We start from the raw sequence: 230686 nt of genomic DNA, 5'->3' as shown, positions 1-230686 counted from the left end.
TCGAAAGTGTGGATGGCCATGTCCAGTAGCAGCACATGCTCCATTTGCTCCCGGAACCCGCCGAAATGAGGCGCGAGAAAGAAGTCGCAGTGCATGCTTGTCAATTTGCCGATAGCACCACTTTCAAGGAACGCCCTGATCCGGCGCACGCCTTCGATGTATCGCCGGTTCTGTACAATGGCGTGCAGGCGTCCGGCATTGCGGGCAGCGTCAAGCATTTCGCGGGCGTCGGACAGGCTGGCTGCCATCGGCTTCTCGCTCAGGACGTGACACCCATTGGCCAATGCCGTCAACACAACAGTTTTGCGGGCCGATGGCGGCACGACGTCGAAAACGAAATCGGGCTTGTGGGTCGCCAGAGCCTCTGCGAGATCGCAATGGAATGTGGCGGACAATCCAAACTCGGCACCGCGCGCTTTGGCGAGTTCCGGATCGATGTCCATCAAGCCCACGATCTTGATCTTTTCCGCCAGTTGCGGGACGCGCGAAAGCGCATCGAGCCAGCCCTTGGACATAGCTCCGCACCCGGCCAAAACGGCCGAATATGTCACGAAATCTCCTCCACTGTTCCTCCCCGGGCTTTGTTGCGCGTCAAAATGACCGAAGCCCGTAAACGTTTACGAGACTAGTCATCGAGTTGCTATTGTGTCAATAGACTTTCGTAAACGATTACGAAGACTTCATCTCAGCGCGACACCACGGAAGAGTTTTATGGTCAGCATCAAGGGTTTGGCGAAACATCTCGATATCTCGATCGGGACGGTCTCACGCGCTTTGAACGGGCGACCGGACGTCAATGAAGAGACGCGCCAGCGCGTTCTCAAGGCCGCAGACGAACTTGGATATGCACCGAATCAGGCCGGTCGTGCGCTGCGCAAAGGATCAACGGGCGTCATCGGCTTCATGATGCAGACCGGCGCCGAGATCACCGGCGATGGCGACACGTTCTTCATGAGCGTCTTTGATGGCGTGCAGACGGTGCTGTCCCAGCACGGGCTCGACCTGGTGGTCCTGTTATGCGCGGCAGATCAGGATCGCGAGGAATACCTGCGGCGCACGGTCGCGCGCGGCTTTGCCGATGCCCTGATCATATCCGGCACCAGAATACATGACGGCCGCATCGACTTTCTGGTCAAGCGCAAGATCCCGTTCATAGCCCTTGGTCGCAGTGAGACCGACCTCGGGCAACCCTGGTTCGATCTCGACTTTGAGGGATTTGCCAAGAGCGCAGTCGCACGTCTGGTTGATCGCGGCTATCGGAAAATAGCGATCTCGTCGGCTTCCGACGATACCAATCTGGGAAAGATCTTCATTGAATCGTCGCGCATGGCCCTGCACGCAAACGGCCTTGAACTCGATGACCGGCATATTTTCCGTACACCGCCCAACGAAAGAGGGGGTTACCAACTGGCCCAGCATCTCCTGAGCGGACCGGACAGACCCGACGCCATGGTTCTTGTCAACGAATTGACCTCGGTCGGCTTTTATCGCGGTTTGCGCGATGGCGGGATCGAGCCCGGGCGCGACATGGGCATCATCGGCTTTCGGGAAAGCCCCCAGTCACGCTATATCTCGCCCGCCCTGACCTGCTTTCGCATCGACCTTCATGGCTTGGGGAGGGCGCTGGCCCAGACGCTGCTCTCGACCATGCCTGCCTACAAGGAAAGGATCGCACCTCCGCCGGGGTCGCGTGTCTGGCCCATTGAACTGATCGAAGGCGAGAGCGATCCTCGCCGTGAGTCCAGATGAAGCCAGGGGTTTGATCCCGGTCTGTGATGGAGTGGGGCGAGATGGAACTCATTCACGCTTCATTGCCGCCAGCAGCGCCTCACCCAGAGCGCCTTTGGAGGGGGATTTTCCGGACGGAGTGCCGTTCGCGGGTTTAGTCTGGGACCTCTTCGCCGCTCCATGCGATATGGATTTCCGGTCTGCAGCCGGACTGCCGCCCCCATCCTTGCGCATACTAAGCCCGATGCGCTTGCGGGCGATATCAACCTCTGTGACGCGCACGCGCACCACATCTCCGGCCTTCACCACCTCATGGGGATCCTTCACAAAACGATCCGCAAGCTGGCTCACATGCACCAGCCCGTCCTGATGTACGCCGATATCCACAAAAGCCCCGAAGGCCGCGACATTGGTCACAGTGCCTTCGAGCAGCATGCCGGGCTTGAGATCCCTGATATCCTCGACCCCATCGGCAAAGGCCGCCGTCTGGAATCCGGGCCTCGGGTCGCGTCCGGGCTTGCCGAGTTCGCCGAGAATGTCGCGCACAGTTGGCAGTCCGAACCGGTCATCGACGAAATCCTGAGCATTCAGCGCGCGCAGCGCCTCGGGACGGCCCATGATGTCGCGGATATCGCGCCCGCAGGCATCGACGATGCGTCGCGCCACATCATAGGCTTCCGGGTGAACCGAGGACGCGTCGAGCGGCTCTTCACCGTCCCGAATGCGCAGGAACCCCGCGCATTGCTCGAAAGCCCGCGGTCCCAGTCCAGAGACCTTGAGCAGCGCTTTGCGCGAGGGGAAAGCCCCATGCGCATCGCGATGGGTGACGATGGACGCGGCGACCGAAGGGCTGAGACCGGCGATATGCGACAGAAGCGGCGCAGAGGCCATGTTAAGATCGACCCCCACGGCATTCACCGCATCCTCGACCACAGCCTCAAGCGCCTGCGTCAGGCGGCGCTGGTCGACATCGTGCTGGTACTGACCGACGCCGATACTCTCGGGCGGCACTTTGACCAACTCTGCCAGCGGATCCTGCAGGCGGCGGGCGATGCTGACCGCACCCCGCAGGCTTACATCGAGATCGGGAAATTCGCGCGCCGCCAGTTCCGAGGCGGAATAGACGCTGGCCCCGGCCTCTGAGACCACGACTTTGGTGGGTTTGCGGCCCTCGATCAGCTTGAGCGCTTCGGCCACCATGCGCTCGGTCTCGCGGCTGGCGGTGCCATTGCCGATGGCGATGAGTTCGATGCCGTGACGCTTCACTGCCGCCGCGATCCAGGCTTGTGCCCCGCGCAGGTCCATCTTCGGCTGGAAAGGATAGAGCGTCGCCGTCTCCACAAGCTTACCGGTCGCATCGACCACCGCCGCTTTTACACCGGTGCGGATGCCCGGATCGAGCCCCAGCGTCGGCTTGTTGCCTGCCGGAGCCGCCAGCAAAAGGTCGCGAAGGTTGCGGGCGAAGACTGCGATGGCCTCTTCATGCGCGCGGCGTCGTAGCTCGCTCAGAAGATCGACATACATTGTGAGCGACAGTTTCACCCGCCAGGTCCAGGACGCCGCCTCGCGCAGCCAGCGGTCGCCCGGACCGTCTGCTGAAATACCGATCGCGCTGCAGATGATCCCGACGGCGCGCGCCGCGCCGGTTTCGGGCGGAGGGGCGATATCAATCGTGACGATCTCTTCTTTCCCCGCCCGCAGAATCGCAAGCGCCCGATGCGACGGGATCGTGGCCCATGCCTCGCTATGGTCGAAATAATCCGAGAATTTCGCACCCGCCTCTTCCTTGCCGGGCACCACGCGCGCCGTGATCCGGGCCTCGGACTGCATGAATTCGCGCAGCCGCCCCAGTAGTGCGGCGTTCTCCGACAATTCCTCGGTGAGGATATCGCGCGCCCCGTCGAGCGCGGCGGCGGCGGTTTCGACCGGCCCGGACACATAGCCCGCAGCCAGCGTCGCGGGGTCGGCCTGCCGGTCCGCCTCGATCGCACGCAAGAGCGGCTCCAGCCCGTTTTCACGGGCGATCATCGCCTTGGTGCGGCGCTTCGGCTTGAAAGGCAGATAGATGTCTTCGAGCGCGGCCTTGGTTTCGGCCTGAGCGATGCTGCGGGCGAGATCGTCGGTAAGTTTGCCCTGTCCGCGGATCGACTCGATGATCGCAGCCCGGCGCTTCTCCATGTCGCGCAGATAGCCCAGCCGGTCGCTGAGCGTCCTGAGTTGCGTGTCGTCAAGACCGCCCGTGGCTTCCTTCCGGTAGCGCGCGATGAAGGGCACCGTGGCCCCGTCGTCGAGAAGCGCGACTGCGGCGGCGACCTGCCGTTCGCTTGCGGAAATCTCGGTGGCAATAGTGCGGGCGATGCGCTCGGCGGTCTGGTTCAAAGGGGGCTCTCCTGCTCGTCGGATGGCCTTTCTATCGAAGCCTCGTCAAGCCGCCAAGAGCCGAGATGAACACATTGCAGTTGAGAGAGGGCGGCTTTGCCACCTGCACCAAAGCGGTGCCTGCAACCCTGGCGAGCGGGCTGCGAAGCCGTGGCATTGCATTCACAGCCTGTTGCGCGCGTGATCGGCCGCCATGGACAATGACGGGCACCTCTGCAGCTTGATTATTTACAAATGACAGTACTAATTGACTTTTGTTTATGTTCGTAGTTATCTCCAATGAAAAGCAGTAAGGAATCGACGATGCGCAACGCCCCCAGAAGCGAGGATATCGCCTTGGCTATTCGCCGCCGCGTGTTTGAACATACCATGCGCAACAATGGCGGTTATCTGTCGCAAGCCTGTTCCGCCGCCGAGCAGCTTGCATTTCTCTATAACGAGGCGCTGACGCTTGGGCCCTCAACCATGCCGATGATCCCACCGCCCTTCGGGGGCGTGCCGTCGGCACAAAACCCTGACTATGTGACAGGTGCAGGATATAACGGCCCCGCCGCACCTGAATATGATCGTCTGTTCATTGCGCCCGCGCATTACGCGCTGGTGGCCTATGCTTGCCTGATCGAGGTTGGCCGCATGGCCCCCGAAGGGCTGGAGATGTTCAATCAGGATGGGTCTTCGGTCGAAATGATCGGGGCAGAGCACAGCCCCGGCATGGAAGTGCATAACGGCACCCTTGGCATCGGGCTGTCCACGGCAGCGGGTCTTGCATGGGGGCGCAAGCGGCGCGGCGAGCCCGGCGAGGTCTGTGTTTTCATGTCGGATGGCGAAGTGCAGGAAGGTCAGACATGGGAAGCCGTGCAGGCCGCCGCACATCATGAGATCGGCAATCTCTGGGCGCTGATGGATGTCAATCGCCAGCAATGCGACGGCGCGATGGATGATGTCATGAAGGTGGGCGATATTGCCACCAAGCTGCGCAATTTCGGCGCTGTCGTGGCCGAGGTCGATGCGCATGACCTGAACGCATTGCGGCAGGCCCGCGCCACGCCGCATGACGGCCAGCCGCTGATCATTCTTGCTCATTCCTCGCCCACCAAGGGGATGGACTTCCTGATGCGCCGATTCCCGCGCCTGCATTATGTGCGCTTCAAAACCGCTCAGGAACGCGACGAAATGAATATCGCGATTGCGCAAGAGCTGGGGATTGATCCCATCGTGCTGGAGGATCACTGAGATGGAAATGGTTAACCGCCCCTACGCATCGGCCTTCGAGGCCTATGCTGTCCAGCACCCGGAAGTGCTGTGCCTGTCCGCCGATCTGACTTCGAGTTGCGAGATTGATGGGTTCCGCGACCGCCACCCCGATCAGTTCCTGTCACTGGGTATGGCCGAGCAGAACATGCTGTCTTTTGCGGGCGGGCTGGGGCTGGCAGGGTTCCGGCCCTTTATCCACAGTTTTGGGGTGTTTCTCTATCGCAGGCCCTACGATCAGTTGATGGCCTCCATTGCCTATCCGCGCCGCAAGGTGCGTCTGATGGGGTTTCTGCCGGGCGTCACCACACCGGGCGGGATGACCCATCAGGCGATCGAGGATATCTCGGTCATGCGGACAATCCCGAACATGACCGTGCTGGAAGCGGGGGATGCGACCGAGGTGGAAAGCATCGTCGCCGAGGCTGATACGGTCGATGGTCCGGTTTATTGCCGGATCCTGCGCGGCTCTGTGCCAAGGCTGTTCGACACCCCTCTGCGCATCGGCCAGATGCGGGTGCTGGCCGAGGGGGATGATGTTCTGGTCGTGACGGCGGGCATAGCAACCGAGGAAGCAATGCGCGCACGCGCAGCACTTGACGCAGCAGGAGTGGCGGTGCGGCACCTGCATCTGAACACGCTCAAACCCTTTGACGCGGCGCAGATCGTGGAACATGCGGCCTCTGTCCGGCATGGCGTGGTGACGCTGGAAAACCATCTCGTGGCGGGGGGGATCGGCTCGATGGTGGCCGAGGCTCTGGCCGAGGCGGGTCTCGCCCGCAAGCTGGTGCGGCTGGGGCTTCAGGATACCTATGCACATGGTGGCTCAAGGCCCTATCTGATGCGCTATTACGGGCTGGACGCCCTGAGCCTTGTGCACGCGGTCGAGCGGGTGACCGGGCAGGAAACGGGCATCACGGAAGAAGCCCTTGGCGCAGTGCGCGTGGATGCGGTGCATTCTGCTGTCAAGGCAGAGGCGCTATGAGTCGGTTTTGCGTCACCTACCGTATCTTTGCGGCATCGCGCGCCGAGGCGCGGGCGCGGGCGGACGCGATCGCGCTGGAACAGACAGTGGAAATCCCCCGTGATGTCGTCCCGGCGGGATATATCGAGGACACGATCCTTGGTCGGATCGAAGAGATCGGGCGCGAGGGTGACAACCAGTTTCGCGCGACGCTCAGCTACAGCCCTGACAGTGCCGGGCCGGAATTCGCCCAGTTTCTGAATGTCGTGTTCGGCAATTCCTCAATCCAGCGGGGGTTGCGGGTCATCGGCGTCGATCCCGGCGAAGCGATCGTTGCACGCCACAAGGGCGCGCGGTTCGGGATAGATGGACTGCGGCGCTTGTGCGGTCGCGCACAGGGCGGGCTGATCGCACCCGTCATCAAGCCGCAGGGGCTGGACGCAGATGCGCTGGCAGAGATTTCCTATCGCTGCGCGCGTGCCGGGGCGGATATCGTCAAGGAAGATCACGGCATCACCGATCAGCACATGGCCCCGTTTCGGGAACGGGTCGAGAAGATCGCAGCCAGCGTGGCGCGCGCAGCCGAAGAAACAGGGCACCGCGCGCTCTATTTCCCGTCGGTGGCAGGGCATCCGTGGGAAATCCGCGATAACCTGCGCTTTGCCCGCGATGCCGGGGCGGACGGGTTCCTGATCATGCCGGGGCTTCTGGGCTTCGGGCTGATGCAGGCGATTGCCAGTGACCCTGATCTGAACCTGCCGGTGATGGCCCATCCAAGCTTCCTTGGCCCCTATGTGCTGTCCCCGGATACCGGGATTGATCACGGCGTCATCTTCGGCACGTTGCAACGCCTGGCCGGGGCCGATATTTCGGTCTTCCCCAATGTCGGCGGGCGGTTTGGCTTTACCGTCGCGCAGTGTCAGGCGATTGCCGAAGCCTGCCGCGACCCGATGGGGCCGGGCCTGCCGATCATGCCCTCGCCCGGCGGCGGCATGAGCGTCGAGCGGGCAGGCGAGATGGCGCGCATGTATGGGCCGGATGTTGTCTATCTGCTGGGCGGAACGCTCTTGCGGCTTGGCGCGCAGATCGGCGATGGCATCACCGCGATGCGGCGCGCTGTGGACGCCGCTGGCGCGCAGGGATAGCCCCCTGCGCCTTTAGCGCAGCGAGGCTTCGATATTACCGCCGTCCACGGTCAGAACATGCGCCGTTGTGCGCTCTGACAGCGCCAGCGCTACAAAGGCATCGGCCACATGGCGCGCTTCCACCTCGCGTTTGAGCAGATTTCCCGACAGGTAGCCCTCTTCGGTCAATCCGCGTGCCTTGGCGCGCGCTTCGATCATGTCATCGGTCAGCAGGCCAGAGCGGATACGGTCGGCATTGATGCCATTGACACGAACGCCCTCGCCGCCCAGCTCCAGCGCAAGTTGCTTGACCAGAAACAGCGTCGCGGCCTTGGGCAGGCCGTAAGCCCCAAAGCCCTTGCCCGGATTGACAGCCTGTTTCGAGACATTGAACAAAAGCTGCCCGCCCCGCGCCTGCGCATGCAGCACGCGCGCAGCAGCTTGCGCAAAGGCGACTGGCGCAAAGAAGTTCAACTCGAAACTGGCGCGCAGGGTGGTCTCGGGCAGGGTGGCCATGTCGCCGGTCATCGCGGCACCAGCATTCGAGATCAGAATATCCAGCCCCCCGAAACTGTCGATACATGCCCCGATCGCGCGATCCGCTGCCCCTGCCGCCGTGATGTCGCAGGCCAGCGCGCAATGATCGCGCCCGAGGCTGGAGCGCAGCGCCTCCACGGCCTCTGCCTCGCGGTCGATCAGCATGAGCGATGCGCCCTGCGCAGCAAAAGCCCGCGCGATGGCGGCGCCGATTGCGCCCGCAGCACCTGTCACCAGCACAATGCGCCCTTGCAGCGCAGCGGGTTTGCCCTTGCCCAGCTTCGCCTGTTCAAGCGACCAGTATTCCATATCGAACAGGTCCGCTTCGGGGATGGGATGAAACCCGCCCGAAGCCTCGCCGTCGCGCATCACGCGCAGGGTTTGCTCGCCAATGTCTGCGGCAATACGCGCGGCCGCTTTTGTGGCCCCCAGCCCGATCAACCCGATCCCTTCGGCCCAGACCAGCCCCGGCACCGGGGCCAGCATGGTTTTTGCGCCCCCAAAGCGGGGGTTATGGCGCTCGAAATAGGCGCGGTAGCGCGCGGCGTAAGCGTCCAGCGCCTGCCGCAATCCGTCAGGGTTCTGCGCAGCTTTGCGCAGCACAAGCGGGTGGCCCTTGGTTCGGATCACATGATCTGGCGTCGCAACCCCGCGCCTCGCCAGCTCCTCCAGATCAGGGCGGGCGAGAAAGCGCATCACATCACTACCTGCCCGCAGATCCATCACAGGCATGGCGGCCCCGTCACCAAGCGTCCGGGCAATCACCCCGCGCAGTCGCGGCAGGGTCTGCGCGCGTTCGTCAGCGGGCAGCGCTGCGGCGGGGTGCAAAGGCGCAGGGCGGCGCTGTGCGAGCCAGTCCTCTACGGCGTTGGTATGCGCGATCAGACGGTCATAGGACGCCTTCGCGGTCTCGCCCCATGTGAAATGCCCATGATTGACCAAAAGCAGCCCTTCGGCTTGCGGATTGGCCTCAAACACTTCTGCCGCGGCCTTGGCCAGCGCGAAACCGGGCATGATATAGGGCACCAGCGTCATGCGGTCGCCGAAAATCTCGCGCGTGGCCTCAGCCACTTCGGGCAGATTTGCCAGCGCGAGAAACGCCGTTGCATGCGTGTGATCGATATAGCGCGGGGGCAACCAGGCATGCAGAAGGGTTTCCACCGATGGGTTGGGCGCAATGCTGTCAAGCAGGTTTGCACGCTGCACATTCACCATCGCCTCGTCCGAGAGCGCATCAAGCGCGCGCAACTCCATCAGCGGGTCCAGCCGCACCGCAGGCAGGCCGGCGGCCTCGATGGTTTCCAGATCCCAGCCAGAGCCCTTGACATGCAGCACGTCAATCTCACGCCCCATCACATCGCGCCCGCGCAGCTTGACCGATGTATTTCCCCCCCCATGCATGACCAGATCAGGATCTTGCCCGATCAGGCGCGACGTGTAGACCCGCAAGGCAAGTTCGCGCGCCGTCGGGTCTGTGCCCGCTGCATCCTGAAATTGCTTTGCCTGCTTGTCCTGCCAGAGATTTGCGACCATGCTGTATGTATCCGTCTTCGCCCTGTGTGTGATTGACAATGGGATAGGCTTGCACAAATGTCAAACCATCTTGGCATTAGTTGAATTGGGGTGAGAATGGGGATCACACGACGCAGGACCGCCGGCCAGATCACAGGCGAGAATGTCATCATCGAAGTCGCCTGGATGTATTATCACGAAGGCCTGAACCAAAAGGAAATTGCTGATCGGCTTGGCATATCGCGCGCCTCTGTCGTCAACTATCTGGCCGAAGCCCGCGAAAGCGGGTTGATCCGCATCTCGATGGCTGCCGAGAGCTTTACCACGCATCGCGTGGCGCTGGAGCTTTGCGCCCGCTTCGGTCTGCAAGCGGCCTATGTCGTGCCAGATGAAGCCGCTACCAATGACGAGGACAGGTTTTACCGGGTCGTCCGGGGTGCTGCGGAATGGCTGCCGGACCTGCTGGCCCCTGATGACCGGCTGGGCGTGGCCTGGGGTCGTACAGTCTATGACCTCGCCACTGTGCTCGAACAGCAGAACCTGCCTGATCTGACGGTGATTCAACTCGTCGGCTCCATGTCTACCCCATATGGTTTCACAGCCGAGGCCTGTTCAACGCGCCTTGCCCAGAAGCTCGGGGCCCGCTGCCACAACCTTCATGCGCCCGCGATCCTCAGCCGCGCAGACCTCGCCCGCGAACTCCGCGCCGAACCGATCCTGAAAGCGCAGCTTGACCAGTTCGGCCATATCACCAAAAGCCTGTTTTCCGTCGGCACCTGTCAGCCAGACAGTCACGTCGTGGGGGCCGGGGTGGTCAATCGAGACGAGTTGGACTGGTATGTGGCCCGAGGAGCCGTGGGCGTGGTCTCGGGGCGCTTCATAAATGCACAGGGAAAAGCGATCCCCGGCCCGATGGACGAACGAATGATCGGGGTTGAATTGCGCGATCTGATCGGTTTGCAGGCCGGCATCCTCATCACGCCCGGCCATGACAAGGTCGCAGCCACCCGCGCCTGCATCGCGGGCGGCTATGCGACCCATCTTGTCACCAGCCTGAGCGTGGCGCAGGCGCTGCTGGCGTGACCTACAATGCTGAGGTCGCGTAGTCGGGAAAGAGAGCTGCCATGCCCTCAGACGTGGCCGCGCAAATCCCGCGTTCGGTGATCAGCCCGGTGACAAGCTCTGCCGGTGTCACATCAAAGGCGGGGTTCCGCGCGCCCGTCCCGTCCGGAGAAATCTGGACATCGACCACCCCCCCGGCAGAGTCGCGGCCCTGCACATGAGTCACTTCGCGGCCTGATCGTTCCTCGATGGGGATTTCACGCAGCCCGTCGCGCACGGTCCAGTCGATCGTGGGCGAGGGCAGGGCGACATAGAACGGCACGTCATTTGCCTTTGCCGCGAGCGCTTTCAGATAGGTGCCGATCTTGTTGCACACATCGCCGCGCGCCGTGGTGCGGTCGGAGCCGACGATGACGATATCGATCTCGCCATGCTGCATCAGATGACCGCCCGCATTATCCACAATCAGATCATGGCTGACACGGTGGCTGTTCATTTCCCAGGCCGTCAGCAGCGCGCCCTGATTGCGCGGGCGGGTTTCATCGACAAACACATGCACATCAATCCCGGCCTCGACCGCATGGTAGATGGGCGAGGTGGCAGTGCCCCAATCGACCGTCGCAAGCCAGCCTGCGTTGCAATGGGTCAGCACATTGACCCGTCCGCCGCCCTTGCGCGCCGCAATGTCGCGCAGCAGTGCAAGGCCGTTTTCCCCGATCCGGCGATTGATTTCCACATCCTCGTCGCAAATCGCTTCGGCCTTGGCGCGGGCGGCATCTGCGCGCTTTTCAGGGGGCAGGGGGGCGAGCGCCCTGCGCATTGCATCCAGCGCCCAGCGCAGGTTGATCGCGGTGGGCCGGGTGTCATGCAACACATCCCATGCCGCGTTCAGATTGGTATCGGACGGGTCGCGTGCCATTTCCTCGGCCATGCCCCATGCCGCAGTCGCCCCGATCAGGGGTGCGCCGCGCACCCACATATCGCGGATGGCGGTGGCAAAATCACTCAGGCTGCGCAGCGGCACGATGCGCAGTTCATGCGGCAGCCAGCGCTGGTCAATGATCTGCACCGCATCAGAGGCAGCATCGCGCCAGATCGATCGATACGGGGTTCCGTCGATTTTCATAGATAGTCCTTCCCCAGAATGCTGCGGGCCAGATCGGTGACATCTGCCATGCTGCGGATGGTGTCGCGCCCGATAACAAGCGCGCGCCCCAGCATCAGGCCGCGCGCCTCGCAGCGGGCGCGCAGGGTATCGTCTGCAATCTGGTCATATTCGGCGATATGCGCGAGGCCCAGGATGCGGCGATGCATCTCAACCCCGCAAAATCCAAGCGCATCGCGCCAGATGGCGGCGAGCCTGTCAAGCCTCGCCTGCTCCGCACCAAGCGCGTCGTTCTGGTCCTCAAAGAGCGTTGACTGATAGAGAATGCCCTTGCGCTCATTGCGCCACAGATGCGTAAATTCCTGCGCGAAACTGTCCCAGACTTCGGCCGCAGTTGCGAGAATCCACTCCTGATAGCTGGCCTGTTCCGCGGTGTCGGCCAGATGGCCGGGCACGGCACAGGCGGCCATCAGGAAATTCGCGATCAGCATCCCGACATCAAAGCCAATCGGACCGTAAGTCGCAAATTCCGGGTCGATCACGCGCGCCTTGTCGCCGCTGACCATGACAGAGCCAGTATGCAAATCCCCATGCAGCAGCGTTTCCGCATTATTGGCGAAAGCCGCTTTCAGATGCTGCGCGGCCACCTTCAGATCGCGATCCCCGCGCAGCATGGCCACGATGGGATCAAGGGCGGGCGTGTGGCGGTTCATCGGAGCTGCGAAATATGGATCGGAAAAGACCAGATTTTCGGTGATGTCACACAATTCGATATTGTCCGCGAAAAGCGCCAGATCGCGCTTGCGCTCGGCTGTTTCCATGCTGAGGTCCGAGCCGCGAAAGAGCGTCTGCGCGCAGAACCGACCCAGAAATAGCCCAAGCCCGGCATGGCGAATGCCCTGCATCAGGCTTTGTCGCAGGATCACATGATCGGTGAGAAACTCCATCACCACCAGCGCCTGCGCATCGTCATAGTGATAAACCTCGGGCACCATGCCCGGCGCGCGGGCGGCCTGCCGGATCAGGGCGTTATATTCGAAGAAGGCACGCTTGAGCGGCAAGGGCCAGCTTTCGCCCACCAGTCGCACATAGGGCAAAGCCTGCTTGACGATCACCTGACCGGTTGCACCCGTCACGATGAAGACCAGATTCAGATTGCCATCCCCCACTTCTGACACCTGCCATGTCTCTGGAGCGCCGGCATGCGCGCTGACCGCGACGATATCGCCAAGTCGCGCGGCGACCGTTTCCGGTGTCAAAGCTTCATAAGGGGTTGCGCTCATCGTGACCTCCTCTCGCATCGCGGGGCCTTCGCATACCACCGCTGGTCTTCAGTTTTCCGTTTTTTCTGCAAAAGTCAAATACTATTGACATTTGCAGAAATCCATCAATTATCGGGACAGGGAGAGGATCGAGATGACGCAGAACGCGCTTGAAATCCGCAATATGAACAAGGCTTTTGGGGCCAACAGCGTTCTGCGCGGCATTGATCTGGACCTGCCCGCCGGGCAAATCACAGTTTTGATGGGGGCGAATGGCGCGGGCAAATCGACCCTCGTCAAGATCATGTGCGGCGTACAGACGGCGGATCGTGGCACGATGTTGCTGGATGGACAGGACTATGCCCCTGACTCTCCGCATGCGGCGCTGCGCGCGGGCATCGTGACTGTTCATCAGTCCATCAATGACGGGGTTGTGACGGATCTTGATGTCGCGTCAAACCTGATGCTTGACCGTATAGCAGCCGGGTCCGGCCTGTTCCTGCGCGCCGCAAAGCTGCGCGCCGAGGCGCGGGAGATTGCCAAAGCCGTGGGGCTGGTGGCGCCGATGACACAGCCTGTTGCGCTGCTATCGCTGGCTGATCGCCAGCTTGTGGCAATTGCCCGGGCCTTGTCACATAATCCGAAAATCCTCATTCTTGACGAGCCGACATCCTCGCTGTCAGATGCGGAAGCACAGAGATTGTTCACGCTGCTCGAAGGCCTCAGGGCCAAGGGCGTGGCGATCCTCTATATCTCGCATCGCATGTCCGATATCCGCCGATTGGCCGACAGTATTCTGTGCATGCGCGACGGGGTAATCTCCGGCAGCTTCACCAAAGCCCCGCTGGATTACTCTGGTGCCGTACGCGCCATGTTGGGCCATGAGATGACCGAGGTGGATATCACGATACCCGCTCGCGGGGCGCCGGTGCTGGAGCTTTCTGAACTGCGCTTGCGCGCCCAGTCACGGCCCTTCGATCTGACACTTCACGCCAATGAAGTGGTGGCCGTGGTCGGACTGGTCGGAAGTGGCAAGGCGCAGCTTGCAAATACGCTTTACGGGGTAGCGCGCCCTGTTTCGGGCACAATGCGGCTGGATGGACAGAGCTACGCGCCGAAATCCCCGGCACAGGCGATTGCGCGCAAAGTGTTCATGGCCGCGCGCGACCGGCGCAGCAATGCCATCATTCCCGATTTCGATATCGGGCGCAATTTCACCCTGCCCTTCACCCGTCGCCATAGCGGGTTCGCTGATCTTATCCGTCGAAAAAGCGAGAAAGCGCTGGCGGCGCGGATGATCGCCGAAATGGGCGTGAAATGCCAGTCGCATGCCGACCCCATTCTCAGCCTGTCCGGTGGCAATCAGCAAAAGGTCATGATCGGGCGCTGGATGGCGGAAGAAGCGCGCCTTCTGATCCTTGATGAGCCATTTCAGGGCGTTGACATTCAAGCCCGGCGTGACATCGGCGCCCGTATCCGTGTGCAATCGGCTGGCCGCGCGACACTGGTTATGGTGACAGAGCTGGACGAAGCGCTGGAAGTGGCGGACCGGATCATCGTGATCTGCGAGGGGAGCCTGAAAAGTGACCGCCCCAATCGCGATATCGACCTGGCCACTCTCATGGCCGAAGTTGCTGACAGCCCGTCAGAGGTTGTGACAGAAAGGCAAAGGGCATGAGCGTGCAGACAAGACTGATCGATCTGGCGATAAAATTCGGCTTCCTTTTGCTGATGGCAGGGCTCCTGGTGTTCTTCTCGATCACGGCACCAGGCTTTATGTCGCCACATAGCGCGGTCTTCGTGTTCCAGTCGGTTGCGATCACCGGCATCCTCGCGCTTGGCGTCACCGCGACACTGGTCGTAGGCGGATTTGATTTGTCAATCGGGGCGGTGGCCACATCGGCGCTTATGCTCTCCGCCTATGTGATGGTGGTCTGGGAACTGAGCGCAGGCACAGCGATTGTACTATGTCTGCTGATGGGCGCGGGCGTGGGTCTGGTGAATGGCCTGCTGATCGTCAAGGCGCGGGTGCCGGATCTGCTGGCCACGCTGGGGATGATGTTCCTGCTGATCGGCTTGCAGCGCATCCCGACCGAAGGGCGCTCGATCTCGACCGGCATGACCCTGCCCGATGGCACAGTCGCGCGCGGCACATTCTCCGAATTCTTCCTGATGCTGGGCCGCCACCGGATTGATTTCTTCATCGAGCGGCTGATCCCGCTTTCGGTGATCTTTCTGCTGGTTGTGGCCCTGCTGGTCTGGGTGTTTCTGGAATTCACGCGTCACGGGCGCCTCATGTATGCAATAGGTTCGAATGCGCAGGCTGCGCAACTCGCCGGGGTCAAAGTCGAACGCTACAAAATCGCGGCCTATATGATCTCTGGCACGCTGGCCTCCTTCGGCGGGGTGCTCCTGGCCGCCCGTCTGGGACGGGGGGATGTAGCGTCGGGCACAAATCTTCTGCTTGACGCGGTAGCCGCGGCCCTGATCGGGTTTGCAGTGCTCGGGGCTGGCAAACCCAATGCCTTCGGCACCGCCATCGGCGCGCTTTTCGTGGGCGTATTGTTGCAGGGCATGACCATGATGAACGCACCCTATTACACACAGGATTTCATCAAGGGCGCGGTTCTTGTCGTTGCCCTTGTGTTCACTTTCGCCCTCTCGGCGCGCGGCAGCCGCAGGGTGTGACGACACGCTCAACCAAGTCTGAAGAAAGGGAGGAAACCATGATCTCCAGACGCGTACTGATGATGACGGCCAGTGCTCTTGCGTTCACGCCTTCACTGGCGCTGGCGCAGGATGCCCCTGCACCTTTCGATAACCCGGGCGACGTGACCATCGCCCTGGTGCGCTATCTTTCAACAGGCGACTTCTTTCAGTCCTATCTGGCCGGGGTCGAGGCACAGGCCGCAGCCCTCGGTGTCAATCTGCGCGTGTTTGACAGCCGACAAGACGCCGCCCTGCAGGCCGATATGGTCGATCAGGCGATTGCGCTGGGTGTAGACGGGATCATCATCCAGCATGGTCTGACCGAATCCATGCAGGATGCAGCACAGCGGGCAGTTGATGCCGGGATCAAAGTCGTGGCTTTTGACGTGAATGTCGAGAACCCGGCCGTTCCCCAGATCGAACAATCCGACCGCGACCTCGCGCGTCTCGCGCTGGAACAGGCCATCACCGACAATGGCGAAGCGTTCATGGCCGCCTATGTCTATGTGCCCGGCATCGCGCCTCTGGATCGCCGCGACGAGACCTGGCGTGAGTTCAAGGCGCGCTACGGTGGCATCAACGAAGTCGCGCAATTCGGAACGCTGGACAATCCGATTGCCAATTCGGTCGCCAATCAGGCGCGCGCTGTCTTTTCGGCCAATCCCGGTATCGAAGTGGTCTTTGCCCCCTATAACGAATTTGCCAAGGGTGTAATGATCGCCGCGCAGGAAGCGGGCGTCGCAGAGAACATCAATATCTATTCAGCCGATATCTCGACAGCTGACATCGCGATGATGCGTGAACCCAATTCGCCCTGGGCCGCGACTGCTGCGACGAATCCGGCTGTCGTCGGCGAGGTTTCGGTTCGGGCGCTGGCGCTCCTGCTTGCAGGTGAAGACCCCGGCGCGCAGGTGATCGTGCCACCGACACTGATCACGCGCGCAATGCTCAATGACGGCAACATTACCAACATGGAGGAACTGGGCGCAGAAATCCCTACTTTCCTGCATGCAGACGTGGCTTTGACCGACTGGATGGCTTTGCCTTCGCGCTAGGCCGGAGAGTCGAAGAGATCAGCCTGTTCAGGCGCAGGGAGTAGCCCGGTTCTCCGGGCTACTATTCTCACCGGGCACTCACGGCCCATGCAGTCCCTGCCTGATCCCGCGCCGCCATGCCCTCCCATGACGACAAGCTGACATCGACATACGCTGTATACCACATGTCGCTGCGCTGCATCCGAGGTCGGCTTAGAGCATGCCCGCGCAAAACTGGTCTCCGGTTTTGCGCATCAAAACATGCGACCACAATAAGTTATAGCGGGGCGCATGAATGCCAATGAATGCAACCCGCTATAGGGTCCATTTTGCCGAATGCCGCGGCGTCGGTGAGTGTCCGGTTCGCGGAAGAACTGGTGTTCAGCCGTAGATACCAAGCGGCGGACGAAGCACTGCAGCAGAGAGATCGGCGCGCCTGTCAGCTCAGGATGAGACAGGATGGCGTGTCGGCCATCACCTTCACCCTGCGCATCATTTTCCCGCCGCCCGCGCGTCATGCAGTTTCATCGCGAGCCCGGCAGATTGCCGATTGTCCTGAGTGTCGAGGAGCTAGCCGCCCGACCGGTTCGCGCAGCAGCTTGTCGTTGTCGCGGGATTCGATTTCGGCGCGTTCCCGCAAGGCCGACACTCTCGGAGACGCCCCCGCGCGGCGCTCCGGGTCATCGCAGGGGAGGAGGGATACGAGATCGCGCGGGGGACAGCCTTTATCCGACGATCGATGCAAGGTTCTTCAGCGGAATCCAGCCGACAGGACCGTCCGGCAACCGGCAGAATACCCAGCCATGCGTTTCCTTTTCTCTCGTGACAACTTGGCCAGCCCGGCAAGTAAGTTCAGCGGCAGTGTAATCTTCAGTTGCGACATAGCCAGTGTTTGTTTTTCTGACGATGCTATCCGGTATCCAGCCCTCCAAGCCGCCTGCAGATTTGGCCCAGAGCCAGATGTGACCATCCCAGTTGTCCTGACGGCCCGTGAGATAAAGCAGGTCTCCGGCCTGTAAACATATCGGATCCAGATAACTTGCCTTCCAGTCCTCTGTGACCTTGAACTTCATACCGCCGTTCCCGCATCGAAAGGCCCGAGACTGTCATAAGCTGGGAATGATCACAACGTTCTTCACCCCAGCCCCCAGACCACCGCCAGCAGAAGCGCCATCCCCGTCATCGCGCGGGCATAGACCCTTAGGCCCCGGCCCAGATCATCCGGCCCCGGATCGGGCGCGCCGTCATTGACCCAGGGCTCGGGCGCGACCTGATCGCCATAGGCGCGCGGCCCTGACAGGCGGACCCCCAGAGCCCCGGCCATCGCCGCCTCTGGCCAGCCCGCATTGGGCGAGCGGTGCTTGCCCGCGTCGCGCCTCATGCAGCGCCATGCGCCCGCGCGGCCAGAGACCAGCGCAAACAGCGCCCCGGTCAGCCGCGCCGGGATCAGGTTCACCAGATCATCGAGCCGCGCCGAGGCCCAGCCGAAGGCCCGGTAGCGGTCGCTCTTATGCCCGACCATCGAATCCAGCGTGTTGATCGCCTTATAGGCCGCAATCCCCGGCAGCCCCAGCACCGCCCCCCAGAAGACCGGGGCCACGATCCCGTCAGAGGTGTTTTCGGCCAGGCTCTCCAGCCCGGCGCGCGCCACGCCCGCCGTATCAAGCTGGCTCACATCGCGCCCGACGATCATCGCCACCGCCCCGCGCGCGCCCTCCAGATCGCCCGCCTGCAGGGGGCGCGCGACAGCAGTGACATGATCATGCATCGCCCGCAGCGCGACCAGCGGCCAGGCCAGCACCCCGCCGATCAGCACGCCCGCCCAGCCGCCGGGCAGCAGCGCCTGCAGCGCCAGACCCACGCCCGCCGCCAGCCCCACCAGCCCCAGCACCAACGCCCCCCCCTTGGCGCGGCGCTGTCTGCCGTGGTTCCAGCGCCGCTCCAGCGCGGCAATCAGCGCGCCAGCCCATGTCACCGGATGGCCGATCCGCGCGAAGAGCCAGGCAGGCCAGCCAAGCAGCAGATCAAGCGCCAGCGCCACCAGCATCATACCCGCAAAACTTGGGTCCGCAAAGCTCATGCCCCGCCCGCCCTCATCTGCATCACCCCGCGCAAGCCCGCTGCGCGCAACGCGTCGCGCGCATGGGCAGGCACGGTGCCGGGGCCGAAGATCAGCCCGCGCGCCGCGCCGGTATGGGCGATGACATGGCCCAGAGCGCCCAATTCCCGCGCCAGCGCGGCGATCGGGTCGCCCCTTGGCCCGCGCAGGGCCAAGGTCCGCTGCGCGCTTTCACTGGCCAGCGCGGCGAAACCCGCCAGATCGCGCGCTTCCTGCCACCCGGCGATCAGATCCGAGATGTCGGGAAACCGCTCATCCTGCGGCTCCGTCCGCACCGGCCCGCCGAAAAAACCCCCGATCAGATCATGGCGCGGCAGCGCAGGCAGCGCGTCCAGCGCGAGGCCCAGCCGCGAGGCCCAGAGCAGCCGCTCAGGCCGCGCGAACATCAGCGGGTCACTCGCGCCCTCAAACTCTACACAGACCTGCGCCAGCGCCTCGGGCGGCCCGTCCCATCCGGCCAGCCCTGCCAGCGCCACCAGTCGCGCCGTGGACATGCCGCAGCCCAGACCGGGCGCGACCCCCGCCCGCAATCGCACCCGCCCCGGCAGGCGCAGGCCCAAGGGCCGCAGGAATTCCCGCGCAGCCCGCGCGGTCATGCCCTGCACCCGCATCGGCCCCGGCAGCGCGCTCCCTTCCAGCGCAAGGGCAGGGCAGGGCAGCGTCACCAGCACCACCGGGCCATCAGCCCCCAGTCGCCCCTGCAGCCATTCCCCGAAATGCCCCGCGACCCGGATCCTCATCGCGCCTGCCAGTTCACGCAAGCAACCGACCAGAGCGCCCCGATCTGCTGCAATTCGGTCAGCGAGAGCGGTGCCACCTCGAACGCCAGCCCCTGCGCCGGGCTGTCCAGCACCAGCGCAAGCCCCGCCCGGATCACGCCCGCATGCGCCACGATCACCGCATCCCCGCTCGCCGCAATCTCGTGCAACGCAGGCCAGACGCGGGCGCAGAGGCGGTCGAAACTCTCGCCCCCCGGCGGGCAATGCGCCGCCAGTTCCGCCCGCGACATCGGCCCCAGATCGGGCAGGGCGTCAAAACCCATCCCCTCCCACGCACCGAAATCCTGCTCCCAGAGCCGCGCATCCTGCCTGCGTGCCACGCCCGGAAACAGCGCCTCTGCGGTCTGCAGGCAGCGCAGCGCGGGGCTTGTCACCACCCGCGCCCCATCGCCCAGCACCGCCCGCAGCGCTGCCAGTCGCACGCCATCGCCCAGATCGGCCGCCACATCGCGCCGCCCGGCCAATGCCCCGCCGTGCAGGGCCGGCGCATGGCGGATGATCCTCAGTCGCGCCATGCGCATTTCTCCTTGAAGCCAGCCTCCCTTATCTGCTTTACGAACGCGAAAGGGGCAAGGGCAAGCATGGCACGGATTCTGCTGTATCTTGGGGGCGCGCGGTCGGGCAAAAGCCGTCTGGCGGAAGCCGCGACACTGGCGCTTGGCCAGCCCGCGACCTATATCGCGACCGCCGAAGCCTGGGATACCGAGATGGCCGCGCGCATCGCCCAGCATCAGGCGCGGCGCGGCCCGGAATGGTGCACGCTTTCCGCCCCGCGCGATCTGATCGCCGCACTGCGCGCATCAGAAGGTCAGCCCCGGCTGGTCGATTGCCTGACCCTGTGGCTGACCAATCTGATGCTCGCCGATCAGGACTGGCGCGCGGCGGCAGAGGACATGCTGACCCTCGCGCGCGCGCAATCCAGCCCCGTGGTCTTCGTCAGCAATGAGCTGGGCATGGGGATCGTGCCCGAAAACGCATTGGCCCGGCGGTTTCGCGACGCGCAGGGCTGGCTCAATCAAACTGTCGCCGCCGCCGCCGATGAGGTGCATTTCACCGCCGCCGGCCTGTCACTGAGGATGAAATGAATGGAAATCACCACGCTGTCGCAGATCGCCGCTCTGGCCGGGTCGCTGCCGCAAGCCGATGAGGGCGCGCGCAAGGCAGCCCTTGCGCGCCAGAACAGCCTGACCAAACCCCCCGGCGCGCTGGGGCGGCTGGAGGAACTGGCGATCTTCATGGCCGGATGGCAGGGCAGCGAGCGCCCGCAGATCGCCCGCGCGCAGGCGCTGATCTTCGCGGGCAATCACGGCATCTGCGCGCAGGGCGTGAACCCGTTTCCGCAGGCCGTGACCGCGCAGATGGTGGCGAATTTCGAAGCGGGCGGGGCGGCGATCAACCAGCTTTGCGCAGTGAATGGCGCGGACCTGCAGGTCGTGGCACTGGATCTGGACCAGCCCACGGGCGATTTCACCACCGGCCCTGCCATGAGCGAGGCCGAGACACTGGCCGCCATCACCCGTGGCGCGCAGGCGGTGGATGCGGGCGCGGATATCCTGATCCTTGGCGAAATGGGCATCGGCAATTCGACCGTCGCGGCAGCCCTCGCGGCGGCGCTTTTTGGTGGCAGTGCGGCGGAATGGGTCGGCCCCGGCACCGGCTCGGATGCGACAGGCGTCGCGCGCAAGATCGCGGCCATCGAGACGGGCCTGCGCCGCCATGCCGGGCTTGCGCCGATGCAGGTTCTGGCAGCCCTTGGCGGGCGCGAACAGGCGGCGATCTGCGGCGCGGTGCTGGCGGCACGCGCGCATCGCATCCCGGTGATCCTGGATGGTTTCATCTGCACCGCAGCGGCGGCCTGCCTGCATGCCGCAGACGCGCGCCATCTCGCGCATTGTCTCGTGGGCCATGCCTCGGCCGAACCCGGCCACCGCCGCTTGCTGGCGGCACTCGGACAAAAGCCGGTGCTGGATTTCGACATGCGGCTGGGCGAAGGCTCGGGCGCGGCGCTGGCACTGGGCATTCTGCGCGCGGCACTGGCCTGCCATAACGGCATGGCCACCTTCGCCGAGGCCGGGGTCTCCGGCGCATGATCCGCGCCCGGCTGGCAGAGGCGCGGCTGGCCCTGATGCTGCTGACGCGCCTGCCAGCCGGACGGCTGCACGACCCGGTGCCGGGGATCGGTGCAAGCGCCTGGGCCTTTCCGCTGGCCGGGCTCGCCGTGGGCGGCGGCGCGGCGCTCGCCCTCGCGCTGGCGGCCACTGTCCTGCCCTTGCCGCTGGCCGTCCTGATCGCGCTCATGGTGCAGATCGCGCTGACCGGCGCGCTTCATGAGGACGGGCTCGCGGATTGCGCCGATGGCATCTGGGGCGGGCAGAGCCCCGCGCGCAGGCTGGAGATCCTGCGCGATTCGCGTATCGGCAGCTATGGCGCGCTGGCGCTGATCCTCTCGGTCGGCCTCCGCTGGCAGGCGCTGCTGCTGCTGGCGGAAACGGATCTGCCCCTCGCGCTGGCGGCGCTTGTGGCGCTGGCCATGCTCAGCCGTCTGGCCCCGGTGCTGTTGCTGACACTCCTGCCCCCCGCCCGCGCCGATGGGCTGGGCCATGCCGCAAAGGCGGTGACCGGGCGGATGCTGGGCGCGGCGGCGCTGCTGGCGCTGGCCCCGGCGGCGGCGCTCCTGCCCCTGCTGCCCCTGCTGGCGGTCATTGTCGCCCAGCTTGCCCTCACGCTCGGGCTGGCCACATTCGCGCGCCGCCGTCTTGGCGGGCAGACCGGCGATGTCCTGGGCGCGGGGCAGCAACTGGCCGAGATCGCGGGGCTTCTGGTGCTGGTGGCGGGACGGTAGGGTGCGTGCTGAGCACGCACCCTACGCAAACCCCGCTCAGAACAGCACCGAGGGCAGCCAGAGCACCAGTCCGGGGAAGATGAACAGCAGCGCGATCCCGAAGACCTGCAGCGCCACAAACGGCACCGCGCCTTTGTAGATCATCCCCGTGCTGACCGAATTCGGCGCCACCCCGCGCAGATAGAACAGCGAGAAGCCGAAAGGCGGCGTCAGGAAGCTCGTCTGCAGATTCACCCCGATCATCACCCCCAGCCAGACCGGATCGACGCCCAGCAGAAGCAGCGTCGGCGCGGTGATCGGCAGCACGATGAAGATGATCTCGAACGTGTCCAGAATGAAGCCGAGGATGAACATGATCAGCATCACCAGGATCATCGCCCCCATCGCACCGCCCGGCATCGAGGTCAGGAACTCGCGCACCAGATTGTCGCCGCCCATCTGGCGGAACACGATGGCAAAGACCGAGGCGCCGAAGAGGATGATGAAGATCATCGAGGTGATCACCGCCGTGCGCCGCGCCACCTCGACAAACACGCCCAGGGACAGCCGCCAGCGCAGCGCCGCCAGAAGCGTCGCGCCCACAGCCCCGACCGAGGCCGCCTCGGTCGGCGTCGCAATCCCGCCAAGGATCGAGCCCAGCACCGCCGCGATCAGCAGCAAGGGCGGGATCAGCGCAAAGAGGATTTCCTTCCACAGCCCTTTCTTCTCTTCCGGCGGCACCGGGGTTGCAGGGCAGCTTTCCGGGTCGAAAATCGCCTTGTAGAGGATATAGAGGATATAAAGCGCGACCAGCAGAAGCCCCGGAATGATCGCGCCCGCAAAGAGATCGCCCACCGAAACCGTCTTGGGGGCGAAATTGCCAAGGCTCATCTGCACTTGGCTGTTCATCCCCGCGATCATGTCGCCCATGAAGATCAGCACGGTCGAGGGCGGGATGATCTGCCCCAGCGTGCCCGAGGCACAGATCGCCCCCGAGGCCAGTTTCGGATCATACCCCGCCCGCAGCATCGCGGGCAGCGAGATCAGCCCCATCGTGACCACGGTCGCCCCCACAACCCCGGTAGAGGCCGCCAGCAGCGCGCCGACAAGGATTACCGAAATCCCCAGCCCCCCGCGCATATTGCCAAAGAGCCTGCCCATCGTGGTCAGCAACTGCTCGGCGATATTGCTGCGCTCAAGCATCACCCCCATGAAGATGAACAAGGGCACCGCGACCAGCACTTCATTGATCATATAGCCGGTGTAGCGCCCGGCCAGCGCGCGCAGGTTCGACAGGTCGAACACACCGAAATAGAGGCCCAGATAGGCAAACAGCACCGAAGTGCCCGCCAGTGTGAAAGCCACCGGAAAGCCGAGCAACAGAAAGCCGATCACGGCAAAGAACATCAGCCCGGCGAGGATCTCGCCAATCAGAACGGGATCCATCTCAGCCGTGCTCCGTGTCGTATTTGTATTTGTAATCCTCCGGCACCAGATCGTCGCGCCCGGCGATGATCAGGATCGAGCGGATCGCCATCGCCAGCCCCTGCAGCGCGATCACCACGGCCAGAACCAGAATGAATGTTTTCAGCACCCACAGCCCCGGCATGCCGCCGGGATTGGCCGAAGCCTCGCCCAGCCGCCAGGAGCGCTGCACGAAGACCAGACAATAGCTCCAGACCACCCAGGCAAAGGGCATCAGGAACACGCAGACCCCCAGCAGATCGAGCCAGGCCTTGCGCAGCGTCGAGGCCGGGCGGTAGAAGATATCCACCCGCACATGGTCATTGCGGTAAAGCGCATATCCGGCGACCGCAGTGAACATCACCCCGTTCATCCAGGGATAGAGATCCTGCATCCAGAGCCGCGTGTTCAGGAAGATATAGCGCTCGACCACGACCCAGAAACAGACCAGCACGATCCCCACCGACAACCACATGAACGTATTGCCGATGATCCGGTTGATCAGGTTGATCAGACGCATCAGATAGGAAAGCGCAGTCATGCCAGCCTCGTTTTGCAGGGGGCGCGGGCGCGAAATTGCGGCCCCGGATCTTCTCCGGGGCCGCCAAGATCGGTCCGTTCCGTCAGTTTCAGCCCAGATCCGAGATGTCGAAATACTTCTCGCGCGCGAGCGCGAAAGTCAGATCGGTATTCTCGGTACGCTGGCGCAACAGGTTGAGATTCTGCACGAAGCTTTCCGCCACGGCCTTGGTCTTGGCGTCGGAACTGCCGAGGATCTCCTCAAGGATCTCGCGCGAGGCTTTCGCGCCAGCCTCAAGGATGCTCTCGGGCCAGTCCTTATGCACGATGACCCCGTGATTTTCGACCATATCGGCCAGCGCAATCGGGTCATTGGCATAGAATTCCGACGGCACCTGATCATATTCCGCCTGGCAGGCATCGCGGATGATGCCCTGCAGATTGGCGGGCAGGTCCAGATATTTCGCCTTGTCCACCACCAGTTCGGTTGCCAGACCCGGCTCGATGAAGGAGCTGGTATAGTAATGCTTGCGCACCTGATGGAAGCCCAGCGCGCGGTCATTATAGGGGCCGACGAATTCGGCGGCATCCAGCGCGCCCGATTGCAGCGCCGCGAAAATCTCGCCACCGGCAAGGTTGGTCACGGATGCGCCCATCTTCTGCCAGCACTGCCCGCCCAGACCCGGCGTGCGGAAGCGCAGACCCTGAATGTCCTCGATCCCCGACAGTTCATTCTGGAACCAGCCGCCCGCCTGCGTGCCCGTATCGCCCGACAGGAAGCCCACAAGCCCGAAATCATCATAGATATCGTCCCACAGCTCCTGCCCGCCCAGATAGCGCACCCAGGCCGCCAGCTCGCGGCTTGTCATGCCGAAGGGAACCCCGGTGAAGAAGGACAGGCCCACGGATTTATTCTGCCAGTAATAGGCCGCACCATGGCTCATCTCGGCCGAGCCGTCGATCACGGCATCCAGCGATTGCAGCGCGGGCACCATCTCGCCTGCGGCAAAAACCTCGATGGTCAGCGCGCCATCGGCGGCGGCGTTGATCCGGTCGGCCACGCGCTGCGCGCCGGTGCCCAGACCGGGGAAATTGCGCGGCCATGTCGTGACCATGCGCCAGGTGATACGGCCCTGCGCAACGGCAGGCGCCGCCAGTGTCGAGGCCGCAGCAGCCGTGCCCCCGAGAGCCGAGGTTTTCAGAAATGAACGACGATCCATGTAGTCCTCCCATGGTTTTTTGTCTTGACGCGTCAAACAGACGAGCACCCGTTAGAAACCACAGAACCGGCCCCCTGTGAACAGGATTTTTCCGATCACTCCTGAATTTCCCGCGACCGGCAGGCCGCTTTCGCTCAGTCCGGCCTGCGGCTCAGGATCTGGCGCGGCAGCACCGCATCGGCCCGGCGCAGGTTGATCCAGTTGGCCAGCAGGATCACACCGGCCCCCAGAAACACCAGCGGATCCAGCGCTTCGGCATAGAGCCACAGCCCCACCAGCGCGATCAGCGGCAGGCGCAGGAATTCCATCGGCGCGACCGTCGTGGCCGGGGCCAGCGCCAGCGCCGAGGTCAGCGCGTAATGCGCGCTCAGGCCGGTGACGCCTACCAGCGCGATCCAGCCCCAGAGCGCGGAAGAGGGCCATGTGAACCCGCCCCAGAGGCTGAGCGCCAGCGCCATCAGCCCCTGAGACAGCGACATCCAGAACAGTACGCAGAGCACCCCGTCCTCGCGCATGATCCGTTTCGTCAGCATGATATTCAGCGCAAACCCCACCGCTGCGCCAAGCGCGGCCAGATGGCCGATATTCAAAGCCTGCGTGCCCGGTTGCGCGACGATCAGCACGCCCGCAAAGCCCAGCAGCGCCACCAGTATCCGCCTGCGGGTGAAGATCTCGCCCAGCACCAGCGGCGCCAGCAGCGCGACCCAGATCGGCATGGTAAATTCCAGCGCCACAAGCTGCGCCAAGGGGATCAGCATCAGCGCATAGAACCACAGATTCTGCCCCGCGAAATGCACCACATGGCGCAGCGCATGCAGGCCGGGGCGGGTCGGGCGCAGCGGCACCGGCCTGCGCCGCGCAAGCGCCAGCACAACCCCGCAGATCAGCACGAGCCCGATCAGCGAGCGCCAGAACATCAGCTCGAAGGTCGAGAGTTCGGCCTGCACCGCGCGCCCGGCCACGCTCATGGTGATGAAAGAAAGGATGGCGCCGCCCATCCAGAAGGCGGCCTTTATCTGATGTCCCATTGCCTGACCTGTCCGCACCCTGTCTTGAATGCGACCTGCCCATGGATCGGGGGGCAGGGTCAAGCCTTGAAAGCACAAGCGGGCTTTGCATCCCTGCAAGAGCCTGCGCAGAATAGGCCGAGGGCATGACACAGGAGGGACAGATGAGACTCGGATTTCTGGGAACCGGCACAATTGCCTCGGCGGTGGTGCGCGGGCTGGCGGGGCAGGGGCATCAGATCCGCGTCTCGCCGCGCAGCCGCGCGCGGGCAGAGGCGCTGGCCCATGACATCCCCGAAGTCACTATTGCCCCGAATGCGGAAGTTGTGGCCGAAAGCGAGCTGGTGTTTCTGGGCCTTCTGGCTGCGCAGGCGCCGACGGTGCTCGAAGGTCTGCCCTTTCGCGCGGGGCAGAAAGTTGTGTCCTTCATGGCCGATATGCCGCTCGGTCAGGTGGCGACATTGGTCGCCCCCGCAGAGGCCCGCGCGATCATGCTGCCCTATCCGGGCATCGCAGAGGGGGGATCGCCGATCCTCGCGCTGGGGGATATGGCAGTGCTGCGCGCTCTCTTCACCCCCGCCAACCGGATTTTCGAGATGGAGTCTGAGGCGCGGCTCGCGGCCTATCTCTGCGCGCAGGCGGTGCTGTCGCCGGTTGCGCAACTGGTGGGTACGGCGGCGGACTGGCTGGGCGATGGTCCGGCGGGCGAGTCCTTCCTGCGCCTCTTGGTCACGAGCAGCCTGAGCGGACAGGACAGCGCCGCGCTGATCGCCGCGCTGAACACTGAAGGCGGCTATAACCAGCGCCTGCGCCAGCATATGGAGCGCGCGGGTCTCCCAGAGACCTTGCGCGCGGGGCTGGACGGATTGTAACGCGCGGCACCGGGTAGGGTGCGTGCTGAGCACGCACCTTACGCAGTCACATCCACCACAACCCGCCCCTTCAGGATCTCCGCGACAAGTGTCAATCTTGCTGACAACGCGAACTGAAAAATGAAACGGCCCGCAAGTTTCCTCGGGGCCGCCCACTGGTACGACGAATTGCTCTTAGGAAAAGGCCATAGCTTTGCCAGAGGAGGCATCGCCTCGGTCTTTTCAAGTCACAACCTTGAGCGCCCTAGCAAGACGCCTGATCATTCGGTCGCGGGGCCTGAGAAGCCAAGCTGTGCCAACATCCCGTTGCTCCAGCTTTTGCCTTGCTACCCGAGCATTCTCGGACAAGACACTCAGTTTGCGAACCAAGAGTTGCCGCCCTTGGCCAACTGCCAGTGATTTCACCTTCACCCCTTTCAAGGCGCTCCGTTAACGCGGCAACATCAACGTTCTAAGTCAGGGGAAACAAAAACAGCCTTCAAGGCAGCTCTCCTATCTCCCCCGTCGAATCGAGGATAGAACAAATGTAGCACATTCGGATCGGCGCGGCAATATCTTGTGGTTGGTGCGAAACCATCACCACCATCAAGCCCGCACATCCACCACAACCCGCCCCTTGACCTGCCCGTTCAGGATCTCCGCCCCCAGCCGCGGCAGATCCTCCAGCGTCGCGGGCTGGATCATCGCTTCCAGCTTCTCCATCGGCAGGTCGCGCGCAATCCGTTCCCAGGCCGCAATCCGGTTCGCATAGGGTTGCAAAACGGAATCAATCCCCAGCAGATTCACCCCGCGCAGCAGAAACGGCACCACTGTCGCAGGCAGCGCCGCGCCCCCGGCCAGCCCCACGGCGGCGACCGAGGCGCGGTATTTCATCTGCCCCAGCACCCGCGCCAGCATCGCGCCGCCCACCGCATCAATGCAGCCCGCCCAGGTCTCGGATTCCAGCGGGCGCTTGACCGTCTCGGCCAGTTCCGCGCGCGGCACGATCCGGCTCGCGCCCAGCCCCCGCAGATAGGCTTCCGTCTCTGGCCGCCCCGTCACCGCCGCCACCTCATGGCCGAGCTTCGCCAGCAGTGCCACCGCGACCGAGCCGACACCGCCCGCAGCCCCCGTCACCAGCACCGGCCCGTCGCCGGGGCGCAGCCCATGCGCCTCCAGCGCCATCACTGCCAGCATGGCGGTGAACCCGGCGGTCCCCACGGCCATCGCCTGACGTGTGCTCAAGCCCTCGGGCAGCGGCACCAGCCAGTCGGCCCTGACGCGCGCCTTTCCGGCATAGCCGCCCCAATGCGCCTCGCCCACGCGCCAGCCTGTCAGCACCACCTTGTCGCCTTGCTTGTAGCGCGGGTCGCTGGACGCCTCGACCGTCCCCGCAAAATCAATCCCCGGCACATGCGGATAGCGCCGCACCAGCCCGCCACCGGGCCCGATACACAGCCCGTCCTTGTAATTCACGGTTGAGTATTCGACCGCAACGGTCACTTCGGCTTCGGGCAGCTGGTCCTCGCTGATCTCCTGCACCGCCGCATGGGTCTTGCCGCTCTCGTCCTTCTCGACCACCAATGCCTTGAATGTCATTGCCTTGCTCCTTCTCTCAATTCCAGAACCCATCGCGCACCCGCGCCGCGCGCAGCCCATCGGGGGCCGCGACCTGCAGTTCCGTGCCCGCCTCCCAATGCGTCATCCGCACCATGCCGATGGCGACATTGGTGCCGAAATCCGGCGACCAGGCGGCGGAACTCACCCGCCCCACCACGCGCCCCGCGCTATCCGTCACGGGCCAGTGCCGGTCGCAAATTCCTACGCGCGGCCCGTCAATCTCGATGGCGCGGATCTGGCGCACCGGTCCTTCCTGCGCCACGCGCAACAGCGCATCGCGCCCGATACAGCCGATTGCGCTTTGCGTGTTGCAAAACCGCCCCAGCCCGCATTCATGCGGCGTGTTGTCATCGGTCATGTCATTGCCATAGCTCAAGAGACCCGATTCCACCCGCTCGATCAGATTGGGACAGCCCGCCCGCACATCCAGATCGCGCCCGGCCTCCATCAGCGCCTGCCAGAGCGGCATGCCGATATCGCCCCCCTCGACATAGATCTCGAACCCGCCCTGCTTGGAATAGCCCGAGCGCGCGATCACCATATCCCGGCCCTGAAAGTCGAAATGCCCGAAGCGGAAGAAGCGCAGCCGACTCACCCCATCGCCAAAGACCCGCGCCATCAGCGCCTCGGCCCGCGGGCCCTGCACCGCCAGCGGCGAGACATCCGGCTCATCGACCAGCACATCCAGCCGGTAGCCATAGGCCAGCCCCTTGATCCAATACAGAAGATCACTGTCAGCAATGGAAATCCACCAGCGATCCTCGGCCAGTTTCACCGCCACGGGATCATTCAGCATGCCGCCGGTTTCATCGACAATCGGCACATAATAGCATTGCCCCGGCAACATGCCGCGCAGATCGCGCGGGGTCAGCATCTGCACCAGACGGGCCGCATCAGGGCCACGGATTTCCACCTGCCGCTCGCAGGCCACATCCCAGACCTGCACGGCGGCTTTCAGATGGTGATAATCCTCCTCGACCGAGGCGAACACGGTCGGCAGCAGCATGTGGTTATAGACGGTGTAGGCTTTCACGCCCGCAGCCTCGACGCCATCCGAGAACGGCGTGCGCCGCAAGCGGCGCGAAGGGGAGAGAAGCGGCAGGTTCACCTTCCGGGCCCTTTCCAGTCGATCTGACAGATCTCGGCGCTGCGCCCGTCGAAATCCCAGACCCGGCCAAAGGCGCGCACCCGGCCCTTGGTGGCGGTGGCCACCGTGATATCCGGCCCCATCCAATATTCGGTATTGGTGACGACAATCTCGCGCGCGGGGTCGGCCCCGCGCACCGGCACGACCTCGCCCTGTATCTTCTTGCCGACCATCAGGCGGCGCTTGTCGCCCTCAGTCTCATAGCTCACCGGCGCGCGCTCTGCTCCCAGAAACTCGCTGACCAGCATCCCGAACAGCCCCGTTGTGCCGCGCGCCGCGCCAGAGAAGATATTCACCAGCGCCTCATAGGCTGCATCCGAGGCGCGCTCGTCGATAAATGCCGCCGCCTTCCAGTTGCCGCGCGCCATGAGCCCCGGAATTTCCAGCATCAGCCCGACATTCAGCCCTGACAGATCCGTCTCGCCATAATGGCCGGTGTCAATCCGCACCCCGGCCCATGCCTGACAATAGCCCTCGGTCGGGGCATGTTTGCCCAAGGATACCACGCAGGGGCAGAACACCGTGCAGTTGCAGTTCAGGATCAACTCCCCCCTGATCGCCCAGGGCACCGTGCCCACAACGGGCTTGTCCAGCAGATCGCTCATATCCATCCTCCCAGTTCGGAAATCATCACCGCCGCGCCCAGCGCGAGCAGCCCAAAGCCCAGCGGCCGCGTCAGCCGCGCGCCGATCTCGGGCAGTTTTTCCAGCATCATCAGCACCATCGCCCCGCCCATCCAGATCAGGTTCATGGTGCCGCCGACAAAAGCCAGCGCCATCAGCGCCCAGCAGCAGCCCAGACAGACCGCGCCCAGCCGCAGCCCCATGCGAAACGGGCCCTCGCCCCAATATTGCATGAAAAACACCAGCGGACGGCGGCATTTCGCCAGACAGGCCCCCTTCAATGTCGAGAATTGATAAGCCCCCGCGCCCAAGAGCAGCGCCGCTGTCAGCCAGATATTCGCGCTTTCCCCCAGAGGCGTCAGCAATCCCGCCCCCGCCAGCGCAAGCTGCGCGCCCGTGGCCAGCACCGCGAAACCCAGCCAGATCAGCAGATAGCCGCCCGCCAGCCGCACAAAGCCCTGCGCGCGCCCGGTCTGCACCAGATCCTCCCATGTCGCGAAAGCGGGCAGGGCCGTGGGGGCCATCATCGCCGCCGACATCAGCGCCCACATCGCAAGGATATTCGGCGCCCCCGCCAGCCCCGGCTCGACCCGGCACAGCGCTTCCCAGAACCCGGCGCCGTAGACACTCGCCGCCGCCAGCAGATCGGGCGGCAATTGCATGGCATAGAGCAATCCCCATGCCAGCGCGATCATGCCATACAGGCCCAGCCAATGCGGCGCACGCATCCGGTGCAATCGGTTCGCCTGCGACATGCCCCCTCCCTGCGTGCAATGCCAGCCTTGGCCAATCGGCCAGGATCGTATATGTCAGACATATCAGGCCGCACCGCGCCTGACAAATAGAAATGTCAGACAATTAGCAGGGACAACCCGGTGAAACTCGACCCCGACAGCGCGCGCGACTATTCCCACCAGATCGCCGAGGCGATCCGCCAAGCCATCATCGCAGGCGAGTTGCAGGCCGAGGGGCGCCTGCCTTCTGAATCCGATCTGGCCCAGCAATTCAACGTCTCGCGCCCCACAGTGCGCGAGGCGCTGAAACGTCTGGCCGCGCAAAACCTGATCCGCACCCAGAGGGGCGCGACCGGCGGGGCCTTTGTCAACCGCCTGAGTTTTGCCGAGGCGCAGGACCATCTCGCCACCACCGCGACCCTGCTTCTGTCGATGAACGCGATCGATTTCGAAACCGCCTGCGAAGCGCGATTCGCGCTGGAACGCGCCTGCCTGCCCATGGCCGCCGCGCGCCGCAAACCCGAGCATCTGGACAGGATGCGCGCGGAAATCACCCGCCAAAGCGATCCTGACCTCACGGATGAAAGCTTCTGCGCCTCGGATGTAGCCTTTCACCGCGCGCTGGTCGATGCTGCCGGGAATCCGGTGCTGGCCTGGCATCTCGCGGGCGCGGTCGAAGCCATGCAACCGCTGATGAACATGATCACCTTCACCGCCCGGTCACGCGCGCGCATCATCGCCGCCCATCAGGCGCTTGTCACGGCGATCACAGCGCAGGACAGCTACGCCGCGCAGGCCGCGCTCGATGATCTGGCCGCCTATACGCTGGCGCTGGGTGGGCAAATCCGCGCCCATCGCGCCCGCGCCGCGCGCTGACGCCGGAATGTGATTTGCGCCCGCAGGCCCCCTGCGCCCATAGTGCGGGCCAGTGCAATCCGGATCGCCGATGATCTCCAAACCCACACTGGCCGCCATCCGTTTCGGCGCGGGCCTTGGCCCGGACCATGCCCCGCCCCACGGGGCGGCAGCGCTGTGGGACAGCCTTGACCGCGAGACCGCCCGCACCGTGCCCCCCGTCACCTCTTGGGACACCCGCCTTGCCCGCGCCATCGAGCGGCGCGACCTGCGCCGCCTGCGCCGCGATGGCGACGCGGATGCGCAAGAGGCCCTGCGCCTGCTGAACCGCAGCGACCGCGATGACGCGCTGGCCGATCTGCGCGCCACTCTGATCCGTCTGGCCACAGCGGAAACCGGGTTTTTCGAGCGCCTGAGCCGCTTCTGGTCCAACCATTTCGCGCTGCAGGCGAAAACCGGCACGCTCCGCTTCCTGCGCGCGCCCTATGCCGAAGACGCGCTGCGCCCGCATCTGCAGGGCCCATTCGCCGAGATGCTCAAAGCCGCGATCCTGCACCCGGCAATGCTCGATTATCTCGATCAGAACCGCTCGGTCGGCCCGGCCAGCCGTGCGGGGCGGCGGCGTGGGCGCGGGCTGAATGAAAACCTCGCGCGGGAACTGCTGGAACTGCACACGCTGGGCGTCGCGGGCGGCTACAGCCAGGAGGACGTGACCCAGATGGCGCGGCTGCTGACCGGGCTGACCTACACGCTGGACGACGGCTTCAGCTTCCGCCCCAATATCGCCGAGCCGGGCATTATCGAGATTTTCGGCACGCGCTATGGCGGGCGGCCGGTCACGCTCGATCATATCCTGACCGCGCTCGATGATCTGGCGCTGCGGCCAGAGACCGCGCAGCATCTGGCCACAAAACTCGCGCGGCATTTCATCTCGGATGCGCCCGATCCGCAGCTCGTGGCGCATATGGCGGCCAGCTATCTGAATGCGAAGGGCGATCTCCCCGCGCTCTACCGCGCGATGCTCGAACACCCCGCCGCATGGGATGGCCCGCTGTCGAAGACCCGCGCCCCTTTCGAGATGATGGCCGCCAGCCTGCGCGCGCTGGCGGTGGACCCCGCAACGATCCTTGGTCTGTCCCGCAACGAAACCCGCCGTTTCCTTGACGGCCCCCTGCGCCTGATGGGCGAGCCGCATGAGGAAGTGCCCAGCCCCGCAGGTTATAGCGATGCGGCCCCGGCATGGATCACCCCGCAGGCACTGGCCGCGCGGATCGATTGGGCGATGGGGCTGGCGCAACTGGTCCCCACCGACAATGATCCGCGCGATTTCATCGAGATCGCGCTGGCAGATGCGGCCAGCGACGCGCTGCGCCGCGCCAGTGCCGGGGCCGAAACCCGCGCGCAGGGGATCGGACTGATCCTCGCCGCGCCCGATTTCAACCGCAGATAGGGGGCGCATATGCAGCAGTCTCTCAGCCGCCGCCGCTTCCTGACCCGCAGCCTTGGCTTCGGCTGTTCCGCAGCGGCCAGCCCGCTTCTGACCCCGGTGACCCTCGCCGCCGCCCCCGGTGACAACCGGCTGGTCGTGATCATCCTGCGCGGCGCGATGGACGGGCTCGATCTGCTGCGCCCCATGGGCGACCCGCAATTCCGCGCCCTGCGCCCCACGCTGGCGGGCGACGGTCTGGCGCTCGACAATTTCTTCGCGCTGCACCCCGCGCTGGACGGGTTGCACCCGCTCTGGCAGGCGGGCGAACTGGCCTTCGCGCCCGCGACCTCGACGCCCTATCGCGACCGGCGCAGCCATTTCGACGGGCAGGACCATCTGGAGGCAGGCACCGCAGGCCCCCTGCCGCCCGCACTGCAGCGCACTGGCTGGCTGAACCGGATGCTGACGCTGCTGCCGCAGGCCGATGCGCGCACGGCCTTTGCCGTGGGGCGTGAACGCATGCTGATCCTCGAAGGTCAGGCCGCCATGACCCAATGGGCACCGGGGACCGAGCTGGACCTCAGCCCGCAAAGCCGCCTGCTGCTGGGCTATCTCTTCGCCGCCGATCCGCTGTTTGCCGAGGCCGGACTGACCGCGCTCGACATGACCGGCATGGATCTGCCCGAGGACGGCGAGGACGCGGATAGCGCCATGATGGCGCAGCCCGCTGCGGGCGATACGGGCGCGCTCGCGGCCTATGTTGCCGAGCAATTGCGCGGCCCGACCCGGATCGCCAGTTTCTCGCTCTCGGGCTGGGACACGCATTACAATCAGGCCCGCGCGATCCTGCCCGCGCTGGGCCGGTTGCAGGATGCGATCCTGACGCTGCGCGCCGGGCTGGGGCCGGACTGGGGCCGCACCACGGTTCTGGCCATGACCGAATTCGGCCGCACCCTGCGCGAGAATGGCAGCACCGGCACAGATCACGGCACGGGCGGCGCGCTTTTGCTGGCAGGCGGTGCGCTGCGCGGCGGGCGCATGTTCGGCGGCTGGCCGGGGCTGGCCGAGCCTGACATGTATGCAGGCCGCGACCTGATGCCCCTGCGCGACATCCGCGCCTATGCCGGCTGGGCGATGCGCGATCTCTTCGGCCTGAGCGCCTCCGATATCGCCCGCACCGTCTTTCCGGGGCTGGATATGGGCGACAATCCGCGCCTGATCCTCTAGCCGCCCTTCCCGATCAGCCTGCTCTCCCCCCCCCCGAGACTTCATCTTGCCCGAAATGCTCTCGCCAAAGGCCACGGGCCGCAAGGCCCGTCCCCCCGTGGGCAGCGGCTGTGGCACAGCCTGCCCAGGCGGGTCGAGGTGCACTCTGGCCGCCACTCTTCACATTGCCGCGCGCGCCGCCTAGACTCCGCGCTCCATCTCCCCAAGACAGGCCCCGCCCGTGACCCTTCCCAGACTGATCGAAACCCTCGATCCGATCCTCCTCGCGAGTTTTCTGCTCGCCCTTGTCGCCCTGGCCGCCATCCTCCTGGCCCTGCGCCTGCGCGGCGGCGATTCCGCCGGGCTGCGCGCCTCCGAGGCCGAATTGCGCGCGGCGCTGGGCCGCGCCACCGGGGCCGAGGCGCTGGCGCAGGAGCGCAAATCCGAGATTGACCGGCTGAACGGCGATCTGTCGAAACTGCGCACCAAACTCGACGCCGATGCCGAACGCGCCGAAACCGCCGCCAGCCGCATCTCGCGCCTCTCTGCCCAGCTTGAATCCGCCCTGAAGGATGCCGAGGACACCACCCGCCGCCATGCCGAAACCATGGCCGAGCTGCGCGCCGAGATCACCAGCCTGCGCGACCGGCTGGATACGGCGGCAGTGGAAAAACAGGATCTGACCGGCACGATCAACCGCCTGCAGGCCGAATTGCGCGCGCAAAAGGCCGCGTCAGAGGAAAAGATCGAGATCCTTGGCAAGGTCCGCGCCGATATGGAGGCGAAATTTCAGGAACTCGCCCGTGAGGCGCTGAAAGTGCAGGGCGAGGAATTCTCGAAAGCCAATCTCGAACGCCTCAGCGCCACGCTCACGCCGCTGAAAGAACATGTCGGCCATTTCGAGCGCGAATTGAAAGCGGTCCATAAAGCGACCGTGGATGACCGCGCCGCGCTCAAGGCCGAGATCCAGCAACTCAGCAAACGCTCCGAGGAAGTCTCGAAAGAAGCGCTTGCCCTCACCCGTGCGCTGAAATCCGACCAGCAGCGGCAGGGCGCATGGGGCGAGATGGTGCTCGAAGGTATTCTCGAACGCTCCGGTCTGCGCGAGGGCGAGGAATACGAGACCCAGGCCCATCGCACCAGCGACGAGGGCGGGCGGCTGCGCCCCGATGTCGTGGTCCGCATCCCTGGCGGCAAATCGCTGGTCATCGACAGCAAGGTCTCGCTTGTGGCCTATACCGATGCGGTGAATGCCGAAACGGATGTGGACGCCGAAATCGCCCGCAAGCGCCATATCGCCTCGCTGCGCAGCCATATCAACGAGCTGTCGGCCAAGCGCTACCAGTTCGCCGAAGCCGCCAGCGTCGATTATGTCATCATGTTCGTGCCGATCGAAGGTGCGCTGTCAGAGGCGCTGCGTCAGGACGGCGCGCTGACCGAATACGCGCTGGAGCGTCATATCACCATCGCCACCCCCACCACGCTGATGATGGCGTTGCGCACGGTCGCGCATGTCTGGGCGGTCGAACGGCGCAACCAGAATGCCGAGGAAATCGCCCGCCGCGCGGGGCTGCTTTACGACAAGGTGGCGGGGTTTGTCAGCAGCATGGATCAGGTCGGCAAACGCCTGCAACAGGCCGGAACCTCCTATGATGCCGCCATGGGCCAGCTTTCGCGCGGCAGCGGCAATCTGCTGCGTCAGGTCGAGACGCTCAAGACCTTGGGGGCCAAGACCAGCAAGAGCCTGTCGGTCGAGTTTGACGACACCGAGGAAAGCCCCGCATTGGAGCCACCGGAACCCGAGGGCGGCGCATGATGCAGGGCGCGCAGACACGGCCCGTTGTCGCGACCATCGCGGTTCTGTTCCGGCAGGATCAGGTTCTGCTGGTGCGCCGCGCCAATCCGCCGGATGCAGGCAGATGGGGCTTTCCCGGCGGCAAGGTCGATCTGGGCGAAGCGCTGGAAGCGGCCGCAATCCGTGAACTGGCCGAAGAAACCGGGGTCGTGGCGCGGGCAGAGCGCGTCTTCACCGCAGTTGACGCCTTCGACCACGATGCGCAGGGACATCTGCGGCATCACTACGTTCTTGTGGCCGTGCTCTGCACATGGCTGTCCGGCGAACCACTGGCGGCGGATGACGCGCTGGAAGCAGGCTGGTTCCCGCTCGACAGGCTGGGGGCGAAGGATCTGGCCCTCAGCCTCGATGTCGAAAAGGTCGCCCGCCTGGGGGCCGCGCTTCGCAGATAGGCGGTCGCCCGATCACCCCAACACCTCCGCCACCCAGTCCGGCACCAGCACGCTCGCAGGTCCGAAGCGCGCCGCGTCAAACAGCGATGCGGTGGCCGAGGGCTCCAGCGTCAATTCCAGCGTCCGCGCCCCGGCAAAAGCCGCTTCCTGCACGAACCCCGCCGCCGGATAGACATTGCCTGATGTACCGATCGCCACGAACAGATCCGCCGCCTGCAATGCCGCCCCGATCCGCTCCATGTGATAGGGCATTTCCCCGAACCAGACGATATCGGGCCGCGTCGCAGGGCGCGCGCAGGCCGGGCAGGGGGCCGCGACCTCCATCACAAGCGGCGCGTCCCAGCGATGCAAGCAAGCCGCGCATAGCGCGCGGGTCAGTTCCCCATGCATGTGGATCACATCCCGCGCCCCCGCGCGTTCCAGCAGATCATCCACATTCTGCGTGACCAATGTCACCCGGTCGGGCCGCGCCCGCTGCAACCGCGCCAAAGCGTCATGCGCCGCATTGGGCCGCGCCCCCAGACAATTCGCCCGCCGCGCATTGTAAAACTCATGCACCCGCGCGGGATTGCGCGCGAACCCCTCGGGCGTGGCGACCTCATTCAGGTCATAGCGCGTCCAGAGCCCGTCCTTGTCCCGAAACGTCCCCAGCCCCGATTCCGCCGACAGCCCCGCGCCGGTCAGCACCACGATGCGTTCACCGCGCGTTGAGATGGTCATGGATCACCTGCGCCAGCGCTTCTGAAATCCCCTCCACCGCCTGCAGATCGGCCAGCCCCGCCCGCGACACCGCCTTGGCAGAGCCGAAATGCGCCAGAAGCGCGCGTTTCCGCCCCGGCCCGACACCGGGAATATCATCGAGCGGCGAGGCGCTCACCGATTTCGCCCGCTTGGCGCGATGCGTGCCGATGGCAAACCGATGCGCCTCATCGCGCAGCCGTTGCACGAAATACAGCACCGGATCATTATGGCGCAGCGCGAAAGGGCGCTTCCCCGGACGGTGGAACTCTTCCTTGCCCGCATCGCGGTCGATCCCCTTGGCCACCCCCACGACCGGAATGTCATCCACCCCCAGATCCGCCATGATCCCGGCCACGGCGCTGATCTGCCCCGCGCCCCCGTCGATCAGCAAGAGATCCGGCCAGGTCTCGCCCATCCGGTCCGGGTCTTCCTTCAACAGCCGCTCGAAACGCCGCGTCAGCACTTCCTTCATCATGCCGAAATCATCGCCCGCCGTGATCCCGTCACCGCGGATATTGAACTTGCGATACTGGCTCTTCAAAAACCCGTCGCGCCCCGCGACGATCATCGCGCCCACCGCATCCGTGCCCTGAATATGGCTGTTGTCATAGACCTCGATGCGGGCGGGCGGCGCCTCCAGCCCGAAAGCCTCGGCCAGCCCCTCCAGCATCCGCCCCTGCGCCGCGGAGGAGGCCATCCGCATCGCCAAAGCCTCGCGCGCATTGCGCGCGGCATTCTCGACCAGTTCCGCCTTCTCGCCCCGCTGCGGCACCAGAAGCTCGACCTTGCGCCCCGCGCGCTCGGACAGAAGCTGCCCCATCAGATCGGCATTCTCGATCCCATGCGACAGGATCACCTGCCGGGGCGGTTCCTTGCCATCATAGAACTGGCCCAGAAACGCCTCCAGAATCTCGGGCTCTTCCGCCCCCGCCCCGGTCGCAGGGTAGAAATCGCGATTCCCCCAGCTCTGATTGGCGCGGATGAAAAAGACCTGCACACAGGCCTGCCCCTTTTCAAGATGCAGCGCGATCACATCCGCCTCGCTCACACCGCGCGGGTTCACGCCCTGGCTTTGCTGCACCTGCGTCAGCGCCCGGATCCGGTCGCGCAGCGCCGCCGCGCGCTCGAATTCCATCGCGTCAGCGGCTTTTGCCATCTCTTCCGCCAGTTGCGCCTGTATCTTCGTGCTCTTGCCCGATAGGAAACGCTCGGCATCCGCAATCAGCCCGGCATAATCCGCTTCGGAAATATAGCCCACACAAGGCGCAGAACAGCGCTTGATCTGATAAAGCAGGCAGGGTCGCGTCCGGCTGTTGAACACCGAATCCGCGCAATTGCGCAGCAAAAACACCCGCTGCAACTGGTTCAGCGTCCGGTTCACCGCGCCCGCGCTGGCAAAGGGGCCGAAATAGCTGCCCTTCACCGAACGCCGCCCGCGATGCTTGCGCAGTTGCGGATAGGCATGATCCTTGGGCAGCAGGATATAGGGAAAGCTCTTGTCGTCCCTGAGCAGCACATTGTAGCGCGGCTTCAGCTGCTTGATCAGGTTCTGCTCCAGAAGCAGCGCCTCGGTTTCCGTCCGCGTGGTCAGGAACATCATCGCACTGGTCTCGGAAATCATCCGCGCAATCCGCGCCGAATGCCCGGTGGGGCGCGCATAGCTCGACACCCGCGCGCGCAGATTGCGCGCCTTGCCGACATAGAGCACCTCGGATTTCTCGTTCAGCATCCGGTAGACACCGGGCGAGCCGTCAAGCTGTTTCACATGCGCGGCGATACAGGCATGACCGCGCAAATCTGACGTAGCGGAAGCTTGGGGGGGGCTGGGTTCGGACATGATGCGCTTGTGCGTGATTCTCTGCGACGCTGCAATGTTTTCACTCGGACAGCAACGAAAAACCTGTCCACGAAATCTGTGGATAACCCTGTGGGCGAAGTTGCGTTTCGGCGGGATTCCTGTTGAATCAAGGGGTGTTTCGTGATTTGCCTAAAAAATAGGCACAAACTTAACGAACTGATAACAAACAATAATTATTGTTGCTGTCGCAAACATTTGAAATACATGATGTTTTTGTCTCAAATCCGTGACAGATTCGTGAACGGTGCACAACTTGCACAGAATATGTCTGTTTTCCGCCCCGGATCAGCCCAGATCGGGGGTTTTCCAGACCAGATGCTGGCCCCCGTCTATGCATAAGATCTGGCCTGTAACCGCCTTGGCCTCAAGGAAAAAACCCAATGCCGCCGTGATGTCATCGGGGTTCGCACCACGCTCCAGCACTGTGGCCGCGCGGCTGTTCAGATAGGCCGCTTCGGGCTGGCCCTCTGCCTGCAGGGTCGGCCCCGGACCAATCGCATTGACCCGCACAAGCGGCCCCAATTCCTGCGCCGCCATGCGGGTAAAGGCCCAGAGCCCCATCTTGGCAATCGAATAGCTCATATGCTGCGGCGTCAGCTTGCGCACCTTCTGGTCGATCAGATTGACCACCAGCCCCTGCGCCACCGGCTCTCCGGCGGCATCCGCCACCGGGGCGGGGCATTGCGCCGCGAAAGCCTGCGTCAGCACGAAAGGCGCGCGTAGGTTCGACATCATATGCCGGTCCCAGCTTGCGCGGGTGGCGGTGGCAAGACTGTCCTCTTCAAAGACCGAGGCATTATTGACCAGCAGGTTCAGCGGCCCGCCAAGACCCTGCGCGGCCGCTGGCACCAGCGGCGCAAGCGCGTCTTCGTCCAGCAGATCGGCGCGCAGACAGATGGCGCGGCACCCCATCGCCTCGATCTCCTGCGCCAGCGCTGCGGCTTCCACGCCGGAACGGGCATGATGGATCGCCACGTCATAGCCCCGCCCGGCCAGATAGAGCGCCATCGCCCGGCCCAGCCGCCGCGCCCCCCCCGTCACCAATGCCCGGCCCATGTCTCAGCCCCCGTATTGCACCAGAAGCCAGATGTAGCCGCCATATCCCGAAAGCAAGAGCGCCCCCGCCACCCGCCCGATGGCGCGTCCGCTCCAGAGGAAGGGCGCCAGCACCAGCGCCGCCCCCAGCATCACCCACAGATCCAGCCGCAACATGGCTTCGGGCACGGCCATCGGCCCCACCATCCCGGCCACGCCCAGAATGAACAGCAGGTTGAAGATGTTGGAGCCAAGGATATTGCCCAGCGCCACGCCGCCCTCGCGCCGGATCGCGGCCATCAGCGTCGTGGCCAGTTCCGGCAGCGATGTGCCCACAGCAACGATGGTCAGCCCGATCATGAGATCCGACACGCCCAGCGCTTCGGCAATATCCACCGCGCCCGCCACCAGCAGACTGGCACCCAGCGGCAGGCCGATCAGCCCCAGCACAAGATAGAGCGCCAGTCGCCGCCCCGACAGCGCCGGATCCGCGCCTTCCAGCTCATCCGGCGCTATCTGCGCGCGTTTGCCGCGCCAGATGCTCTCGGCCATGAACAGCGCAAACGCTGCCAGCAGCACCAGCGCCTGCCAGAGCGCGATCACCCCGGTAAAGGCCAGCCCGATGAACAGGAACGTCACCGCGATCATGATCGCATAATCGCGCAGGGACTCGCGCCCGACCAGCACCGGCGCAATCAGCGCGGGCAGCCCCATGACCAGCAGGATATTGGCGATATTCGAGCCCACCACATTCCCGAGCGCCAGCCCGCCTGCCCCCGTCAGGACCGCCTGGACCGAGACCAGAAGCTCCGGGGCCGAGGTGCCGAAAGCCACCACCGTCATCCCCACCATCAGCGCCGGAACACCCAGCCGCAGCGCCAGATTGACCGCACCGCGCACCAGCAGATCACCCGCCAGCAGCAGGATTACCAAGCCGCCCGCAATCTGGGCGATATCAATCATCATGGGTTATTTGTCCTTGCAACGGCAGTCCTCGCCGCCGATGAGAAACTTGCCACAGCTCTTGCATTTGCGCGGGCGGGGCAATTTCGCGCTGCGCAGCCGGTCCAGCGGTGTCTTGCGGTTCGGGTTCAGCCATTTCTGCACTGCCCCCATCACCACCATGAACACCAGAAACGCCGTGACAATCTTGAAGATCATGGCGCTACAGCCCGAAACGCGCATAAAGCGCGCGTTCTTCCGCCAGCGCCAGCGCATCCTCCATCAGCGACAGGCCGAACCGCGCCAGAAAGGGGCGGCGGATGCCATAGCTGCGGAACCTCACCTTCTCGCCGAAACGTTCCTTCATCACCGGCACCAGATGGCCGGTCGCATCCACCAGCCCCAGTTCGATCGTCCGCGCCCCCAGCCAGAACTCGCCGGTAAACAGCCGGTCATCCTCGGCCAGCCTCGCCCCGCGCCGGTCTTTGACTTGTGTGATGAAATTGGCGTGGATCTGCTCCATCAGCGCCTTGATCCGCGCCACATCCTCGGGGTTTTCGGGGCGGAACGGGTCAAGCTGCGATTTGGACCTGCCCGAGGTATAGACCCGCCGCTCGACGCCCAGTTTCGCGATCATCTCCTGCAGGCCAAAGCCCGCCGAAATCACCCCGATGGAGCCGACAATCGAATTCGGATCCACGAAAATCTCATCCGCCGCCGTGGCCAGCCAATAGCCGCCCGAGGCCGCCACATCCTCGACAAAGCCATAGACCGGGGTTTCGGTTTCCGCCGCCAGCCGCCGGATCCGCGCGGCAATCAGCGCCGATTGCACCGGGCTGCCACCGGGCGAGTTGATCACCAGCGCCACGGCCTTGGGCTTGCCGCGTCTGAACGCAGCCTCGATCACCGGCGCCAGCGCCGCATCATTCAATTGCCCCGGACGACCGCCTGCGGCGATCATCCCCTGCAGGCGCAGCACAGCCACCATGGGCGCGCGGTTCACAAACGGTATCTTCATGCGCCCGCACATAAGGCGCAGCCCCCCCCGCAACAAGAGGGCGCGCGCATTTCAGCCCACTTGCGCACCCCCCGCGCCACAGTGCAGAACTGTCCCCATGCTGGATCGGTTGGAAATGTTCATCGCCCTCGCCCAGACGCGCCATTTCGGCCGCGCCGCCGAACGCATGGGCGTGACCCAACCCTCGCTTTCGGCCGCGATCAAGGCGCTGGAGGGCGAGTTGGGCGTGCAACTCGTCTGGCGCGGCTCGCGCTTCGAGGGGCTGACGCCCGAAGGCGCGCGTGTGCTGGACTGGGCGACCCGCATCGTCGGCGACAGCCGCACCCTGCGCGAGGAAATGCGCGCCGCGCGGCACGGGCTGTCGGGCAATCTGCGGCTTGGCGTCGTGCCGACCGCGCTGCCGATGATCGCGCGGCTGACCGCGCCCTATCTGCGCGCCAATCCGAATGTGCATCTCGAAATCCTGTCGCGCTCCTCGATCGAGATCCTGCAGCAGATCGACACGCTGCAGCTGGATGCCGGCGTCAGCTATCTGGACAATGAACCGCTGGGCCGCGTCGTCACCGTCCCGCTCTATACCGAGCGCTACCTGCTCCTGACCCGCCCCGATCACCCGATGGCGGCGCGCGCGCAGCTTACATGGACCGATCTGGCCGGTCTGCCGCTCTGCCTGCTCACCCCCGACATGCAGAACCGCCGGATCATCAATAGCGAACTGACCCGCGCGGGCGTCGAGACCAGCCTGCAGCTCGAATCCAACTCGATCCTGACCCTGATCGCCCATGTGCAGGCCGGGCCCTGGGTCAGCGTGGTCAATGCCCATACCGCCGATCTCTTCGCCAGCACCCCGGATCTGAGCGCCGTGCCGCTTTCGGGCGAGGGCGAGGCCAAACAGGTCGGCCTGATCGCCCCCTGGCGCGAGCCGCATACGCCGGTTCTGGCGGCGCTGCTGGCGGAAGCAAGGCGGTTCGGGCGGGGTTAATATAAGAAATCTTTGGCGAAGCTCTCCGATCTCAGGGTGTCTCTGATCCGCTCGCGTGGTAGATTGGCTGGTGAGTTTCCTAGTTTCTTATTCAATAGCTTATCAATATCATTGGAAACAGTTGTGCAATACTTCGCAAAGTTCGCGTCATCTCTGGCGAGCTCAAAAATTTTATCGCAAGCAAGATTAACTTTCTTGCCGCTTAGTGATAAAATTTTACCTCCTTTCGAATTTTCAAAGCCAAGCCTTGCCAGGATGTAATACTTGTGAATATTTATGCTTCTTGGAAGCTTTTTATTTCTGACCAGGTAGTCAAATTTATACGCCGAGAAAGCAGCGGCATGGTATGCTGTCACATTGTGCCCCGATGTGAATAATTTCCCACTAAACTCTTTTCGTATTCCTCGAAAGTCTCTTGCTGCTCTGTGCGGCTGAAAAAGGTACATAGCGGCAACAGTTTTCATCAAATCTGCAGGTTTTACTATTCGGGTTCTTTCGACGGCTTCATTTCGATACTGATTTTCTCTGCGCTCCAAAAATAACTGCAGATCTGCGGGCTTTTGGGCAAAGTACTCTTCAAGATCCTTCATGAAGGGCTTGAGGGCCCAGAACTGTTCGTCTTTAACTTGATTTTGGCTATTTGTGCCAACAATAATGCTTGTTATGAAGTCTTCATTATTTGTTCCAATAAGTCGAAGGGGCACAAAGACCTCGTTAATGCTGTTGCGGCTTTCGAATATAATATTGCAGGTTTGGCAGCCGTTCACGATTTGAAAGTCTTCAATTAAAAACTTATCTCCAGTTCTGTTTATTTTCTTCGCTACAATCGTTACGCCGTTGTTTCTGAATACAAAACCGCTCTTATCTCCAGTTTGAAGTTCTTTGATGATTTTTTCATTTATCTCTGAGGTCGGGCTATAGTCTCTTATGTTATCGAAAAAAACGGATTGATTGATTCTGATATCATCCATGCTGACGCTTGAGGTTGTTGCCAGCTTCAGTAGTTGCTCCGCCTCGATGAAACCAATAAACGCCTGATCCACTTTCTTGTGCACAGGCATTGTCTTATTCTGAGGAAATTCAATTTCTTGCGCATTGGCGCTCGTGGCTGCTCTGTATCCTTCTTGAAGCTCCTTTGCTCCAACGATCTCTATTTTAATATTCTCAAACATACTTAGCTGCTCTAGCTTATCCTTGCTTGCAGCGATTAGCTTTTCGATCTTTGCAGATTCAATAACGCTCCCGGTTGAGGCGAAAAAGCAAGTTATGTCCGGGTTTTTTCTTAGAGTTGAGCCGAATATTATATTCTTTGCTTCAATTAAATCATCTAACTGATTGCTCTCTGATTCCATGCCGTCAGTAAAGAAAAAATACACGGCGTCAAGAAACTTACTGATCTCTCCGTAGTCGAATCCATCTGATCTCTTGGCTTGAATAAAGGTGAAATGGATTCGCCCATTTCTATAATCCGACATTGCCTCAGATGCCTGATCGGAATCAAGAACTAAACGCCCTTCAATTGAAATGGAGCAACCATCTATACCAAACTCTGACCCTTGAAGGTGTATTGAGAATGGGTCGGAGTTCTCTTTCTCTCGCCCATTTACCAGTGAGAATATTGAATATAATTCAAAGTAATCTTGCTCTTTTAGGTGCTGTGTCGGGTTTGTATTTGAAAATTTCTGCAGTTGTGCTTTGACGACAGGGTTCATCGTTCGTACCAAATTATTATTTCATGACAGGGGAATCTTCACAAGAGTGCACTTATTTGTCAATCCAGTATTCAAGGAATCCAATTTGTTCCTGCGGAATCTTATGCTTCTTGCTCACCCCAACCACCGCGCATAATCACTCACCAGCAGATGCGCGGGCGCCTCATCCTCTTCCACCTCGGCAAACCGCCCGATCGGTTCGCGGAAGATATTATCCGTCTCGTCATCATTCACCGTCGAGACCTCGCCGACCAGCACATCGCCGCCCTCGCCCCAGAAGGCATGCCAGTCCCCCGGCATCAGCGTGACCGACTCGCCGGGTCGCAAAGCCAGCCGCTCGCCGGGGCCGAACTCCCGCGCGATCCCGTCGCAGAACACCCGCCCGCCGCGATCCGGCGCAAAACCGCCCGCATCATCCGAGCCGAACAGCTCCACCACCAGCGTCGCCCCGCCCCGGTTGATGATATCCTCGGCCTTGATCACATGGGTATGCATCGGCGAGAGCTGCCCCTCGCGCGAGATCAGCAGCTTTTCGGCATAGCACATGCCGCCGCCGCGCTGCAGATCGGCCAGCCGCCCATTGCGCAGCGTGAACAGGAACAGCCCCATACGGTCGAAATCCCCGGCGCCGTAATCGGTGATATCCCAGCCGCAGCGCGCCTCGATCACCGCCCGCGCGAGATCCTTGCGCGCCAGAAATTCCTCGGGCGTCCAGTTGGCGAAGGGCGGCAGCACAAAGCCATGCGCGCGGATCAGTTCCGCCGCCTCACCCATGATCGCGTTGATCCGGCTGCGTTTCATCTGCTGCGCTCCTTCATCCTTGGCCTGCGCCCTGCCTGACGCCTCGGGCGGCGCCCGTCAAGCCTGCTATCCGGCCCGTCCCCCGGTCGCCTCGGTCACGCCCTGCGCGGCGCGGTGCACCATCGCGCCCACCGCTTCCGCGCGTTCCAGCGACAGGCGGAACACCGGGCCAGAGATCGACAGCCCCGCCACCGCGCGGCCCTGCGCGTCGAAAATCGGCGCGGCGATGCAGCGCATGCCCTCGGTGCGTTCCTCATTGTCGATGGCATAGCCCCGCGCCCGCGTCGCGATCAGATCGCGCTCCAGCGCCTGCGGGTCGGTCAGCGAGGCGCTGGTGAAGCCGCGCAAGCCCCGCGCCATCACCTCGGCCAGCCGCAGCGTCGGCATATGCGCCAGCAGCGCCTTGCCGATCCCAGAGACATGCATCGGGCTGCGCGTGCCGGGCGGAAAAAAGGCGCGGATCGCCTCATGGGTTTCCACCTGCGTCAGGAACAGCACCTCGCCGCGATCCTCGATCCCCAGATTGGCGGTCTCGCCGGTCTCGCGCATCAGGCTCTCCATCGCGCCCCGTGCCCGGTCCGCCAGTTTCGTGCGCCGCAAAAAGGCCGAGCCGGTGCGAAACGCCCCCGCGCCGATATGCCAGCGCTGGCTCTCGGGTTCCAGTTCGACAAAGCCATGGGTCTGGAATGTGGTCAGCACCCGGTAAGCGGTCGCCGCCGACTGGTCGGCAGTCTGCGCGAGCTCGGTCAGGGTCAGCCCGTTTGATTCGGCCACCACTTCAAGAATCGACAGGGCCCGGTCCAGCGACTGGACCGTGTTCTGCTCGGTCTTGTCATGAAAGGCGCGGGGGCGGCCACGGGGGCGGGCATCGGACATGGATACTCCATTTTTCTGATTTGACGAAAAACGATTTCGCCTGATGAAAAACAAAAAGCCGTTTCGGATCAAACTCTAGCGATCTTTTTTCACCATGTAAAAAATAATTTCAAAAAAATTGCCTGCATGAGGAACGCCCGGTAAATTGCTGGAAATCAAGCGAGGAGTTGTCCGATGTCCCTGCAGAATCCCGTCTTCATCCCCGGTCCGACCAATATCCCCGAGGAGATCCGCAAAGCCTGCGACATGCCGACGCTGGACCACCGTTCGCCCAGCTTCGCGCGCATGTTCAAACCCGCTGTGGCCGGGGTCAGGCGCGTGCTAAACCTTTCAGAAGGCGAGATAATTATCCTGCCCTCGACCGGGACCGGCGGCTGGGAAGCGGCGATCACCAACACGCTTTCGGCGGGCGACACGGTTCTGGCCGCGCGGTTCGGCATGTTCAGCCATCGCTGGATCGACATGTGCCAGCGCCACGGGCTGAACGTGCAAGTCATTGAAACTCCTTGGGGAAATGGCGCACCTCTGGCCGAGATCGAAGCCGCGCTGCGCGCCGATACCGATCGCAAGATCAAGGCGGTTCTGGCCACGCATAATGAAACAGCAACCGGCGTCAAATCCGACATCGGCGGCATCCGCAACGCCCTGAATGCCGCCGATCACCCGGCCCTTTTCTTCGTCGATGGTGTGTCCTCCATCGGCTCCATGCCCTTCGATATGGAGGGCTGGGGCGTCGATATTGCGGTCGCCGGATCGCAAAAAGGCTTCATGCTGACTGCGGGTCTGGCGATCCTTGGCGTGTCGCCCAAAGCATTGAATGCAATGGAAAAAGCGACCCTGCCACGGACGTTTTTCGACTTCCGCGACATGCTGAAATCCTATGCGGCAGGGGGCTATCCCTATACGCCCGCTGTGGGCCTGATCGCGGGTCTGGCGAAGTCCATCGAGATGCTGGAGGAGGAGGGGCTGGAGAATGTCTATGCCCGCCACCACCGTTTCGCAGAAGCGACTCGCCGCGCCATTGCAGGCTGGGGCATGCGCCCCTGCGCCGCCACGCCGGATCTCTATTCCGACACCGTGACCGCCGTTGTCGTCCCCGAAGGCTGCAACGGCACCGATCTGGTGCAACTGGCGGCGTCGAAATATGGCATGGCCTTCGGTGTGGGTCTGGGAGAGGTCGCCGGAAAAGTGTTCAGAATCGGACATTTGGGCATGCTGACCGATGCCATGCTCCTGTCCGGTCTGGCCGTGGCCGAGATGTGCATGGCCGATCTGGGCTGGAAGGTTCCGCTCGGCTCGGGCGTCGCTGCGGCGCAGGAATACCTGCGCAATTCCGGCACCGACACGCTCGCAGCGGCGGCGTAACGGGGGCTTCCCCAAGGAGATTTCGGCAAGAATGAAAGGCTGCAAGCCATGAAGGACGCACCCGAGATGTTAATCCCGACCTATGATGACGTTCTGGCCGCCGAGGCGCGGATCACCCCCTATATTCACCGCACGCCGGTTCTGACTTCGAGTTATTTCAATGACTTGACCGGGGCCGAGCTGTTCTTCAAATGCGAGAATTTCCAGAAGGCAGGCGCCTTCAAGGTGCGCGGGGCCTCGAATGCGGTCTTTGGCCTGTCCGACGCCATGGCCGCAAAAGGGGTCGCGACGCATTCGAGCGGTAATCACGCGCTTTCCCTCAGCTATGCTGCCGGGCGTCGGGGCATTCCCTGTCATGTGGTCATGCCGCGCACCGCGCCGCAGGCCAAGAAAGATGCCGTGCGCGGCTATGGCGGGATCATCACGGAATGCGAGCCCTCGACCTCCTCGCGCGAAGCGGTCTTTGCCGAAGTGCAGGCCAAAACCGGTGCGGAATTTGTCCATCCTTACAATGACCCGCGGGTGATCGCGGGGCAGGGGACATGTTCAAAAGAACTGACCGCGCAGGTCGAGGGGCTGGATGCGGTGATCGCGCCGATTGGCGGGGGCGGAATGATTTCAGGCACTTGCCTGACGCTCTCGACCTTCGCGCCGCAGGTGAAGATCTACGCCGCCGAGCCCGAACAGGCCGACGATGCCTGCCGCAGTTTCAAGGCGGGCCATATCATCGCTGATGATGCCCCGAATACGGTCGCGGACGGGCTGAAAGTGCCGCTGAAGGAACTGACATGGCATTTCGTCAGCAATCATGTGACGGATATTCTGACGGCTTCCGAGGAAGAGATCATCGATGCGATGAAGCTCATCTGGAAGCGCATGAAGATCGTGATGGAGCCAAGCAGCGCAGTGCCCCTGGCCACGATCCTGAAAAATCGCGACGTTTTTGCCGGCAAACGGGTCGGCGTCATCATCACCGGCGGCAATGTCGATCTGGACGCGCTGCCCTGGATCAAGGCATAAGGAGACAGGACCATGACGGCACCAACCAGATTTGAAGGCATGGAAGTGGGTTACGATGTGCCCGCCCTGCCGGGGATGAATGAGGCGGATATCCAGACGCCCTGTCTGATCCTCGATCTTGACGCTTTGGAACGCAATATCAAGAAGATGGGCGATTATGCCAAAGCCCATGGCATGCGCCACCGCGTGCATGGCAAGATGCATAAATCGGTCGATGTGGCGAAATTGCAGGAAACGCTTGGCGGCTCTTGCGGGGTCTGCTGCCAGAAGGTCAGCGAGGCCGAGGTCTTCGCGCGCGGCGGCATCAAGGATGTGCTGGTCAGCAATCAGGTGCGCGACCCGGCCAAGATCGACCGGCTGGCCCGCATGCCGAAGCTGGGCGCGCGCACGATCTGCTGTGTGGATGATCTGGCCAATGTGGCCGATCTGTCGGAAGCGGCCCAGCGGCACGGGACGCAGATCGAATGTCTGGTGGAAATCGACTGCGGTGCAGGGCGTTGCGGTGTGACGACCACGCCTGCGGTGGTCGAGATCGCCAAGGCGATCGACGCCGCACCGGGGCTGAAATTTGCTGGCATCCAGGCCTATCAGGGTGCGATGCAGCATATGGACAGCTATGAGGACCGCAAAGCCAAGATCGATATTGCGGTGGCGCAGGTGAAGGACGCGGTGGAGGCGCTGAAGGCCGACGGGCTGGACTGTGATATCGTCGGCGGCGGCGGCACCGGCAGCTATTATTTCGAGAGCGCGAGCGGCGTCTATAACGAGCTGCAATGCGGATCTTACGCCTTCATGGATGCCGATTACGGGCGGATCCTCGACAAGGATGGGCAGCGCATTGATCAGGGCGAATGGGAGAACGCCCTATTCATTCTGACCTCGGTGATGAGCCATGCGAAACCCGGCAAGGCGATTGTTGATGCAGGGCTGAAGGCACAGTCGGTGGATAGCGGCCTGCCGGTGGTCTTTGGCCGCGATGATGTGAAATACATCAAATGTTCGGATGAACACGGGGTCGTCGAGGATAGCGGTAACGTGTTGAAGGTGAACGAGAAACTGCGCCTTGTGCCGGGGCATTGCGACCCGACCTGCAATGTCCATGACTGGTATGTCGGTATCCGCAATGGCAAGGTCGAAACCCTCTGGCCGGTCTCGGCGCGCGGCAAGGCTTACTGAGATCAAGGCCCCTTCGGGGGCCTTAACACCCTGAAATTGAAGGAATACACCCATGTGGATCGTCCCCGAATCTGCCATCCCCGGTCTGGTCGATGAGCAATCGGCCTTTGACGCGATTGAAGCCACGTTCGCCGCCATGTCGCGCGGCGACGCCTATAATTTCCCTGTGGTGCGTGAAGCGTTGGGCGAGGGGCGGCAGTACGGGTTCAAATCGGGTCTCGACCGGGTGGGGGCGCTTTTGGGGGTGAAAGCGGGCGGCTATTTCCCCGGCAATGCCGAGCGTGGTATTCCGAACCACCAGAGCACGGTCTATCTGTTCGATCCCGATAGCGGCAAACCCACGGCGATGGTGGGCGGTAATCTCTTGACCGCGCTGCGCACGGCGGCGGCGAGTGCGATTTCCATCAAGCATCTGGCGCGGCAGGATGCGAAGGTTCTGGGCATGGTCGGCGCGGGCCATCAGAGCGCGTTTCAGATGCGCGCGGCCGTACGCCAGCGCAGGTTCGAGAAGGTGGTCGGCTGGAATTTCCACCCCGAGATGCTGTCGCGTCTGGCGGATACGGCTGCGGAACTGGGCCTGCCTTTTGAGGCGGTGAGTCTGGACGATCTGGGCGCGCAGGCGGATGTGATCATCACCATCACATCGAGTTTCGATCCGATCGTGATGGATGCGCAGGTGCGGCCCGGCACCCATCTGGCCTGTATGGGCACCGACACCAAGGGCAAGCAAGAGGTCGAAGCAGCACTGCTGGGCCGCGCGACGGTCTTTACCGATGAGGTGGCGCAATCCATCAGCATTGGCGAGGCGCAGCATGCAGTGGCCTCTGGCCTGCTTTCCGAAAGCGCGATTGCCGAAATCGGCGCGGTGATCAATGGCGCGCATCCGGGGCGGCAAAGCGCGGAAGAGATCACGCTGTTTGACGGGACCGGCGTGGGGTTGCAGGATCTGGCCGTGGCCTCTGCTGCGGTGGATCTGGCGATTGCCAAAGGACTGGCGCAAGAGGTGGATTTCTGAGCACGCTTAACATGTTCACGGCTTGACCATCGGGCCGGGCGCGGGTTTAGTCGGGGGAGTGTAACCTTCTGATCCTGAGAGCGCCTTGCCCGATGTTTCCTCTTCCTGACTGCCGCGCATGAGTGCCTATGCCATTGCCTTCATCCTGCTCGGCGCCTTTGCGGGCGGGTTTGTGAATGGGCTGGCCGGGACCGGCACGGCGCTGTTTGCACTGGGGTTTCTGCTGGTCGCGCTGGACCCGATCAGCGCTGTCGCGGTGGTTACGCTGATGTCGGTGGCCACTGGCATGATGGGGCTCTGGGAAGTGCGCGCGGCGCTGAAAGTCAATGTCGCGCGACTGATGCGCTTCATCCTGCCGGGGCTGCTGGGGGTGCCGCTGGGTATTCTGGCGCTGGCGCATATCAATGCCGATCTGCTGAAACTGGTGATCGCGGCGCTGCTGGTCCTTTATGGCGGGTTTTTCAGCTTCCGCGCCAATCTGCCGAGGTTTGAGCGGCGCACGCCAGTGCTGGATTCGGGCGTCGGGCTGACCGGCGGGATCTTGGGCGGCATGGCGGGGCTGTCCGGGGCGCTGCCGACGATCTGGTGCTCGACGCGGCCCTGGCCCAAGGCGGAAACGCGCGCGGTGCTGCAGCCCTATAATGTGGCGGTGCTCAGTCTGACGGCGGCGATGCTGTGGCACCGGGGCGCCTATGACAGCGCGACGCTGACGGCCTTCGTGATCGCGCTGCCGGTGTCCTTTCTCTCGGCGCGGATCGGATTGCTGGTGTTCCGGCGGGTGTCGGACAATCTGTTCCGGCGAATTCTGGTCGGGCTGTCGCTGCTGCTGGGGCTGGGGCTGCTTCTGGACGCGATCTGGTGAGGGGGGGCGATGCTGACATACTATACTGCCAAAGGAATTTCGGCATTGGCCGGCGGCGCGGCAGGAAAGGTAGGGTGCGTGCTACAGCACGCACCCTACGTCAGGCGACGTGGACTCTGACCCGCTGCACCACGTTATTCGCGAACCCGCCGGTGTTGTACCCCGCCACCAGCGGCTGCGTATTCCCCTCGGCATCGGTCGCCCGACAAGCCAGGTCATGCGCGCCCGGTGTTGCCTCCCAGTCGGCACGCCAGCCGGTCCAGGCATAGGTATCCGCACGCCCGGTCAGCTCGGCCTCATGCCATTCCCCGTCCAGCAGAACCTCGACCCGCGCAATCGGCACGCCTGCGCCGGACCATGCGCGCCCTTCAAGCGTGACGCGCCCGGCCTCCAGCATCCGCGCGCGGGTGAACCAGTCGGGCAGGCCGGGGGGCTTCATCAGCGATTTGACATGGATACGGTTCACCGGCGTACCGGGGTCATCGTCATGGGCGCGGAAACGATAGGTCTCGACTTGTTGAAAGCCGGTGTATCGGCTCTCCAGCGCTGCGATCTTCGTCAGCCATTTGACCGAGGCCATGCCATACCAGCCCGGCACGATGAGGCGCAGCGGCGCGCCATGCTGGGGCAGAAGCGGCGCGCCATTCATCCCCCAGACCAGCATCACATCCAGTTCCGCCAGTTCCGCAGGCGTCAGGCTGCGCCCGTAGTGATGCGGTACGCCCTTGTCATAGCCGAAATCCGCGCCGATAAAGGCGAAATCCTGTACGCTGTCTTTCGGCCCCGCGCGTGTCATCAGCGGCGCAAGCGGTGTGCCGGTCCATTCCGAGGTGCCGATGGCCTCATAGATCCATGGCATCGACAGCGGGCGCGGATCCATGCCCGCGCGGCCGTTCCCGGCGCATTCCATCGTCACGGGCCGGGTGATTTGCGGCTGGGCCATGATCTCGGCCAGCGTCAGGCTGTAGGGTGCGTGAAACGCACCTTCCAGTGTCAGGCTATGCTGGTCCGGCGCGATCACAGGCACGTCGAAATGATTGAGCAGGTAATGCGTGCCGGTGGGGGTGATGTCGCAGGACAGAAGCTCCAGCAGCGCGCCGGAATTGCGATTGGCCAGCCCCAGCTCGTCGCGGGTGAATTCGGGCCGCTCATCGCGGGCGGCATCGGGCTGGAACGGGTTGTCCTGCATCAGATCACCTCCTCAGAGCGATCATCGCTTTCGCCATAGCGTTTCAGCACCGCCGGTTTCGTGCCTTCATAGACGCGGGCGATATTCTCTGCGATTTTCGCATTCTCGCGCTCGAACAGGCAATCCCCGTTCAGGTCGGACGCCACGATGAAGGGTCCCATCCGGTTGCAGCGGATCACCCACATGGCTTGCGCAAGGCCCAGCTCCTCGTTCCAGTGGACGGCCTCGACCTTCTCGACCCCGCGTCCCAGCAATGCGCCGGTGCCATAGCCCACAGTTGACAGATAGACCGCGCCATTGGGGACGAAATACTCCTTGTAGTCCTTGGATGTCATGCCCCCCTTGCCGATGATCAGCTTCGCGCCGGTCTTCTCCATCCATTCGGGCAGCCATTTGGCAAAGCGGAAGGAGGCCGTGGCCGTGACCGCGCCCATATCGAATGATCCATCCCCATTGATGCGCGCGGCAGGCGAGCAATGGAAATTCGCCGCACTTTCCGCGGGCAGTTCCATCGGGATATTGGCCTGTTCTTCCAGCGCGCGCATATAGACGCCCTCGCGCGCGGTGTAGATCAGCCCGTCCAGATAGACGATATCGCCAAGGCGCAGCGCGGCGATTTCTTCGGGGGTCGGCGTGGTCGAGAGGCGGATTTCGCGGATGCTCATTCTGCGGCCTCCTTTGCCGCGTCCCAATCGACCGTCTCACGGCGCTGATAATCGGTGAACCAGTCGGGATCGGTGCGATGCTCGACGCGGCCATCAGGATAGAGCCGCGCAACCGCCCGGCGCGAGGACAGGCAGAAGGCATGGACCGACATCGGCATCCCGCCGGTGTGGCAATAGCCCACTTCGATATTGCACTGGATCACCATGTTCTTGCCGACAAATCCCATTGCGCCCATGCCGATGGAATTGCCCAATTCCTTGAACTCCTCCTCCATCGCGGCAATACGCGGGTCGGAATTGCGGCTGCCCACAGTGCGCAGGACCGAGGCGCGTTTGCCAAGGCTCATGCAGATATCCTTGGACCCGCCGAGGCCGATGCCGATGATCGCAGGCTGGCAGGCAAGACCCCGTTTGCCGAAGGCCATCAGACTGTCGAGATAGAAGCGCTTGATCCCCTGCACCCCGTCCGAGGGAAAGAGCATCCGGTAATCGGTGCCGAAAAGGCCGCCTTTGTGGACCGTGATCAGGTCGATCCAGTCGCCCTGCGGTTCAAACCCGTATTCGATCTCGGGCGCGCCGATGCCCACATTGTTGTTGTGATCGGTGCGCCAGAGCGGGTGCACGCGGTTGGGGCGCAGCGGCACGTCGAAAGTGGCCTTGGCAGTGGCGCGGCGGAGCGCGGCTTCCAGCGCGACCATGCCGCCCTCGACTCTCGCCTCGTTGCCGAGTTTCACGAACCAGCGCGGCACGCCGGTGTCGCCGCACATGGCGCTGCGGTCCTGTTTCGCGGCCTCGTAGTTTTCCAGCATGGCTTTCAGGACGAAAGAGGACAGATCGCCCTCTTCGGTATCGGCGGCGCGTTTGAGGCCGTCGAGGTAGTCCTCGGGGATATCGATGGCGGCTTTCGCCATCAGATCTTCCGCCGTGCGCTGGATCAGGGAGAGGGGAATTTGTGTCATTGCGCGGCCACCAGTGTTTCGGGTTCATGGGCGGGCAGAATCGTTTCGCCGGGGCGGACGATGGTGAATTGGACGGGCGCGCGCGTGACCTCAACGGTCCCTGTCTGGCGCGCGACCGTGAAATAGCTGTCTTCCAGCGCACCGGGCTCGGGGTGATCCTCGCGGAAATGCGCGCCGCGGGAATTGTCGCGCGCGAGCGCGGCTTTGGCAATCACTTCGGAAATATCGCAGAGCGAGCGCAGGTTCAGCCAGTCATGCCAGGTCAGGTTGAAGGCGAGATTATCGGGCGCAACGCCCAGATCCATCAGTGCGTCCGAGACCTGCGCGATGCCGCTCAGACCCCGCTGCAAGCCTGCCTCGTTGCGCATGACGCCCACATCTTCCCACATCACAGTCTGCAACTGCGCGCGCAGCGGTTGCACAAAATCCGGCTTGCGGGTCAGCGGGTGGCAGGCGCGGGCCAGTTCCGCCTCCAGCACCGTCTCATCGGGTTCGCGCAGCGCGCCCATGCGGCGAATGTCGCGGCCCATCACATCGCCCGCGATGCCACCGTAAACGGTGGAATTCGCGACCCCATTGCCGCCCAGACGGTTCGAGCCATGTGCGCCGCCAGCATCCTCGCCCGCGACATAGAGGCCCTCAAGGTCGGTGCGCGTGTCCACATCGACCACGACCCCGCCCATGAAGTAATGCGCGGTCGGCACCACCTCGACCTTGCCTGCGGCGAGGTCAAACCCGCTATCGGCGCAGCGCTTGACCATGCCCGAGAATTTCTTGCGCACATTCTCGGGGCCAAGATGTGCCATCGAGATGAACACGCCTTCCTGCTCGGGATTGTTGTTCTTGCGCATCTCGGCATAGATACCGCGGCTGACCACATCGCGCGTGGCGCGCTCGCCCTTGGCGTCATAGTCGAACATGAAACGCTGGCCGGCATGGTTAATGAGTTGCCCGCCCGCGCCGCGCAACCCTTCCTCCAGCACTGTGCCCGTCATGCGGGTGTGATCGCCCGCGAGCAGCCCTGTGGGGTGAAACTGCACCATCTCCATATCGCGCAGCGGCAGACCTGCGCGCAGCGCCATCGCCAGCCCGTCCATGGTCTTGTCACCGCTCGGCGTGTGGTATTTGTACATGGTTGGCCCGCCGCCTGTGGCCATCAGCACGGTTTTCGCGCGCACGAAACGGAAGCGGCCAGTGCGCATGTCGATCATCAGCACGCCGGACAGGGCAGAGCCGTCCTTGGTGGGGATCAGCCCGATGGCGCGGTGTTCCTGCAATTTCTCGACAGGGCGCGACAGCACGGTTTCCATCAGCCGGTTGATGATCTCGATGCCCGTCAGATCGCCCTTGTGCACGGTCCGGTCGGCGGTCTGGCCTGCAAAAGCCTTCTGATGCAGTGTGCCGTCCGGGTTGCGGTCGAAGAAGCAGCCGAGTTCGTTCTCCAACTCGCGGATGCGCACCACCGCCTGTTCGCAGAGCCGCCAGGCCATGTCCTGATTGGGCAGCCATTTGCCGCCCTGAATCGTGTCCATGAAATGCCGCTCGACCGTGTCGCCGCCGCCAAGGGCCACATTATAGCCGCCCTGCACCATGCGGGTGCAGCCGCATTTGCCGATCAGCCCCTTGACCGCGATGGACACGCGCGTGCCGGGCGGCGCGGATTGCAGCGCGTGCAGCGCGCCAAAGAGGCCCGCGCCCCCGGTGCCGAGGATCAGGATATCGGTGTCGTGGCGGTCGATGTTTCTCAAGGTGAACATGGATCAGATCGCCCGTAACAGGAAAGTGGTGGAAATCAGGAAGGCCCCGGCAAGGCTGGCGGCGGCCCATGTTTTCTGCGCTGCGGACCAAGGCAGCCATTCCAGCGCCATCAGTCGCAACCCGCCGAAGAAATGCACCGCCAGCAGGAAGACCAGACCGAATTCGGCCAGTTTCACCAGCGGATAATCGGTCAGGCGCAGGAAAGCGTCGAGCCGGGCCGTGTCCGTCAAGGCCAGTGACAGCACATAGAAATGCGCGGGCAGGAAAAGCGCGAGGCCAAGCCCGGACAGACGGTGCAGGATATAGGCCAGCCAGAGCGGGTGGGCGCGGGGGATAGCCTTCATGCGGCACCTGTTGCGGTTACGGCATAGACCGCCTGTGCACCCATCGCGAAGAGGATCGCGCCGATGGCCAGCGCCGTGATGTTCAGCGCGCTCCCACGCAGGCCCGCCCATTCCGACAGGATCGTGCGTAATCCGATCGCGGCATGGATGGATACCGCGACCACGAACATGCCGTAGAACAGGAACCAGAATACCGAGCCTTGCGTGCGGCCAAGGATTTCAGCGGCGCTCAGCCCGCCCTGAATGGCGTAGATCATCACGCCGATATGCACGAGCACGAAAGGCGCCATCACCAGCGCGCTGAGGCGTTGCGCCATATAGAGGTGAAATTCGCTCATCCTTTGCCCTTTCCGAAAAACCGCCGGGTCGCGGCACGCTTCAGCCCCGCAATGGCCGAGAGCGGATCGAGGCCGTTCGGGCAATAGGCGGTGCAGGAGCCCATCGAATGGCAGGACTGGCAGCCGCCCGTGCCGGTCACCGCGTCCAGAATCGCGCCGTGCGCGCCGTCCCTGCTGTCATTGTAGAGCGTCCAGGCGCGTTGCAGGGCGGCGGGGCCAAGGTAATCGGGGTTGTTGGCCACTGTATCACAGGCCGCGTAGCACACGGCACAATTGATGCATTCGATCCCGGCGCTGGCGGTGACACGTTCCGGCGCGTCGGGGTCGATAGGGGCAATCGGGTCGTCGCGGCTGGCCGTGGGGTGGTGGAGCGCCTCTGCCGACACCCATTTGTCGAAGAACGGGTCCATATCGGCGGCCAGATCCTTGATCACGGGCAGGCTGCGCAGCGGGGCGAGTTCCATCGCGCCGTCCTGCAAGACCTTGCTGACATGGGTGCGGCAGGTCCAGCGCGGCACGCCATTGACCATCATCGCGCAAGAGCCGCACATACCGACACGGCAGGCAAAACGGTAGGTCAGGGTCGGATCGGCATTCTGCTGAATCCATGAGACCACATCCAGAACGGTCTGACTGCCATAGGCGGGCACCTGAAATTGCTGCTTGCGCCCCGGCCCCTCCGGCCCGCCGCGCTGCACGGTCACTGTGACCTGCGGTCCTTTGGTGCTCACCTTTGGCCCTCTCGGCTCAATTGTCATTGCACGTCCTGTCGCGGCGATGCGGCGACTCTGATTGGCCTTAAGCAAACCACTAACGAAAAAAAACTTCAATAAGAAAAATATTACTTGAAAAAAATTCATTCTATTTGCAGAGTGGCGTCAGGAGGAGCTTTCGTGAGGGATACAGTTTCCATGACAGGGGCAGAGGCGCTGGTCGATGCGTTGCAGCGCGCCGGGGTGCGGTGCATTTTCTCGCTTTCGGGCAATCAGATCATGCGGGTCTATGATGCGCTTCTGGGGCGCGATATCCGGCTGGTCCATGTCCGGCACGAGGCCGCTGCGGTCTATGCGGCCGAAGCTTATGCGCAATTGACGGGCGAAATCGGCGTGGCGCTGGTGACGGCGGGGGCGGGTTTCGGCAATGCGCTGGGCGCGCTGATTTCGGCGCAATCCTCGGAAACGCCGGTGTTGCTGCTGAGCGGGGATTCGCCGCGCGGGCAGGAAGGGATGGGCGCGTTTCAGGAACTCGATCAATGCACGATGTCCGCGCCTGTGACCAAGGCCAGCCTGCGGGCAGGATCAGCGGATGCGCTGCCGGGCGAGGCGGCGGGGCTGATCCGCACCGCGCTTGCCGGGCGTCCGGGGCCGGTGCATCTGGCGCTGCCTGCGGATGTGCTGACGGATACATTGACGGCGCGGACGGATCTGGATTTCGCGCCGCTTGTGCAGGCGTTGGATGCCGGTGATCTGGTGGCATTGCGGGGCTTTCTGGACGAGGCCGCGCGGCCCCTGATCCTGACCGGACCGGCGCTGTCAAACACGCGCACGAACGGCGCATTGGCGCGGGCGCAGGCGGCGCTGAATGCGCCGGTGTTGTGCATGGAAAGCCCGCGCGGGCTGCGCGATCCGGCGCTGGGGGCGCTGGTCGATGTGACGCGGCAGGCGGACCGGATCGTGCTCTTGGGCAAGCAGGGCGATTTCACCACCGGGTTTCTGGGGCAGGGCATGGGCGGGGCCGGAACGCGCTTCGCCGTGATCGACCCGGAAGAGGCGGCGATTTCCCGCGCCCGCGCGCGGCAAGGGCTGCGGGTGCAGATTGCAGCCCTTGCCGACAGCCTGCCGGTGCTTCTGGCGCTGACTGACGGGACCACGGCCCCGGAGCGCGCCGAGTGGATGCGCGAGGCCGCGCGCGCCACTCTAGCGCGCGCCGAAGTTGCGCAGGGCGCGCTGGCCGATCCTGAGGGGCTGCACCCTGCCGCAGTGGGGGCCGCAGTCGGGGCGATCCTGCGCGACCATCCCGAGGCGGTGTTCATCTCGGACGGGGGCGAGTTCGGCCAGTGGATGCAGGCGATCCCGCATGTTGGGTCGCGCGTGATCAACGGGGTGTCGGGCGCGATTGGCGCGGCCCCGGCCTATGCGATTGCAGCCAGTATCGCGCGGCCCGATGTGCCGGTGATTGCGGCCATGGGCGACGGGACCGCCGGGTTTCTGCTGGCGGAATACGAGACTGCAGCGCGGGAAGGGGCGCGGTTCATCGCGGTGATCGGCAATGATTCGTGCTGGAATGCCGAGCATCAGATCCAGATCCGCGAATTCGGGCCGGGGCGCACGCATAGCTGCACCCTGTCGCATCTCGCGCGCTATGACGAGGCCGCGCGCGGTCTGGGGGCGGCGGGTTTTCTGGCGGCGGATGGCACGCCCGAGACGCTGGCGCAGGTGCTGGAGGAAGCACAGCGCGCCCGTGGTCCGGTCTGCGTGAATGTCCGTATCCGGCCTGCGCCCGCGCCGGTCGTGGCCAGCCGATCATCACAGGCCGCCGCAGTGCACTGAGCGGCGATTGTGCCAGAATGACCCTCAGTAGGGCGTAAACTGGACTTTGACCAAGGGCCCGCTGCGGGCTTCAATCACCACCAGCCGGGGCAACCGGCAGCAGTTGAAAACGGGAGGAAAGACAATGAAAAAGACCCTGATCGCGCTGACCCTCGGGACAGCCACGGCGGCGCTGGCCGCGCCTGCACTGGCCGAGTATCCGACACGACCGATCCAGATGCTGATCCCCTATGGCCCCGGCGGCGCAACCGATCTGTCGGCCCGCGCGCTGGCCACCGCATTGACCCCTATCGTGCCGCAGCCTGTGGTCGTGTCAAACCGGGCTGGTGCTGGCGGCACAACAGGTTCGGTCGCTGTGCGTGACGCAGATGCGGATGGCTATACGCTCCTGTTCGCGCGGGTGGGCTCACATACCGTCAACCCGGCCATGAACCCCAATCTGCCCTTCAACATCGACGAGTTCAGCTATCTCGGGATCTACGAGATCAACCCGGTGGCCTGCGTCGTCAACTCGAATTCCGGCATCACCTCTATTGACGATCTGATCGCCAAGGTGAACGACAATCCCGGCACCGTCCTGTTCAGTTCCGCCGGGGTCGGTACCTTGCCGCATTTCGGTGCGCTGATGGTGCTCGATGCCTATGGCATCACCGATCTGGCCGAGAATGTCATCCATATCCCGACCGAGGGCGATGGGCAGGCGCTGACGGCGGTGCTGCAGGGCACGTCGGATTTCTATTGCGGCAGCACTTCGCCCGCCGCGCCCTTTGTCCAGAGCGGGCAGATGGTGCCGTTGCTGGTGACATCTGCGGAGCGCATTGACGGGTTCGATGCGCCCACAGTCGATGAGTTGGGCAAGCCCGAACTGCAAGCCTTGGTCGGCTGGACCGGCATTGCCGGACCCGCAGGGCTGAGTGATGAGGTCACAGAGCGTTGGGGCGAATGGCTGTCTGCTGCCGCTCAGGATGAGTCCTTCATGAATTTCATGACTTCGGGTGGCTCTGTGGTCCAGGTAATGTCGCCGGAAGAGTCAGTTACGTTCATCAATGACGCTTATGAGGTGTTCCGCAGACTGGTGATCGAACTCGATCTGGAAATCGACTGACACGTGACCTGCCTGTGGCCCGCATCCAGTGGGCCACAGCTCTGGGTTCGTCCCGACCGGGCCGGCACAGATACAGCGGCTGAAACGGAGTCTCCATGCTGTCGCGACGCGATGAAATCCTTGTTGGTCTGGGTGTGACCCTGCTGGCCGCCCTGACTTTGTGGTGGTTGATCCCGGCCTATGTCGTAATCCCGCGACGGGTGCCGATCAAGGCGCTCTCGCCCGCATTCTGGCCCATGGTCATCGGCTGGGTCATGCTGATCTGCGGTCTGGCGGTGGTGATCCGTGCGGCCATGGCCCCGCCGCCGCCCGATGCGATTGCCGATGATCTGCGCGTCTCGCGTCCCGAAGCCATGCGCATGGGCGCGCTGGCCGTGCTTCTGATTGCGGGGTTTTATTCGCTGCGGACCGTCGGCATGGTCTGGACCTCGATGGTGCTTTTTGTGGCGCTGGTGTTTCTGACCGGCAGCAAACACCGCGTCCTGGGCGTGGTCGCGGCCATCCTGTTGCCGCTGGCGCTCTATTTCTTCTTCACCAAAGTTGCCGGGGTCGCGATCCCGCAAGGCAGGATAGTGAGATTGCCATGACATTCATGGAGGCTTTGGCCGCCGGATTCACGCTGGTTGCGCAATGGGAAAGCATCGCCTTTCTGGCGTTGGGTGTCACCATCGGGGTGATCGCGGGCGCAATCCCCGGCATGTCGGCCACGATGGCCGTGGCGCTGACCCTGCCCTTCACCTTCGCATTGCAGCCGATTTTCGGGATCCTGCTGCTGCTGGGGGTCTATAAGGGCGGCATTTTCGGCGGCTCGATCCCGGCCATCCTGATCAAGACACCGGGCACGCCTGCTTCCTCGGCCACAGCGCTGGACGGCTATCCGATGGCTGAACAGGGCCGCGCGGGCGAGGCGTTGAGCATGTCGCTCTATGCCTCCTGCATCGCGGATTTCATCTCGAATATCGCGCTGATCCTGTTCGCCGCCTGGCTTGCGTCCTTCGCACTGAATTTCGGCCCGCCCGAGATGTTCACGCTGATCGTGTTCTCGTTGACCATTATTGCGGGCGTGTCGGGTGACAGTCTGGTGAAGGGCATCATTGCGGCAACGCTGGGGCTCTTGCTGGCCACGATCGGGCTGGATTTCATCGGCGGGACCGAGCGCTTCACCTTCGGTTCGGTCGATATGCGCGGGGGGCTGAATTTCGTGGCCGTGCTGATCGGGCTCTTCGCGCTGCCCGAGATCATCGCCTATATCCGCAACCCCGAAGCCAAGAAACACCGGGTGCGCGGCATGGGCTATTCGCGACTGAAATGGCCCGATTTCCGCCGCTCGCTGAAATCCATTTTCCGGGGCAGCGCGATTGGCGTGTTTCTGGGGGCGATCCCCGGTATCGGCGCGGCCCCGTCGGCGTTTCTGTCCTATTCGGAAGCGCGCCGGGCCTCGCCCCAGCGCGAGAATTTCGGCAAGGGCGAGGTCGAGGGCGTCGCAGCAGCCGAAGCCGGCAATAACGGGGTGGCGGGGGCCACGCTGATCCCGCTTCTGTCGCTGGGTATTCCGGGCGATGTGATCACGGCGATCATCATCGGCGCCTTCATGGTGCATAACCTGACGCCGGGGCCGCTGCTCTTCGTGAACAATGCCGATATTGTCTATGCGCTGTTCATCGGGCTGATCGCCAGTTCCTTCCTGCTGTTGATCGTGGGGGCGGTGGCGATCCGGGCGTTTCGCTATATTGCCGATATCCCGTCGGATCTGCTGTTTCCCGGCGTGCTGGTGCTGTGCATCTTCGGGGTCTATGCTATCAACAACTCGATTTTCGATGTTGCTGTGATGCTGGTCATGGGGGTTGTGGGCTATATCATGCTTTTGCTGCGCTTCCCTGCGGCCCCGTTCCTGATTGCCTTCATCCTTGGTCCAATGCTGGAAAACAGTTTCCGGCAGGCGCTCTTGATGTCGCGCGGCAATCTGGAGATTTTCGTGCGCGGGCCGATCACGATCCTGTTCTGGTGCCTGACGATCCTGTCGGTGGTAATGATCATCCGCGCCACCATGCGCGCCGCGCGGCTGAAACGGGAAGCGGCCAGATCGGCATCGCGGGTTGCTGCAGAACCCAAGGCATGAGGGGCGCGCGATGGATGTGAAATCGCTCTATACATTCATCGCAGTGGTGGATCACGGCAGTTTCGCCCTGGCCGCAGAGGCGCTGGATCTGTCCGCTTCGGCGATCAGCGTGCAGATGCGCGGGCTGGAAGAGGATGTGGATATGCGCCTTTTCGACCGCTCGCGCCGCCCGCCGGTGCTGACGCAGGAGGGGCGGGATTTCGCGCTGCGTGCGCGCGAGGTGATCGCGATCTGGGAGGATCTCTCGGACAGTCTGCGGCGTGATAACAATGCGGGCAAGCTGCGTATCGGCGCGGTGCATACGGCGGTGTCGACCATTCTGCCGCCCGCGCTACTGTATCTGCGCGAAACTCAGCCCAGTCTGGAAATCCGCCTGACAACGGGGCTCGCGCATGATCTGGAAGCGGCGTTGCGGGCTGGTCTGATCGATGTGGCGCTGACCACTGGTGCGGCCGAGCCGGTGCCGGGGCTGATCTTTCGCACCATTGCCGAGCAGCCGCTGGTGGTGCTGGCCCATCCCACCGCCGCCGGGACGGATTTCCGCGACATTCTGCGCCGTAATCCCTATGTGCGCTTCTCGCGCAATGCCCGCGTCGGCAGCATGGTCGAACGCGCCTTCGAGACTGAGGGGATCACCGTCCAATCCGCGATGGAGGTTGACACGCAGGACGGGGTGCTGGCGCTGGTCGCGGCGGGTCTGGGCGTGTCGGTGGTGCCCGACAATCCCGGTTTTCGTGCACAGGGCTTCCGGGTCGAGCCCCTGGGCGATCCGGCGCCGCGCCGTCTGCTGGGGCTGATGTTCGATCCCGGCTCGCCCCGGCGGCGCTTCTGCGACCTGCTGGAAGTGCAGTTGCGCCGCATCGCGCGCGAGGCGGGGATGGATGTGCCCGAGGATCAGACCCCGGCCTGATCCGGGCCGGAATGGGTGAGAAGCAGCCAATCGACCGCGATCACGCCCTCTGACCCGGCCAGAACCGGGTTCAGATCTAGCGTGGCGATCCGGCCCGCATTGGCGGCGGCAAAGCGCGAAACCTCTGAAATCAGGGCGCAGAGCGCGTCGCGATCCACAGGCGCGGCCCCGCGCACCCCGTCCAGAAGCGCGCGGCCCTTCAGCCGCTCCAGCATCGCGCGCGCCTGCGCCTGCGTCACCGGGGCTTTGGCAAAGACCACATCGGACAGCACCTCGACCAGCACGCCGCCGAAACCCACCATGACCACCGGGCCGAAGACCGGATCATCCTGCACGCCGAGCACCAACTCGACGCTGCCGCGCCCCGTGGCCTGCACGATCACGCCGCTGATCCGGGCGTCGGGCGCATGCGAGGCCGCATTGGCCATGATCTGCGCATGGGCGGCGCGCAACGCTGTTTCATTGGCCAGACCCACGGCGACCCCGCCGGTTTCGGTCTTGTGCAATATGTCGGGGGATTCGATTTTCAGGACCACCGGCCAGCCAAGGTCTTGCGCGGCGGTCACGGCCTCGTCCGCGGTTCGGGCCAGACGTGTCGGCACCAAGGGCAGGGCGGCCAGATGCGCGGCGGCCTGCATCGTGGGCAAGACGCCCCCCGTGCAGGGCAGGCTTGGCGCGGGCAGATCGGCCATCAGCGCCGCGCGGGCGCTTGCATCCATCGCCCATGCGCGCTGCGCCGCGCGCCAGTCGGTCATTGCGGCCACGGCCTCAATCGCGGGGTCTGCGCCCCGGAAACAGGCGATGCCCAGATCGCGCAGCGCCGCAAGGCCCGCATCGGGGGCCGCCACCCAGGCCACGACAAAGGGCTTTTCGACCGTATCGCGGATTTCGCGGAAGGTCTGGGTCAGCTTGTCCACAAACCCCTCCATCAGTTGCAGCCAGATCACCGCCACATCGACACCGGGATCAGCCAGGACAGAGCAGACGGACTCGCGCAGCATGCCGGGATCGGCGATGAATTGCGCGGTCACATCGACCGGATTGCCGGTCGCCGCAAAAGCGGGCAGCACGTCGCGCAGCCGCGCGACAGTGGCAGGCGAAAGCTCGGCCACAGTCAGGCCCAGTTCCTCGGCCCGGTCGCTCATCAGCACCCCTGCACCGCCCGATTGGGTGACGATGGCGATATTCGGCCCCTCGGGCGGGCGGGTCGTCGCAAAAGCATCGACGATATCGAGCATCGATTCCTCGTTGCGCGCGCGGATCACGCCGAATTGCCGCGCCACCCCGTCAAACACTGCATCCGCGCCTGCCAGCGCGCCGGTATGGCTGGCCGCCGCTTTCGCACCTGCGCCAAGCCGGCCCACCTTGGTCATGACCAGCGGTTTGCCTGCATCCATGGCCTGTGCCGCGACCTGCGCGAAGCCCGCGCCGTCGCTGACCCCTTCCAGATAGCCCGCGCCGACCATGACGCGCGGATCGGCCAGCACATGCGCCATGCAATCCGAGAAGGTCACATCGCGTTCATTGCCGGTGTTGATGAAATAGCCCAGACCCATGCCGCGTTTGCGGGCAAGGGCAGCAATCGCGGTGCCAAACGCGCCGGACTGGCTGACAAAGCCCACCGGGCCGGACAGGGTTTGCCCCATGCCGTATTGGGTGAAGGTCGCATAGACCTTCTCGAACGCGTTGATCAGCCCCAGCGTGTTCGGGCCACACAGGCGCAGCCCCGCTGCGCGGGCGGTTGCGATCAACTCATCCTCCAGCGCGCGGCCCTCGGCCCCCATCTCGCCAAAGCCGGAACTGAAGACGATGGCGGAGCGCACGCCCGCGCGCCCGCAGGCGACGATTTGCGCGGTCACATCGCGGGCGGGGACCGCGATCACGGCAAGGTCAATTTCCTCCGCGACCGCCGCGATGGACGGGAAGCAGGGCCAGCCGCCGACATCCGAATATTTCGGGTTGATCGGGTAGATCTGGCCCGGATAGCCCTTCTCAACCAGGAATTTCATCACCCGCCCATTGAGCTTGTTGAAATCCTGCGAAACGCCGATGATCGCGATGGAGCGCGGGGCCAGAAGCGCTGTGATGGCGGGATCTGTCATGCGGAAAATGCCCTTATGCCGGTCTGCGCGGCGCCCAGCACCAGCGCGTGAATGTCAGCCGTGCCTTCCAGCGTGTTCTCGACTTCGAGATTCAGCATGTGGCGCACGACATGGTAGGTGTCGGAAATGCCGTTGCCACCATGCATCTCGCGCGCCATGCGCGTCACATCCAGCGCCCGGCGGGCAGAGGCGCGTTTGACAAGGCTGATCATCTCGGGCGTGGCAAGTCCTGCATCCTGCAGACGTGACAGGCGCAGGGTTGCCAGCAGCGAGAGCGTGATTTCGGTCTGCATCTCTGCCAGTTTTGCCTGAACCAGCTGATTCGCGGCCAGTGGCCTGCCGAATTGTTCGCGCGCCAGCACATAATCGCGCGTCGCCTGCCAGCAGAATTCCGCCGCCCCCAGCGCGCCCCAGGCAATCGCCAGCCGCGCGCGGTTCAGGCAATAGAGCGGCGCTTTCAAGCCCTTTGCAGCGGGCAGGCGGTTTTCCGATGGGACGAAAACATCCGTCATCGAAACCTCGCCGGTGGGCGAGGCGCGGACCGAGAATTTGCCCTCGATCTTCGCGGTCGAAAGCCCCGCCATGCCGCGTTCCAGCAGGAAGCCGCCCACATGCCCGTCATCATCGCGTGCCCAGATGACAAACAGATCGGAAATCGGCGCATTGGTGATCCAGATCTTGTTGCCCGAGAGGCTATAGCCTCCCGGCACCGATTTCGCCCGCGCCCGCATCCGCGAGGGGTCAGAGCCCGCATCGGGTTCGGTCAGGCCAAAACAGCCAATCACCTGCCCGCGCGCAAGCGCAGGCAGGTAGCGGTCCTTTTGCGCCTCGGATCCGAATACATGGATCGGCGTCATCACCAGACCGCCCTGCACGCCGATGGCGGAACGAAACGCGGCATCCACCCGTTCCAGCTCGCGCGCGACCAGCCCGTAAGCGGTGTAGCTTGCGCCTGCGCAGCCATAGCCCTCTAGCTGCATCCCGAGAAAGCCCATCTCGCCCAGTTTCGGGAAAATCGCCGGGTCGAAATGTTCATGCCGATGCCAGTCGAGGATCAGCGGCATGAGTTCTCTCTGGGCGAAATCATGGGCGCTGTCACGGATCAGGCGTTCCTCGTCGCTCAAAAGATCCTCAAGGCGCAGCGGGTCGCGCCAGTCGAACTGTGCGTCACTGGCCATCGAGGAAGACCTCCAGCACAGCGGCGATGCCCTGACCCATGCCGATGCACATGGCGACCAGCGCGTAACGCCCGCCGCGGCGGCGGGTTTCATGGATTGCGTTCAAGAGGATGCGCGGGCCGGACGCGCCCAGCGGATGGCCAAGCGCAATCGCGCCGCCATTGGGGTTCACGCGCGGGTCGTCATCGGTCAGCGACAGCGCGCGCAGGCAGGCGAGGACTTGTGCCGCGAAAGCCTCGTTGATCTCGATGACCGTCATGTCACTCAGGCCAAGCCCCGACCGCGCAAGCGCCTTTTGCGAGGCGGGCACAGGGCCGATGCCCATGATGCGCGGCGCGACGCCGGCCACAGCGGTCGCAAGAATGCGCGCCATCGGGGCCATTCCGGCGGCCTCGCCCGCAGCGCGCGTGCCCATCATCAGCGCCACTGCCCCGTCATTCAGTCCCGAGGCATTGCCCGCCGTCGTCACCCCATCGGCATGGATCGCGCGCAGTTTGGCCAGCCCCTCGGCAGTCGTGTCGGGGCGGGGGTGTTCATCCGTGTCGATCACGCGATCCGGCTTGCCACGCGCGCCGGGCAGGGTGATGGGGATGAGTTCCGTCGCGAAATGTCCGGCCTGATGCGCGCGCGCCCAGCCCCGTTGCGAGCGCAGCGCGAAAGCGTCGGCCTCTTCGCGGGTGATGCCATGTTCCTGCGCCAGATTATCGGCGGTCTGGGGCATCGTATCGCGGCCAAATTCAGCGTCCAGCGCCGGGTTGGGGAAGCGCGCGCCCACGGCGCTGTCATACCAGACCAGATTGCGCGAAAACCCTGTCGCGTCCTTGCCGATGACAAAGGGCGAGCGGCTCATGCTTTCGACGCCACCCGATAGGATGACCGAGGCCTCGCCCGCGCTCAGGGCATGGGCGGCGCTTGCAATCGCGCCAAGGCCCGAGCCGCAATTGCGCTGGATCACAGTGCCCGGCACCTCGACCGGCAGACCGGCGCGCAGGGCGGCGTGGCGGGCGATGCAACGGCTGTCCTCGCCTGCCTGATTGGCGCAACCCAGAATCACATCGTCGATCTGGCCGGGGGGGAAGGCACTGCGCGCGAGTAGCGGCCTCAGAACTTCGGCCATCAGATCGTCGGGGCGGATGGTGGAGAGCGCGCCGCCAGAGCGGCCAAAAGGGCTGCGCAACCCGTCATAGATATAGGCGTCAAGCATGGGGCAGCGTCCTTTGCGTCAGGCGGGGAAAGTGTCTTCGGTCAGCATCGAGACCCCGAGTTGGGCGCGGCGGCGCAGCCAGGGGTCGGGGCGATAGCGGGGATCGCCGGTGCAGCGGTGCAGTCCTTCCAGAATGGCAAGGATGCGCCCCGCGCCGAGGGCGTCAGCCCAAGCCAGCGGACCATTGGGGTAGTTCAGGCCCAGCGTTACGGCGCGGTCGATATCCGCGGGCGCGGCGACCCCGCGAGATGCGACTTGTGCAGCAATGTTGATGATGCAGGCGAGGATGCGCTGGGCGACAAAGCCGGGGCTGTCGCGCAGAACCGTCGCAGGGGTGCCGTCATGGCCTAGCATCGCCTGCGCGGTGGTCAGAATATCTGGCCGGGTGATCGGGGTGCCCATCAGGCTGCGGCGGCCCTTGAACCCGAACAGCGGGTCGACGGCCACGCTGCGGGTGGCGTCCAGCCCATGGGCGACGGCGAAGCTGGTCGCATCTTCGCCCAAAGGCGTGATCAGGATAACCGACTCCGCGCCGGGATCTGTGGCGCTGTCGATCTCACCGCCCGCTTCGGTGACGATCTGCGCAAGCTGTCCGGCGCAGTCGGGCAGGCTCTGGTCGATCCAGAATCTGCCGCCCTTGAAGCCCGGCATCGGGGCTTCGGGCGGAGTGATCTGCTGGCCCTTGTCATAGCGGTAATGCCCCTCGCCGGACTTGCGCCCCAGCAGCCCCGCCTGCATCCGCTGGCCCATCAGCGTGGCGGGGCGGAAGCGGGGCTCGTGAAAGCATTGTTCGTAAATCTCGACGGTCGCGGGATGGGTGACATCCAGCGCGGTCAGATCCAGCAGTTCGAAGGGGCCCATGCGAAAGCCTGCGGCCTCGCGCATGATCCGGTCCACGCAGGCAAATTCGGCAACGCCTTCGGCCACCAGATGCGTGGCTTCGATCGTGTAGCCGCGCCCGACCTGATTGACGAGGAAACCGGGCGCATCCGCGACGCGAACGGGCGTGCGGCCCATGCGGCTGCCAAGCGTCGTCAGATGGTCCAGCACGGCAGGCGCGGTGCGGATGCCCGCGATCACCTCGACCAGCGGCATCAGCGGCACCGGGTTGAAAAAGTGAAAGCCCGCAACCCGTTCCGGGTGCGTGCAGGCACTCGCAAGTCGGGTAATTGACAGGCTGGAGGTGTTCGAGGCGAGGATGGCTTCCGGTGCAATCACCTTTTCAAGCGCCGCGAACAGGGCGGATTTGGTCGCCATATCCTCGATGATCGCTTCACAGACCACATCTGCCGGGGCAAGTTCCGACAGATCGGAAACGGGCGTCAGGCGGGCGCTGGCGGCTTCGGCCTCTGCGGTGGTCATGCGGCCCTTTTCAGCGGCCCGCGTCAGCATCCCGGCGATGAAATCGCGCGCCTCTCGGGCGGCACCGGCGCGGGTGTCATGCAGCAGAATCCGCGCGCCGCCCGTGGCCGCCACCTGCGCGATGCCGCGCCCCATGGCGCCCGCGCCGATAACAGCGACGATCAGGTCCGGGGCTTCAGCGGGTTTGCGGGGCATGGGTCACTCTCCCTTGAACTCGGGCGCGCGCTTTTCAAGAAACGCGCTCATGCCCTCGGATTTGTCGGCTGTGTCAAACAACGTTTCAAACGCGCGACGCTCCAGCATGATGCCGGTGGCAAGCGGCGCATCCTCGCCTGCCAGCACCACCTCTTTGATCCGGCGCGCGGCAAGCGGGGGCAGGGCGGCGATGCGCGTGGCAATTGCCAGCGCACGGGGCAGCACCTGATCATCCGCCACCACTTCCGAGGCGAGACCTATCTCGAAAGCCGCGCGCCCGGTGACAGGCGCGCCCGTCAGCAGCATGTTCATCGCCTTGAACTTGCCCAGCGCGCGCACCAGCCGTTGCGTGCCGCCGCCGCCGGGCATGATGCCCACAGTGATTTCCGGCTGGCCCAGCTTCGCGCCTTCGCCCGCGACGATGATATCGGCATGCATCGCCAGTTCCAGCCCGCCGCCAAGCGCCGCGCCGTTTACAGCAGCGATCACCGGCAGCGGGCATTCCGCGATCACATTCCACATGCGGCGCACGCCAAGGCGGGCAACCTCTGCTGTGCCCATCGTGGCAAATTCGCGCAGATCGGCCCCGGCCATGAAGGCCCGGTCATCGCCGGTGATGACGATGGCGCGCAGGCTGGCGTCGCGTGGCAGGGTCGCGAAAGCGTCGGTCAGGGCCTGGCGCAAGGCAGAGTTCAGGGCATTGCGCGCCTCGGGGCGGTTCAGGCGCAAAAGCGCTACGCCCGGGGCGGGGCGCGTGATGATGACAAGATCCGACATGCGCTCCTCCCAAAGCGATCCGTAGAATCATACTAATATTAGAACAACCAAATGACAAGATGTTTCGACATGGACAAGCCCGCCTGATTTTCTAGACTGGGGGCCTGTTCCGGTCGCGACGGGAGAAAAGGCGATGACACAGGCCGCGCTGCATCAGAGCCCCGGCAAGCTCTATCTCAATCTGGCCGCGATCCTGCGCGGGCGGTTGCAGGCGGGCGACTGGGCGCCGGGCGAGCGGCTGCCGACCATCGCCGAACTTGGCCAGAGCTACGGCGTGGCCGCCGTGACCGTGCGGCAGGCCATCGCGATTCTGGAGGAAGAGGGCTATCTGCGCCGCCAGCAGGGTTCGGGCACTTTCGTCACCGAGGCGGCGGGGCAGGCCACGCGCTTTGCCGTGGGGCTGGATTGGCCTGCACTGATCGACATGGTGACCAAGACCACGCCGCGCCTGCTGGAAAAGCGGGCCGTGACCGATCTGCCGCGCCATGCGCCGGATGATGGAACAGCCGCCCCGGCCTATCAGTATCTGCGCCGCGTCAATGCGCTGGAGGGGCGCGATTGCCTGATCACCGATGCCTATATCGATGCGCGGCTCTATGCCCGTGCGCCGGATCGTTTTGACAGTGAAACCATCATTCCGCTGATCGAAGGTATGGGCGATGTGACCATTGCCCGCTGTCGTCAGGTTCTGACCATCGGGCAGGCAAATCTGGAGGATGCGGCGCTTCTGGGCGTGCCGGTCAACACGCCCTTGGGCTGTATCCGCCGAATCCTGACCGCCCCGGACGGGACGATCCTCTATTTCAACGATGTGGCCTATCGTGGTGATCTGGTGCGTTTTCAGATCGATCTGGTGCCGAAGCGCTGATCAGGGCTCATCGGGCTCATCGGGGTCACTGGGCTCGAAGGGCATTGCGTGCAGATGCGGGACCATGACATTGGGCAATTCCGGGCGCACCGGCTGGCATTTCGACAAAAGCCAGGCCTTGGCGGCGATCCCATCGGCATCCGCCGGGATCTGGCCCAAGCCCCGCCCCAGCGCCATGAACCCGGCCACGATGGCGCAAGCGGCCGAAGTGCCACCGAAATCGCAGAAATACGAGCCATATTCCCAGAGGCCCTCCTCGCGTTCGGGCATGTCGAAGGGCGTCGCCACATAGCCACCCGGTCCCGGCACATCGGTCGAGATGATCCCGAAAGCCGAATATTTGTGATTGTCGTTCACGGGTGGCACGCCATAGCGGATTTCGGCCAGCCGTTCCGGGTTCAGCCGCACCTCGCCGCTGTCGAATTGCTCCGAATCGTTGCTGGGCGCCCAGACGGTCAGCCCTTCTTCGGGGGAATAGCTGCTCGGCCAGCCCTTGGCATTCAGCGCGCCGACCGAGATCACGCCATTATCCTCAGAGGCCAGATTGGCGGGATAGATGCCGAATTCCTCATGGGCATTGCCTGCCGCGCAGATGACGGGGCGGCGATGCGAAATCTTGAGGATCAGTTCGGCCAGTTCCGACCAGAGCTCGCGCTGGGCCTCCGGGATCGGGCAGGGGGCGGTCAACTCTCCCAGCGGCTGGCCAAGAAAGTCGATGGCGTGAAGCTGCGGCGCGGTGCGGAACGGATCTTCGATCCCGCGCGGCAACACGATCACATCAGCCCTGACCAGTTCGGCATAGAGGAAGGCGAGGATCATCTGTTCCGGGTCGGCATCGAAATTGGTCGAGATCGGCACGATCTCGCAGGTGGGATCGGCCCCGCAATAGGGCAGGGGCAGTTGCCCGTCCGCAGGCCCGTCGATATGCGCCTGCGAATAGGGCACACGGGCGGGGCGCGCCCCGATCAGCCCGGCAATCGCCGTGCCATGGCCAGAAAAGACCGGTGAGGCGGCGGGCTGAAGTGTGCCCATTTGCGGCGGCTGGTCTGGTGCGAGCCGGGCCATGAGTTCGCACAACAGCGCCTTGCATCCCGGCAGCCCCGCGACCAGCGCCTGCGCATCCCCAAGACCCAGATCGCCGATTTCCTTCTGCTCCGGCAGGCCGGGAAAGGCCCCGAGCCGCGTCGAGAACAGGTCAAAAGCCAGATCCCGGCGGATCGCGGCGCTGAGATTGGGGTGATCCATCGCCACCGATGTGTCGATCATCGCCACGCGCGCGGGCTTGCAGATGTCATCGGGCGACCAGCCATCGGGGCGGTGCGCCTTGGTCAGCGTCCCGAGCGCGATCAGGTGCCAGAGGGCATCCTGTTTGCGCTTGATGGAATAGGGTCTCATCGCCATCTCCTTCAGAACCATTCGGCCTGAGCGGCCAGCATGTTTTTCTCCAGCACTTTTTCCAGAACCGGCAGGATCATCCGCGCCAGCATATGCCCCGCCTCGGTGTCGCAGGCGTAATGGACCCCGGCCCATTCGCGGTTCTCGGCAATCCGCCGCGCCGAGAGGAACAGCTGCGTCGAGCCGGGATGTTCGGGGACGATCCGCGACATGACAAAGGCAATCGCGAAGGACTGAAACGCATGGTTGCTGTGATAGCTGGCATGGGCGGGCGCGGCGAGGAAGGGGCGCAGGCGCGGCTCGATCTGATTGGGGCGCGGCACGTTCCAGCGTGCCTTGTAGTAAAGCCCGATCTCGTCGGTCAGCGCCAGCACGACCAGCATCAGGTGGATGGTCGCTTCATAGCCGCCATGGGTCTCGATGCCGTAGGGGCGCAGGTAGCGCGAGAGTTCCAGATCGGCCTCATTGAGGATTTCCTCGCGCCGCATGGCAAATTGTGGCCGCGCCAGCAGCACCTGTTTCTTCAGCAGATCAACGGCCTGTTCGCGCAATTCGGGGAGTGATGGCGGCAGCGGCATGGGCAGATCCATCCATTCCGCGCGCAGTTCGTAGAGCTTCGCGCGTTCTTCCCAGGGTTCCTGAATGCCCAGATCATCCTGCGTGCCGAACTCGGCGCGGTTTCTGTTGCGGTTACGATTGCGGTTCCTGTTCCGGTTGCGGTTGCGATTCCGGCTGCGGTTCCGGTTGCGATTGAGCGTTGTCAGCGCGCCCTTGGCCGAGCGCGCAACCATGGCACCGCCGAGTGCCGCCAGCGCGCCCGTGCCACCGCCGGAACTCTGCGGATCTTCAGCGCGCTCAACCAGTTCCAGCCCCTGTGTGGTCACATGAAATTCATATTGTTCCATGATCGAGAAATCGGTCATCGAAATTCACTCCATCAGGGGTTTGAGATTGCGCAGCAGCGGGTGGGAGACGGGCGCATCGCGCAGGCCGAAACGCAGGAGCTGCACCTGCGGGTCGGCGAAATCAGGGTCGAGATGCAACAGGCGGGTGCGTGTTTCCTCGGCGGCCAGCCGCTGGCCCGTCGCCGATTGCGCGACCATCAGATAGCGCAGCGCGGCCTTGTAGCGGGGCTGCTTCTGCAGCGCGCTGCGTCCGGCCAGGGTGGCGCGCGTATAATCGCCCGCAAGCGTCGCGGCCATCGCCAGCGTGGTGTCGTAGCTGTAGGAAATCGGGCTGAAAGCGCCAAGCTGGGTGGCGCGCTGGGCATGGCGCAGGGCGGTGTCATAATCGCCGGTATAGAGCTTGTGCAGCGCAAGGTGATCCCATGCAAACGCCTGCGAGGGATTCAACGCAACCGCGCGTTCCAGCACCTTGCCCGCCAGATCATGCTCTTGAAACACATAGCCGATGACATGACCCAGGCAGGCCAGTGTGATCGCGTTGAACGGATTGTCTTCCAGTTGCGTGTTGATCAGGTCATGCAGCCGCAGGCGCTCGTCCATGCCAAGGCTGCCGAGATTCTCGCCCACCGCGAAAGAGGCCGCATAAGCACGCAGACCGGCAATCAGCGAATGGGCGGTGCCGCCGGAGAGATTTGCCGCCTCGGCCTTGTCCAGCAGTGCAATGGCCTGATCCAGCGCGTCATCATCAAGCCGGAACAGCAGGTTCATCGCCGTATGTCCTGCACGCAGGGCAATGGTTTCGTCACTATCAGCCGGGATATGGCTGAGCAGGGTCTTTGCCAGCCGGTCGGTATTCTGCGCGACAAAGCCTTGCAGGAGCAGGTTATCGGCATGGTGCAATTCCTCCAGCGTGCATTGGATCGACTGGGTCCATTCAATCGCCAGTTGCGACGAGCGATAGACAAAGAATGTCAGCGTCACATTGCGCCCGATGCACAAGACGCGCATCCGGCAGAAGAACTCGGCCTCGGCGCTTTCGGCCAGATCCTCGATCGCGGCGGTGCGGCTGCGCAGGTCGATCACCTGCACCGGCATCAATTCGCGGATATTGTCCACGATCCGTTCGGTCAGGAAATCCGACAGGTGATGGCTCATCTCGTCGCCGCCCTGCACCACGCCGCGCATCAGGGCAAGGCAGAACCGGTCAGAGATTGCGCGACCGGTCTCGGACAGAAGCAGGCGCGCCGGGCGCACCGCTGCCAGAGCCTCGGCGGTGTCGGTCCAGTCGAAGCGGGCGGCCTGCAGCCAGTCCTCGAATTCGGGATCGCCGATGTCGAACCCTTCCAGAAGCTCGGTATCCTCGTTCAGACCCAGCCGCGAGAACAGGGCCGCATCGCGCTGCACCTCGGTCACATCGACCCAGACTCGATCCGGGTTCAGGCCCACCGTATCGGCATTGATGTCCAGCGCGCTTCCGGCCTGTGCGCCAAGGTCGCGGCGCAATTCGAACAGGGACTGGCGCAGGCTGGTCGAGGAGCGCGTTTCATCCGACTGGCTCCAGAGTTTGTCGCGCAGCCAGACACGTGTGCGATGCATCTGCGGGGCAAGGGCCGTCAGCGCCAGAAGCGCCTGCGCCTTGCGTCCGCGAATGACCAGCTTCTGCCCCTGGCCATCGGTGACGCGCATCGGACCGGCGAGATAAAGGCGCAGGACATGCGATGTCTCGGTGCGTGCTCCGGTCATAGTGGCGGATTCCAGCGGATCAATCTGCAAACAGTCGGAATGGTCATCAAAATGGTACTGCGTGGCGGTCTCAAGCCACTTGGGAACCGGGAACTTTGCAACAAACATCAGGTCTCGACCTTCGGTCAGTGTGACATATCTGAACTGTGAATCAACCGCCGTTAGCCGCTCGTTAGGCCACAGGGACTGGCATGCCCAGCGTGATGGGAATGCATGTGTTGCGCCGCATATTTAAGTGATTGAGAAAAATGTAAAAAATATAATCTGATCGCGATATTCCCGGCGGGCCAGACAGGATAACAGGCCGCTAACGTGGCGGCAGGCACAGTTTTGCACATCGCAAATCTGACCAGAGCCCGTCATGCCCCAAGCCCTTCTTCCCGTTGCCGCGCCGGTCGTGATGGCTGCGCCCCGCGTGCCGGGGCCGGGCTGTCGCTTCCGTCCCGTCGCTGGCCTCCGGTCTCGCCTTTCCGGGCGGATGAGCGCGACCTGCGCGCGGCCCGCCCGAAACCTCCCTGCGCGCTCCTTACTCCTGGCCGATGACGGCGCGCAGCGGTCCGGCAAGGTCGCAGGCACTTCTCCCGTTGCGCCTGGGCCGGGCCGTCCGGGCCGCCGCACCCCCCATGCGGCGGCCCGGACAGGAGAGGGGATGCAATGATGCCTGAACCGCCATCGGCCCGCAAACCGACAGACAGGAATTCCAATCCCCAAACCATGGTGAAAGTGCTTCATATGCCGGCTGATACGACGCTACCCGAAATCGCTTCGAACCCGCATATCCTGCGCTGGATCGTCATTCTGATCCTTGCTGCGGCCGGTTATACGGTCGCGACGGTCGGGCTGAAACTTGCGGCGGAACGCAGCTATGCGCTGGCTTCCGTGCTGATCTTCGCCGGGTTTCTGCTGGTGATCGTGACTCAAATATTCCTGCTGCGGCGCACGGATCTGACGATTGTCTATGTGACCATCATCGGGGTCGAGACGCTGATGATTCTGGCGGTGGGCGCGATGATGGGCGAGGTGGTGGATATGCGCCGCATCCTTGGCGCGGGCTGTGTCGTGGCGGGGATCGCACTGGTATCAAGCTGACGGAAACACCACCCCGGCCCCCGGAACCTGCCCCCCCGCGACGGGCAGGTTTTTTCTGCTGATCCGCAGGCAGGTGCCGTGACGCATTGCGGTGAAAAATGCCCCCGTCCCGAAGGACAGGGGCACCGTAGTGGAAAAGGTTTTGGTGATGAAATCCGACCCCCGCAGCCCGAGGGAGCTTTCGGCGCGGGATGGTTATTGTCTATCCATGACGCCCGTGGCCAACGCCGCAGGCAGGAAAAGGTTTCGTCTCTGTCTCAGGCATTTTCTTTCCTGCCGGTGCGAATGTGGTCGCGGGGGGCAGGATCGAAAGCACCATCTTGCGACTCAATCTGTCGCGATGGAACAACCATGCAACAGCACCTGTTAACGCTGCGTTAGAGCGATGTTATACTCTGAGAGGATCGTATTCAGGGGTATTGCGACCGTGTTCCGCCCCGCTCAGTGAAGGTCCGACCGGGCGTTTCGCGGGGTCGCGCCGGGGCTCACAGATCGAAGCTGAGTTGCGCGGCAGGGGGCATGGGATGCGGGCCACGGCGCAGCGGCGTGTTTTTGCGCGCGCGCGAGCCGTGTTTCTGCGCGATGCTATGAGCGGCCGCCTGAAACCCCGCGTGCCTGCGCAGCCGCCAGAGCCGGTCGCGCGCCTCCTGCCCCGCCTGTTCCGGATCGACAATCGGTTCGGGGTAGCGCCCTGCGAGATGCCGCCCGGCCTCGGGCCAGTCCCAGGGCCGGTGCAGAAAGGGCAGCGGCACGGATTTCAGTTCCGGCACCCATGTGCGGATGAAGCGGCCTTGCGGATCCTGATCATGCCCCTGTTTCACCGGGTTATAGATGCGCAATGCGTTGATGCCGGTGGTGCCCGATTGCATCTGGCACTGGCTCCAGTGAATGCCCGGTTCATAATCGGTGAAGCACCGCGCCAGATGCGCCCCGGTCTGCCGCCAGTCCAGCCACAGATGATAGGACGCGAAGGACATCAGCATCGCACGCATGCGAAAATTCAGCCAGCCGGTCGCGCTCAGATAGCGCATGCAGGCATCCACGAAGGGCAGCCCGGTTTCGCCCGCGCACCATGCCTGAAGCCGGGCCGCATCGGTGCCGCGCAGCCCCTCATATGCGGGATGCAGGCAGCGGGTCTCGATTTCCGGCTCATCCTCCAGCTTCTGGATGAAATGATCGCGCCATGCGAGGCGTTTGCCGAAGCTCTGTAGCGCCTCGGACCAGTCCTTTGCCCCCGCATGCGCAGCGCGTGCCTGCTGGCGGGCCTGTTCCACCTGCCGCACCGACAGAACCCCCAGCGCCAGATAGGGCGAGAGCCGCGAGCAGGCGCGTTCAGCGCTGAGCGGCGAAGAGATGGCGCGGCGATAGCTGGCCCCGCGTGTGGCCAGGAAACTGTCCAGCGCCTGCCGTGCGCTGGCATGGCTGCCATTCTGGCGGTGGGGGCAGGGATCGGGGGGCAGACCCAGCGCGCGGGCATCGGGCAGGCGTTCGGGCAGGTCTGTGGTCACAAGCGGCTCCAGCGCCGCAGGCGCGGGCGCAAGGGGCTGGCGCATGAAGCGGTTGCGCGCACCCTGCCAGCCATCGCGGGATGTCAGCCGCCGGATCACGCCACATTGCGGCAGTTCCACCCAGTCGATCCCGTTTGCGCGCGCCCAGTCCGCGACGCGCCGGTCACGGGCATAAGTCCAGTCATTGCCGGTTTCCTCATGGCTGAAGATGCGCCTCACCCCGTGCTGCGTGCAGATCCGCGACAGTTGCGCGACCGCCTCGCCCCAGCGGGTGATCAGCGGCTGGCCAAGGGCGGCAAGCTCCGTCCGCAGGCTGGCCAGCGCTTCGCAGGTGAAGGCCCATTGGCGCGCAGAGCTGTCGGGCAGGGCCCAGTAGTCCGGCTCGATGATATAGACCGGCAGCACCCGCGCCCCGGCAAGGGCCAGCGCCGGGTGATCGCCAAGGCGCAGATCGCGTTTGAACCAGACAAGGACAGGGGCGCTCATGATGGTGCAGTCATAGCGCGCCGCAGGAAGGCGTCAATGCTTAAAGTTCACTCTATGTTCCAGTCAGGCTGCCGGGGACCGCCAAGCGATTCCGGGACAATCCTGCAAGGGTGCGTGTCGGTATATTCCGCAATGGCGCATTGCCCGTGCGGTCACGATCTGCCGCCGCAGATGGCGCAAGCATTGAGTGATCGGGGAAGATACCCGCAACCTGCCCGGCTGATTCCGCCATATGTTTCAGCGGGTTAGCTGAAAGATATGGTGCCCAGGAGAGGACTCGAACCTCCACGCCCGTACGGGCACTAGCACCTGAAGCTAGCGCGTCTACCAGTTCCGCCACCTGGGCAGGTTGCGTAGGGCGCTCTTTATGGCGCGGGGCTGGCGGTGTCAACGGGCGAAAATGCAATCTTGCGGAAAATCCTGTTCTGCCTTGTCGAGAAGCGCCGCGAGCGGTATTCAGGCGACGACCCGAAAACGCGGAGAACGCAGATGTCGCAGCTTGTCACCATCATTGGCGGTTCTGGATTCCTCGGCCGGTATATCGCTCGGCGCATGGCTCAGGCGGGCTGGCGCGTGCGTGTGGCTGTCCGACGCCCGAACGAGGCGCTGCATGTCAGACCCTATGGCGTGGTCGGGCAGGTCGAGCCGGTCTTCTGCAATATCCGCGACGATGCCTCGGTGCGGGCGGTGATCGCCGGGGCGGATGCGGTGGTCAATTGTGTCGGCATCCTGTTCGAGAAAGGCCCGAACAAGTTTGACGATGTGCAGGCCACAGGGGCCGGGCGCGTGGCGCGGATCGCGGCAGAGCAGGGGGCAAAGACGCTGGTGCATATCTCGGCCATCGGCGCGGATGCGGGTTCCGACAGCCACTATCAGCGCAGCAAGGCCGGGGGCGAGGCGCTTGTGACCGAGCATTTCCCGAGTGCGGTGATTCTGCGGCCCTCGCTGATGTTCGGGACCGAAGATCAGCTTTTCAACCGCTTCGCGGGCATGGCGCGGTTTTCGCCCTTCCTGCCCCTGGTGGGCGCCGAGACGCGGTTTCAGCCGGTCTATGTCGATGATGTCGCCGCCGCCGCAAGCAAGGTGGTGCTCGAAGGTGCCGAACCGGGGGTTTACGAGCTGGGCGGGCCGGAAGTCGCCACATTCCGCGGGATGATGCAGCGGATGCTGGCCGAGATCCGGCGCAACCGCATCCTGCTGAACATGCCCTTTCCCGTGGCGCGGCTCATGGCGGGCGCTCTGGGCGTTGCGCAATCGGTCACGCTGGGGCTGTTCACCAATTCGCTGCTGACCCGCGATCAGGTGCGCAATCTGGCCCGCGACAATGTGGTCAGCGAGGGCGCCAAGGGGCTGGCGGATCTGGGGATCACCCCAACCCCGATGGAGACGGTTCTGCCAAGTTACCTGTGGGTGCATCGTCCCGGCGGGCAGTACAAGGCGATCCACGAATCAGCCGCCCATCTGCGCAAAGGCTAAGCGGGCGCGCAGGGGCTGCGCGTCAAAGCCCGTCTTCCTCGACCAGCCGCTGGCGCAGCGAGCGCAGGACCGGGATGGTCTGGCGCACGCGCTCCTCTCCCAGCATCTGCACCGCATCGTCGATCAGCGGCGTGATCGCCGCAAGGGCGGCATCGCGCGCCGCGCGCCCTGCCGGGCTGATCGCCACCATCTTGCGCCGCGCATCGTCCCAGTCGGGGCGGATATGCACATATCCCGCCCATTCCAGCTTCGCCAGCGTGTTGGTCATCGCCCCGCGCGTGACATGAAAGGCGCGCGCCAGATCGGCGGGGCTGAGTTCGACCTGCTGGCGCACCAGCAGGTTCAGCACCCCGAAATGCGACAGCTCCATCCCCTTGGGCAGCACTTTGGACAGCCGGTTGCGCGCAAGCTGATCGGCCATCAGCAATTCGCTGAACAGCGCATTGGCCAGATCACCGCGCGCAGAAGTCATGCCTTCGCCCCGGCGCTGGTGGTGAAATCGCGGTCATGGAACAGGGCCGGCACGCGGTCGCGGGCCTCGACCACGCGGGCAAGGTCGATCGAGACCAGCCCCACACCGGGTTCCGTGCCCATATCCAGCAGCACCTCGCCCCAGGGCGCGACTGCAAGTGCATGGCCATGCGTCGCGCGTGGGCGCCCCTCGCTGGCCGCGTGCCGCCCGGTCTGCGCAGGCGCGAGGACGAAGCAGCCGGTCTCGATGGCGCGCGCGCGCACCAGTGTTTCCCAATGCGCCACGCCTGTCACCGGGCTGAAAGCCGCAGGCAGGGTCAGTACCTCGGCCCCGGCCTTGGCCAGCGCGCGAAAGAGATGCGGAAAGCGCAGGTCATAGCAGACGGTCAGGCCGAAATTCGCCAGCGGGGTCTGGGCCACCACGGCCTCGGATCCGGCGCGGAACCCTGCGGATTCGCGGTAAGTCTCGCTTTCCGAGACCTGCACATCGAACATATGGATCTTGTCATACTGGCTGTGGATCGCCCCTTCGGGGTCGATCAGGAAAGAGCGATTCGCGAACCGGCCCCTGGGGTCATCTGTCTTGAGCGCCAGCGAGCCGATCAGCACCCAGATCCCGGTTTCACGCGCGGTCTCGCGCAGCCCGGCAAGTGTCGGGTCGTCCTGCTGATGGCAGAGTACACGATCCTGATGCGCCTTGCTCGACGAGATGCAATTCGTCACTTCCGGGGTCAGCGCGATCTGCGCGCCCCTGGACGCCGCCTCGCGCAGATATGCCCGCGCCTGTTCCAGATTCGTCGCCGGATCGTCGCTGGATGTCATCTGGATCAGGGCAGCCGTGAATCCCATGCGCCTAGCCTTTCAGCAGCGGGTCAAGCTGGCCGCGACGGTCCAGCGCGTGCAGATCATCGCAGCCGCCGACATGGATATCACCGATGAAAATCTGCGGCACAGTGCGCGCCCCGCCCGAGCGGCTGACCATCGTATCGCGCTGCGCCGGATCGCGCGAGACGTCGATCTCGGTGAAGCTGACGCCCTTGGCACCGAGCAGGCGCTTGGCGGCATGGCAATAGCCGCAAAGGGGCGATGTATAGATTTCAACTGGTTGCATGCCAGTGCCTCGCAAATCGGGGTTTCGCGCTGCACTATAGAGAATCATTCCCGCCTTGCAACGCGTGCCAGTGCAATAACCCGGACGGAACGCGCCCCATGGGCAAGGCAGATCTCGGTCGCTGCCGCAAAGGTTGCGCCCGCGGTCATCACATCATCCACCAGCAGAATATGGCGCCCGCTGATGCGCGCGCCCTGTCCGGGATGGGCGGCAAAGGCATCGGCGACATTGGCAAAGCGCCCCATCCGCCCGCGCCCGTCCTGCGTGCCGGTGTTGCGGGTGCGGATCAGCAGATCGGGGCAATGCTCCAGACCCAGATGGCGCGCGAGGCCCGTGCTGAGCAGTGCCGCCTGATTGTAGCGGCGCTTGACGAAGCGCAGCCAGTGCAGCGGGATCGGGGCCACCAGCATATCGGGCCGGATCAGAGGTTTCGCATGGCGCGCAAGCCACAGGCTGGCGGGGCCCGCATGGTCCAGCCGGTCATGGTATTTCAGCCCCAGCAGGATCTGGCGGGCCTTCTCGCCATAGAGCATGACCGCGCGTCCCTGTTCCCATGGCCGCGCAAGGGTCAGGCATTCGTCGCATTGCACCGGGGCGCCGTCATCCTGACCGGGCAGGGGCAGGCCGCAACTGTCGCAGCACAGGCCGAAAATGAACGGCACTTGCGGCCAGCAGGACGCGCAGAGCGCGCCATGTTCCTCGACCAGCGCATCGCAGCACATGCATTGCGGCGGGTAGATCGCTCGCAGCGCCGTCTGTGCCCCGCCGATCAGGCGGTGTTTCAGCTTTTGCATTTCCAAACCGACCATCTTAAACAGGCCCTCACCATGACCCAGTCGCCCCCGGATATCGCTGATCGCACCGCCCTTGCCCGCAACCGCGCGCGGGCGGGCGGTGATCTGTTCCTGCATGATCTCGCACGCGAGGAACTCCAGTTAAGGCTCAGCGAGGTTAACAGAAGGTTTACGCAACCCGCCGTGATCTGCGGTCTGCCGCAGGTCTGGGGCGATTTCCTGCCCGGCGCGCGGGTCGTGGCGGATGATCCGGTGCTGGCGCTGGAGCGCGGCGCGCATGATCTGGTGATCCATGCCATGAGCCTGCACTGGGCCTCGGACCCGGTGGGTCAACTGGTGCAGGCGCGTCACGCGCTGCGCCCCGACGGGCTGTTTCTGGCGGTATTGCCGGGCGGGCAGACACTGGCGGAATTGCGCGCGGCCCTCGCACAGGCCGAGGTCGAACTGACAGGCGGCCTCAGCCCGCGCGTGCTGCCGATGGCGGAATTGCGCGATCTGGGCGCGTTGTTGCAGCGGGCGGGATTCGCGCTGCCCGTGGCCGATGTCACCTCGCAGCAGGTGCAATATCGGGCGCTGCGCACGCTTTTTGGCGATCTGCGCGCCATGGGCGAGCAGAATGCGCTTGCGGCACGACGTCGCAACAGCGCACCGCGCCGCCTGTTCGACCGCGCGGCCGAGATCTATGCCGCGCATTTCGCCGACCCGGCGGGATTGCTGCGCGCGACTTTCGATCTGGTCTTTCTGACCGGCTGGGCGCCAGCGGAGAACCAACCCAAACCGCTGCGCCCCGGTTCCGCCCAAACCCGGCTTGCGGATGCGCTGGGTGCGACAGAAAGACCGCTGCGCGACCCGCCCAAACCCGCGCCCAAAGATTGATTCCGCCGCGAAAGCCGTTACATCACGCTGAGTTTCGTTTTAGCGCCAAGGTCAGAGCCATGAAGGATAGAGCCATGCTTGAGGCACAGCCAGAGACGCAGACCGGGCGTTGCCCTGTCCGACTGGACCGGCCCGGCGCGGGGCGTCTGGAACATGCCAGTCCCGATCACCCGCCGGTGCCGCAGGCGAAGATCGGCGTGCTTCTGGCCAATCTGGGCACGCCCGACAATTACGATTACTGGTCGATGCGGCGTTATCTGAACGAGTTTCTGTCCGACAAGCGCGTGATCGACTATCCGGCATGGAAATGGCAGCCGCTCTTGCAACTGATCATCCTGACCAAGCGGCCCTTCACCTCGGGGGCGAATTACAAATCCATCTGGAATCACGACAAGGGCGAAAGCCCTTTGATGACGATCACCAAGGATCAGACCGCGAAACTGGCCGAGGCGATGGCCACGCGATTCGGCGAGGGTGTGATGGTCGATTTCTGCATGCGCTATGGCAATCCCTCGACCCAGTCCAAGGTCGATGAAATGGTCGCGGCGGGCTGCGAGAAAATCCTCTTCTTCCCGCTTTATCCGCAATATGCCGGCGCCACCTCTGCTACGGCCTGCGACCAGTTCTTCCGCGCGCTGATGACCCAGAAATGGCAACCCGCCGCGCGCACGGTCGCACCCTATTTCGACCACCCGGCCTATATCCGCGCGCTGGCTGATTCGGTGCGCCGGACCTATGACGCGATGGAAGAAAAGCCAGAGGTGCTCGTGACCTCGTATCACGGCATGCCGAAGCGCTATCTGATGGAGGGCGACCCCTATCATTGCCAGTGCCAGAAAACCACGCGGCTGTTGCGCGAGGAACTGGGCTGGGGCAAGGACGTGGTGCAGACCAGCTTCCAGTCGGTCTTCGGGCGCGAAGAATGGCTGCGGCCCTATACGGTGGAGCATGTCGCCGATCTGGCCCGGCAGGGTGTGAAGCGGCTGGCGGTCGTGGCGCCGGCCTTTTCCGCCGATTGCATCGAGACGCTGGAAGAGATCAACGAAGAGATTCGCGAGAGCTTCGAGGAAGCGGGCGGCGAGAAATTCACCTATATCCCCTGCCTCAATGACGAGGCTGACCATATAGAGGCACTGGCTGCGGTGATCGAGGCCAATCTCGCGGGCTGGACAGCGCGCTGATCTCTGGGGCCGTCGTGCTGCATGCCTGCGCCGCGCAAATAAAAAAGGTGACAGGAAGCCCTGTCACCTTTTCCTGAATACTTCAGTGTTGTGCGAATTACTTCGCAGCAACAGCCGCAGCAACGATCAGGAGCAGCATCAGCGGGACGATGATACCGCCCGAGGAAGCTTTGGTTTCAGCGACAACCACTGCGGGCTCGATGACCGGCTCCGAGTATTTGCCATGCTTGCCGGCGAATGCCGAGGTGGCAGCCAACGACAGGGCAGCAGCAAGTGCGAGTTTCTTCATAGTAACCTCCAGAACGCGCCGGTACACGATAAGTTGGCCCGGCTCCCAAGACGAAATGTCGTGATCTGGTGAAAATCATGTTCTCAGGACAGTTGCAATCCATAGTTCTTCAGAACTGCGGCTCTTTCCGGCAACGTCGTCAATTTCGCAACACTTTTGGGCCACAGTCCCCTCTTCCGTAGGTGTAAATCCCGGAATCTGCTTCCGGTCCCGTCACTTCCGGACTAAGTGCAGGAAAGCCACGTCTGTCGTGACCAGCGGCAAAAACTCGCCGAGTTGTGTTTGAAAACCCGATCCCGACTCGCTAAGTCAACACCTGACTAAATGAGAAAGTGTTATCTATGTTTCGTCCCTTCGCATTGATTGCGATCTCTGTGCTGGCGCTGTCAGCCTGCGAGGCCCCCGGCCCCGCCACTCAGGTTCCTCTGGGAAGCGATGGTCGCCCCTTGCCGGTGGTGGTCCGAATCAATCCCTCTGACGCCCCGCGGGTGCGCCAGCGTGTGCAGGACGGAATCAACACCATGCGCGCACAGAACGGGCTTGGACCCTTGCAGGCCAATGCGGCGCTGACCAGTGCGGCCGCGACCCATGCGCAGGACATGTCCTTCCAGAGCCGCCCCTGGCACTGGGGGTCTGACGGTTCCAGCCCGATGCAGCGCGCCCAGCGCGCAGGCTATCGCGGCACCTTTGTGGGTGAGCTGATCTCCGAGACATTCGAGACCGAGGTCGAGACCGTCAATGCCTGGATGATCGAGCCCGAGACGCGCCCGGTGATTCTGGATCGCCGCGCCAATGAAATCGGCGTGGGCTGGCATCAGGACGATAATGGCAAGCTGTGGTGGACCGTGGTGCTGGGCGCCGGGGCCGACCCGATGATGCAGATCGCCGGGCGCTAAGCCCGCGCTTGCCGTCGTTCAAGTGGATTATCCCCCAGCCGCGTCCCTGAAAAGGCGCGGCTGTTTGCGTTGCAAATGACCGCTGCAGACCGCACGGGCCGCAACCCGAATGCCCGCCCGTGCGCCTTCGCACGGGCAAGCGCCCGCGAATGGCATGGGCAGGGGGGGCCATGAGCGGGCGCTTCTGCACTTGCGACAAAGCCCGCCCCCCAAGCCTTCAGTTTTCAGCCGCGATGCGCCCCGTCCGAAAGCGTGCGGACATAGGCCAGCACCTCGGCCACGGGCCTGCCAGCCGCGATTTCCTTGACGATGGCCGATCCCACGACGCAGCCATCCGCGACGCTGGCAATCGCTTCTGCGGTCTCTGGCGTGGAAATGCCGAAACCCACGATCACCGGTAGATCGGTCGCGGCCTTGATCCGCGCGACTTCCGGCGCGACATCGCCCGCCTGCGCCGCCGCCGCCCCGGTAATCCCGGTGATCGAGACATAATAGACAAAGCCCGACGTGTTCTGCAGCACCTTGGGCAGGCGTTTCGCATCGGTCGTCGGCGTGGCCAGCCGGATGAAGTTCAGCCCCGCCGCCTGCGCCGGGATGCACAACTCACTATCTTCCTCGGGCGGCAGATCCACCACGATCAGCCCGTCCACACCGGCTGATTTCGCATCATTCAGGAACTGATCCACGCCGCGCGCATAGATCGGGTTGTAATAGCCCATCAGCACGATGGGCGTGCTGTCATCACCCTCGCGAAAGCGGCGCACCATGTCCAGCGTCAGGGCCAGTGTCTGCCCGCCGTCAAGCGCGCGCTGACCGGCAAGCTGGATCGTCGGGCCATCCGCCATCGGGTCGGTGAAGGGCACGCCCAGTTCGATAATATCCACACCCGCGCCCGGCAGGCCCTTCATCACCGCAAGCGAGGTTTCCAGATCCGGATCGCCCCCCATGATATAGGAGACGAAAGCCTTGCGGCCTTCGGATTTCAGCTTGGCGAATTTCTGGTCGATTCTGGTCATCATGCCCCGGTCCCTGTCTTGCGTTCCGGGTTTGGGCCAAATCGCGCGGGGAATCAACTGCTGTTGCCTTGTCTTGGCCCCCGCCTGCGCCTAAAAGCGCGGCGCAGCAGTTGTCGCGCGAAAGGGAACAGTCATGGGCTTCAAGATGGGTATCGTGGGTCTGCCGAATGTCGGCAAATCGACCCTGTTCAACGCGCTGACCAGAACCGCCGCCGCACAGGCCGCGAATTTCCCCTTCTGCACGATCGAGCCGAATGTGGGCGATGTGGCTGTGCCCGATGCCCGTCTGATGACATTGGCGCAGATCGCCGGATCGCGCGAGGTGATCCCCACGCGCATGACCTTCGTCGATATCGCCGGGCTGGTGCGCGGCGCGTCCAAGGGCGAGGGGCTGGGCAATCAGTTTCTGGCCAATATCCGCGAGGTGGACGCGATCGCCCATGTGCTGCGCTGCTTTGAAGATGATGATGTGACCCATGTCGAAGGCCGGATCGACCCGGTGGCCGATGCCGAAACCATTGAGACCGAGCTGATGATCGCCGATATGGAATCCATCGAGCGGCGTCTGGCGAATCTGTCGCGCAAGCTGCGCGGCGGTGACAAGGAAGCAGTGGAACAGGATGTGCTTTTGCGCCGCGCATTGGCCGCGCTGGAGGCCGGAAAGCCCGCCCGCACGGTCGAGGTTTCGGAGGAAGAGCGCAAATCCTGGCGGATGTTGCAGCTTCTGACCGCGAAGCCCGTGCTTTTTGTGTGCAATGTCGAAGAGGGCTCTGCCGGCAAGGGCAATGCGCTCTCGGAGAAAGTCGCTGCGATGGCCGCGGCCCAAGGGGCCGCGCATGTGGTGATTTCCGCGCAGATCGAGGAAGAGATCAGCCAGCTCGACGCCGAGGAAGCCGAAATGTTCCTCTCCGAGATGGGGCTGGAAGAGCCGGGGCTGGATCGGTTGATCCGCGCGGGCTATCAGCTTCTGGGCCTGCAGACCTATTTCACCGTCGGCCCGAAAGAGGCCCGCGCCTGGACGATCCCCAAGGGCACCCTTGCCCCGCAGGCCGCAGGCGTCATCCATGGCGATTTCGAACGCGGCTTCATCCGCGCCGAGACCGTCGCCTATGGCGATTACGTCACCCATAAGGGCGAGACCGGGGCCAAGGAAGCGGGCAAGTTCCGCGTCGAAGGCAAGGGCTATGAGGTCAAGGACGGCGACGTGCTGCATTTCCTGTTCAATGCCTGACACGCGCATTTGACACTCCGCGCCCGGACGGTGCTAAATACCAAGGCACGGTATGGCAGGAGATGGGGCGCGATGCGACAGCCCGGCAAGGCTCTGATCTGGGCAGGCGTGGCCTTCGGGCTGGCGCTGCTGGCTTTGCTGACATGGCTCGCGCATCAGCAGGCGCTGTCCCGCAGCTTTCAGGATCTGAATGATCGCGGCGAGAACACGCTGAATCTGGCCGAATCAACCATTCGCGGCCAGTTGGAACGTTTCGAGCGCCTGCCCGAATTGCTTGCCGATCAGCGCGTGATCCGCTCGCTCCTGCTGGCCCCGCGCGATCCTGACCTGATCATGGCCGCCAATACCTATCTGCGCGACGCGGCGGAACTTCTGGGCGCGTCCGATCTCTATGTGATGTATCGCGACGGGGTGACGCTGGCGGCCTCGAATTTCAATGAGCCGCTCAGTTTCGTCGGCGGGAATTTTGCCTTCCGCCCGTATTTCTTCGATGCCATGGCCGAAGGGCGGGGGCGGTTCTATGCGCTGGGCACCACCTCGAACAAGCGCGGCTATTATTTCGGCGCGGCGATAGATGTGGCCGGGCAGCGGCTGGGCGTGATGGTGCTGAAGGTCGATGTCGATGATCTCGAACGCGCCTGGGCCTCCGAGGATCTGCGCATCATCGTGACCGATCCCGAGGATATCATCTTTCTGTCCAACCGCCCGGACTGGCTGTTTCATGCTTTCGGCGCGCTGACGCCCGACCGGCTGGCGCGCACGCAGCAGACGCAGCGCTATGCCAATGCCGCACTGGGCGAGATCGATTTCCAGATGCATAGCGACCGTGCCGGGTTCCGGCTCTTGTCGGGGCATGGCAGCGATGCGGTGGCCAGCGAATATCTGGTGGTGAAAAGCCATATGCCGCAGGCCGACTGGACAGTGCAGGTGCTTTTGCCCACGCGCAGGGCGCGGGCACAGGCGGCGGCCAGCGTGGCGATCGGCCTTCTGGCGACAGGGCTTCTGTCGCTGATGGCGCTGATCATCTGGCAGCGGCGGCGGCAGATGGCGCTGCGGCTGGAAATGGAACAGGCGGCCAAGGATGATCTGGAACGGCAGGTCACGCTGCGCACCGGCCAGTTGCGCGCGGCCAATGTGGCACTGGAAGAAGAAGTCACCGAGCGCCGCGCGACCGAGGCGCAGTTGCGCAAGACCCAATCCGAACTGGTGCAGGCCGGGAAGCTGGCCGCTCTGGGGCAGATGTCGGCAGCGCTCAGCCATGAATTCAACCAGCCGCTGGGGGCGGCGCGCAATTATGCCGAGAATGCGCAACTGCTGCTGGAACAGGACCGCCGCGAGGAAGCGCAGGGCAATATCGCCCGCATTCTGGGCATGATCGACCGCCTGACCCGGATCAGCCGCCATCTGCGCAATTTCGCCCGCAAGCCCAATCAGCAGTTGCGCGCCGTGGCGCTGGCAGAATCGATCAGCGAGGCGCAGGAACTGCTCGGCTGGCGTCTGCGCAAAAGCGGCGTCACGCTGGAGGTGGATCTGGGCGCCGTGCCCTTGCAGGTGGTGGCGGGGCCGGTGCGGCTGCAACAGGTGCTGGTCAATCTGATCAGCAATGCGATTGATGCGGTCGAGGGCGCGCAGGACAAGCGCCTGCATCTGCGCGCGCAGGCGGCGGGCGAGCGGGTTCAGGTCACACTGCGCGATCACGGGCCGGGCGTGGCCGAAGGTCTGCAGGCGCGGATTTTTGATCCTTTCTTCTCGACCAAGGAGGTCGGCAAGGGGCTGGGGCTGGGGCTGTCGATCTCGTATAATATCATGCGCGATTTCGGCGGCGCGCTTGCGGTGGAAAACCACCCCGAGGGCGGCGCAGTCTTCACGCTGGATCTGCAAGCGGCGGCAAGTGGACACGCAGAGGCCGCCGAATGAGCCCTGGCAAGGTGCTTCTGGTCGATGATGACGCGGATCTGCGCGCCTCGACCGAACAGGCGCTGGATCTGGCCGGGCTGGGGGTCGAAGGGTTCGAAGCGGCGCAACCGGTGCTGGAGCGGATCACCGCCGGATTCGGCGGCATCGTGATCAGCGATATCCGCATGTCGGGCATGGACGGCATGACGCTGATGACCCGCATCCACGAGATCGACGCCGATATTCCGGTGATCCTGATCACCGGGCATGGCGATGTGCCGCTTGCGGTGCGGGCCATGCGCGAAGGCGCGCATGATTTCATCGAGAAACCCTTTTCCGGCGCGCAGCTTGCCGCGATTGCCCGGCGCGCGATGGAGTTTCGCCAACTGGTGCTGGACAATCGCCGCCTGCGCGCCGTTGCTGGCCAGTCGGATGATCTGGAGGCGCGTCTGGTCGGGCGCTCGAATGCGATGATCCATCTGCGCCAGCAGATGCGCACCATCGGCCCCTCGGATGCCGATGTGCTGATCATCGGCGATACGGGCACCGGCAAGGAAGTGGTGGCGCGCGCGCTCCATGACCTCTCGGCCCGCGCGGCGCAGCCCTTTGTCGCCATCACCTGTTCGGCGCTGCCCGAAACGCTGATCGAATCGGAACTCTTCGGCCATGAGGTCGGCGCCTTTCCCGGCGCGATCCGTGCGCGGGTGGGCAAGTTCGATCATGCCCGCGGTGGCACGGTGCTGCTGGATGATATCGGGGCCATGCCGCTGGATGTGCAGGGCAAGCTCCTGCGCGTGTTGCAGGACCGGGTGATCTCGCCGCTGGGCTCGAATGTGCAGCATGAGCTGGACCTGCGCTTCATCGCCACCAGCCGCGTGCCGCTGGAAGCCGAGGTCACGGCAGGCCGCTTCCGCGCCGATCTGCTCTATCGCCTGAACGCGCTCAGCCTGCGCGTGCCGCCCCTGTCCGAGCGGGTCGAGGATATCCCCGCGCTCTTCATGCGGCTTTTGTCCGAAGCCGCTGCGCGCCACCGTCTGCCCGTGCCGCAGGTCAACCCGGCCTTTCTGGCAGAGCTGGCCCGCGCCTCCTGGCCGGGAAATGTGCGGGAATTGCGCAATGCCGCCGAACGCGCGGTGCTGCGGCTGGAACGCGCGAGCGACGTCGCGACCGGGATGGACGGGGCGCAGACGCTTGCCGAACAGATGGCCGCGCATGAGCGCAAACTTCTGGTCGATGCGCTGATCCGTCATCACGGCGCGCTGAAACCGGTCTATGAGAGCCTCGGTCTGTCGCGCAAGGCGCTCTATGACAAGCTGATGAAATACGGAATCGACAAGGCCCAGTTCCTGAGCGCCGGAAGCGCTACCGAGGCGGATGAGCGCTGAACATGTGTGGATTTCGATACATGGCCCGGCGCTGATGTGTAGCTTTCTATACATCCCGACCGGTTTTGGCGCTAACATCGGTTTTTTTCCCTGCAGCTTTGCTTGCAATGCAGGCGGGCTTGGGCCTTGACTATGCGTTGTGCCGCCTTTGATCCTTGGAGGGGACGGGCGGACATGGACATATACGCAAAATAAAAGGGGAGGTCCCAATGCGTTATACCAATTTCACGGCTCTGGCCGCAGCGGCAGTCATGTCGGTTTCCATGGCCACTGCACAGGATCGTACCGGCTGGCCGTCTGATCTGACCGTCGGCACGGCAAGTCAGGGCGGTGTCTATTTCGTCTATGGCAATGGTCTGGCCGGTTTCCTTGGCGAAGAGCTTGGCCTGAATGCCTCGGGTGAAGTCACCGGCGGCCCGGTCCAGAACGTGACGCTGACCCAGATGGGCGACCATGATATCGGTCTTGTGACCATGGGTCCGGCATTTGAAGCCTGGAATGGCGAAAGCGAACTGGCCCCCGGCCTGCCGCATACCGATATCCGCGCGCTTTTCCCGATGTATGAAACGCCCTTCCAGGGTGTCGCCCTGCGCGGAAGCGGCATCACCTCGGTCAGCGATTTTGATGGCAAGCGCGTCGGCGTCGGCCCTGCCGGCGGTACGCCCGGCACCTATTGGCCGCGCTTCCTGGAAACGCTGGGCGTCAATGCAACCATCTCGAATGCAGGCGCTGCCGACACCGCGGGCCAGTTGAAGGACGGTCTGGTTGACGCCTTCGTCTTCGCAGCCGGTCTGCCGATCGGGGCCTTCTCGCAACTCGCCGCCGAAGCCGATGTCGTGATGTTCGGCTTCACCGAGGAAGAACTGGCCACGATCCTTGAGGCGCATCCGGAAGTGTCGCAATTCAACATTCCTGCGGGCACCTACACTACGCAGGATGAGGACCAGCTTTCGGTCGCGATGTGGAACTATGCGATTGCCCATGCCGATATGCCGGAATCGCTGGCCTATGAAATCACCAAGCTGGTGATGGAAAACAACGACCGCATGATGCAGATCCACGCAGCGGCGGCAGCGACTCTGCCGGAAAATGCAGTGCCGAATAACGGCTTCCTGCCCTTCCATCCGGGGGCTGTGCGCTATTTCGAGGAAATCGGCATCGAGATCCCTGACGAACTGCGGGGCTGATCTTGCGATCCGCCTGAAGCTGATGGGTCAGGGCGCGTGGGTGCCCTGACCTTTTTCAAAAGCGCCTCCGGCATCGCGGCGATCCTGTGGATCACTTGCGCCGAGGTTACCCATTTTCACCGGATCGGGGGAGCCATGTCACAATCATCTGCCCAAGAAGTACCAGCCGAAATCGACAATATCGCCGAAGGCGTCGATAATGAGATCGTCACCAGCAATCAGCGGGTCTTTGCAGGTATCGTCGGTCTGGTCGTCACCGCGCTCTGCATCCTCTATACCGTATTCCATGTGGGTGCGATGAATGGCCTGCATGACAGGCTGACCGATCTTCTGGGCCTGCGCTCGATCGATCTGACCGAGCCATGGCGTTACCGGCTGGTCCATGTGGCGGGTGGTCTTGCACTCGGTTTCATCCTGTTTTCGGCGCGCGCGCTGCATGATGACAGCACCGACGCGCCCTATTCGATGCTGGAGAAAGTGCTGCTCGCGCTTGGCGGCGGGCTGATCCTGCTGGCTTTCGGACAGGCGGTGCTGATGCTGGCCACGGGCGACCGGATCGTGACCGGTGCGCCTGCTGACAAATATCTGATGACATTTGGCTATCCGCTGATCGGCGGCACAGTGCTGGCGCTTGCCGCAAGCTGGATCCAGCCCATCCGCAACCGTGCGCGTCTGTCCTGGGCCGACACGTTGCTGGCTCTGGCGGCGATTGTCGTCGGTGTCTATATCATCGGCCATGCCGATCTTTTGCGTACCCGTGCGCAGGTTTTCCCGCATACCAATGACATGTGGGCCTCGATTGCCGGGATCATCCTGATCCTCGAACTGACGCGGCGCCTGGCGGGGCTTGCGCTGGTGATTATCGTGGGGGTGTTCCTGGCCTATGGCTTCGTTGGTCCCTGGCTGCCCGGCATCCTGAACCATCGCGGCTATGCGCCCGCGCGCTTCTTCGGCTTCATCTATACCGATAACGGTATCCTCGGGCCCACGACCGCGATTTCCTCGACCTATATCATCCTCTTCATCACCTTCGCCGCCTTCCTTCAGGCCAGTCGGGTGGGCGAGTATTTCATCAATTTCGCCTTCGCGGCAGCGGGCGGCACGCGCGGGGGGCCTGCGAAGGTGGCCGTGTTCGGGTCGGCGCTGATGGGCATGATCAACGGCACTTCGGCGGGCAATGTGGTGTCCACAGGCTCGCTCACGATCCCGCTGATGAAAAAGGTAGGCTACCGGCCCCAGACCGCAGCTTCGGTCGAGGCCGCGGCATCGTCGGGCGGGCAGATCCTGCCCCCCATCATGGGCGCGGGCGCCTTCATCATGGCCGAGATCACCGGCATCGCTTATCGCGACATCGTGATTGCGGCGATCATCCCGGCGATCCTCTATTTCACCTCGGTCTATTTCATGGTGGACAAAGAGGCGCTGAAAAAGGGCATGAAGGGCCTGCCGCGTGATATGCTGCCGCGCTTTGACGTGCTGGTGCGGCGGGTGTTCCTGTTCATCCCGATCCTTATCCTGATCGGCGCGCTCTTCATGGGCTATTCGGTGATCCGGGCGGGCACATTGGCCATGGCCTCGGCGGCGGTCGTAAGCTGGTTCACGCCGCATAAGATGCTGGTGCGCGAAATCCTCTATGCGTTCGAGATCGCCGCGCGCATGTCGCTGCAACTGGTCGCGGTCTGTGCCGCCGCCGGGATCATCGTCGGTGTGATCGCCCTGACCGGGGTGGGCACGCGGTTTTCCTCGATGCTGCTCGGGCTGGCCGGGCAGAGCCAGATCCTCGCGCTGGTCTTTGCGATGCTGGTGGCGATCATCCTTGGCATGGGCATGCCCACGACCGCGGCCTACGCGGTGGCGGCTGCGGTGATCGCGCCGGGGCTGATCCGGATGGGGATTGAGCCGCTGACCGCGCATTTCTTCATCTTCTACTATGCGGTCATGTCGGCGATCACGCCCCCTGTGGCGCTTGCAGCCTATGCGGGCGCGGCGATTGCGCAGTCAGACCCGATGCGCACCTCGGTCGAGAGCTTCAAGATCGGGCTTGCCGCCTTCATCGTGCCCTTCATCTTCTTCTTCAATGACGGGCTTCTGATGCAGGGGGCATGGGGGAACATCATCCATGTGTTCTTCACTGCACTCCTGGGCATCTACCTGCTGGCCTCGGCAGTGCAGGGATGGCTCTTTGGCGTGATCAACTGGCCCATGCGCATCTTCGTGGGTCTTGCGGCCATCGCGATGATCTCGGGCGGGCTGATTTCCGACCTGATCGGGCTCAGCGTCGCGGCGCTGGTGTTCTTCCTGCAAAAGGGCGTGCTGACGCCGAAGAACATCGTCAAGGGTGCGGACTGACCACCGCCGCCGCCCGGCGCAACATTGGTAGGGTGCGTGCTATAGCACGCACCCTACTTTTTCAGCCGAACGCGTCGGGCTCCGAGGCCTTGCGCTGATCGATGAAGGCCTGGATCGATTCGGCAATCGCCGGATCCAGCTGGGGCTGCTGGTAATCGCTCAGCATTTTCGCCACGCGCACCGAGGCCAGTGCCTGCGTATCGCGCGCGCCTTCCTCATCCCAGGTCTCGAACGGCTTGTAATCCAGCAGATCGGTGCGCCAGAACGCATCCTTGAAATTCGCCTGCGTATGCGCGCAGCCCAGATAATGCCCGCCGGGGCCGACTTCGCGGATCGCATCCATCGCCTGCCCGTTCTCGGACAGGTCGATCCCGCGCGCCAGCCCGTGCAGCGCGCCCAGCTGGTCGGCATCCATGACGAATTTCTCATAGGACGAGACCAGCCCGCCTTCCAGCCAGCCGCAGCTATGCAGCATGAAATTCACCCCCGCCAGCAGGGCCATGTTCAGGCTGTTCGCCGTCTCATAGGCCGCCTGCGCATCGGGCAGTTTCGAGCCGCAGAACGAGCCCCCGGAACGGTAGGGCAGCCCCAGCCGCCGCGCCAGTTGCCCCGCGCCATAGGTGATCAGCGCAGCCTCGGGCGTTCCGAAAGTGGGTGCGCCAGAGTTCATGTCGATCGAGGTCACAAAAGCCCCGAAGATCACCGGCGCACCTGGGCGCACCAGCTGGCTATAGGCCACGCCCGCCAGCACCTCGGCCAGCACCTGCGTCAATGTGCCCGCCACGGTCGTGGGCGCCATTGCGCCGCCTACGATGAAGGGCGAGATGATGCAGGCCTGATTTGCTTTCGCATAGACCTCCAGCGCGCCCATCATCACCGAATCGAAAGTCAGCGGCGAGTTGATATTGATCAGCGAAGTCATCACCGTGTTCTGATCGACGAAATCCGATCCGAAGAGAAGCTTCGCCATCTCGACCGAATCGGCCGCGCGCACAGGTTCGGTGACCGATCCCATGAAGGGCTTGTCGGAATAGACCATATGCGCCTGCAACATATCCAGATGGCGCTTGTTCACGGCAATATCAGTGGGTTCGCAGACCGTGCCGCCGGAATGGTGCAGCCATTTCGACATATAGCCCAGCTTCACGAAATTGCGGAAATCCTCCATCGTGGCATAGCGCCGCCCGCCGGCCGCATCGCGCACGAAGGGCGGGCCATAGACCGGGGCCAGCACCAGATTGCGCCCGCCGATCTCGACATTGCGCGCGGGGTTGCGCGCATGCTGGGTGAAGTGCCCCGGTGCGGTGGCGCAAAGCTGGCGTGCCAGCCCGCGCGGGATGCGCACGCGCTCGCCTTCAACCTCGGCCCCGGCATCGCGCCAGCGCTGCAGGGCTTCGGGATTGTCGACGAAATTGACCCCGATTTCGGCCAGCACGGTTTCGGCATTGGTCTCGATGATGGCAAGCGCTTCTTCGTTCAGCACTTCCAGATTGGGAATATTGCGCTCGATATAGCGTGCAGTCTCGATGCTGACCGCTGTGCGCGCCGCGCGCCGCGCCGCGCCGCCGCCACCACCACCGCGTGCCCTGCGTCCTGCGCTTGCCGCCTGCGCGTTCTCCATTGCCTCATCCGACATGATCCGACACCTCTCTTTAGCCCCCCCAACGGGGCCGCATTCATAAGGTTCCGTTTTATGCGGCGTGTTCGGGGGGCGCGTGACGATTTGCGGCGCTCTTGGGGGCAAAGCGACATAATTCCGACCAGTGATGCGGCAAATGCGGCGAAATTGCAGGTTTCCCTTGATCTTCCTGACCTACCCCCCATATGCAGGGGCCGCCTGCGGTCTGGCGCAGACAGAGTGATCGGAGCCTAGCCATGCTGGACATGCCCGCCATCCGTGATGACCTGAAAACGGTCTATGATCTCGCGCCCAACCCCGAGCTTGCGGCGTCGATGCAGGCCGAATATGCCCGCATGTCGCGCGTGGTCTCGCCGGTCGACTGGGCGATTCATGCGCCCTATGTCGCCGCGATCAATGCGCTGAAGCGCGAACGCAACGCCGCGATTCTGGCGCATAACTACATGACGCCAGAGATCTTTCACGGGATTGCCGATGTGGTGGGCGACAGTCTGCAACTGGCGGTCGAGGCCACCCGGACCGAGGCCGATGTGATCGTGCAATGCGGTGTGCATTTCATGGCCGAGACCTCGAAAATCCTGAACCCGTCGAAAACCGTGCTCATGCCCGATATGGCGGCAGGCTGCTCGCTGGCGGAAAGCATCACGCCCGAGGGCATTGCCCAGATGCGCGCGCGCTATCCCGGTGCGCCGGTGGTGAGCTATGTCAATACCACGGCGGCGGTGAAAGCGGCCTCGGATATCTGCTGCACCTCGTCCAATGCCGTCCAGATCATCCGCGCGCTGGACGCAGAGACGATCATCATGACCCCCGACCAGTATCTGGCGCAGAATGTCGCCGCGCAGGTGCCGGAAAAGCGCATTGTCTGGTGGGAAGGCTCCTGCATCGTGCATGAGCAATATACCGCACAGGATATCCGCGATTTCCGCGACTGGAACCCCGGCACGCGGATCATCGCCCATCCCGAATGCCCCCCCGATGTGGTGGCCGAAGCTGATTTCTCGGGCTCGACCAAGGGCATTCTCGATTATGTCAGTGCCGAGCGGCCTCAGCGCGCGATGCTGGTCACGGAATGCTCGATGGCCTCGAATATCTCGGATGCCCATCCAGAGGTCGAATTCATCGGGCCCTGCAACATGTGCCCCTATATGAAGAAGATCACCCTCGAAAAAGTGCTCTGGTCGCTGCATACGATGACCACGCAGATCGAGGTCGAGGCGGAGATCGCCGAGAAAGCCCGTCTGGCGGTGCAGCGCATGATCGACCTTTCGGCTGCGAAAGCCTGATCGGGTGATCACGACCGGGCGCGTTGTCATTGTCGGTGCGGGGCTTGGCGGGCTCTACGCGGCGCTGATGCTGGCGCCGCGCCCGGTGCTGGTGATCTCGCCCGAAACGCTGGGCGAAGGGGCGTCTTCGGCCTGGGCGCAGGGCGGAGTCGCCGCCGCAATGTCCGAAGGTGACAGCCCCGAAGCCCATGCCCGCGACACTGTGGCCGCCGGGGCAGGGACTGTGGACCCAGAGATTGCGGCCCTCGTCACCGGCGCGGCCCCCGCGCAGATCCTTGATCTGACCGATCACGGAACACCTTTTGACCGCGATGCGGCCGGCAATTACGTCCTGAACCACGAAGCCGCGCATTCCATCGCCCGCGTGGTCCGCGTGAAGGGCGATCAGGCGGGCCGCAAGATCATGGAAACCCTGATCGCCGAGGTGCGCGCGGCGCCCTCGGTGCAGGTGATGGAACGCGTGCTCGCGCAGGGGCTGATCTCTGAGAACGGGCGCGTGACCGGCGTAGAACTGGCGCAGATTGACGGCGATGCCATTTCGCAACCCGTCGCACTTCTTGCCCCGGCCGTGCTGCTGGCCGGGGGCGGCTCGGGCGGGCTTTACGCGCTGACCACCAACCCGCCGCGCATCCGGGGGCAGGTGATGGGGCTGGCCGCGCGGGCGGGCGCGGTGATGGCGGATATGGAATTCGTGCAATTCCACCCGACCGCAATCGACGTGGGCCGCGACCCGGCACCGCTGGCCACCGAAGCGCTGCGCGGCGAAGGTGCGCGGCTGGTCAATGCGGACGGGCTGTTCTTCATGGAAGCCGAGCATCCGATGGCCGAGCTTGCTCCGCGCGATGTGGTGGCCCGCGCTGTATTCGCGCAGACCCAGGCCGGAAAACGCCCGATGCTCGACACCCGCGCCGCGTTGGGCGAGGCGATCCTGACCCAGTTCCCGGCAGTGGCAGCGGCCTGCCGCAAGGCCGGGATCGACCCGGTGCGCGCGCCGATCCCGGTGGCGGCGGCGGCGCATTACCATATGGGCGGGGTGGCCACCGATGCGGCGGGGCGCTCTTCGCTGCCGGGGCTCTGGGTCTGCGGCGAGGCCGCCTCCACCGGCCTGCATGGCGCGAATCGTCTGGCCTCGAACGGAGTGCTGGAGGCGCTGGTCTTTGCCCGCCGCGCCGCCGAGGATATCGCCGCCGATCTGCCGGGCGCCGCCCCGGATGCCCCCGCACTGGCGCTGGATTTCACCCCCGGCGGCCCCGCGCTGGACCCCGACGCGGTGCAGCACTTGCGCGAGGTGATGACCCGCCATGTCGGCGTGCGGCGCACCGGCGCGGGGCTGGCGCAGGCCATCACCCGGATCAGGGCGCTGCAAGCCGCCCATGCCAGCAGCCCCGATTTCGCCAATATGTGCGCCACAGCACTTCTGATCGCCACCGCCGCGCTGCAGCGGCGCGAGAGCCGGGGCGCGCATTGGCGCGACGATTTTCCCGCGCCCGACCCCGATTTCGTGCAGCGCTCGCGGCTGACGCTGGCAGAGGCGCAACAGATGACGCAGGAGAATGCATGACCATCCCCCCGCTGCCCGAACTGCTGCTAGAGCCACTTGTGCGCGCCGCCCTGATCGAGGATCTGGGCCCCTCGGGCGATGTGACCACGCAGGCCGTCATCGCGCCCGATCTGAGCTATCATGCACGGATCAATGCGCGCGACCCCGGTGTGGTGTCCGGGGTGCAACTGGCCGAACTGGCCTTCCGTCTGGTCGATCCGGCGCTGCGCGTGACCGTGTTGCGCCCTGACGGGGCGCGGGTCGCGGCGGGCGAGACTGTCATGACCATCGACGGGGCGGCGGCCTCGATCCTCTCGGGCGAGCGGGTGGCGCTGAATTTCATGGGGCGGCTTTCCGGCATTGCCACGCTGACCGCCGCGTTTGTCGCCCAGACCAAAGGCACCAAGGCGCGCATCACTTGCACGCGCAAGACCACACCGGGGCTGCGGCTGGTCGAGAAACAGGCGGTGCGCCATGGCGGCGGCGCGGCGCATCGCTTTGGCCTGTCGGATGCGATCCTGATCAAGGACAATCATATCGCTGCCGCCGGGGGGATTGCGGAAGTCCTGACCCTTGCGCGGCGCGCGGCCAGCCATATGCGCCGGATCGAGATCGAGGTGGACACGCTGGCGCAGCTTGACGAAGTGCTGGCCACCGGCGGCGCCGATGTGGTGCTGCTGGACAATATGAGCACCGAGGATCTGCGCGCGGCGGTGGATCTGGTCGCCGGGCGGCTGGTGACGGAAGCCTCGGGCAATATGCGGCTGCGGCGGATTGCAGAGGTCGCGGCAACAGGGGTGGATTTCATCTCGGTGGGCGCGCTGACCCATTCCGCGCAGGTGCTTGATCTGGGGCTGGATTTCTGAGCGGGCGCGATCCCCGGTGCTGCGCGACCGGATCGCTCCCGCCCGCCCACCCTGCTCCCGGCCGCGCCGCGCCGGGGATCGCCACGCTGTGACTTGAGGGCGCGCGCGCACTCGGTTAGGTCTTGGCCCATGCGAGCCTTGCTGATCCCTGTCGTGATATCCTGCGCGTCCCTGTCGGCGCAGCCTGCGCGCGCGCATCCGCATATCTTTGTCGATGTCGGGCTGGAACTGGTCTTCGACGAGGGCGGCCAGCCCGAAGGGCTCTGGATCAGCTGGACCTATGACCCGCTGTTTTCGATGCTGCTGGTCTCTGACATGGGGCTCGATGCCGATTTCACCGGCACGATCAGCGAGGAAGAGCGCGACGCGCTTGACGGGTTCGACATGCAATGGACTGTCGAGGAATATCACGGCGACACCCATGTCACCCAGGACGGAAAACCGCTGGCGCTGAGCAGCCCGGTCAAATGGGAATCGGACTATCGCGACGGGCAATTGCATTCGCGCCATCTGCGCCAGCTGATCGACCGCCCGGATCCGGCGCGCGAATGGGTGGTCGCGGTCTATGACCCGACCTATTACACCAGCTACGGGCTGACCGGCGCGCCGCGCGCCATCGGGCGCGAGGATTGCAGCCTGCGCATTTTCGAGCCGGATTGGGAGGCCGCGGGCGCACAGCTAGAGGCCGCGCTGGAGGAAGTGCTGGGCGGCGGAGGTGATATCGAGGCGGATTTCCCGCTGGTCGGGGCGCTGTTTTCCGAGGAGGTGCGGATCACATGCGCCGCGCCGTAATGTTTCTGGCGCTTGGACTGGTCGCGCTGGCAGGGCTGTACTGGGCCATGGGCGGTCTGGATCAGCTTGCGCAATCCGCGCAGGAGGCGCAGCGCGGCTTTCAGGCGCAACTGGCGCAGGGCTTGCGCAGCCTGCGCGCGGGCGAGCCGGGCGCGCTGATCGCGCTCTGGGGGCTGAGCTTCGCCTATGGGTTTGTGCATGCCGCGGGGCCGGGGCATGGGAAATTCCTGCTCGGCGCCTATGGGGCCGGGACGCAGGTGCCCTTGCGGCGGATGATGGGGCTGGGTCTGGCCGCCTCGCTGGCGCAGGGCGTGACGGCGGTGGCGCTGGTCTATGGCGGTGTGCTGATCTTCAATGCCACGCGCGAAGGCTTGCAGCTTGCGGGCGATCTCTGGCTGGAACGCGCAAGCCTGATCGCCATTGCGCTGATCGGGTTGTGGCTGGTCATGCGCGCCACGCGCAAGGTGCTGCGCCAGAGCGCGGCACCCCCGGTCGCGCTTGCGGGCCATGATCCTTCCCATGATCACGGGGCTTGCGAAAGCTGCGGCCACCGGCATGGCCCAAGCGCCGAAGAGATGGCGCAGATCACCGGCTGGCGCGACGCGGCCCTGCTGATCGGGGCGATTGCCATCCGGCCCTGTACCGGCGCGCTGTTCGTGCTGATCCTGACATGGCGCATGGGGCTGGTCTGGGAAGGGATCGCCGCCACCCTGATCATGGCGCTGGGCACGGCCTCGGTGACAATCGCGGTGGCGGCCACCGCCGTTCTGGCGCGCGAAGGCGCGATGGACTGGGCCGGCCGTCTGGGCCGCGCGCGCCATCTTGGCCCGGTGATCGAGGCGCTGGCGGGGCTTTTCATCCTTGCTGTGGCCGTGAACATGTTAAAAATTCTCTGACCCATCTTGCCGCGCCTCACGCTGCGGGATAACCGATGCAGCATGAGACAAGCTGCCGCACCGTTCCGCGCCAATCTGCGCATGGTCCTGAGCCTGGGCCTGCCGCTGGCGGGCAGCCATCTGGCGCAGTTCATGCTGGCCGTGACCGACACGATCATGCTGGGCTGGTATGGTGTCGCGGATCTGGCCGCAGGCGTGCTGGGGGCTGCACTCTTTTTCGCCGTGTTCATTTTCGGCACCGGATTCGCCAATGCGGTCATGCCGATGGTCGCGACCGCCGCATCCTCGGGGCGGGAAACCGAGGTGCGCCGGGCGACCCGCATGGGGCTGTGGCTGTCGATCGCTTTCGGATTTGCTGCGCTGCCGATCTTCTGGTTTTCGGGTGCGATCCTCGGGCAGTTGGGCCAGCCTGCAGAGGTGGTGCCGCTGTCTGAGGCCTATATGCGCATCCTCGGCTTCTCGCTGGTGCCCGCGCTTTGCGTGATGGTGCTGAAGAACTACCTTGCGGCACTGGGCCGAACCCAGTTTGCACTCTGGACGACCGTGGGCGCGGTCGGGCTGAATATTCTGGCCAACTGGATCTTCATCTTCGGCAATCTGGGTGCGCCGGAACTGGGAGTGCGCGGGGCGGCGATTGCCACCATCATCGTCAATCTGGCGAGTGTCGGCGTGCTGGCCGCCTATTGCGCGCTTCTGCCCGCCCTGCGCCGCTACACGCTGTTTCAACGCTTCTGGCGTGCCGACTGGCAGGCAATGGGACAGGTCTGGCGGCTGGGCTGGCCGATCGGGGTGGCACTGGTGGCCGAGTCAGCGCTGTTTTCCGCTGCCGCCATCATGATGGGCTGGATCGGCACGAAGGAACTGGCCGCGCATGGCATCGCGCTGGAAATCACGGCGGCGCTCTTCATGGTGCATCTGGGCTTTTCCAATGCCGCCACCGTGCTTGTGGGCCGCGCCCGCGGCCAGCGCGACCAGGTGGCGCTGCGGGAAGGGGCCAGAACCGCCATGCTGGTTTCCATCCTCTTCGCCAGCGCGACGATGGTGCTCTATGTCACCGCCGGGCCGTTCCTCGTGGGGCTGTTTCTGTCGCCCGCCGAGCCCGCACGCGCCGCGATCATCGCGATTGGCGCGTCCTTCCTGATCGTGGCGGCGGTGTTCCAGCTTGCCGACGGGGCGCAGGTCATGGCGATGGGGCTCTTGCGCGGGGTGCAGGATACGCGCGGGCCAATGCTGATCGCGGCTTTCAGCTATTGGGGCGTGGGCCTGCCGACCAGCTATCTGCTGGGCATCCGTTACGGGTTTGGCGGCGAGGGGATCTGGGCCGGGCTGGTCGTCGGACTGAGTGCAGCGGCGGTGCTGCTGATGGCGCGCTTCTGGCGCGGGCCGGGGCGGGCGGATGCGCGCCCCTGGGCAGCGTGAAAGGCGCGCGAATGGATATCCGCGCGATTCTGATGGGGCTGGCCTTCGCCTTCATGTGGTCCTCGGCCTTCACCTCGGCGCGGATGATCGTGGCGGATGCGCCCCCGCTCTATGCGCTCAGCCTGCGCTTTCTGATCTCCGGCCTGATCGGGATCGCGATTGCGCTGGCGCTGGGGCAGAGCTGGAAGCTGACGCGCGGGCAATGGCGCGCGGTGGTGATCTTCGGGATCACGCAGAACGCGCTCTATCTGGGGCTGAATTTCGTGGCCGTGCAGACGCTGGAGGCCTCGCTTGCCGCGATCATCGCCTCGACCATGCCGCTTCTGGTGGCGCTGTTCGGCTGGCTGATCCTGCGCGAGCGCCTGCGGCCCATGGCACTTGCGGGGCTGGTCGCGGGTTTTGCCGGTGTCGGGCTGATCATGGGCGCGCGGATGACCGGCGGGGTCGATCTCTGGGGGGTGCTTCTCTGCGCGATCGGGGTGATCTCGCTGACCGTGGCCACGCTGAGCGTGCGTCTGGCCTCGGGCGCGGGCGGCAATCTGATGATGATCGTGGGGCTGCAGATGTTGGTCGGATCGGCGGCGCTGATCGGGCCCGCGATGCTCCTGGAAGTGCCGGACGTGAACTGGACCTGGCAGCTTGCGGGGGCTTTTACCTATACGGTTCTGGTGCCGGGGCTGGCCGCGACCTGGGTCTGGTTCCTGCTTGTGGGGCGGATCGGGGCAGTGAAGGCCGCGACCTTCCATTTCCTCAACCCGTTTTTCGGGGTCGCGGTGGCGGCGCTGCTCTTGGGCGAGCAGCTGGGGGTGTTCGATCTGCTGGGGGTTCTGGTGATCATGGCGGGGATTCTGGCGGTGCAGCGGGCGCGTTTGGGGTGAGGGGGGCTTGGAGGGTTGCCACCCTCCAAACCACCCGCCTCAGGGGGCATACATGCCCCCTGAGAACCCCCGTGAGTATTTGTCGCAAGAAAATGATCAGACGCCCAGATAGCGGGTTTGCAGATCCGGGGTCAGGCTGTCAGGGGTGCCGGACCATGCCACCGTGCCGCGTTCAAGCAGCACGCAGCGATCCGCGAAGGGCAGGATTTCCGAGAGCGTCTTGTCCACCAGAAGGATCGACAGCCCGTCAGCCTTCAGCTTGGTGATCGCGGCCCAGATTTCCTGCCGGATCACCGGGGCCAGCCCCTCGGTCGCCTCATCCAGAAGCAGGAGGCGCGGATTGGTCATCAGCGCGCGGCCAATCGCCAGCATCTGCTGCTCGCCGCCCGAGAGCGTGGCCGCCAGTTGATCGGCGCGTTCCGAGAGGCGCGGGAAAAGCGCATGCACGCGCGCGAGTGTCCAGGGTCCGGGGCGGGCGGCGGCGATCAGATTTTCCTGCACGCTGAGATTGGGGAAACAGCGGCGCCCCTCGGGCACCAGCCCCAGCCCCAGCCGGGCGGCGCGGAAAGAGGGCCACGCGCTGATATCCTGCCCCGCAAAGCGCACCGCACCGCGCCGGAGCGGCAGCATCCGGCAGGCAGTGGCGATGGTGGTCGATTTGCCCATGCCGTTGCGGCCCATCAGGGCCACGGCCTCGCCCTCGGCCACACTCAGCGAGACCCCGAACAGCGCCTGCGACGCACCGTAGAAGACCTGCAGGTCTTCGAGTTCCAGAAGCGCGCTCATCCGTCCTCGCCCAGATAGACGGCGCGGACCTGCGCATTCGCGCGGATCTCTGCCGCGCCGCCTGTGGCGATGATCCGGCCTGTGACCAGCACCGAAATCCGGTCGGCAAGCTGAAACACCGCATCCATGTCATGTTCCACCAGCAGGATCGGCGCATCCGCTTTCAGCGCGCGCAGGAAAGGGATCAACTCTGCCGTGCCGCTTGCGCCGAGACCCGCCATCGGTTCATCGAACAGAAAACATTTCGGGCGCAGCGCCAAGGCCATGGCGATTTCCAGGAGCCGCCGCTCGCCATGGCTGAGCACCGCCGCCTCGACCGAGGCGCGCGGGCCAAGGCCAACCCGGTCGAGATGCGCGCGGGCTTCCGCGCGCAAAGCCGCGTCGCGCATCACTGGGCGCAGGAAACGGTAGCTATGGCCCTGGCGGGCCTGCAGCGCCAGCATCACATTGCGCAGGGCGGAATAGCCGGGGATCAAGGACGAGACCTGAAAACTGCGCCCCAGCCCCGCTCGCGCGCGCTGTGGCACCGAGAGCGCCGTGATCTCCTGCCCCTCCAGCCAGACCGTGCCCGCATCGGGCCGGGTCTTGCCGGAAATCAGTGCCATCAGCGTCGATTTGCCCGCACCATTGGGGCCGATCAGCGCGTGGATCTCTCCCGCGCGCAGGGTCAGCGAGACATCCTCGGTGGCCCTGAGCGCCCCGAAGCTTTTGCACAGCCCGCGCAGGTCCAGCACCGGATCAGCCATGCCGCGCCCGCCCTGCGATCAGCCCGATCAGCCCGCCGCGCGCGAACAGTACCACCGCCAGCAGCACCAGACCCAGCCACAGCTTCCAATGCTCGCTGACGCCCCCGAAAAACACCTCGAAGCCGACCAGAATTGCCGCCCCCGCAACCGGGCCGAACAGCCGCCCCACACCGCCCAAGATAATGATGACGATCAACTCGCCCGACATGGTCCAGGCCATCATCGCGGGGCTGACGAAGCGCGTCAGATCGGCCATCATCGCGCCCGCAAGCCCCGTGATCATGCCCGACAGCACGAACCCCACGAGCTTGATGCCGAAGGGCGAAATACCGATAGCGGCGGCGCGGTCGGGATTCTGGCGGATCGCCATCAGGGCCGCGCCGAAACGCGCCGCGCGGATCAGGGCGAAAGCGGCCAGCACCAGCAGCAGCACGCTATAAGCCAGCAGAAAGAACTCCCATGGCCGCGCCGTGTTCAGCCCCGGAAACTGGTTGCGCAGGAATATCGGCAACCCGTCTTCGCCCCCATAGGCGGGCCATGACAGCGCGAAGAAAAACCCCATCTGCGCGAAAGCCAGCGTGATCATGATGAAGAAAATGCCCGAGGTACGTAAAGACAGCGCCCCCACGATCCCTGCCACTATGCCCGACAGCAGCATCGCCATGGCCCAGATCGGCAGCATCTGGTTGGTGCCCGCCAGCCCGAGAACCGGCATGCCGCTGAAGGCATGATGCGCGGCAATCCCCGCCACATAGCCGCCGATGCCCAGATAAAGCGCATGGCCGAAACTGACCATGCCGCCCAGTCCCAGCGCGATATTCAGCCCCACCCCCGCAATCGCCAGAATCGCGATGCGCGTGGCCAGCGTGACGATGAAGGGCTCATTTGCCAGCCAGGCCCAGAGCGGCACCCCCAAGAGTGCCCCCGCCAATACCGCGTTCAGCAGCCATTCCTTGCGCGTGTTATCCATGGGCGGGGAACAATCCTTGCGGGCGGAAGATCAGCACCAGTGCCATCAACAGGTAAATCAGCATCGAGGCCAGCGCCGCCCCCACCCCCATCGCCTGCGATGTGTCGAGGAATGTCGCGAAAATGCGTGGCAGCAGGAACCGCCCCATCGTGTCGATCACACCGACCAGGAGCGCGCCGACCATCGCGCCCTTCACTGACCCGATCCCGCCAATTACGATCACGACGAAGGCGAGGATCAAGACAGGCTCACCCATGCCCACCTGCACCGACTGGATCGCCCCCACCAGCGCGCCTGCAAGCCCGGCCAAAGCTGCCCCCAGCGCGAATACGATGGTGTAAAGCGCGCGGATATTCACCCCCAGCGCCGCGATCATCTCGCGGTCGGACTCGCCCGCGCGGATCTGGATGCCCAGCCGCGTTTTCGCGATCAGCGCCCATAGCCCCACCGCCACCGCCAACCCGAAGCCGATCAGCGCCAACCGGTAGAGCGAATAATCCACGATGCCCAGATTGACCGTCCCGCGCAAAGCGTCCGGCACGTTCAGATAGAGCGGGAAGGGGCCAAAGATCATCCGCACCCCCTCGGACAGGATCAGGATCAGCGCGAATGTGGCCAGAACCTGATCCAGATGATCGCGCGCATAAAGCCTGCGGATCACCGCGACCTCGATCAGCGCCCCGGCAGCGGCGGCGGCGGCAATCCCCGCCATCAGCCCCAGCCAGAAATTGCCCGTGGCGCCTGCGACAGCGGCACAAAGAAACGCGCCGATCATATAGAGCGAGCCATGCGCCAGATTGATCAGCCCCATCACGCCGAAAACGAGTGTCAGGCCCGCCGACATCAGAAACAGCATCAGCCCGAATTGCACCCCGTTCAGGAGTTGCTCAAGGATCAGCGCAAGGGTCATGGCATGCTTTCAACCGCGCGCTGGCCCCGGCAGGCGCCGGGGCCGGCATCTCGCTCACATCTGGCAGTTTTCGCCATGCACGTCGCGATGTTCCTCAAACGCCGTGCCGATGATGCGGTTGGTCAGCACGCCATCGACCTCGACCACTTCACGGACATAGACAGTCTGGATCGGGTGATGGTTCGGCGCGAAAGCGAAACTGCCCCGGACCGAGGTGAAATCCGCCGCGCGCAGCGCCTCGCGGAAGCCGTCCTTGTCCGACACCTCCGCGCCCGCCAGTGCCGAGAGGATCAGATTGGCCGTGTCAAAGCCTTGGCTCGCATAGAGCGAGGGCAGGCGGCCATAGGCTTCCTCGAAAGCCGCGACAAAGGCTGCATTCGCGTCATTCTCCAGATCTGGGGACCATTGGCTGGTATTGATCACCCCCAGCGCCGCCGAGCCTATCGCGGGCAGCACATCCTGATCGAAGCTGAACCCGGCAGAGATGATCGGCAGATCCACCCCCGATTGTTCATATTGGCGCATGAAGGAAATCCCCATGCCGCCGGGCAGGAAGATGAACACCGAATCCGCGCCCGAGGCGCGGATTTGCGCGATCTCTGCCGCGTAATCGGTCTGGCCGACCTGCGTGAACAATTCCCCCGCAAGATCGCCCTCGAAATAGCGCTTGAAGCCGGTCAGCGCATCGGTGCCTGCCGGATAGTTGGGCGCCATGATGAAGGTGTTTTCATAGCCCAACTCATTGGCATGCTGGCCTGCGGCCTCATGCAGCATGTCATTCTGCCAGGCCGCGTTGAAGTAATTCGGATGGCAATTCGCACCCGCCAGCGGCGAGGGTCCGGCATTGGGCGAGATGTAGAAAATATCCTGCGCGACCGTCGCGGGCACCACCGCCATTGCCAGATTGGACCAGATGATCCCGGTCAGGATATCGGCGCGTTCCGACTGGATCATGCGCTCGGCGATCTGCACCGCCAGTTCCGGGCGCTGCGCGTCATCCTCGACCACCAGCCGGATGTCATGCTCTCCGGCCATGTCCAGCGCCAGCAGGAACCCGTCGCGCACATCGACCCCAAGCCCCGCACCGCCGCCCGACAGCGTGGTGATCATGCCCACCGTTACCTGATCGGCCTCAGCGACACTTGCCGCACCCAGCACCAGCGCGGCCATGGCCGCGGTTTTCAATGGTTTCATCTGTTACTCTCCCTGTGTCTTGCGGCGGAGTTTTGCCCAAAGCTTCGCAAAAGGCAAACCCTGCTCAGCCAGAAAGCAGCGCTTCGGTCAATCCACTGTCAGGCGCGCATAAATCCTCGATCACATCGAAATGATGCCGCCCCTTGGCCACCTCCAGATCCGCGGCCCAGGCCTCGCGCAACAGCGCCGACTGGCGCAGGAATTCGGGCCGCTCATCCCCGCCGACCCATGCTGTCACCGGTATGCCGGGCAGGGGGGTATGCAATACGGGGCTTTCCGCTGCTGCCGTCTCTGGCGTCAGCCGTAGCTGCGCGTTCATCCCGGTCGCCAGCAGCGGGCGCAGGTCATGCAGGCCAGAGATCGAGACCACCCGCGCGATCCGCGCCCGCGTCTCGGGCGCAAGCGGGCTGTCGTCGCAGATCATCCGTGTGACCAGATGCCCGCCCGCCGAATGCCCCGCCAGCCGGACCGGTCCTGCGACTAGCCCCGCCGCATGCGCCACCGCCGCGCCGATCTGCGTTGTGATCTCCGAGATGCTGACCTCTGGCGCCAGCGTGTAGCCCGGCAATGCCACGGCCCAGCCCCGCGCCAGCGCCCCCGCCGCCAGATGCGACCAGAAACTCTTGTCGAATTTCAGCCAATAGCCGCCATGGACAAAGACGACCAGCCCGCGGGCCGCGCCCTCTGGCCGGAACAGGTCCAGCCGCGCGCGCGCATGCGTCCCATAGGCCAGATCCAGATCCCCGCGCGCCCCGGCCCGGAACGCGGCCGCGCGCGCCGCCCATGCCCCCGGATAGCCCTCGGCCCCGGCGATATAGGCTGCGTTCTGAAAGGCATCCTCCCAGTCGATCATGCCGCCACGTCCCGCCCGAAAACCGATCTCAGGATCGCCGCCAGCGCATCTGCGTCCTCTCGCGTGAAGGCATCGGGCAAATCACTGTCGATATCAAACACCCCGATCAATGCGCCCGCGCCATCGAACACCGGCAGCACCAGTTCCGAGCGCGTCGAACTCCAACAGGCGATATGCCCCGGAAAGGCTTCGACATCCGCCACAAGCTGCACTTCGCCTGTGCGCGCACAGGCCCCGCAGACCCCGCGCGAGAACGGGATCACCAGACAACCATGTCCGCCCTGATAGGGACCGATCTTCAGCACCTCCGGTTCCGTCACCCGGTAAAACCCGGTCCAGTGAAAGCGTGCATCCGAATGATGCACCTCGCAGGCCACCGTGGCCATCAGCGCCACCTGATCGCGCTCGCCCTCGGTCAGCGCCGCAATGCGCGCGGCCAAACCCTCGTAATCCATGCCATCCCTCTCGTTCCTGCCGGAGCAGGCAGCGCCAGCGCCCCTGCGACCCGGCCGCGCCCCCCTCGATGGGGGGCAAGGCCGGCCCCCGTTATGCGCTCACACCCGCTCTATCGCAATCGCCGTCCCCTCGCCGCCGCCGATACAGATCGCCGCGATCCCCCGCTTCAGCCCGCGCGCCTCCAGCGCATTGAGAAGCGTCACCATGATCCGCGCGCCCGAGGCCCCGATCGGATGGCCCAAAGCGCAGGCCCCGCCATTCACGTTCACCACATCACGCGGCAGGCCCATCTCCTGCATGAAGGCCATTGGCACCACCGCGAAAGCCTCATTCACCTCCCACAGATCGACATCGCCCAGCGACCAGCCCAGCCGCTCCATCAGCTTGCGCGCCGCAGGCACAGGCGCGGTGGTGAACCAGCCCGGCGCCTGCGCATGGCTTGCATGCCCGCGAATAACCGCACGCGGCGTCACCCCCGCCCGCTCTGCCGCCGCCACGGATCCCAGCACCAAAGCCGCCGCCCCGTCCGAGATCGAGGAGGAGTTCGCCGCCGTCACAGTACCATCCTTGCGAAACGCCGGCTTCAGCTGCGGGATCTTCTCGGGCCGCGCCGTGCCCGGCTGTTCATCCTCCAGCACGGTCACAGCCCCCTTGCGCGTGACCAGCTCGACCGGCGCAATCTCGCGCGCGAAGGCGCCTGCCTCCTGCGCGGCCAGCGCATTGGAGAGCGAGCGCAGCGCATACGCGTCCTGCGCCTCCCGCGTGAACTGGAAATGCGCCGCGCAATCCTCGGCGAATGTGCCCATCAAACGGCCCTTGTCATAGGCATCTTCCAGCCCGTCCAGAAACATGTGGTCAATCACCTGCCCATGCCCCAGCCGCGCGCCCGCCCGCATCTTGGGCAGCAGATAGGGCGCTTCCGACATGCTCTCCATGCCGCCCGCGACCATGATCCCCGTGTGGCCCAGCGCGATCTGGTCATGCGCGATCATCGCGGCCTTCATCCCCGAGCCGCACATCTTGTTCAGCGTCGTCGCGGGCACACCCTCGCCCAGACCCGCCCTGAACCCCGCCTGCCGCGCCGGGGCCTGCCCCTGCCCGGCGGGCAGGACGCAGCCCATCAGCAGTTCTTCCACCGCATCGGGCGCGATGCCTGCATCCGCCAGCGCGCCGCGGATCGCCGCCCCGCCCAGTTCCGCCGCAGGCTGGCCCGCGAACACGCCTTGCAACCCGCCCATCGCCGTGCGCGCCGCCCCCAGAATAGCCACTTCCGTCATCGCGTTTCCTCTCCCTGTAGGTGCAAGGCAACCTCTTGGTAACTTTTCGGGTCTAATCTGGCGAAATGCAAGCGCAGGAAAGGGGTGTGAGATGCAGGTAACACTGGGCCGCGCGGGGGAGGCGCTGGTCATATCCGTCATGGAATCGCGATTGGATGCCGCCGTGGCGATCACCTTCAAGGATCTGGTGCGCGATCTGACCACGACAGCGGGCAGTCCGGTCATCCTTGATCTGTCGCGGGTGGAATTTCTCGACAGCAGCGGCCTTGGCGCTGTTGTCGGCGTGATGAAACAACTGGGCCCCGAGCGCCCGCTCGAAATCGCGGGCCTGACCCCCAGCGTGCGCAAACTGTTCCGGCTGACACGCATGGATACCGTGTTCAGGATTCATGACTGCGTGCCAGCCACGAATGACATCGCCGCTGCAGAATAGGGATTTCCGGGCGCGGCACCATAGGCTTAGGGCAAGAACCTGACCACCGCGCGACGCCTGCCCAAGGAATACAGCATGACCGGTCAATCAGAGTTGCAATCGGAATTTCATCTGGCCTGCAAGGGTGAGCTCTGGGCAATCCGCAATGCTCTTGATGACGTCGAGAGGTTCCTGCTCGAACATGGGGTGACACGCTGCCGGATTGCCGATCTCTCGCTGATTCTGGCAGAGGCGATGACCAATATCGTGCGACATGGCTATCGCGACAGCGCCGGTGAGATCGTCCTGTCGCTCCGGCTGGAAGGGCGTCGGCTGCGCTGCGAGTTGACAGATCGCGGTCAGCCCTTTGACCCGAGCGCGCTTGGCCGCAGCGCCCCGGAACCGGCGCAATTCAACGAAGGGGGCTATGGCTGGTTCATCATCCGCCATCTCAGCGATGGCGTCAGCTATTCGCGCCGGGATGGCCATAATCTGCTGCGGTTTTCGGTGCCGTTTGATCCGGTGAACTGAGCGATCAGGGCGCGTGCTCCCCGGGGCACCCGTCGCCCGATCCTGATCCATGGTTCCGCAGATATTGGCCAATGCGGCGACAGGCGAAGCTGGCCCTGCGTCAAATCAGCGCTTGGGCCGTCGCCCGCGCGCCTGAAAATCCGCCCATCAGAGGAAGTTCCGCGCGGTGTCTCAGTTCAGCGCGATCTGCAGCGGATAATGCCCGTCGTCAAAATCCCCGAACAATTCGGGCAGGTCAGGATGGTCTACCGGCTCGCCCGACTCGTCGGGAACAAGGTTCTGCTCGGACACATAGGCGACATAGAAACTGTCATGATTCTCGGCCAGAAGATGATAGAAAGGCTGGTCCCGGTTCGGGCGCGCCTCTTCGGGAATCGCGCTATACCATTCTTCTGTATTGGAAAAGGCCGGGTCGACATCAAAGATCACCCCGCGAAACGGGTGCTTGCGATGCCGCACGACTTGTCCGAGGTGATATTTCGCAGCGCGCTTTTCCATGATCCAGCCCCTTAGCTCGAGATTAAGAGATTGTTAAGGGCCAAGTCCATCAGCAAGTCGGAAAATCATGGAAACAATCTGTAGGATTATGCCCAACAAACCCGGTCGTGTGCCTGCTCCGGCACGGTCAGCGGGCGCGCGTCCGCGCGCGCGATGTTTCCGCAGACATAAATCTCTGGACGATTGCGCTGTGGCGCTTGCATGATAGAACCAAACCCATACCCGGTCGCAGCCAGGCGCCAAGGCCGGATATTGACGAGCTGAACGGAGAGAGAGGAGTTCTCATGACCAATGTTGTTATCGTTGCGGCGGCCCGGACTGCGGTCGGGAGTTTTGGCGGGGCATTTGCCAATACGCCTGCGCATGATCTTGGGGCGGCGGTGCTGGAGGCGGTGGTTGCGCGCGCCGGGGTGGATAAGGCAGAGGTCTCGGAGACCATTCTGGGTCAGGTTCTGACCGCCGGGCAGGGGCAGAACCCGGCGCGTCAGGCGCATGTCAATGCCGGTCTGCCGGTTGAATCCTCGGCCTGGTCGCTCAATCAGGTCTGCGGCTCAGGCCTGCGCGCAGTGGCGCTGGGGGCGCAGCATATCCAGCTGGGCGATGCCACCATCGTGCTGGCGGGCGGGCAGGAGAACATGACGCTTTCGCCCCATGTCGCGCATCTGCGCGCAGGCCAGAAGATGGGCGATATGAAGATGATCGATTCGATGATCAAGGACGGGCTCTGGGACGCGTTCAACGGCTATCACATGGGCACCACCGCCGAGAATGTCGCTGCGAAATGGCAGATCACCCGCGATGAGCAGGACGCCTTTGCCGTGGCCAGCCAGAACAAGGCCGAAGCCGCGCAGAAGGCGGGGAAATTCGCCGATGAGATCGCGGCCTTCACCGTCAAGACCCGCAAGGGCGATATCGTGGTCGATCAGGATGAATATATCCGCCATGGCGCGACGCTCGATCAGATGGCCAAGCTCCGCCCGGCCTTCTCGAAAGAGGGCTCGGTCACGGCAGGCAATGCCTCGGGCCTGAATGACGGTGCGGCGGCGGTGATGCTGATGAGTGCCGAAGAGGCCGAGAAGCGCGGGTTGACCCCGCTTGCGCGCATCGCGAGCTATGCGACGGCGGGGCTTGATCCCTCGGTCATGGGGGTGGGTCCGATCCATGCCAGCCGCAAGGCGCTGGCCAAAGCGGGCTGGAGCGCGGCTGATCTGGACCTGATCGAGGCCAATGAAGCCTTCGCGGCGCAAGCCTGCGCGGTGAACAAGGATATGGGCTGGGATGTTGAAAAAGTGAACGTCAATGGCGGTGCCATCGCGATCGGCCACCCGATCGGCGCGTCGGGATGTCGGATTTTGAACACTTTGCTGTTCGAGATGCAGCGCCGTGACGCGAAGAAGGGGCTGGCGACACTGTGCATCGGGGGCGGCATGGGTGTCGCGATGTGTCTGGAGCGCTGAGGTGAAGGGCCTGCGCAATAATCTTGCGCAGGCCCGCGCAATTCATTACCAGATATTTCGTCAATCATAATTCCTGATAGGAGGGGACAAATGGCAAGAGTGGCACTCGTCACAGGCGGATCGCGCGGGATTGGCGCTGCGATCTCGAAGGAACTGGCGGCCCGGGGCTACACCGTGGCCGCGACTTATGCGGGCAATGACGCGGCAGCAGCGGCTTTCACCGAAGCGACCGGCATCAAGACCTATAAATGGAACGCGGCGGATTATGAGGCCTCCAAGGCCGGTCTGGCGCAGGTCGAGGCCGATCTGGGCCCGATCGAGATCGTGGTGGCCAATGCCGGGATCACCCGCGACGCGCCGTTTCACAAGATGACGCCGGAGCAGTGGAAAGAGGTGATCGACACGAATTTGACCGGTGTTTTCAACACGGTACACCCGATCTGGCCGGGGATGCGCGAGCGCAAATTCGGGCGCGTGGTGGTGATTTCCTCGATCAACGGGCAGAAGGGCCAGTTCGGTCAGGTGAATTACGCGGCCACCAAGGCGGGCGATCTCGGCATCGTCAAATCGCTGGCGCAGGAAGGCGCGCGCGCGGGCATCACCGCCAATGCGGTCTGTCCGGGCTATATCGCGACGGAGATGGTGATGGCGGTGCCCGAGAAAGTGCGCGAGAGCATCATCGCGGGCATCCCGGCCGGACGTCTGGGCGAGCCCGAGGAAATCGCGCGCTGCGTGGCCTTTCTGGTCGCCGATGACGCGGGTTTCATCAACGGCTCCACCATCAGCGCCAACGGCGCGCAGTTTTTCGTCTGACGAAATCCGCTTTCACGATGTAAAAAAACGGCCCGCGTTGCGCGGGCCGTTTTCATCTTCAAAGGAAAGAACGCATCAGGCGTGTGACAGGCGCTCGATCTCCTCTTTCAGGCGCAGTTTCTGTTTCTTCATATCGGCGATAACAAGGTCGTCCATACCCGGGCTTCGCTGCGCGGTTTCGACCTTTTCAGAGAGGTGTTCATGTTTCCGGCGGAGTTCTGCAATATGGGAACTCAGTGACATTCAGTGTCCTCCTTCTCTGATTGCGACAGTTATATTGCAGCACAGGTCACCCCGGTCTGTCACCTAAAATCGGTGCGACACTTTGTGACCTGGGCTGATTTTCGCGGAAAGAATGAAGAAGGCTTAAACAATCACAGGTTGCGCGCTCTGTTTGCCCACGGAAAACACATGTTTGTAGCGCGCGATCTGATCTTCCGGCCCCATCGCCTTATGCGGATTATCCGAGAGTTTCACCGTCGGGCGGCCATTGGCGCTTTGGGCCTTGCAGACGAGCGAGAAGGGCGCAAGCCCGTCATCCGGCGCGAAGCCTCTGAAATCATTGGTCAAAAGCGTACCCCAGCCGAAGCTGACCTTGACCCGGCCCGAAAACCGCGCATGCAGTTCCGCGATCTTCTCGACGTCCAGCCCGTCGGAGAAGATCACCAGCTTGTTGCGCGGATCCTGCCCGCGCGACTGCCACCAGCGAATCGCGGTTTCGGCACCTGTGGCCGGATCGCCCGAATCGATGCGGATGCCGGTCCAGTCCGACAGCCAGTCGGGCGCGCGGGCCAGAAAGCCCTCGGTGCCGTATGTATCGGGCAGGATGATGCGCAGATTGCCGGAATGCTCAGACTGCCAGTCGGCCAGCACCTGATAGGGGGCTTGCGCCAGAGCCTCATCCGTATCGGCGAGCGCGGCATAGACCATCGGCAGTTCATGGGCATTGGTGCCAATGGCCTCGACCTCGCGGCGCATGGCGATCAGGCAGTTCGAGGTGCCCGCGAATTTATCCCCCAGCCCCTCAATCATGGCCTGTACACACCAATCCTGCCAGAGGAAGCTGTGCCGTCTGCGGGTGCCGAAATCGGCGATGCGCAAGCCGTCAATCCCTTGAAGCTGCTTGATTTTCTCCCAAAGCCGGGTCATTGCGCGCGCGTATAGCACCTGCAGTTCAAACCGCTTCATCCGGCCCAGAACTGCGCGCGAGCGCAATTCCATCAGCACCGCCAGCGCCGGGATTTCCCAGAGCATCGCCTCGGCCCAGTTGCCTTCAAAGGTCAGTTCATACTGATCGCCCACGCGTTCCAGATGATAGGGCGGCAGGCGGAAAGTCTCGAACCATTCCATGAAATCGGGGCGGAACATCTGGCGTTTGCCATAGAATGTGTTGCCGCGCAGAAAGGTCGATTCCCCGCGCGAGAGCGACAGCCCACGAATATGGTCAAGCTGTTCGCGCAACTCGCCCTCGTCGATCAGCGCCGCGAGCGGGATGTGGCTGGCGCGGTTGATCAGGCTGAACGTGACCTGCGTGTCCGGGTGATTGGTGAAAACCGACTGGCACATCAACAGCTTGTAGAAATCCGTATCGATCAGCGAGCGCACGATCGGGTCGAGTTTCCAGCGGTGGTTGTAGACGCGGGTGGCGATATCCATCAGGCCAGATCCACCCCGGCGGCGCGCAGATCCGCGAGCGCTCTGGCCATCGAGCCATCGAGGTCGATGCCGCGGCAGAGACCGGTCAGGAGGCGCGCGTCAAAGCCGAGCTTCGCTGCATCGAGCGCCGACCATGCAACGCAGAAATCCGTCGCCAGCCCGACGAAATCCAGCCGGGTGATGCCCCGGTTGCGCAGATAGCCTTCGAGCCCGGTGGGGGTGGTCTGGTCATTCTCGAAAAAGGCCGAATAGCTGTCGATCCCGCGCCGGAAGCCTTTGCGCAGGATCAGATCGGCGCGGTCCAGATCCAGATCAGGGTGGAAGGCGGCGCCATCCGTCCCTTGCACGCAATGATCGGGCCAGAGCACTTGCGGGCCATAGTCCATCTCGGTCAGGGCAAAAGGTGCCAGGCCGGGATGCTGGCTGGCAAAGGATGCGTGATCGGCCGGGTGCCAGTCCTGTGTCAGCACCACGGCGCCTGCGGTTTCCATCAGCGCATTGATCCCGGCCACGATCTGATCACCCTCTGCGACCGCGAGCGCGCCGCCGGGGCAGAAGTCGTTTTGCAGGTCGATGACGATCAGGGCATGGCTCATGGCGGCACTCCTTGCTTGCTCAAGGGCTAAGGGGCAGAGGCTTTCGCGTCAACATCTCTTGTCCGGCGCGGCATGGCGCAGTAAACCGCCTGTCATGCTGACAGTTGCCGCGCTATACCATTTCACCCGCTTCGATGATCCTGCCGCCCTGCGCGGCCCGCTGCTGACATTGGCCGAGGGGCAGGGGGTCCGGGGCTCGCTTCTGCTCGCGCGGGAGGGGATCAATGGCACGATTGCGGGCAGCCGGGCGGGGATTGATACGGTGCTGGCGCATATCCGTGCGCTGCCAGGCTGCGCCGATCTGGACTGGAAGGAAAGCCCTGCTGCCGAGATGCCGTTCGGGCGCATGAAAGTGCGGTTGAAGCGCGAGATCGTCACCATGGGCCAGCCCGATGTCGATCCGCGCGCCCGCGTCGGGCATTATGTGGCGCCGGAGGAGTGGAACGAACTGATTTCCGCGCCGGATGTGGCGGTGATCGACACGCGCAATGATTATGAAGTGGCGATTGGGACGTTCGAGGGCGCGGTGGATCCGGGCACGCGCAGTTTTCGCGAATTCCCGCAATGGTGGGAAGAAAACCGCCATCGGTTCCATAACAAGCGGATTGCCATGTTCTGCACCGGCGGGATTCGCTGCGAGAAATCGACGAATTACCTGCTGGGGCAGGGGGTGGAGGATGTGTTTCACCTGAAAGGCGGGATTCTGAAATATCTCGAAGAGGTGCCGCAGAAGGACAGCCTGTGGCAAGGGGCCTGTTTCGTCTTCGATCAGCGGGTCTCGGTCGAACATGGGCTGAAAACCGGCCCGCATGTGATGTGCCATGCCTGCCGCCGTCCGCTTTTGCCCGAGGATACAGAGCGGGCGGAATATGAGCATGGGGTGCAATGCCATCATTGCGTCGATGAGTTTACGCCCGAGCGGCGCGCGGCTTTTCGCGAGCGCCAGCATCAGATCGCGCTGGCCGAGGCGCGGGGCGAGCGGCATCTGGGGGCGCAGGCGGACAGGGCCGCGCCGGATGCTTCCGGCAATGAGGGATAGGGCAGGGTTGCGGCGAATTCCTTGACAGGGCTTTCGTGAAGGGTCTAGCGATAGGGCGATCCGGCGCAAGACCGGGGGGTCAGGTTTGGGTGCGGGTGTGAGTGGAGTGAGCGTGAAGGCAACGGATCAAATCTCGGTCGGTGTGGTGATCCGCACCAGGGACCGCCCCATTTTCGTCAAACGTGCGCTGGCCTCGGTTCAGGCGCAGACCCATGGCAACTGGCAGATCGTGCTGGTCAATGATGGCGGCGACGCGCAGATGCTGGCGCGGGCGATTGCGCCATATGCGCGGGCGCTGAGTGCTGCGAACCGATTGAGCGTGCTTGATTTTTCTCCAGGTATCGGGCGGTCCGCCGCGTTCAATCGCGGGGTCGAGGCGCTGGAGACCGAATTTGTCGCCTGTCTGGATGATGATGACAGCTGGGCGCCGGATTTCTTGTCGGCCCTTGCAGGGTTCTATCAGCAAATCCGGGATCTGGTGCCTGATCTGGGCGGTGTGGCGGCGCAGGTCACGGCGCTGCGCGAGGATTTCTTCGACAGCGCCGCCGGGCCGGAAATCCGCATTGTCGGAGAGGACGGCCTGCCGCCAAGCTTCAAGCGCAACGAATTTCTGGTCAATGCGCTGGCCTATGCCTGCTACCGGCAGGATCTCTATCCGGTGCAATGGATCCTGCGGCGCGAGGCGGTGCGCGCGGTGGGCGGTTTCCCCGAGCAGTTCGATGTCATGGAGGACCGCGCCTTCATGAATGCGTTTCTGGCGCGCTACCGGCTGGCGGTTCTGGATCGCAAACTGGCCTTTCATCACCGGCGGGTGGCCCGGAAGGATGACCGGGCGCGCAATGTGCTGATGAACACGCTCGACAATCCGTCCTATGACTGGCGATGCTTTTCCGATCTGGCGCGGCCCAGCTTCGATCTGGAGGCGCGCGCGGACGCGACCGATGCCATGCGCAGCCTTGCGGCGGATCTGCTGGGCGAGTTGAATTACGAGACCAGCGCCATCTGGCAGAAGGTCGATGGCGAGATGCGCAGCCTGAATGAGCGCCTTGAGCGCGACAAGGCCGAGATGCATGCCGCGCTCCGCGCGCTGATGGCGGAACTGGGTGGCCTGAATATGCCTGCCCCGGTTGCGCAGGATATCGCGGCGCCCGCCCGCCCGATGGTTGCAAATCCCGTCTTTGATATCTGGGCGGCCCTGCCCGCAACCGAGTTCTGCCAGCACCTGCAGCCCGGCACGCGCTTTGCCGAGCGGCTGGAACTGTCCCGCGCCGCGCCCGAGGACGGGCTTTTGATGCATGCCGCGCGCGCGCAGGGAAAATTCCAGATCCAGTTCCCGGATACGCGCGACTGGTCCGCGATCGAGCTGCGGCTCGACGGGCTGGCGGCGGCAGGGCAGGGGTTGCGCGTGCATCTGCAACTGGCCTCGCCGGACGGCTATCTGTTCGAGACGGCGCTGGTTCGTCGGGATCCGCAGGCCGGTCGGGCGACAGATTTCGAGTTGAGTGATTTCGAGGTCCATGCCTGCGCGCGGATGGGGGGCTGTCTTGTCGCGCGCGAGATCAGCGCCGACTGGCTGGCGCGGGCCTCGATGCCGAAATTGTCGATTGTCCTGCCCCGGAAGGCACAGAATTTCCGCTTCATTTGCAACACTCTTCTGGTGGAGCGGCTCTGAGAGGTTTGACAGCGGGCCAGCCCGGCCATAGCGTGTCGGCAATCGGATCAGGAGAGGGCCAGTGATCAGCGCGGTTGCGGAATTTGCGGTTGCGGGGGATATCGGTCTGGACGTGTTCCGCCGCGTCGATGACCGCAACCAGCGCCGCTACCGCTATGAATGCATCGCAACCGTATCAGGCCCGTCGGACAGGATGATCGCCCATCTCGACCATGCCAGCAAGCACCCCGAGCGGGTGCAGGCTGCCATAGAGCGCTATCGCGGGACGGGTTTTCTGCAACAGGGCTTTGCTCTGGGCCAGCCTGCGAGCTATCCGCGCGCAGGTGGGGCCGGATCGCCGCTCACGGTGTTTCTGTATCTGGATTTCTTCCGCATGTGGCAGATTGCCGAGCAGGAGATCGCCCGGATGACCGCGCTGGTGCCGCCGGATGGCGGCTATTCCGGGCCCGAGATATCGAATGTGCTGAAACTGCTGCTGGATTTCAACCGCCTGCGCAGTGCAGAGCCGCTGATCGCGGCCTTTCTGCCCCAATTGCTGGACATGGCGGCGCGCGGCAAGGATGACAAATGGGAAAACGCCGCCTATGCGCTGCGCATGATCGGCGATCTGCAGATGCGTAATGGCCAGCCTGCCGCAGCGCTGGCCGCCTATGAGGGCTCGCTGACGCTGGGGGATAACCCGCATCGCCGCGGCCTTGCCATTCGCGCGGCCCATGCTGCGGGCGACACCGGGGCAACATCGCGCCATCTGGAAGCCTATGTCAGCAAATGGCGCCTGCCCGAGGCGTTGCAGGCGATCCGGGAAGAACAGGACGTAGGGCAGTCTGGAGAAGTGACGTGACCATGACCCAACGCGAGAATTGCGCTGATATCCTGTGTATCGGGGCGCAGAAGGCGTCGACAAGCTGGCTGCATCATGTGCTCAATGCGCATCCGCAGACCTATTCCTTTCCCAATATGGACCCGGTGACCTCGACCAACAAGGAAGCGCATTACTGGGACTGGAACCGCAAGCGCGGGCCGGAATGGTATCGCGGGCTGATGACCCCGCCGGATCCGACGCATCTGTCGATGGATTTCACGCCGGAATATTCGATGATGTCAGAGGCCGAGATCGCCGATTGCAAGGCGCTCAATCCGGGCGCGCGGGTGATTTATGTGCTGCGTGATCCGCTGGCGCGCGCGGTTTCGGCGCTGCGCATGCATATGCTGTGGCGCAACAATGGCGCGAGCAAGGACGATGTGCAGATCACCTTTGGCGAGGGTTTCCTTGCGCTGCTCGACGAGGCCTATGTCTTCGAGATGAGTTCCTATGTGGCGAATTATCAGCGCTGGGCGAAGCATTATGACGATATCCTTGTGCTGAATTACGAGGATATCGTGCGTGACCCGGAAGGGGTGATCGCGCGGGTCTACAGCCATGCCGGGCTGCGGATCGGTGACATGCCCGAGGAGGCCCGCGCCGAGTTCGACAGGCGGATGCAGAAACGTGTCTGGGCCAGCGTGCCCTATCCGGTGCAATCGGATGTGCTGTATTTTCTGCATGGTCTGCTCTGGCCCAAGCGTCAGGCGGCCGAGCGGCTGTTCAATTTCCGTTTCGAGGAATATGCCGATGTGCTGCGTGCCGCGATCTGATCGCGGTCGGGTCTGATGCGCGGGGCGCTGCTACCGGAGCTGGAGGCGCAGATCTGGGCCGGACCGCTGGCTGATCCGCGCGCGCCGGGGCGGCGGCTGCGCGCGGCATTCGAGGAAGGCGCGTCCTACCGCGCGGTGGAACTGGCGCTGCGCCTCTTGTGGCGTCTGGAACTGCCTGCGGCGGAAGTTGCAGCGCGGGCGCGGGCGAAATGGCCCAATTCGATTGATTTCGCGATGCTCGCGCTGGATCTGATGCCCGAGGGTGCGCGCGATGCGGGGCTTGCGCATCTGGAGGCATGCGTGCAGCGCGGCAATCGCCGCCGCGCGGTGCTGGCCAATGCCTTGCTGCGCGCGGGCCGGTTCGGGCGCGCGCGCGCGGCGCTGGCGCAGAGTGACCCCACGTCAGAGACATGGGCCGCGGATCTGGCGCGTCGTGCCGAGCTTGCGCTGGCCTGCGGGGATTTTGCGCGGGCCTCAGCGGATATTGAGCAACTCTCCGGCACGGAACGACAGGCGGGTGCGCAGGCCCTTGGCTTGCGCCTGCTGCACCGCCGGGACGGGGCGCGCGCGCTGGCGGCAGCGTTCGATGTGGCAGGGGAACTGGGGGAACCCGCCTGCGCGGAATGTTTCGAGATTTTTCTGGCCGAGGGGGATTTCACCCGCGCCCCCCGCGCGCTGGATCTGTGGCGCGCGGTGCCGGAACGCGGCGAGGTCGCCCTTGCCCGCGCCGAAAGTCGCCTTGCGCTGGAGCGGGGGGAGAGTGCGGCAGCCCTGGCCTTGCTCGCAGCGCGGCTGGATCCGCAGGCGCCATGGGGCTGGCATCCGGTGGATCATATCCAGAGCCTGCGCGCGCGCATGGCCGCGCAGGATGACCCGGAGGCGATCCGGGCCCATGCACTGGCGGCGCAGCGGCTGCATCCGCGCCATGACTGGCTGGCGCATGTGGCGCGGATGGCGCGCGAAGCGGTCGAGGACTGGCGCGCGCTGGAGGATCACGCAATGCCTGCCGCGCTGGAGCCGGAGCGCGCCATGAGCGCGGCGCGCGCCGCGCTGCGCATGGGGCTTTCGGGGCGCGCGTTGGTGCTGATGGCGCAGGCAAGGCGTCGTGCGGGGCCGGGGGAGGCACCCCGCCTGCAGGCCCTGCGCGCCGAGGCGTTCTGGAGCGCAGGCCGGGTTGACGCGGCGCGCCGCGCGCAGGCCCTTGCGCGGGCACAGGCCCCGGGCCGCCCGCGCGCGCTGGAAGCGGCCCTTCTCGGGGCAGAGATTGACCTGATGCAGGGCCTGCCGTCACCGGCGGCAGCGGCCCTCGCCCCCTTGGCGGATGATTTCCCGCAGCGCATGGCGCTTTGGCTGACACAGGCGCGGATCGCCTTTCAGCAGGGGGATTTCGCGGGGGCAGAGCAGGCGCATGCAGTATTCAACCAGTTGAAAGCCACGCAGATCGGTGCGTTCGAGCCGGGCGATGTCCGCGACCGGATCACGCAGGATGCGCGCGCGGCCGCTGCCGGGGTCGAACAGGCTTTCGCGCCGGGCCTGTCGGTGCAGGAGAGCATCGCCCGCGCCGGGATCGGGCGCATCGCGGCCTCGCCCGGATTGGCGGCCTGTCTGATGCAGCGCGCGCTGGCCGAGGGTGCGCTGGGCTTCGAGCCCGAACCAGAGGCGTCGATCCCGCGGCGGATCGCGCATTATTGGCAAGGCGCAGCCAGTCCTGCCATCGCGCGGGCAGAGGCGCGCTGGCGCAAGCTGCATCGCGGTTTCGAGATCACGCTTTTTGATCAGGACCGTGCCGCAGACTGGATGCGGCGGCACGCAGAGCCCGATCTCTGCGCGTTGTTCGACACCCTGTCGCAACCCGCCCTGCGCGCGGATATCTTCCGGCTGTGCTGGATCTGCCATGAGGGGGGCATCTTCGCCGATCTGGACGAATACCCGCGCCTGCCGGTCACCGACTGGCTGTCCGGCGCGCGGGCAGTGTTTTGTGTCGAGCGTGGCTTTGGCACCATCGCCAATAATTTCCTTGCCGCCGAGCCGGGCCATCCGGTCTGCCTGTTGGCGCGCGACATGGTGCGGCAGGCGCTTGGCGCGGCGCGCGCGCCCTATGCCTGGTGGCATAGCGGGCCCGCGCAATGGACCCGCGCGGCGTTTGCAGTGCATTTTGGCGCGGGCGCGCGGGGGGTGCGCTATCTGTCGCAACTGGAATACAATCGCCGCATGGCGACGAACCTGCCCTATCCGCACAAGCGCAGCCCGGATCACTGGCGATGAGCGCGCCGGGCGCCAAACTATCCGCAAGTTCTGTCTTGACGCTCCTGCGTGGCTCAACTAAACGGCCCTTGCCTGTGGCGGAGTAGCTCAGTTGGTTAGAGCAGCGGAATCATAATCCGCGTGTCGGGGGTTCAAGTCCCTCCTCCGCTACCAGCAAAATCAATCACTTGTCGGTTTTTCTGGGCACGGCAGGAACGGTTTGCAAGTTCTCCAGTTTTCCGGTGGTCGATTCGGTTTCGCCTGACGCCTTTCGGCTTGTCGGCGACCCGCCGAAAGGCTTTGGCTTCCTGTCTTGTCGCCATCTCGACCTGGAGGCCCGCGCAGGCGCAAAACTCTGCCAGTTTTTTCTGAGATCGCTGCAGCGCCTTCGCGTGCATTGGTATCGTGCCCTTCACCGCCATCGGCGGCGCCTGAAAGGGCAGCAAACCGGGGCCGATGGGATGCGCGGCGGCGGCACTGCATTCTCTGCCGCGGGGGGCTGGCCAGATCGGGACAGCGGCAAGGCAGGCACTCCCGGAGCAGAGCGGGCAGGGAACGCTGACGGCGCTTGGGCGTTCGAACAGTGATACCTCCGCGCGTGCGGCGGCGCTGAGGCCAGCCGACCATCCCAGACGAGGCCTGATTTGGACCAGAACGGAAAGACAGCAACCCTCTACCGGATGGTCATGCCTGACCATCTCTGCCCTTACGGCCTGAAGGCGAAAGATCTGCTCCGGCGTCAGGGGTTCGAGGTGCAGGATCACCATCTGACCACCCGTGCGGAAACCGAAGCCTTCAAGCAGGAACAGGGCGTCGGAACGACGCCACAGGCCTTTATCGGCGGCACCCGGATTGGCGGCTATGAGGCGTTGCGCGTCTATTTCGGGAAGGCTTCTGAGCGGGAGGAGGAGACAAGCTACCGGCCGGTGATCGCGATATTCTCGCTCGCGTTTCTGATGGCCATAGCGGTCAGCTGGCAGGTCTCGGGCACGGTCTTCAGCCTGCGGATAGTCGAGTGGTTCGTCGCGATCAGCATGTGCATCCTCGCTGTTCAGAAATTGCAGGATATCGAAGGCTTCTCGACCATGTTCCTGAACTATGACCTGCTCGCGCAGCGATGGGTGCGCTACAGCTATGTCTACCCCTATGGCGAGGCGCTTGCCGGTCTGCTGATGATCGCGGGGGTGTTGATCTGGATCGCGTCGCCACTCGCGCTTTTCATCGGGACTATCGGGGCGGTCTCGGTCATCAAGGCGGTCTATATCGACAAACGTGCGTTGAAATGCGCCTGCGTCGGGGGATCGAGCAAGGTGCCGCTCGGCTTCGTCTCCCTGAGCGAGAACCTGATGATGATCGCCATGGCGATCTGGATGCCCTTGCGGATGTTCTGGTATGGCTGATCGGGCTGGCACGGCACTGAGGACCGCCAAACGCTCCGGGGGCGGAAGATGACGCGAAGCGCGGCGGACTCCGGGGGCACAGAGGCGGCGGGCCTCAGCGCGCGTATAGAGGCGGCGACCGCACCGGAACGCGACCGCTATCTGGATCTGCTGCGGGTGGCGGCGATCATGATGGTGATACTGGGCCATTGGGTCGTGCGTGTCGTGGTGGTGCCCGAGGGCGAAGCGCAGGCCGGATACCTGCTGGCCCTGCAACCGGAATGGCAATGGGCATCCCTGATCTGGCAGGTGATGCCAGTGATCTTTCTGGTCGGCGGAGCGCTGAACGCCAGAAGCTGGCGACGCGCGCAATCCGACGGGGTGGCGCCGGTGGCCTGGGTGCGCCGTCGCGCGGATCGACTGCTGGGCCCGACTGTTCCCTTCCTGCTGGTTCTGGTGCCCGGCTGGGTGGTGGCGGAACTGCTGGTGCCGGATGCGCTGCTGATCGATCCGGGGGTGGCGCTGATCCCGCTATGGTTCGTGGCCGCCTATCTGGCGGTGATGGCGCTTACCCCCGTCACTCTGGCGCTGCACGCGCGTGGCTGGAGCCTCCCCGCCATCCTTGCGGCAGTGGCGGTGGCAGCCCTGCTGGACCTCATGCGACTGGCCGAGTGGGGCCCTGTTCTGGGCACGCAGCCGCTGATCGGCTTGCCGAACTTCCTGCTGATCTGGGGGGCGATCCACCAGATGGGGCATATGTGGGCCGATGACCGGCTGCCAACCCGGCCAGGAGGGCAGGCGGGGCTGGCGCTTGCCGGGGCAGGGGCGATGGCGCTGCTGATCGGCGCGGGAAACTGGCCTCTGACCATGGTGCCGGTGGAGGGCACAACGCTGCCGAACAATGCCGCGCCGCCCACAGTCGCGCTTTTCGCTCTGGCGCTGGTGCAGACCGGGCTTGCGCTCTTGGCCCGCGCGCGGCTGAAGCGCGTGCTCGAACGTCCATGGGTCTGGACACCTGTTGCGCTGCTCGGGGCGCGGATGCTGACGCTTTTTCTGTGGCATCAGGTGGCCATGGTTGTGGTGACCAACCTTGCCGTGCAGCAGGGATGGCTGCCTTTGACCGAAACCGTTGATGCGCGCTGGTGGGCGCAGCAGCCGCTCTGGGTCGCGGCCTTTTCGATCATGCTCCTGGGGCTGGTCCTGCTCTTCGGGCGTTTCGAGGGGGGAAGTGCGGGGGGCAGTGAGGACGGTGTGTCGGATCGCGTTGGCTGGGGGTGGACGCTTGCGGGGATTGCCTTGACCGGCGGGGCCATCGCGGGGCTTCTGTGGCTGGGGGTCAGCGACCAGCCGGTCTGGCCCGCATTGGGGTTCCTCGCGCTCTTCATCGCCGGGACGCGGGCGCTTCGCCCGCGCGGCTAGCGCATGGTTTTGCTGACGCCTTCGTGAATATCGGAACGGATCGTGCCGGTACGCGTTGGGCTGCTGGAGGTCATGATGCCATCATTTCGCAGGAACCGTATCACCAAGCCCATTTTCCGCTGGGCACGCGGGGCGATGCCCAGCCTTTCGGAAACCGAACGCGAGGCGCTGCATGCGGGCGAGGTCTGGTGGGAGGCCGATCTGTTTTCCGGCAACCCCGATTTCGAGAAGCTGCTCGCGGTGCGCGCACCGGAACTGAGCGAAGAGGAGCAGGCATTCCTTGACGGTCCCTGCCGCGAGGTCTGCGAGATGCTCGACGACTGGCGCATCAATCAGAAGGACGGCGATCTGCCGCAGGAGGTCTGGGACTACCTGCGCAGGCAGCTTTTCTTCGGCATGATCATCCCCAAACGCTATGGCGGGCTCGGGTTTTCGGCCTTTGCCCATTCCGAGGTGGTTCGGCGGCTCTCGATGGTCTCGCTGCCCGCAGCGGTGACGGTGATGGTGCCGAACTCGCTGGGGCCGGGCGAGTTGCTGCATTTGTTCGGCACAGAAGAGCAGAAGGAACACTGGCTGCCCCGTCTGGCAGACGGGCGCGAATTGCCCGCCTTCGGGCTGACGAGCCACGAGGCGGGGTCGGATGCCGCTTCGATGGTTGACCGCGGCGTGGTCTGCATGGGCGAGTGGCAGGGCAAGGACGTGCCTGGTATCCGGCTGAACTGGTCGAAGCGCTATATCACGCTGGCACCTGTCGCCACGATCCTGGGCCTTGCCTTCAAGCTGGAAGACCCCGAGGGCATTCTGGGAGATGATCCCGAACCGGGTATCACCTGCGCCCTTGTGCCGACGGATTTGCCCGGCGTCGAGACCGGGCGCCGCCACATCCCTGCAGGCACCATGTTCGAGAACGGGCCGACACGCGGTACTGATGTCTTTATTCCGCTGGAAAATATCATCGGCGGCGCGGAGTATGCCGGGCGCGGGTGGATGATGCTGATGAGCGCGCTCGCGGCCGGGCGGGGCGTGTCGCTGCCATCGCTCGCCTGCGCCGCGACGACGCTGGCGGCGCATTCGAGCGGCGGCTATGCCCGCATCCGCGAGCAGTTCGGCCTGCCAATCGCGAAGTTCGAGGGCATTCAGGAGCCACTTGCACGCCTTGCCGCCAATGCCTATGCGGTCGAATCCGCGCGTCACCTGACCTGCGCCGGGCTGGACGAGGGGCGCGCGCTCGCCGTCATCTCGGCGTTGATGAAATATTCGGCGACCGAATTCATGCGCGCCTCGATTGATGACGCGATGGACATTCATGCCGGCAAGGCAGTGATCGACGGGCCGATGAACTACCTCTCGCCGCTCTACCGGGCGGTGCCCATCGGCATCACGGTCGAGGGCGCCAATATCGTCACCCGCTCGTTGATGGTCTTCGGGCAGGGGGCCATCCGGGCGCATCCGCATCTGCTGGACGAGATTCTGGCGCTAGGCGAAGGACAGGAGGAAGACGCACTCACGGCCTTCGACAAGCATTTCTGGCGTCATGTCGGCCATTCGCTGCGCACTTTCGGGCGCAGCCTTGCTCGTTCGCTGAGCGGGGGGCGGCTTGGTCCTGCCGTGCCGAATGTCGGACGCGCAGGCCCGATCTACCGCGAGATGGCGCGCTGGTCGGCTGCCTATGCGCTGACCGCCGATTTCGCGTTCCTGACTATTGGCGGCGGGCTGAAGCGGATGGAGATGCTTTCGGGCCGGATGGCGGATATTCTGAGCGAACTCTACATCACCTCGGCCGTGCTCAAGCGCTGGCAGGATCGGGGCAAGCCGGACGCGGAATTTCCCCTTGTCGAATATATCGCGCGGCGCTCCTTTTCCCGGATCGGGCGGTGTCTGGACGCGGTTCTGGCGAATTTCCCCTCGCGCCCAGCCGCCTTTGTGCTGCGGATAGCGACCGCGCCGCGTCGGGTCAGACGTGGCCCCTCGGATGTGTTGCGCGCGCGCTGCGCCGAACTGATCAGCACGCCGGGACCGGTGCGTGACCGGCTGGGCGCGGATCTGACCGTGCCGGGGCAGCATCCGGGCATCGCCGCGCTGAATGACGCCTTCGACGCCGCTGTCGCGAGTGATGCGCTGCGCGCCCGGCTGCGCGAGTTGAAGATGACGCCCGAGGCAGCACTGGCAGGCGGGCTGATCACCCAAGAGGACAAGACGCAACTCGACGCCTTTGCCGCCGCCCTGCACCGGGTGGTCGCGGTGGATGATTTCAGCGCCGACGAGATCAAATCCATGTTTCCCGGCGCGTCAGGGGGTGCGGATCGCGAAAATCCCGAGGAGGTCGCAGCATGAACGGACGCGAGGTCTTTCTGGTCGATGGGGCCAGGACGCCGTTTCTGAGGGCGCGCGGCAAGCGCGGACCCTTCACCCCGGTCGATCTGGCAGTGCAATGCGGCCGCCCGCTGCTGGCGCGCCAGCCCGTCGCGCCGGATGCCTATGACATGGTTATCCTCGGTTGCGTCAATGTCATTGCCGACGAGATGAACCCTGCCCGCGTTGCGGCCTTGCGGCTGGGCATGGGCGAGGCGATGGTGGCCTTCTCGGTGCAGATCAATTGCGGATCGGGCATGCAGTCGATTGACACCGCCTTTCGCTATATCCGCGAAGGGCGCGGCGATCTGATCCTCGCAGGCGGGACAGAGGCCCTGAGCCACGCGCCGATGATCCTGCGCGACGAGGCGGTGGACTGGCTGGCCGGAATGCAGCGCTCTTCGGGGCCGCTGGCCACTGCGCAGAGCGCATTGCAGATCCGCCCCAGCCATCTGCGCCCGGTGATCGGGCTTGAGCGCGGCCTGACCGACCCGATCACCGATCTGAGCATGGGCCAGACCGCCGAGGTTCTGGCGCATCATTTCGGGATCACGCGACAGGCCGCCGATGCCTATGCCATCGAGAGCCACAGGCGCCTTGCCGCGGCGCAGGAAGACGGCACGCTGGCAGACGAAGTCCTGCCCGCCTTTGACCGCGAGGGCAATGTCTATCGCCGCGACGATGGCGTGCGCCCGGAGAGCAATATGAAGAAACTCGCCGGTCTGAAGCCGGTCTTCGAGAAACCCTATGGTCAGGTCACCGCCGGAAATGCCTCGCAAGTGACGGATGGCGCGTGCTGGTGCATCCTCGCTTCGGCCGAGGCGGTGGAGACCCACAATCTGCGCCCGCTGGCGCGGATCGTTGACAGCGACTGGGCCGCGCTTGACCCGCAGGTGATGGGGCTGGGGCCGGTCCTGTCGGTCACACCGCTTCTGCAACGCCAGAAGCTGGGCGCGGAAGATATTGACCTGTGGGAAATCAACGAGGCTTTTGCCGCGCAGGTTCTGGCCTGTCTCAAAGCCTGGCAGGACGAGGCGTTCTGCCGTGATGTTCTCGGCCTTGACGCGCCCCTCGGTGTCATTCCGCGCGACCGGCTGAACGTGCATGGGGGTGCCATTGCGCTTGGCCATCCGGTCGGCACCAGCGGCAACCGGATCGTGCTGCATCTGGCGCGGGCGATGGCGAAGCGCGGTGGCAAGCGCGGCATCGCCACCGAGTGCATCGGCGGCGGTCAGGGTGGTGCGATGCTTCTGGAGGTAGCGTGATGGAGGGACAACTGGCAGAGTTTCTCGGCGGATCGGCGCTCGAACTCGGCGCCAGCCACGGCGCGCTCGGCCACGGGCACTGGCGTTATGGCAAGGACGAGGACGGGATCGGCTGGCTGGTGCTCGACCGCGAGGATGCGAGCGTCAACACCATCTCGGATACAGTCCTGCGCGAACTCGACGCGCATCTGGACCGGATCGAGTTCAATCTGCCCCGCGTGCTCGTGCTGCGTTCTTCCAAGGCGCGCGGCTTCGCGATGGGCGCAGATATCGACGCACTTGCCGAGATGGAAGCCGAGGCCACCGAGACGCTGCTGACCGAGGCGCATCGCGTGCTCGACCGGCTGGAGGGGCTCTCCTGCCCCACCGTCGCCGTGGTTCACGGGGCTGCGCTGGGGGCAGGGTTCGAGCTGACGCTCGCCTGTGACTACCGTATCGCCATCGAGGGCGCGTCTTTCGGGCTGCCCGAGGTGCGGCTTGGCCTGCATCCGGGGCTGGGCGGGACCAGGCGGCTGCCGGAACTGATCGAACCCACGGCGGCGATGCAGATGATGCTCACCGGCAGCACTGCGCATACCAAAAAGGCGCGCGATCTGGGTATTGCCGATCTGGTGGTCCAGGAACGCCATGTCCGCGCTGCTGTCGCCGCCATTCGCGACGGCGAGGTCGAGCAGCGCGGTCGCGGTCTGATGGCGCGCGCCTTCGCGCTGTCTTCGGCCCGCACGCTCGCCGCGACGCGGATGCGCCGCGAGACCGAGAAGGCCGCGCCCAGCAAGCATTACCCGGCGCCCCATGCCCTGATTGATATCTGGGAGAAACACGGGAACGACCCGGATGCGATGCAGAAGGCCGAAATTGCGTCCTTCGCGCAGCTTCTGCAGACCGAGACCAGCGGCAATCTGATCCGCGCCTTCTTCCTGCGCCGCACCCTCAAGAACGCGGGCGGAGCGCGCGATGACATCGCCCGCGTCCATGTCGTCGGAGCCGGTGCGATGGGGGCTGAGATCGCCGCCTGGGCCGCGATGCAGGGCAAACATGTCACTGTTTCAGACCCTGACGAAGAGGCTTTGGGCGGGATGATCCGCCGCGCCGCCGAGATCTGCAAGGATGAGCACAAGGATGCGCTGGAAACCCGTGACACGCTTGACCGGCTGATGCCAGACCCGGGGGAATATGGCGTGGCGCAGGCGGATCTGGTGATCGAGGCCGGGCCGGAGAAGCCTGAACTCAAAGCCGAGATTTTCGAAGGATTGGCCCGGCGCATGAAACCCGGTGCGATCCTTGCCACCAACACCTCGAGTCTGCAACTGGCGGATTTTCTTGAACATGTGCCAGATAAGGCCCGCTTTGCGGGGTTGCATTTCTTCAACCCCGTGCCGAAAGTGCCGCTGATCGAGGTGGTGAGCCATGACGCGACCGGCGCAGAGACCCGCGAGCGTCTTCTGAGCTTCTGCACGGCCATCGACCGTTTGCCCGTGGCTGTGACCGACTATCCCGGTTTTCTCGTCAATCGCGCATTGATGCCTTACCTTCTGGAGGCGCTGCTGATGATGGACGAGGGTATTGCGAAGGAACGGATTGACAAGGCGGCGAAAGAGTTTGGCATGCCGATGGGGCCGGTGACGCTCGCCGATCAGGTCGGGCTCGACATCTGCCTTGACGTGGCCGAGAGCCTGTCGAAATCGCTGCAGACCGGGATCGCCGAAATCCCCGCCCTGTTGCGTGAAAAGGTCGAGGCCGGGGATCTGGGCCGCAAGACCGGCCGCGGCTTTTATGACTGGTCGGACGGGACACCAAAGCCCGACACATCGGAAAGCACCGGCGAGGACCTGACCGACCGGCTGATTCTGCCGCTTCTGAACGCCTGCGCCACCTGCCTGCGCGAGGGCGTTGTCGGCACTGCCGACGAGGCTGACGCGGCGATGATTTTCGCCACCGGTTTCGCGCCCTTCCGCGGCGGCCCGTTGCATTATGCCGGCACAAGGGGCCATGACGCGATCCGCGCGCGGCTGGACGAATTCGCGGCCGCCCATGGCCCGCGTTTCAAGCCTGACGCCTATTGGCGCGACGTGAAGCCGACATGACGGAACGCTTCGACACTGACGCCGCTGCGGTCGACTGGATGCTCGACCATATCGGACGCGAGTTCCGCGTCGCCCTGCCGCTCGGCCTCGGCAAACCGGTGACGCTGATCAACGAGCTTGTGCGCCGGGCCTGTGATGACCGCTCGATCAAGCTGCAGATCTTCACTGCGCTGACGCTGGAACGCCCCAGCCCCTCCTCGGATATGGAGAAGCGCTTTCTGGAGCCTGCATTGGACCGGCTGTTCGGGGATTATCCGCAGGTCGAATATGCCCGCTTGTTGCGGGAGGGAGACCTTCCCGACAATATCCGCGTGACCGAGTTCTTCCTGCAGACCGCCAACTGGCTGAAGGTCGCGCCGATGCAGCAGAGTTATGTATCGGCCAATTACACTCATGCGCTGGACGTGCTTCTGGACCAGCGCCCGAATCTGGTGCTTCAGCTTCTGGCGGGTGAGGGGGACGGGCTGAGCCTGTCGTGCAACACCGATATCACCAGCGAGTTGCTGGACCTGCGCCAGAAGGGCGAGGCTGATTTCGCCTTTGTCGGCCAGGTTCATCCCGACCTGCCCTATATGCCCGGCCCGGCCGAGATCGCGGTCGCCGAATGCGCCGCGCTGGTCCGGCCTGCGGAAAAGACCCATGATCTCTTCTCGCTCGTCAAGCGCCCGGTGGGCTTGCCGGACCACGCGATCGGCCTGCATGTGTCGCGTCTGATCGCGGATGGCGGCACGTTGCAGATCGGCATTGGCGAGATCGGGGATGCGGTCGCCCATGCCCTGATCCTGCGCCATCGCGGCAAGGTCGCGCCGATCTGGGAGAGCTGCCCCTTCCGGCAAGACGCGGCATTCGCTGAAACCGCGCCCTTCGAGACCGGTCTTTACGGCGTGACCGAGATGCTGGTCGACGGGCTGCTGGCGCTCTTCGAGGAAGGGATCATCCGGCGCGAGGTCGAAGGTGCGGCGATCCATGCGGGCTTCTTCCTCGACAGCCGCGATTTCTACGAACGGCTGAAGGCGCTGCCCGCAGAGCGGCGCGCGCGCATCGCCATGATGCCTATCACCTTCACCAACGCGCTCTACGGCAATGAGGAGGCCAAGCGCGCCGCGCGCCGCGACGCGCGTTTCGTCAATGCCGCGATGATCGTCACGCTGCTGGGGGCGGCTGTGTCGGATGCAACCGAGGATGGGCAGGTGGTCAGCGGTGTCGGCGGGCAGTTCAACTTCGTCGATCAGGCCTTTGCGCTGAAGGGCGCGCGCGCGGTTCTGACGCTGCCCGCCACCCGGCACAGCAAGGGCGGGTTGAGATCGAACATCCGCTGGAGCTACGGTCATGTCACGATCCCCAGGCATTTGCGCGACATCGTTGTGACTGAATACGGTATCGCCGATCTGCGCGGCAAGAGCGACGCCGAGACCATCGCCGCCTTGCTGCAGATCGCCGACAGCCGGTTTCAGGAGGAGCTTGCCGAGAAGGCCAGATCGGCGGGTAAATTGCCGAAATCCTGGCAACTGCCGGAAGCCGCGCGACAGAACACGCCCGAAGCGCTGCGCGGCTGGCTTGCCCCGCATGAGGGCGACACGCTGCCCCGCTTTCCCTTCGGGACCGATTTCACCGAAATCGAGCAAGTGCTGTTGCCCGCCCTCGCCGATCTGCGCAGGGCCAGCAAGCGGCTGCCCGCGCTTCTGTCGCTTGCCCTGCAAGGACAGCGCGGCGATCCGGCCCCCCAGGAGAGTGACGCACTGGCGCGCATGGGGCTGACCGATCCTGTCGGCTGGAAAACCCGCCTTACCGCAAGCGCCTTGCGCGGGGCTCTGCGCCAGAATGCCTGAGCGCGAGGCGAGGTGGCCCTGAGACAGGAGCGCCCGCAGCGCGCCGACAGGTGACGGCGGCGCAGATCCCGCTCACCGCCCGCGCGGCCCTGCACCGGGTCGGCAAATGGGAGGATGCGCTCACTCCAGATCCGACCAGCGCAACTGCGTGTTGCGGGTCAGTGCCCTTGTCAGGCGCTTGCCGAGCACGGTATCGAACTCATAGGCCGCGATTTCGCCCGAGCCCGGACGGCGCGCCCAGATATCCTGTTCGCGGATCACATGCCCCGCGGGCAGATTGGCATCCGCGACAATCGAGCCGCGCGCGAAACGGTAGACATCTTCCTCGGGCGCGCTGCGCTGCTTGGGATTATTCGCGGCAATCCAGATTTCGCGGGAGCGGTCGATCAGGAAGCGCAGTTCTGCCGGGTCCATCGAGCAGGAAATATCGGGGCCCTTGCGGTAGCGCGTATCGGTATAATGCCGCTCCAGGATGCTCGCGCCGAGTGCGACCGAGGCCAGGGCCATCTCGGGGCCGATGGAATGATCTGAAAACCCGACCACGGCACGCGGGAAAGCCTCGCGCAATTCCGTCACCCCGCGCAGGGAGACGATTTCGGCCGGGCTGGGGTAGAGATTGGTGCATTCCAGCAGCGCATAGGGCACGCCCGCCTGATCGAGAATTCCGACCGAGGCGCGCAGCGTTTCAATCGTCTGCATCCCCGTGGACAGGATCACGGGCTTGCCCTTGCGCGCGATATGGCGGATCAGCGGCAGATTGTCGGCCTCGCCCGAGCCGATCTTGTAGGCCGGCACATCGAGGGTTTCGAGGAAATCGGCGGCCGCGCGCGAAAACGGGGTCGAGATCCAGATCATGCCGAGGGATTCCGTGTAGCGCTTGAGCTCCGCCTCTTCGTCGAGCGACAGGGCACAGCGCGCCATCACATCCCAGATCGAGACATCGGCATTCGGCGGGAAGATCGACTTTGCCTCGTCGGTCATCTCGTCCTCAAGAATATGCGTCTGATGCTTGATCATCTCGCATCCTGCGCCTGCGGCGAGGCGCACCATCTCTTTGGCCACCTCCAGATCGCCGCCGTGATTGATGCCGATTTCGGCAATCACCAGAGGCGGATGGTCGGGGCCGATCTGACGGCCAGCGATGGAGAAGGTCTGTGTCACAATGCCCTCGGCTGCTGAGGCTTCCATTCCGGTCGAGCCTTACACGATGGGGCTGCGGGGGGGCAATGTGGAAACACCCTGATGTGACGGGCAGATGTATCGCCGCGCGGCGGCACTGTCAGGCTGGACCTTTCCGGTTCGCGCAGGGTAGAACGGGTGAAGATAACCACGAGGAACGTTTAAGTTGGCTCTGACGCGCGCGCAGCTTGCAGCGTATTGCATCAACCTGGATCGGGCAGAGGAACGCTGGGCGCAAATGCAGCTGCGCCTGGAGCGGCTTGGTCTGCCGGTGGAGCGCTTTCCGGCAATCGACGGACGCGCGCTTTCGAGGGTGCAGCTCGGAATCCTTGATGCATCAGCTTTTCGGAGAAATATGGGCCGCGACGCTTTGCCAGCGGAGCTGGGATGCTATCTTTCGCACTTGGGGGTCTGGCAGGAGTTTCTGGACACGGGAAAACCGGTCGCTCTTGTCTTGGAAGATGATGTGGTTTTCCACGAGGACTTTCTACAGGCATTAGATGCAGCATTGGCCGCAATCGAAGATTGGGACATGCTCAAGCTCAATCGCATTCGCGCGAAGCTCCCGGTGAGGCGGGCCTGCGCTGGAAAGTGGGTGCTAAATGCTTATTTGGGCCCGGCAACGGGCACCGGAGCTTATCTGATCACGCGTGATCTGGCATGGCGGCTCTTGCCGAAAATGTTGCCAATGCGCATGCCGGTGGATTACGAAGGCACGCGCTGGTGGGCGCATGATTTCAGGTTGCTGGGGCTGGAGCCATGGCCCAGCCATGTCGATGACGGTGGGGTGAGCACGATCAACGGGCCGGGGCATGCCGAGGCTGTGAAGGCCCCGCCGCACAAGCGGTTGGGGAATTACGCCATGCGGGCGGGGAATTATTGGTGGCGGGCTTGGGGGTTGCTGAAGCAGAAACTATATTCCACGTAATTTATTTACTGCACTCCAAAAATAATCATCTATTTTGTGCAGCCGTCGTCTCCCGAGCCATGTATTCTTTTTCAAACCACTTTGATGGCCGATAGTGATCTCCGTTTCATCTTCATAAAACATAGGAGATTGAAGTACAGCCGCTGTACCCAGGCGGCTGAAGCAGTTTCTTATGGCTCAAGTTGTACCTCCGTGTCTGATCCAATAATCCACCATCCAGTCTACATGGCCCGAGCCATAATGTGGAAATCGATCCCAGTTCCCTGCGGGCGGAGCGATCAGGTCGATTGGACGCGGTTCGCCGTGAAAGCAAATGACGCGTGTTCCTTCGGCAGGGGGTAACGGTTTTTGAAAGCGATCCAGTATGAGGGGCCGTCTGATATGCCTCTTGAAACTTCTGATCCAGTCCTGCGGCCAAAAGGCCAAACTCCCTGCCTCACCCGCGATGAAATCCTGTTCTAGATAATAATGATTGATCAGTTCGTCGCGATCGGCTGAAAGTCGTTCCAGCATATCCGCATGCGCCCCCGAATCGAAGGCGAAAATGGAAGACATGGGCTGAGGTTTATCATTGCCATGGCGCCAAGGGCCAGAATCGAGCATGACCATGCCCGTTCCAAAGGTAAAAAACTCATCCAGACCACCCCAGATAACCATATCGAGGTCGATAAACAGGATCCGTCCTTTTATACCGTAAAGATCGGGAATAAAAACGGAAAGCTTAGGCCATCCTCCGCCTTTCCAATGCACTGGGTCAAGTCCGATATCAGGTATCGGGAAATGCTCGATCTGCGGATGCAGTCCTTCAGGATTATCTGTCAGGCAGACAAAGCGAAACTCTCCAAGCGTATTGGCGCGCGCAGCATTGTAGAGAACATTGACATAATCCGCACAATAAAGCGTGCCCCATTTCATGCAGAGTATCGTTCGTTCCATCGTTCCGCTCATGCTCGCCTGTTGCACTGATAGCGGTGCGCAGGGATGCTGTCCATGTCTTGTCTTGCGATGGTTCGGATCGAGCGCTACCACGGAGAGATCTGCAGTAAGGCTTTGGAATGACCCGCCACATCCTCTTCCTCACCGGCACCCGCGCCGATTTCGGCAAGCTGGAACCGCTCGCCGCGGCCGCACGCGATGCGGGCCATCGCGTCACCTTCTTCGTGACCGGCATGCATCTGATGGACCGCTACGGGCTGACTGTGCTGGAAGTGCGGCGGATGCCCGGTGTCGCGGTGCATGAATTCCTCAACCAGCGCCCCGGCGACGCCCAGGATGTGATCCTTGCCAAGACGGTGATGGGGTTTTCCGATTACGTCACCGAACACCGCCCCGACCTGATCGTGCTCCATGGCGACCGGATCGAGGCGCTGGCAGGCGCGCTGGTGGCGGCTACGAATTACATCCCGTCCGCGCATATCGAGGGCGGCGAGGTCTCGGGCACCATCGACGAGGTGTTCCGCCACTGCAACACCAAGCTGTGCACGCATCATTTCGTCTCGTCCGAGGCGGCCAGACGCCGCGTCATGGCTCTGGGCGAGCCGGAAGCCGCGATCCATGTCATCGGCTCGCCGGAGCTGGATTTCCACGCGGGCGCTTCGGGGGTGACGCTGGAGGATGTGCGCGCGCGCTACGGGATCGGATTTCCCGAATACGGGATCGTGACCTTCCACCCTGTCACCAGCGAACAGGCCAGCATGGGCGCGCAGGCGCAGGCTTTGTTTGACGCACTCAGCGCGTCGGGGCGGCAGTTCGTGGTCATCGCGCCGAATAATGATCCGGGGAGCGAGGCGATTTTCCGCGTGATCGACGGGCTGCCGCAGGCGCAGTTTCGCGTGCTGCCCTCGATGCGCTTCGCGCATTTCTCGGAGCTGATGAAACATGCCGCCTGTCTGGTCGGCAATTCCAGCGCAGGCGTGCGCGAGGCGCCGTTTCTGGGTATTCCGTCGCTGGATGTGGGCACGCGCCAGCGCAACCGGGCGCAGACCGACACAGTGTCCAGCTGTGCGGCGGATGACAGCGCGGCGATTGCGGATTTCCTGCGGGACCACTGGGGCAGGCGGCATGCGCGCCATGACGGCTTTGGCGAGGGGCACGCGGCGGATCGCTTCGTGCAGGTTCTGGCCGATCCGGGCTTCTGGACGCAGCCGCTGCAGAAAGCCTTTCAGGATCTGCCCCCGCGCGGCTGAGGTGTCAGTCTGATGCGCTGGCGGCGAGGCGGTCCTGCATCAGCCATTCGACCAGACGGAAATCGAGCGGTGTGTCGATATCGATGGCGCGTTCTGCAGGCCGCTCCAGCGGGATCACCCGCCCCTCATAGAGCGTGCGCGCGCGCCGCAGATAATCGGGCTGCAGGATATAGGTGCCTGCGTGTTCCCAGACCTTCGGGGCGGCCTGCCGTGCCCAGACGCCGCCCGGCAAGGGTTTGCAGACGCGCAGAGCGCCGGAGTCATCGGTTTCGAGCAGGTTGAAATAGGGGTTGGTTTCGGCCTCGCAGACCGTCATCAGCATATCCGGGCGCGCGTCCTGGAACCTGTCAAGGGCGGCATCCAGATCCTCTGCCAGACGCAGGGGAAAGGTGCAGTCAAGATCGACGAAAGCTGTGGCCTGCCGACCGGTCACGGCCTCTGCCGCTTCCAGCGCGTGTTGCCAGACACCCCATTTTGGCGCGGCATCGGTGGCCAGTTCCGCCGGGCGCAACCCGATCTCCAGCGCGCCGCGCGCCACCGCATGGGCGTAGATCTGCGGGTCATCGGTCGAGACGACGACCGCATCTATCCGAGGGTTTTCCAGCAACTGATCCAATGACCAGTCGATCAGGGGTTTGCCGCAGAGATCGCGGAAATTCTTGCCCGGCACGCCTTTGGAGCCGCCCCGCGCACCGATATGACCCAGGATCATATGCCTTCCTTCCGGTTTTGCATGTCATGGTAATAGCCTTCCAGCATGGCTTTCAACGGCCCGATGGCCCGCTTTGACCAGATCAGTCGGCGGCCTTTGCGATCCACGATTTCGGCCCCGTCACGCAGGGCAAGAAGCGCCTCGCCCTTCACCTCTGCGCCGGGCAGGGTGATGGCCAGCAACCGGGACCAGCGGCGATGCACCCAAGGCATCGCACCGCGCAGATAGATCAGCCAGCGCCATGGGAGCATGATCTCTGTGGGCAGTTTTACCGCCATGCGACGCGGAATGGCGCGCATATGCGGCTGATTGACCCAACTCAGGAAGCGTTCATCGGCGATCATGGGGCGACGCCCGTTCGGCCCATGCGCCGCAACCATCTCGCGGAACCGGGCTGCAATATGGCCGCAGGCGGCAGGATGATAGACAACAATCGAGGAATTGCCGCGGGCATATTTCCGCCCATTGGTTGCACGATGGACCATCCGGGCAATCGCCCCGAAAGGCAGGATGGCGCTTTGGAAAATGGCGACCGTCTTTTGGCTGTGCATCAGGTCCAGAAGCTGCGCAACATTGCCGAAAACCACCGTGTCGATATCCAGAAACAGCGTCGGCATATCGTCAGGGACCAGCCCTGCCTCGAATATGCAGAGTTTTGCCTGGCAACCGCCGGTCAGAAATTCCGGGCGCAGGTAGAATTCCGGTATCGCGCGCTGTTCGGCGTCAGCGGCCAGACCTTCGCGTGGTCTGTCGGTCAGAAGCAGGATACGCGCCGGGCATGGAGAGGTTCTGGCGCGGACCGTTGCGATCAGGTGATTGACCTCTGCAATCGGATATTTCGTACCCCAGAGCACCAGAACCAGCTGCCATAGCCCTGCGTTTCGTGCAGTCGATTCCGTCATGACACACCGTTGGGATTGCAAGCGCGATAGTTGCGCGTCCTTACCCCTTTGGGAAAGCGCGCGCCAGATATGTTGCGTCGGAATGGAAAGAATGGTGGGCGATAACGGATTTGAACCGCTGACATCTTCGATGTGAACGAAGCGCTCTACCGCTGAGCTAATCGCCCCACGCGCTGCTCTCTACTCTGCGCATCCGGGCCGCGCAAGCCCTTCTTGCGCAAAATCGCACGCAAGCCGCGCCGAAAGCAGGGGGCTTCCGGCGCGGGTATCCTGTCAATGCGCCGGGCGCGATGTTTCCGGGGCCGTTTTGCCGGCCAGACGCGCCAGACGCGCGGCTTCTTCCGCCACATCGTCCCATTCAACCGGCTCTGGCGCGCGCACCAGTGCGTGTTTCAGAACCTCGCGTACATGGCTGACGGGGATGATCGTCAGACCCTGTTTCACATTATCCGGGATCTCGGGCAGATCTTTGGCGTTTTCTTCGGGGATAAGAACTGTCGTAATGCCGCCGCGGAGCGCTGCGAGCAGTTTCTCCTTCAGGCCCCCGATGGCCAGAACATTGCCGCGCAGGGTGACTTCGCCGGTCATGGCGATATCCTTGCGCACCGGAATTTGCGTCAGCACCGACACGATGGAGGTGACCATCGCGATGCCGGCACTCGGCCCGTCTTTCGGCGTCGCCCCTTCCGGCACATGGACGTGAATGTCCCATGCGTCGAATTTGGGCGGCGTCACCCCGATCTGCGGGGCGATAGACCGCACGAAGGAACTTGCCGCGTCGATGGATTCCTTCATCACATCGCCCAGCTTGCCGGTGGTCTTCATCCGGCCCTTGCCCGCCAGTTTCAGCGCCTCGATCTGCAGCAGATCGCCGCCCACGCTGGTCCAAGCCAGACCCGTCACCACGCCGACCTGATCTTCCTTCTCGGCCAGACCGAATTTGAAGCGCGGCACACCCAGGAAATCGGACAGGTTTTCTGCCGTCACCGAGACGCTTTCGGTATCCTTCTTGACGATCTTCGTTACCGCCTTGCGCGCGATCTTATTCAATTCGCGCTCAAGGTTGCGCACGCCTGCTTCGCGCGTGTAGCGGCGCAGGATTTCGGTGATCCCACTGTCTGCGATACTCAATTCGCCCTTGCGCAGCCCGTGATTCTTGATCGATTTCGGCAGCAGATGGCGCCGCGCGATTTCCAGCTTCTCGTCTTCGGTATAGCCCGAAAGCGGGATGATCTCCATCCGGTCCAGAAGCGGCCCCGGCATGTTATAGCTGTTGGCCGTGGTCAGGAACATGACATTCGAGAGGTCATATTCCACTTCCAGATAGTGATCGACAAAGGTCGCGTTCTGTTCGGGATCCAGCACCTCCAACATGGCCGAGGCCGGGTCGCCGCGGAAATCCTGCCCCATCTTGTCAATCTCATCGAGCAGGATCAGCGGGTTGGTGGTCTTGGCCTTTTTCAGCGCCTGAATGATCTTGCCGGGCATCGAACCGATATAGGTGCGCCGGTGGCCCCGGATTTCGGATTCGTCGCGCACGCCGCCAAGCGAGATGCGGATGAATTCGCGCCCGGTGGCCTTGGCGACCGAGCGGCCAAGGCTGGTCTTGCCCACGCCCGGAGGGCCGACAAGGCACATGATCGGGCCTTTCAGCTTGGCGCTGCGGGCCTGTACCGCCAGATATTCGACGATGCGTTCCTTCACCTTGTCGAGGCTGTAATGGTCGGCATCGAGGATTTCCTGCGCGCGGCCCAGATCCTTCTTCACCCGCGATTTCACGCCCCAGGGGATCGCCAGCATCCAGTCCAGATAGTTGCGCACGACGGTCGCTTCCGCCGACATGGGCGACATGGATTTCAGCTTCTTCAGCTCGGCTTCGGCCTTTTCACGGGCTTCCTTGCTGAATTTCGTGGCCTTGATCCGGTTCTCCAGTTCCGCGACTTCGTTCTGGCCTTCCTCGCCGTCACCAAGTTCCTTCTGAATGGCCTTCATCTGCTCATTCAGATAATACTCGCGCTGGGTGCGCTCCATCTGGGATTTCACGCGCGTCTTGATCTTGCGCTCGACCTGCAGGACCGACAATTCGCCCTGCATCAGCGTATAGATCTCTTCCAGACGCTGGGCCGTGTCATCGGTTTCCAGCAGCTTCTGTTTCTGGGCGACCGTTGCCCCCAGATGACCCGCCGCCAGATGCGCAAGCTCGGAGGCATTCGTGGCCTCCGCGATGGCGCCGATGGCCTCATCCGGGATGTTCTTGCGCACCTTGGCATAGCGCTCGAACTCGCCCTGAACCGTACGCATCAGGGCGGTGACGGCAGCCTCGTCGCCGGAAAGATCCGGCAGTTCGGTGGCTTCGGCTTCGAAATACTCCTCATTGCCGACAAACTCTGTCAGCCGGACCCGCGTGCGCCCTTCGACCAGCACTTTCACTGTGCCGTCGGGCAGTTTCAGAAGCTGCAGGACATTCGCCAACACACCGACGCGGAAAATATCATCCGTTTCGGGGTTTTCCTGAGTGTGGTCCTTTTGCGAGACGAGCAGGATCTGGCGATCCTCTGCCATCACCGCTTCCAGCGCGCGGACCGATTTTTCGCGCCCGACAAAGAGCGGCACGATCATATGCGGAAACACGACCATATCGCGCAGCGGCAGGACCGGGTAAGAGAGTGTCTGCGACATGCACTTCATCCTTTCATCTGCGCCATGCGTTTGGCGCCTTGCGTCCAATTTGTGCGCTGCAGCGCCGGGTTTCAAGCGCCAGCTTGCGCCAAGTCATTCAGAGGGCAGATCCCCGTCAGCCCTCCGGGCCATCTCATCTGCGATCCGGTGCGCCCCGGATGCCCGCAAGCCTTTGATGGCCCCGTCATAATCGCGCGCCTCGCGATTCTGACTGAGCTTCGACTTGGCCTCGATCCGGGTGGGCGTGATGCGGAAGGCGACGATGTTTTCCAGCATGGTGGCCATGTAATCGGCGGGCGCATCGCCCATCTTCCAGCCCGCATCGCCATTGACCCGGCGTTCATGCAGTCGCGTCAGAAGCCCCACCACCGCATGTTTGGCCTGCCGGTCATGCTGAAACCGGATCGTGCCATGCACATGCACCGTGACGTAATTCCATGTCGGCACATGGCGGTGATGTTCTTGCTTGCTGGGGTAGAAATTGGGCGAGACATAGGCATCCATGCTGGTGAAGATCGCCAGCACCTCTTGCCCGTCCGCAATGGTCTGGTGCATGTCATTGGCCTTGGCGACATGCCCGATCAGGCTGCCATCGGGCTTGGACAGAAGCGGGATATGATTGGCGAGAAGCCCGCTGGCGGTCTGCGCGACGATACAGGCCAGCGGTGCCGCGGCAATCACCTCGGAAATGCGTGTTGCATCGGTTTCTGCGAAATGTTCGGGCAGATACATGACAGGGGCCTGAGATCGGGGCGGGAATCTGTCCTGCCTAAGCGGCTGAGGGTGCAAGTGCAAGCGGGAGCATGCTTTGCTGCGGGCCTTCGTCGGGATGTGCTCGAAAAAAACGGGGACCGGCATGACCGGCCCCCCACTCACCCACGTGCCCTTCACGTCACGGGAAGAATCAAAGCGCCGGTCGTCCTGACCAGATGCCTCATGATCTCAGACCGCTGTCGCGCTGGCAACGGAAAGAAAGGTTGCATTTTAGCGTTCCGGCGGGTTCAGCCGTAGACACTTTCCTTGCCGAAACGCTTGGTCAGCAGGTAATAGACCACCGCGCGGTATTTGTTGCGCTCGGAGCGGCCATATTGCTCGATTACCGCGTCAATGGCGTCGTGCAGATCCTGGCCATCCGGCAGGCCAAGCTTCTTCATCAGAAAGCTGCGGCGCACAGTGTCCAACTCATGCTGCTGGGTCGCCGCGACCGTGGCCGCATCAGCGTCATAGATCGACGGGCCACAGCCGATTGTTACTTTCGTCAGAAGCGCCATATCCGGCTCGACCCCGCATTTCTCGCGCAGGTCACTTGCATAGCGTTCAATCAGTTCGTCACGACGTCCCATCGTTCTCTCCCAGTCCCTTGTTACGCACATAATTGTCATGCGCTGGTCGCGCATGACCGCAGAGTGGAAGAAAAACCGTCTGAAACCAAGAAAAAACAGCCTTGCAGGCGGTTTTCCTCAGAGCATCCGCAAAAGCTGCGGGGTGGGCCAGCCATCGGCGGGCAGGCCAAGCTGGGCCTGAACGTCCTGCACGGCGGCGCGGGTATTGGCGCCGAGGATGCCGTCAACCGCCCCCACATCGAAGCCGCGCTGGGTCAGGCGTTGCTGCAACTGGCGCATCTGGTCCTGATTGAGCCCGGTGTCAGGACTGCCCGCCTGATAGACCGGTGCGCCCTGCAGCCGGGTCGCAAAATAGGCGGCGGTGGTCACATAGATGAAGCTCTGGTTCCATTCAAACAGCACGCGATAATTGTGGAACACCATGAAGGCCGGACCGCGATGCCCCTGCGGCAGGATGATCGAGGCCTGCAGATTGCCCGAGGGCAGATTGCCATGGGTGGGGCGGATGCCCATTTGCGCCCAGTCACTGACAGAGCGCTGGGTGCGCAGCCCGGACTGGCGCAGATCAAACCCTTGCGGCAGCGCGACCTCGTGCATCCATGGCTCATTCGCCCGCCAGCCCTTGGCGCGCAGCATCGAGGCCCCGGACATGATCGAATCCGGGATGGACCGGCGCAGGTCAATGCGCCCGTCGCCATCGCCATCGACGGCGTGGTTGATGATGTCGGAGGGCAGTTTCTGCACCATCCCGATCTCGCCCGCCCATGCGCCCTGCATGGTGCGCGGGTCCAGATCACCGCGCCGGTGCATTTCCAGCGCCGCAAAGACCTGCGGGCGGAAGAGCGACGGACGGCGGCAGTCATGCGCCAGAGTGACCAGCGCATTCACCGTGTTGAAATCGCCCTGATTGGCCCCGAAATCGGTTTCGAACGCCCAGAAGGCCAGCAGGATGCCGGGCGGCACGCCGAACTGTGACTGCGCCCGGTCAAAGATCGCGCGATGGCGGTCGTAATTTGCGCGCCCCGCATTCATCCGGTTCTGCGAGATCAGCGCGCGCGAGAAATCGAGGAAGGGGCGCTGAAAGATGCCCTGACGCCGGTCGGCATTGATCACCGATTGATCGAACTGCACGCCGCGGAAGAAACCATCCACCAGCGCCCGGTCATAGCCACGCTGGACGGCCTCGGATTTCAGCCCTTCGACGAATGAGCCGAAATTGCCGCCGCAGCTCTGGGCGCTGGCCGCAGTGCCGAGCCCGAGGAAAAGACCTGTCGCCAGAACGGAAAGGATACGCATACTGCCCTCATCACAATGATTTTCCGGCACGTTACCGCAAGCGCGGCACATGGGGAATCGCTTTTGCGTGAGGAGGGCAGGGCGCGCGGCTCAGAGCGCCTCGCGCCCATGCGGTGCGGTGAAATCCAGCACCGGGTTGATCGGGATGATCCGGTTGGGGTTAATCGTGTCATGGCTGTAATGATAATGCCGCACGATATGGTCCAGATTGACCGTGCCCGCCACACCCGGATGTTGATAGAGATCGCGCGTATAAGCCCAGAGTGCGGGGTAATCCACGATCCGGCGGCGGTTGCACTTGAAATGCAGATGATAAACGCTGTCGAAGCGCACCAGCGTTGTGAACAACCGCCAGTCCGCCTCGGTCAGCCGGTCCGCGACCAGATAGCGCTGACCTTCCAGCCGCCCCTCCAGCCAGTCGAGCGCGTCAAACAAGGGCGCCACAGCCTTATCATAGGCATCCTGCGTGGTAGCGAAACCGGCCTTGTAGACGCCGTTATTCACCTCGGTATAGATGCGGTCATTCACCGCATCGATCTCGCCCCGCAGCTTTTCGGGGTAATAGTCATCCGAGTTCCCGGTCAGATCGTTGAAGGCGGAATTGAACATGCGGATGATCTCTGCGGATTCGTTCGAGACGATGGTCTCGCGCTCTTTGTCCCACAGAACCGGCACGGTCACCCGGCCCGAAACCTTCGGCGCGGCGCGGATATAGACCTCACGCAGGAACCTCGCGCCATGCAGCTTGTCGCCTGTCGCCCCGTCGTAATTCGTGGCAAAGGTCCAGCCTTCATCCAGCATCTCGGGATGCACGACCGAGACATCGATCAGCCCTTCCAGCCCTTTCAGCGCGCGAAAGATCAGCGTGCGATGCGCCCAGGGACAGGCGAGCGAGACATAGAGATGGTAGCGCCCGGCCGCGGCCTTGAAGCCGCCTTCGCCGCTTGGCCCGGCGCTGCCATCCGCCGTTACCCAGTTGCGGAATTTCGACGTGTCACGCTTGAAGGCGCCGCCGGTCTTTTTTGTGTCATACCATTCCTTCGACCATTCGCCGTCAATTAACTGGCCCATTGCAAAACTCCTTTTCCGTTCCCCTTCATCTGGCGCGGAGAGGCCGTCAGGGCAACATGCGCAGATGCGCAGGGGCTGTGCGGGCTATTGCAGATCGCCGAAAGCGCGCTGCAGGCGTGTCACCGCCTCTTCGACCAGAGCGCGCCGCGTGCCCAGATTGAATCGCAGCCAGCACTCGCCCCCGGTGCCGAAAGTCGGACCGTGATTGGCCGCAATTCCGGCGCCCTGTTCCACACGACGGGTAAACTCGGCAGGCGTCATGCCTGTTCCACTGAAATCCACCCATGCCAGATAGGTTGATTGCAGTTCCATCGAGCGCAGGCCGGGAATGGCATGGATCCCGGCATCGAAGATCTGCCGGTTGCCGTCGAGATAGGCGCAGAGCGCATCGACCCAAGCGGCGCCTTCGGGCGAATAGGCGGCCTGCACCGCCGCAGGGCCGAAGGAATTGGGGGAAATCCCGAAAGCCGCCATCGTGCCTGCGAATTGCTGCCGCAGACGGTCATCGGCGATGATGACATTGCCGCAATGCGTGCCTGCCAGATTGAAGGTCTTGGAGGCCGCCGTCAGCATCACCAGCCGGTCCGCAATCTCGGGCGCGGCGATGGGCATGGGGATATGGCGCTGCCCCGGCATCAGGAGATCATGGTGGATCTCGTCCGAGATCAGGAGCAGGTCATGGCGCGCGCAGAACTCGGCCAGGGCGCGCAATTCCTGCGCGCTCCAGACCCGCCCGCCGGGATTGTGGGGCGAGCACAGGACCACCATGCGCGTTTTCGCGTCGATCAGGGCGCTGGCCGCGTCGAGATCCATCTCGTAGCGCCCCTCGCGGTTCACCAGCGGCGATTCCACCACCTGCCGACCTGCAGCGGCAATGGTGCGCGCGAAAGCATGATAGACCGGCGTGAACAGAAGCACGCCATCCCCCGGCGCGGTCCATGTCTGCAGGCACAGCCCCACCGCATTGACCAGCCCATGGGTGGTGAAGATATGGCCAGGCTCGACGCTCCAGCCATGACGGTTCGCCATCCACCAGCAGATCGCGGCACGGTAGTCATCATCCAGACCGCCATAGCCATAGATGCCGTGATCAAGGAGCCGCTGCAGCGCGCTCTGTACCGCCTCCGGCGGGCGGAAATCCATATCCGCCACCCACATGGCGATCCCGTTCTCTGAGGACACGCCATAGCGCGCTTCCATCGCGTCCCATTTTATGCAGCCTGTGCCGCGCCGCTCGATGATCTGATCGAAATTCATCGCTGCCTCCGTTTTGCGGCCCAAGCTGACGCGAGGCGCGCGCGCGTGCAAGGCCAAAAGCCCATTGAACGGCGCTTTGGCTTGGCTTACATCGCGGATCATGAGTATCAAACCGATCCTGATCCACCCGGACCCGCGCCTCAAGAAGCTTTGCGCGCCGATCGAGGGCGTTTCGCCCGAAATCGGCAAACTGGCCGAGGATATGCTGGAAACCATGTATGACGCGCCCGGCGTCGGGCTGGCCGCGCCGCAAGTGGGCGTGCTCAAACGCCTGTTCGTGATGGATTGCGTCAAGGAAGAGGGCGCCGAGCCCCGCCCGATGGTGCTGATCAATCCCGAGATCATTGCGGCCTCGGAGGAGATGAACACCTATGAGGAAGGCTGTCTGTCCATCCCCGAGCAATATGCCGAAGTGACCCGCCCCAGAAGCGTGACCATGCGCTGGATCGGGCTGGACGGGAAACTGCAGGAAGCGGAATTTGACGGGCTCTGGGCCACCTGCGCGCAGCATGAGCTGGACCATCTGAACGGCAAGCTGTTCATCGACCATCTGGGCGCGATCAAGCGCGGCATGATCACCCGCAAGATGGTGAAGCTGAAGCGCGATCAGGCACGCGGGTGAGCGTGCGGCCCTGCATCCCATGGCCCGACACCCGGCTGCGCTCGGTGGCCGAGCCTGTGGCCGGGATCACCGATGCGGTCCGCGCGGTCTGGGCCGACATGATCGACACGATGGAGGCCATGCCCGGCGTGGGGCTTGCCGCGCCCCAGATCGGGGTGATGCTGCGCCTGGCGGTCGTGGATGCCTCGGAGCTGCGCGGGCAGGCGGTGCGCATGGCCAACCCGGAAATCCTGCATGCAAGCGTCAAGCTGCGGGAACATGACGAGGCCAGCCCCAACCTGCCCGGTGTCTGGGCGCGGATCGAGCGCCCCCGCGCGGTGACGGTGCGGTTTCTCAATGACGCGGGCGCGCTGGAAGAGCGCGATTTTGTCGGGCTCTGGGCGACCAGCGTTCAGCATCAGATCGACCATCTGAACGGGCGGATGTATTTCGATCATCTGAGCAAGACCCGCCGCGACATGCTCTTGCGGCGTGCGCGTAAGGTGCGTCAATGACGCACCCTACACCCCGTCTGCGCGTGATCTTCATGGGCACGCCCGAGTTTTCCGTCCCGGCGCTGGAGGCGATCCATGCGGCGCATGATGTGATCTGCGTCTATACCCAGCCCCCGCGCCCTGCGGGCCGGGGCAAGCAACCCCGTCCAACGCCAGTGCATCAGCGCGCAGAGGCACTTGGTCTGCCCGTCCGCCACCCCGCCAGCCTGAAATCACCAGAGGCGCAGGCCGGGTTTGCAGCACTCGCTGCGGATGTCGCCGTCGTCGTGGCCTATGGTCTGATCCTGCCGCAGCCGGTGCTGGACGCGCCGCGCCAGGGCTGCCTGAATATCCATGCCTCGCTGCTGCCGCGCTGGCGCGGGGCCGCGCCGATCCAGCGCGCGATCATGGCAGGCGATGCCGAGACGGGGGTCTGCATCATGCAGATGGAGGCGGGCCTCGATACCGGGCCGGTTCTGTTGTGCGCGAGGACGCCCATCACCGAAGCGGACACGAGCGCGGCGCTGCATGACCGGCTGTCGCAGATGGGCGCGCGGCTGATCCGAGAGGCGCTGGCCCGTCTGCCCGAGCTTGAGGCGGTGCCGCAACCCGAGAATGGCGTGAGTTATGCCGCCAAGATCGACAAATCCGAGGCGCGGCTGGACTGGACGCGCCCGGCAGCGGAGCTCGCGCGCCAGATCCGGGGGCTATCGCCCTTCCCCGGCGCCTGGTGCGAGACCCCTTCCGGGCGGCTGAAGCTGCTGGATGCGCGGGCCGTGGCGGGGCAGGGCGCACCGGGGCAGGTCTTGCATGGCCTGACCGTGGCCTGCGGAGAAGGGGCGCTGGAGCTGCGCGCCGTGCAGCGCGAAGGCAAACGGGCGATGGGCGCGGAAGAGCTGCTGCGCGGCTCGCCGGAGCTGGCGGGCACTGTCTTTTCGTAAGGTGCGTGCTCGGCACGCACCCGGACCGTGACAGCTGCCGATGATCCGCCCGTCACACGGCTTTCTTCAGCGCCTCGATCAGATCGGTTTTCTCCCAGGAAAACCCGCCATCCGCCTCTGGCTGGCGCCCGAAATGCCCGTAAGCCGCCGTGCGCGCATAGATCGGGCGGTTCAGCCCCAGATGCTCGCGAATGCCGCGCGGGGTCAGATCCATCACCTGCGTCACGGCGCGCTCGATCGCCTCATCCTCCACCGCGCCGGTGCCATGGGTGTCGACATAGATCGACAGCGGCTTGGCCACGCCGATGGCATAGGAGATCTGCAAGGTGCAGCGCTGCGCCATGCCTGCGGCCACGACATTCTTCGCCAGATACCGCGCCGCATAGGCCGCCGAACGGTCCACCTTGGTCGGATCCTTGCCCGAGAATGCGCCGCCGCCATGCGGGGCGGCCCCGCCATAGGTGTCGACGATGATCTTGCGCCCGGTCAGGCCCGCATCCCCGTCAGGGCCGCCGATGACGAAAGTCCCTGTCGGGTTGACCCACCATTCGGTTTTCTCGGTCAGCCAGCCCGCAGGCAGGACTTCGCGGATATAGGGTTCCACAATCGCGCGGATATCGTCAGAGCTCTGGTCTTCGCTTTCATGCTGGGTCGAGAGCACCAGCTGCGTGACCTCCACCGGCTTGCCGCCCTCATAGCGCAGCGAGAGCTGCGATTTCGCATCCGGGCGCAGGCTGGGCGCGGCGCCCGATTTGCGCGCCTCGGCCAGACGGCGCAGGATCGCATGGGCGTATTGGATCGGCGCGGGCATCAGATCCGGGGTCTCATCCACCGCATAGCCGAACATGATCCCCTGATCCCCCGCGCCATCGCGGTCCACGCCTTGGGCAATATGGGCGGATTGTTCGTGCAGGAAATTCAGCACATGGCAGGTGTTCCAATGGAACTTGTCCTGCTCATAGCCGATATCCTTGATGCAATCGCGCGCGATCTGCGGGATGCGGCCCATGTAATCCTTCAGCCGTTCCGGGTCCGACAGCCCCACTTCGCCGCCGATCACCACCAGCGAAGATGTCGCGAAAGTCTCGCAGGCGACGCGGGCGTTTTCTTCCTCGCCCAGAAGCGCATCCAGCACCGCGTCCGAAATCCGGTCGCAGACCTTGTCAGGGTGCCCCTCGGAAACCGATTCCGAGGTGAAAATATAGTTCTGTCTCGCCATGTCTGTCCTGCCCGCTCTGGGGTGCCGCACCCCGTTATCAGGGCCTGGCACCAGTCTGCAACACTCGCTAGCCCCCTTAGCAAGAAGCCTTCGGGGCTACAACCTCAGGCGGAGGCACGGGTCAATATGTCCCGTTCTCCAGCGATTTCAGGAAGGACAGTACCTCTGGACCCAGATGTTCGACGATCAGTTTCACCCCTTCCGCATTGGGATGAATATGATCATCCTGCATCAGATCGTTGAAACTGGCCCCGGCATCGGCCTTGTCGGTCATGGGCTGCATGAAATTCGGTACCATCGGCACATCGAACTGGCCTGCAAGATCAACATACATCCGCTCGAAGGCGAGCTTGAACTCGGGCCCGTAATTGCCCGGTGCGGGCAGGCCGATCAGCATCGCGGGGATCTCCTCGCGCTCCAGCCGCGCGAGGATCGCTTCCAGATTGGCCCGGCTCGCCGCCGGATCGAGACCGCGCAAGAGATCATTGCCGCCCAGTGTGACCAGCATGGCATCGACCGGCTCTGCGAGTGTCCAGTCCATCCGCGCCAGCCCGCCTGCAGTGGTGTCGCCGGACACGCCTGCATTGATCACCTCGACCTCCAGCCCGTTTTCGTGCAACCAGGCTTCCAGTTGCGGCACGAAACCGTCCTCTGTCGGCAGGCCGTAGCCTTGGGTCAGGCTGTCCCCCAGCGCCACCAGTCGCAGCGCTTCGGCGCTGACGGGCGCGACGGAAACACCAAGTCCCAGCGTAAATATCGTGAGCGCCGCAGTGCAGCGGTTGCCGAATGCGCGGGCGGCCCCATATGCAACATGAAACGGGTGAACGAGGAAAGCTGGAATGACGGACATGGTTCTCTCACTGAAAGATGTGGGGCTGACCCTGCAAGGCAATGCCGGGCCAGTGAGGATCCTGCGCGATATCACGCTTGATGTCGCAAAAGGCGAGACTGTGGGGCTGGTCGGGCCGTCCGGGTCGGGCAAATCCTCGCTCCTCATGCTTATGGGCGGGCTGGAGCGCGCCACGGGCGGGGCTGTCACGGCGATGGGCCATGACCTGACCACCCTGGGCGAAGATGCGCTGGCCCGGTTTCGTCGTCAACATATGGGGGTGGTGTTTCAGTCTTTCCACCTGATTCCGACGATGACCGCGCTTGAAAATGTCGCGACGCCGCTGGAACTGGCAGGCAGGCCGGACGCCTTCGAGCGCGCCGAGGAAGAATTGCGCGCAGTGGGTCTTGGCCACCGGCTGGACCATTACCCGGCGCAGATGTCCGGCGGTGAGCAGCAGCGCGTGGCGCTGGCGCGCGCCGCCGCGCCGCGTCCGGCGATCCTGCTTGCGGATGAGCCGACCGGCAATCTGGACGGCCCCAATGGTCAGGCGATCATGGACCTTCTGTTCGGTCTGCGCGACCGGCATGGCGCGACGCTGGTGCTGGTGACACATGCGCCCGATCTGGCAGCGCGCTGTGACCGGGTGATCCGTCTGGCCGATGGGCAGATCGCGGGCGAAGACCGTGCTGCGCGGGCCGAGGCCGCCGAATGAGCGCGGTTGCATGGCGCATTGCCCGGCGCGAATTGCGCGGCGGGCTGCGGGGCTTCTGGGTGTTTCTGGCGTGCTTGGCGCTGGGCGTGGGCGCGATTGCCGCTGTGGGCTCGGTGCGCGGGGCGATTGATGACGGGCTTGCGCGCGAAGGGGCAACGCTCTTGGGCGGGGATGCGGAACTGCGCATGACCTACCGCTTTGCGACGCCTGAGGAACGCGCCTGGATCGACGATTTCGCGGCGGAGGTGTCGGAAGTCGTCGATTTCCGGTCCATGGCTGTGACGGGCGCGGGCGAGAGCTCCGAGCGGTCGGTCACGCAGGTCAAGGGCGTGGACAGCGCCTATCCGCTGGTGGGCCGGGTCGGCCTTGCGCCCGAAATTCCGCTGGCCGAGGCGCTGGCCATGCACGACGGCCTGCCCGGCGGCGTGATGGAGCGTATCCTTGCCGAACGGCTGGGGCTGCAGATCGGCGATACTTTCCGCCTTGGCGTGCAGGAATTCCGGCTGACGGCCCATCTGACCCGCGAACCTGACGGGCTGGGCGCGAATTTCGGCTTTGGCCCGCGCACGCTGGTCCTGCGCGACGCGCTGGACGGCGCGGAACTCCTCGGCCCCGGCACGCTCTATGAGGTGAATTACCGCCTGCTCCTGCCCGGACAGGCGCTCGATGCCGCCCGCCGCGCTGCCAATGCCGAGTTTGACGGCGCGGGCGTGCGCTGGCGCGACAGCCGCAATGCCGCGCCCCAGATCCGCAACGTGATCGAGCGGGTGTCGTCCTTCCTTGTGCTCGTGGGGCTGGCGGGGCTTGCGGTGGGCGGGGTCGGTGTCTCTGCTGCGGTCCGCACCTATCTGGATGGCAAGACCAAGGTCATTGCCACGCTGAAAACACTCGGCGCGGAAAGCCGCATGATCTTCGCGGTCTATCTGATGCAGATCGGGGTTCTGACCGGCCTTGGGCTGGTGCTGGGGCTGGCGCTGGGGGCGATTGTGCCCTTTGCCGTCGCGCCGCTGGTCGCCGATCAGGTGCCGGTCGATCTGGAAATCGGGTTGCATCCGCGCGCGCTGATCGAGGCCGCGCTTTATGGTGCGCTGACGGCGCTGATCTTCACCCTCTGGCCACTGGCCCGCACGGAACATGTGCGCGCGGCGACCATCTTTCGCGGGGTTGCAGAGACCGCGAAGGGCTGGCCGCGCTGGCCCTATCTGCTGACGACCGGCGCGCTGGTCGCCGGGCTGGTGGGCATTGCCGCGAGTTTCGCCGCTGTCCCGCGTCTGGCCTTTGCGACCGCTGGCGGCGTGATGCTGGCGCTGGCGATCCTCGCGCTGGCAGCACTTCTGGTGCGGTCCCTGGCGCGCAGACTGGCGCGGGCCGGGGCTTTGCGCGGGCGCACCAGCCTGCGCATGGCGATGGGCGCCATCGGCAACCCGCGCGAAGGGGCAACAGCGGTGATCCTGTCGCTGGGGCTGGGGCTGACCGTGCTGGCCGCCGTGGGGCAGATCGACAGCAACCTGCGCCGCGCCATCGCCATGGACCTGCCCGACCGCGCGCCCAGCTATTTCTTCCTCGATATCCAGAACACGCAGCTGGAGGGCTTCCTTGCGCGGCTGGCCGAGGATGAGAATGTCGACCGCGTGGACACGGCGCCCATGCTGCGCGGGGTGGTAACTGAACTGAACGGCATACCGGCGCGCGAACACCCCGCGCGCGGCCATTGGGTGCTGCGTGGGGACCGGGGGATCAGCTATGCCGCGACCATGCCCGAGGGGACGCGGCTGACCGCCGGGGACTGGTGGTCCGAGGATTATTCCGGCCCGCCCCTGGTCAGCATGGGCGCGGAACAGGCGGGCGAGTTGGGGCTGGGTGTCGGCGATACCGTGACGGTCAATCTTCTGGGCCGCGATATCACGGCGGAGATCGCCAATCTGCGCGAGGTGGATTTCTCGACCGGGGGGATCGGCTTTGTGATGGTCATGTCGCCTGACCCGATCCGCGCGGCCCCGCATACCCATATCGCCACGGTCTATGCGCTGGAGGCCGCAGAGGGCGCGATCCTGCGCGATCTGTCGAACATGTTCCCCAATATCACCGCGATCCGCGTGCGCGAAGCCGCCGAGCGCGTGACCGAAGCGCTCTCCACCATGGCCACGGCCACAAGCTACGCGGCGCTGGCCACGCTGCTGACCGGCTTCGTGGTGCTGATCGGGGCGGCTGCTGCGGGCGAACGCGCGCGGGTGTTCGAGGCCGCCGTGATGAAGACACTCGGGGCCACGCGCCGCCAGATCCTGACCAGCTTCGCGCTGCGCGCCGGTCTGATGGGGGCGGCGGCGGGGCTGGTCGCGCTGGGGGCTGCGGCCTTGGCCTCCTGGGCGGTGATGCAGTTCGTGTTGGAATCGCGCTATGTGTTCGAGCCTGTCTCGGCCGTTGCCATCGTCCTGGGCGGGATTCTGGCCACGTTGCTGGCCGGTCTGGCCTTCGCCCTGCGCCCGCTGGCCGCGCGCCCGGCGCAAATCCTGCGTGCACAGGATTGACCTTCGCCCCTGTCGCGGTCATGGCTGCGGCAGGGGATAACGGATCATGAAACTGACCTCTCTGCACGATCTTGCTACGCTTGGCGCGGATACGATCATCGATGCCCGCGCGCCCAGCGAATTTGCCGAAGATCACCTGCCCGGCGCGATCAGCCTGCCGGTGCTGAGCGATGCCGAGCGCGCCGAGATCGGCACGATCTACAAGCAGCAAAGCCCGTTTCTGGCGCGCAAGCGCGGCGCGGCGCTGGTGGCGATGAATGTGGCGCGGCATCTGCTGGGGCCGCTTTCGGACAAGCCCGGCGACTGGCAGCCCATGGTCTATTGCTGGCGCGGCGGGCAGCGCTCGGGGTCTTTTGCCACGATCCTGCGCCAGATCGGCTGGCGGGTCTCGGTGCTGGAGGGCGGCTACAAGAGCTATCGGCGTCTGGTGCAGGCGCAGCTCTATGATGCGCCTTTTCCGGCGCAGGTGGTGTTGCTTGACGGGGGCACGGGCACCGCGAAGACCGGGATTCTGGCGCGGGTCGCGGCCTCGGGCGGGCAGGTGCTGGATCTGGAGGCATTGGCCGCGCATCGCGGCTCGCTTTTTGGTGCGGGCGACCCGCAACCGTCGCAGAAACTGTTCGAGACGCGGCTGGCGCAGGCGCTGGTCGCGCTGGACCCTGCGCGGCCCGTGCTGATCGAGGCGGAATCGAACCGCATTGGCCGTCTGCGTCTGCCGCCCTCGCTGTGGCAGGCGATGCGCTGCGCCCCGCGCGTCGAGATCACCGCCCCGCTGGCGGCGCGGGTCGCGCATATTCTGCAGGACTATCACGGGTTCTGCGACGACCCGGCGCGGCTGGCCGGAGTGCTGGAAAAGCTGCGCCCCTATCAGTCGAAAGACCGGCTGGCCACCTGGCATGAGGCCGCAGGTGAGGGGCGCTTTGGCGATCTGGTCTCGGATCTGATCTTGCATCATTACGATCCAAGCTATGCCCGCGCCCAAAGGCGTGTCGAGACGCTTGAGCGGATTGATTTGGCCGATTTATCGGATAAGTCGCAGGATCGGGCGGCAGAACGGCTGAATCACCTGCTGCAATATCGGGAATCTGTAAGCACAGGTGACAGGCAAATCATGCCGCAGTGATTTTCGGCCCGCGATCCGCTGTCACTTTTCCAACAATCGCCGCCCTGTAACCTGCCTCAAGCAGTTGCCCCAGCAGCGCCTCGGCCCGCGCCTCCGGCACTGCTGCAAGCAAGCCACCCGCCGTTTGCGGGTCGATCAACAGCGCCGCGCGCGCGGAGTGCGGGGCGTCGAGCAGCCCCAGAAGTGCCGCGCGATTGGCGGGCGCAAGGCTTGAGGCGATGCCGTGCCCGGCCAGCGCCTCGGCCCCGTCCAGAAGCGGCAGGGCGGCAAGGTGGATCCGCGCGCTCAGGCCGTCGGGCTTCAGCATTTCCGCCAGATGCCCGGCCAGCCCGAAGCCGGTCACATCGGTCATGGCATGGGCGTCATGGCGCAGGATATCGGCGGCCTGTGCCTGCCCCTCGACCATCGCCGCCAGCGCGCCCGCGACCACTGCGCCGGGGGCGGTCCATTGCATTTCGGCGGCCATGATCACGCCGGAGCCCAGCGGCTTGGTCAGGATCAGCGCATCGCCTACCTGCGCACCGGATTTTGTCAGCGCGCGCCCGTCCAGAAGCCCGGTCAGGGTGAAGCCAAGCTGCATCTCGGCCCCCATCGCGCTATGCCCGCCGACCAGTGCCGCGCCCGCCGGGCCAAGCACGGATTCTGCCCCCGCCATCACCTCGCGCAGCGTGCGGGCCTGCAATTCAGGCGCCATGCGCGGCAGTGTGACCGAGGCGAGCGCCGCCTGCGGGCGCGCCCCCATCGCCCAGATATCACCCAGCGCATGGGTGGCGGCGATCTGCGCCATCAGCCAGGGATCCTCGACCAGCGCGCGCAGATGATCGGTCGCAATCACCTGCCGCGTCGCGCCCATGCGCAGAATGGCGGCATCATCCCCGATCCCGGCTTCGATATCGTCGCGCGCCACCTCCGGCAGGGCAGCCTTCAGCGTCTGCGCCCCCATCTTCGCGCCACACCCACCGCAAAGCGGTCTATCGCCCAGCATCTCGGCCAGCCCGCTGGCATGGGCGCGGGGCAGGGTAGCGGGCATCGGGCGCGCGTCACGGAACTGGTCCATGAATTTCGCGTCGATCCGGTCTTTCACCCGCCAGAGCCAGCGCCCTTCGAGCGGCAGCGACCATTTATCGGCCAGCGCGGATTTCCCGCCCAGCGAGACGAGTTTCAGATAGTCGCGCTGGGGCCGGTAGGCGCGCATCCGCCCCGCCCCAAGGGCCGCGCGCAGGTTCTGAAACAGGATCGGGGCCTGACGGACGGCATAGACCCCAGCCTTGGGGCGCGGCGCATGGGCCATATGCGCGCAATCTCCGACGGCAAAAACCTCGGGCGCATTGACCGCGCGCAGGAAAGGATCGACGGAAATGAAGCCCTCGGTCAGATCCAGCCCTGTGGCGCGCAGCCAGTCCTGCGGGCGCGACCCCGCGGCCCCCAGCACGAAACTGGCTGCGATCACCTGCCCGTCCTGCAACACCAGCCCTTCGGCGGTGACGGCTGCGGGCCGCGTGTTCTCGATCACGCGCACCTGCCTTCGCGCCAGATGCGCGATCAGCCGCTTGCGGGCCTGCGCGCCGATATGGGGCAGGAGCGGGCCTGCATCTATGAGCGTGATCTCATACGCATGACCCTGCAGCCGGTGGGCCATGGCCAGCGCCAGTTCGACCCCGGCCACGCCGCCGCCGATGATGGCGATCTGCGCGGGCAATTCGCCTGCCTGCACCTGCGCCAGCCAGTCCTGCCAGCGCGTGGCATAGGCCCCGAGCGGCTTGGCGGAGACCGCGTGCTCAATGTACCCCGGCAGCGCGGGCAGGTCTGAGGTGATGCCGATATCGACCGAGGCCACATCATAGGCGATGGGCGGGCGTCCGGGCAGATGCACCTGACGCGCGGTCGGGTCCAACCCTTCGGCGCGGCCAAGGATGACGCGGGCGCCCGCGCGGCGGGCCAGCCGGATCAGATCGATCTCCAGCGCGTCGCGGGGGTAATGGCCCGCGATATGGCCGGGCAGCATGCCGGTATAGGGCGCGGTCGGGTCGGGGTTGATCAGCGTCACCCGCACGCCCGCAAGGGGGGTCATCGCCCATTTATGCAACACCAGCGCATGGGTGTGGCCGCCGCCGATCAGCACCAGATCGCGGGTCAGGGGCAGGGGGGTGTGCATCGAGCGGACCTCTGGCAGGGCATGCTCTGTCAGTAGCGCAGGCAGCCCGCGATGGCGAGGGCGCCGGGCTGCGGCCTATCGCCCGCGTGTCCAGGCGCCGGGGCGCAATCCCCCCAGCCGCACCAGCAAAGCCACGGTCGTATAGACCACGAAGCCCAGCGGATCGGCGCGCAGCAGGGCAGGCAGATTGGCGCGGGCCTTGGTGTCATTCTGCGCCAGAGCGGGGAAAAGCGCTTTGATCTGCGCCACGCCCTGATCCTGCCTGCGCCGCACGCGCACCAGATTGCTGAATCCCTCGACCAGCGGCCAGCGATAGGTTGCCCGAACCTGCACCCGCTCGGCGCGCGCAAAATTCAACCGCACAAAGGTATCGTCCGAGATGATATCCGGAAATTCCGCCCAGCGGCTGCGGCCTTCGGCATTCACCGCGTAGATGCCGAAACCCGGCGCCCCTTCGCGCATGAAGGGCACGCGCGCCCAGAACCGCCCATAGATACGGGTGGCAAGGGTGACCGCGGGGCTGATTTCCGGTGTCCCGGTGGCATAGCGCGCGCCGGGCTGGCTGAGCGCCGCCGCCAGTTCCGCCAGCAGCGGCGGGCTGAGGGTCACATCGGCATCCAGATAGACCCGCAGCCGCCCGATGGCTTTCTCATCGCCCGCATTCAGTGCGCCGATCTTGCCGCCCTCATAGAGATCAAGGATCGTCAGCCGCCAGCCCCGCCCCTCGGCCATCTCGCGAAAGCGCCGGGCGACGCCCACAGTATCATCATCGCAGCCATTCGCGATCACGATCACCTCGACCGTATATCCGGGCACCGGGTCGGAATTCAGCACCGCTTTCAGGCAGGGGCCGATATAGCGCTCTTCATTGCTGGCAGGGATCAGGACAGACAGAACCGGGGTCACGGGCGCACCTTTTCGGGGTCAAAGCCAACCAGCGCATTCCAGCGCGGATTGTCGTCTTTCACATGGCGCAAGGCGCCGAAACTGCCCCAGTGGCTGGCGCGGCGAATGTCGGAATAGTGCACGAAAAGCCCGCCCCCCCCGGCATACCAGCCGCGCAGCAACTCGGAATAAAGCTGACCCATGCCAGTCGAATAGTTGAAATCGACAAAGAGCGCGGTCAGCTCGAGGTCATGCATCACCTCGCCCAGCCCCAGAAGATGCGTGCCACCCTCATAGGCGACCAGATCCAAGCCCCAGCGCCGGGCCACGTCCAGATGATAGGGCAGGTAATGGGTCACGATGCGCGCAACCGTGCCGCGCGGGTCATTGCTGTGGCGGCCATCGAGCAGATCTTCGGTCAGTTTCGGCTCTAATATCCGGTGGCTCTCGATGCTGGTGAACTCGTCAAGTTCGGTGCCACCCAAGCCCCGCGCCATGCCTTGTGCGCGCGCCTCGGATTGCGCCTCGGACAGCCAGTCGCGCAGCAGGGGCGCGGCTTCCGGCGTGCCCAGCGTGCCGCTGAAATAGCCGGTGATGGCGTAAGTGTCGAAGAGCGTCGGCGGGGCCGGGTTGTCGGGGTGTTCGGCCTGCCAATGGGGGGATTCAAGCTGCTCTTCCAGCCCCAGCCAGCCGGTTTGCGTGGCCAGAACCCGGTTCAGCCGGTGGCCGTCATCGCCAAAGACCCGATTGAAAATCTGCACCATTTGCGCCGCGCGCATCGCGTTCCATTCCTGCCACAGATCGCGGTTGCCCCAGCGCGCTCGGGCAGCCTCGGCGGCGGCATGGGCCTGCGGGAAGGACCAGTTCCAGGTCTCGTTCGAGAATTCGATCCATGCGGTCAGCGCCGGGTCAAGCTGGTCGCGGATCATTTCGGCCATGGCCTCGATATAGGCGTCATCGGCCAGATGCGGGATGTTGAACCATGCATCCGTTCCCATCTCATTCGCCACCCGGATCAGGATTTCCAGCGGCACGCCGCGCGGGGTCCAGGTGTAATCGTCAGGCAATGGCCGGTCGTCCCACGCGCTCCATGTCGCGTAATTGGTGTTCTGCCATGCCATGAAGCGCAAGAGCGCCATGCCCTCCATCCGCGCGCGCCAGTCGGGGTTCAGCAGCGCGCCTTCGGCATGGGCGGCGATATGGTCCTGATGCACGATCTGGATGTTGCGGATTGGATTTTCCGGATCGGTCTGGCGGATGGTCAGTTCAATCCCGCCGGGGCCGGGGGTGAAGCTGAACCATAGCTCGCTGCGCCCCGCGCGGCGCACGCCCCCCACGCGCCCGCCGATCTCCAGCCGCCCCTCGCCCTCATGCGTCAGGCGGTAATTCCCGGCCACGCCGCCGGTATCCTCGGCCAGATCGACCAGCATCAGGGTCGAGATGCCGGTAATCTCTTCCGGCACATGGGTCGGCCAGCCCTGCGGCCCGAGCGCGCCCGCCGCGATCAGATCGGCCTCTTCCCAGCCGCCCCATTGCCCCGGCAGATGCCCGTACCAGGCGCGCGCGGTTTTCATCACATCGATGAAGGGGCGCTGCGGCTGGTGATCGCGCAATTCGGTCATGTTCATGCCCAGCCAGGGCGCGGTTCCGGCATCGCGGGGCGAGGTCAGACCCTGCGCGAAAGCCGCGCAGGGCAGGGCCAGTGCCATCACAAGAATGAAAAAGGCTTTCATGGCGCAACCCCGGTCTGTGGCAGGCGGCGCACGACATCCCAGGCGATCTGCTGCATCAGTGCTGCCACTTCGGGCGAGGGCGCCTCTGCCGCTGTGCCATCGGCGCGTGTCAGTTCATGCGGCAGACCCGCAGGGTCCATGTGATAGAGCGTCGCGAAATGCACCAGCGCCACCAGATAGCTGCCCAGATCATTGGGGTGGATCGTGTCGCGCATGCCGTCCTCGTTCAGCGCGAACAGCCCGTGTCGGTCTTCAAGGCCGGGCAGACCGCCCTGCGCTTCCAGCGCGCGCGTAAAGGCGGCCATGGCCTGACCTGCCGGGATCAGATGGATCACGCCCACATCGGCCATGGCCTTGGCCTGCGCCAGAATCGTGCCTTCCCAAAGATTCGGCAGATCGGCGTCGATCCGGTCCAGCCAGCCCTCTGGAATGTCGGTGCGATGCCATGTCTCGTAAAGATAGATCCGCATATCGGCGCGGCTCTGGCGCGCGAAACTGGCCCAGAGCCCGGCATAGCGGCCCGAATCGTGCCAGCGGATTGCATCCTGCAGATCCACCATTTCGGTGAGCACGAGCACATCATAGCTGCCGCTTTCCAGCGCAGGTTTCGCGGGGGCATGGGCGGGGCTGGCATTCATCTCGGCATAGCCGTTGATGGTGAGTGTCGGATACCAGTGTTCGCGCAGGCTGGTGCCCCAGCCCAACTGGCTGTGATAGGACGGGTCGTGAAACCCGGCAGCTTCGGCCAGTTGCTGCACGAAGGCAGGGATATTGGGGCCGATCAGGCTATGGCCCAGATAGAACTTTCCGGCACCGGCCTCGGGCGCGTCCAGCGGTACTGCGAAAAGCGCGGCGCGCTCTTCGGTCGAAAGTGCCGCAGGCGCTTTCAACTGCCACCATGCGGCGGCTGCGGCCATAACCACGGCAATACCTGCAAGGGTCAATCCTGTCCTGCGACCTGTCATCTGTCTGGTTCCGTCCGTATTCCGTATTGCCATGGTCCCCGCGCGGCCCGGCCCTACCCTGTCCGCTGGCGCAGGCGCAACGCCGCCAATGCCTGCCCTGGCAGGATCAGGATGCAGCGCAGATAGCGCATCCCCAGACGTCCGGGCGCAAGCATCATCCGCCAGAACCATTCGAGCGCGAGCCTCCGCACCAGCCGCGGCGCGCGGGTCTGGGTTCCCGCGATGAAATCCAGCCCCGCCCCGATCGAGACGAAGCCGAGCTGCGGGGCGATGCTGCGCCCGAAAGCCGCGAATTCTTCCTGCTTGGGAGCGCCAAGCGCCACGAAACACAGCCCCGCCCCCGAATCGGCGATATCTCTGAGCAGACGTTCCGCGACCGGCCCTTTGGGGTCAAACCCCATGGGCGGCGCGATCCGTATGGCGAGCTTGAGGCCAGGATGCCGACGTTGCAGGGTTTCGGCGGCCTTTTCCAGCACCTCGGGGCTGCTGCCGAAAAACGCCACTGATACGCCAAGCGTGGCGGCAAGTTCTGCGAGCGGGTCGATCAACTCGGATCCGGGGATCAGCTCCACCGGGCGTCTGGCAAGGCGCGACAGCCAGACAATCGGGTTTCCATCCGCGACGATGATGTCATGGCGCGCATAGGCCATGCGAAAACCGGTATCGGCGCGCAGCTTGACCAGATGATCCAGATTGATCGTCGCCAGTGCGAAGCCACGGCGCGCCTTGAGATGGGCGCCAACCGATGCGAGCGTCTCTTCCCAGCTTGGCGTCGTCACCTCGATCCGTGTGGTCCCGAAAGCGAACTGCATCTTTTCCGGCGCGCCCGAAGGCATGGGTACTTCCTCAACACTCAACTGCATCATTCCACATCTCACCTTGATCCGGACAGTCTATAGCGCAGCAGAAAGGCAAGAATGAGGCTAACCCGACCGGACCACAATTCTTTTGCACCAATCGGGCATTCCGGTGTCATCACCATTATTTGAGTGATCTTGCGGGGAGCAGGGGAAAGCGACGCTACACGTCGCAGGCCAGTCGGCCAGCGCTGGCGCCGGATGAGGAGGACTATGTGACAGTCAGGAACGGCCAGCAGATCGCGCGACAGGCCCGCTGCGGCAAGGCGGGGCGCCACCCGCCTTGCCTGTCGCTCACGCTTCCTGATGCTGCAGCGCGCGCACGCCGATTTCGCCTTCCTCGCGCGCCTTGATCGCCATGACCGCCGCATGGCTGCCCGCCGCCGTGGTGAAATAGGGGATCTTGTCATAGAGTGCGACCGAACGGATCTCGCGACTGTCCTCGATGGCCTGCGCGCCCTCGGTCGTGTTCAGCACCATGACAATCTCACCCGATTTCAGCAGATCGACGATATTGGGACGGCCCTCATAGACCTTGTTCACCACTTCGCAGGTGACGCCCTGCGCTTTCAGCCAATCTGCCGTGCCGCGGGTTGCTATGATCTCAAAGCCCAGATCGGTCAGGCATTGCGCCGCTTCCTGCATCTGTGGCCCCTTGTCGTAATCCTTGATCGACAGGAAGATCTTGCCGCTTTCGGGCAGATTCACGCCCGCGCCAAGTTGCGCCTTGTAAAAGGCGCGCGCGAAATTGCGCGCCCAGCCCATGACCTCGCCGGTCGAGCGCATTTCCGGGCCAAGCAGCGTGTCCACGCCGGGGAAGCGGGCGAAGGGCAGCACGGCTTCCTTCACCGAGAACCACGGGGTCTGCGGATCGGCAAGCGTCATCGGATCGCCCATCGGCATCGGCTCGGAGGGCGCGACATCGGCCTTGATCGGTCCGCGCAGCGGGAAATTCGACAGCTTCTCACCTGCCATCAGCCGCGCGGCAATCGAGGCAATCGCGCTATCCGTGGCCTTGGCGACGAAGGGCACGGTGCGGGAAGCACGCGGGTTCACCTCCAGCACATAGATCACGCCATCCTTGATCGCGAATTGCACATTCATCAGCCCCACGACATTCAGGCCACGCGCCAGTGCCTCGGTCTGTATGCGCAACTCGGCGATCATGGCCGCGTCCAGCGAATAGGGCGGCAGGGAACAGGCGCTGTCGCCCGAATGGACGCCCGCCTCTTCGATATGCTGCATGATGCCCGCGACATGGACATTCTCGCCGTCGCAGAGCGCATCCACATCCACCTCGACCGCGCCCACAAGATAGCTGTCCAGAAGCACCGGGTTCTTGCCCGAAACCTGCACCGCGTCGCGGATATAGCGTTCCAGATGCGCGTCATCGCGCACGATCTCCATTGCGCGCCCGCCCAGAACGTAAGAGGGGCGGATCACCAGCGGATAGCCGACTTTCGCAGCAATCTCGAAAGCCTGATCCCGGCTGGAGGCAATGCCATTGACCGGCTGTTTCAGACCCAGGTCATTCAGCAGCGCCTGAAACCGCTCGCGGTCTTCGGCAAGGTCAATCGCATCGGGCGAGGTGCCAAGGATCGGGATGCCCTCTTCCTGCAGGGCATTCGCGAGTTTCAGCGGCGTCTGGCCACCGAATTGCACGATCACCCCATGCAATGTGCCGTTTTCCTGCTCGACGCGCAGGATTTCCAGCACATGTTCCAGCGTCAGCGGTTCGAAATAAAGCCGGTCCGAGGTGTCGTAATCGGTCGAGACGGTCTCTGGGTTGCAGTTGATCATGATCGTCTCATAGCCGACATCGGTCAGCGCGAAACAGGCATGACAGCAGCAATAGTCGAACTCGATCCCCTGTCCGATCCGGTTGGGACCACCGCCCAGAATCACCACTTTCTTGCGGTCAGAGGGGCGCGCTTCGCATTCCACATCGCCCATGACAGGGGTCTCATAGGTGGAATACATATAGGGCGTCTGCGCCTCGAATTCGGCGGCGCAGGTGTCGATGCGCTTGAAGACGGCATTGACGCCCAGATTGCGGCGCGCGCGGCGGACCTGATCTTCCTCGCGCCCGGTCAGCCTGGCAAGCCTTGCATCGGTGAAGCCCAGCATTTTCAGCGCGCGCAGCCCGTCTGCGGTCACCGGCAGCCCGTTGCGGGCGATCTCGGCCTCGGTGTCGATGATCTCGCGGATACGGTCCAGAAACCACGGGTCAAATGCGGTCGCGGCCTGAATCTCGTCATTCGTCAGACCCTCGCGCATCGCCTGCGCGATCAGGCGCAGCCGGTCGGGGGTCTGGGCGCTGATCGCCTTGATCACGGCGGCCTTGTCAGGGGCGCCGGGAATGGTGATCTCGTCAAACCCGCTCAGACCCGTTTCCATCGAGGCCAGGGCTTTTTGCATGGATTCGTGGAAGGTCCGGCCAATCGCCATCGCCTCGCCCACCGATTTCATCGCCGTGGTCAGTTCGGGCTTGGAACCGGGGAATTTCTCGAAGGCAAAGCGCGGGATCTTGGTCACAACATAGTCAATCGTCGGTTCAAACGATGCAGGCGTGACCTTGGTGATATCATTGTCCAGCTCATCGAGCGTATAGCCCACCGCCAGCTTCGCCGCGATCTTGGCAATCGGGAAACCCGTCGCCTTGGAGGCCAGCGCCGAAGAGCGCGACACGCGCGGGTTCATCTCGATCACGACCATGCGCCCATCGGCCGGGTTGATCGCCCATTGCACATTCGAGCCGCCGGTTTCGACCCCGATCTCGCGCAGGACGGCAATCGAGCCGTTGCGCATGATCTGATATTCCTTGTCGGTCAGTGTCAGTGCCGGGGCCACGGTGATCGAATCGCCCGTATGTACGCCCATCGGATCGACGTTTTCTATGGAACAGACGATGATGGCATTATCCGCGCGGTCGCGGACCACTTCCATCTCGTATTCCTTCCAGCCCAAGAGCGATTCATCGATCAGAATCTGCGCCATGGGCGAGGCGTCCAGCCCCGAGCGGCAGATGCGTTCATAATCGTCGCGGTTATAGGCCACGCCGCCGCCAGTGCCGCCAAGGGTGAAGGCGGGGCGGATGATGGCCGGAAGACCGATCTCTTCCAGCGCGGCCATCGCCTCGGCCACGCCTGCGTTGATGTCATATTTGCCATTCGCGAGCTTGGGGGCCGCAACGATCGTGGCCTTCGGGTTTTCCAGCCCGATCCGGTCCATCGCCTCGCGGAACAGCTTGCGATCCTCGGCCATTTCGATGGCCTCGCGATTGGCGCCGATCAGTTCCACCCCGAATTTCTCCAGCACACCCTGATCTGCCAGCGCCAGCGAGGTGTTCAGGCCCGTCTGCCCGCCCATCGTCGGCAACAGCGCGTCGGGGCGCTCTTTCTCGATGATCTTGGCTACGATCTCAGGCGTGATCGGTTCGATATAAGTCGCGTCCGCCAGCCCCGGATCGGTCATGATCGTGGCCGGGTTCGAATTGACCAGAACCACCTTGTAGCCCTCTTCGCGCAGCGCCTTGCAGGCCTGAGCGCCGGAATAGTCGAATTCGCAGGCCTGTCCGATGACGATAGGCCCGGCGCCTATGATCATGATTTTCTGGATATCGGTTCTCTTCGGCATGACGGACCCCTGACTGACCTGCGCGCGCGCCTGCAAGGGCCACGCGGGCCCTGCACAAATTGAGGCGCGTTATAGTCGACGACCGCCCCGGCGCAAGCCCCGATCCGGCCCGAATCTTGCGACTTCGCGCAACCTTAAATTGTTTTTTCCCGCAGGGCGATCTAACCTGTGAGGGTTATCTTTGCTTGCCCTGCCAAAGGCCGGTGACGGGCACTGCTATTTTTTGATGCGCTTGATAATTGGAATCTCTGGTGACCGACAAATCAGATATCCTGCCGCGCAGCAATGACCAGCGCCTGACCGAGGTTCAGGCGCTGGTCGTGGATCTGATCCACCGGTTGCTCTCGACCGAGATCGCCAATATCGACGCGGTCATTGACGATTGCCTGTCGCTGCTGGGCAGCTTCAACATGCGCGACCGGGCCTATGTCTTCGTTTCGCACGGAGGCTTCAGCAGCAACACCCATGAATGGTGCGCTCCCGGCGTCGAGCCGATGATCGACCATCTTCAGAACCTGCCAGATGAGGATTTCGCGGGGTTTCTGGACCCTCTTCGCCGGAATGAAGCGATGCAGATCGCGGATATTGACGAACTTCCGACGACCAGTCTCGAATATCAGCTGTTGTCCGCGCAGAAGATTCGTTCGCTTCTGGTGGTGCCGATGCTTGATGGCGGCAACTATTTCGGGATGGTCGGGTTCGATAGCGTGGCACGGCGGGGTGATTTCCTGCCGGGCGAGGTCTATCTGCTGCGCGCCTTCGCCGATGTGATTCGCGCGGTTCTGACCCGGCGCATGGCCATGCAGGACATGCATGCGGCGCAGTCGGAACTCGCCCGCGAGCGCGCCTTTCTGCAAGGTATCGTCAGCACCAATGCCTCGGGCTTTCTGGTGTTCGACGAACACGGGCTTATCATCTACGCCAATGATGCCTGCGAGGATGTGCTTGGCGTGTCGCTGCAGGATCTGATCGGCCAGCCCTTTGACAGCCCCAACTGGCAGGTCACGGATCTGGACGGCAACCGCTTCACCAGCGAGCAAGAGCCTTTCGCGATCGTTCAGCGCAGTGGCCGGATCGTGCAGAATCATCGTATCGCGCTGCATTGTCCCGATGGGCTGCGCTATGCCTCGATCAATGCGGCACCCATTCCGGGTGGCGAGGCTACGACGCTGCGCGTGGTCTATGCGGTCAGCGATGTGACCGCGCTGGTCGAGGCCGACAAGGCGCGTGAAGCGGCGCTGGCCTCGGCCCGCCGTGCGAATGAGACAAAATCGAATTTTCTGGCGAATATGAGCCATGAGATGCGCACGCCGCTGAACGGGATCCTCGGGATCAGCAGCATTCTCGCCGACAGCGTTGCCGATCCCGAACACCGGCGCATGATCGCGATCCTGCAGGATTCCGGCCATCTTCTGATGAGTATTATCAATGACCTTCTCGACATGACCAAGATCGAAGCCGATGCGCTGGAGCTTGAGACCATCCCCTTCTGCCTCGCGACGCTGGCGCGTCGGATCGAGGAAGTCCATACGCTCCGTGCCTCCGAGAAGCAGCTGTCCTTTTCGGTGCATCTGCACGACACGGTGCGCATGGAGCGACTGGGGGATCCGCATCGCCTGATGCAGATCATCCATAATCTGGTCAGCAATGCCGTCAAGTTTACCGAGCAAGGCTTTGTCAGCGTGACCCTGAGGGCGACCGATCCCGAAGGCATTGTCCTTGAGGTGCATGATTCCGGCATCGGCATGGCCAAGGACCAGCAGGCGCGCATCTTCGAGCCCTTTGCGCAGGCCGATACCTCGATTTCGCGCCGCTTCGGCGGCACCGGGCTCGGGATGTCGATCGTCAAGCGTCTGGTCGACATGATGGGGGGCGAGATGGAGATTCACAGCGCGCCGGATGCAGGCTGCAGGATCGCGCTGCACCTTCCGCTTCCGGTCGCGGAACAGGAGGCGCTACCAGCGCGCCCGACCCCACCCGCTCTGCCGTTGCGCGATCTGACCACGATGCGGGTTCTCGCCGCCGATGACAATCGCACCAACCAGATGATTCTCGGCATGATGCTGGGTCAGCTCGGCGCACAGGTAACGATGGCCGATGACGGGCTGGAGGCACTCGATCTCTATCGGCAGGATCAGTTCGACCTGTTGCTGCTGGATATCTCGATGCCGCGGCTGGATGGCGTCACCTTGCTGAGAACGCTGCGCGAGATCGAGCGCAGCGAAGGGCGCCCGCATGTTCCCGCGCTGGCCTTCACCGCCAATGCCATGACGCATCAGGTCGAGGCCTATCTCGCGGCAGGTTTCGACGGCTGCCTGACCAAACCGCTCACGCTTGCGAAGCTGCGCGAAGCGCTGCAGGCGCTGGAAGAGGCCGGGCGGGCCTCAGGGTAGGGCGGGCAGGTCCACGTTGCGCGCGCGGCATCCGCGCGAGAGCAAGTCGCTGTCGCAGCGCTGTGGCGTCAGATCGGTACTCAGACACACCCGGATCTCCTGCACCATGCCCTCGCGGCAGGTCAGGATGGCCATGTCCTCGCTGATCTCGGGGTTGGCGGCCCGGAATGCGGTCATCAGGTCGTCAGGCGCGCTACGCGCGCGCCCGGCGGCGGAACTGATCCCCTCGGGCAGGGTTACAGCGGCAAAGGCGGCGCGGGTCTGGGTGAAATACCCCTCGGGGGCAAGCCCGCTGCAGGTGCCATGCTTGCGCCACTGATGCAACGCGAGCCCCTCAGAGCCCATGATATCCATCATCGCGGCGGTCTCGGCGCGGCTGGGGGCGGGCTGCGGAGTGTCGCAGAATTCGGGCCAGCCCCCGGTCTCGAATTGCGGCCAGAGCCCGTGCACCAGCCATCCGGCCCCGGACCCGGCCGCGCAGCGCTCATCGCCGCGGTCGCGTCCGGTCACGGCGCACCAGCTTGGGGTCCAGCTCAGTGCCAGCACCAGATAGCCGTCCTGCTGCGCAGGGTCGGTGCGCGGCGCATCCCCCGATTGCTGCCAGAACAGGACGGCCAGCACTGCCAGGATCAACAGCCCCGAAAAAATCTTCGTCATTTCCACTTTCCCTGAGCCGCCACACAGGCTATACCACCACAATCCCCGAAATCGAGGAACGCAGGCCCGCCCTGCAGCCGAAGTCCCGGCACCTGATGACCTATGCGTAACCCACTTGCGCTCGTATGACAGGAGATCATGTCATGTCAAAACCGCTGATGCCCAAGGCCACCGCTGTCTGGCTTGTGGACAACACCACGCTCAGTTTCAAGCAGATCGCCGATTTCTGCGGATTGCATGAGCTGGAAGTGCAAGGCATCGCCGACGGGGATGTCGCGACCGGTGTGAAAGGCTTCGACCCCGTGGCCAACAATCAGCTTGACCCGATCGAGATCGAGCGCGGCGAGAAAGACCCGCGCCACGCGCTCAAGCTGAAATACAATCCCGCCTCCGAGGGCGAGGAGAAGCGCCGTGGCCCGCGCTATACGCCGCTCTCGAAACGCCAGGACCGCCCGGCGGCGATCCTGTGGCTGGTCAAGTTCCATCCTGAACTGGCCGATGCGCAGATCCGGCGTCTGGTGGGCACCACGAATTCGACCATCGACGCGATCCGCGAGCGCACGCATTGGAATATCGCCAGTCTGCAGCCCATCGACCCTGTGGCGCTGGGCCTGTGCCGCCAGTCCGAACTGGACAAGGAAGTGCAGAAAGCTGCGGCCAAGCGCGCCGCCGAAGGTGGCGTCATGAGCGACGAGGAGCGGCGCAAGCTGGTCTCGACCGAGCAATCGCTGGAAGCCGATGCCGAGCAGAAAATGCCTGCGGGGATTGCCGGGCTGGAGAATTTCAGCTTCAGCGATCTCAATCCCGAGGCCGAGACCGAGAACAAGGCGGCGGATTACAGCGATGCCGACAGTTTCTTCAATCTTCCCGATGATGAGGAAGATGAAGAAGAAGACGAGAACGATACCGATCCGCGCAGCCGCTAAGTACCCGGCTTTTCACGACCCTGAAATTGCGCTAGGGCGCAGTTTCAGAAAATGCGCGGTCATTTCGGGGAAGAGACATGAAGTTCACGCTGTCCTGGCTGAAGGATCATCTGGAAACCGAGGCAAGCCTCGATCAGATTGCCGAGGCGCTGACCGATCTGGGGCTTGAGGTCGAAGAGATCATCGACCCGGCGACCAGCCTTGGCGCCTTCCGCATCGCCCGCGTGATCGAGGCGGTCCAGCACCCCGATGCCGACCGCCTGCGCCTGTGCCGGGTCGAGACCTTCCCCCATGGCCCCGAGGGCGCCTCCGAGGAAGTGCAGGTTGTTTGCGGTGCACCGAATGCGCGCACTGGTCTGGTCGGTGTGTTCGCGCCGGTCGGCACGCATGTTCCGGGCACTGGCGTTGATCTGAAACCCGGAGTCATTCGCGGACAGGCCAGCAACGGCATGCTGTGTTCCGAGCGCGAACTCATGCTCTCGGAGGATCATGACGGGATCATTGATCTGCCCGCAGATGCACCGCTGGGCCTGCGCTACATTGATTACGCGGGGCTGAACGATCCGGTGATCGACATCGCCATAACCCCCAACCGCCCCGACGCGCTGGGCGTGCGCGGGATTGCCCGCGATCTGGCCGCGCGGGGTCTGGGCAAACTGAAACCGCTGGTGGTCGAGCCCGTGGCGGGCCGCTTCCCCAGCCCGATCAGCGTGACGATTGATCCCGCGCTGAAAGACAAGGGCTGCCCGCTTTTTGCCGGGCGCGTCATTCGCGGGGTGAAGAATGGCCCGTCGCCCGACTGGCTGCAAAAACGCCTGCGCGCCATCGGGCTGCGGCCCATCTCGGCATTGGTCGATATCACCAATTTCTTCACTTTCGATCTGAACCGCCCCTTGCATGTTTTCGACGCGGCGAAGGTGCAGGGCGGCCTGCGTATCCACCCCGCGCAGGGTGGCGAAGAGCTTCTGGCGCTGGACGACAAGAGCTACCGGCTTGCGGCGGGGCAGATGGTCATTTCCGATGATCATGGCCCGGAATCGCTGGCGGGCATCATGGGCGGCGCGCAATCCGGCTGCACCGAGGATACGGTCGATGTGTTCCTTGAATCCGCCTATTGGGATCCGATCACCATCGCCGCAACGGGGCGCATGCTGAAGATCAACTCGGATGCCCGCTACCGGTTCGAACGCGGGGTCGATCCGGCCTTCACGCTGGACGGGCTGGAACTGGCCACGCGCATGGTGCTGGATCTGTGCGGCGGCGAGGCATCAGAGGTCGTGCAGGACGGGGCCATCCCGGACACGACCCGCAGCTACCGGTTTGATCCGCTGCGCGTTCGCTCGCTGGTCGGCATGGACATTCCCGAGGCGGATCAGCGCGCCACGCTGGAAGCGCTGGGCTTCACGCTTTCGGGCGATCAGGCGCAGCCGCCAAGCTGGCGACCCGATATTCTGGGCAGTGCCGATCTGGTCGAGGAAATCGCACGCATCGCCTCGCTGACCAAGCTGGAAGGCAAACCGCTTCCGCGCCCACAGGCCGGTGTTGCCCGTCCAATCCTGACGCCGATGCAACTGCGCGCCCGCGCGGCGCGGCGTATGCTGGCGGGTCTGGGCTATAATGAATGCGTGACCTACAGCTTCATCGATGCCGACGCGGCGCGGCTCTTTGGCGGCGGTACGGATGCCCTGCGGCTGGAAAACCCGATCTCGTCCGAGATGACCCATATGCGCCCCGATCTGCTGCCGGGCCTGTTGCAGGCGGCGGCGCGCAATCAGGCGCGCGGCACGCTTGATCTGGCGCTGTTCGAGGTCGGACCGGTCTTTGCCGGGGGCGAACCGGGGGAACAGAGCCTGCAGGCGGCGGGCATCCTGGTGGGCGCAAATGCTGCGCGCGACCCCTATGGCAGCCGCCGCACGGTCGATCTTTATGATGCGAAGGCAGATGCCGAAGCCGTGCTTTCCGCCATCGGGGCGCCCGCAAAGGCGCAGATTCACCGCAACCTGCCGGACTGGTTCCATCCGGGGCGTGCAGGCGTGATCAGCCTTGGCCCGAAACTGCCGCTGGCGATCTATGGCGAATTGCATCCGCGCCTGCTGAAAACCTATGACCTGAAAGGCCCGGTCATGGGCTTCACGGTGCTTCTGGAAAACCCGCCCTTGCCGAAAGCGCGCAAGACCGGGCGCGCGCCGCTGGTGATCAGTCCCCTGCAATCGCTGGAACGTGATTTCGCCTTCGTCATGGACGCCCGGACCGAGGCGCTGACAGTGGTCAATGCCGCCACGGGCGCGGATAAGTCGCTGATCGCGGGCGTTCAGGTCTTCGACGAATTCACCGGCCCCAAGGCCGAGGCGCAATTCGGCGCGGGGCGCAAATCGCTGGCGATCTCTGTGCGCCTGCAACCCGTTTCCCGCAGCCTGACCGACGAGGATATCGAGGCGGTCAGCCGCAAGATCATCGAGAAAGTGACCAAGGCAACCGGCGGCACATTGCGAGGCTGACCGAGACGCGACGAAAGGACAGAACGCCCATGACCAACCCTTGCATCATCGCTGTGGCCATCACGGGCTCGGTACCGACCAAGGCCGCGAATCCGGCAGTCCCGATCACCATCGCCGAGCAGGTTGAGAGCACGCAGGAAGCTTTCGAGGCCGGGGCCACCATCGCGCATTGCCATGTGCGCAATGACGATGAGACGCCAAGCTCTGATCCCGAGAAATTCGCGCGGCTGAAAGAGGGGCTGGAGAAACATTGCCCCGGCATGATCATCCAGTTCTCGACCGGCGGGCGTTCGGGCGCGGGCAAGGCGCGCGGCGGCATGCTGCCCCTGCGCCCCGACATGGCCTCGCTCTCCGTCGGCTCCAACAATTTTCCGACCCGCGTCTATGAGAACCCGCCCGATCTGGTGGATTGGCTGGCATCCGAGATGCGCGAATACGATGTCATGCCGGAAATCGAGGCATTCGATCTGTCGCATATCATTCAGGCCGCGCGCATGGCCGAAGATGGGCGGCTGAAGCACCCGCTTTATGTGCAATTCGTTATGGGCGTGAAAAATGCCATGATCGCGGATGAACGGATCTTCGATTTCTATATCGAGACACTCCGGCGTTTCGCACCCGATGCGCTGTGGTGCGCCGCCGGGATCGGACCCAATCAGAGCGTGGTCAATGAATGGGCCATCAGCCGTGGCGGGCATACCCGCACCGGGCTGGAGGATAATGTGCGGCTGGACCGCAACACGCTCGCACCCTCGAATGCAGCGCTGGTCAAGCGGACGGTCGCGCTCTGCGAGAAATACGGCCGCCCGGTCGCCACCGCGTCCCAGGCCCGCGCGATCCTGAAACTGCGACCTGTGGCCTGACCCGCCGCTCAGATCTCGGTCCAGACGACGCCCGCGGCGGGGATTGACAGCCCCGCCATGGTGACCGGCTCTGGCCCGTAATTCAGCCAGAAACGCCGCCCCCCGGCCCGGCGCATGCGCAGGGTTTCGGGCAGATCAACCGTCGCGATCCCCGCATCCGCGCAAAGCTGCGACAGCAGGCGCCGCAGAGTAATGTCATCCGGCCAGCCCGCCAGATAGGCAAGATTATCCGCAGCAATTAGCGCAGGCAGCCCGTCGGCGCGGCGCGAGAGCACTCTTGCCGAGGTCTCGACCTCTTCGGCCCAATGCAGGAATTGCCCGCCCCCCTCCAGCGCGACCCCGATGCCCGGCGGCAGGCTTTCAACCCGGGTGACCTTGGCCACGAGCCCCGGCAGATCAGGCGGCAGGTCGGCCGGAATGGCGAAATCGGGGGTTTTGGAATTGGCGCGTGGCCCGAACACCACCTGACCGGGGCAGGAGGGCAGTGCCGCGCGCAACTCGGGCGAGAGCGTGAACAGCCCCGGCGCCAGCACCAGTTTCCAGCGCGACAGGTCAGTGGTGTCGGGGGGCAGGATGTCGATATTCAAGCCCAGCCGCCGCAGCGCGCGATACCAGCCAAAGACCAGCCGGAAATAGTCGAAATCCGCCCCTTGCGGCTGCGTCTCCCAGGCCCAGGCACTTGCATAATCGAAGATCAGCGCGACATCGGCGGGGCCATCATCGACCTCGGGCGCCTCTGCCAGTTCGCGCGCGACCGCTTCCGCCTCTCGCAGCCCCGGCGCGGGCGCGCTGTCCGGGCGCAACAGCCCCGCATGCATCTGTTCCTGCGCGAAAGGGGCCTGACGCCAGCGGAAATAGCACACGGCTTCGGCCCCATGCGCGAAGGCTTCCCATGTCCACAGACGCACCATGCCCGGCAGCGGGATCGGATTATAGGGCGCCCAGTTCACCGGGCCGGGCTGCTGTTCCATGATCCACCAGCGGCCCTTGCCGACGCTGCGGTAGAGGTCATGGTGAAACGCCTGAAAATCCGGGTCGCCCTGACGCAGGAAACTGGCCTTGTGATCCGGCGTCGCCTCCAGCCGGTCCGAGAGAAACCCGATCGGGTAGCTGTCCCAGCTTGCGATATCGAGATCCGCGCCGAGTGTGTAATGGTCGAATTCCGTAATCCGGCCCATATAGTTATGCGCAATTGGCGCGTCACTCAGCGGGCGCAGGATATCCACCTGCGCGCGGTTGAAGGCCACGACCTGATCGCTGGAAAACCGGCGGAAATCCATCACATGGGCGGGGTTCGGTTCCGTCACGGTCAGGTTGGGCAGATCGATCTCGTCGAAACTGCGATACTCCATCGACCAGAAGATATTGCCCCAGGCGCGGTTCAGCGCATCCGGGCTCTGGTATTTCTGCGCCAGCCAGTCGCGGAACGCCACGCGCGCGGCATCTGAGAAGCTGAGCGTGGTCTCATGGCAGCCATATTCATTATCGGTCTGCCAGGCGGCGACATGCGGATTGCGCCCGTAGCGTTCGCCCAGAAGCCGCGTGATCCGGCGGCATTCGTCCAGATAGCCCGTATGGCTGAAACAGTAATGCCGGCGCGAGCCGAATTTGCGCGGGCGGCCATAGGCATCCACCGCCAGCATGTCGGGGTGACGCGCGATCATCCAGCGCGGCGGCGTCGCGGTGGGCGTGCCGAGCACGACTTGCAGCCCGGCTTCGCCCAACACCGCGATGGCGCGGTCCAGCCAGTCGAATTGCAGCTTGCCCGGTTCCGGCTCCAGCCGCGACCAGGCGAATTCGCCGATCCTGACCCATGTCAGCCCCGCCGCTGTCATGCGGCGCGCATCCTCGCGCCAGATCGCCTCTGGCCAATGTTCGGGATAGTAGCAGACGCCAAGAGTGCGCTTCATAGCGGGCCTATATGCTGTCCGATGGGGCGGGATTGAGTATTTTTAGCAAGAAAATGCCTACAGGATCACGCGATGCTCGGGCTGACCCTGTGCGATCCCCTTGGCGCAGAACGTGGCCCCGTCAAGCGGTGTCGGGCTCTCGCGGCCTTCGCGGGCCGTGGTGCAGTAGAGATCCCTCAGATCGGGCCCGCCGAATGCCGGGCAGGAGGTATGCGGGGCGGGGAACGCCACGCTTTGCTGCAATTGCCCGTCCGGGGCGTAGCAGGCCACCCGCGCCGCCCCCCATTGTGCGAGCCAGAAATTGCCGTCCGCGTCAAAGACCGCGCCATCGGGGTTCAGCCCCTCGGGCGCGAGATCGAGCCAGCAGACCGGCATGCCGCTGGGCCAGCCCTCAGTATCGAGCGCCACCCGCATCACCTTGCCTGTTACTGTGTCGGTAAAACACGCGCTCTGCCCGTCCGGGGCGAAGCTGATCGCATTGGGAATGGTGATCTGCGGGAAGAGGCAGCGCAATTCGCCCCCCTTCCAGCGCCAGATCGCGCCCGCGCCTTTTTCGGCGCGCTTGCCCATCGTCCCGATCCAGAACCCGCCCTGCGGATCGGCACGCCCGTCATTCGAGCGGGTGACAGGGTTTTCGGCGTCGAGCGCGCAAAGCGTGCGCAGGCTGCCGCTGGCATAGTCGAAGAGCGCGAGCCGGGTTTCCGTGGCGATCACAGCGCGGTCCGCATCGACCCAGCCCATGGCCGAGGCCATTTCCCCCAGATCCCAGCTTTGGTCGCGCCTGTGCAGCTTGCCCCCGAGAATGTCGAACCAGAAGAATTCCTGCCGCTCGGGGTGCCAGAACGCCCCTTCACCCAATTCGCAGCGGATATCGTTCAGCGGTGTCATGCGCAATTATCCCATGATGTCACGATTGCGGTGGCGCGCTCTGCAACCTCTTCCGCCGTCATTCCCGGAGCATAAAGCGCCGTGCCAAGGCCGAAGCCCGTCGCGCCCGCCTGAAGCCATGTCGCGAAATCGCCCGCGCCGACGCCGCCCACCGCATAGACCGGCATTTCGGGCGGCAGGACGGCGCGCATGGCTTTCAGCCCCTCTGCGCCGATCAGCGCGGCGGGAAAGAGCTTCAACCCGCTGGCGCCCGCGCGGATGGCGGCAAAAGCCTCGGTCGGGGTCAGGACGCCCGGATAGCTGAGCATCCCGGCAGCGCGCGTGGCTTTGATGATTTCCGCATTGCAATCGGGCGAGACGACGAGCTCTGCCCCGATCCTTGCAAGCTCGCGCACCTGCGCCACGTCCAGCACTGTGCCCGCCCCGATCCTGGCCTCCTGCCCGCAGGCGGCGATCATGGCGGCGATGCTCTCATAGGGCCGGGGCGAGTTCAGCGGCACTTCGATCTGACGGATCCCCGCTGCGATCAGGGCACGGGCCACCGGCACGGCGTCAACCGGGGTGATCCCGCGCAGAATGGCGATCAGTTCGCGCATAGGTTTTCCTGTTGCAAAAGGCGCGCGCGGGCCAGTTTCAGCCCGGCAAGCGTGGTGTCATCCGCCGGATGCGCGCGGACCGGCACCGACAGGGTTTCGAGCGCCTGAACATAGAGCCGCGCCAGCGCACCCTCGCCCAGCACCGCGACTTGCTGGCCCAGCCAATAGGGTTTGGCCGAAGCAATTTCAGCCCCGATCAGCAGGCCCGACAGGCGCGCGCGCGCAAGAGCAGGCGAGAGCCCGTCGAGAAGCCCCTCGGCGCGCAGGGTGAAAAGGCGCGCGAGCAGGCGCTCGGGGCGCTCCAGCCCCTGCGCGAGCCCTTCCGCGAAACCTGCCTCCTCCCAGCCGGACAGGCTGTGGCGCAGCACCGAGTGTTGCGACAAGAGCGCGAAACTCTCGCCGGTCAGAAAGGTCTGGAAGCTGACCACTTCTCCGGCGCTGAGATGGGCCCATTTGCTATGCGTGCCGGGCAGGCAGATCACCCCGTCCCAGCCCGGATTGCGCGCCAGATGGCCCGCGATCTGCACTTCCTCGCCGCGCATGACATCGGCCGGGCGCGGCTGTTTCAGGCCGGGGATGACATAGACCTGCAGGCGCGGATCCTGCGTGGGGGCGCGGACGAAGGTTTCGGCAAGGGGCGTGCAGGGCACCGCGCGGTAAGGGGCCTCGACCCAGCCCTGCCGGCTGCCGACCATGCCTGCGCAGATAATCTGTGTGAGCTTGCCTGCAGGTAGCCAGTCCGACACGAGGGCAAGCAGCGCGCCCTCGAATTCCGGCGCGCTCAGCCTGCCCATGCCCTGATCGGATTGCGCGGCGCGGATCACGGCATCGCCCGCGATCCCCCAGACCCGCAGATGCGACGTGCCCCAGTCGACAGCGATCCAGTCGAGTGCGCTCATCCTGTCACCACCACCCCGCCATCAATGACCAGCGCCTGTCCGGTCATGGCGCGGCTGGTCTCCGAGGCGAGAAACAACACGCCGCCCGCGATATCTTCGGGGCTCAGCGTGTCGGGCAGGCATTGGCGCGCGAGATGGGCGGCCAGTCCTTCGGGCGTCACCCACATGTCCAGTTGCTTCTGCGTCATCACCCAGCCGGGGGCCAGCGCGTTCACGCGGATACGGTCGGGGCCGAATTCGCGGGCCAGCGAGCGGGTCAGGCCGTTCAGCGCGGAATTGGCGGCGGTGTAGATCGGATAGCCCGCCATCCCCATCATGTAGCTGATCGAGGTGATATTGATGATCGACCCTTTGCCCGCTTCCTGCATCGCCGGGACCACTGCCCGACAGGCGGTCACATAGCATTTGAAATTGATCGCCAGTGCCCAGTCCATGAATTCGGGCGTGGCCTCGGCCAGCGAATGGCGCTGGTCATTGGCGGCATTGTTCACCAGCACCTGCACCGGGCCATGCGCCGCGGCGGCCTGCGCGATGGCGGCGGTCAGCGCATCGGGATCGGTGATGTCGCAGGCCAGAAACAACGGGCGATGGCCGGTTTTATGTTCCATCTCGCTGCAGAAATCCGTGGCATCCGAACGTTGCACGAAAGCGACCTTTGCGCCCTGCCGCAGAAAGGCTTCGGTCAGACCGGCCCCGATGCCCGAGCCGCCGCCTGTGATAAAGACGGAAGCATCTTTGAGATCAGGATAGTGTGGGATCATGCGGCGCTCCGGGGGGTTAGGGCGTATTTGAGTATTTTGGGCAAGATGAAGCTCATGCGGCTCTTCTTGCATGACACCAGTCGGGAAGCCAGTCGCCATGTGCGGCCAGCAGATCATCCACCAGCGCGCGGATCTGGCGCAGATCCAGTTCAGCCGCCGTATGCGGATCAAGCATGGCCGCGTGATAGATATGCTCACGATTCTCGGTCAGCAGCGCCTGCACGGTCAGTTCCTGCACGTTCAGATTGGTGCGCATGAGGGCCACCAGATGCGGCGGCAGATCTGTAACGACGGTAGGCTGCAGCCCGTTCGCATCGACCAGTGTCGGCACTTCCACCGCAGCGCCATGGGGCAGTTGCGGGATAAGCCCATGATTGGCGTGATTGCCATAGATCACCGAGGGCGTGCCGGTGGTGAGGCTGTCCATGATCGTGGCGGCATATTCGTTCGAGGCCTTGTGCTCGATACGCGGTGCCGATTTCAGCGCCTCGGCCTGCGCGCCCCAGGCGGCAATCTGTTCTTCGCAGCGCCTGGGGTATTCATCCAGCGGGATGCGGAAGCGCTCGATCAGGTCGGGGCGGTGGGATTTGATGAACCAGGGCACATATTCGGCGAAATGCTCCGATGATTCGGTGACGAAATGCCCGAAATGCGCCATCACCTCATAGCGCACCAGATTGGGGCAGCGGGGGTTCCAATGGCTTTCCAGCGGGATGCGACCGGCGCGGTAGCCTTCTCGCAGGGCCGGGTAGAGATCGCGCCAGCCGGCCCCCTCGCGGGCTTCCAGCGAAAGGTAGAAGGCCATGTGATTGATGCCCGCCGCCCGGTAGCGCAGATCCTGCACGTCAAGGCCAAGATCGCGCGCCAGTTCATAGGCGGTGCCCTGCACCGAATGGCACAGGCCGACCTGACGGATATCCGGGTAGCGCGCGGCCAGCGCCCAGGTGTTGATCGCCATCGGGTTGACATAGTTCAGCATCAGCGCGTCCGGGCAGAGCGCGCGCATGTCCTGCGCCAGCGCCCAGAGATGCGGGACCGTGCGCAAGCCGCGCATGATCCCGCCAATGCCCAATGTGTCGGCGATGGTCTGGCGCAGCCCATAAGCCTTGGGGATCTCGAAATCGGTGACCGTACAGGGCTTGTAGCCGCCGATCTGGAAGGCGACGATGACGAAATCCGCCCCATCCAGCGCCGCGCGCCGGTCGGTCGTGGCAGAGACACGCGCGCCCACGCCAAGCGAGGCCACGAGTTTGCGCGCGACCAGCGCAGATTCCTCCAGCCGGGCGCTGTCGATATCCATCAGCGCGATATGGGCTTCCGACAGGGCAGGGCGCAGCAGCGCATCCCCGATCAGGTTTTTCATGAAGACGGTCGATCCCGCCCCGATGAAAGCGATTTTCGTCATTTGACGGCTCCGAGAGTAAGGCCCGCGATGAAGTGCTTCTGCATGAGGAAGAACATCATCACCGGCGGCAAGGCTGCGATGATCGAGCCCGCGCTCATCATGTGATAGGCGGCGCGGAACTGGCTGTTGAAGGCGGTGATTCCGGCGGTCACGGGCTGCGATTCAACCCCCTGTGTCAGCACCACGGCCCAGAAATAATCATTCCAGATGAAGGTGAAGATCAGCACCGAAAGGGCCGCGATGGCAGGCCGCATCAGCGGCAGGACCACATACCAGAAGATGCGGATCTCGCTGACCCCCTCGACGCGCGCGGCCTCGATCAGCTCGCGCGGCAGGGCCTTGATGAAATTGCGCATGAAGAGCGTGCAGAACCCGGTCTGAAAGGCGATATGGAACAGCACCAGCCCCAGCCGCGTGTCATAAAGCCCCAGATTGATCGTCAGATCGCGCACCGGCACCATCAGGATCTGGAAAGGCACGAAATTGCCCGCGACGAACATGAAGAACAGCCAGATATTGCCCTTGAACCGGTAGACGGCCAGCGCGAAACCGGTCATGCAGGACAGTGCGATGGCCCCGATCACCGTGGGGATGGTGATGAAGACCGAGTTCATCAGGTAGCGCGGCATGGCGCTGTCGGTGAAAACGCGGGTGTAATTCTCGAAGCCGGCAAAGCGCGAGGGCATCCCCCAGAGGTTTCCGGCAGCAAAATCGCCATCGGGCTTGACCGAGAACAGCGCGACCATCAAGAGCGGCAACAGCCACAGGATCAGCGCCAGCGGCACCAGCGCCTTGTAGGTGGCCTGAACCGCTGCGGATTGGCGTTCGACAGGCGTTGGAAACATGTCAGTTTTCCTCCCATGCGGGCAGGCTGGCCTGCAGCTTTTTCGACAGACCCGCGCGGATCACGCCATAAGAGACGCGGATACGATGCGCGGTCTCTTCCAGATCGCTGCCTTCGGGCAGCTTGACCCAGGAGCGGTGGAAATAGGGCGCGCGGATGGCGTCCGTCGTCTCGCGCAGCATCTCGGCGGTCTCGATATCGGGGCATTTGACCGACAGGCCCGGCTCGACCCCCTGCACGGCGAACATCTTGCCGCCGACTTTCCAGCAATCATGCCCGCCGCCCCATGGGTCGGAACATTCCGCACCGGGCAGGGCCGCGCAGATAGCATTCACCTCGTCACGCCAGCGCATCATGCTTCCCTTTCCTCGCGCCACATCCGCCACAGGAAGAAGGCGATATAGACCAGCATGATCAGGAACAGCACGACCGCGATTGCCGCGCCATAGCCCATGCGGAAACCGTATTCCGACAGTGAGACCTCGAACATGTAATAGGCCAGCACCCGGCTGGAGCCGAAGGGCCCCCCGCGTGTCATCACCGAGACCATATCGAAACTGCGCAGCGCGCCGATCACGGTCACGACGACAGCGATGAAGGTCGCGGGGCGCAATTGCGGCAGGATCACATACCAGAGCATTTTCAAGCCCTTCGCACCATCCAGCCGCGCGGCCTCGACCTGTTCGGGATCGACGGCATTCAGGCCGGTCAGATACAGGATCATGCAATAGGCGATCTGCGGCCAGAGCCCGGCGGCGATGATGCCATAGGTCACGGTCTGCGGATTGCCCAGAATATTCATCGGCGCGAAGCCGAACAGCCCGATCAGCGGGTTCCACAACCCGATGGCGGGATTGTAGAACCACACGAAGACCAGCCCCACGACCACCTGACTGATGACGAAGGGAAAGAAGAACAGCGATTTGTAAAGCCGCATCCCCCGGATCTGCTGGTTGAGAAACAGCGCGATCATCAGCCCCGCCGGAATCGCGAGCAGGTAGAGCAGCAGCCATGTCAGATTGTTGCGCAACGAGACATAGAAGGCACGGTCGTCCAGCAACTGGCGGTAATTGTCGAGGCCCACAGGGGTCGCCTCGCCCAGACCATCCCAGCGATAGAAGCTGATATGAAAGCTCTGGAAAATCGGCAGGACCACATAGACCGCAAAGAAGACAATGCCGGGGGCCAGAAACAGCCAGGGGGCCGCGCGCATCTGGTTGCGCGCCCACCAGCCGCGACTGTCACGGGTGGTTTGTATCGGTTCGCTGATCTGCGCCATGGCCCTGTCCTGTCTTTTCGGAAAGTGACGATCCGGGGGCGGCGGCGTCGCCACCGCCCCCGGTGGGGGGGAGGAACCCTCAGCGTGCGGCCACGCGTTGGCGCACGGCGTCAAGGCGGTTCAGGATCTCGTCCAGATTGTCCGGGAACATCATGAATTCCTGAAACCCTTCCATGCCGACCGAAGCCATTTCGGCATCGGTGTCGCGGTCGAAGAATTGCGCGATCCCGCCCGGCGCGGTTGAGAGCATCTCGAAACCGGCCTGAATGAACTTGTCATCACCCACTTCGGCTGTCGAGTTGATCGGAAGCTGGCCCAGAATCTCGTTCATCAGGGCCTGATTCTCGGCGCTGGCAACATAGAGAAGGAAGGCGCGGGCGGCTTCCTTGTTCTGGGCCTGTGCCGGGATATGCAGCGTGTCGGTGGGCGCATCTTCAGCGCGCGGAATCCCCGGCGTGATTTCCGGGAAGGGGTAGAAGCCCAGATTGTCATCGGTCAGCCCGGCTTCCTTCAGCGGCGCCACCACGAAATTGCCCATCAGATAGGCCGTGGCCTCGCCATTGACCACGAAGGGCAGGGCTTCCTGCCAGTCATAGGCGGTCGGGTTGTCGATGAAGGCACCCATATCCAGCAATTCGCGCCATTTGGCAAAGGTCTCGCGCACACGCTCATCGGTCCATGCGACCTCGCCTGCGGTCAGCTCCATGTGGAAATCATAGCCATGCGTGCGCAGGTTCAGATAGTCGAACCAGCCGCCCGTGGTCCAGGGATGGCGCGACCCAATGGCGTAGCATTTGCGCCCCGAATCGAGGATGACCTGACAATTGGCCTTTTCCTCTTCCCAGGTGGCGGCGGGGGTCAGGCCCAGTTCCGCGTAGATATCCTCGCGGTAATAGATGCCCCATTGATAGTAGCTGTAGGGCACGCCCCATTGCTTGCCGTCCAGCGTCAGCGCCGGCAGGGTCGAGGCAAGTTCTTCGCCCATCGGCCCTTCCCAGAGATCCGAGACATCTTCGAACAGACCCGCCGAAACATAGGGCCGCATCCGGTTGCCCGCATACCAGCCGTTCACATCCGGCGCATTGGCGGTCAGATAGTTGCGGATCTGGGTCTTGTTGGCTTCGCGGTCGATCAGGGTCAGGTCGATATTCAGGCCGGGATGCAGGGCCTGAAAACGCTCGACAGCGCCTTCGATCGCTGCGCGCGGGGCCGGGTTCTGGTCATTGAAGAAAATGCGCAGATCGCCGGTCAGTTCGGCGCTGGCAGGCAGTGCCAGTGCTGTCGTCAGCGCCAGCATTGCTGCCGCGCCCTTGAATGTGAACCGCATGATGTCCTCCCTTGCAGGTTTCACTATTTGAAACTTATTTTTACATATTGAAAAAGATGGCGCGAGTCGCTATGCCTTGTCAAGGGAATCTTTGTGTCCGCCTTGGGAGGGGTGATGAGCGCAGCCACATCAGACGGAACTGTTGCCAAGGCGCTGGAGGTGCTTGATCTGGTCGCAGGGCATGGGCGGCCTGTCCGGTTTTCGGACCTGCTGGAGCAAAGCCCCTATCCCAAGGCGACACTCTACCGGCTCTTGCAGACGCTGGTCAGCCAGCGGATGCTGGCCTTTGATCCGGACCGCGCCAGCTACAGCCCGGGTATCCGGCTGGTGCGGCTCGCGCATGTGGCCTGGCAGCAAAGCTCGCTCGCGCCCATCGCGCGGCCCTATCTGGACCAGCTTTCCGCAGAGGTGGGCGAGACCGTGCATCTGGCGCAGCTTGACCATGCGCAGGTGCTTTATGTCGACAAGCGCAATGCCCGCGACCCGGTGCATATGTATAGCCAGGCGGGCAAGGTCGGCCCCGCCTATTGCACCGGCGTCGGCAAGGCGATGCTCGCCCATCTGCCGCAGGAGCGGTTGCCAGAGGTGCTGGCGCAGCAAAGCTGGCATCCCTTCACCCCCAAGACAGTGACCACCCCCGAGGCGATGCGCGCCGAGCTGGAGCAGATCCGCGCGCGCGGTTTCGCCTTCGATGATGAAGAGCACGAACCCGGCATCATCTGCGTGGCGCTGCCGATCCTGTCCTCGCGCGGCGCCGTGCTGGGGGCCTTGTCCGTGACCTCGACCACGGCGCGCACCTCGCTGGCCGCGCTGGAGGAACTGGTGCCCCGGATCCAGAGCATTGCGCAGACCATCGCGCAGGAAACCGAAACCTGGCGCTTCCCCGAGGAAGACAAAACGCAACCGCGCAAGAGGGCCTGAATCATGTCTGGCGTCAATCTGTCCAATGTCATCAAGAAATACGGCGAAACACAGGTGATCCACGGGGTCGATCTGGCGATCAATCCCGGCGAGTTCTGCGTTTTCGTGGGCCCCTCGGGCTGCGGAAAATCCACGCTCTTGCGCATGATCGCCGGGCTGGAAGAAACCTCGGACGGGGAAATCCGCATCGGCACGCGCGATGTGACGCGGCTGGACCCGGCGCAGCGCGGCGTGGCGATGGTGTTTCAGACCTACGCGCTCTATCCGCATATGTCGGTCGCCGAAAACATGGGCTTCGGGCTGAAGATGAACGGCCATCCCAAGGCCGAAATCCACGAAAAGGTCGGTCGCGCCGCCGAAATCCTGAAACTTGGCCCCTATCTGGAGCGCAAGCCCAAGGCGCTCTCTGGCGGGCAGCGCCAGCGCGTCGCCATCGGTCGCGCCATCGTGCGCGGCCCTGAGGTGTTTCTCTTTGATGAGCCGCTGTCGAATCTCGATGCGGAATTGCGCGTCGAGATGCGGGTGGAACTGGCGCGGCTGCATCGCGAGATCGGCGCGACCATGATCTATGTGACCCATGATCAGGTCGAGGCAATGACGCTGGCCGACAAGATCGTGGTGCTGCGCGCGGGCCGGGTGGAACAGGTCGGTGCGCCGCTCGATCTCTATCGCGACCCGGACAACCTGTTTGTGGCAGGCTTCATCGGCTCGCCCGCGATGAACCTGCTGGCGGCAAACCGCGCCGAAGGCGGTATCATCGTGCCCGCGCTGGGCGACAGCGTGATCCCCTGCCAGTGCCCGGCGCATGTCTCGGAACTGGTGGCCGGGTTCCGCCCGCAAGACCTGCGGATCGTCGCCGGTGAAACACACCGGGTCGAGATGACCGAGGCGCTGGGGGGCGTGTCCTATATCCATTGCCTGCGCGAGGGCCAGCCCAAGCTGGTGATCGAGACCGATGGCACCCATGTCGAACGCCCCGGCGCGCCCATCGCGGTGCAGGCGGATGCGGCGGCGATGTTCCTCTTCGACAAGACGACCGGCCACAGGCTGCGCTGAGGGCGGCTTGCGCCCAAGCGACAGGCATTTTTGCCACGAACTGCCCCCAAAAGGCGCTGCGCCATGCCTTGGGGGCAGACAAATCCGCGAACCGGGCTAGGGTCGGTGTCAAAGCGCAGCGAACGGACGGACCCAGATGGCGATTCATGCCAGTATCTATCACCTGACCCATTACACCTATGACCGCCCGGTCATGCTCGGGCCGCAGATCATCCGCCTGCGCCCCGCGCCGCATTCGCGCACCCGTGTGCTGGCGCATAGTCTCAAGGTCTCGCCGGGCGGGCATTTCGTCAATCACCAGCAAGACCCTTACGGCAACTGGCTGGCGCGTTTCGTATTCCCCGAACCCGTCACCGAGTTGAAGATCGAGGTCGATCTGACCGCCGATATGTCGGTCTATAACCCGTTCGATTTCTTCACCGAAGAGGGGGCCGAGAAATGGCCCTTCGACTATCCCGCCGATCTGGCCGAGGATCTGGTGATCTACAAACGCGCCGAACCTGCCGGACCGCTGCTCGCGGGCTTCCTCGCCACGATCCCGCGCGAGCCGATGATCACGGTGGATTTCCTTGTCATGCTGAACCGGCGCGTCAGCGAGGTGGTGAATTACACGATCCGCATGGAACCCGGCGTGCAGACGCCCGAGGAAACTCTGGGCAAGGCCGAAGGCTCGTGCCGCGATTCGAGCTGGCTTCTGGTGCAGGCGCTGCGCCATCTGGGCGTCGCGGCGCGATTTGTCTCGGGCTATCTGATCCAGCTTGCCCCCGATGTGAAGGCGCTCGATGGCCCATCGGGCACCGAGGTTGATTTCACCGATCTGCACGCCTGGGTCGAAGCCTATATCCCCGGCGCGGGCTGGATCGGGCTGGACCCGACCTCGGGCCTTTTGACCGGCGAGAGCCATATCCCGCTGGCCGCAACCCCGCATTTCCGCAACGCTGCCCCGATCTCGGGCGGGTTTTCCGGCGCGCCGGACACGCAGGTCAGTTTCGATTTCGACATGCAGGTCCGCCGCGTGGCCGAGCATCCGCGCATCACCAGGCCTTTCAGCGATGACGCATGGGAGCGGCTGAATGCGATGGGCGAAAAGGTCGATGCGGCGCTGAATGCCGCCGATCTGCGCCTGACCATGGGCGGAGAGCCGACTTTCGTCTCGATCGACGATTTCGAGAGCGCCGAATGGAACACTGATGCCGTCGGCCCCACCAAACGCGATCTGGCCGACAAGCTGATCCGGCGCTTGCGCGCGCGGTTCGCGCCGGGCGGTTTTCTGCATTACGGGCAGGGCAAATGGTATCCGGGCGAGACCCTGCCGCGCTGGACCTTCTCGCTCTACTGGCGGCGCGACGGGCGGCCCGTATGGCAAAACCCCGATCTGGTCGCGCAGGAAGCGCAGGATTACAATTCCGGCCCCGATCAGGCGCAGGCTTTCATGGAAGGGTTTGCCGAGAAACTCGGGATCGCGCGCGAGCACGCCCAGCCCGCCTATGAGGATCCCGCCGAGTGGATCTTGAAGGAATCGCTGCTGCCGCCGAATGTCACGCCCGAAAACGCGAAGCTGAAAGATGCCGAGGAACGCGCCCGTATCGCGCGCGTCTTCAATCGCGGGTTGACCGATCCGGCGGGTTTCGTGCTGCCGATCCAGCGCTGGCAAAGTGCCGCCTCTGCCCCGCGCTGGCGCTCCGAGATGTGGAAACCCCGGCGCGGCAAGCTGTTCCTTGTGCCCGGTGACAGCCCGGTGGGCTTCCGCCTGCCCTTGGGCAGTCTGCCCTATATCCCGCCCGCGCAATACCCCTACAGCTACCCCGCCGATACCTCGCTGCCGCTGGCCCCCTTGCCGGATTTCCACGCCCGCCATGCCGCCCGCCGCGCCGAGGTTCAGGCCGAAATCGACCGTCTGGCCCGCGAGGAAGCCGAGCAAGCCGCCATGCTGCCGCCCACCTCCGCCGGGCACGCGCAGGATGGCGCCTTCCGCGCCGATGACACCCGGCGTCAGGCGATCACCCCGCAAGACGGCGTGGACCCGGCGCAGGGTCAGGTGCGCACCGCCATCGCCATCGAGCCACGCGACGGGCGGCTGTGCCTCTTCATGCCGCCCTGCGAGACGCTGGAGGATTATCTCGACCTGCTGGCCGCCGCCGAGGCAACCGCCGCCGATCTGGACCTGCCGATCCATATCGAAGGCTATGCACCCCCGCATGACCCGCGCCTGAATGTGATTCGCGTGGCCCCCGATCCCGGTGTGATCGAGGTGAATATCCACCCAGCCCATAGCTGGGAAGATTGCGTGGCCACCACCGAGGCGATCTATGACGAGGCCCGCCTATGCCGTCTGGGGGCGGATAAATTCATGATCGACGGGCGCCATACCGGCACCGGCGGCGGCAATCATGTGGTCGTGGGCGGCGCCACGATGGAGGACAGCCCCTTCCTGCGCCGCCCCGATCTCTTGAAATCGCTGATCCTGATCTGGCAGCGCCACCCCTCGCTCAGCTATCTGTTCTCGGGCCTGTTCATCGGCCCCACCTCTCAAGCCCCGCGCATTGATGAAGCGCGCCATGACAGCCTTTATGAGCTGGAAATCGCGCTTGCTCAGATCGGCGATCCGGTTGCTGGCGGTCCCTTGCCGCCGCCCTGGCTGGTGGACCGGCTGCTCAGGAATATCCTGATCGACGTGACCGGCAACACCCACCGCGCCGAAATCTGCATCGACAAGCTCTATTCCCCCGATGGCCCGACCGGGCGGCTGGGGCTCGTCGAGTTCCGTGGGTTTGAAATGCCCCCTCATCCGCGCATGAACCTTGCCCAGCAACTCCTGATCCGCGCCATCATCGCGCGGGTGGCGGCGGATCCCGTGCGCTCCGCCCCCGTGCGCTGGGGCACGGTGCTGCATGACCGCATGATGCTGCCGCATTTCGTCTGGGCCGATTTCCTGTCGCTTCTGGCCGATCTGCGCGCGCATGGGTTTGACATGGACCCCGAATGGTTCCGCGCGCAGGCCGAATTCCGCTTCCCCTTCTGCGGCCAGATCGAGGTCGAGGGCGTGCATCTGGAACTGCGGCAGGCGCTGGAGCCCTGGCATGTGCTGGGCGAAACCGGCGCGATTGGCGGAACCGTGCGCTATACCGACAGTTCGGTGGAACGCCTGCAGGTCCGGCTGACCAGCTTGCATCAGGACCGCTACCGCGTGATGTGCAACCAGCGCCCGGTGCCGCTGGCGAAAACCGGCATCTCGGGCGAAAGCGTGGGCGGCGTGCGCTTCAAGGCATGGCAACCCGCCGCGGCCCTGCACCCGGTGCTGCCGGTCAATGCGCCGCTGACCTTTGACATCTATGACACATGGACCGGGCGTGCGCTGGGGGGCTGCGTCTATCATGTCGCCCATCCGGGCGGGCGGAATTATGACACTTTCCCGGTCAATGGCTATGAGGCCGAAGCCCGCCGCCTTGCCCGCTTCGAGGCGCTGGGCCATTCGACCGGCGCCTATCAGCCCGCGCCCGAAGTGCCGCATCCCGAATTTCCGATGACACTGGACTTGCGGCGCGGCGCTTCTGTATGACACCGCGATGAACGAGCGCCAGCACCAGCCTCTGCCCCCTGTCCTGCAGGATTATACGCCGCGTCCCGGCGTCGCGGATGAGCTGTTCGATGCGCAGGGCCGCATGCGCCCGGTCTGGCGGGCTTTCATCGAGCAGATGGCGGCGCTCTCGCCGCAGGAGATCGAGACCCGCTTCGCGCGCGGCGACCAGTATCTGCGCGATGCGGGCGTCTATTTCCGGCTCTACTCGGGCGGCCCGGCGCAGGAACGGTCATGGCCGCTCAGCCATGTGCCGGTCCTGATCTCCGATGCCGACTGGCAGACCATCTGCGACGGGCTTGCACAGCGCGCGGATCTGCTGGAACGGATCGTGGCCGACCTCTACGGGCCCGCGCAACTGGTGGCCGAGGGGCATCTGCCCGCCGAACTCGTGGCCGGAAACCCGCATTGGCTGCACCCGCTGGTCGGCACGACACCGGCTTCGGGTCATTGGCTGCATCATCTGGCATTTGAGATCGGGCGCTCGCCGGACGGATCGTTCTTCGTGCTGGGCGACCGGACCGAAGCCCCGTCAGGCGCAGGTTTCGCACTCGAAAACCGCATGGCCGCCACGCGGATATTCACCGACCCTTTCCCGCGCAGCAATCTGCGCCGACTGGCCGGGTTCTTCCGCAGCTTCCGCGCCACGATGGAGGCGCTGGCAGGCGAGGGGCGCCATATGGGGATCCTGACGCCGGGGCCGAATAATGACACCTATTACGAGCACACCTATATCGCCCGCTATCTGGGGCTGATGCTGCTTGAAGGCGAGGATCTGATCGTCGAGAACGGGCAGGCCATGGTGCGCACCGTGCGCGGGCTGGAACCGCTGGGGCTGCTGTGGCGGCGCATCGACGACGAATTCGTGGACCCGCTGGAACTGATGGAAGCGTCCCAGCTTGGCACGCCCGGCCTGCTGGGCGCCTTCCGGCAGGGCGGGCTGAGCCTGATCAACGCGCCGGGCAGCGGCGTGCTGGAAACCCGCGCCTTCATGGCCTTCTTTCCGCGCATCGCGCGGCACTTGCTGGGCGAGACGCTGGCGCTGCCCAATATCGCGACATGGTGGTGCGGCCAGCCTGCCGAACGCGCCCATGTGCAGGCCCATGCCAAGCGCATGATCATCGGCAGCGCGCTGGAAAAGACCCTGCCTTTCGCCATGGGGGCGGATGCAGCACTGGGCGCGGCCAATCTGACGATGGCAGACGGCCCTCTGGAGGACTGGATCGCGCAGAACGGCCACAATCTGGTCGCGCAACAGGCGGTGACGCTTTCCACCACACCGGTCTGGGCCAATGGACGACTGGTGCCGCGCCCGATGACGATCCGCGTCTTCGCTACCCGCACAGCGCAGGGCTGGACCTTCATGCCCGGCGGCTATGCCCGGATCGGCAGAAGCGAGGACACCAATGCCCTTGCCATGCAGGCCGGGGGCAATGTCGCCGATGTCTGGGTCATGGCCCCGCGTGCCGTGCCCCCCGATACGCTGGCCGCGCAGACAGGTTTCGCGCGCGAAAAAGCCGCGATCCTGCCTGCGCGGGCTGCGGACAATCTCTATTGGCTGGGCCGCTATGTCGAACGCACCGAAGGCGCGATCCGGCTCCTGCGCGCCTATCACCTGCGTCTGGCCGAAACCGGCGACCGCGATGATCCGCGCCTGATGGTGCTGGAAGCCTATCTCACAAGTATCGGTCTGGCACCCGACCGCCCCGTGCCCGAGGCATTGCCCGAACTGATCGCCTCGGCGCGGGCGGCGGCATCGAAAGTGCGCGACCGGTTTTCCCCGGATGGCTGGCACGCGCTCGATGATCTGGCTAGGACGACCGCCAGATTCGCGCGTATGGTCACGCCGGGCGATGATGCCGCGCGCGCCATGTCCGTTTTGCTGCGCAAGCTTTCGGGTTTCTCGGGGCTGGTGCATGAGAACATGTATCGCTATCTCGGCTGGCGGTTCCTGTCGCTGGGCCGCGCGCAGGAACGCGCCGATGCGATGCTGTTGCAACTCATGAGCTTCGCCACTCCGGATTCTGCGCCCGGCATTTACGAGATCGCCATCGAGACCGGCGACTGCATCATGACCCATCAGCGCCGCTATCGCTTCGGACCCTCGCGCGAAACCGTGCTGGACCTGTTGGTGCTGGACCCGGACAACCCGCGCGCGGTGCTCTATCAGATCAGCGAAATGCGCGCCCATATCGCCGAGCTGCCACACGGGTCCGACCGCGACCGGCTCAGCACGGTCGAGAAGCTCCTTCTGGAGCTCGATACCGATCTGCGCGTGGCCGATCCCGCGGATATGGCCCCAGAGGCGCTGGGCGCCTATCGCGCGCGGCTGGCGACCGTCTCGGACCACTTGTCCGCGCGCTATTTCAGGTGACACCATGCGCTATGACATCCGCCTTCGTCTGGACCACAGCTACCCCGCCGCCTCGGATCATGTGCGCAACCTGCTGCGGCTCCTGCCCTCGGACCGGCCCAACCAGCGCGTGTTGCGTCGCCTGCTGACCATCACCCCCTCGCCGCAGGAGCGCCGCGAGATGGTGGATTATTTCGGCAATGCCACCACGCTGGTCGCATGGCACAAACCCGTCGCGGCGATCAGCTTTCATCTCTCGGTCCGTGCCGAACGCATGGGGGTCAGCACCATGGACATGTCGCCCCGGCTGAACGCGCTTGCCCCCGAGCTTATGGCCGCAGGGCTGGCCCCGGACTCGCCGCTGCATTTCCGCAGCCCTTCGCCGCGCATTCCGCCTACGCCCGAGATCGCGCAATTCGCCCAAGGTATAGGCCAGCCCGGCCAGACCGTGCGCGAGACCGTCGCCTTACTGGGGCAGGCGCTGCATAGAGAGATGGCCTTTGACGCCACGGCCACCGATGTGACCACCGCGCCTGCCACGGCTTTTGCCGCCCGGCGCGGCGTCTGTCAGGATTTCGCGCAGATCATGATCTGCGGGCTGCGCGCGCTGGGCATTCCTGCGGGCTATGTCTCGGGCTTCATCCGCACCACGCCGCCGCCCGGCATGAGGCGGCTGGCCGGGGTCGATGCGATGCATGGCTGGGTCATGGCCTGGTGCGGGATCACCCAGGGCTGGGTCGAATATGACCCCACCAATGCACAATGGGCGGGCGAGGATTACATCACCGCCGCCATCGGGCGCGACTATGCCGATGCGGCCCCCGTGCGCGGCGCATTGCGCACGGCGGGCGCGCAGTCAGCCGCCCATGCGGTCGATATGGTCGCGCTCTGAGGTCAGGTATCCTCGGCGCAAAGATAGACCGCGCCGCCGATCACCACCACACTGGCCGCCGCGCCTGCCAGAACCGCCGGGCTGGCCAGCGCAGAGCCGACAACCGCCCCGGTCTGGCTGATCATGTTGACAAGCGTGGCACCATTGCCCGACAGGATCATCGCGCCCGAACTATGCGTCAATGTGCTCAGCGTACTGCGCAACCGCCCTTCGCCCGGCGCCTGCTGCCCGAACCCGGCAAGCGCCATGGCTTCCTGCTTGGTCGTGTTGACCAGTTGGCAGGTCCGCGAGGGTTCCGCGCAGCGCCCGAAATCGTCGCGTTTGCCCAAGGCGGGCTGCGAATAGCTTTTCTGCTTCTCGTCGTAATTGGCGCAGAACACCTCGCGCTCCTCGGCGCTCAGATCGGGTGTCAGATAGGTGATGACCACTGCGCCGGGGCAGGTGCGGTTGCGCCGCAGATAGCGCTCGCGCAGCGAGGAAAAGCTTGGATCCTCGGTGTTGAAATAGATCGTGACGGGGTCGCCGTCGATCCGGGTGCTGCATTCAGCGGGGGCCGCCTGCGCAGCGGTGAAGGGCGCGATCATCAGGATCGCGGCCAGAACGGGGGCGAAAAGCCGCATATGGTGCCTCTGGATACTGCTCTGACCGGAGTTTCCTCTCCGATTCTGCGTCGCAGAATAGCACAGATTTCGGCCTGTCGCGTGTCAATTTTCTGCGCCGCGCAACGGTCTCAGATCGAGACGCGCTCCAGAATCTGCTCTTTCGTCACCGCATTTGCAGGCTGGGCCAACACCACCTCGCCGCGATTGAGGACGCAGAACTCATCCGCCAGCCCATAGGCGAAATCGAAATATTGCTCGACCAGCACAATCGCGATCTCACCCTCTTCGCGCAAGAGCTCGATCACCTTGCCGATCTGCTTGATGATATTGGGCTGGATCCCCTCGGTCGGCTCGTCCAGCAGCAAGACCTTGGGCTTGGCGATCAGCGCGCGCGCAATCGCAAGCTGTTGTTGTTGCCCGCCCGACAGATCGCCCCCGCGCCGGTTCTTCATCTGCTCCAGCACCGGGAACAGCTCATAGATGCGGGCTGGGATCCTGTGCTCGGATCGCGGCAGGCAGGCAAAGCCCGTCTGCAGGTTCTCGGTGACGGTCAGCAGCGGAAACACTTCGCGCCCCTGTGGCACATAGGCGATGCCCGCGCGCGCGGCCTGTGCAGCGCTTGGATGGTCCAGAACCTGCCCGTCCAGCGTGATCGTGCCGCCCGAATAGGGATGACGCCCCGCAATCGCGCGCAAAAGTGACGTCTTTCCAACGCCATTCGTGCCCATCACGGCGGTCACGGCGCCAACCCGCGCTTCCAGCGATACCCCCCAGAGGATTTGCGAGGCGCTATAATGCAATGTCAGATTTTCAACTTTCAGCATGTCTCAGCGCCCCAGATACACATCAATCACCTGCTGGTTTCTGGTCACATGATCCAGACTGCCCTCGGCCAGAACCGACCCTTCATGCAGACAGGTCACGCGGCAATCCAGCCGACGGATGAACTCCATGTCATGCTCGATCACCATCACCGCCCGCGTTCTGGCCGCGCGTTTCAGCAGATCCGTGGTGTGCTCGCGCTCCCCCGGCGTCATGCCTGCGGCGGGTTCATCGACCAGCAGCAGACGCGGATCCTGCGCCAGCAGCATCCCGATTTCCAGCCATTGCTTCTGCCCGTGGCTCAGGATCCCTGCGCTGTCCTCCAGCCGCTCGGACAGGCCCACTTCCTCGGCCAGCTCGACGATCCGCGCCTCATCCTGCGCAGAGGCCTGCCACATCAGCACCGAGAACGGCCCGCGCTTGTTCTTCAGCGCCATCGCCAGATTGTCGCGCACGCTCTGATCCTCGAACACGGTCGGTTTCTGGAACTTGCGGCCAATCCCCATCTTGGCGATCTGGCTTTCCGAATATTTCAGCAGATCGACCGAGCGCTCGCCCCAGAGCACCTTGCCCTCATCGGGACGGGTCTTGCCGGTGACGATATCCATGAAGGTCGTCTTGCCCGCCCCATTCGGCCCGATCACCGCGCGCAATTCCGGCTCGCCGATCGCAATCGACAGGTTGTTGATGGCGCGGAACCCGTCAAATGTGACCGACACGCCAGAGACTTCCAGAAGCGTGGTCATGGCTTTTTCCTCACCAGATAGTCAAACAGCCCGCCGATACCCTTGGGAAAGAACAGCGTCACCGCCACGAAACCCAGACCCAGCAGCACCAGCCACCAGTCGGTCCAGACGATGCGGTAAAAGCCCAGATCAATATTCGGCGCGCCCCCCCCGGTCAGCCAGCTTGACAGAAGCGAGACAAAGGCCGCCCCGATCACCGCACCATAAAGCCGCCCGCGCCCGCCAATGGCCACCCAGACCGCAAGGTAGATGCTTGCGATGGGCGCGATTTCCGCCGGGTTGATGATGCCCGCCTGCGGATAGTAAAGCGCGCCTGCAATGCCGGAAATCACCGCCGTGACGGTGAAGACGAAGAGCTTATAGCCCTCGACATTATAGCCAAGGAAACGCACGCGGGCCTCATTGTCACGAATGGCGCGGATCACCGAGCCGAACTTGCCCGACACAACCCAGGCGAAGAGCAGATAGCCCGCGCCAAGCATGAATGCGGAGGCCCAGAAGAACCAGACCGACAGCACCGATTGCGGCACATGCAGGAAACCGGGGATATTCTGCAGCCCCGACAGCCCGTTATTGCCGCGCAACCCGGTGTCATTCTGGAACAGATAGAGCGAGAGGGCCAGCGTCATGGCTTGTGTCAGGATCGACAGATACACGCCGGTCACGCGCGAGCGGAAGGCCAGCCAGCCAAAGACCAGCGCTAGCACACCCGGCACCAGCACCACCATCGCCAGCTGAAAGGGCAGCGAGCCCGCGAAGGTCCAGATCAGCGGCAACTCGCTCGACCCCACCACCCCGAAAATCTGCGCCGCCACCGCTTCCGAGACCTCCAGTTCCGTGGGCGGGATGGTGCCACGGCCCAGACTGTCACGGATCACGATTTCCGTGCGCGCATACATCAGCCACATGCCGATCGCATAGCCGCCCAGACCAAAGAACGCGAAATGCCCGAGGCTCAGGATCCCGCAATAGCCCCAGACCACATCCATCGCGATGGCGATCAGGCACAGGCATAGCGTCATGCCCAGAACCTTGACCAGATTGGTCGAGATCAGGCCCAGACCGAAGCCTTCGGACAGGACCGTGACGGCGACAGTGAACACGCCCAGCAAGCCCATGAACCACAGGACCGAGGGGTTTTCATGCAGGAAGCTGCGGCGGCTCGGGGCAGGGGCAGCGGTGTTGCGGGGGATATCAAGCGACATGCGGTCAGTCTCCGGCGGCGCGACCCTTCAGGGCAACAATGCCCTTGGGCCGGAACTGGATGAACAGGATGATGAACAGCACCATAAAGGTCTGCGCGGCCAGCGTATTGGCCGGGTTGAACCACTCGATCCCCTTTTGCAGGAAGCCGATCAGCGTGGCCCCGGCCAGCGTGCCAAAGACCGAACCGACACCGCCCACCACAACCGTCATGAAGCTTTGCACGATGTAATTCGCGCCCATCTCGGATGTGACCTGCGCCACCAGCCCGATGGACACGCCCGCAACGCCGGCGATGCCGGACCCAAGCCCGAAGGTCAGCATATTGATCCGGTCCGGGTTGATCCCCATGCTGGCCGCCATGCCGGGATTTTGCGTCACGGCCCGCACTTCCAGCCCCAGCCGGGTGCGATTCAGGATATAGAGCAGCATCGCCAGAAAGCCGATGGCCATGACAAAGATCGCAACCCGGATCGAGGCGACCGAAACCACATCATTCACCTGAATCGCCCCCGCCAGCCAATCGGGCGCGGTCAGGGGCCGGGCCTGCGTGCCAAAGATATTCTTGGCAAGCTGTTGCAGCGCAATCGAAATCCCGAATGTCGCAAGCAAGGTTTCCAAGGGGCGCGTGTAGAGATGCCGGATCACCAGCCGCTCCATCGCGACGCCTGCGGCAAAGGTGACGGCAAAGGCCAGCGGCAGCGCCACGATCAGCGAAGTGGTGTAATTCGGGATCACGGTCTGGACGACATAGCCGGTATAGGCGCCCATCATGATGAACTCGCCATGCGCCATGTTGATCACCCGCATCACCCCGAAAGTGATCGCCAGACCGATGGCCGCCAGAAAGAAGATCGAGGCGAGCGAGAGCGCATCCAGCGAGATCGAGACGAATTGCCAGAGCGAAATCCTGGTGCGCGTGCTGTCAAGCGCATCGCGCGCGGCATCTGTCACCGCAGGGTCGGGTTCCAGATAGGCGTCAAAAAACACGACCTCGCGCACAGCCGCGCGCATGTCATCCTCTGTCACCAGCGGCGCGACACTGCCTTGGGCTTCGAGCGCGGCATAGGCGGCACGGCGCATCTCATCACTGGTCAGTTGATGCACCGGTATTCCGCCCACGGCCCCGTCTACGACATTGCGGCGCAACGCATCGCGGATCGCATTACGGCCGGGGCGCGCAGGCACAAGCCCCGCCTCGGCCAGGGTGGCATAGGCCGCGATCAGCTCGATATCGCTCCCCGGCGCGCGGATACGCGCGACATTGGTGCCTTCGGGGATCTCGGGGGCGAATTCAGCGCGGGTCTGCAGGATCTGGTTCAACACGCGTCGCGCCTCGGTGCTGATATCACCGCGCAGCCCGTCTATGGCATCGACCCGCACGTCGGTATCCGTCGCAAAACGCGCGTTCAGCAGATCCAGAAGCCGGTCCATGCGCGCGGCAATGCGGCTGTCATCCTCCGCGTCGCGCGCGAGCGTGAGGGCCTCGATCTGCTCCGCATCCGGGCTGCGCGCGATATTGTCGAGCGCCGCCAGACGGCGGCTGGCCTCAGGGTGCATCAGTTCGAAACTGACCAGCGCCGCACCGATCTCGCGCCGCACCCCGGCATTGGGCCGGATCTGATTGACCGCGCGGGTGCTGACCGCGCCAGCCTCGGCGCCGCTGTCAATATCGATCAGCGCCAGCATCCGGTCGGGCGCCTCCAGCGCATAGAAGAAGAGCCCGTCCTCGGCGCGCTCATAGACCTCGCGATCCCCCCAGGCGCGCAGGAAATCGACTGTGCCGGGCGCATCGGCGTCCAGGAGCGCGCGCAAGACTGCGGGTACTGTGGCGCGCGACGGGCTGGCGACATGTTCCTGAACAGATTGCAGGGCATCCTGCAGCGGGGTCAGGCTGTCGGTCTGGGCCCGCAGGGGCAGGGTGATGGCCAGCGCGAGGGTCAGCGCGACCAGCGGGAAGAGGCGCAGCATGGGCAGGGACTTTCGGAGGCGGGGAAAGGGTAGGGTGCGTGCTCAGCACGCACCCTACGAGGGTGGATCAATAGTTCGAGGTCAACTGAACACAGGTCTCGGTCGCCGTGTCGAACATGCCGCATTCCAGCGTCTGCCAGTCGCTTGTCAGCGTGGCGCTTTCCGTCAGGAAGGGCGACCAGGCTTCGCCCGGCACTTCCTCGGTCTGGCTGATGATGTCAAACTGCCCATCGGCCCGGATCTCGCCGATCAGGACCGGCTTCGACAGGTGGTGGTTCACGCCCATTACCGCCGTGCCGCCGGTCAGGTTGGGGAATTCCTGCCCCCACATCGCCGCGCGCACAGCGTCGACATCGGTGGTGCCCGCCGCCTCGACCGCCTGCACCCACATGTTGAAGCCGATGTAATGGGCTTCCATCGGGTCATTGGTCACGCGGTTCTCATCCCCGATGAATTCATGCCAGGCGGCGATGAATTCCTCGTTTTCGGGTGTATCTGCCGACATGAAATAGTTCCAGGCCGCCAGATGGCCGACCAGACGCGAGGTATCCAGACCCGAAAGCTCTTCCTCGCCCACCGAGAAAGCCACGACCGGGATGTCATCCGCGCTGACGCCCTGTGCGGCGAGTTCGGTATAGAAGCCGATATTCGCGTCGCCATTGATGGTCGAGATCACGCCCACCTGTTTGCCGCCAGCCCCGAGCGCGATCACGTCCGAAACAATGGTCGACCAGTCGGCATGCCCGAAGGGCGTGTAATTGACGAAGATATCTTCCGCCGCAATGCCCTTGGACAGAAGATAGGATTCCAGGATCGCATTCGTGGTGCGCGGATAGACATAATCGGTGCCCAGAAGCGCGAAGCTCTCGACGCCCAGTTCTTCAAGGAAATAATCCACCGCCGGGATCGCCTGCTGGTTCGGCGCCGCACCGGTATAGAACACATTGCGCGAGCTTTCCTGCCCTTCATACTGCACCGGATAGAAGAAGAGCCCGTTCAGTTCCTCCAGCACCGGCAGCAGCGCCTTGCGCGACACCGAGGTCCAGGCCCCGAAGATCACATCGACCTCGTTCACGGTCAGAAGCTGGCGCGTCAGTTCCGCGAAAAGCGGCCAGTCGGAGGCCGGGTCCACCACCACGGCCTCAAGCTGGCAGCCCAGCACGCCGCCCTTGGCATTCTGCTGATCGACCAGCATCAGCATCACGTCGCGCAGGGTGGTTTCCGAGATCGCCATGCTGCCCGAAAGCGAGTGCAGCACGCCCACCTTGATCGAACAATCAGCATGGGCCGCTCCGGCGGCCATCAGGCTCGCGGTGGCGGCAGTTGTCAGCAGGGTTTTCCTAATCATGCGTTGCAGGCTCCATATGTGATGGCCGCGCATGCCCGGGATGTTTCGGCTTGATCTGTCTCATCATGCCCCCCATATCCCCAAGGCAGCAGCAGGCCTGTTGCGCATGTCCGGCAGGCAGCATCTGCCAGGATCGGACTGTCGGACATGCATCTGATCCATTTGTCAGCACCCGTGTTATTGCGCGGGCCTTGGGGTCAGACAATTTAACCACCGCATCAGCATGGCAAGATCGCGCGCATCCCGGCCTTGTGCCTGTTTGTTGGGCAGCCTCCGGTGCATATGGTGAATAATTACGCGGCAATAAGCCGATTTTCCCGGCACAGGCTGATTCCAACCCTGTCATGCCGTCGCGGCGCGGGTCGCACGCGATTGACCGCAAGGGGCGGAAACCCTAAGCTCCGACCGCAATTTACGAGTGATCCATATGACATATGACGCGATCCCCGGCTGGTTCTATCCGATTGATCAGGCGGGTTTCGCCTGGACGCTTGAGTTTCAGAATGACACCGCCCCGCCCGGCGATCTGCTGGAACTCGGCACCTATCTGGGCAAGAGCGCGATCCTGATGGGCCAGAAGCTGAAACAGGGCGAGCGGCTGACGGTCTGCGACCTCTTCGAGGATGTGATGACCTGGGACGGGGCCAATCCGGTCGAGAAGGCGTTTTTCGGCACCAGAACCCCGACCCGCGACCAGTTCGAAGCCAATTACCGCGCCTTTCACCCCGCGCTTCCCGAAATCGTGCAGGGGCCGACCGGCAGCATCTGCCAGCATGTCGCCCCCGGATCCTGCCGTTTCGTGCATATCGACGCCTCGCATGTCTATGCCAATGTGCGCGAGGACACCGCCTCGGCCCGCAAGCTGTTGCAGGAAAACGGCGTCGTCGTCTTTGACGATTACCGCAAGCCGCAATGCCTGGGCACGGCGGCGGCCGTCTGGGAAGCGATCCTCAATGACGGGCTGAAACCCGTCTTCGCGACCGACGCGAAACTCTATGCCACATGGGGCGATCCCGAGCCGCTGCGCGCCGCCATCACCGCGCGGGCGCGGGCAAGCGACTGGTGCCGCACCGGCAAGCCCGTCGCCATCCGTGACATGCAGATCATCCGTCTGGCCCGACACGGGAAATAGCGGCAATTCCGGGCGCAGGGGCTTGACGCGCGCGCGTCAAGCGGGCAGGGGCAGGCCATGTTGCGCATCCATGACCTCTCCTATTCGATCAATGGCCGCCCTCTGTTCGAGGGGGCCTCTGCCACCATCCCCACCGGCCATAAAGTGGGCCTTGTCGGGCGCAACGGGGCGGGCAAGACGACGCTCTTCCGGCTGATCCGGGGCGATCTGGCGCTGGAAGGGGGCGAGGTCAGCCTGCCATCGCGCGCGAAAATCGGTGGCGTGGCGCAGGAAGTACCCTCATCCTCGACCTCGCTGATCGACACGGTTCTGGCGGCGGATACAGAGCGCGCAAGCCTGATGGCCGAAGCCGAGACCGCAACCGATGCAGGCCGCATCGCCGCCATTCAGACCCGGCTCGCGGATATCGACGCATGGTCCGCCGAGGGCCGCGCCAGCGCGATCCTCAAAGGGCTGGGGTTCGATGCCGAAGCGCAGCTGCGCCCCTGCTCGGATTTCTCGGGCGGCTGGCGCATGCGGGTCGCGCTCGCGGGCGTGCTGTTTGCGCAGCCCGACCTTCTCCTGCTGGACGAGCCGACCAACTATCTCGATCTGGAGGGCGCGCTCTGGCTCGAAAGCTATCTGGCGAAATACCCGCATACGGTGATCATCATCAGCCATGACCGCGGCCTTCTCAACCGCGCTGTGGACCATATCCTGCATCTCGAAGACCGCAAGCTGACCCTCTATGCGGGCGGCTATGACACTTTCGCGCGCACCCGCGCCGAGCAACGCGCGGTGCTAGCGGCAGAGGCGCAGAAAGTCGCGACCCAACGCGCGCATATGCAGAAATTCGTCGACCGCTTCCGCGCCAAGGCCAGCAAGGCGAAACAGGCGCAGTCGCGGCTGAAGATGCTCGAAAAGCTGACCCCGATCACGCCGCCCGCCGAAGCCGCGCGCCATGTCTTCAGCTTCCCGGCGCCCGAAGAACTCTCGCCCCCCATCCTGCGGCTCGAAGGGGCATCGGTGGGCTATGGCGGCCCGCCTGTGCTGCGCGGGCTTGATCTGCGCATTGATCAGGATGACCGCATCGCGCTTCTGGGGCGCAATGGCGAAGGCAAATCCACGCTCTCGAAACTGCTGGCCGAGAAACTGGCGGGCAGCGGGTCGATCACGCGGGCCTCGAAACTGCGCGTGGGCTATTTCGCCCAGCATCAGGTCGATGAACTGGAACTGGACGAAACCCCGCTGCAGCATCTGCAACGCGCCCGCCCCGGCGAAATGCCGCCCCGCCTGCGCGCGCGGCTGGCGGGTTTCGGTCTGATGGCCGAACAGGCCGAAACCGTGGTGAAGAAACTCTCGGGCGGGCAGAAGGCGCGGCTTTCGCTCCTGCTCGCGACGCTCGATGCGCCGCATCTGCTGATCCTTGACGAGCCGACCAACCACCTCGATATCGAAAGCCGCGAAGCGCTGGTCGAGGCGCTGACCGCCTATACCGGGGCCGTGGTGCTGGTCAGCCATGACATGCATCTTCTGTCGCTGGTGGCCGACCGGCTCTGGCTGGTCTCGAACGGGCAGGTCACGCCCTATGAGGGCGATCTGGAATCCTATCGCGATTTCCTGCTGGCGGGCAGCACGAAACCCGCGCGCGAGAAACCTGCCGCCAGGGAAAAACCCAAAGCCACCCGCGACGAGCTCAGCACTTTGCGCAGTGAGTTGCGCAAATGCGAGGCGCGTATCGCCAAGCTCGAAGAGATGCGCAACAAGCTGGCCGAGAAACTGGCCGATCCGGCGCTCTACGACGACGGGCGGGCGGGCGATCTTCGGGTCTGGCAGGCGAAATATGCCGAAGTGATGGAAGGGCTTGACCGGGCCGAGGCGCTCTGGATGCGGGCGCAGGAAGCGCTGGATCTGGCGGTCGCGGATTAAAGGGTTGCGGCTTTTCCTTGAATCGCCGAAACCCTTTAATTTCCTGTTTTGTCGCAATTTCGAAGCAAAAAACTCTATCAACTTTTTCTGAAATTGCTTTATCCGATCATCATCTGATCATCGCCGAGCCGCTGATACTGACGGCTCATGCGTTGCAGCGCGATCCGCAGCACGATCTTGCCCGAACGCGCCGACCAGCCCATCGCATTCTCGGCCGATTCCACCCCTTCCAGCCGGCAGCAGCAGCGCAACGCCACATCGCCCAGCCCCGGCCCCAGATCGCGGAACACTTCCAGCACACGCTTGCGCGCCCCGGTCGTGCCGGGCGGGGCGATATTGGGGCCGGGCACCTTGCGGCGCTCCAGCGCCTTGAGCAGATCCTGCGCCGAACCCCAGTCGATCCCGTCGAGCTGCGCCATGACGAAATCTTCGCGCAACCGTTCCGCCGCCTGGACCTGCCGCAACTCCAGAAAGGGTTTGCCGGATTTGTCCCGCCGCCGCGCCAGCACCGCCACCGGCGTTTCCACAACCCCGTAGCGCAACCGGCGCGGGGCGCAGTCGTCATTCTCTCCCAGCCGCGCCGGATCGCCCTCCGCCTCGCTGGATTGCGCGCGCAGGGCCAGGCGTCCGGTCGGGCTGATCACATAGCTCGATACCCGCCCGCGATTGCGACAGGTGATCCAGTCCATCAGCGCCATGGCTTCCGCCAGATGGCGGTCGAAAACCGCCACGCGCCGCGCAACCCCGTCCGCATCCTCGCGGGTGATCACCGCCTTGGGCATATCCGCAGCAACGATCAGCAGCGCGCCGCGTCCCGTCAATTCGCGCAGCTGGCGCATCGCATGGCTTTCGACTTCGGCGCTGACAAGAGGCTCCGGCGGCTTGCGGGATTGAGAGATCATGGATTGCGGCTCCGTGTCTGGCTGGGATCGGAAACGGGGGCTGTGTGTCATCTTCGCGCGCATCGACAGGTCCAGCTTGCGCAGCGCATTGTCGATCAGCGGATCATCGCGCCGGTTCTCGAAACGGCGCACCTGCCGCAGGATCGTCGAGGCATGACAGCCCTGCTCGCGCGCGATGGCGCGCAGCGACCGGCCTGTCGCGACATGGGACAGATACAACCTTGCACCCTCGGGCACCCAGTGCGGCAATCGGGCCGACACATGTGCCCCTGTTTCCCCTGCGATGCAGCCTTGCGCGGGCATCCCGAAGACCACTCCTGTCAATACGCAACCGATGATTGCACAGAGTTTCTGTTTGTTAACGCTTTTTCGGACAGGAGCAGAATGGTTTAAATTTCCTAAATCTGCCTGAAGCGAGCGCGCGCTTGCCGGGCGCTCTGCGCAACACCACGGGATTCCGTGCAGAATGCAATGGCTCATCATCGGAGATAAGTCATGCATTTCGCACTCTCGACACTGGATAGCCTGATCCGGCCTCGCCTGATGGTTGTGGCCGCGCGGCACGGGCTGAATGACTACAATCGCGCCGTCCTGCTGCCGCGTCTGCTGGAACTGCCGATTGGTCAGTCTTTGCCCGCGCCGCGGATCGTGCTGGCGCAACTGATGGCGCGGGAACGCGCGATGGAGGCCGCGCGCCGCCACCATGATGCCAACTGGCGCGCCGCCGCGCATGTGGCAGTGATGACCGCGCTGCTTTTCGAGGCGCGCGCCAGCGCCTGCGCGCGCGCGGAACCCGCGCCCAGCGCTGCCGCGCCCTGATGCGGCGGCTCAGACCTGCGCGGCCTCTGCGCCCGATTGCGCCTGCGCCACGGCGGCGCGGGCCGCATCCAGCACCTCCAGCCCCGCCCCTGCGCGATGCGCCTGTTCCGACAGGATGCGCCGCCATTGCCGGGCGCCCGGCTGGCCTGCAAACAAGCCCAGCATATGCCGCGTGATGGCGGCCAGCCGCGCTCCCTGCACCAGTTCCTGCGCGATATAGCGGCGCATGGCGTCCAATGCGCCGTCCAGATCCGGCCCCTCGGTCGCGCCAAAGATCCTCTGATCCGCCCCCAGCAGAAGATCACCGGGGCGCTGATAAGCGGCCCGTCCGATCATCACCCCGTCCAGCCCCTGCTCCAGCAGGCTCGCCGCCTGTTCCAGATCATTCACCCCGCCATTCAGACTGATCGAAAGATCGGGAAACTGCTGCTTCATCGCCAGCACCAGCGCATGGTCCAGCGGCGGGATTTCGCGATTGTCCTTTGGCGACAGGCCCTGCAGCCAGGCTTTGCGCGCATGGATGATCACATGAGAGATGCCCGCTGCGCGGATTTTCTCCAGAAATACCGGCAGAATATCCGCAGGCACCTGCTCATCGACCCCGATCCGGCATTTCACGGTAATCTCGGCAGGGCAGGCGGCGCGCATCGCGGCGCAGATTTCGGCCACCAGATCGGGGGTTTTCATCAGCACCGCGCCGAAACAGCCCGATTGCACCCGGTCCGAAGGACAGCCGCAGTTCAGGTTGATCTCCTGATAGCCCGCCTCCCAGCCCATCCGCGCCGCCTGCGCCAACTCGCCGGGGTCTGACCCGCCCAGTTGCAGCACCACCGGCTGCTCTGCCGGATCATGCGCCAGCAGATGCAGTGCATTGCCGCGCACAAGGGCAGGGGCCGTGACCATCTCGGTATAAAGCTGCGCATGGCGGGAGAGTTGCCGGTGAAAATACCGGCAATGCCTGTCCGTCCAGTCCATCATCGGCGCGACGGACAATCTGCTGTTATGGGTCATGAGCATCTTGCGTATCTTCAAACTGTTGCTGGCGCCGACTGGCCTTTCGCCAAAAATACGCCCGGAGATCTGCCATCTGTCCCTTCTGCGCGCCCTCACTACACAGATGCGCCGCGGATGAAAATGGTCTGTGCCACCACTATCCTCCAGCGCCTGCCGGGTCCAGATCAGATGAAGGGGGCATTTGCGCGCGGACCCAGACCACCTGAACCTTCCCGAAGATGCTCGGGCACATTACGATATGATCTGCACATCGCCAGCTTGCTCGTCGCTCCAGAGGTGTTCGGCGAGGTCTTCATGGCCCATCGCTGGACTGAAGCTTTGCAGGCACCCGCAACGCTCGGCGAAGCTCTCCCGCCAGTGTGATGCGCCTTTCCGGTTCGAACGCACTATCCATTGTTCTGCGATCACTATCGGGATAGCGCCAGTTCCACATGGTTTTCCAGCGCTTTCCCAAGCTGCATGGCGAAGCGAAAACTTGCCACGGGGAGCGAGCGTCCACGCTGTTGGCCCAGCAGCAGGACGCCCGGCGGCACGTCTCGCTCCGAGATCGCGCGGAACACCAGACCTGACTGGCGCTGCGCATTCAGGCCGATGGGGATCTGGAATCCGATTATCTGCTCAGACAGCACATAATGCCGGATCAACTCGAAAGACTCGGTTTCAACGACCGGAGTGATCTGACGGCCGATGCTCTTTGCCGCTCCGTCCAACAGCGACCTGACCCCGTATTGCGCTGACGGCGCGATATGGGGATGGTTCAGGCAATCGCGCAGCCGCAGATCGGGTTTCTGCGCCAATGGGTGATCCTGCGCCATCACCGCACAGACCGGTTGCGGAGATTGGGCTATGACCTCAAACTCGACCATCACCACCGGTTCAAAGACGAGCGCCAGATCACAGTTGAACGCTGCCAGTTCGGCCTCGGCGCGCGAGCGGTCGCGCACGATGACGCTGAAGGTGACGCCGGGATGGTCGCGGCGGTATTTTGAAATCTGTTCGGGAAGGAAATAGGGCAGAAGCGCTTGCGAACAGGCGATGCTGACATGGCCGCGCCGCACGCCTGTCAGATCCGCGACCTGGCTTTGCACCCGCGCCATGTCCGAGCGCTGGCTGCGGTAATGCTGCAGGATCAACTCGCCTGCCGGGTTCAGTCGCACCCCGCGCGCCAGCCGCTCGAAAATCTGCGCGCCGAACTCGTCTTCGAACCGCGCGATGCGACGGTTGAGCGCCGAAGCGGTCAGCCCCGCATCCTCTGCCGCCTTGCGGATGGACCCGGCGCGCGCCACGGCCTCGATCAGGCGAAAAGTTTCCATATGGCGCATAAATAGGCACTCTTTTGTTGTTCATTAAATTCACCGCTCTTGTGAAAACATAGCATTTCTTGAACATCTCAGAAAGCGCTAACCTGACTCCACCGCATATCGCTGCGACCAGAAACATCAGGAGCCTGCCATGTCCTCTCTCAACCGCCGCGCTTTTCTTGCCTCTGCTGCCGGGGCAGGAATGCTGCCTTTCCTGCGCGTTCTGCCTGCTCATGCGCAGGCGCGCGACACACTCGTCACTGTCTTTGGCCAGACCATCAACAGCCTTGATCTGCACCGCGTCGGCACCAACCGCGCCAGCTATCAGGTCGCGATCAATTGCTATGACCGGCTGGTGGGCTTTGGTGCCAAGCAACTGCCATCGGGTGAAATGTCCTATGACTATGATGAAATCGTGCCGGAACTGGCCGAAAGCTGGACCATCTCGGAAGACGGGCTGACCATCACCTTCAGGCTGAAACCCAATGCCACGTTCTGGGATGGCAGCAAGGTCACGGCGGAAGATGTGAAATGGTCGCTTGACCGCGCGGTCTCGGCGGGCGGTTTTCCGACCACGCAGATGGCGGCGGGCGGGTTTTTCCGCCCTGATCAGTTCGAAGTGGTCGATGCGGAAACCATCAATGTCAAGCTGGACTATCCGTCGAAACTGGCGCTGCCGAACCTTGCGGTGCCGGTGCCCTTCATCATCAATTCCACGGTCGCAAAGGCACATGCGACCGAGGCCGACCCCTGGGCGATGGAATATCTGCACACCACCCCCGCCGGATCGGGCGCCTATAAGGTCGCGCGTTGGGAAGCGGGCCAGCAACTGGTCTATGAGCGCAATGACGACTGGATCGGCGGCACCCTGCCCGCCATCCAGCGCGTGATCGTGCGTGAGGTGCCTTCGGCCGCGACACGACGCGCATTGGTCGAACGCGGCGATGTGCAGGTCAGTTTCGATATTCCCGACCGCGACGCGTCAGAGCTTGCCGACCGGCTGACCGTGCATTCCACCCCGGTTGAGAACTGCATCCATGCGCTTTGCCTCAACAGCAAATTCGCGCCGTTTCAGGACGCGGATGTGCGCAAGGCCGTGGCCTATGCGACCCCCTATGAGGCGATTTTCGAAGCCGCAGCTTATGGGCGCGGCGCAAAGCTCTGGGGCGGCGAGGACGAAATTTCTGACACCGCCTGGCCCCGCGCCTTTCCCTATGACACCAATCTGGATCTCGCGCGCGAGCATATGGCCAGATCGGGCTTCGCGGACGGGTTTGACGTGACGCTCTCGATCAGCCTCGATCTGGTCAGTTGGATGGAGCCCGCAGCCCTGCTGATTCAGGAAGCAATGGCGCGGATCGGCATCAATGTGACCGTGGACCGCATTCCGGGTGCCAACTGGCGCACCGTCGCGCTGGTGGAGAAAACCCTCGACATGCATCTGGAGAATTTCGGCGGCTGGCTGAACACGCCCTGCTATTATTTCTTCTGGGCCTATCAGAAAGACCGGCTGTTCAACTCCTCGGCCTATGACAATCCGCTGGTGCATGAATTGACCGAGAAAACCCTGCATATGGCGATGGATGACCCGGAATATGCACCGCTGATCAAGCAGATGTTCGAGATCGTGATCGAGGATCTGCCGCGCATCCCGCTTTATCAGCCCGCGCTGAATGTGGCGATGAACGGGGCCGACGGCTATGAGTTCTGGTTCCACCGTCAGCTGGATGTGCGCCCGCTGACCGGCGCGGGGGCGTGAACTGATGGCGACCCGGTGGCTTCCGATCCTGTGGCGACTGGTGCAGACCATTCCGGTGGTCATCGGCGTCGTCATCATCAGCTTCGTTCTGACGCGTGCATTGCCGGGGGATCCGGCGGTGCAATTCGCAGGCCAGATGGCCACGGCGGAGAGCATTGAACAGGTGCGGGTGGCTTTGGGGCTGGACAAATCCCTGCCACAGCAATTCCTGATCTATTGCAAGGCGCTGCTGCAAGGCGATCTGGGCCAGTCCATCGCCACCGGGCGCCCGGTTCTGACCGATCTGGCGACGCGCCTGCCCGCCTCGCTGGAACTGACCCTGACGGCGCTGATCCTGTCCTGCCTGATCGCGATTCCCCTGGGCGTGCTGGCGGCGGTGCGGCAAGGCTCTTGGATCGATCACCTCTGCCGGGTGCTGGTCACGGCGGGCGTGTCGCTGCCGACCTTTTTCACCGGCATCCTGCTGATCTATGTGTTCTATTACCTGCTGGGCTGGGCACCCTCGCCGCTTGGGCGGCTGGATTTCATCTATTTCGATCCGCCGCGCGTGACTGGCTTCTTCCTGATCGACGCGGCTCTGGATGGCGATCTGCGCACGTTCACCGGCGCGGCCAAACAACTCGCCCTGCCCGCGATCACGCTGGCGCTCTTCACCCTCGCCCCGATTGCGCGGATGACGCGGGCGGCGATGCTGACGGCGCTCTCCTCGGACTATATCCGCACCGCCCGCGCAGCGGGTCTGCCCCCGCGCAAGGTGCTCTTCGGCTATGCGCTTCGCAACGCGCTACTGCCGGTGGTGACGACGCTGGGCATGGTGTTTTCCTTCGTCCTGGGCGCCAATGTGCTGGTGGAAAAGGTCTTTGCCTGGCCCGGCATCGGATCCTATGCGGTCGAGGCGCTGGTGCAATCGGATTATGCCGCCGTGCAGGGCTTCGTGCTGGCGATGGCGCTTCTCTTCGTGCTGATCAACCTCATCATCGACCTCAGCTACACGCTGATCGATCCGCGCATCGGGTTTTCATCCAAATGACCGACATCACCCCACGCCAGACCGGCAACGGCATGCTGACCCATCTGGGCCATGTGATGCGCGAAAACCCGGTCACGGCGCTGTCCTTCGGGCTGTTCTCCTGTTTCGTGCTGCAAGCGTTTTTCGGGCAATGGCTGGTGCCCTATGACCCGCTCGCCACCAACTCGGCGCGCGCGCTGGAGGCCCCTTCCGCAGATCACTGGTTCGGCACCGATCAGCTGGGCCGCGATGTGTTCAGCCGGGTGATCGTGGCCACGCGGCTGGATCTCACCATCTCGGTGCTGGCGGTGGCGATCTCTTTCGTCATCGGCTCGGTGCTGGGGGCGGTCGCGGGCTATTGGGGCGGGTGGCTCGATTCGGTCCTGAACCGCATTCTCGACACGATCATGGCCTTCCCGCTTTTCGTTCTCGCCATGGGCATCGTCGCGGCGCTGGGCAACACGGTCGAGAATATCATCTACGCCACCGCGATCATCAATATCCCCTTCTACGCCCGCGTCGTGCGCGCCGAAGTGAATATCCGCCGCGAGGCCGGTTTCGCCCTTGCCGCGCGGCTCTCGGGCAACGGCCATATGCGCACGCTCGCCTTCCATATCTTTCCAAATGCGCTGCCGCCGATGATGGTGCAGGTCTCGCTCAATATGGGCTGGGCGATCCTGAATGCGGCGGGACTCTCCTTCGTGGGCCTTGGCGTGCGCCCGCCGACGCCGGAATGGGGGATCATGGTCGCCGAGGGCGCGAATTTCATCATCTCAGGCCATTGGTGGGTGGCGCTGTTTCCGGGGCTGTGGCTGATGCTGGCGGTCTTCACCTTCAACCTGATGGGCGACGGTCTGCGCGACCTTGTTGACCCGCGCAGAAGGACTTGAGCCATGCTGTCGGTCAAAGACCTCTCCGTCGCCTTCAAGACCCGCAAGGGACAGGTGGATGCGGTACGCGGCATCTCTTTCGATCTTGCGCCCGGCGAGACGCTGGGGATCGTGGGCGAAAGTGGCTCGGGCAAATCCGTCACCAGCTACGCCTTGATGCGCATTCTCGATGCGGGCGGGCGGATCAGCGCGGGCGATGTGAGCTGGAACGGGCGCGACCTGCGCGCGGCCTCGGAATCTGCGATGCGCAGCCTGCGCGGGCGCGAGATCTCGATGATCTTCCAGAACCCGCGCGCGGCGCTGAACCCGATCCGCAAGGTCGGCCATCAGATCGAGGATGTGCTGCGCCAGCATGGCCGCGCGACGCGCTCGGACGCGCAAGCCAAGGCCATTGCCGCGCTGGAAGCGGTGAAAATCCGCAATGCCGCCGAGCGCTACCATGCCTATCCTTTCGAGCTGTCGGGCGGCATGTGCCAGCGCATCGTCATTGCCATTGCACTCGCCTGCGACCCGAAACTGATGATCGCGGATGAACCGACCACGGGGCTGGATATCACCACGCAAAAGGCGGTGATGGAGCTGATGCGCGATCTGATCCGTGAGCGTGGCATGTCCTCGATCGTCATCACCCATGATCTGGGTCTGGCGGCGGAATATTGCGACCGGCTGGCGGTGATGAAGGACGGGCAGATCGTCGAAACCGGCCCTTCCGCGCAGATCTTTGCCAATCCGCAACACCCCTATACCCGCAAGCTCGTGGATGCCACGCCGCGCCCCGGTGTCTCGATCCGTGACTTGTTGCCGCCCGAGGCCCGCATGCCGGAACTGCCGCATGACACGGACGGGCGGGCGATTCTGGAAGTGGTCGATCTGGTCAAGACCTATCCCGGCAAATCGGGGCCGGTCCATGCCGTCAAGGGCATCAGCTTCACCATCCGCGAGGGCCAGTCGGTGGGGCTGGTGGGCGAATCCGGCTGCGGGAAATCCACCACCTCCGCGATGCTGGTGCGGCTGCTGGACCCAAGCTCCGGCGCGATTGTCTTTGACGGCCATGAGATCGGCGGCATTCCCGCAGAGCGGTTTCTGCGCGACCCGAGGCGCGCCCAGATCCAGATGGTGTTTCAGGATGCGACCGACAGCCTGAACCCGCGCCATAACGCCTTTGACAGCATTGCCGAACCGCTGCGGCGCCTGGGCCGGATGCGCGGTGCCAGACTGGCCGCCCGTGTCGGGGAACTGGCGCAGCTGACCGGGCTGCCCGCGCATCTGCTGTCGCGCTATCCGCATCAGCTTTCGGGCGGGCAAAAGGCGCGGGTGGGGATTGCGCGGGCCATCGCGCTGGACCCGAAATTCCTGATCCTTGATGAGCCGACCGCGGCGCTGGATGTGTCGATTCAGGCGGTGGTGCTGAACCTCCTGGCCGATCTGCGCGCGCGGCTGGGCATGACTTACCTGTTTGTCAGCCATGATCTGAATGTGGTCCGGCTGCTCTGTGATCATGTGATCGTCATGCAGGACGGCCAGATCGTCGAACAAGGGCCGACCGCAAAGCTCATGGATGCACCCGAGCACCCCTATACGCGCGAATTGCTGCACTCCGCACCAAAACCGCCCGCGGCACCCTTCGCCATGGGCCATGCCGCTGCCAAAGCTGCAGAATGAAGGACAGAATATGACCCGCTTGCCAACCCCCATCACCCTGACCGACCTGCAATCCGGCTACGCGGCGGGCCTGTCGGTCAGCGACGTGCTGCAAGACGTCTTCGCACGGATTTCGGCAGTCGATGATCCCGGCATCTTCCTGCATCTGGCGGATCTGTCCGAGCTGCAGGACCAGATCGACGCGCTGGGGGAATATGACCCGACCCGCCCGCTCTGGGGCGTGCCCTTCGCGGTCAAGGACAATATCGACGTGGCCGGGATGCCGACCACAGCCGCATGCCCGGCCTGGACCTATGGGCCCGAACGCGATGCTTTCGCCGTGGCCCGCCTGCGCGCGGCCGGGGCCATTCCCATCGGCAAGACCAATCTTGACCAGTTCGCCACCGGCCTTGTCGGCACGCGCACGCCATGGCCTGTGCCGCGCAATGCGCTCGATCCCGAAATCGTGCCGGGCGGGTCTTCCTCCGGCTCGGCGGTGGCGGTCGGGCATGGGTTTGTCCCCTTCGCGCTTGGCACCGACACGGCAGGATCGGGCCGTGTGCCCGCCGCGCTGAACGGCATTGTCGGGCTGAAACCCAGCCTTGGCATGATCTCGGCCAGCGGTGTTGTGCCCGCCTGCCGCACGCTGGACACGATCTCGATCTTCGCGCGCAATGTGCCCGATGCATATACGGTCCTACAGGCCATGGCGGGCCATGATGCGGCGGATCCCTATAGCCGCAAGATATCGCCCCCTGCGCTGCGCCCTGCGCCGCCGGTTGCCCGTATCGGTGTCCCGGATGGCAACTCGCGCGCGTTCTTTGGCGATGTCCTTCAGGCAGAAGCCTTCGCGCGCGATCTGGAGCGTTTGACGCAAAACGGCGCGCAGATCGTCGAGATGGATTTCACGCCGTTCTTCGACGTGGCCAAGATGCTCTATGACGGGGCCTGGGTGGCCGAGCGCCATTCGGTGATCGAAGAGCTGCTGGCGAGGCAGCCCGATGCTGTCCACCCTGTCACCCGCGCCATCATCAGCAAGGCAGAGGGGCTGAGCGCCACGGACGCCTTTCGCGGCATCTACCGTCTGGCCGCGTTGCGGCGCATCTGCGAGCCCCTGATCGCTGCGGTGGATATGCTGGCAGTGCCGACCATCCCCACTTTCTACACCTGTGCCGAACTTGCGGCGGATCCGGTGACGCCCAATTCCAACCTTGGCACCTACACCAATTTCGTGAACCTTCTGGATCTCTGCGCGCTCGCCATTCCCACATCCGCGCGCAGGGACGGGCGGCCCGGCAGTCTGACCCTGATCGGCCCTGCAGGGCAGGATGCGGCACTTGCAGCCATGGCCCTGTCGCTGGATGGTGCACCCATCCCGGCCCCGCACTTGCCGGAAGATGACATCGCAATCGCCGTCTGCGGCGCGCATATGTCAGGCTTGCCGCTGAATCACCAGTTGACCGAACTGGGTGGCCGCTTCCTGAAAGCGATGTCTACCGCGCCTTGCTACAGTTTCCACGCGCTTGCGGGAGGCCCGCCCAGGCGCCCCGGCCTCCTGCGCAGGGAAACCGGTGGGGCCAGCATCGCGCTGGAATTGTGGTCGCTTCCCAAAACCGCGCTGGGGGATCTGATTTGCCAGATCCCGGCGCCGTTGGGGCTGGGGAGTATCGAGCTTGAAGATGGCAGCCGCGCAACCGGGTTCTTGTGCGAAGCCGTCGGTACGGTTGGCGCAGAGGACATCACCGCCACTGGCGGATGGCGTCACTACCTCGCGGAGCAGCTGGCAGCCCAATAACGCCTTCGGGGTCTGCGCATGGAATGGACAATAATGATAGGACTTGCCGCAGCGACGGCTGCGGCAAGTCCCGCTTGTCAGCCCGGTCAGAAGTGTCGGCCCGATATGGCTGTCAGCGATGCGCCAGATAATCCGCCGAAACATAGCCCGAAACACTGGGTTTGTCTGTGAGGAAGACCCTGCACCAGACCCGCCCATCGGTTGTCACGCAGTTCCGTCGGGTGAGGCGCGTTCCGTCCGGCAGCCCGATTATAATATTGTGGTTGAGCCCCGGGCCTTCACGAAGCTTCAGCAGATCATCGGGGCCGGCACCCTTGACCACTGCCCCGGAACCGGTCGTGCATCCGGTAGCGATCATAAGGGCAAGAAGAGCAGCAAAATGAGTTCGCATCGTCAGTCCTGTATCGTTTCGCCATCCTTACGACAGTATCGCGCTTGCTGACAACCGGCTGAAACGGAGGTGGACAGCAAGAGTATCAGACCAGTCATCCTCGGCTGGTTGCACCGGACGGAGTTGCGATCCTTGTGAAGATATCGCCGCGGCGCTGATCGAGCGAAGGCTCAGCAGAAATGGCCAGGGCGCACGAGATCTGCTCGACCGGCGGCCAAGGGCCGCAATCGACATGATCGGCGCCTGTTTGCCGATCCGGCACCGGGGAAATACGCCTGATTGTCATTTTTTTCCCATGACGTCGAAAGATGCTGGCGAGTCTGCCTTGTTGCTGATACGCGAAGACTGATGGTGCCCGGAATGATCCGGGATAATAGGGAAGCCGGTTCAATTCCGGCGCTGCCCCCGCAACTGTAAGCGGTGCGACCCCTCAAGCCACTGGGCCAGCGGCTCGGGAAGGTGGGGAAGCTCATGCCGCGAGCCAGGAGACCTGCCATCACCAACCGTAACCACCAACCGGGCGGGGTGTCCGGAAAGGGGCTGATGATGCGCACGTTCTCCGTGCTTCAATCGTTACGCGTCTGCGACCCTGCCTCACTGGGCAGGAGGACAGATGCATACCGAGCCCTGTACTGAAAGACTCAGCGTCAGTCACTTCTGCCCCTCGGCCAGCGATTTCGTCGCCGCGGTCTCGAAAGGCGTCTCTCTGGCGCGCAGTGTCACCGGCGATGCGCCGGTGCTCTCGGGCCGCGTGAAGCCTGGCCCCCGCGCGTCTGGCCAAGCCTGCCATCTGGTCTGGGCCAGCCGGGACGGTCGCACAGTCCGGCGGCGCGATGGTGTGCAGATCATGTCCGGACGCGCAGGGCGGGGGGGCTTCGCATGAATTGCCCGGCCCCTCGCGCTGCGGAACTGACCCTGCAGGAGACTGCATGGGGCAATGGCATCCTGTCGCCGGTCAGCTTCACACTGTCCCCCGGGCGCGTGCTGGGGGTTCTCGGGGCCAATGGCGCTGGCAAATCAACGCTGTTGCGGCTTATCTATCGTTTCCACAAGCCCGAGGCGGGGCGCGTCCTGCTCGACGGGCAGGACATTCATGCGATGTCGGCGCGCGCTGTGGCGCAGAGGGTGGCGGCTGTGCTGCAGGAACAACCCACCGACTTCGCCCTGAGCGTGGCCGAAATCGTGGCGCTTGGCCGCGCGCCCCATCGCCGCCCGCTTGCCGGTCCCTCCGCGCGCGACGCCCATATCGTGGATCATGCGCTGGAGCGCATGGCGTTGCGGCCCTTTGCCACGCGCCTCTTCGGCACGCTCTCGGGTGGCGAGCGGCAGCGGGTCATGGTTGCGCGCGCTCTGGCGCAGGAACCGGGGCTGATCGTTCTCGATGAGCCGACCAATCACCTCGACATTCGCCATCAACTGGAAGTGCTGCGGCTGGTGCGCGGCCTGGGCGCTACTGTCGTGGCCTCGTTGCATGACCTGAACCTTGTGGCCGGTTTCGCCGATGATCTGCTGGTCATCCATCGCGGTCGGCCGCTGGCCTTTGGCCCGGTGGCGCAGGTTCTGACCCCCGACCTCATTGCGCGCGCCTTTGGCGTGCAGGCGCGCCCGCGCGGGGCCGGTCGCTTCGATTTTGCGCTTTTTGATGCCATGCAAGAGGAGAGAACTGCATGAGAACGCTACCCGTCGCCCTGCTGGGCGCATGCCTCGCCGCCCCCGCATTTGCCCATCCGGTCACTGTGCAAAGCTGCGACCGCGAGGTGACCTTTGAGGCACCGCCCATGCGCGCCGCCTCAAACGACGTGAATCTGACCGAGATGATGCTGGTTCTTGGCCTGTCCGACCGCATGGTGGGCTATACGGGCATTTCCGGCTGGAACAAACTCGACGACGAGATTCGCGCAGAGGTTGCTGAATTGCCGGAGCTTTCCGAACGCTATCCCACGCGCGAGGTGTTGATCGGTGCGGATCTGGATTTCTGGTTCGCGGGCTGGAATTACGGCATGCGCCTGGGCGGGGAAGTCACGCCCGAGAGCCTCGCGCCCTTCGGCATTCCGGTCTATGAGCTGACCGAAAGCTGCATTCATGTCATGGACCGCGATGGCATCGCGATCGATGACATGTTCAACGATATCCGCAATCTGGGTGCGATTTTCGGCGAAGATGACCGCGCCGAGGAATTGATCACGGGCTGGCAAAGCGAACTGGACGAGATCACGGCCTCGATCCCTCAGGGCGACCCCTTGCGCGTTTTTGTCTATGACTCGGGCGAGGACACGCCCTTCACCTCGGGCCGCTATGCCATGCCCACGGCCATGATCGAGGCTGCAGGCGGGCGCAACATCATGGATGATGTGGAATCCAGCTGGACCCGCGTTGCCTGGGAGCCTGTGGTCGAACGCAATCCCGAGGTGATCATCATCGTGAATTATGGCGAGGTGAGCGCAGAGCAGAAGATGGATTTCATGCGCAACAATCCGGCCTTTGCCGAGATTGACGCGGTTCAGAACGACCGCTTTGTTGTGTTGGAATATGTCGAGGCGACGCCCGGCCCGCGCAATATCCGCGCGGTGCGCGCACTCGCCGAGGCCTTCCACGGAGAATGAGCATGCGCACGACCCCCAACCCGGAAACCGCCGCGCCCGCGCTTGCTGCGCCTGTGCCGGTCATCGCGCGCCCTGTGCGGCAGGGGCTCTGGGGGTTGGGGGTCGTTGCGCTGATCCTGTCGGTTTCGGCAGCCGTCAGCATCGGCGCTGTGCCGATTCCGCTGGGGACTGTCTGGGGCGTCATCCTGGATCGGGTTGCGCCCGGTCTGGTGACGCCCGACTGGTCTGCAGGCCGCGCTGCAATCGTGTGGGAGATTCGTTTGCCGCGCGCGCTGCTGGCGGCCCTCGTCGGCGCTGGTCTGGCGCTGGTTGGCGCCGTGCTGCAAGCGATCACGCGCAACCCACTGGCCGATCCGCATCTTCTGGGCATCTCGTCAGGCGCGGCTTTCGGCGCGATCCTTGCACTGTTGCATACGGGCATGTTTCTGGGTCTGGCCACAGTTCCGCTGCTGGCCTTCATCGGCGCGCTGTGCTCGACCCTGTTGGTGCTGGCCGTAGCGAGTTTCGCCCAAGCCACCAGTGCAGACCGGCTGGTGCTGACCGGGGTGGCCGTGTCCTTTATCGTCATGGCGCTCGCCAATGTGCTGATCTTTCTCGGCGATCCGCGCGCGGCTCACACAGTCGTATTCTGGATGCTGGGCGGGCTGGGGCTCGCGCAATGGGCACATCTCATCTGGCCTTTGATTATCCTCACCGGCGCGGCGCTCTATTTCAGAGCGGTGGCAGGCTCGCTCAATGCCATGACCATCGGCGATGAGACGGCCTCGACCCTTGGCATCCCCATCGCACGCTTCAGGCTGACCGTGTTTGTGGTCGCGGCCCTTGTCACAGGTGTCATGGTGGCCTTTTCCGGCGTGATTGGCTTTGTCGGTCTGATGATCCCGCATATTGTGCGCATGATCGTGGGCGGTGACAATGCGCGCGTGCTGCCTGCGGCGATGCTTGTGGGCGCGATCTTCCTTGTCTGGGCCGATATCGTCGCGCGCACGATCACGCGGCCCGAGGACATCCCGATCGGGATTGTCACGGGCCTGATCGGTGGGGTATTCTTCGTCTGGCTGCTGCGACGGCGGCGCATCTCCGCCTGACCGGCCGCTTTGCCCCGATATTGCCAGCAGGCTCCGGTTGGTCGACCGGGGCTAAGGCCAGGAAACGCCTGAAGACGCCGCTGCCTTGCCACCGCGCGCCGCGGGGGCTAAGCCTGACCTATGCTGATCCTTGATGACATCATCCGCGACCGTGGGTCGAAATATGCGGTCTCGGGCGGGCCCTGTGGATCCGAGGAGGAGGCAAAATCCTTCATCAAGGCGCTTTGCCGGAAGAAGAAATTCGCCAAGGCGACCCATAACAGCTGGGCTTTGTTGACCGCTGAGGCCCCGATAAAGAGCGACGATGGCGAAGCCGGGGCGGGTATGGTGATCTTGCGGATGCTGGAGCGCGAAGGGCTGCGCGATCATGTTGTCGTGGTGACGAGATGGTTCGGCGGCAAGCATCTGGGCGGCGACCGTTTCCGGCACGTACAAGACGCGGTGCGGATTTACCTCGACACTTTGCAAGAGAGTTGAGGCGCTTGAGGCGGCTTCGATTCTCGCTGATCCGAACTGGCCGTCGGAAGCTTCGCGCCTTGTCGCAACGAACCTTGACGTTGCCGCCGCGATCAACGCCGCGCCCGGCTTCAACAGCGGGTTGTCCGATGAACGGCATATGGCGCTGCGCCTCGAATCCCTCAATGCCCATGCGCCCGAAGACGCTGCGGCTATCCTGCACAACGCCGACATTGCCAAGCAGGCCGACCGCATGGAAGCCGGGCTTCGCCAGCTTGGGGCGGCTTGGTATAGCCCCGCCAATGCCGACCGCGCGACGGCCAGCCGGGTTGACCCCCATGCGGCCCTTGTGCCGCCTGCCGACGCCTGACCAGTTCCACAGGGCCGTGGAAACTACCTGCCCCGGCTTCGGTCGGGGCTTTTTTCGTTGTGATTGTCGCCTATGATTGCTTCGAAGATTGATTGGGGCACATCATGAACGACGAACCGGAACAGATTTTGTGGATTAATTCCAAAGAGTTACTTGAAATAAGTCGAAAGGTTGGACACCACCTTGCCGGTTGTCATTTCGAACTTGTCAACATGAGCGCAGAGACAAATGGCGTATTGTCCGAAAATGACGCGCTTTTGATCCTTGAGGATTCACCGGAAATGACGCCGGAACGCGCCCGTCAGAACCTTGACGAACTTATGGACGCAGGGTTGATCCAAAAGGACGGCGAAACGCTGACGCTGACGGTCTTCGGTAAGACTGTCGTTCCTGATTTTGATGATTGGGACGCAACCGAATGAAGCTGCGCAGCCTCATGCGATCACATGCGCGTGAGGTCCGGCCCTGCTTCAAGGCTGCATGTCGGCCCGATCTAGACCTTTCCCCGACATGCAATGCGACATGCAAAGCCGACCGATTGCGCGCAAATATCTAGTAAAATCAATCACTTAAAAGGGGAAATGGCGGAGAGACAGGGATTCGAACCCTGGGTCCCCGTGAAGGGACAACGGTTTTCGAGACCGCCCCGTTCGACCACTCCGGCACCTCTCCGATCTGGACGGGTCGATACTGTCTCACTGCCAAAGGTGCAAGGGGAAAAATCATCTCGCCTGGCATGAGGCCCGCGCGAATGTGTGTGGCAGCGCGAACCCGACTGAGCTAGAACTCACCCGGTATCCCAAAGACAGGCCGGATCAATGCAGAGACAACGGTTTCTTGGCGTCACAGTGCTGATCGTGCTTCTCGCCCTCGGGGCCATGCTCAGCCGACCGGCTCAGGCCAATGAGCTCTCGCGCGCGCTCCTGCTGCCGGAACTCTTCGGGGTCATGGCCGAAGAGGGGCGCAAATCCGTGCTGGCCGATGGCGCTGTGCCCCTGCAGGGCCGCGCTTTCGAGCAGTTTTCGGGCGATGTCGAAGACATCTACCAGCCCGAGCGCATGCTGGCCGAATTCCTCCGCGTGCTGGAGGCCGAGCTTGCAGATACTCCCGAGGCGCGCACCGATGCGCTGGATTTCGCGGCCAGCGATCCGGGCCGCCGGATCCTGCAGCTGGAACTCGCCGCGCGCGAGGCGCTTCTCGATGATGATGTCGATATGCTGGCGCGCATGGCGCTCGATGAGGCCCGCGCGGGGACCGGGGGCGATGACGGGGCTCAGCGGCTGCAACAGGTGCGCGCGCGGATTGATGCCAATGATCTGATCGAGTTGAATGTCTCGCTGGGTCTGAATACTTCATTCGCCTATTACCGGGGCATGCTGGCCGAAAATGCTGTCAACGGCATGTCCACCGACATGCTGCTGCAACTGGTCTGGGCGCAGGAACCCGAGATTCGCGCCGATATCGAGGATTGGATCGAATCCTATTTCCTGATGACCTATCGGCCGCTTTCGGCTGAAGAGATGCAGGATTTCGTCGCCTATGTCAGCACGCCCCTCGCGCAGGAATTCAACCGCGCCATGTTCCGCGCCTTTGACACAGTGTTTTCCGAAATTTCCTATCAGGTCGGCCGCGCGCTGGGGCGCAGGCTGAATGTCGAGGAACTCTGAGCCCGCTCAGACCGGCCCGCGTTCCAGCCGCCCGATCAGCCGCGACAGAAAGCCAAGGCACTGCTCCAACTGCTCGATCTCCAGATATTCATCGGGCTTATGGGCCTGCGCGATGGAACCGGGGCCGCAGATGACCGAGGGAATGCCGATGGCCTGAAACAGCCCGGCCTCGGTGCCGAAGGGCACGAGGCCCGGCGCATTCGCACCGGTCAGTTCCACCACCAGATCGCGCGCCCGGTTCTGGTGCACACGCTCCAGCCCCGCGACCTCGGCCACGATCTCCGTGCGGATATCCGCAGCAGGGTCCACCGCGCGCATCTCGGGCAGCAGCGTCTCGACAAGCTGCGCAAGCTCGGCCTTCACGAAATCCGCGTCACTGGCCTGCACCGGGCGCATTTCCCAGTCGATCCGCGCCTTGCCGGGGATCACATTATGCGCCTGCCCGCCGGTCAGCACGCCGGGGTTGATCGTGCTATGGGGCGGATCAAAGGGGCAATCGGCAGGGGCCATTTCCTTCAGCCGCGCGCGCAGCTCGACCAGTTTCAGGATGAAGAGCGCGCCATATTCGACGGCATTCACCCCCAGATCCGGCGCCGATCCATGCCCCTCGCGCCCGGTGATCCAGGTCGTGTATTCAAAACAGCCCTTATGGCCATCCACCAGCTGCATCATGGTCGGCTCGCCGATGATCGCCGCCGCCGGACGCAAGCCCCGCGCAACCAGACTGGCGGTCAGGGCCTGCGCCCCGAAACAGCCGATCTCCTCGTCATAGGTAAAGGCGAAATGCACCGGCACCTGCAGATCGGCGCGGGCAAATTCCGGGGCCATCGCGACACAGGCCGCAACAAAGCCCTTCATGTCGCAGGTGCCGCGCCCGTATAGCCGCCCCGCGCGCTCGGTCAGGGTGAACGGATCCGTGCTCCAGGGCTGATCCGCAACCGGCACCACATCCGTGTGCCCCGACAGGATCACACCGCCGGGCGCATCCGGGCCGATGGTGGCAAAGAGGTTCAGCTTCGTGCCTGTGGCGTCCGCTTCCGTCCAGATCCGCGCCCCGGCACCGCGCAGGCAGCGTTCCAGATATTTGCTCACCTCCCGGTTGCCATCGACCGAGACCGAGGGAAAGGCCACAAGATCGCCCAGCAGGCGCATGGCCTCTGCAAGTCTCTCCTGTTGCGTCATCCGCGTGCCCCTTTGCCCCGATCCTCTGTCAGGGGCTAATGATCCGGCGCGCCTGCGTCAATCCTGCGGCGGGTGCAGCGGTGCGCTGGCATCCTGTGCCAGCTGCGCCCGCAGCCATTCCGCGCGCGCCAGCAGGTCTTCCGCAGCGCTGATCTTCGCCGCGATCCGCGCCTCATCTTCGGGCTTTGCTTCCATCTCCGCGACCAGCGCCCCATGCCGATCCCGCAATTTCGCAATCACCTTTTCGACATCGGCAGGCTTGATCTTATGCGCCTGACCCTTGCCGAGCCTCGCGAAATATTCTCCCAGCCTGTCGGCCAGCTTTCCATGTGCCATCGTCCGCTTCCCCATGTCGTATCAGTGACATCCTACCGCGCCGATCATGACGCTTTCATGACGGCCCGCCGCGTGTCCCCGACACGCTGTCTTCCTCTTCCATCTGCAACAACCGCTCGACTTCGGCCTCGGCGCGGTCATCGGCGCGGAAAATCAACTGCGCCGCCCGCACCAACTGATGCCCCGCATCCAGCGCATAGCCCGAATCATTCAGAAAAGAAGTCGCGTGCGCGGCCGTGATCCGCCGTGTCTGCAACAACCCCTCCAGCCGCGCCGACAGTTTCTGATGCCCGGCCTCCAGCGCGCGCCGCTCTTCCTCAAACCCCAATGACGAGCGCGCCCCGGCAGGCACATCATCCAGCCGCGCGATCTCGACGAGGATCTGCGCGATCCCCAGCCGCAACTGGTCATATAGCTCTGTCACCGGTCCTTGCGGCGCGCGGGTGAAGCGCGTGACATTCTCGCGCATATGCTTGACCGCCTTGACCGCGCGCACCAATGCGCCCGAGGCCTCGCGCAATTCGCCCAGCCGCATGCGGTCCTGCGCGGGCAGCGACAGCGCCGCCTGATCGGCACAAAACGCCACAATCGCCGCATGCAGACTTTTCACCCGATCCTCATAGGCACGCTCATAATCCAGCCCGATCAGATCGCGCGCCCGCGCAACCGTCAGCGCCAGATCGCGCGAGGCCGCCAGATCCTCCATCCGCAGGTTGAGCCCGGTGGCGATCAGCGCCAGCACATGGCGCTGCAACCGCGCGACCTCTTGCTGCAGGGCCGTCAGTATCGCGACAGGAATTGCGCCCAGATCGCCCACAATATAGCGCGGCTGGCTGGCCGAAGGGGCAGGGGCGGGGATGCGCCGCTCCAGCCACACCAGCAACCGCCCCCGCAGCGGCACCATCAGCCCCAGCCCCAGCAGGTTGAACAGCGTATGAAACAGCGCCAGCCGCAGCATCGCATCATCCGGCGCAAAGCCCAGCCCCACAGCCAGCCACTCGACCAGCCCCCGCAAGGGCACGATCAGCGCCAGCGCCGTGGCCCCGGTCACCAGATTGAACACCAGATGCCCCAGCGCCAGCCGCTTGCCCTGAAAATTCGCGCTCGCCGCCCCGATCAGCGCCGTGACCGTGGTGCCGACATTCGCCCCGATGGCCACGGCCAGCGCATTGTCATAGCTGATCTGCCCCGCACCAAGCGCCGCGATCACCAGAAGCATCGTCGCATGGCTCGATTGCATCACCACTGTCGCAAGCGCGCCCGCAGCCGTATAGACCAGCAGCCCCGCAATCCCGCCAAGCGCCAGCAGCGTCAGATCGAACTCTGCGCTGAAAGCGTCAAACCCCTCCTTGATAATGGCGATCCCCAGAAAGATCAGCCCGACGCCGACCAGCACCCGCCCCGCGCCCTTGGCCGCATCCGCATGCTGGAACATCAACAGCACTCCCAGCGCCAGCAAGGGCAGCGCATAGGCGGCGATATCGACCTTCAGCCCCACACCCGCGATCAGCCAGGCCCCGGTCGTCGTGCCCAGATTGGCGCCGAAGATGATCCCCAGCCCCGCCTGCAGACTGATCAGCCCGGCACTGAGAAACGAGATCGAGATCACACTCACCAGCGAACTCGATTGCGTCACCGATGTCGCCACCGCCCCGAAGCCGATGGCCCTGCCGAAACTGCCGGTCATCCGCGCCAGCAGCCGTTCCAGCACGCCCCCGCTCAGCGCCTTGAACCCGTCCTCCAGCATCAGCATGCCCAAGAGGAACAGCGCAACCCCCGCGGCCAGCCGCTGGAAATCCGTGCTCAGCGCCATGGCCAGCACGAGCAGGCCAAGGGTCAGGCCAAGCTGCAAATGGGGGATACGGGGTTTCATCGCCGGTCTCGTTCCTGTCCGCAGAATATCAGCGCCTTCGTCGGCGTCCATGCCCGATTGGCGCTTGAACCACAGCGCAGAAAGGCCAACTATGCCCTGTCATCCGAAAGGCCGCCTGCCATGCCGCATAACAACATGAACCTGCCCACCACGCGCCCTGATGTGCTGACCCGCCCCAAGCTCGAAGGCGGCAAGCGCTTTCGCATGGCCAGCCCCTTCCTGCCCGCAGGCGACCAGCCCACCGCAATCGCCGAACTGGTCGAGGGCGTGCGCTCGGGCGAGCAGAATCAGGTGCTTCTGGGTGCGACCGGCACCGGCAAGACCTACACCATGGCCAAGGTGATCGAGGAAACCCAGCGCCCCGCGATCATCCTGGCGCCCAACAAGACGCTGGCCGCCCAGCTTTACGGCGAATTCAAGGGCTTCTTTCCCGATAATGCGGTCGAGTATTTCGTGAGTTACTACGACTATTACCAGCCCGAAGCCTATGTACCGCGCTCGGATACCTATATCGAGAAGGAATCCCAGATCAACGAACAGATCGACCGGATGCGCCATTCGGCCACCCGCGCGCTGCTGGAACGCGATGATGTGATCATCGTGGCCTCGGTTTCCTGCATCTACGGTATCGGCTCGGTCGAGACCTATTCGGCCATGACGCAGGATTTCATCACCGGCGAAAGCTACGACCAGCGGCAGGTTCTGGCCGATCTGGTGGCCCAGCAATACCGCCGCAATGACGCGGCCTTCCAGCGCGGCAGCTTCCGCGTGCGCGGCGATGTGGTCGAGCTATGGCCCGCCCACCTTGAAGATCGCGCCTGGAAACTCTCTTTCTTCGGCAATGAGTTGGAAGGGATCACCGAATTCGACCCCCTGACCGGCGCCAAAACCGACACGTTCCAGCAAATCCGTGTCTATGCCAACAGCCATTATGTGACACCCCGGCCCACCATGCAGCAGGCCGTGAAGGGCATCAAATGGGAGCTGGAACAGCGGCTGGAGCAACTGACCAGAGAGGGCAAGCTGCTGGAAGCGCAGCGGCTGGAACAGCGCACCAAATTTGATCTGGAAATGCTGGAAGCCACCGGCGTCTGCAACGGTATCGAGAATTACTCCCGCTACCTGACGGGCCGCGCACCGGGCGAGCCGCCCCCCACATTGTTCGAATTCATCCCCGACAATGCCATTGTGTTCGCCGATGAATCCCATGTCTCCGTCCCCCAGATCGGCGGCATGTATCGCGGCGACTACCGGCGCAAATTCACGCTGGCCGAGCACGGCTTCCGGCTGCCCTCCTGCATGGATAACCGACCCCTGAAATTCGAGGAATGGGACGCCATGCGCCCGCAATCGGTCTTCGTCTCCGCCACCCCCGCCGGCTGGGAATTGGAACAGACAGGTGGTGTGTTCACCGAACAGGTGATCCGCCCCACCGGCCTGATCGACCCCGAAGTGGAAATCCGCCCCGTCCATATGCAGGTCGATGACCTGCTTGATGAGATCCGCAAGGTCGCGGCGCGCGACCTGCGCGTGCTGGTCACGGTCCTGACCAAGCGCATGGCAGAGGATCTGACCGAATATCTGCATGAACAGGGCATCCGCGTGCGCTACATGCATTCCGATATCGACACGATCGAACGCATCGAGATCCTGCGCGACCTGCGGCTGGGCGCCTTCGACGTGCTCATCGGCATCAACCTATTGCGCGAGGGGCTCGATATCCCCGAATGCGGGCTGGTGGCGATTCTCGACGCGGATAAAGAGGGCTTCCTGCGCTCGGAAACCTCGCTCGTGCAGACCATCGGACGTGCCGCGCGCAATGCCGATGGCCGCGTGATCATGTATGCCGACCGCATCACCGGCTCGATGGAGCGCGCATTGGCCGAGACCAACCGCCGCCGCGAAAAGCAGATGGCCTATAATCTGGAACATGGCATCACACCGACAACAGTTCGTAAAAATGTCGAAGATGTGCTCTCCGGCCTCTGGCAGGGCGATACTGATATGGCCCGCGTGACCGCGCAGATCGAAAAAGTGAAACCCGGTGCCAATCTGCAAGCCCATCTCGAAGCCCTGCGCACCGATATGCGCAAGGCCGCCGAGAATCTGGAATTTGAGGAAGCCGCCCGGCTGCGCGACGAAATCAAGCGGCTGGAAGCGGTGGAACTCGCCATCGCCGATGACCCGCTCGCGCGCCAATCCGCGGTCGAGGAAGCCGTGGATCAGGCGGTGAAACCGCGCTCGACAGCGGGCAGACCGGGGCAGCGGGGTGGGGTGAAACGGCGTAAACGCTGAACACCCTCACAGTTGCGCGATTGCCTCTGGAAAACCCGATTCAGGAACCCACATCAGACACATGACGCAGGACCGGAACTCCGCGTCTCTTTTGTTACTGTCCCTCGTTCCGCACCTGCGCCCGGTTCCCAAGCCGGGCGCTTTTTCATCTGGACAAGCCCCGCCCCGCGCGGTTTCATCCCGCCATGACCAGACCCCCGGACACCACGCTGAAAACCATTCTGGAGCGCACCAAGACCATCGCGGTCGTGGGCGTGTCGATGAATGAGATTCGCCCCAGCTACTATGTCGCGCGCTATCTCAAGCTCAAGGGCTACCGCATCATCCCGGTCAATCCCGGCCACGCGGGCGAGACGCTCTTCGGCGAGACAATCCGCGCCACGCTGGCCGATTGCCCGCCCGAGGTCGATATGGTCGATATCTTCCGCCGCTCGGACGCCGTGCCGGCCATCGTCGATGAGGCCTTGGCGGTATTCCCGAATCTGAAAACGATCTGGATGCAGATCGGCGTCAGCCACGCCCAAGCGGCTGAAAAGGCCCGCGCGCAGGGCATCGATGTGATCGAGAATCTCTGCCCGAAAATGGAATATCAACGCCTCTTCGGCGAATTGCGCATGGGCGGCATCAATACGGGCATCCTGTCCTCGCGCCTATGACGCGCGGCCCAGCTCCATGATCACCGCCCCCGCCGCGATCATGCACATCAGCGCCAGCTTACGCGGCCCGACCCGCTCTTTCAGGATGAACCAGCCGATAAACGCGGCAAAGACCGTCGAGGTCTCGCGCAGCACCGCCGCTTCCCCCACCTTGCCGATCAGCGTCGCGATCATCACCGCGCCGAAACTGACATAGGCGATCAGCCCGCCCGCGATCCCACGCAAGAGCAGCGGCAATGGGGCAGGGCGATGCGCCATATTGCGGTAGCGCAACAGCCCGAGGATCATGAAATCGACCGAGGAGAGGAAGAAGAACCACGCCAGAAACGCCAGCGGCTCGCCCGAAATCCGAATCGCCCAGGCGTCATAGGTGGTGTAGAGCGCGACCAGCACACCCCCCAGCGCCGCCCAGCCCAGCCCGATCTTCAGCGCGCGCGGGTCGATGCGCTCTTCCGACAGGTTGCGCAGCGCCAGCAGCAGAATGCCCCCCGACAGGCACGCCACGCCCAGCCATTGCACCATCGTGTAGGATTCGCGGAAAAACAGCATCGCCGCGATCACCGTGATCAACGGCCCTGTGCCGCGCACCACCGGGTAAACAACGGTGAATGCGGCCTTTTCATAGGCCAGCGCCATGGCGAGCTTATAGGCGAAATGGATCACCACCACCCCCGCCAGCACCGGCCACATATGCACCGGCGGCGGGCCGAACCAGAACAGCGCCACCGGGGCCGACATCACCACCAGCGCCAGATCGATCGAGCCGCGCGACAGCCAGGGATCATGCGCGCCCTTCTGCAGCGCCCCGAAAACCGCATGTGCCAGCGCTGCGGTCAGCGCCAGAAGCGTGGCCAGTCGCGCCCCTTCCGGGGTGCCCATCAGCGAGAGCAGCCACTCATTCATGTCGCGCCTGCAGGTTGTTTAACATGTGTCCCATATACCCCGCGCCGAAGCAGGGCAAGGCGGCTTACGGCTTGCGCGCCGCTTTCTCGGCCACGCCAGAGACACCCTCGCGCCGCGCCAGTTCCGCCTCGATCTCGGTCAGCGTGACGCCCCGCGCGGCGCACATGACCAGCAGGTGATAGATCACATCGGCAGCTTCCGAGGTCAGCCGCTCAGGATCGCCCTTCACCGCCTCGATCACCGCTTCAATGGCCTCTTCGCCGAATTTCTCGGCGCATTTCTCTGGCCCCTTGGCCAGCAGCTTCGCCGTCCAGCTACTTTCCGGGTCCGCCCCCTGTCGCGCGGCAATCGTGGCGGCCAGTCGAATGAGCGCACTCATGCCAGCCGCACCGGAACGCCCGCCGCCGCCATATGCGCCTTGGCCTCGCCAATCGTGTATTCCCCGAAATGGAAAATCGACGCCGCCAGCACCGCCGATGCGCCCGCGACCGTCACCCCCTCAACCAGATGATCCAGCGTGCCGACCCCGCCCGAGGCAATCACCGGCACGCCCACCGCATCCACAATCGCGCGCGTGAGCGGCAGATTGAACCCCGCCCGCGTGCCGTCGCGATCCATAGAGGTCAGCAGGATCTCGCCCGCCCCCTTGGCCGCCACAGTCCGCGCAAATTCCACCGCATCAATCCCGGTGGGCTTTCGCCCGCCATGGGTGAAAATCTCCCATTTGCCGGGGCTCACGGTCTTGGCGTCAATCGCCACCACAATGCACTGGCTGCCGAACCGGTCCGCCGCCCGCGCCACCACATCCGGATCCGCCACCGCCGCCGAATTGAACGACACCTTATCCGCGCCCGCCAGCAACAGCGCCCGAACATCCTCGACCGTGCGCACGCCCCCGCCCACGGTCAGCGGCATGAAACAGTTTTCCGCCGTGCGCGTGACCAGATCGAACATGGTGCCACGGTTTTCATGCGTGGCATGGATGTCCAGAAAGCACAGCTCATCCGCCCCCGCTGCGTCATAGGCTTTTGCGGCCTCGACCGGATCACCTGCATCACGCAGATCAACAAAATTCACGCCCTTGACCACACGGCCATCGGCGACATCCAGGCAGGGAATGATGCGGGTTTTCAACATACCCCCCTGATAGCGCGGCAGCGCGCCCCGGAAAAGAGGCATTTGATACGGATCAAAGACGCGCGCCCGGCACGCGGCGCAGAGTGTCTTGTATCAACCGGAGGACATCATGACCGACATCGCCGCCCGCCGCGCCCAGATCAGGGAACGCCAGCTCGAATTGATGGCGCGCGCCACATTCGTCGATCAGGAGCTTGGCACGCATGGCAGCCCCGACTGGCAGGACAATGCCATCGAACACGAAGAGGATGAGACTCTTGAGGCCCTCGGTCATGCGGCGCAAAAGGAATTGCAGATGCTCGACGCCGCCCTGCACAGGATCGAAACGGGGGAATACGGCTTTTGCGTCGCCTGCGGCGCCGAGATCAGCGCAGAGCGGCTGGACATCTTGCCCGCAACCCCCTTCTGCCGGACCTGCGCGCAATAACTTGCGCGGGCGCGCGTCTCAAACTATACGCGCGCCATGCTGGATCTTGCCTCAAACCGCCCCGAATTGCCCGCCGAAATTGCCCGGCGGCGCACCTTTGCCATCATCTCGCACCCGGATGCGGGCAAGACGACCCTGACCGAGAAATTCCTGCTCTTCGGCGGCGCCATCCAGATGGCGGGGCAGGTCCGCGCCAAGGGCGAAGCGCGCCGCACCCGCTCGGATTTCATGCAGATGGAAAAGGACCGCGGCATCTCGGTCTCGGCCTCGGCCATGTCCTTTGATTTCGGGCCCTATCGCTTCAATCTGGTCGACACGCCCGGCCACTCGGATTTCTCCGAAGACACCTACCGCACCCTGACCGCCGTGGATGCCGCGATCATGGTCATTGATGGCGCGAAAGGCGTTGAATCCCAGACCCGCAAGCTCTTCGAGGTCTGCCGGCTGCGCGATCTGCCGATCCTGACCTTCTGCAACAAGATGGACCGCGAAAGCCGCGAGACTTTCGACATTATCGACGAGATCCAGCAAAACCTCGCCATTGACGTGACCCCGGCAAGCTGGCCCATCGGCACCGGCGCGGAATTCATCGGCTGCTATGATCTGCTGCGCGACCGGCTGGAACTGATGAACCGCGCCGACCGCAACAAGCGCGGCGAAAGCATCGTGGTGAACGGGCTGGATGACCCGGAAATGGCCAATCATGTGCCCGCGCCTCTGCTGGAAAAGCTGCGCGAAGAGATCGAGATGGCGCGCGAACTGCTGCCGCCGCTCGATCCGAAATCCGTGCTTGAGGGTCATCTGACCCCGATCTGGTTCGGCTCTGCGATCAATTCCTTCGGCGTGAAGGAATTGATGGACGGCATTTCCGCCTATGCCCCCCAGCCCCAGATCCAGAAGGCGGAGTCGCGCCAGATCGCCCCGGAAGAGGGCAAGGTCACAGGCTTTGTCTTCAAGGTGCAGGCCAATATGGACCCCAAGCACCGCGACCGCGTGGCTTTCGTGCGCCTTGCCTCGGGCCATTTCGAGCGCGGCATGAAACTGACCCATGTGCGCTCGAAAAAACAGATGACCGTGGCCTCGCCGGTGTTGTTTCTGGCCGCCGATCGTGAACTGGCCGAAGAAGCCTGGGCGGGCGATATCATCGGCATCCCC

205 protein-coding genes, 4 tRNA genes and 1 riboswitch (2 of these 210 running past the window's edge) are annotated in these 230686 nt (G+C 64.0%); of the genes, 99 read left to right on the top strand and 110 right to left on the bottom strand.

All coding sequences use genetic code 11. The features are described from left to right. Positions 1–551: the 5' portion of a Gfo/Idh/MocA family protein gene (locus BG457_RS05260; RefSeq protein ID WP_071795914.1), read on the bottom strand. It extends 490 nt beyond the left edge of the window; 551 of the gene's 1041 nt are visible here — the first part of the coding sequence; the start codon lies at positions 549–551; the stop codon falls past the left edge of the window. 160 nt (positions 552–711) lie between these two features. Between BG457_RS05260 and BG457_RS05255 the strand changes: the two genes are divergently transcribed. Next, positions 712–1749, top strand: coding sequence for a LacI family DNA-binding transcriptional regulator (locus BG457_RS05255; RefSeq protein ID WP_071795913.1), 1038 nt, complete (start codon positions 712–714; stop codon positions 1747–1749). 48 nt (positions 1750–1797) lie between these two features. Here the strand turns inward: BG457_RS05255 and BG457_RS05250 are convergent, their stop codons facing one another. Further along, positions 1798–4107: a Tex family protein gene (locus tag BG457_RS05250; RefSeq protein WP_071795912.1), complete on the bottom strand. Its 2310-nt coding sequence runs from the start codon at positions 4105–4107 to the stop codon at positions 1798–1800. A gap of 303 nt (positions 4108–4410) precedes the next feature. Here BG457_RS05250 and BG457_RS05245 point away from each other — a divergent pair, with 303 nt between their 5' ends. From BG457_RS05245 to BG457_RS05235, 3 genes are read left to right on the top strand one after another with little or no spacing between them, the layout of a single operon-like run. Next, a complete protein-coding gene (locus tag BG457_RS05245; RefSeq protein ID WP_071796077.1) occupies positions 4411–5340 on the top strand; it encodes a transketolase in 930 nt (309 codons plus the stop codon). A gap of 1 nt (position 5341) precedes the next feature. Then, positions 5342–6343: a transketolase family protein gene (locus tag BG457_RS05240; protein ID WP_071795911.1), complete on the top strand. Its 1002-nt coding sequence runs from the start codon at positions 5342–5344 to the stop codon at positions 6341–6343. Next, entirely contained in the window at positions 6340–7467 is a 1128-nt protein-coding gene (locus BG457_RS05235) for a RuBisCO large subunit C-terminal-like domain-containing protein (RefSeq protein ID WP_071795910.1), read from the top strand. Before BG457_RS05240 ends, BG457_RS05235 begins: the two co-directional genes overlap by 4 nt. A gap of 12 nt (positions 7468–7479) precedes the next feature. Here BG457_RS05235 and BG457_RS05230 read toward each other — a convergent pair whose 3' ends face one another. Then, positions 7480–9516 (bottom strand): bifunctional aldolase/short-chain dehydrogenase, encoded by a 2037-nt coding sequence (locus BG457_RS05230; protein WP_071795909.1) that lies wholly within the window; start codon positions 9514–9516, stop codon positions 7480–7482. 96 nt (positions 9517–9612) lie between these two features. Between BG457_RS05230 and BG457_RS05225 the strand changes: the two genes are divergently transcribed. Then, on the top strand, positions 9613–10578 hold the full coding sequence (locus BG457_RS05225; protein ID WP_071795908.1) for a sugar-binding transcriptional regulator: 966 nt from the start codon (positions 9613–9615) through the stop codon (positions 10576–10578). Between the two features lies 1 nt (position 10579). Here BG457_RS05225 and mtnA read toward each other — a convergent pair whose 3' ends face one another. Together mtnA and mtnK are read right to left on the bottom strand one after the other, a co-directional pair. After that, the gene (gene mtnA, locus BG457_RS05220; protein WP_071795907.1) at positions 10580–11683 is read right to left on the bottom strand and encodes an S-methyl-5-thioribose-1-phosphate isomerase; all 1104 of its coding nucleotides are present in this window, start codon (positions 11681–11683) and stop codon (positions 10580–10582) included. Next, positions 11680–12945, bottom strand: a complete 1266-nt coding sequence (gene mtnK / locus BG457_RS05215) for an S-methyl-5-thioribose kinase (protein ID WP_084657469.1) — start codon at positions 12943–12945, stop codon at positions 11680–11682. Before mtnK ends, mtnA begins: the two co-directional genes overlap by 4 nt. Positions 12946–13078: 133 nt before the next feature. Between mtnK and BG457_RS05210 the strand changes: the two genes are divergently transcribed. The 3 genes from BG457_RS05210 to BG457_RS05200 are packed head-to-tail and all read left to right on the top strand — an operon-like array spanning position 13079 to position 16688. Further along, positions 13079–14602: a sugar ABC transporter ATP-binding protein gene (locus BG457_RS05210; protein ID WP_071796076.1), complete on the top strand. Its 1524-nt coding sequence runs from the start codon at positions 13079–13081 to the stop codon at positions 14600–14602. Continuing rightward, positions 14599–15612, top strand: a complete 1014-nt coding sequence (locus tag BG457_RS05205; protein WP_071795905.1) for an ABC transporter permease — start codon at positions 14599–14601, stop codon at positions 15610–15612. Before BG457_RS05210 ends, BG457_RS05205 begins: the two co-directional genes overlap by 4 nt. 38 nt (positions 15613–15650) lie before the next feature. Continuing rightward, positions 15651–16688 (top strand): substrate-binding domain-containing protein, encoded by a 1038-nt coding sequence (locus BG457_RS05200; RefSeq protein WP_071796075.1) that lies wholly within the window; start codon positions 15651–15653, stop codon positions 16686–16688. A gap of 704 nt (positions 16689–17392) precedes the next feature. Here the strand turns inward: BG457_RS05200 and BG457_RS05195 are convergent. The 4 genes from BG457_RS05195 to BG457_RS05180 form a co-directional block, all read right to left on the bottom strand. Next, on the bottom strand, positions 17393–17740 hold the full coding sequence (locus tag BG457_RS05195; protein ID WP_071795904.1) for an SH3 domain-containing protein: 348 nt from the start codon (positions 17738–17740) through the stop codon (positions 17393–17395). 62 nt (positions 17741–17802) lie between these two features. Beyond that, complete coding sequence (gene cbiB, locus BG457_RS05190) at positions 17803–18747, bottom strand: adenosylcobinamide-phosphate synthase CbiB (RefSeq protein WP_071795903.1); 945 nt, start codon at positions 18745–18747, stop codon at positions 17803–17805. Continuing rightward, on the bottom strand, positions 18744–19526 hold the full coding sequence (locus tag BG457_RS05185; RefSeq protein WP_071795902.1) for a hypothetical protein: 783 nt from the start codon (positions 19524–19526) through the stop codon (positions 18744–18746). Before BG457_RS05185 ends, cbiB begins: the two co-directional genes overlap by 4 nt. Further along, positions 19523–20080, bottom strand: a complete 558-nt coding sequence (locus BG457_RS05180) for a histidine phosphatase family protein (RefSeq protein WP_245770931.1) — start codon at positions 20078–20080, stop codon at positions 19523–19525. Before BG457_RS05180 ends, BG457_RS05185 begins: the two co-directional genes overlap by 4 nt. A 66-nt stretch (positions 20081–20146) precedes the next feature. Between BG457_RS05180 and cobU the strand changes: the two genes are divergently transcribed. Genes cobU through BG457_RS05165 form a run of 3 tightly spaced genes read left to right on the top strand, consistent with a single transcriptional unit; the run spans position 20147 to position 22407 of the window. Then, positions 20147–20650, top strand: coding sequence for a bifunctional adenosylcobinamide kinase/adenosylcobinamide-phosphate guanylyltransferase (cobU, locus tag BG457_RS05175; RefSeq protein ID WP_071795900.1), 504 nt, complete (start codon positions 20147–20149; stop codon positions 20648–20650). Next, positions 20651–21655 carry a nicotinate-nucleotide--dimethylbenzimidazole phosphoribosyltransferase gene (cobT, locus tag BG457_RS05170; RefSeq protein WP_071795899.1) on the top strand — a complete coding sequence of 335 codons (1005 nt, stop codon included), beginning with the start codon at positions 20651–20653 and terminating at the stop codon, positions 21653–21655. It abuts the gene before it with no gap. Continuing rightward, the gene (locus BG457_RS05165) at positions 21652–22407 is read left to right on the top strand and encodes an adenosylcobinamide-GDP ribazoletransferase (protein WP_071795898.1); all 756 of its coding nucleotides are present in this window, start codon (positions 21652–21654) and stop codon (positions 22405–22407) included. The genes cobT and BG457_RS05165 overlap by 4 nt, the downstream gene beginning before the upstream one ends. A gap of 36 nt (positions 22408–22443) precedes the next feature. Here the strand turns inward: BG457_RS05165 and BG457_RS05160 are convergent, their stop codons facing one another. The 4 genes from BG457_RS05160 to BG457_RS05145 all read right to left on the bottom strand — a co-directional run bounded on the left by BG457_RS05160 (position 22444) and on the right by BG457_RS05145 (position 26617). After that, complete coding sequence (locus BG457_RS05160; RefSeq protein WP_071795897.1) at positions 22444–23832, bottom strand: TRAP transporter large permease; 1389 nt, start codon at positions 23830–23832, stop codon at positions 22444–22446. 1 nt (position 23833) lies between these two features. Continuing rightward, a complete protein-coding gene (locus tag BG457_RS05155; RefSeq protein ID WP_071795896.1) occupies positions 23834–24391 on the bottom strand; it encodes a TRAP transporter small permease subunit in 558 nt (185 codons plus the stop codon). An 88-nt stretch (positions 24392–24479) separates the two neighbouring features. Then, positions 24480–25589: a TRAP transporter substrate-binding protein gene (locus tag BG457_RS05150; protein WP_071795895.1), complete on the bottom strand. Its 1110-nt coding sequence runs from the start codon at positions 25587–25589 to the stop codon at positions 24480–24482. 134 nt (positions 25590–25723) lie between these two features. Beyond that, complete coding sequence (locus tag BG457_RS05145; RefSeq protein ID WP_071795894.1) at positions 25724–26617, bottom strand: DMT family transporter; 894 nt, start codon at positions 26615–26617, stop codon at positions 25724–25726. Between the two features lie 143 nt (positions 26618–26760). Between BG457_RS05145 and BG457_RS05140 the strand changes: the two genes are divergently transcribed. Further along, positions 26761–27468: an NAD(P)-binding domain-containing protein gene (locus BG457_RS05140; RefSeq protein WP_071795893.1), complete on the top strand. Its 708-nt coding sequence runs from the start codon at positions 26761–26763 to the stop codon at positions 27466–27468. A 585-nt stretch (positions 27469–28053) separates the two neighbouring features. Here BG457_RS05140 and acuI read toward each other — a convergent pair. From acuI to BG457_RS05120, 4 genes are read right to left on the bottom strand one after another with little or no spacing between them, the layout of a single operon-like run. Further along, a complete protein-coding gene (gene acuI / locus BG457_RS05135) occupies positions 28054–29046 on the bottom strand; it encodes an acryloyl-CoA reductase (RefSeq protein ID WP_071795892.1) in 993 nt (330 codons plus the stop codon). A 16-nt stretch (positions 29047–29062) separates the two neighbouring features. Then, complete coding sequence (locus tag BG457_RS05130; protein WP_071795891.1) at positions 29063–30175, bottom strand: dimethylsulfoniopropionate demethylase; 1113 nt, start codon at positions 30173–30175, stop codon at positions 29063–29065. Beyond that, positions 30172–30819 (bottom strand): DUF1326 domain-containing protein, encoded by a 648-nt coding sequence (locus tag BG457_RS05125; protein WP_071796074.1) that lies wholly within the window; start codon positions 30817–30819, stop codon positions 30172–30174. Before BG457_RS05125 ends, BG457_RS05130 begins: the two co-directional genes overlap by 4 nt. Continuing rightward, complete coding sequence (locus BG457_RS05120; protein WP_245770930.1) at positions 30816–31592, bottom strand: DUF2182 domain-containing protein; 777 nt, start codon at positions 31590–31592, stop codon at positions 30816–30818. The genes BG457_RS05125 and BG457_RS05120 overlap by 4 nt, the downstream gene beginning before the upstream one ends. 120 nt (positions 31593–31712) lie before the next feature. Between BG457_RS05120 and BG457_RS05115 the strand changes: the two genes are divergently transcribed. From BG457_RS05115 to BG457_RS05095, 5 genes are all read left to right on the top strand, one after another. Further along, positions 31713–32447, top strand: coding sequence for a FadR/GntR family transcriptional regulator (locus BG457_RS05115; protein ID WP_071795889.1), 735 nt, complete (start codon positions 31713–31715; stop codon positions 32445–32447). Between the two features lie 70 nt (positions 32448–32517). Then, positions 32518–33876, top strand: coding sequence for a DUF1800 domain-containing protein (locus BG457_RS05110; protein WP_071795888.1), 1359 nt, complete (start codon positions 32518–32520; stop codon positions 33874–33876). A gap of 9 nt (positions 33877–33885) precedes the next feature. Further along, on the top strand, positions 33886–35082 hold the full coding sequence (locus BG457_RS05105; RefSeq protein ID WP_071795887.1) for a DUF1501 domain-containing protein: 1197 nt from the start codon (positions 33886–33888) through the stop codon (positions 35080–35082). 220 nt (positions 35083–35302) lie between these two features. Beyond that, a complete protein-coding gene (locus BG457_RS05100) occupies positions 35303–36877 on the top strand; it encodes a DNA recombination protein RmuC (protein WP_071795886.1) in 1575 nt (524 codons plus the stop codon). After that, positions 36874–37308 carry an NUDIX domain-containing protein gene (locus tag BG457_RS05095; protein WP_139257553.1) on the top strand — a complete coding sequence of 145 codons (435 nt, stop codon included), beginning with the start codon at positions 36874–36876 and terminating at the stop codon, positions 37306–37308. Before BG457_RS05100 ends, BG457_RS05095 begins: the two co-directional genes overlap by 4 nt. Before the next feature lie 12 nt (positions 37309–37320). Here the strand turns inward: BG457_RS05095 and BG457_RS05090 are convergent, their stop codons facing one another. From BG457_RS05090 to BG457_RS05065, 6 genes are all read right to left on the bottom strand, one after another. Continuing rightward, on the bottom strand, positions 37321–38028 hold the full coding sequence (locus tag BG457_RS05090; RefSeq protein ID WP_071795885.1) for an NAD-dependent deacylase: 708 nt from the start codon (positions 38026–38028) through the stop codon (positions 37321–37323). Then, on the bottom strand, positions 38006–39886 hold the full coding sequence (gene uvrC / locus BG457_RS05085) for an excinuclease ABC subunit UvrC (RefSeq protein ID WP_071795884.1): 1881 nt from the start codon (positions 39884–39886) through the stop codon (positions 38006–38008). Before uvrC ends, BG457_RS05090 begins: the two co-directional genes overlap by 23 nt. Before the next feature lie 306 nt (positions 39887–40192). Beyond that, positions 40193–40963, bottom strand: coding sequence for an SDR family oxidoreductase (locus BG457_RS05080; RefSeq protein ID WP_071795883.1), 771 nt, complete (start codon positions 40961–40963; stop codon positions 40193–40195). Between the two features lie 3 nt (positions 40964–40966). After that, complete coding sequence (locus BG457_RS05075; RefSeq protein WP_071795882.1) at positions 40967–41908, bottom strand: calcium/sodium antiporter; 942 nt, start codon at positions 41906–41908, stop codon at positions 40967–40969. Positions 41909–41911: 3 nt separating this feature from the next. Beyond that, entirely contained in the window at positions 41912–42103 is a 192-nt protein-coding gene (locus BG457_RS05070; RefSeq protein WP_071795881.1) for a hypothetical protein, read from the bottom strand. A gap of 4 nt (positions 42104–42107) precedes the next feature. Further along, complete coding sequence (locus BG457_RS05065; RefSeq protein ID WP_071796072.1) at positions 42108–42902, bottom strand: S49 family peptidase; 795 nt, start codon at positions 42900–42902, stop codon at positions 42108–42110. 97 nt (positions 42903–42999) lie between these two features. On the opposite strand from BG457_RS05065, the gene BG457_RS05060 reads away from it, so the two are divergent. Next, entirely contained in the window at positions 43000–43884 is an 885-nt protein-coding gene (locus BG457_RS05060) for a LysR family transcriptional regulator (RefSeq protein WP_071795880.1), read from the top strand. Here BG457_RS05060 and BG457_RS05055 read toward each other — a convergent pair. The 3 genes from BG457_RS05055 to bhcR form a co-directional block, all read right to left on the bottom strand. Continuing rightward, on the bottom strand, positions 43881–45596 hold the full coding sequence (locus BG457_RS05055) for an AIPR family protein (protein ID WP_071795879.1): 1716 nt from the start codon (positions 45594–45596) through the stop codon (positions 43881–43883). The genes BG457_RS05060 and BG457_RS05055 overlap by 4 nt on opposite strands. A 114-nt stretch (positions 45597–45710) precedes the next feature. Further along, the gene (locus BG457_RS05050; protein WP_071795878.1) at positions 45711–46397 is read right to left on the bottom strand and encodes a D-lyxose/D-mannose family sugar isomerase; all 687 of its coding nucleotides are present in this window, start codon (positions 46395–46397) and stop codon (positions 45711–45713) included. A gap of 66 nt (positions 46398–46463) precedes the next feature. Next, positions 46464–47273, bottom strand: coding sequence for an HTH-type transcriptional regulator BhcR (gene bhcR / locus BG457_RS05045; RefSeq protein ID WP_071795877.1), 810 nt, complete (start codon positions 47271–47273; stop codon positions 46464–46466). 174 nt (positions 47274–47447) lie between these two features. Here bhcR and bhcA point away from each other — a divergent pair, with 174 nt between their 5' ends. The 5 genes from bhcA to BG457_RS05020 all read left to right on the top strand — a co-directional run bounded on the left by bhcA (position 47448) and on the right by BG457_RS05020 (position 52711). Continuing rightward, positions 47448–48638 (top strand): L-aspartate--glyoxylate aminotransferase BhcA, encoded by a 1191-nt coding sequence (bhcA, locus tag BG457_RS05040; RefSeq protein ID WP_071795876.1) that lies wholly within the window; start codon positions 47448–47450, stop codon positions 48636–48638. 48 nt (positions 48639–48686) lie between these two features. Next, complete coding sequence (gene bhcB, locus BG457_RS05035) at positions 48687–49658, top strand: beta-hydroxyaspartate dehydratase BhcB (protein ID WP_071795875.1); 972 nt, start codon at positions 48687–48689, stop codon at positions 49656–49658. Between the two features lie 12 nt (positions 49659–49670). Beyond that, complete coding sequence (gene bhcC / locus BG457_RS05030; RefSeq protein WP_071795874.1) at positions 49671–50834, top strand: 3-hydroxy-D-aspartate aldolase BhcC; 1164 nt, start codon at positions 49671–49673, stop codon at positions 50832–50834. A gap of 52 nt (positions 50835–50886) precedes the next feature. Further along, entirely contained in the window at positions 50887–51849 is a 963-nt protein-coding gene (gene bhcD, locus BG457_RS05025) for an iminosuccinate reductase BhcD (protein ID WP_071795873.1), read from the top strand. Between the two features lie 118 nt (positions 51850–51967). After that, entirely contained in the window at positions 51968–52711 is a 744-nt protein-coding gene (locus BG457_RS05020; protein WP_071795872.1) for a sulfite exporter TauE/SafE family protein, read from the top strand. A 100-nt stretch (positions 52712–52811) separates the two neighbouring features. On the opposite strand, the gene BG457_RS05015 is transcribed toward BG457_RS05020, so the two are convergent. The 7 genes from BG457_RS05015 to BG457_RS04985 are packed head-to-tail and all read right to left on the bottom strand — an operon-like array spanning position 52812 to position 58695. Beyond that, a complete protein-coding gene (locus BG457_RS05015) occupies positions 52812–53900 on the bottom strand; it encodes a sulfite oxidase (protein WP_071795871.1) in 1089 nt (362 codons plus the stop codon). Next, positions 53900–54565, bottom strand: a complete 666-nt coding sequence (locus tag BG457_RS05010) for a fumarate hydratase C-terminal domain-containing protein (RefSeq protein ID WP_071795870.1) — start codon at positions 54563–54565, stop codon at positions 53900–53902. The genes BG457_RS05015 and BG457_RS05010 overlap by 1 nt, the downstream gene beginning before the upstream one ends. Next, positions 54562–55524, bottom strand: coding sequence for a fumarate hydratase (locus tag BG457_RS05005; RefSeq protein WP_071795869.1), 963 nt, complete (start codon positions 55522–55524; stop codon positions 54562–54564). The genes BG457_RS05010 and BG457_RS05005 overlap by 4 nt, the downstream gene beginning before the upstream one ends. Then, the gene (locus tag BG457_RS05000) at positions 55521–57281 is read right to left on the bottom strand and encodes an L-aspartate oxidase (protein WP_139257552.1); all 1761 of its coding nucleotides are present in this window, start codon (positions 57279–57281) and stop codon (positions 55521–55523) included. Before BG457_RS05000 ends, BG457_RS05005 begins: the two co-directional genes overlap by 4 nt. Positions 57282–57284: 3 nt before the next feature. After that, on the bottom strand, positions 57285–57626 hold the full coding sequence (locus tag BG457_RS04995) for a succinate dehydrogenase/fumarate reductase transmembrane subunit (protein WP_071795868.1): 342 nt from the start codon (positions 57624–57626) through the stop codon (positions 57285–57287). Continuing rightward, the gene (locus BG457_RS04990; RefSeq protein WP_071795867.1) at positions 57623–57964 is read right to left on the bottom strand and encodes a succinate dehydrogenase; all 342 of its coding nucleotides are present in this window, start codon (positions 57962–57964) and stop codon (positions 57623–57625) included. The genes BG457_RS04995 and BG457_RS04990 overlap by 4 nt, the downstream gene beginning before the upstream one ends. Further along, entirely contained in the window at positions 57961–58695 is a 735-nt protein-coding gene (locus tag BG457_RS04985; protein ID WP_245770929.1) for a succinate dehydrogenase/fumarate reductase iron-sulfur subunit, read from the bottom strand. The genes BG457_RS04990 and BG457_RS04985 overlap by 4 nt, the downstream gene beginning before the upstream one ends. 162 nt (positions 58696–58857) lie before the next feature. Here BG457_RS04985 and BG457_RS04980 point away from each other — a divergent pair, with 162 nt between their 5' ends. From BG457_RS04980 to BG457_RS04960, 5 genes are all read left to right on the top strand, one after another. Next, positions 58858–60513 (top strand): thiamine pyrophosphate-binding protein, encoded by a 1656-nt coding sequence (locus BG457_RS04980; protein WP_245770928.1) that lies wholly within the window; start codon positions 58858–58860, stop codon positions 60511–60513. A gap of 124 nt (positions 60514–60637) precedes the next feature. After that, entirely contained in the window at positions 60638–61618 is a 981-nt protein-coding gene (locus BG457_RS04975; protein WP_071795864.1) for a tripartite tricarboxylate transporter substrate binding protein, read from the top strand. A gap of 95 nt (positions 61619–61713) precedes the next feature. Then, a complete protein-coding gene (locus tag BG457_RS04970) occupies positions 61714–62205 on the top strand; it encodes a tripartite tricarboxylate transporter TctB family protein (RefSeq protein WP_071795863.1) in 492 nt (163 codons plus the stop codon). Beyond that, on the top strand, positions 62202–63737 hold the full coding sequence (locus tag BG457_RS04965; RefSeq protein ID WP_071795862.1) for a tripartite tricarboxylate transporter permease: 1536 nt from the start codon (positions 62202–62204) through the stop codon (positions 63735–63737). The genes BG457_RS04970 and BG457_RS04965 overlap by 4 nt, the downstream gene beginning before the upstream one ends. A gap of 10 nt (positions 63738–63747) precedes the next feature. Further along, positions 63748–64647, top strand: a complete 900-nt coding sequence (locus tag BG457_RS04960) for a LysR family transcriptional regulator (protein ID WP_071795861.1) — start codon at positions 63748–63750, stop codon at positions 64645–64647. Here the strand turns inward: BG457_RS04960 and BG457_RS04955 are convergent. The 5 genes from BG457_RS04955 to BG457_RS04935 are packed head-to-tail and all read right to left on the bottom strand — an operon-like array spanning position 64632 to position 71465. Beyond that, positions 64632–66749: an acetate--CoA ligase family protein gene (locus tag BG457_RS04955; RefSeq protein WP_071795860.1), complete on the bottom strand. Its 2118-nt coding sequence runs from the start codon at positions 66747–66749 to the stop codon at positions 64632–64634. The two genes, BG457_RS04960 and BG457_RS04955, sit on opposite strands and share 16 nt — an antisense overlap. Further along, entirely contained in the window at positions 66746–67927 is a 1182-nt protein-coding gene (locus tag BG457_RS04950) for an acyl-CoA dehydrogenase (protein ID WP_071795859.1), read from the bottom strand. Before BG457_RS04950 ends, BG457_RS04955 begins: the two co-directional genes overlap by 4 nt. Next, positions 67917–69131: an acetyl-CoA C-acyltransferase gene (locus tag BG457_RS04945; RefSeq protein ID WP_071795858.1), complete on the bottom strand. Its 1215-nt coding sequence runs from the start codon at positions 69129–69131 to the stop codon at positions 67917–67919. The genes BG457_RS04950 and BG457_RS04945 overlap by 11 nt, the downstream gene beginning before the upstream one ends. An 18-nt stretch (positions 69132–69149) precedes the next feature. Beyond that, positions 69150–70688, bottom strand: coding sequence for a 3-hydroxyacyl-CoA dehydrogenase (locus BG457_RS04940; RefSeq protein WP_071795857.1), 1539 nt, complete (start codon positions 70686–70688; stop codon positions 69150–69152). Positions 70689–70691: 3 nt separating this feature from the next. After that, positions 70692–71465 carry an enoyl-CoA hydratase-related protein gene (locus BG457_RS04935; protein ID WP_071795856.1) on the bottom strand — a complete coding sequence of 258 codons (774 nt, stop codon included), beginning with the start codon at positions 71463–71465 and terminating at the stop codon, positions 70692–70694. A 133-nt stretch (positions 71466–71598) separates the two neighbouring features. Between BG457_RS04935 and BG457_RS04930 the strand changes: the two genes are divergently transcribed. Beyond that, complete coding sequence (locus tag BG457_RS04930) at positions 71599–72333, top strand: GntR family transcriptional regulator (protein ID WP_071795855.1); 735 nt, start codon at positions 71599–71601, stop codon at positions 72331–72333. On the opposite strand, the gene BG457_RS04925 is transcribed toward BG457_RS04930, so the two are convergent. Genes BG457_RS04925 through BG457_RS04915 form a run of 3 tightly spaced genes read right to left on the bottom strand, consistent with a single transcriptional unit; the run spans position 72334 to position 76376 of the window. Next, positions 72334–73728, bottom strand: a complete 1395-nt coding sequence (locus BG457_RS04925; protein WP_175546724.1) for a S8/S53 family peptidase — start codon at positions 73726–73728, stop codon at positions 72334–72336. 11 nt (positions 73729–73739) lie between these two features. Further along, entirely contained in the window at positions 73740–74651 is a 912-nt protein-coding gene (locus tag BG457_RS04920; protein ID WP_071795853.1) for a phosphatase PAP2 family protein, read from the bottom strand. A 6-nt stretch (positions 74652–74657) separates the two neighbouring features. Beyond that, positions 74658–76376 carry a hypothetical protein gene (locus BG457_RS04915; protein WP_071796070.1) on the bottom strand — a complete coding sequence of 573 codons (1719 nt, stop codon included), beginning with the start codon at positions 76374–76376 and terminating at the stop codon, positions 74658–74660. A 732-nt stretch (positions 76377–77108) separates the two neighbouring features. Between BG457_RS04915 and BG457_RS04910 the strand changes: the two genes are divergently transcribed. Then, a complete protein-coding gene (locus BG457_RS04910) occupies positions 77109–77465 on the top strand; it encodes a DMT family transporter (RefSeq protein ID WP_139257551.1) in 357 nt (118 codons plus the stop codon). A 485-nt stretch (positions 77466–77950) separates the two neighbouring features. Here BG457_RS04910 and BG457_RS04905 read toward each other — a convergent pair whose 3' ends face one another. Both BG457_RS04905 and BG457_RS04900 read right to left on the bottom strand, forming a co-directional pair. Then, complete coding sequence (locus tag BG457_RS04905) at positions 77951–79459, bottom strand: FAD-binding domain-containing protein (protein WP_071795852.1); 1509 nt, start codon at positions 79457–79459, stop codon at positions 77951–77953. Between the two features lie 259 nt (positions 79460–79718). Beyond that, positions 79719–79805, bottom strand: a tRNA-Leu gene (locus tag BG457_RS04900). 143 nt (positions 79806–79948) lie between these two features. Here BG457_RS04900 and BG457_RS04895 point away from each other — a divergent pair. Next, complete coding sequence (locus tag BG457_RS04895) at positions 79949–80935, top strand: complex I NDUFA9 subunit family protein (protein WP_071796068.1); 987 nt, start codon at positions 79949–79951, stop codon at positions 80933–80935. Positions 80936–80957: 22 nt separating this feature from the next. Here the strand turns inward: BG457_RS04895 and BG457_RS04890 are convergent, their stop codons facing one another. Genes BG457_RS04890 through BG457_RS04875 form a run of 4 tightly spaced genes read right to left on the bottom strand, consistent with a single transcriptional unit; the run spans position 80958 to position 83326 of the window. Continuing rightward, on the bottom strand, positions 80958–81407 hold the full coding sequence (locus BG457_RS04890; RefSeq protein WP_071795851.1) for a MarR family winged helix-turn-helix transcriptional regulator: 450 nt from the start codon (positions 81405–81407) through the stop codon (positions 80958–80960). After that, positions 81404–82255 (bottom strand): carbon-nitrogen hydrolase family protein, encoded by an 852-nt coding sequence (locus BG457_RS04885; RefSeq protein ID WP_071795850.1) that lies wholly within the window; start codon positions 82253–82255, stop codon positions 81404–81406. The genes BG457_RS04890 and BG457_RS04885 overlap by 4 nt, the downstream gene beginning before the upstream one ends. A 4-nt stretch (positions 82256–82259) precedes the next feature. Continuing rightward, positions 82260–82517 (bottom strand): glutaredoxin 3, encoded by a 258-nt coding sequence (gene grxC, locus BG457_RS04880; protein ID WP_071795849.1) that lies wholly within the window; start codon positions 82515–82517, stop codon positions 82260–82262. 44 nt (positions 82518–82561) lie between these two features. Beyond that, positions 82562–83326, bottom strand: coding sequence for a double zinc ribbon domain-containing protein (locus BG457_RS04875; protein WP_245770927.1), 765 nt, complete (start codon positions 83324–83326; stop codon positions 82562–82564). A gap of 18 nt (positions 83327–83344) precedes the next feature. Between BG457_RS04875 and BG457_RS04870 the strand changes: the two genes are divergently transcribed. Together BG457_RS04870 and hemH are read left to right on the top strand one after the other, a co-directional pair. Beyond that, positions 83345–84187 carry a methyltransferase domain-containing protein gene (locus BG457_RS04870; RefSeq protein WP_071795848.1) on the top strand — a complete coding sequence of 281 codons (843 nt, stop codon included), beginning with the start codon at positions 83345–83347 and terminating at the stop codon, positions 84185–84187. A 74-nt stretch (positions 84188–84261) separates the two neighbouring features. After that, positions 84262–85368, top strand: coding sequence for a ferrochelatase (gene hemH, locus BG457_RS04865; RefSeq protein ID WP_084657466.1), 1107 nt, complete (start codon positions 84262–84264; stop codon positions 85366–85368). A 97-nt stretch (positions 85369–85465) separates the two neighbouring features. Here hemH and BG457_RS04860 read toward each other — a convergent pair whose 3' ends face one another. Then, positions 85466–85657 carry a hypothetical protein gene (locus BG457_RS04860; protein WP_071795847.1) on the bottom strand — a complete coding sequence of 64 codons (192 nt, stop codon included), beginning with the start codon at positions 85655–85657 and terminating at the stop codon, positions 85466–85468. 341 nt (positions 85658–85998) lie between these two features. Between BG457_RS04860 and dalA the strand changes: the two genes are divergently transcribed. Continuing rightward, positions 85999–86553, top strand: a complete 555-nt coding sequence (gene dalA, locus BG457_RS04855; RefSeq protein ID WP_071795846.1) for a divisome-associated lipoprotein DalA — start codon at positions 85999–86001, stop codon at positions 86551–86553. Between the two features lie 224 nt (positions 86554–86777). On the opposite strand, the gene trpA is transcribed toward dalA, so the two are convergent. After that, complete coding sequence (trpA, locus tag BG457_RS04850) at positions 86778–87569, bottom strand: tryptophan synthase subunit alpha (protein ID WP_071796065.1); 792 nt, start codon at positions 87567–87569, stop codon at positions 86778–86780. 133 nt (positions 87570–87702) lie between these two features. Between trpA and ychF the strand changes: the two genes are divergently transcribed. The 5 genes from ychF to BG457_RS04825 all read left to right on the top strand — a co-directional run bounded on the left by ychF (position 87703) and on the right by BG457_RS04825 (position 95617). After that, positions 87703–88800, top strand: a complete 1098-nt coding sequence (ychF, locus tag BG457_RS04845; protein ID WP_071795845.1) for a redox-regulated ATPase YchF — start codon at positions 87703–87705, stop codon at positions 88798–88800. Between the two features lie 72 nt (positions 88801–88872). Then, positions 88873–90717: a sensor histidine kinase gene (locus tag BG457_RS04840; protein WP_071795844.1), complete on the top strand. Its 1845-nt coding sequence runs from the start codon at positions 88873–88875 to the stop codon at positions 90715–90717. Beyond that, complete coding sequence (locus BG457_RS04835) at positions 90714–92081, top strand: sigma-54-dependent transcriptional regulator (RefSeq protein ID WP_071795843.1); 1368 nt, start codon at positions 90714–90716, stop codon at positions 92079–92081. The genes BG457_RS04840 and BG457_RS04835 overlap by 4 nt, the downstream gene beginning before the upstream one ends. A gap of 209 nt (positions 92082–92290) precedes the next feature. Then, a complete protein-coding gene (locus BG457_RS04830; RefSeq protein ID WP_071795842.1) occupies positions 92291–93268 on the top strand; it encodes a TAXI family TRAP transporter solute-binding subunit in 978 nt (325 codons plus the stop codon). A gap of 135 nt (positions 93269–93403) precedes the next feature. Beyond that, positions 93404–95617, top strand: coding sequence for a TRAP transporter permease (locus BG457_RS04825; RefSeq protein ID WP_071796064.1), 2214 nt, complete (start codon positions 93404–93406; stop codon positions 95615–95617). Positions 95618–95678: 61 nt separating this feature from the next. Here BG457_RS04825 and BG457_RS04820 read toward each other — a convergent pair whose 3' ends face one another. After that, complete coding sequence (locus BG457_RS04820; RefSeq protein ID WP_425434908.1) at positions 95679–97253, bottom strand: trimethylamine methyltransferase family protein; 1575 nt, start codon at positions 97251–97253, stop codon at positions 95679–95681. 239 nt (positions 97254–97492) lie between these two features. Here BG457_RS04820 and nadA point away from each other — a divergent pair, with 239 nt between their 5' ends. From nadA to BG457_RS04785, 7 genes are all read left to right on the top strand, one after another. After that, positions 97493–98542 (top strand): quinolinate synthase NadA, encoded by a 1050-nt coding sequence (gene nadA, locus BG457_RS04815; protein WP_071795840.1) that lies wholly within the window; start codon positions 97493–97495, stop codon positions 98540–98542. 4 nt (positions 98543–98546) lie between these two features. Next, positions 98547–100103 carry an L-aspartate oxidase gene (locus BG457_RS04810; RefSeq protein ID WP_071795839.1) on the top strand — a complete coding sequence of 519 codons (1557 nt, stop codon included), beginning with the start codon at positions 98547–98549 and terminating at the stop codon, positions 100101–100103. Further along, entirely contained in the window at positions 100100–100948 is an 849-nt protein-coding gene (gene nadC, locus BG457_RS04805) for a carboxylating nicotinate-nucleotide diphosphorylase (RefSeq protein WP_071795838.1), read from the top strand. The genes BG457_RS04810 and nadC overlap by 4 nt, the downstream gene beginning before the upstream one ends. Positions 100949–101077: 129 nt before the next feature. Further along, on the top strand, positions 101078–101740 hold the full coding sequence (locus BG457_RS04800; protein WP_071795837.1) for a DUF1007 family protein: 663 nt from the start codon (positions 101078–101080) through the stop codon (positions 101738–101740). Further along, positions 101725–102636, top strand: coding sequence for a nickel/cobalt transporter (locus tag BG457_RS04795; protein WP_071795836.1), 912 nt, complete (start codon positions 101725–101727; stop codon positions 102634–102636). The genes BG457_RS04800 and BG457_RS04795 overlap by 16 nt, the downstream gene beginning before the upstream one ends. A gap of 42 nt (positions 102637–102678) precedes the next feature. Beyond that, the gene (locus BG457_RS04790) at positions 102679–104055 is read left to right on the top strand and encodes an MATE family efflux transporter (RefSeq protein WP_071795835.1); all 1377 of its coding nucleotides are present in this window, start codon (positions 102679–102681) and stop codon (positions 104053–104055) included. 11 nt (positions 104056–104066) lie between these two features. Then, positions 104067–104933, top strand: coding sequence for a DMT family transporter (locus BG457_RS04785; protein ID WP_071795834.1), 867 nt, complete (start codon positions 104067–104069; stop codon positions 104931–104933). A 96-nt stretch (positions 104934–105029) separates the two neighbouring features. Here BG457_RS04785 and BG457_RS04780 read toward each other — a convergent pair whose 3' ends face one another. From BG457_RS04780 to BG457_RS04745, 8 genes are all read right to left on the bottom strand, one after another. Beyond that, a complete protein-coding gene (locus tag BG457_RS04780) occupies positions 105030–105719 on the bottom strand; it encodes an ABC transporter ATP-binding protein (protein WP_071795833.1) in 690 nt (229 codons plus the stop codon). Further along, on the bottom strand, positions 105716–106465 hold the full coding sequence (locus tag BG457_RS04775; RefSeq protein WP_071795832.1) for an ABC transporter ATP-binding protein: 750 nt from the start codon (positions 106463–106465) through the stop codon (positions 105716–105718). The genes BG457_RS04780 and BG457_RS04775 overlap by 4 nt, the downstream gene beginning before the upstream one ends. Continuing rightward, on the bottom strand, positions 106458–107435 hold the full coding sequence (locus BG457_RS04770) for a branched-chain amino acid ABC transporter permease (RefSeq protein ID WP_071795831.1): 978 nt from the start codon (positions 107433–107435) through the stop codon (positions 106458–106460). Before BG457_RS04770 ends, BG457_RS04775 begins: the two co-directional genes overlap by 8 nt. Further along, on the bottom strand, positions 107428–108345 hold the full coding sequence (locus tag BG457_RS04765; protein ID WP_071795830.1) for a branched-chain amino acid ABC transporter permease: 918 nt from the start codon (positions 108343–108345) through the stop codon (positions 107428–107430). Before BG457_RS04765 ends, BG457_RS04770 begins: the two co-directional genes overlap by 8 nt. A gap of 54 nt (positions 108346–108399) precedes the next feature. After that, on the bottom strand, positions 108400–109539 hold the full coding sequence (locus tag BG457_RS04760) for an ABC transporter substrate-binding protein (RefSeq protein ID WP_071795829.1): 1140 nt from the start codon (positions 109537–109539) through the stop codon (positions 108400–108402). A 64-nt stretch (positions 109540–109603) separates the two neighbouring features. Next, the gene (locus tag BG457_RS04755; protein WP_071795828.1) at positions 109604–110392 is read right to left on the bottom strand and encodes an alpha/beta hydrolase; all 789 of its coding nucleotides are present in this window, start codon (positions 110390–110392) and stop codon (positions 109604–109606) included. Further along, complete coding sequence (locus BG457_RS04750) at positions 110389–110847, bottom strand: GAF domain-containing protein (protein WP_071795827.1); 459 nt, start codon at positions 110845–110847, stop codon at positions 110389–110391. The genes BG457_RS04755 and BG457_RS04750 overlap by 4 nt, the downstream gene beginning before the upstream one ends. A gap of 99 nt (positions 110848–110946) precedes the next feature. Beyond that, positions 110947–112125 carry a thiolase family protein gene (locus tag BG457_RS04745; RefSeq protein ID WP_071795826.1) on the bottom strand — a complete coding sequence of 393 codons (1179 nt, stop codon included), beginning with the start codon at positions 112123–112125 and terminating at the stop codon, positions 110947–110949. A 91-nt stretch (positions 112126–112216) separates the two neighbouring features. Here BG457_RS04745 and BG457_RS04740 point away from each other — a divergent pair, with 91 nt between their 5' ends. Both BG457_RS04740 and BG457_RS04735 read left to right on the top strand, forming a co-directional pair. Then, on the top strand, positions 112217–112558 hold the full coding sequence (locus tag BG457_RS04740; RefSeq protein ID WP_071795825.1) for an STAS domain-containing protein: 342 nt from the start codon (positions 112217–112219) through the stop codon (positions 112556–112558). Between the two features lie 75 nt (positions 112559–112633). Further along, complete coding sequence (locus BG457_RS04735) at positions 112634–113068, top strand: ATP-binding protein (RefSeq protein ID WP_071795824.1); 435 nt, start codon at positions 112634–112636, stop codon at positions 113066–113068. A gap of 171 nt (positions 113069–113239) precedes the next feature. Here BG457_RS04735 and hspQ read toward each other — a convergent pair whose 3' ends face one another. Then, complete coding sequence (hspQ, locus tag BG457_RS04730) at positions 113240–113566, bottom strand: heat shock protein HspQ (RefSeq protein WP_071795823.1); 327 nt, start codon at positions 113564–113566, stop codon at positions 113240–113242. Positions 113567–113850: 284 nt separating this feature from the next. On the opposite strand from hspQ, the gene BG457_RS04725 reads away from it, so the two are divergent. Further along, a complete protein-coding gene (locus BG457_RS04725) occupies positions 113851–115023 on the top strand; it encodes an acetyl-CoA C-acetyltransferase (protein WP_071795822.1) in 1173 nt (390 codons plus the stop codon). Between the two features lie 90 nt (positions 115024–115113). After that, a complete protein-coding gene (phbB, locus tag BG457_RS04720) occupies positions 115114–115836 on the top strand; it encodes an acetoacetyl-CoA reductase (protein ID WP_071795821.1) in 723 nt (240 codons plus the stop codon). A gap of 75 nt (positions 115837–115911) precedes the next feature. Here the strand turns inward: phbB and BG457_RS04715 are convergent, their stop codons facing one another. From BG457_RS04715 to pncA, 3 genes are all read right to left on the bottom strand, one after another. Continuing rightward, positions 115912–116079 (bottom strand): YdcH family protein, encoded by a 168-nt coding sequence (locus BG457_RS04715; RefSeq protein WP_071795820.1) that lies wholly within the window; start codon positions 116077–116079, stop codon positions 115912–115914. A gap of 123 nt (positions 116080–116202) precedes the next feature. Further along, a complete protein-coding gene (gene pncB, locus BG457_RS04710) occupies positions 116203–117492 on the bottom strand; it encodes a nicotinate phosphoribosyltransferase (RefSeq protein WP_071795819.1) in 1290 nt (429 codons plus the stop codon). Further along, a complete protein-coding gene (gene pncA / locus BG457_RS04705; protein WP_071795818.1) occupies positions 117492–118088 on the bottom strand; it encodes a bifunctional nicotinamidase/pyrazinamidase in 597 nt (198 codons plus the stop codon). Before pncA ends, pncB begins: the two co-directional genes overlap by 1 nt. A gap of 94 nt (positions 118089–118182) precedes the next feature. On the opposite strand from pncA, the gene trhO reads away from it, so the two are divergent. The 6 genes from trhO (at position 118183) to BG457_RS04675 (ending at position 124852) form a co-directional block, all read left to right on the top strand. Further along, entirely contained in the window at positions 118183–119127 is a 945-nt protein-coding gene (trhO, locus tag BG457_RS04700; RefSeq protein WP_071795817.1) for an oxygen-dependent tRNA uridine(34) hydroxylase TrhO, read from the top strand. A 112-nt stretch (positions 119128–119239) separates the two neighbouring features. Beyond that, the gene (locus BG457_RS04695; RefSeq protein ID WP_175546723.1) at positions 119240–120799 is read left to right on the top strand and encodes a glycosyltransferase family 2 protein; all 1560 of its coding nucleotides are present in this window, start codon (positions 119240–119242) and stop codon (positions 120797–120799) included. A 61-nt stretch (positions 120800–120860) separates the two neighbouring features. Then, positions 120861–121640: a hypothetical protein gene (locus BG457_RS04690; protein ID WP_071795815.1), complete on the top strand. Its 780-nt coding sequence runs from the start codon at positions 120861–120863 to the stop codon at positions 121638–121640. Positions 121641–121642: 2 nt separating this feature from the next. Next, positions 121643–122434, top strand: a complete 792-nt coding sequence (locus BG457_RS04685; RefSeq protein WP_071795814.1) for a sulfotransferase — start codon at positions 121643–121645, stop codon at positions 122432–122434. A gap of 15 nt (positions 122435–122449) precedes the next feature. Then, complete coding sequence (locus BG457_RS04680) at positions 122450–124699, top strand: glycosyltransferase (protein WP_071795813.1); 2250 nt, start codon at positions 122450–122452, stop codon at positions 124697–124699. 76 nt (positions 124700–124775) lie between these two features. Then, positions 124776–124852, top strand: a tRNA-Met gene (locus BG457_RS04675). Here BG457_RS04675 and BG457_RS19830 read toward each other — a convergent pair. Next, positions 124831–125100: a hypothetical protein gene (locus BG457_RS19830; RefSeq protein WP_139257549.1), complete on the bottom strand. Its 270-nt coding sequence runs from the start codon at positions 125098–125100 to the stop codon at positions 124831–124833. The two genes, BG457_RS04675 and BG457_RS19830, sit on opposite strands and share 22 nt — an antisense overlap. Positions 125101–125364: 264 nt before the next feature. Between BG457_RS19830 and BG457_RS04665 the strand changes: the two genes are divergently transcribed. Genes BG457_RS04665 through BG457_RS04640 form a run of 6 tightly spaced genes read left to right on the top strand, consistent with a single transcriptional unit; the run spans position 125365 to position 135006 of the window. Then, the gene (locus BG457_RS04665; protein ID WP_281249214.1) at positions 125365–126078 is read left to right on the top strand and encodes a MauE/DoxX family redox-associated membrane protein; all 714 of its coding nucleotides are present in this window, start codon (positions 125365–125367) and stop codon (positions 126076–126078) included. A 48-nt stretch (positions 126079–126126) separates the two neighbouring features. After that, on the top strand, positions 126127–127476 hold the full coding sequence (locus BG457_RS04660) for an acyltransferase family protein (RefSeq protein ID WP_071795810.1): 1350 nt from the start codon (positions 126127–126129) through the stop codon (positions 127474–127476). 42 nt (positions 127477–127518) lie between these two features. Next, positions 127519–129810 carry an acyl-CoA dehydrogenase gene (locus tag BG457_RS04655; protein WP_245770926.1) on the top strand — a complete coding sequence of 764 codons (2292 nt, stop codon included), beginning with the start codon at positions 127519–127521 and terminating at the stop codon, positions 129808–129810. Then, positions 129807–131093: an acetyl-CoA C-acetyltransferase gene (locus BG457_RS04650; RefSeq protein WP_071795809.1), complete on the top strand. Its 1287-nt coding sequence runs from the start codon at positions 129807–129809 to the stop codon at positions 131091–131093. The genes BG457_RS04655 and BG457_RS04650 overlap by 4 nt, the downstream gene beginning before the upstream one ends. Beyond that, on the top strand, positions 131093–133177 hold the full coding sequence (locus BG457_RS04645) for a 3-hydroxyacyl-CoA dehydrogenase NAD-binding domain-containing protein (protein WP_071795808.1): 2085 nt from the start codon (positions 131093–131095) through the stop codon (positions 133175–133177). The genes BG457_RS04650 and BG457_RS04645 overlap by 1 nt, the downstream gene beginning before the upstream one ends. Further along, a complete protein-coding gene (locus BG457_RS04640; RefSeq protein ID WP_071795807.1) occupies positions 133174–135006 on the top strand; it encodes an acetyl-CoA hydrolase/transferase C-terminal domain-containing protein in 1833 nt (610 codons plus the stop codon). Before BG457_RS04645 ends, BG457_RS04640 begins: the two co-directional genes overlap by 4 nt. A gap of 120 nt (positions 135007–135126) precedes the next feature. Here the strand turns inward: BG457_RS04640 and BG457_RS04635 are convergent, their stop codons facing one another. Further along, complete coding sequence (locus tag BG457_RS04635) at positions 135127–136194, bottom strand: N-acetylneuraminate synthase family protein (protein ID WP_071795806.1); 1068 nt, start codon at positions 136192–136194, stop codon at positions 135127–135129. A 157-nt stretch (positions 136195–136351) separates the two neighbouring features. Between BG457_RS04635 and BG457_RS04630 the strand changes: the two genes are divergently transcribed. Then, positions 136352–137113, top strand: a complete 762-nt coding sequence (locus BG457_RS04630; protein ID WP_071795805.1) for a glycosyltransferase family 25 protein — start codon at positions 136352–136354, stop codon at positions 137111–137113. A gap of 177 nt (positions 137114–137290) precedes the next feature. Here BG457_RS04630 and BG457_RS04625 read toward each other — a convergent pair whose 3' ends face one another. After that, positions 137291–138061: a glycosyltransferase gene (locus tag BG457_RS04625; RefSeq protein ID WP_139257548.1), complete on the bottom strand. Its 771-nt coding sequence runs from the start codon at positions 138059–138061 to the stop codon at positions 137291–137293. Positions 138062–138168: 107 nt separating this feature from the next. Between BG457_RS04625 and neuC the strand changes: the two genes are divergently transcribed. Continuing rightward, positions 138169–139299: a UDP-N-acetylglucosamine 2-epimerase gene (gene neuC / locus BG457_RS04620; protein ID WP_071795803.1), complete on the top strand. Its 1131-nt coding sequence runs from the start codon at positions 138169–138171 to the stop codon at positions 139297–139299. Between the two features lie 4 nt (positions 139300–139303). Here neuC and BG457_RS04615 read toward each other — a convergent pair whose 3' ends face one another. The 9 genes from BG457_RS04615 to BG457_RS04575 form a co-directional block, all read right to left on the bottom strand. Beyond that, the gene (locus tag BG457_RS04615; RefSeq protein WP_071795802.1) at positions 139304–140011 is read right to left on the bottom strand and encodes an acylneuraminate cytidylyltransferase family protein; all 708 of its coding nucleotides are present in this window, start codon (positions 140009–140011) and stop codon (positions 139304–139306) included. Further along, positions 140008–140913, bottom strand: coding sequence for a hypothetical protein (locus tag BG457_RS04610; RefSeq protein WP_071795801.1), 906 nt, complete (start codon positions 140911–140913; stop codon positions 140008–140010). Before BG457_RS04610 ends, BG457_RS04615 begins: the two co-directional genes overlap by 4 nt. Before the next feature lie 92 nt (positions 140914–141005). Beyond that, a tRNA-Val gene (locus tag BG457_RS04605) sits at positions 141006–141080 on the bottom strand. 106 nt (positions 141081–141186) lie between these two features. After that, complete coding sequence (gene lon, locus BG457_RS04600) at positions 141187–143592, bottom strand: endopeptidase La (protein WP_071795800.1); 2406 nt, start codon at positions 143590–143592, stop codon at positions 141187–141189. Between the two features lie 93 nt (positions 143593–143685). After that, the gene (locus BG457_RS04595; protein ID WP_071795799.1) at positions 143686–144324 is read right to left on the bottom strand and encodes an FMN-binding negative transcriptional regulator; all 639 of its coding nucleotides are present in this window, start codon (positions 144322–144324) and stop codon (positions 143686–143688) included. 269 nt (positions 144325–144593) lie between these two features. Then, positions 144594–144935: a DUF2853 family protein gene (locus tag BG457_RS04590; protein WP_071795798.1), complete on the bottom strand. Its 342-nt coding sequence runs from the start codon at positions 144933–144935 to the stop codon at positions 144594–144596. A 117-nt stretch (positions 144936–145052) separates the two neighbouring features. Further along, positions 145053–146231 (bottom strand): lytic murein transglycosylase, encoded by a 1179-nt coding sequence (locus BG457_RS04585; protein ID WP_071795797.1) that lies wholly within the window; start codon positions 146229–146231, stop codon positions 145053–145055. Positions 146232–146321: 90 nt separating this feature from the next. After that, positions 146322–147302 (bottom strand): glutathione S-transferase family protein, encoded by a 981-nt coding sequence (locus tag BG457_RS04580; RefSeq protein ID WP_071795796.1) that lies wholly within the window; start codon positions 147300–147302, stop codon positions 146322–146324. 84 nt (positions 147303–147386) lie between these two features. Beyond that, on the bottom strand, positions 147387–148559 hold the full coding sequence (locus tag BG457_RS04575; RefSeq protein ID WP_071796062.1) for a MalY/PatB family protein: 1173 nt from the start codon (positions 148557–148559) through the stop codon (positions 147387–147389). A 100-nt stretch (positions 148560–148659) separates the two neighbouring features. On the opposite strand from BG457_RS04575, the gene def (BG457_RS04570) reads away from it, so the two are divergent. Genes def (BG457_RS04570) through fmt form a run of 3 tightly spaced genes read left to right on the top strand, consistent with a single transcriptional unit; the run spans position 148660 to position 150595 of the window. Further along, on the top strand, positions 148660–149181 hold the full coding sequence (def, locus tag BG457_RS04570) for a peptide deformylase (protein ID WP_071795795.1): 522 nt from the start codon (positions 148660–148662) through the stop codon (positions 149179–149181). Then, positions 149178–149675, top strand: a complete 498-nt coding sequence (gene def, locus BG457_RS04565) for a peptide deformylase (protein ID WP_071795794.1) — start codon at positions 149178–149180, stop codon at positions 149673–149675. The genes def (BG457_RS04570) and def (BG457_RS04565) overlap by 4 nt, the downstream gene beginning before the upstream one ends. 17 nt (positions 149676–149692) lie before the next feature. Beyond that, the gene (gene fmt, locus BG457_RS04560) at positions 149693–150595 is read left to right on the top strand and encodes a methionyl-tRNA formyltransferase (RefSeq protein ID WP_071796061.1); all 903 of its coding nucleotides are present in this window, start codon (positions 149693–149695) and stop codon (positions 150593–150595) included. 52 nt (positions 150596–150647) lie between these two features. On the opposite strand, the gene metK is transcribed toward fmt, so the two are convergent. Together metK and BG457_RS04550 are read right to left on the bottom strand one after the other, a co-directional pair. Beyond that, a complete protein-coding gene (gene metK / locus BG457_RS04555) occupies positions 150648–151814 on the bottom strand; it encodes a methionine adenosyltransferase (RefSeq protein ID WP_071795793.1) in 1167 nt (388 codons plus the stop codon). Between the two features lie 121 nt (positions 151815–151935). Continuing rightward, positions 151936–152664 carry an arylesterase gene (locus BG457_RS04550; protein ID WP_084657462.1) on the bottom strand — a complete coding sequence of 243 codons (729 nt, stop codon included), beginning with the start codon at positions 152662–152664 and terminating at the stop codon, positions 151936–151938. Here BG457_RS04550 and BG457_RS04545 point away from each other — a divergent pair. The 3 genes from BG457_RS04545 to mnmH are packed head-to-tail and all read left to right on the top strand — an operon-like array spanning position 152654 to position 157009. After that, entirely contained in the window at positions 152654–153358 is a 705-nt protein-coding gene (locus BG457_RS04545; RefSeq protein ID WP_071795792.1) for an ABC transporter ATP-binding protein, read from the top strand. The genes BG457_RS04550 and BG457_RS04545 overlap by 11 nt on opposite strands. Then, positions 153355–155886 (top strand): ABC transporter permease, encoded by a 2532-nt coding sequence (locus BG457_RS04540; RefSeq protein WP_071795791.1) that lies wholly within the window; start codon positions 153355–153357, stop codon positions 155884–155886. The genes BG457_RS04545 and BG457_RS04540 overlap by 4 nt, the downstream gene beginning before the upstream one ends. Before the next feature lie 46 nt (positions 155887–155932). After that, complete coding sequence (gene mnmH, locus BG457_RS04535; protein ID WP_071795790.1) at positions 155933–157009, top strand: tRNA 2-selenouridine(34) synthase MnmH; 1077 nt, start codon at positions 155933–155935, stop codon at positions 157007–157009. Here mnmH and selD read toward each other — a convergent pair. The 6 genes from selD to carB form a co-directional block, all read right to left on the bottom strand. Beyond that, positions 156996–159164, bottom strand: a complete 2169-nt coding sequence (gene selD / locus BG457_RS04530; RefSeq protein ID WP_071795789.1) for a selenide, water dikinase SelD — start codon at positions 159162–159164, stop codon at positions 156996–156998. The two genes, mnmH and selD, sit on opposite strands and share 14 nt — an antisense overlap. Positions 159165–159239: 75 nt before the next feature. Further along, positions 159240–160070, bottom strand: coding sequence for a glycosyltransferase family 2 protein (locus BG457_RS04525; RefSeq protein ID WP_071795788.1), 831 nt, complete (start codon positions 160068–160070; stop codon positions 159240–159242). After that, positions 160067–161782, bottom strand: a complete 1716-nt coding sequence (locus BG457_RS04520; protein ID WP_071795787.1) for a hypothetical protein — start codon at positions 161780–161782, stop codon at positions 160067–160069. The genes BG457_RS04525 and BG457_RS04520 overlap by 4 nt, the downstream gene beginning before the upstream one ends. After that, positions 161779–162747, bottom strand: a complete 969-nt coding sequence (locus tag BG457_RS04515; RefSeq protein ID WP_139257547.1) for a hypothetical protein — start codon at positions 162745–162747, stop codon at positions 161779–161781. The genes BG457_RS04520 and BG457_RS04515 overlap by 4 nt, the downstream gene beginning before the upstream one ends. Before the next feature lie 53 nt (positions 162748–162800). Further along, positions 162801–163613, bottom strand: a complete 813-nt coding sequence (locus BG457_RS04510; protein ID WP_245770925.1) for a WecB/TagA/CpsF family glycosyltransferase — start codon at positions 163611–163613, stop codon at positions 162801–162803. A 285-nt stretch (positions 163614–163898) separates the two neighbouring features. Beyond that, on the bottom strand, positions 163899–167240 hold the full coding sequence (gene carB / locus BG457_RS04505) for a carbamoyl-phosphate synthase large subunit (protein ID WP_071796058.1): 3342 nt from the start codon (positions 167238–167240) through the stop codon (positions 163899–163901). 251 nt (positions 167241–167491) lie between these two features. Between carB and BG457_RS04500 the strand changes: the two genes are divergently transcribed. Beyond that, positions 167492–169633, top strand: coding sequence for an ATP-binding protein (locus BG457_RS04500; RefSeq protein WP_139257546.1), 2142 nt, complete (start codon positions 167492–167494; stop codon positions 169631–169633). Here the strand turns inward: BG457_RS04500 and BG457_RS04495 are convergent. After that, a complete protein-coding gene (locus BG457_RS04495) occupies positions 169625–170290 on the bottom strand; it encodes a ribonuclease T2 family protein (RefSeq protein WP_084657461.1) in 666 nt (221 codons plus the stop codon). The genes BG457_RS04500 and BG457_RS04495 overlap by 9 nt on opposite strands. Before the next feature lie 143 nt (positions 170291–170433). On the opposite strand from BG457_RS04495, the gene BG457_RS04490 reads away from it, so the two are divergent. The 3 genes from BG457_RS04490 (at position 170434) to BG457_RS04480 (ending at position 174577) form a co-directional block, all read left to right on the top strand. Next, the gene (locus BG457_RS04490; protein ID WP_071795784.1) at positions 170434–171216 is read left to right on the top strand and encodes a DUF1013 domain-containing protein; all 783 of its coding nucleotides are present in this window, start codon (positions 170434–170436) and stop codon (positions 171214–171216) included. A gap of 77 nt (positions 171217–171293) precedes the next feature. After that, a complete protein-coding gene (pheT, locus tag BG457_RS04485; RefSeq protein ID WP_071795783.1) occupies positions 171294–173714 on the top strand; it encodes a phenylalanine--tRNA ligase subunit beta in 2421 nt (806 codons plus the stop codon). Between the two features lie 29 nt (positions 173715–173743). Next, entirely contained in the window at positions 173744–174577 is an 834-nt protein-coding gene (locus BG457_RS04480) for a 3-oxoadipate:acetyl-CoA acetyltransferase (RefSeq protein WP_071795782.1), read from the top strand. An 8-nt stretch (positions 174578–174585) separates the two neighbouring features. On the opposite strand, the gene BG457_RS04475 is transcribed toward BG457_RS04480, so the two are convergent. The 10 genes from BG457_RS04475 to BG457_RS04430 form a co-directional block, all read right to left on the bottom strand. Beyond that, a complete protein-coding gene (locus BG457_RS04475) occupies positions 174586–176487 on the bottom strand; it encodes a beta-galactosidase (RefSeq protein WP_071795781.1) in 1902 nt (633 codons plus the stop codon). 57 nt (positions 176488–176544) lie between these two features. Further along, entirely contained in the window at positions 176545–177375 is an 831-nt protein-coding gene (locus BG457_RS04470) for an SMP-30/gluconolactonase/LRE family protein (RefSeq protein WP_071795780.1), read from the bottom strand. Further along, positions 177372–177971 carry a 2-dehydro-3-deoxy-6-phosphogalactonate aldolase gene (locus BG457_RS04465; RefSeq protein ID WP_071795779.1) on the bottom strand — a complete coding sequence of 200 codons (600 nt, stop codon included), beginning with the start codon at positions 177969–177971 and terminating at the stop codon, positions 177372–177374. The genes BG457_RS04470 and BG457_RS04465 overlap by 4 nt, the downstream gene beginning before the upstream one ends. Beyond that, a complete protein-coding gene (locus BG457_RS04460) occupies positions 177959–178870 on the bottom strand; it encodes a 2-dehydro-3-deoxygalactonokinase (RefSeq protein WP_071795778.1) in 912 nt (303 codons plus the stop codon). Before BG457_RS04460 ends, BG457_RS04465 begins: the two co-directional genes overlap by 13 nt. Next, positions 178867–179631, bottom strand: coding sequence for an SDR family NAD(P)-dependent oxidoreductase (locus tag BG457_RS04455; protein ID WP_071795777.1), 765 nt, complete (start codon positions 179629–179631; stop codon positions 178867–178869). Before BG457_RS04455 ends, BG457_RS04460 begins: the two co-directional genes overlap by 4 nt. 52 nt (positions 179632–179683) lie before the next feature. Further along, the gene (gene melA / locus BG457_RS04450; RefSeq protein ID WP_071795776.1) at positions 179684–181036 is read right to left on the bottom strand and encodes an alpha-glucosidase/alpha-galactosidase; all 1353 of its coding nucleotides are present in this window, start codon (positions 181034–181036) and stop codon (positions 179684–179686) included. Further along, positions 181033–181881 (bottom strand): carbohydrate ABC transporter permease, encoded by an 849-nt coding sequence (locus tag BG457_RS04445; RefSeq protein WP_071795775.1) that lies wholly within the window; start codon positions 181879–181881, stop codon positions 181033–181035. The genes melA and BG457_RS04445 overlap by 4 nt, the downstream gene beginning before the upstream one ends. Before the next feature lies 1 nt (position 181882). Continuing rightward, entirely contained in the window at positions 181883–182236 is a 354-nt protein-coding gene (locus BG457_RS04440; RefSeq protein WP_245770924.1) for an MmcQ/YjbR family DNA-binding protein, read from the bottom strand. After that, positions 182233–183159: a carbohydrate ABC transporter permease gene (locus BG457_RS04435; protein ID WP_071795774.1), complete on the bottom strand. Its 927-nt coding sequence runs from the start codon at positions 183157–183159 to the stop codon at positions 182233–182235. Before BG457_RS04435 ends, BG457_RS04440 begins: the two co-directional genes overlap by 4 nt. A 79-nt stretch (positions 183160–183238) precedes the next feature. Then, entirely contained in the window at positions 183239–184486 is a 1248-nt protein-coding gene (locus BG457_RS04430; RefSeq protein ID WP_071796055.1) for an ABC transporter substrate-binding protein, read from the bottom strand. A gap of 114 nt (positions 184487–184600) precedes the next feature. Between BG457_RS04430 and BG457_RS04425 the strand changes: the two genes are divergently transcribed. From BG457_RS04425 to BG457_RS04405, 5 genes are all read left to right on the top strand, one after another. After that, a complete protein-coding gene (locus BG457_RS04425; RefSeq protein WP_071795773.1) occupies positions 184601–185407 on the top strand; it encodes an IclR family transcriptional regulator in 807 nt (268 codons plus the stop codon). Between the two features lie 3 nt (positions 185408–185410). After that, on the top strand, positions 185411–186463 hold the full coding sequence (locus tag BG457_RS04420) for an ABC transporter ATP-binding protein (protein WP_071795772.1): 1053 nt from the start codon (positions 185411–185413) through the stop codon (positions 186461–186463). Positions 186464–186599: 136 nt separating this feature from the next. Then, complete coding sequence (locus BG457_RS04415) at positions 186600–190022, top strand: transglutaminase family protein (protein WP_071795771.1); 3423 nt, start codon at positions 186600–186602, stop codon at positions 190020–190022. A gap of 7 nt (positions 190023–190029) precedes the next feature. Continuing rightward, positions 190030–192414 carry a circularly permuted type 2 ATP-grasp protein gene (locus BG457_RS04410; protein ID WP_071795770.1) on the top strand — a complete coding sequence of 795 codons (2385 nt, stop codon included), beginning with the start codon at positions 190030–190032 and terminating at the stop codon, positions 192412–192414. Between the two features lie 4 nt (positions 192415–192418). Further along, complete coding sequence (locus tag BG457_RS04405; protein WP_071795769.1) at positions 192419–193285, top strand: transglutaminase family protein; 867 nt, start codon at positions 192419–192421, stop codon at positions 193283–193285. Positions 193286–193287: 2 nt separating this feature from the next. Here the strand turns inward: BG457_RS04405 and BG457_RS04400 are convergent, their stop codons facing one another. The 6 genes from BG457_RS04400 to urtA form a co-directional block, all read right to left on the bottom strand. Next, positions 193288–193905: a hypothetical protein gene (locus tag BG457_RS04400; protein ID WP_071795768.1), complete on the bottom strand. Its 618-nt coding sequence runs from the start codon at positions 193903–193905 to the stop codon at positions 193288–193290. 110 nt (positions 193906–194015) lie between these two features. Next, a complete protein-coding gene (urtE, locus tag BG457_RS04395; RefSeq protein WP_071795767.1) occupies positions 194016–194711 on the bottom strand; it encodes an urea ABC transporter ATP-binding subunit UrtE in 696 nt (231 codons plus the stop codon). Positions 194712–194714: 3 nt separating this feature from the next. Continuing rightward, on the bottom strand, positions 194715–195455 hold the full coding sequence (gene urtD / locus BG457_RS04390) for an urea ABC transporter ATP-binding protein UrtD (RefSeq protein WP_071795766.1): 741 nt from the start codon (positions 195453–195455) through the stop codon (positions 194715–194717). After that, positions 195452–196660 carry an urea ABC transporter permease subunit UrtC gene (gene urtC, locus BG457_RS04385; protein ID WP_071795765.1) on the bottom strand — a complete coding sequence of 403 codons (1209 nt, stop codon included), beginning with the start codon at positions 196658–196660 and terminating at the stop codon, positions 195452–195454. The genes urtD and urtC overlap by 4 nt, the downstream gene beginning before the upstream one ends. Positions 196661–196664: 4 nt before the next feature. Further along, positions 196665–198629, bottom strand: coding sequence for an urea ABC transporter permease subunit UrtB (gene urtB / locus BG457_RS04380; protein ID WP_071795764.1), 1965 nt, complete (start codon positions 198627–198629; stop codon positions 196665–196667). Between the two features lie 67 nt (positions 198630–198696). Next, on the bottom strand, positions 198697–199977 hold the full coding sequence (gene urtA, locus BG457_RS04375; RefSeq protein WP_071795763.1) for an urea ABC transporter substrate-binding protein: 1281 nt from the start codon (positions 199975–199977) through the stop codon (positions 198697–198699). A 427-nt stretch (positions 199978–200404) separates the two neighbouring features. Here urtA and BG457_RS04370 point away from each other — a divergent pair, with 427 nt between their 5' ends. Continuing rightward, the gene (locus tag BG457_RS04370) at positions 200405–201109 is read left to right on the top strand and encodes a class I SAM-dependent methyltransferase (protein ID WP_071795762.1); all 705 of its coding nucleotides are present in this window, start codon (positions 200405–200407) and stop codon (positions 201107–201109) included. A gap of 57 nt (positions 201110–201166) precedes the next feature. Beyond that, complete coding sequence (locus tag BG457_RS04365) at positions 201167–203017, top strand: ABC-F family ATP-binding cassette domain-containing protein (protein WP_071795761.1); 1851 nt, start codon at positions 201167–201169, stop codon at positions 203015–203017. Positions 203018–203115: 98 nt separating this feature from the next. Here BG457_RS04365 and BG457_RS04360 read toward each other — a convergent pair whose 3' ends face one another. Then, positions 203116–204138, bottom strand: a complete 1023-nt coding sequence (locus tag BG457_RS04360; RefSeq protein WP_245770923.1) for a DUF6456 domain-containing protein — start codon at positions 204136–204138, stop codon at positions 203116–203118. Between the two features lie 276 nt (positions 204139–204414). Between BG457_RS04360 and BG457_RS04355 the strand changes: the two genes are divergently transcribed. Continuing rightward, positions 204415–204738 carry a DUF6477 family protein gene (locus BG457_RS04355; RefSeq protein ID WP_071795759.1) on the top strand — a complete coding sequence of 108 codons (324 nt, stop codon included), beginning with the start codon at positions 204415–204417 and terminating at the stop codon, positions 204736–204738. Positions 204739–204747: 9 nt separating this feature from the next. On the opposite strand, the gene dusA is transcribed toward BG457_RS04355, so the two are convergent. Next, the gene (dusA, locus tag BG457_RS04350) at positions 204748–205755 is read right to left on the bottom strand and encodes a tRNA dihydrouridine(20/20a) synthase DusA (RefSeq protein WP_139257545.1); all 1008 of its coding nucleotides are present in this window, start codon (positions 205753–205755) and stop codon (positions 204748–204750) included. Between the two features lie 404 nt (positions 205756–206159). Beyond that, positions 206160–207074, bottom strand: coding sequence for a LysR family transcriptional regulator (locus BG457_RS04345; protein ID WP_071795758.1), 915 nt, complete (start codon positions 207072–207074; stop codon positions 206160–206162). 130 nt (positions 207075–207204) lie between these two features. Here BG457_RS04345 and BG457_RS04340 point away from each other — a divergent pair, with 130 nt between their 5' ends. From BG457_RS04340 to atzF, 5 genes are read left to right on the top strand one after another with little or no spacing between them, the layout of a single operon-like run. Beyond that, on the top strand, positions 207205–208812 hold the full coding sequence (locus BG457_RS04340; RefSeq protein WP_071795757.1) for an ABC transporter substrate-binding protein: 1608 nt from the start codon (positions 207205–207207) through the stop codon (positions 208810–208812). A gap of 4 nt (positions 208813–208816) precedes the next feature. Then, a complete protein-coding gene (locus BG457_RS04335; protein WP_071795756.1) occupies positions 208817–209842 on the top strand; it encodes an ABC transporter permease in 1026 nt (341 codons plus the stop codon). Then, positions 209839–210711 (top strand): ABC transporter permease, encoded by an 873-nt coding sequence (locus BG457_RS04330; protein ID WP_071795755.1) that lies wholly within the window; start codon positions 209839–209841, stop codon positions 210709–210711. Before BG457_RS04335 ends, BG457_RS04330 begins: the two co-directional genes overlap by 4 nt. 3 nt (positions 210712–210714) lie before the next feature. Next, entirely contained in the window at positions 210715–212373 is a 1659-nt protein-coding gene (locus tag BG457_RS04325; protein WP_071795754.1) for a dipeptide ABC transporter ATP-binding protein, read from the top strand. A gap of 10 nt (positions 212374–212383) precedes the next feature. After that, the gene (atzF, locus tag BG457_RS04320) at positions 212384–214147 is read left to right on the top strand and encodes an allophanate hydrolase (RefSeq protein ID WP_139257544.1); all 1764 of its coding nucleotides are present in this window, start codon (positions 212384–212386) and stop codon (positions 214145–214147) included. Between the two features lie 112 nt (positions 214148–214259). Here the strand turns inward: atzF and BG457_RS04315 are convergent, their stop codons facing one another. Further along, positions 214260–214538 (bottom strand): SH3 domain-containing protein, encoded by a 279-nt coding sequence (locus tag BG457_RS04315; protein ID WP_071795753.1) that lies wholly within the window; start codon positions 214536–214538, stop codon positions 214260–214262. Positions 214539–214870: 332 nt separating this feature from the next. Then, positions 214871–215050, top strand: a riboswitch (cobalamin riboswitch). 101 nt (positions 215051–215151) lie between these two features. On the opposite strand from BG457_RS04315, the gene BG457_RS04310 reads away from it, so the two are divergent. The 7 genes from BG457_RS04310 to BG457_RS04280 all read left to right on the top strand — a co-directional run bounded on the left by BG457_RS04310 (position 215152) and on the right by BG457_RS04280 (position 219477). Beyond that, positions 215152–215421, top strand: coding sequence for a hypothetical protein (locus BG457_RS04310; protein ID WP_071795752.1), 270 nt, complete (start codon positions 215152–215154; stop codon positions 215419–215421). Further along, a complete protein-coding gene (locus tag BG457_RS04305) occupies positions 215418–216209 on the top strand; it encodes an ABC transporter ATP-binding protein (RefSeq protein WP_071795751.1) in 792 nt (263 codons plus the stop codon). The genes BG457_RS04310 and BG457_RS04305 overlap by 4 nt, the downstream gene beginning before the upstream one ends. Next, the gene (locus BG457_RS04300) at positions 216206–217141 is read left to right on the top strand and encodes an ABC transporter substrate-binding protein (RefSeq protein WP_071795750.1); all 936 of its coding nucleotides are present in this window, start codon (positions 216206–216208) and stop codon (positions 217139–217141) included. Before BG457_RS04305 ends, BG457_RS04300 begins: the two co-directional genes overlap by 4 nt. 2 nt (positions 217142–217143) lie before the next feature. After that, positions 217144–218229, top strand: coding sequence for a FecCD family ABC transporter permease (locus tag BG457_RS04295; RefSeq protein WP_084657460.1), 1086 nt, complete (start codon positions 217144–217146; stop codon positions 218227–218229). 120 nt (positions 218230–218349) lie between these two features. Then, positions 218350–218706: a YigZ family protein gene (locus BG457_RS04290; protein ID WP_071795749.1), complete on the top strand. Its 357-nt coding sequence runs from the start codon at positions 218350–218352 to the stop codon at positions 218704–218706. 139 nt (positions 218707–218845) lie between these two features. Continuing rightward, positions 218846–219055: a hypothetical protein gene (locus BG457_RS04285; RefSeq protein ID WP_071795748.1), complete on the top strand. Its 210-nt coding sequence runs from the start codon at positions 218846–218848 to the stop codon at positions 219053–219055. 104 nt (positions 219056–219159) lie between these two features. After that, the gene (locus BG457_RS04280; RefSeq protein ID WP_139257543.1) at positions 219160–219477 is read left to right on the top strand and encodes a hypothetical protein; all 318 of its coding nucleotides are present in this window, start codon (positions 219160–219162) and stop codon (positions 219475–219477) included. A gap of 160 nt (positions 219478–219637) precedes the next feature. On the opposite strand, the gene BG457_RS04275 is transcribed toward BG457_RS04280, so the two are convergent. Further along, a tRNA-Ser gene (locus BG457_RS04275) sits at positions 219638–219727 on the bottom strand. A 146-nt stretch (positions 219728–219873) separates the two neighbouring features. On the opposite strand from BG457_RS04275, the gene BG457_RS04270 reads away from it, so the two are divergent. Beyond that, positions 219874–220722 (top strand): hypothetical protein, encoded by an 849-nt coding sequence (locus tag BG457_RS04270; RefSeq protein WP_071795746.1) that lies wholly within the window; start codon positions 219874–219876, stop codon positions 220720–220722. Positions 220723–220728: 6 nt separating this feature from the next. Here BG457_RS04270 and argE read toward each other — a convergent pair whose 3' ends face one another. Genes argE through BG457_RS04255 form a run of 3 tightly spaced genes read right to left on the bottom strand, consistent with a single transcriptional unit; the run spans position 220729 to position 224113 of the window. Continuing rightward, positions 220729–221904 carry an acetylornithine deacetylase gene (argE, locus tag BG457_RS04265; protein WP_071795745.1) on the bottom strand — a complete coding sequence of 392 codons (1176 nt, stop codon included), beginning with the start codon at positions 221902–221904 and terminating at the stop codon, positions 220729–220731. Between the two features lie 57 nt (positions 221905–221961). Beyond that, a complete protein-coding gene (locus BG457_RS04260; protein ID WP_139257542.1) occupies positions 221962–222240 on the bottom strand; it encodes a hypothetical protein in 279 nt (92 codons plus the stop codon). 55 nt (positions 222241–222295) lie between these two features. Beyond that, positions 222296–224113: a Na/Pi cotransporter family protein gene (locus tag BG457_RS04255; RefSeq protein WP_175546721.1), complete on the bottom strand. Its 1818-nt coding sequence runs from the start codon at positions 224111–224113 to the stop codon at positions 222296–222298. 120 nt (positions 224114–224233) lie between these two features. Between BG457_RS04255 and uvrB the strand changes: the two genes are divergently transcribed. Both uvrB and BG457_RS04245 read left to right on the top strand, forming a co-directional pair. Then, on the top strand, positions 224234–226408 hold the full coding sequence (gene uvrB, locus BG457_RS04250) for an excinuclease ABC subunit UvrB (protein ID WP_084657458.1): 2175 nt from the start codon (positions 224234–224236) through the stop codon (positions 226406–226408). Positions 226409–226593: 185 nt separating this feature from the next. Further along, positions 226594–227064 (top strand): CoA-binding protein, encoded by a 471-nt coding sequence (locus BG457_RS04245; RefSeq protein ID WP_071795743.1) that lies wholly within the window; start codon positions 226594–226596, stop codon positions 227062–227064. Here BG457_RS04245 and BG457_RS04240 read toward each other — a convergent pair. The 3 genes from BG457_RS04240 to hisF form a co-directional block, all read right to left on the bottom strand. Beyond that, positions 227059–227967: an SMR family transporter gene (locus tag BG457_RS04240; RefSeq protein WP_071795742.1), complete on the bottom strand. Its 909-nt coding sequence runs from the start codon at positions 227965–227967 to the stop codon at positions 227059–227061. The two genes, BG457_RS04245 and BG457_RS04240, sit on opposite strands and share 6 nt — an antisense overlap. Before the next feature lie 64 nt (positions 227968–228031). Beyond that, positions 228032–228346 carry a phosphoribosyl-ATP diphosphatase gene (locus tag BG457_RS04235; RefSeq protein WP_071795741.1) on the bottom strand — a complete coding sequence of 105 codons (315 nt, stop codon included), beginning with the start codon at positions 228344–228346 and terminating at the stop codon, positions 228032–228034. Next, positions 228343–229104 carry an imidazole glycerol phosphate synthase subunit HisF gene (gene hisF / locus BG457_RS04230; RefSeq protein ID WP_071796050.1) on the bottom strand — a complete coding sequence of 254 codons (762 nt, stop codon included), beginning with the start codon at positions 229102–229104 and terminating at the stop codon, positions 228343–228345. The genes BG457_RS04235 and hisF overlap by 4 nt, the downstream gene beginning before the upstream one ends. Before the next feature lie 109 nt (positions 229105–229213). Between hisF and BG457_RS04225 the strand changes: the two genes are divergently transcribed. After that, positions 229214–229531, top strand: coding sequence for a TraR/DksA family transcriptional regulator (locus tag BG457_RS04225; protein WP_071795740.1), 318 nt, complete (start codon positions 229214–229216; stop codon positions 229529–229531). A 36-nt stretch (positions 229532–229567) separates the two neighbouring features. Beyond that, positions 229568–230686, top strand: the 5' portion of a protein-coding gene (locus BG457_RS04220; protein WP_071795739.1) for a peptide chain release factor 3. The gene runs 489 nt beyond the window's last position; only the first 1119 of its 1608 coding nucleotides appear in the window; it begins with the start codon at positions 229568–229570; the stop codon falls past the right edge of the window.

Origin of the sequence: Natronohydrobacter thiooxidans (assembly GCF_001884735.1) — a bacterium.
GTDB lineage: Bacteria > Pseudomonadota > Alphaproteobacteria > Rhodobacterales > Rhodobacteraceae > Roseinatronobacter > Roseinatronobacter thiooxidans_A.
This window is presented reverse-complemented; position numbering and strand designations above follow the sequence as displayed.

Bases quoted from the DNA above. Each gene is read 5' to 3' on its own strand.
- cbiB (WP_071795903.1), bottom strand. From the start codon at position 18,747: ATGAGCTTTGCGGACCCAAGTTTTGCGGGTATGATGCTGGTGGCGCTG.
- BG457_RS04510 (WP_245770925.1), bottom strand. From the start codon at position 163,613: ATGATGCAGTTGAGTGTTGAGGAAGTACCCATGCCTTCGGGCGCGCCG.
- BG457_RS04305 (WP_071795751.1), top strand. From the start codon at position 215,418: ATGAATTGCCCGGCCCCTCGCGCTGCGGAACTGACCCTGCAGGAGACT.
- phbB (WP_071795821.1), top strand. From the start codon at position 115,114: ATGGCAAGAGTGGCACTCGTCACAGGCGGATCGCGCGGGATTGGCGCT.
- uvrB (WP_084657458.1), top strand. From the start codon at position 224,234: ATGCCGCATAACAACATGAACCTGCCCACCACGCGCCCTGATGTGCTG.
- BG457_RS04660 (WP_071795810.1), top strand. From the start codon at position 126,127: ATGACGCGAAGCGCGGCGGACTCCGGGGGCACAGAGGCGGCGGGCCTC.
- urtC (WP_071795765.1), bottom strand. From the start codon at position 196,660: ATGTCGCTTGATATCCCCCGCAACACCGCTGCCCCTGCCCCGAGCCGC.
- BG457_RS04755 (WP_071795828.1), bottom strand. From the start codon at position 110,392: ATGATCGACTGGGAGGATGCCTTTCAGAACGCAGCCTATATCGCCGGG.
- carB (WP_071796058.1), bottom strand. From the start codon at position 167,240: ATGCCGAAGAGAACCGATATCCAGAAAATCATGATCATAGGCGCCGGG.
- BG457_RS04780 (WP_071795833.1), bottom strand. From the start codon at position 105,719: ATGAGCGCGCTTCTGGAACTCGAAGACCTGCAGGTCTTCTACGGTGCG.
- BG457_RS04625 (WP_139257548.1), bottom strand. From the start codon at position 138,061: ATGAGCGGAACGATGGAACGAACGATACTCTGCATGAAATGGGGCACG.
- BG457_RS05140 (WP_071795893.1), top strand. From the start codon at position 26,761: ATGAGACTCGGATTTCTGGGAACCGGCACAATTGCCTCGGCGGTGGTG.
- BG457_RS05050 (WP_071795878.1), bottom strand. From the start codon at position 46,397: ATGAAACGCAGCCGGATCAACGCGATCATGGGTGAGGCGGCGGAACTG.
- pncA (WP_071795818.1), bottom strand. From the start codon at position 118,088: ATGAGCCATGCCCTGATCGTCATCGACCTGCAAAACGACTTCTGCCCC.
- BG457_RS05075 (WP_071795882.1), bottom strand. From the start codon at position 41,908: ATGATGATTGATATCGCCCAGATTGCGGGCGGCTTGGTAATCCTGCTG.
- BG457_RS04830 (WP_071795842.1), top strand. From the start codon at position 92,291: ATGCGTTATACCAATTTCACGGCTCTGGCCGCAGCGGCAGTCATGTCG.
- BG457_RS04445 (WP_071795775.1), bottom strand. From the start codon at position 181,881: ATGTTTCCAACGCCTGTCGAACGCCAATCCGCAGCGGTTCAGGCCACC.
- BG457_RS05200 (WP_071796075.1), top strand. From the start codon at position 15,651: ATGATCTCCAGACGCGTACTGATGATGACGGCCAGTGCTCTTGCGTTC.
- mnmH (WP_071795790.1), top strand. From the start codon at position 155,933: ATGAAACTGACCTCTCTGCACGATCTTGCTACGCTTGGCGCGGATACG.
- BG457_RS05090 (WP_071795885.1), bottom strand. From the start codon at position 38,028: ATGACCATCTCAACGCGCGGTGAACGCATCGTGGTGCTGACCGGCGCG.
- def (WP_071795795.1), top strand. From the start codon at position 148,660: ATGAGTATCAAACCGATCCTGATCCACCCGGACCCGCGCCTCAAGAAG.
- BG457_RS04270 (WP_071795746.1), top strand. From the start codon at position 219,874: ATGCAGAGACAACGGTTTCTTGGCGTCACAGTGCTGATCGTGCTTCTC.
- metK (WP_071795793.1), bottom strand. From the start codon at position 151,814: ATGGCGAGACAGAACTATATTTTCACCTCGGAATCGGTTTCCGAGGGG.
- BG457_RS05110 (WP_071795888.1), top strand. From the start codon at position 32,518: ATGATCTCCAAACCCACACTGGCCGCCATCCGTTTCGGCGCGGGCCTT.
- BG457_RS04365 (WP_071795761.1), top strand. From the start codon at position 201,167: ATGTTGCGCATCCATGACCTCTCCTATTCGATCAATGGCCGCCCTCTG.
- BG457_RS04965 (WP_071795862.1), top strand. From the start codon at position 62,202: ATGACATTCATGGAGGCTTTGGCCGCCGGATTCACGCTGGTTGCGCAA.
- urtD (WP_071795766.1), bottom strand. From the start codon at position 195,455: ATGACCACGCTTCTGGAAGTCTCTGGCGTGTCGGTCACATTTGACGGG.
- BG457_RS04870 (WP_071795848.1), top strand. From the start codon at position 83,345: ATGACCCAGTCGCCCCCGGATATCGCTGATCGCACCGCCCTTGCCCGC.
- hemH (WP_084657466.1), top strand. From the start codon at position 84,262: ATGCTTGAGGCACAGCCAGAGACGCAGACCGGGCGTTGCCCTGTCCGA.
- BG457_RS04895 (WP_071796068.1), top strand. From the start codon at position 79,949: ATGTCGCAGCTTGTCACCATCATTGGCGGTTCTGGATTCCTCGGCCGG.
- BG457_RS04790 (WP_071795835.1), top strand. From the start codon at position 102,679: ATGAGACAAGCTGCCGCACCGTTCCGCGCCAATCTGCGCATGGTCCTG.
- nadA (WP_071795840.1), top strand. From the start codon at position 97,493: ATGCTGGACATGCCCGCCATCCGTGATGACCTGAAAACGGTCTATGAT.
- BG457_RS04245 (WP_071795743.1), top strand. From the start codon at position 226,594: ATGACCAGACCCCCGGACACCACGCTGAAAACCATTCTGGAGCGCACC.
- BG457_RS04340 (WP_071795757.1), top strand. From the start codon at position 207,205: ATGTCCTCTCTCAACCGCCGCGCTTTTCTTGCCTCTGCTGCCGGGGCA.
- BG457_RS04760 (WP_071795829.1), bottom strand. From the start codon at position 109,539: ATGAAACCATTGAAAACCGCGGCCATGGCCGCGCTGGTGCTGGGTGCG.
- BG457_RS04315 (WP_071795753.1), bottom strand. From the start codon at position 214,538: ATGCGAACTCATTTTGCTGCTCTTCTTGCCCTTATGATCGCTACCGGA.
- BG457_RS04590 (WP_071795798.1), bottom strand. From the start codon at position 144,935: ATGGGACGTCGTGACGAACTGATTGAACGCTATGCAAGTGACCTGCGC.
- BG457_RS04795 (WP_071795836.1), top strand. From the start codon at position 101,725: ATGCGCCGCGCCGTAATGTTTCTGGCGCTTGGACTGGTCGCGCTGGCA.
- BG457_RS04355 (WP_071795759.1), top strand. From the start codon at position 204,415: ATGCATTTCGCACTCTCGACACTGGATAGCCTGATCCGGCCTCGCCTG.
- BG457_RS04785 (WP_071795834.1), top strand. From the start codon at position 104,067: ATGGATATCCGCGCGATTCTGATGGGGCTGGCCTTCGCCTTCATGTGG.
- BG457_RS04835 (WP_071795843.1), top strand. From the start codon at position 90,714: ATGAGCCCTGGCAAGGTGCTTCTGGTCGATGATGACGCGGATCTGCGC.
- BG457_RS05165 (WP_071795898.1), top strand. From the start codon at position 21,652: ATGATCCGCGCCCGGCTGGCAGAGGCGCGGCTGGCCCTGATGCTGCTG.
- BG457_RS05255 (WP_071795913.1), top strand. From the start codon at position 712: ATGGTCAGCATCAAGGGTTTGGCGAAACATCTCGATATCTCGATCGGG.
- BG457_RS04425 (WP_071795773.1), top strand. From the start codon at position 184,601: ATGAGCGCAGCCACATCAGACGGAACTGTTGCCAAGGCGCTGGAGGTG.
- BG457_RS04685 (WP_071795814.1), top strand. From the start codon at position 121,643: ATGACCCAACGCGAGAATTGCGCTGATATCCTGTGTATCGGGGCGCAG.
- BG457_RS04920 (WP_071795853.1), bottom strand. From the start codon at position 74,651: ATGACCGATTTCTCGATCATGGAACAATATGAATTTCATGTGACCACA.
- BG457_RS05195 (WP_071795904.1), bottom strand. From the start codon at position 17,740: ATGAAGTTCAAGGTCACAGAGGACTGGAAGGCAAGTTATCTGGATCCG.
- BG457_RS04345 (WP_071795758.1), bottom strand. From the start codon at position 207,074: ATGCGCCATATGGAAACTTTTCGCCTGATCGAGGCCGTGGCGCGCGCC.
- BG457_RS04295 (WP_084657460.1), top strand. From the start codon at position 217,144: ATGCGCACGACCCCCAACCCGGAAACCGCCGCGCCCGCGCTTGCTGCG.
- acuI (WP_071795892.1), bottom strand. From the start codon at position 29,046: ATGACATTCAAGGCATTGGTGGTCGAGAAGGACGAGAGCGGCAAGACC.
- BG457_RS04430 (WP_071796055.1), bottom strand. From the start codon at position 184,486: ATGCGGTTCACATTCAAGGGCGCGGCAGCAATGCTGGCGCTGACGACA.
- BG457_RS04875 (WP_245770927.1), bottom strand. From the start codon at position 83,326: ATGGTCGGTTTGGAAATGCAAAAGCTGAAACACCGCCTGATCGGCGGG.
- ychF (WP_071795845.1), top strand. From the start codon at position 87,703: ATGGGCTTCAAGATGGGTATCGTGGGTCTGCCGAATGTCGGCAAATCG.
- BG457_RS05205 (WP_071795905.1), top strand. From the start codon at position 14,599: ATGAGCGTGCAGACAAGACTGATCGATCTGGCGATAAAATTCGGCTTC.
- BG457_RS04545 (WP_071795792.1), top strand. From the start codon at position 152,654: ATGACGGACATGGTTCTCTCACTGAAAGATGTGGGGCTGACCCTGCAA.
- BG457_RS04420 (WP_071795772.1), top strand. From the start codon at position 185,411: ATGTCTGGCGTCAATCTGTCCAATGTCATCAAGAAATACGGCGAAACA.
- BG457_RS04990 (WP_071795867.1), bottom strand. From the start codon at position 57,964: ATGAGCGAATTTCACCTCTATATGGCGCAACGCCTCAGCGCGCTGGTG.
- BG457_RS04550 (WP_084657462.1), bottom strand. From the start codon at position 152,664: ATGTCCGTCATTCCAGCTTTCCTCGTTCACCCGTTTCATGTTGCATAT.
- BG457_RS04490 (WP_071795784.1), top strand. From the start codon at position 170,434: ATGTCAAAACCGCTGATGCCCAAGGCCACCGCTGTCTGGCTTGTGGAC.
- BG457_RS04840 (WP_071795844.1), top strand. From the start codon at position 88,873: ATGCGACAGCCCGGCAAGGCTCTGATCTGGGCAGGCGTGGCCTTCGGG.
- bhcD (WP_071795873.1), top strand. From the start codon at position 50,887: ATGTGGATCGTCCCCGAATCTGCCATCCCCGGTCTGGTCGATGAGCAA.
- BG457_RS04745 (WP_071795826.1), bottom strand. From the start codon at position 112,125: ATGACGGAAGTGGCTATTCTGGGGGCGGCGCGCACGGCGATGGGCGGG.
- urtE (WP_071795767.1), bottom strand. From the start codon at position 194,711: ATGCTGAAAGTTGAAAATCTGACATTGCATTATAGCGCCTCGCAAATC.
- BG457_RS04645 (WP_071795808.1), top strand. From the start codon at position 131,093: ATGGAGGGACAACTGGCAGAGTTTCTCGGCGGATCGGCGCTCGAACTC.
- argE (WP_071795745.1), bottom strand. From the start codon at position 221,904: ATGACGCAACAGGAGAGACTTGCAGAGGCCATGCGCCTGCTGGGCGAT.
- BG457_RS04930 (WP_071795855.1), top strand. From the start codon at position 71,599: ATGACACAGGCCGCGCTGCATCAGAGCCCCGGCAAGCTCTATCTCAAT.
- pheT (WP_071795783.1), top strand. From the start codon at position 171,294: ATGAAGTTCACGCTGTCCTGGCTGAAGGATCATCTGGAAACCGAGGCA.
- BG457_RS04915 (WP_071796070.1), bottom strand. From the start codon at position 76,376: ATGACCGGAGCACGCACCGAGACATCGCATGTCCTGCGCCTTTATCTC.
- BG457_RS04800 (WP_071795837.1), top strand. From the start codon at position 101,078: ATGCGAGCCTTGCTGATCCCTGTCGTGATATCCTGCGCGTCCCTGTCG.
- BG457_RS04260 (WP_139257542.1), bottom strand. From the start codon at position 222,240: ATGGCACATGGAAAGCTGGCCGACAGGCTGGGAGAATATTTCGCGAGG.
- BG457_RS04650 (WP_071795809.1), top strand. From the start codon at position 129,807: ATGAACGGACGCGAGGTCTTTCTGGTCGATGGGGCCAGGACGCCGTTT.
- urtA (WP_071795763.1), bottom strand. From the start codon at position 199,977: ATGATTAGGAAAACCCTGCTGACAACTGCCGCCACCGCGAGCCTGATG.
- BG457_RS05060 (WP_071795880.1), top strand. From the start codon at position 43,000: ATGCTGGATCGGTTGGAAATGTTCATCGCCCTCGCCCAGACGCGCCAT.
- BG457_RS04615 (WP_071795802.1), bottom strand. From the start codon at position 140,011: ATGATCCTGGGTCATATCGGTGCGCGGGGCGGCTCCAAAGGCGTGCCG.
- trhO (WP_071795817.1), top strand. From the start codon at position 118,183: ATGCTGACAGTTGCCGCGCTATACCATTTCACCCGCTTCGATGATCCT.
- BG457_RS05180 (WP_245770931.1), bottom strand. From the start codon at position 20,080: ATGGCGCGACTGAGGATCATCCGCCATGCGCCGGCCCTGCACGGCGGG.
- BG457_RS04610 (WP_071795801.1), bottom strand. From the start codon at position 140,913: ATGACGGAATCGACTGCACGAAACGCAGGGCTATGGCAGCTGGTTCTG.
- BG457_RS04750 (WP_071795827.1), bottom strand. From the start codon at position 110,847: ATGGATTACGAGGGTTTGGCCGCGCGCATTGCGGCGCTGACCGAGGGC.
- BG457_RS04540 (WP_071795791.1), top strand. From the start codon at position 153,355: ATGAGCGCGGTTGCATGGCGCATTGCCCGGCGCGAATTGCGCGGCGGG.
- BG457_RS04680 (WP_071795813.1), top strand. From the start codon at position 122,450: ATGCGCGGGGCGCTGCTACCGGAGCTGGAGGCGCAGATCTGGGCCGGA.
- BG457_RS04475 (WP_071795781.1), bottom strand. From the start codon at position 176,487: ATGAAGCGCACTCTTGGCGTCTGCTACTATCCCGAACATTGGCCAGAG.
- BG457_RS04890 (WP_071795851.1), bottom strand. From the start codon at position 81,407: ATGACTTCTGCGCGCGGTGATCTGGCCAATGCGCTGTTCAGCGAATTG.
- nadC (WP_071795838.1), top strand. From the start codon at position 100,100: ATGACCATCCCCCCGCTGCCCGAACTGCTGCTAGAGCCACTTGTGCGC.
- neuC (WP_071795803.1), top strand. From the start codon at position 138,169: ATGACCCGCCACATCCTCTTCCTCACCGGCACCCGCGCCGATTTCGGC.
- BG457_RS05240 (WP_071795911.1), top strand. From the start codon at position 5,342: ATGGAAATGGTTAACCGCCCCTACGCATCGGCCTTCGAGGCCTATGCT.
- BG457_RS04935 (WP_071795856.1), bottom strand. From the start codon at position 71,465: ATGTCGGATCTTGTCATCATCACGCGCCCCGCCCCGGGCGTAGCGCTT.
- BG457_RS05150 (WP_071795895.1), bottom strand. From the start codon at position 25,589: ATGGATCGTCGTTCATTTCTGAAAACCTCGGCTCTCGGGGGCACGGCT.
- BG457_RS04330 (WP_071795755.1), top strand. From the start codon at position 209,839: ATGACCGACATCACCCCACGCCAGACCGGCAACGGCATGCTGACCCAT.
- BG457_RS04440 (WP_245770924.1), bottom strand. From the start codon at position 182,236: ATGATGCGCTGGCGTGACGAGGTGAATGCTATCTGCGCGGCCCTGCCC.
- BG457_RS05015 (WP_071795871.1), bottom strand. From the start codon at position 53,900: ATGCAGGACAACCCGTTCCAGCCCGATGCCGCCCGCGATGAGCGGCCC.
- BG457_RS04775 (WP_071795832.1), bottom strand. From the start codon at position 106,465: ATGGCTGATCCGGTGCTGGACCTGCGCGGGCTGTGCAAAAGCTTCGGG.
- BG457_RS04480 (WP_071795782.1), top strand. From the start codon at position 173,744: ATGACCAACCCTTGCATCATCGCTGTGGCCATCACGGGCTCGGTACCG.
- BG457_RS04255 (WP_175546721.1), bottom strand. From the start codon at position 224,113: ATGAAACCCCGTATCCCCCATTTGCAGCTTGGCCTGACCCTTGGCCTG.
- bhcB (WP_071795875.1), top strand. From the start codon at position 48,687: ATGAAGGACGCACCCGAGATGTTAATCCCGACCTATGATGACGTTCTG.
- mtnA (WP_071795907.1), bottom strand. From the start codon at position 11,683: ATGAAAATCGACGGAACCCCGTATCGATCGATCTGGCGCGATGCTGCC.
- hisF (WP_071796050.1), bottom strand. From the start codon at position 229,104: ATGTTGAAAACCCGCATCATTCCCTGCCTGGATGTCGCCGATGGCCGT.
- BG457_RS04280 (WP_139257543.1), top strand. From the start codon at position 219,160: ATGAACGACGAACCGGAACAGATTTTGTGGATTAATTCCAAAGAGTTA.
- BG457_RS04820 (WP_425434908.1), bottom strand. From the start codon at position 97,253: ATGTCGGATGAGGCAATGGAGAACGCGCAGGCGGCAAGCGCAGGACGC.
- hspQ (WP_071795823.1), bottom strand. From the start codon at position 113,566: ATGGAAAAGCGCGCTGCGAAATATCACCTCGGACAAGTCGTGCGGCAT.
- BG457_RS04310 (WP_071795752.1), top strand. From the start codon at position 215,152: ATGCATACCGAGCCCTGTACTGAAAGACTCAGCGTCAGTCACTTCTGC.
- BG457_RS04765 (WP_071795830.1), bottom strand. From the start codon at position 108,345: ATGACCCTTGCGCTGATCCTTGAGCAACTCCTGAACGGGGTGCAATTC.
- BG457_RS04585 (WP_071795797.1), bottom strand. From the start codon at position 146,231: ATGCGTATCCTTTCCGTTCTGGCGACAGGTCTTTTCCTCGGGCTCGGC.
- BG457_RS04595 (WP_071795799.1), bottom strand. From the start codon at position 144,324: ATGTATCTGCCCGAACATTTCGCAGAAACCGATGCAACACGCATTTCC.
- BG457_RS05210 (WP_071796076.1), top strand. From the start codon at position 13,079: ATGACGCAGAACGCGCTTGAAATCCGCAATATGAACAAGGCTTTTGGG.
- BG457_RS04300 (WP_071795750.1), top strand. From the start codon at position 216,206: ATGAGAACGCTACCCGTCGCCCTGCTGGGCGCATGCCTCGCCGCCCCC.
- BG457_RS04460 (WP_071795778.1), bottom strand. From the start codon at position 178,870: ATGAGCGCACTCGACTGGATCGCTGTCGACTGGGGCACGTCGCATCTG.
- BG457_RS04470 (WP_071795780.1), bottom strand. From the start codon at position 177,375: ATGACACCGCTGAACGATATCCGCTGCGAATTGGGTGAAGGGGCGTTC.
- cobU (WP_071795900.1), top strand. From the start codon at position 20,147: ATGGCACGGATTCTGCTGTATCTTGGGGGCGCGCGGTCGGGCAAAAGC.
- BG457_RS05185 (WP_071795902.1), bottom strand. From the start codon at position 19,526: ATGAGGATCCGGGTCGCGGGGCATTTCGGGGAATGGCTGCAGGGGCGA.
- BG457_RS04285 (WP_071795748.1), top strand. From the start codon at position 218,846: ATGGCGCTGCGCCTCGAATCCCTCAATGCCCATGCGCCCGAAGACGCT.
- dalA (WP_071795846.1), top strand. From the start codon at position 85,999: ATGTTTCGTCCCTTCGCATTGATTGCGATCTCTGTGCTGGCGCTGTCA.
- BG457_RS04520 (WP_071795787.1), bottom strand. From the start codon at position 161,782: ATGAAAGCCTTTTTCATTCTTGTGATGGCACTGGCCCTGCCCTGCGCG.
- BG457_RS04405 (WP_071795769.1), top strand. From the start codon at position 192,419: ATGCGCTATGACATCCGCCTTCGTCTGGACCACAGCTACCCCGCCGCC.
- BG457_RS04735 (WP_071795824.1), top strand. From the start codon at position 112,634: ATGACCGGTCAATCAGAGTTGCAATCGGAATTTCATCTGGCCTGCAAG.
- BG457_RS05065 (WP_071796072.1), bottom strand. From the start codon at position 42,902: ATGAAGATACCGTTTGTGAACCGCGCGCCCATGGTGGCTGTGCTGCGC.
- BG457_RS04370 (WP_071795762.1), top strand. From the start codon at position 200,405: ATGACATATGACGCGATCCCCGGCTGGTTCTATCCGATTGATCAGGCG.
- bhcA (WP_071795876.1), top strand. From the start codon at position 47,448: ATGTCCCTGCAGAATCCCGTCTTCATCCCCGGTCCGACCAATATCCCC.
- BG457_RS04715 (WP_071795820.1), bottom strand. From the start codon at position 116,079: ATGTCACTGAGTTCCCATATTGCAGAACTCCGCCGGAAACATGAACAC.
- BG457_RS04235 (WP_071795741.1), bottom strand. From the start codon at position 228,346: ATGAGTGCGCTCATTCGACTGGCCGCCACGATTGCCGCGCGACAGGGG.
- BG457_RS04495 (WP_084657461.1), bottom strand. From the start codon at position 170,290: ATGACGAAGATTTTTTCGGGGCTGTTGATCCTGGCAGTGCTGGCCGTC.
- BG457_RS04335 (WP_071795756.1), top strand. From the start codon at position 208,817: ATGGCGACCCGGTGGCTTCCGATCCTGTGGCGACTGGTGCAGACCATT.
- BG457_RS05160 (WP_071795897.1), bottom strand. From the start codon at position 23,832: ATGGATCCCGTTCTGATTGGCGAGATCCTCGCCGGGCTGATGTTCTTT.
- grxC (WP_071795849.1), bottom strand. From the start codon at position 82,517: ATGCAACCAGTTGAAATCTATACATCGCCCCTTTGCGGCTATTGCCAT.
- BG457_RS04725 (WP_071795822.1), top strand. From the start codon at position 113,851: ATGACCAATGTTGTTATCGTTGCGGCGGCCCGGACTGCGGTCGGGAGT.
- bhcC (WP_071795874.1), top strand. From the start codon at position 49,671: ATGACGGCACCAACCAGATTTGAAGGCATGGAAGTGGGTTACGATGTG.
- BG457_RS04960 (WP_071795861.1), top strand. From the start codon at position 63,748: ATGGATGTGAAATCGCTCTATACATTCATCGCAGTGGTGGATCACGGC.
- BG457_RS04770 (WP_071795831.1), bottom strand. From the start codon at position 107,435: ATGGATAACACGCGCAAGGAATGGCTGCTGAACGCGGTATTGGCGGGG.
- BG457_RS04950 (WP_071795859.1), bottom strand. From the start codon at position 67,927: ATGGCCAGTGACGCACAGTTCGACTGGCGCGACCCGCTGCGCCTTGAG.
- BG457_RS05105 (WP_071795887.1), top strand. From the start codon at position 33,886: ATGCAGCAGTCTCTCAGCCGCCGCCGCTTCCTGACCCGCAGCCTTGGC.
- BG457_RS05235 (WP_071795910.1), top strand. From the start codon at position 6,340: ATGAGTCGGTTTTGCGTCACCTACCGTATCTTTGCGGCATCGCGCGCC.
- BG457_RS05055 (WP_071795879.1), bottom strand. From the start codon at position 45,596: ATGAACCCTGTCGTCAAAGCACAACTGCAGAAATTTTCAAATACAAAC.
- BG457_RS04640 (WP_071795807.1), top strand. From the start codon at position 133,174: ATGACGGAACGCTTCGACACTGACGCCGCTGCGGTCGACTGGATGCTC.
- BG457_RS04515 (WP_139257547.1), bottom strand. From the start codon at position 162,747: ATGACAGGTCGCAGGACAGGATTGACCCTTGCAGGTATTGCCGTGGTT.
- cobT (WP_071795899.1), top strand. From the start codon at position 20,651: ATGGAAATCACCACGCTGTCGCAGATCGCCGCTCTGGCCGGGTCGCTG.
- BG457_RS04825 (WP_071796064.1), top strand. From the start codon at position 93,404: ATGTCACAATCATCTGCCCAAGAAGTACCAGCCGAAATCGACAATATC.
- BG457_RS05020 (WP_071795872.1), top strand. From the start codon at position 51,968: ATGAGTGCCTATGCCATTGCCTTCATCCTGCTCGGCGCCTTTGCGGGC.
- urtB (WP_071795764.1), bottom strand. From the start codon at position 198,629: ATGCTGCGCCTCTTCCCGCTGGTCGCGCTGACCCTCGCGCTGGCCATC.
- dusA (WP_139257545.1), bottom strand. From the start codon at position 205,755: ATGCTCATGACCCATAACAGCAGATTGTCCGTCGCGCCGATGATGGAC.
- BG457_RS05080 (WP_071795883.1), bottom strand. From the start codon at position 40,963: ATGGGCCGGGCATTGGTGACGGGGGGGGCGCGGCGGCTGGGCCGGGCG.
- BG457_RS04635 (WP_071795806.1), bottom strand. From the start codon at position 136,194: ATGGAAGCCTCAGCAGCCGAGGGCATTGTGACACAGACCTTCTCCATC.
- BG457_RS04910 (WP_139257551.1), top strand. From the start codon at position 77,109: ATGCCGGCTGATACGACGCTACCCGAAATCGCTTCGAACCCGCATATC.
- BG457_RS04955 (WP_071795860.1), bottom strand. From the start codon at position 66,749: ATGACAGATCCCGCCATCACAGCGCTTCTGGCCCCGCGCTCCATCGCG.
- BG457_RS05000 (WP_139257552.1), bottom strand. From the start codon at position 57,281: ATGTTCACCTTGAGAAACATCGACCGCCACGACACCGATATCCTGATC.
- BG457_RS04995 (WP_071795868.1), bottom strand. From the start codon at position 57,626: ATGAAGGCTATCCCCCGCGCCCACCCGCTCTGGCTGGCCTATATCCTG.
- atzF (WP_139257544.1), top strand. From the start codon at position 212,384: ATGACCCGCTTGCCAACCCCCATCACCCTGACCGACCTGCAATCCGGC.
- BG457_RS04410 (WP_071795770.1), top strand. From the start codon at position 190,030: ATGAACGAGCGCCAGCACCAGCCTCTGCCCCCTGTCCTGCAGGATTAT.
- BG457_RS04860 (WP_071795847.1), bottom strand. From the start codon at position 85,657: ATGAAGAAACTCGCACTTGCTGCTGCCCTGTCGTTGGCTGCCACCTCG.
- BG457_RS04465 (WP_071795779.1), bottom strand. From the start codon at position 177,971: ATGCGCGAACTGATCGCCATTCTGCGCGGGATCACCCCGGTTGACGCC.
- BG457_RS04945 (WP_071795858.1), bottom strand. From the start codon at position 69,131: ATGCTTGACGCCTATATCTATGACGGGTTGCGCAGCCCTTTTGGCCGC.
- BG457_RS04225 (WP_071795740.1), top strand. From the start codon at position 229,214: ATGACCGACATCGCCGCCCGCCGCGCCCAGATCAGGGAACGCCAGCTC.
- trpA (WP_071796065.1), bottom strand. From the start codon at position 87,569: ATGACCAGAATCGACCAGAAATTCGCCAAGCTGAAATCCGAAGGCCGC.
- BG457_RS04740 (WP_071795825.1), top strand. From the start codon at position 112,217: ATGCAGGTAACACTGGGCCGCGCGGGGGAGGCGCTGGTCATATCCGTC.
- uvrC (WP_071795884.1), bottom strand. From the start codon at position 39,886: ATGTCCGAACCCAGCCCCCCCCAAGCTTCCGCTACGTCAGATTTGCGC.
- BG457_RS04975 (WP_071795864.1), top strand. From the start codon at position 60,638: ATGAAAAAGACCCTGATCGCGCTGACCCTCGGGACAGCCACGGCGGCG.
- melA (WP_071795776.1), bottom strand. From the start codon at position 181,036: ATGACGAAAATCGCTTTCATCGGGGCGGGATCGACCGTCTTCATGAAA.
- BG457_RS04970 (WP_071795863.1), top strand. From the start codon at position 61,714: ATGCTGTCGCGACGCGATGAAATCCTTGTTGGTCTGGGTGTGACCCTG.
- BG457_RS04940 (WP_071795857.1), bottom strand. From the start codon at position 70,688: ATGCCCCGCAAACCCGCTGAAGCCCCGGACCTGATCGTCGCTGTTATC.
- BG457_RS04435 (WP_071795774.1), bottom strand. From the start codon at position 183,159: ATGGCGCAGATCAGCGAACCGATACAAACCACCCGTGACAGTCGCGGC.
- BG457_RS05230 (WP_071795909.1), bottom strand. From the start codon at position 9,516: ATGGTCGCAAATCTCTGGCAGGACAAGCAGGCAAAGCAATTTCAGGAT.
- BG457_RS04665 (WP_281249214.1), top strand. From the start codon at position 125,365: ATGCCTGACCATCTCTGCCCTTACGGCCTGAAGGCGAAAGATCTGCTC.
- BG457_RS04415 (WP_071795771.1), top strand. From the start codon at position 186,600: ATGGCGATTCATGCCAGTATCTATCACCTGACCCATTACACCTATGAC.
- BG457_RS05245 (WP_071796077.1), top strand. From the start codon at position 4,411: ATGCGCAACGCCCCCAGAAGCGAGGATATCGCCTTGGCTATTCGCCGC.
- lon (WP_071795800.1), bottom strand. From the start codon at position 143,592: ATGTCGCAGACACTCTCTTACCCGGTCCTGCCGCTGCGCGATATGGTC.
- BG457_RS04885 (WP_071795850.1), bottom strand. From the start codon at position 82,255: ATGGGATTCACGGCTGCCCTGATCCAGATGACATCCAGCGACGATCCG.
- BG457_RS04905 (WP_071795852.1), bottom strand. From the start codon at position 79,459: ATGAGCGCCCCTGTCCTTGTCTGGTTCAAACGCGATCTGCGCCTTGGC.
- pncB (WP_071795819.1), bottom strand. From the start codon at position 117,492: ATGGATATCGCCACCCGCGTCTACAACCACCGCTGGAAACTCGACCCG.
- BG457_RS04580 (WP_071795796.1), bottom strand. From the start codon at position 147,302: ATGGGCCAGTTAATTGACGGCGAATGGTCGAAGGAATGGTATGACACA.
- BG457_RS04325 (WP_071795754.1), top strand. From the start codon at position 210,715: ATGCTGTCGGTCAAAGACCTCTCCGTCGCCTTCAAGACCCGCAAGGGA.
- BG457_RS04290 (WP_071795749.1), top strand. From the start codon at position 218,350: ATGCTGATCCTTGATGACATCATCCGCGACCGTGGGTCGAAATATGCG.
- BG457_RS05125 (WP_071796074.1), bottom strand. From the start codon at position 30,819: ATGAGCGATCTGCTGGACAAGCCCGTTGTGGGCACGGTGCCCTGGGCG.
- selD (WP_071795789.1), bottom strand. From the start codon at position 159,164: ATGCACACCCCCCTGCCCCTGACCCGCGATCTGGTGCTGATCGGCGGC.
- BG457_RS04455 (WP_071795777.1), bottom strand. From the start codon at position 179,631: ATGATCCCACACTATCCTGATCTCAAAGATGCTTCCGTCTTTATCACA.
- BG457_RS05225 (WP_071795908.1), top strand. From the start codon at position 9,613: ATGGGGATCACACGACGCAGGACCGCCGGCCAGATCACAGGCGAGAAT.
- BG457_RS05095 (WP_139257553.1), top strand. From the start codon at position 36,874: ATGATGCAGGGCGCGCAGACACGGCCCGTTGTCGCGACCATCGCGGTT.
- BG457_RS05070 (WP_071795881.1), bottom strand. From the start codon at position 42,103: ATGATCTTCAAGATTGTCACGGCGTTTCTGGTGTTCATGGTGGTGATG.
- BG457_RS04925 (WP_175546724.1), bottom strand. From the start codon at position 73,728: ATGAGACCCTATTCCATCAAGCGCAAACAGGATGCCCTCTGGCACCTG.
- BG457_RS19830 (WP_139257549.1), bottom strand. From the start codon at position 125,100: ATGGCGGTGAAGGGCACGATACCAATGCACGCGAAGGCGCTGCAGCGA.
- BG457_RS04240 (WP_071795742.1), bottom strand. From the start codon at position 227,967: ATGAATGAGTGGCTGCTCTCGCTGATGGGCACCCCGGAAGGGGCGCGA.
- mtnK (WP_084657469.1), bottom strand. From the start codon at position 12,945: ATGAGCGCAACCCCTTATGAAGCTTTGACACCGGAAACGGTCGCCGCG.
- BG457_RS04575 (WP_071796062.1), bottom strand. From the start codon at position 148,559: ATGAATTTCGATCAGATCATCGAGCGGCGCGGCACAGGCTGCATAAAA.
- BG457_RS05155 (WP_071795896.1), bottom strand. From the start codon at position 24,391: ATGACTGCGCTTTCCTATCTGATGCGTCTGATCAACCTGATCAACCGG.
- BG457_RS05145 (WP_071795894.1), bottom strand. From the start codon at position 26,617: ATGGGACATCAGATAAAGGCCGCCTTCTGGATGGGCGGCGCCATCCTT.
- BG457_RS05010 (WP_071795870.1), bottom strand. From the start codon at position 54,565: ATGAGCATCCGCGAAATCCGCCTCTCGACCACGCCGACCCCCGAAGAA.
- BG457_RS05005 (WP_071795869.1), bottom strand. From the start codon at position 55,524: ATGACACAAATTCCCCTCTCCCTGATCCAGCGCACGGCGGAAGATCTG.
- BG457_RS05120 (WP_245770930.1), bottom strand. From the start codon at position 31,592: ATGTCGCAGGCGAACCGATTGCACCGGATGCGTGCGCCGCATTGGCTG.
- BG457_RS04400 (WP_071795768.1), bottom strand. From the start codon at position 193,905: ATGCGGCTTTTCGCCCCCGTTCTGGCCGCGATCCTGATGATCGCGCCC.
- bhcR (WP_071795877.1), bottom strand. From the start codon at position 47,273: ATGTCCGATGCCCGCCCCCGTGGCCGCCCCCGCGCCTTTCATGACAAG.